The organism is Cognatundibacterium squillarum (genome assembly GCF_014652435.1).
GTDB lineage: Bacteria > Pseudomonadota > Gammaproteobacteria > Burkholderiales > Burkholderiaceae_D > Undibacterium > Undibacterium squillarum.
The window spans coordinates 1-230,686 of sequence record NZ_BMYU01000001.1; the positions used below are offsets into that span (position 1 = coordinate 1).

At 52.0% G+C, this 230,686-nt stretch carries 200 protein-coding genes, 1 tRNA gene and 1 pseudogene (1 of these 202 cut by a window edge); 133 read left to right on the top strand and 69 right to left on the bottom strand.

The genetic code is table 11. The annotated features are described in order from the left end of the window. Positions 1 to 45 precede the first annotated feature (45 nt). Entirely contained in the window at positions 46 to 267 is a 222-nt protein-coding gene (locus IE092_RS00005) for an acyloxyacyl hydrolase (protein WP_189354975.1), read from the bottom strand. Positions 268 to 429: 162 nt separating this feature from the next. Between IE092_RS00005 and IE092_RS00010 the strand changes: the two genes are divergently transcribed. Then, positions 430 to 861, top strand: coding sequence for a DUF7684 family protein (locus IE092_RS00010; RefSeq protein ID WP_189354976.1), 432 nt, complete (start codon positions 430 to 432; stop codon positions 859 to 861). 160 nt (positions 862 to 1,021) lie between these two features. Here the strand turns inward: IE092_RS00010 and upp are convergent, their stop codons facing one another. After that, positions 1,022 to 1,657 (bottom strand): uracil phosphoribosyltransferase, encoded by a 636-nt coding sequence (upp, locus tag IE092_RS00015; RefSeq protein ID WP_189354977.1) that lies wholly within the window; start codon positions 1,655 to 1,657, stop codon positions 1,022 to 1,024. 212 nt (positions 1,658 to 1,869) lie between these two features. On the opposite strand from upp, the gene IE092_RS00020 reads away from it, so the two are divergent. Next, a complete protein-coding gene (locus IE092_RS00020; RefSeq protein ID WP_189354978.1) occupies positions 1,870 to 6,843 on the top strand; it encodes a coiled-coil domain-containing protein in 4,974 nt (1,657 codons plus the stop codon). Between the two features lie 383 nt (positions 6,844 to 7,226). Here the strand turns inward: IE092_RS00020 and IE092_RS00025 are convergent, their stop codons facing one another. The 3 genes from IE092_RS00025 to smpB form a co-directional block, all read right to left on the bottom strand. Continuing rightward, positions 7,227 to 8,594, bottom strand: coding sequence for an ATP-binding protein (locus tag IE092_RS00025; RefSeq protein WP_308427087.1), 1,368 nt, complete (start codon positions 8,592 to 8,594; stop codon positions 7,227 to 7,229). A 14-nt stretch (positions 8,595 to 8,608) separates the two neighbouring features. Further along, positions 8,609 to 9,376 (bottom strand): osmolarity response regulator transcription factor OmpR, encoded by a 768-nt coding sequence (ompR, locus tag IE092_RS00030; RefSeq protein WP_189354979.1) that lies wholly within the window; start codon positions 9,374 to 9,376, stop codon positions 8,609 to 8,611. Positions 9,377 to 9,661: 285 nt separating this feature from the next. After that, on the bottom strand, positions 9,662 to 10,132 hold the full coding sequence (gene smpB / locus IE092_RS00035) for an SsrA-binding protein SmpB (protein WP_268249263.1): 471 nt from the start codon (positions 10,130 to 10,132) through the stop codon (positions 9,662 to 9,664). 89 nt (positions 10,133 to 10,221) lie between these two features. Here smpB and IE092_RS00040 point away from each other — a divergent pair, with 89 nt between their 5' ends. Together IE092_RS00040 and IE092_RS00045 are read left to right on the top strand one after the other, a co-directional pair. Continuing rightward, positions 10,222 to 10,653, top strand: coding sequence for a type II toxin-antitoxin system RatA family toxin (locus IE092_RS00040; protein WP_189354981.1), 432 nt, complete (start codon positions 10,222 to 10,224; stop codon positions 10,651 to 10,653). Beyond that, positions 10,646 to 10,948 (top strand): RnfH family protein, encoded by a 303-nt coding sequence (locus IE092_RS00045; protein WP_189354982.1) that lies wholly within the window; start codon positions 10,646 to 10,648, stop codon positions 10,946 to 10,948. Before IE092_RS00040 ends, IE092_RS00045 begins: the two co-directional genes overlap by 8 nt. Before the next feature lie 112 nt (positions 10,949 to 11,060). Here IE092_RS00045 and IE092_RS00050 read toward each other — a convergent pair whose 3' ends face one another. Then, on the bottom strand, positions 11,061 to 11,546 hold the full coding sequence (locus tag IE092_RS00050) for a DUF4124 domain-containing protein (RefSeq protein ID WP_229792948.1): 486 nt from the start codon (positions 11,544 to 11,546) through the stop codon (positions 11,061 to 11,063). A gap of 106 nt (positions 11,547 to 11,652) precedes the next feature. On the opposite strand from IE092_RS00050, the gene guaB reads away from it, so the two are divergent. From guaB to IE092_RS00100, 10 genes are all read left to right on the top strand, one after another. Next, the gene (gene guaB / locus IE092_RS00055) at positions 11,653 to 13,113 is read left to right on the top strand and encodes an IMP dehydrogenase (RefSeq protein ID WP_189354984.1); all 1,461 of its coding nucleotides are present in this window, start codon (positions 11,653 to 11,655) and stop codon (positions 13,111 to 13,113) included. 29 nt (positions 13,114 to 13,142) lie between these two features. Next, complete coding sequence (locus tag IE092_RS00060) at positions 13,143 to 14,183, top strand: GGDEF domain-containing protein (protein ID WP_189354985.1); 1,041 nt, start codon at positions 13,143 to 13,145, stop codon at positions 14,181 to 14,183. A gap of 11 nt (positions 14,184 to 14,194) precedes the next feature. Further along, positions 14,195 to 15,787 (top strand): glutamine-hydrolyzing GMP synthase, encoded by a 1,593-nt coding sequence (guaA, locus tag IE092_RS00065; RefSeq protein WP_189354986.1) that lies wholly within the window; start codon positions 14,195 to 14,197, stop codon positions 15,785 to 15,787. A gap of 536 nt (positions 15,788 to 16,323) precedes the next feature. Continuing rightward, a complete protein-coding gene (locus tag IE092_RS00070) occupies positions 16,324 to 16,893 on the top strand; it encodes a DarT ssDNA thymidine ADP-ribosyltransferase family protein (protein WP_189354987.1) in 570 nt (189 codons plus the stop codon). Then, positions 16,893 to 17,537: a type II toxin-antitoxin system toxin DNA ADP-ribosyl transferase DarT gene (darT, locus tag IE092_RS00075; protein ID WP_189354988.1), complete on the top strand. Its 645-nt coding sequence runs from the start codon at positions 16,893 to 16,895 to the stop codon at positions 17,535 to 17,537. The genes IE092_RS00070 and darT overlap by 1 nt, the downstream gene beginning before the upstream one ends. Beyond that, positions 17,537 to 18,613, top strand: coding sequence for a type II toxin-antitoxin system antitoxin DNA ADP-ribosyl glycohydrolase DarG (gene darG, locus IE092_RS00080; protein ID WP_189354989.1), 1,077 nt, complete (start codon positions 17,537 to 17,539; stop codon positions 18,611 to 18,613). Before darT ends, darG begins: the two co-directional genes overlap by 1 nt. Before the next feature lie 364 nt (positions 18,614 to 18,977). Beyond that, positions 18,978 to 19,613: a 7-carboxy-7-deazaguanine synthase gene (gene queE / locus IE092_RS00085; protein WP_189354990.1), complete on the top strand. Its 636-nt coding sequence runs from the start codon at positions 18,978 to 18,980 to the stop codon at positions 19,611 to 19,613. 18 nt (positions 19,614 to 19,631) lie between these two features. Next, a complete protein-coding gene (gene queD / locus IE092_RS00090; protein ID WP_189354991.1) occupies positions 19,632 to 20,075 on the top strand; it encodes a 6-carboxytetrahydropterin synthase QueD in 444 nt (147 codons plus the stop codon). Beyond that, entirely contained in the window at positions 20,075 to 20,629 is a 555-nt protein-coding gene (gene tadA / locus IE092_RS00095; protein WP_189354992.1) for a tRNA adenosine(34) deaminase TadA, read from the top strand. Before queD ends, tadA begins: the two co-directional genes overlap by 1 nt. Positions 20,630 to 20,666: 37 nt before the next feature. Then, positions 20,667 to 21,617, top strand: a complete 951-nt coding sequence (locus IE092_RS00100; protein WP_189354993.1) for an LD-carboxypeptidase — start codon at positions 20,667 to 20,669, stop codon at positions 21,615 to 21,617. Positions 21,618 to 21,960: 343 nt separating this feature from the next. On the opposite strand, the gene IE092_RS00105 is transcribed toward IE092_RS00100, so the two are convergent. After that, positions 21,961 to 23,640: an MFS transporter gene (locus tag IE092_RS00105; RefSeq protein ID WP_189354994.1), complete on the bottom strand. Its 1,680-nt coding sequence runs from the start codon at positions 23,638 to 23,640 to the stop codon at positions 21,961 to 21,963. Positions 23,641 to 23,970: 330 nt separating this feature from the next. Here IE092_RS00105 and IE092_RS00110 point away from each other — a divergent pair, with 330 nt between their 5' ends. The 8 genes from IE092_RS00110 (at position 23,971) to IE092_RS00145 (ending at position 32,681) form a co-directional block, all read left to right on the top strand. Continuing rightward, on the top strand, positions 23,971 to 25,788 hold the full coding sequence (locus IE092_RS00110) for an acyl-CoA dehydrogenase (protein WP_189354995.1): 1,818 nt from the start codon (positions 23,971 to 23,973) through the stop codon (positions 25,786 to 25,788). Between the two features lie 74 nt (positions 25,789 to 25,862). Beyond that, positions 25,863 to 26,339 carry a PaaI family thioesterase gene (locus IE092_RS00115; protein WP_229792949.1) on the top strand — a complete coding sequence of 159 codons (477 nt, stop codon included), beginning with the start codon at positions 25,863 to 25,865 and terminating at the stop codon, positions 26,337 to 26,339. Positions 26,340 to 26,368: 29 nt separating this feature from the next. Further along, positions 26,369 to 27,361, top strand: coding sequence for an NADP-dependent oxidoreductase (locus IE092_RS00120; RefSeq protein WP_189354996.1), 993 nt, complete (start codon positions 26,369 to 26,371; stop codon positions 27,359 to 27,361). An 11-nt stretch (positions 27,362 to 27,372) separates the two neighbouring features. Next, complete coding sequence (locus tag IE092_RS00125; RefSeq protein ID WP_189354997.1) at positions 27,373 to 27,807, top strand: GNAT family N-acetyltransferase; 435 nt, start codon at positions 27,373 to 27,375, stop codon at positions 27,805 to 27,807. A gap of 386 nt (positions 27,808 to 28,193) precedes the next feature. Further along, on the top strand, positions 28,194 to 29,876 hold the full coding sequence (locus IE092_RS18980; protein WP_308427088.1) for a methyl-accepting chemotaxis protein: 1,683 nt from the start codon (positions 28,194 to 28,196) through the stop codon (positions 29,874 to 29,876). Positions 29,877 to 29,904: 28 nt separating this feature from the next. Further along, positions 29,905 to 30,618 (top strand): adenylyl-sulfate kinase, encoded by a 714-nt coding sequence (gene cysC, locus IE092_RS00135; RefSeq protein ID WP_308427089.1) that lies wholly within the window; start codon positions 29,905 to 29,907, stop codon positions 30,616 to 30,618. After that, on the top strand, positions 30,618 to 31,595 hold the full coding sequence (locus tag IE092_RS00140) for an acetyltransferase (protein WP_189354998.1): 978 nt from the start codon (positions 30,618 to 30,620) through the stop codon (positions 31,593 to 31,595). Before cysC ends, IE092_RS00140 begins: the two co-directional genes overlap by 1 nt. Before the next feature lie 51 nt (positions 31,596 to 31,646). Beyond that, on the top strand, positions 31,647 to 32,681 hold the full coding sequence (locus IE092_RS00145) for a sulfotransferase family protein (protein WP_189354999.1): 1,035 nt from the start codon (positions 31,647 to 31,649) through the stop codon (positions 32,679 to 32,681). Between the two features lie 73 nt (positions 32,682 to 32,754). Here IE092_RS00145 and IE092_RS00150 read toward each other — a convergent pair whose 3' ends face one another. After that, positions 32,755 to 33,372 (bottom strand): LysE family translocator, encoded by a 618-nt coding sequence (locus IE092_RS00150; protein ID WP_189355000.1) that lies wholly within the window; start codon positions 33,370 to 33,372, stop codon positions 32,755 to 32,757. Continuing rightward, positions 33,369 to 34,181: an alpha/beta fold hydrolase gene (locus IE092_RS00155; protein ID WP_189355001.1), complete on the bottom strand. Its 813-nt coding sequence runs from the start codon at positions 34,179 to 34,181 to the stop codon at positions 33,369 to 33,371. The genes IE092_RS00150 and IE092_RS00155 overlap by 4 nt, the downstream gene beginning before the upstream one ends. 300 nt (positions 34,182 to 34,481) lie before the next feature. Between IE092_RS00155 and IE092_RS00160 the strand changes: the two genes are divergently transcribed. Beyond that, a complete protein-coding gene (locus IE092_RS00160; protein WP_189355002.1) occupies positions 34,482 to 34,934 on the top strand; it encodes a CBS domain-containing protein in 453 nt (150 codons plus the stop codon). Positions 34,935 to 35,003: 69 nt separating this feature from the next. Next, positions 35,004 to 36,002 carry an NAD(P)/FAD-dependent oxidoreductase gene (locus IE092_RS00165; RefSeq protein ID WP_189355003.1) on the top strand — a complete coding sequence of 333 codons (999 nt, stop codon included), beginning with the start codon at positions 35,004 to 35,006 and terminating at the stop codon, positions 36,000 to 36,002. Between the two features lie 85 nt (positions 36,003 to 36,087). Here IE092_RS00165 and IE092_RS00170 read toward each other — a convergent pair whose 3' ends face one another. From IE092_RS00170 to IE092_RS00200, 7 genes are all read right to left on the bottom strand, one after another. Beyond that, a complete protein-coding gene (locus IE092_RS00170) occupies positions 36,088 to 36,552 on the bottom strand; it encodes a cupin domain-containing protein (protein WP_189355004.1) in 465 nt (154 codons plus the stop codon). 23 nt (positions 36,553 to 36,575) lie between these two features. Continuing rightward, positions 36,576 to 38,366 carry an ABC transporter ATP-binding protein gene (locus IE092_RS00175; RefSeq protein WP_229792950.1) on the bottom strand — a complete coding sequence of 597 codons (1,791 nt, stop codon included), beginning with the start codon at positions 38,364 to 38,366 and terminating at the stop codon, positions 36,576 to 36,578. A 94-nt stretch (positions 38,367 to 38,460) separates the two neighbouring features. Further along, positions 38,461 to 39,999, bottom strand: coding sequence for a lysine--tRNA ligase (lysS, locus tag IE092_RS00180; protein WP_189355005.1), 1,539 nt, complete (start codon positions 39,997 to 39,999; stop codon positions 38,461 to 38,463). A 100-nt stretch (positions 40,000 to 40,099) separates the two neighbouring features. Continuing rightward, positions 40,100 to 41,204 (bottom strand): peptide chain release factor 2 gene (gene prfB / locus IE092_RS00185; protein ID WP_189355006.1). Its coding sequence is split into 2 segments (ribosomal slippage): positions 40,100 to 41,122 and positions 41,124 to 41,204, totalling 1,104 coding nucleotides; the frame shifts between segments, so codons are not numbered across the junction. A gap of 93 nt (positions 41,205 to 41,297) precedes the next feature. Then, positions 41,298 to 41,588 (bottom strand): hypothetical protein, encoded by a 291-nt coding sequence (locus IE092_RS00190; RefSeq protein WP_189355007.1) that lies wholly within the window; start codon positions 41,586 to 41,588, stop codon positions 41,298 to 41,300. A 129-nt stretch (positions 41,589 to 41,717) separates the two neighbouring features. Beyond that, positions 41,718 to 43,955 carry a YgiQ family radical SAM protein gene (locus IE092_RS00195; protein WP_229793018.1) on the bottom strand — a complete coding sequence of 746 codons (2,238 nt, stop codon included), beginning with the start codon at positions 43,953 to 43,955 and terminating at the stop codon, positions 41,718 to 41,720. Between the two features lie 196 nt (positions 43,956 to 44,151). After that, positions 44,152 to 44,574 (bottom strand): ribonuclease HI family protein, encoded by a 423-nt coding sequence (locus IE092_RS00200; protein ID WP_189355008.1) that lies wholly within the window; start codon positions 44,572 to 44,574, stop codon positions 44,152 to 44,154. A gap of 90 nt (positions 44,575 to 44,664) precedes the next feature. On the opposite strand from IE092_RS00200, the gene IE092_RS00205 reads away from it, so the two are divergent. The 5 genes from IE092_RS00205 to IE092_RS00225 all read left to right on the top strand — a co-directional run bounded on the left by IE092_RS00205 (position 44,665) and on the right by IE092_RS00225 (position 50,343). Then, positions 44,665 to 45,609 (top strand): 2-hydroxyacid dehydrogenase, encoded by a 945-nt coding sequence (locus tag IE092_RS00205; RefSeq protein WP_189355009.1) that lies wholly within the window; start codon positions 44,665 to 44,667, stop codon positions 45,607 to 45,609. A 148-nt stretch (positions 45,610 to 45,757) separates the two neighbouring features. Then, positions 45,758 to 47,149, top strand: coding sequence for an MBOAT family O-acyltransferase (locus tag IE092_RS00210; protein WP_189355010.1), 1,392 nt, complete (start codon positions 45,758 to 45,760; stop codon positions 47,147 to 47,149). Positions 47,150 to 47,182: 33 nt separating this feature from the next. Beyond that, a complete protein-coding gene (locus tag IE092_RS00215; RefSeq protein WP_189355011.1) occupies positions 47,183 to 48,418 on the top strand; it encodes an SGNH/GDSL hydrolase family protein in 1,236 nt (411 codons plus the stop codon). A 10-nt stretch (positions 48,419 to 48,428) separates the two neighbouring features. Next, positions 48,429 to 49,634 (top strand): SGNH/GDSL hydrolase family protein, encoded by a 1,206-nt coding sequence (locus IE092_RS00220; protein WP_189355012.1) that lies wholly within the window; start codon positions 48,429 to 48,431, stop codon positions 49,632 to 49,634. 100 nt (positions 49,635 to 49,734) lie between these two features. Then, positions 49,735 to 50,343 (top strand): hypothetical protein, encoded by a 609-nt coding sequence (locus IE092_RS00225; protein WP_189355013.1) that lies wholly within the window; start codon positions 49,735 to 49,737, stop codon positions 50,341 to 50,343. A 264-nt stretch (positions 50,344 to 50,607) separates the two neighbouring features. On the opposite strand, the gene IE092_RS00230 is transcribed toward IE092_RS00225, so the two are convergent. Beyond that, on the bottom strand, positions 50,608 to 51,420 hold the full coding sequence (locus tag IE092_RS00230) for a DUF817 domain-containing protein (RefSeq protein ID WP_373295310.1): 813 nt from the start codon (positions 51,418 to 51,420) through the stop codon (positions 50,608 to 50,610). 534 nt (positions 51,421 to 51,954) lie between these two features. On the opposite strand from IE092_RS00230, the gene rdrA reads away from it, so the two are divergent. After that, positions 51,955 to 54,477 carry an antiviral RADAR system adenosine triphosphatase RdrA gene (gene rdrA / locus IE092_RS00235; RefSeq protein WP_189355015.1) on the top strand — a complete coding sequence of 841 codons (2,523 nt, stop codon included), beginning with the start codon at positions 51,955 to 51,957 and terminating at the stop codon, positions 54,475 to 54,477. Between the two features lie 62 nt (positions 54,478 to 54,539). Then, positions 54,540 to 57,242, top strand: a complete 2,703-nt coding sequence (gene rdrB / locus IE092_RS00240; protein ID WP_229792951.1) for an antiviral RADAR system adenosine deaminase RdrB — start codon at positions 54,540 to 54,542, stop codon at positions 57,240 to 57,242. Positions 57,243 to 57,538: 296 nt separating this feature from the next. Here rdrB and IE092_RS00245 read toward each other — a convergent pair whose 3' ends face one another. The 4 genes from IE092_RS00245 to IE092_RS00260 all read right to left on the bottom strand — a co-directional run bounded on the left by IE092_RS00245 (position 57,539) and on the right by IE092_RS00260 (position 62,286). Beyond that, positions 57,539 to 60,217 (bottom strand): bifunctional acetate--CoA ligase family protein/GNAT family N-acetyltransferase, encoded by a 2,679-nt coding sequence (locus IE092_RS00245; RefSeq protein ID WP_189355017.1) that lies wholly within the window; start codon positions 60,215 to 60,217, stop codon positions 57,539 to 57,541. A gap of 64 nt (positions 60,218 to 60,281) precedes the next feature. Further along, entirely contained in the window at positions 60,282 to 61,217 is a 936-nt protein-coding gene (locus tag IE092_RS00250; RefSeq protein WP_189355018.1) for a histone deacetylase family protein, read from the bottom strand. A gap of 207 nt (positions 61,218 to 61,424) precedes the next feature. Further along, positions 61,425 to 61,952, bottom strand: coding sequence for a hypothetical protein (locus tag IE092_RS00255; RefSeq protein ID WP_189355019.1), 528 nt, complete (start codon positions 61,950 to 61,952; stop codon positions 61,425 to 61,427). Positions 61,953 to 62,209: 257 nt separating this feature from the next. Further along, positions 62,210 to 62,286: transfer RNA gene (locus tag IE092_RS00260), tRNA-Pro, on the bottom strand. Positions 62,287 to 62,510: 224 nt separating this feature from the next. Here IE092_RS00260 and IE092_RS00265 point away from each other — a divergent pair. The 3 genes from IE092_RS00265 (at position 62,511) to IE092_RS00275 (ending at position 65,675) form a co-directional block, all read left to right on the top strand. Further along, positions 62,511 to 63,641 carry a M14 family metallopeptidase gene (locus IE092_RS00265; protein ID WP_189355020.1) on the top strand — a complete coding sequence of 377 codons (1,131 nt, stop codon included), beginning with the start codon at positions 62,511 to 62,513 and terminating at the stop codon, positions 63,639 to 63,641. Positions 63,642 to 63,706: 65 nt separating this feature from the next. Further along, on the top strand, positions 63,707 to 64,171 hold the full coding sequence (locus tag IE092_RS00270) for a CYTH domain-containing protein (protein WP_189355021.1): 465 nt from the start codon (positions 63,707 to 63,709) through the stop codon (positions 64,169 to 64,171). 340 nt (positions 64,172 to 64,511) lie between these two features. Beyond that, positions 64,512 to 65,675, top strand: coding sequence for a rhodanese-like domain-containing protein (locus IE092_RS00275; RefSeq protein ID WP_189355022.1), 1,164 nt, complete (start codon positions 64,512 to 64,514; stop codon positions 65,673 to 65,675). Positions 65,676 to 65,814: 139 nt separating this feature from the next. On the opposite strand, the gene IE092_RS00280 is transcribed toward IE092_RS00275, so the two are convergent. Continuing rightward, positions 65,815 to 66,117: a hypothetical protein gene (locus tag IE092_RS00280; RefSeq protein WP_189355023.1), complete on the bottom strand. Its 303-nt coding sequence runs from the start codon at positions 66,115 to 66,117 to the stop codon at positions 65,815 to 65,817. A gap of 190 nt (positions 66,118 to 66,307) precedes the next feature. Here IE092_RS00280 and IE092_RS00285 point away from each other — a divergent pair, with 190 nt between their 5' ends. Then, a complete protein-coding gene (locus IE092_RS00285) occupies positions 66,308 to 67,144 on the top strand; it encodes a hypothetical protein (RefSeq protein WP_189355024.1) in 837 nt (278 codons plus the stop codon). A 127-nt stretch (positions 67,145 to 67,271) separates the two neighbouring features. On the opposite strand, the gene sorU is transcribed toward IE092_RS00285, so the two are convergent. Genes sorU through IE092_RS00305 form a run of 4 tightly spaced genes read right to left on the bottom strand, consistent with a single transcriptional unit; the run spans position 67,272 to position 70,934 of the window. After that, complete coding sequence (gene sorU, locus IE092_RS00290; RefSeq protein ID WP_189355729.1) at positions 67,272 to 67,643, bottom strand: SorU family sulfite dehydrogenase c-type cytochrome subunit; 372 nt, start codon at positions 67,641 to 67,643, stop codon at positions 67,272 to 67,274. Then, on the bottom strand, positions 67,643 to 68,881 hold the full coding sequence (gene sorT / locus IE092_RS00295; RefSeq protein WP_189355025.1) for a SorT family sulfite dehydrogenase catalytic subunit: 1,239 nt from the start codon (positions 68,879 to 68,881) through the stop codon (positions 67,643 to 67,645). Before sorT ends, sorU begins: the two co-directional genes overlap by 1 nt. Positions 68,882 to 68,940: 59 nt before the next feature. After that, a complete protein-coding gene (locus IE092_RS00300) occupies positions 68,941 to 70,176 on the bottom strand; it encodes a DUF2863 family protein (protein ID WP_189355026.1) in 1,236 nt (411 codons plus the stop codon). A gap of 59 nt (positions 70,177 to 70,235) precedes the next feature. Continuing rightward, positions 70,236 to 70,934: a glutathione S-transferase family protein gene (locus IE092_RS00305; RefSeq protein ID WP_189355027.1), complete on the bottom strand. Its 699-nt coding sequence runs from the start codon at positions 70,932 to 70,934 to the stop codon at positions 70,236 to 70,238. Between the two features lie 194 nt (positions 70,935 to 71,128). On the opposite strand from IE092_RS00305, the gene IE092_RS00310 reads away from it, so the two are divergent. Both IE092_RS00310 and IE092_RS00315 read left to right on the top strand, forming a co-directional pair. After that, entirely contained in the window at positions 71,129 to 71,929 is an 801-nt protein-coding gene (locus IE092_RS00310) for a nucleotidyltransferase domain-containing protein (RefSeq protein WP_189355028.1), read from the top strand. 35 nt (positions 71,930 to 71,964) lie between these two features. Next, positions 71,965 to 72,510, top strand: coding sequence for an RNA 2'-phosphotransferase (locus IE092_RS00315; RefSeq protein WP_189355029.1), 546 nt, complete (start codon positions 71,965 to 71,967; stop codon positions 72,508 to 72,510). 153 nt (positions 72,511 to 72,663) lie between these two features. Here the strand turns inward: IE092_RS00315 and IE092_RS00320 are convergent, their stop codons facing one another. Next, positions 72,664 to 73,101, bottom strand: a complete 438-nt coding sequence (locus IE092_RS00320; RefSeq protein WP_189355030.1) for a hypothetical protein — start codon at positions 73,099 to 73,101, stop codon at positions 72,664 to 72,666. 81 nt (positions 73,102 to 73,182) lie between these two features. Here IE092_RS00320 and IE092_RS00325 point away from each other — a divergent pair, with 81 nt between their 5' ends. Continuing rightward, positions 73,183 to 73,536 carry a MerR family transcriptional regulator gene (locus tag IE092_RS00325; protein ID WP_189355031.1) on the top strand — a complete coding sequence of 118 codons (354 nt, stop codon included), beginning with the start codon at positions 73,183 to 73,185 and terminating at the stop codon, positions 73,534 to 73,536. A 374-nt stretch (positions 73,537 to 73,910) separates the two neighbouring features. Here IE092_RS00325 and serB read toward each other — a convergent pair whose 3' ends face one another. Beyond that, positions 73,911 to 74,774, bottom strand: coding sequence for a phosphoserine phosphatase SerB (gene serB, locus IE092_RS00330; RefSeq protein WP_189355032.1), 864 nt, complete (start codon positions 74,772 to 74,774; stop codon positions 73,911 to 73,913). A 1-nt stretch (position 74,775) separates the two neighbouring features. Beyond that, the gene (mfd, locus tag IE092_RS00335) at positions 74,776 to 78,210 is read right to left on the bottom strand and encodes a transcription-repair coupling factor (RefSeq protein ID WP_189355033.1); all 3,435 of its coding nucleotides are present in this window, start codon (positions 78,208 to 78,210) and stop codon (positions 74,776 to 74,778) included. Positions 78,211 to 78,393: 183 nt separating this feature from the next. Between mfd and ispD the strand changes: the two genes are divergently transcribed. From ispD to aceA, 4 genes are all read left to right on the top strand, one after another. Then, positions 78,394 to 79,119, top strand: a complete 726-nt coding sequence (gene ispD, locus IE092_RS00340; protein WP_268249254.1) for a 2-C-methyl-D-erythritol 4-phosphate cytidylyltransferase — start codon at positions 78,394 to 78,396, stop codon at positions 79,117 to 79,119. Continuing rightward, positions 79,112 to 79,606 carry a 2-C-methyl-D-erythritol 2,4-cyclodiphosphate synthase gene (gene ispF, locus IE092_RS00345; RefSeq protein WP_189355034.1) on the top strand — a complete coding sequence of 165 codons (495 nt, stop codon included), beginning with the start codon at positions 79,112 to 79,114 and terminating at the stop codon, positions 79,604 to 79,606. Before ispD ends, ispF begins: the two co-directional genes overlap by 8 nt. Positions 79,607 to 79,672: 66 nt before the next feature. After that, a complete protein-coding gene (locus tag IE092_RS00350; RefSeq protein WP_189355035.1) occupies positions 79,673 to 79,945 on the top strand; it encodes a DUF4404 family protein in 273 nt (90 codons plus the stop codon). An 850-nt stretch (positions 79,946 to 80,795) separates the two neighbouring features. Further along, positions 80,796 to 82,094: an isocitrate lyase gene (gene aceA, locus IE092_RS00355; RefSeq protein WP_189355731.1), complete on the top strand. Its 1,299-nt coding sequence runs from the start codon at positions 80,796 to 80,798 to the stop codon at positions 82,092 to 82,094. Positions 82,095 to 82,267: 173 nt separating this feature from the next. Here the strand turns inward: aceA and IE092_RS00360 are convergent, their stop codons facing one another. Beyond that, a complete protein-coding gene (locus tag IE092_RS00360; RefSeq protein ID WP_189355036.1) occupies positions 82,268 to 83,068 on the bottom strand; it encodes a WecB/TagA/CpsF family glycosyltransferase in 801 nt (266 codons plus the stop codon). Between the two features lie 140 nt (positions 83,069 to 83,208). Here IE092_RS00360 and IE092_RS00365 point away from each other — a divergent pair, with 140 nt between their 5' ends. From IE092_RS00365 to bamC, 16 genes are all read left to right on the top strand, one after another. Beyond that, positions 83,209 to 83,877 (top strand): phosphoribosylanthranilate isomerase, encoded by a 669-nt coding sequence (locus IE092_RS00365; RefSeq protein ID WP_189355037.1) that lies wholly within the window; start codon positions 83,209 to 83,211, stop codon positions 83,875 to 83,877. A 41-nt stretch (positions 83,878 to 83,918) separates the two neighbouring features. Further along, positions 83,919 to 85,190, top strand: a complete 1,272-nt coding sequence (gene trpB, locus IE092_RS00370) for a tryptophan synthase subunit beta (RefSeq protein WP_189355038.1) — start codon at positions 83,919 to 83,921, stop codon at positions 85,188 to 85,190. Between the two features lie 66 nt (positions 85,191 to 85,256). Further along, positions 85,257 to 86,054, top strand: coding sequence for a tryptophan synthase subunit alpha (gene trpA, locus IE092_RS00375; protein WP_189355039.1), 798 nt, complete (start codon positions 85,257 to 85,259; stop codon positions 86,052 to 86,054). 47 nt (positions 86,055 to 86,101) lie between these two features. Continuing rightward, entirely contained in the window at positions 86,102 to 86,974 is an 873-nt protein-coding gene (accD, locus tag IE092_RS00380; protein WP_189355040.1) for an acetyl-CoA carboxylase, carboxyltransferase subunit beta, read from the top strand. Positions 86,975 to 87,046: 72 nt separating this feature from the next. Then, positions 87,047 to 88,321, top strand: a complete 1,275-nt coding sequence (gene folC / locus IE092_RS00385) for a bifunctional tetrahydrofolate synthase/dihydrofolate synthase (protein WP_189355041.1) — start codon at positions 87,047 to 87,049, stop codon at positions 88,319 to 88,321. Positions 88,322 to 88,383: 62 nt separating this feature from the next. After that, entirely contained in the window at positions 88,384 to 89,433 is a 1,050-nt protein-coding gene (locus IE092_RS00390) for an SPOR domain-containing protein (RefSeq protein WP_189355042.1), read from the top strand. A 13-nt stretch (positions 89,434 to 89,446) separates the two neighbouring features. Then, positions 89,447 to 89,935: a CvpA family protein gene (locus IE092_RS00395; RefSeq protein WP_189355043.1), complete on the top strand. Its 489-nt coding sequence runs from the start codon at positions 89,447 to 89,449 to the stop codon at positions 89,933 to 89,935. Between the two features lie 25 nt (positions 89,936 to 89,960). Next, entirely contained in the window at positions 89,961 to 91,478 is a 1,518-nt protein-coding gene (purF, locus tag IE092_RS00400) for an amidophosphoribosyltransferase (protein ID WP_189355044.1), read from the top strand. A gap of 475 nt (positions 91,479 to 91,953) precedes the next feature. Next, positions 91,954 to 92,445: a DUF7000 family protein gene (locus tag IE092_RS00405; RefSeq protein WP_189355045.1), complete on the top strand. Its 492-nt coding sequence runs from the start codon at positions 91,954 to 91,956 to the stop codon at positions 92,443 to 92,445. Positions 92,446 to 92,859: 414 nt separating this feature from the next. Further along, positions 92,860 to 95,160 (top strand): TonB-dependent receptor plug domain-containing protein, encoded by a 2,301-nt coding sequence (locus tag IE092_RS00410; RefSeq protein ID WP_229792952.1) that lies wholly within the window; start codon positions 92,860 to 92,862, stop codon positions 95,158 to 95,160. Positions 95,161 to 95,250: 90 nt separating this feature from the next. Then, complete coding sequence (locus IE092_RS00415) at positions 95,251 to 96,105, top strand: 3',5'-nucleoside bisphosphate phosphatase (protein WP_189355046.1); 855 nt, start codon at positions 95,251 to 95,253, stop codon at positions 96,103 to 96,105. A 105-nt stretch (positions 96,106 to 96,210) separates the two neighbouring features. Then, positions 96,211 to 96,846, top strand: a complete 636-nt coding sequence (locus tag IE092_RS00420) for an L-threonylcarbamoyladenylate synthase (RefSeq protein ID WP_189355047.1) — start codon at positions 96,211 to 96,213, stop codon at positions 96,844 to 96,846. A gap of 50 nt (positions 96,847 to 96,896) precedes the next feature. Then, positions 96,897 to 97,556, top strand: a complete 660-nt coding sequence (locus IE092_RS00425; protein ID WP_189355048.1) for a site-2 protease family protein — start codon at positions 96,897 to 96,899, stop codon at positions 97,554 to 97,556. A gap of 7 nt (positions 97,557 to 97,563) precedes the next feature. Continuing rightward, entirely contained in the window at positions 97,564 to 98,136 is a 573-nt protein-coding gene (locus IE092_RS00430; RefSeq protein WP_189355049.1) for a class I SAM-dependent methyltransferase, read from the top strand. Between the two features lie 72 nt (positions 98,137 to 98,208). Continuing rightward, on the top strand, positions 98,209 to 99,093 hold the full coding sequence (dapA, locus tag IE092_RS00435) for a 4-hydroxy-tetrahydrodipicolinate synthase (RefSeq protein WP_189355050.1): 885 nt from the start codon (positions 98,209 to 98,211) through the stop codon (positions 99,091 to 99,093). 72 nt (positions 99,094 to 99,165) lie between these two features. Further along, positions 99,166 to 100,326 (top strand): outer membrane protein assembly factor BamC, encoded by a 1,161-nt coding sequence (gene bamC / locus IE092_RS00440; protein ID WP_189355051.1) that lies wholly within the window; start codon positions 99,166 to 99,168, stop codon positions 100,324 to 100,326. A gap of 263 nt (positions 100,327 to 100,589) precedes the next feature. Here the strand turns inward: bamC and IE092_RS18655 are convergent, their stop codons facing one another. Further along, entirely contained in the window at positions 100,590 to 100,820 is a 231-nt protein-coding gene (locus IE092_RS18655; protein ID WP_229793019.1) for a hypothetical protein, read from the bottom strand. Positions 100,821 to 101,098: 278 nt separating this feature from the next. After that, entirely contained in the window at positions 101,099 to 102,235 is a 1,137-nt protein-coding gene (locus IE092_RS00450; protein ID WP_189355053.1) for a cupin domain-containing protein, read from the bottom strand. An 81-nt stretch (positions 102,236 to 102,316) separates the two neighbouring features. Here IE092_RS00450 and IE092_RS00455 point away from each other — a divergent pair, with 81 nt between their 5' ends. Both IE092_RS00455 and IE092_RS00460 read left to right on the top strand, forming a co-directional pair. Continuing rightward, positions 102,317 to 102,853, top strand: coding sequence for an FKBP-type peptidyl-prolyl cis-trans isomerase (locus tag IE092_RS00455; RefSeq protein WP_189355054.1), 537 nt, complete (start codon positions 102,317 to 102,319; stop codon positions 102,851 to 102,853). Positions 102,854 to 102,901: 48 nt separating this feature from the next. After that, positions 102,902 to 103,120, top strand: a complete 219-nt coding sequence (locus tag IE092_RS00460; RefSeq protein ID WP_189355055.1) for a hypothetical protein — start codon at positions 102,902 to 102,904, stop codon at positions 103,118 to 103,120. Positions 103,121 to 103,418: 298 nt separating this feature from the next. On the opposite strand, the gene IE092_RS00465 is transcribed toward IE092_RS00460, so the two are convergent. Next, the gene (locus IE092_RS00465; RefSeq protein ID WP_189355056.1) at positions 103,419 to 103,733 is read right to left on the bottom strand and encodes an H-NS histone family protein; all 315 of its coding nucleotides are present in this window, start codon (positions 103,731 to 103,733) and stop codon (positions 103,419 to 103,421) included. 785 nt (positions 103,734 to 104,518) lie between these two features. On the opposite strand from IE092_RS00465, the gene IE092_RS00470 reads away from it, so the two are divergent. The 6 genes from IE092_RS00470 (at position 104,519) to IE092_RS00490 (ending at position 110,953) form a co-directional block, all read left to right on the top strand. Beyond that, the gene (locus IE092_RS00470) at positions 104,519 to 106,714 is read left to right on the top strand and encodes an OsmC domain/YcaO domain-containing protein (protein WP_189355057.1); all 2,196 of its coding nucleotides are present in this window, start codon (positions 104,519 to 104,521) and stop codon (positions 106,712 to 106,714) included. Positions 106,715 to 107,299: 585 nt separating this feature from the next. Next, positions 107,300 to 108,007: an energy transducer TonB gene (locus tag IE092_RS00475; RefSeq protein ID WP_189355058.1), complete on the top strand. Its 708-nt coding sequence runs from the start codon at positions 107,300 to 107,302 to the stop codon at positions 108,005 to 108,007. A gap of 279 nt (positions 108,008 to 108,286) precedes the next feature. Continuing rightward, positions 108,287 to 108,571, top strand: coding sequence for a hypothetical protein (locus IE092_RS18660; RefSeq protein ID WP_229792953.1), 285 nt, complete (start codon positions 108,287 to 108,289; stop codon positions 108,569 to 108,571). Positions 108,572 to 108,772: 201 nt separating this feature from the next. Beyond that, a complete protein-coding gene (locus IE092_RS00480; protein WP_189355059.1) occupies positions 108,773 to 109,117 on the top strand; it encodes a hypothetical protein in 345 nt (114 codons plus the stop codon). A gap of 1 nt (position 109,118) precedes the next feature. Then, positions 109,119 to 109,787, top strand: coding sequence for a hypothetical protein (locus tag IE092_RS00485; RefSeq protein WP_189355060.1), 669 nt, complete (start codon positions 109,119 to 109,121; stop codon positions 109,785 to 109,787). 581 nt (positions 109,788 to 110,368) lie between these two features. After that, positions 110,369 to 110,953, top strand: a complete 585-nt coding sequence (locus IE092_RS00490) for a T6SS immunity protein Tdi1 domain-containing protein (RefSeq protein WP_189355061.1) — start codon at positions 110,369 to 110,371, stop codon at positions 110,951 to 110,953. A 344-nt stretch (positions 110,954 to 111,297) separates the two neighbouring features. On the opposite strand, the gene mutS is transcribed toward IE092_RS00490, so the two are convergent. Together mutS and IE092_RS00500 are read right to left on the bottom strand one after the other, a co-directional pair. Then, complete coding sequence (gene mutS / locus IE092_RS00495; RefSeq protein ID WP_229792954.1) at positions 111,298 to 113,937, bottom strand: DNA mismatch repair protein MutS; 2,640 nt, start codon at positions 113,935 to 113,937, stop codon at positions 111,298 to 111,300. Between the two features lie 120 nt (positions 113,938 to 114,057). Further along, on the bottom strand, positions 114,058 to 114,858 hold the full coding sequence (locus IE092_RS00500; protein ID WP_189355734.1) for an inositol monophosphatase family protein: 801 nt from the start codon (positions 114,856 to 114,858) through the stop codon (positions 114,058 to 114,060). Between the two features lie 119 nt (positions 114,859 to 114,977). Here IE092_RS00500 and IE092_RS00505 point away from each other — a divergent pair, with 119 nt between their 5' ends. Together IE092_RS00505 and IE092_RS00510 are read left to right on the top strand one after the other, a co-directional pair. Continuing rightward, positions 114,978 to 115,742, top strand: coding sequence for an RNA methyltransferase (locus IE092_RS00505; protein ID WP_189355062.1), 765 nt, complete (start codon positions 114,978 to 114,980; stop codon positions 115,740 to 115,742). A 228-nt stretch (positions 115,743 to 115,970) separates the two neighbouring features. Continuing rightward, entirely contained in the window at positions 115,971 to 117,833 is a 1,863-nt protein-coding gene (locus IE092_RS00510; protein WP_189355063.1) for a type IV pilus assembly protein FimV, read from the top strand. A 197-nt stretch (positions 117,834 to 118,030) separates the two neighbouring features. Here IE092_RS00510 and IE092_RS00515 read toward each other — a convergent pair whose 3' ends face one another. Beyond that, positions 118,031 to 118,831, bottom strand: a complete 801-nt coding sequence (locus IE092_RS00515; protein WP_189355064.1) for a PP2C family protein-serine/threonine phosphatase — start codon at positions 118,829 to 118,831, stop codon at positions 118,031 to 118,033. Positions 118,832 to 118,913: 82 nt separating this feature from the next. On the opposite strand from IE092_RS00515, the gene IE092_RS00520 reads away from it, so the two are divergent. The 4 genes from IE092_RS00520 (at position 118,914) to IE092_RS00535 (ending at position 122,768) form a co-directional block, all read left to right on the top strand. Further along, a complete protein-coding gene (locus IE092_RS00520) occupies positions 118,914 to 119,114 on the top strand; it encodes a YdcH family protein (protein ID WP_189355065.1) in 201 nt (66 codons plus the stop codon). A gap of 42 nt (positions 119,115 to 119,156) precedes the next feature. Next, positions 119,157 to 121,238 carry an ATP-dependent DNA helicase gene (locus IE092_RS00525; RefSeq protein WP_229792955.1) on the top strand — a complete coding sequence of 694 codons (2,082 nt, stop codon included), beginning with the start codon at positions 119,157 to 119,159 and terminating at the stop codon, positions 121,236 to 121,238. Continuing rightward, positions 121,235 to 121,882: a hypothetical protein gene (locus IE092_RS00530; RefSeq protein WP_189355066.1), complete on the top strand. Its 648-nt coding sequence runs from the start codon at positions 121,235 to 121,237 to the stop codon at positions 121,880 to 121,882. Before IE092_RS00525 ends, IE092_RS00530 begins: the two co-directional genes overlap by 4 nt. Positions 121,883 to 121,946: 64 nt before the next feature. Next, the gene (locus tag IE092_RS00535) at positions 121,947 to 122,768 is read left to right on the top strand and encodes a M90 family metallopeptidase (RefSeq protein ID WP_189355067.1); all 822 of its coding nucleotides are present in this window, start codon (positions 121,947 to 121,949) and stop codon (positions 122,766 to 122,768) included. 406 nt (positions 122,769 to 123,174) lie between these two features. On the opposite strand, the gene IE092_RS00540 is transcribed toward IE092_RS00535, so the two are convergent. Beyond that, the gene (locus IE092_RS00540; protein WP_189355068.1) at positions 123,175 to 123,315 is read right to left on the bottom strand and encodes a hypothetical protein; all 141 of its coding nucleotides are present in this window, start codon (positions 123,313 to 123,315) and stop codon (positions 123,175 to 123,177) included. Between the two features lie 88 nt (positions 123,316 to 123,403). Between IE092_RS00540 and IE092_RS00545 the strand changes: the two genes are divergently transcribed. After that, positions 123,404 to 123,796 carry a VOC family protein gene (locus IE092_RS00545; RefSeq protein ID WP_189355069.1) on the top strand — a complete coding sequence of 131 codons (393 nt, stop codon included), beginning with the start codon at positions 123,404 to 123,406 and terminating at the stop codon, positions 123,794 to 123,796. Positions 123,797 to 123,877: 81 nt separating this feature from the next. On the opposite strand, the gene IE092_RS00550 is transcribed toward IE092_RS00545, so the two are convergent. Beyond that, entirely contained in the window at positions 123,878 to 125,845 is a 1,968-nt protein-coding gene (locus IE092_RS00550) for an AAA family ATPase (RefSeq protein ID WP_189355070.1), read from the bottom strand. 280 nt (positions 125,846 to 126,125) lie between these two features. On the opposite strand from IE092_RS00550, the gene IE092_RS00555 reads away from it, so the two are divergent. Further along, on the top strand, positions 126,126 to 126,572 hold the full coding sequence (locus tag IE092_RS00555) for a PACE efflux transporter (RefSeq protein WP_189355071.1): 447 nt from the start codon (positions 126,126 to 126,128) through the stop codon (positions 126,570 to 126,572). Positions 126,573 to 126,968: 396 nt separating this feature from the next. Here IE092_RS00555 and IE092_RS00560 read toward each other — a convergent pair whose 3' ends face one another. From IE092_RS00560 to dapC, 7 genes are all read right to left on the bottom strand, one after another. After that, complete coding sequence (locus IE092_RS00560; RefSeq protein ID WP_189355072.1) at positions 126,969 to 128,924, bottom strand: ATP-binding cassette domain-containing protein; 1,956 nt, start codon at positions 128,922 to 128,924, stop codon at positions 126,969 to 126,971. A gap of 117 nt (positions 128,925 to 129,041) precedes the next feature. Beyond that, complete coding sequence (gene prmB, locus IE092_RS00565; protein ID WP_189355073.1) at positions 129,042 to 129,944, bottom strand: 50S ribosomal protein L3 N(5)-glutamine methyltransferase; 903 nt, start codon at positions 129,942 to 129,944, stop codon at positions 129,042 to 129,044. 20 nt (positions 129,945 to 129,964) lie between these two features. Next, positions 129,965 to 131,092, bottom strand: coding sequence for a succinyl-diaminopimelate desuccinylase (dapE, locus tag IE092_RS00570; protein ID WP_189355074.1), 1,128 nt, complete (start codon positions 131,090 to 131,092; stop codon positions 129,965 to 129,967). Further along, complete coding sequence (locus IE092_RS00575) at positions 131,089 to 131,466, bottom strand: arsenate reductase (RefSeq protein WP_189355075.1); 378 nt, start codon at positions 131,464 to 131,466, stop codon at positions 131,089 to 131,091. The genes dapE and IE092_RS00575 overlap by 4 nt, the downstream gene beginning before the upstream one ends. 10 nt (positions 131,467 to 131,476) lie before the next feature. Next, positions 131,477 to 132,592 carry a PilT/PilU family type 4a pilus ATPase gene (locus IE092_RS00580; RefSeq protein ID WP_229792956.1) on the bottom strand — a complete coding sequence of 372 codons (1,116 nt, stop codon included), beginning with the start codon at positions 132,590 to 132,592 and terminating at the stop codon, positions 131,477 to 131,479. A gap of 66 nt (positions 132,593 to 132,658) precedes the next feature. Then, positions 132,659 to 133,486: a 2,3,4,5-tetrahydropyridine-2,6-dicarboxylate N-succinyltransferase gene (gene dapD, locus IE092_RS00585; protein WP_189355076.1), complete on the bottom strand. Its 828-nt coding sequence runs from the start codon at positions 133,484 to 133,486 to the stop codon at positions 132,659 to 132,661. A gap of 42 nt (positions 133,487 to 133,528) precedes the next feature. Then, positions 133,529 to 134,749, bottom strand: coding sequence for a succinyldiaminopimelate transaminase (gene dapC, locus IE092_RS00590; protein ID WP_189355077.1), 1,221 nt, complete (start codon positions 134,747 to 134,749; stop codon positions 133,529 to 133,531). 332 nt (positions 134,750 to 135,081) lie between these two features. Here dapC and smc point away from each other — a divergent pair, with 332 nt between their 5' ends. The 10 genes from smc (at position 135,082) to IE092_RS00640 (ending at position 147,446) form a co-directional block, all read left to right on the top strand. Then, a complete protein-coding gene (gene smc / locus IE092_RS00595; RefSeq protein ID WP_189355078.1) occupies positions 135,082 to 138,606 on the top strand; it encodes a chromosome segregation protein SMC in 3,525 nt (1,174 codons plus the stop codon). Further along, a complete protein-coding gene (locus IE092_RS00600) occupies positions 138,603 to 139,742 on the top strand; it encodes a cell division protein ZipA C-terminal FtsZ-binding domain-containing protein (RefSeq protein ID WP_189355079.1) in 1,140 nt (379 codons plus the stop codon). The genes smc and IE092_RS00600 overlap by 4 nt, the downstream gene beginning before the upstream one ends. Before the next feature lie 6 nt (positions 139,743 to 139,748). After that, on the top strand, positions 139,749 to 141,800 hold the full coding sequence (gene ligA / locus IE092_RS00605) for an NAD-dependent DNA ligase LigA (protein ID WP_189355080.1): 2,052 nt from the start codon (positions 139,749 to 139,751) through the stop codon (positions 141,798 to 141,800). Position 141,801: 1 nt separating this feature from the next. Continuing rightward, the gene (gene galU / locus IE092_RS00610) at positions 141,802 to 142,680 is read left to right on the top strand and encodes a UTP--glucose-1-phosphate uridylyltransferase GalU (RefSeq protein WP_189355081.1); all 879 of its coding nucleotides are present in this window, start codon (positions 141,802 to 141,804) and stop codon (positions 142,678 to 142,680) included. 204 nt (positions 142,681 to 142,884) lie between these two features. Then, entirely contained in the window at positions 142,885 to 143,841 is a 957-nt protein-coding gene (locus IE092_RS18665; RefSeq protein WP_229792957.1) for an RHS repeat domain-containing protein, read from the top strand. Positions 143,842 to 144,018: 177 nt separating this feature from the next. Then, positions 144,019 to 144,297, top strand: coding sequence for a hypothetical protein (locus tag IE092_RS00620; protein WP_189355082.1), 279 nt, complete (start codon positions 144,019 to 144,021; stop codon positions 144,295 to 144,297). A 525-nt stretch (positions 144,298 to 144,822) separates the two neighbouring features. Continuing rightward, on the top strand, positions 144,823 to 144,960 hold the full coding sequence (locus IE092_RS00625) for a hypothetical protein (RefSeq protein ID WP_189355083.1): 138 nt from the start codon (positions 144,823 to 144,825) through the stop codon (positions 144,958 to 144,960). A 213-nt stretch (positions 144,961 to 145,173) separates the two neighbouring features. Next, positions 145,174 to 145,821 carry an SEL1-like repeat protein gene (locus IE092_RS00630; RefSeq protein ID WP_189355084.1) on the top strand — a complete coding sequence of 216 codons (648 nt, stop codon included), beginning with the start codon at positions 145,174 to 145,176 and terminating at the stop codon, positions 145,819 to 145,821. A gap of 626 nt (positions 145,822 to 146,447) precedes the next feature. Then, positions 146,448 to 146,849 carry a hypothetical protein gene (locus IE092_RS00635; protein WP_189355085.1) on the top strand — a complete coding sequence of 134 codons (402 nt, stop codon included), beginning with the start codon at positions 146,448 to 146,450 and terminating at the stop codon, positions 146,847 to 146,849. A gap of 183 nt (positions 146,850 to 147,032) precedes the next feature. After that, entirely contained in the window at positions 147,033 to 147,446 is a 414-nt protein-coding gene (locus IE092_RS00640; RefSeq protein ID WP_189355086.1) for a hypothetical protein, read from the top strand. A gap of 55 nt (positions 147,447 to 147,501) precedes the next feature. Here the strand turns inward: IE092_RS00640 and IE092_RS00645 are convergent, their stop codons facing one another. The 3 genes from IE092_RS00645 to map are packed head-to-tail and all read right to left on the bottom strand — an operon-like array spanning position 147,502 to position 151,635. Next, positions 147,502 to 148,248 (bottom strand): pseudouridine synthase, encoded by a 747-nt coding sequence (locus IE092_RS00645; protein WP_189355087.1) that lies wholly within the window; start codon positions 148,246 to 148,248, stop codon positions 147,502 to 147,504. Positions 148,249 to 148,254: 6 nt separating this feature from the next. Beyond that, on the bottom strand, positions 148,255 to 150,810 hold the full coding sequence (locus tag IE092_RS00650; RefSeq protein ID WP_189355088.1) for a [protein-PII] uridylyltransferase: 2,556 nt from the start codon (positions 150,808 to 150,810) through the stop codon (positions 148,255 to 148,257). Positions 150,811 to 150,825: 15 nt separating this feature from the next. Further along, positions 150,826 to 151,635, bottom strand: coding sequence for a type I methionyl aminopeptidase (gene map, locus IE092_RS00655; RefSeq protein ID WP_189355737.1), 810 nt, complete (start codon positions 151,633 to 151,635; stop codon positions 150,826 to 150,828). 258 nt (positions 151,636 to 151,893) lie between these two features. On the opposite strand from map, the gene rpsB reads away from it, so the two are divergent. From rpsB to IE092_RS00755, 20 genes are all read left to right on the top strand, one after another. Further along, entirely contained in the window at positions 151,894 to 152,640 is a 747-nt protein-coding gene (gene rpsB, locus IE092_RS00660) for a 30S ribosomal protein S2 (protein ID WP_189355089.1), read from the top strand. Positions 152,641 to 152,759: 119 nt separating this feature from the next. After that, positions 152,760 to 153,644, top strand: coding sequence for a translation elongation factor Ts (gene tsf / locus IE092_RS00665; RefSeq protein WP_189355090.1), 885 nt, complete (start codon positions 152,760 to 152,762; stop codon positions 153,642 to 153,644). 137 nt (positions 153,645 to 153,781) lie between these two features. After that, complete coding sequence (gene pyrH / locus IE092_RS00670) at positions 153,782 to 154,498, top strand: UMP kinase (RefSeq protein WP_189355091.1); 717 nt, start codon at positions 153,782 to 153,784, stop codon at positions 154,496 to 154,498. Positions 154,499 to 154,565: 67 nt separating this feature from the next. Further along, entirely contained in the window at positions 154,566 to 155,126 is a 561-nt protein-coding gene (frr, locus tag IE092_RS00675; RefSeq protein WP_189355092.1) for a ribosome recycling factor, read from the top strand. 9 nt (positions 155,127 to 155,135) lie between these two features. Beyond that, entirely contained in the window at positions 155,136 to 156,065 is a 930-nt protein-coding gene (locus IE092_RS00680; RefSeq protein ID WP_308427091.1) for a phosphatidate cytidylyltransferase, read from the top strand. 11 nt (positions 156,066 to 156,076) lie between these two features. Further along, entirely contained in the window at positions 156,077 to 157,249 is a 1,173-nt protein-coding gene (ispC, locus tag IE092_RS00685; RefSeq protein WP_189355739.1) for a 1-deoxy-D-xylulose-5-phosphate reductoisomerase, read from the top strand. 1 nt (position 157,250) lies between these two features. After that, complete coding sequence (rseP, locus tag IE092_RS00690; protein ID WP_189355093.1) at positions 157,251 to 158,612, top strand: RIP metalloprotease RseP; 1,362 nt, start codon at positions 157,251 to 157,253, stop codon at positions 158,610 to 158,612. A gap of 50 nt (positions 158,613 to 158,662) precedes the next feature. After that, positions 158,663 to 161,014, top strand: a complete 2,352-nt coding sequence (gene bamA, locus IE092_RS00695) for an outer membrane protein assembly factor BamA (RefSeq protein WP_189355094.1) — start codon at positions 158,663 to 158,665, stop codon at positions 161,012 to 161,014. A 50-nt stretch (positions 161,015 to 161,064) separates the two neighbouring features. Next, positions 161,065 to 161,571 (top strand): OmpH/Skp family outer membrane protein, encoded by a 507-nt coding sequence (locus tag IE092_RS00700; protein WP_189355095.1) that lies wholly within the window; start codon positions 161,065 to 161,067, stop codon positions 161,569 to 161,571. Positions 161,572 to 161,574: 3 nt separating this feature from the next. Beyond that, entirely contained in the window at positions 161,575 to 162,624 is a 1,050-nt protein-coding gene (lpxD, locus tag IE092_RS00705; protein WP_189355096.1) for a UDP-3-O-(3-hydroxymyristoyl)glucosamine N-acyltransferase, read from the top strand. A gap of 6 nt (positions 162,625 to 162,630) precedes the next feature. Then, entirely contained in the window at positions 162,631 to 163,098 is a 468-nt protein-coding gene (gene fabZ, locus IE092_RS00710; protein WP_189355097.1) for a 3-hydroxyacyl-ACP dehydratase FabZ, read from the top strand. Beyond that, the gene (gene lpxA / locus IE092_RS00715) at positions 163,095 to 163,886 is read left to right on the top strand and encodes an acyl-ACP--UDP-N-acetylglucosamine O-acyltransferase (protein ID WP_189355740.1); all 792 of its coding nucleotides are present in this window, start codon (positions 163,095 to 163,097) and stop codon (positions 163,884 to 163,886) included. Before fabZ ends, lpxA begins: the two co-directional genes overlap by 4 nt. 1 nt (position 163,887) lies before the next feature. Next, positions 163,888 to 165,051 carry a lipid-A-disaccharide synthase gene (gene lpxB, locus IE092_RS00720; protein ID WP_189355098.1) on the top strand — a complete coding sequence of 388 codons (1,164 nt, stop codon included), beginning with the start codon at positions 163,888 to 163,890 and terminating at the stop codon, positions 165,049 to 165,051. 101 nt (positions 165,052 to 165,152) lie between these two features. Next, a complete protein-coding gene (locus IE092_RS00725; RefSeq protein WP_189355741.1) occupies positions 165,153 to 165,932 on the top strand; it encodes a TatD family hydrolase in 780 nt (259 codons plus the stop codon). A gap of 3 nt (positions 165,933 to 165,935) precedes the next feature. Next, positions 165,936 to 166,580 carry an ankyrin repeat domain-containing protein gene (locus IE092_RS00730; RefSeq protein WP_189355099.1) on the top strand — a complete coding sequence of 215 codons (645 nt, stop codon included), beginning with the start codon at positions 165,936 to 165,938 and terminating at the stop codon, positions 166,578 to 166,580. A 234-nt stretch (positions 166,581 to 166,814) separates the two neighbouring features. Beyond that, complete coding sequence (locus IE092_RS00735; RefSeq protein WP_189355100.1) at positions 166,815 to 167,168, top strand: hypothetical protein; 354 nt, start codon at positions 166,815 to 166,817, stop codon at positions 167,166 to 167,168. 38 nt (positions 167,169 to 167,206) lie between these two features. Further along, entirely contained in the window at positions 167,207 to 168,940 is a 1,734-nt protein-coding gene (locus IE092_RS00740; protein ID WP_373295312.1) for an ABC transporter permease, read from the top strand. A 139-nt stretch (positions 168,941 to 169,079) separates the two neighbouring features. Beyond that, positions 169,080 to 170,369 carry an ABC transporter ATP-binding protein gene (locus IE092_RS00745; protein ID WP_189355101.1) on the top strand — a complete coding sequence of 430 codons (1,290 nt, stop codon included), beginning with the start codon at positions 169,080 to 169,082 and terminating at the stop codon, positions 170,367 to 170,369. Between the two features lie 159 nt (positions 170,370 to 170,528). Next, positions 170,529 to 171,209: a thiol:disulfide interchange protein DsbA/DsbL gene (locus IE092_RS00750; RefSeq protein WP_189355102.1), complete on the top strand. Its 681-nt coding sequence runs from the start codon at positions 170,529 to 170,531 to the stop codon at positions 171,207 to 171,209. A gap of 11 nt (positions 171,210 to 171,220) precedes the next feature. After that, the gene (locus IE092_RS00755) at positions 171,221 to 172,168 is read left to right on the top strand and encodes an L-lactate dehydrogenase (protein WP_189355103.1); all 948 of its coding nucleotides are present in this window, start codon (positions 171,221 to 171,223) and stop codon (positions 172,166 to 172,168) included. Positions 172,169 to 172,252: 84 nt separating this feature from the next. On the opposite strand, the gene IE092_RS00760 is transcribed toward IE092_RS00755, so the two are convergent. Then, entirely contained in the window at positions 172,253 to 172,456 is a 204-nt protein-coding gene (locus IE092_RS00760) for a hypothetical protein (RefSeq protein ID WP_189355104.1), read from the bottom strand. 318 nt (positions 172,457 to 172,774) lie between these two features. Next, a complete protein-coding gene (locus tag IE092_RS00765; RefSeq protein ID WP_189355105.1) occupies positions 172,775 to 174,427 on the bottom strand; it encodes an SH3 domain-containing protein in 1,653 nt (550 codons plus the stop codon). Between the two features lie 631 nt (positions 174,428 to 175,058). Between IE092_RS00765 and IE092_RS00770 the strand changes: the two genes are divergently transcribed. The 5 genes from IE092_RS00770 (at position 175,059) to IE092_RS00790 (ending at position 178,048) form a co-directional block, all read left to right on the top strand. Continuing rightward, complete coding sequence (locus IE092_RS00770) at positions 175,059 to 175,601, top strand: hypothetical protein (protein ID WP_189355106.1); 543 nt, start codon at positions 175,059 to 175,061, stop codon at positions 175,599 to 175,601. 8 nt (positions 175,602 to 175,609) lie between these two features. Further along, positions 175,610 to 176,170 (top strand): hypothetical protein, encoded by a 561-nt coding sequence (locus tag IE092_RS00775; protein ID WP_189355107.1) that lies wholly within the window; start codon positions 175,610 to 175,612, stop codon positions 176,168 to 176,170. Positions 176,171 to 176,332: 162 nt separating this feature from the next. Beyond that, positions 176,333 to 176,890, top strand: a complete 558-nt coding sequence (locus IE092_RS00780; protein ID WP_189355108.1) for a hypothetical protein — start codon at positions 176,333 to 176,335, stop codon at positions 176,888 to 176,890. Positions 176,891 to 176,901: 11 nt separating this feature from the next. Beyond that, positions 176,902 to 177,471: a hypothetical protein gene (locus IE092_RS00785; RefSeq protein ID WP_189355109.1), complete on the top strand. Its 570-nt coding sequence runs from the start codon at positions 176,902 to 176,904 to the stop codon at positions 177,469 to 177,471. Positions 177,472 to 177,586: 115 nt separating this feature from the next. After that, a complete protein-coding gene (locus tag IE092_RS00790; protein WP_189355110.1) occupies positions 177,587 to 178,048 on the top strand; it encodes a hypothetical protein in 462 nt (153 codons plus the stop codon). Between the two features lie 125 nt (positions 178,049 to 178,173). On the opposite strand, the gene IE092_RS00795 is transcribed toward IE092_RS00790, so the two are convergent. Genes IE092_RS00795 through imuA form a run of 3 tightly spaced genes read right to left on the bottom strand, consistent with a single transcriptional unit; the run spans position 178,174 to position 183,702 of the window. Further along, the gene (locus IE092_RS00795) at positions 178,174 to 181,410 is read right to left on the bottom strand and encodes an error-prone DNA polymerase (protein ID WP_189355111.1); all 3,237 of its coding nucleotides are present in this window, start codon (positions 181,408 to 181,410) and stop codon (positions 178,174 to 178,176) included. After that, positions 181,407 to 183,008, bottom strand: a complete 1,602-nt coding sequence (locus IE092_RS00800; RefSeq protein ID WP_189355112.1) for a Y-family DNA polymerase — start codon at positions 183,006 to 183,008, stop codon at positions 181,407 to 181,409. The genes IE092_RS00795 and IE092_RS00800 overlap by 4 nt, the downstream gene beginning before the upstream one ends. Before the next feature lie 7 nt (positions 183,009 to 183,015). Further along, positions 183,016 to 183,702 (bottom strand): translesion DNA synthesis-associated protein ImuA, encoded by a 687-nt coding sequence (imuA, locus tag IE092_RS00805; RefSeq protein WP_189355113.1) that lies wholly within the window; start codon positions 183,700 to 183,702, stop codon positions 183,016 to 183,018. A gap of 279 nt (positions 183,703 to 183,981) precedes the next feature. Between imuA and IE092_RS00810 the strand changes: the two genes are divergently transcribed. Together IE092_RS00810 and IE092_RS00815 are read left to right on the top strand one after the other, a co-directional pair. Beyond that, complete coding sequence (locus tag IE092_RS00810) at positions 183,982 to 184,209, top strand: hypothetical protein (protein ID WP_189355114.1); 228 nt, start codon at positions 183,982 to 183,984, stop codon at positions 184,207 to 184,209. A gap of 104 nt (positions 184,210 to 184,313) precedes the next feature. After that, the gene (locus tag IE092_RS00815) at positions 184,314 to 184,748 is read left to right on the top strand and encodes a hypothetical protein (protein ID WP_189355115.1); all 435 of its coding nucleotides are present in this window, start codon (positions 184,314 to 184,316) and stop codon (positions 184,746 to 184,748) included. Between the two features lie 385 nt (positions 184,749 to 185,133). Here IE092_RS00815 and IE092_RS00820 read toward each other — a convergent pair whose 3' ends face one another. After that, positions 185,134 to 189,153, bottom strand: coding sequence for a Pls/PosA family non-ribosomal peptide synthetase (locus IE092_RS00820; RefSeq protein WP_189355116.1), 4,020 nt, complete (start codon positions 189,151 to 189,153; stop codon positions 185,134 to 185,136). A 452-nt stretch (positions 189,154 to 189,605) separates the two neighbouring features. Then, complete coding sequence (locus IE092_RS00825; RefSeq protein WP_229792959.1) at positions 189,606 to 190,715, bottom strand: DUF5694 domain-containing protein; 1,110 nt, start codon at positions 190,713 to 190,715, stop codon at positions 189,606 to 189,608. A gap of 322 nt (positions 190,716 to 191,037) precedes the next feature. Between IE092_RS00825 and IE092_RS00830 the strand changes: the two genes are divergently transcribed. Together IE092_RS00830 and IE092_RS00835 are read left to right on the top strand one after the other, a co-directional pair. Then, positions 191,038 to 191,832 carry a hypothetical protein gene (locus IE092_RS00830; protein WP_189355117.1) on the top strand — a complete coding sequence of 265 codons (795 nt, stop codon included), beginning with the start codon at positions 191,038 to 191,040 and terminating at the stop codon, positions 191,830 to 191,832. Positions 191,833 to 192,881: 1,049 nt separating this feature from the next. Next, a complete protein-coding gene (locus IE092_RS00835) occupies positions 192,882 to 193,406 on the top strand; it encodes an arsinothricin resistance N-acetyltransferase ArsN1 family B (RefSeq protein ID WP_189355118.1) in 525 nt (174 codons plus the stop codon). 225 nt (positions 193,407 to 193,631) lie between these two features. On the opposite strand, the gene IE092_RS00840 is transcribed toward IE092_RS00835, so the two are convergent. From IE092_RS00840 to mltG, 6 genes are all read right to left on the bottom strand, one after another. Further along, entirely contained in the window at positions 193,632 to 194,561 is a 930-nt protein-coding gene (locus IE092_RS00840) for a 23S rRNA (adenine(2030)-N(6))-methyltransferase RlmJ (protein WP_189355119.1), read from the bottom strand. 79 nt (positions 194,562 to 194,640) lie between these two features. Then, entirely contained in the window at positions 194,641 to 195,144 is a 504-nt protein-coding gene (locus tag IE092_RS00845) for a GNAT family N-acetyltransferase (protein ID WP_189355120.1), read from the bottom strand. Between the two features lie 11 nt (positions 195,145 to 195,155). Further along, the gene (locus IE092_RS00850) at positions 195,156 to 195,533 is read right to left on the bottom strand and encodes a PilZ domain-containing protein (protein WP_189355121.1); all 378 of its coding nucleotides are present in this window, start codon (positions 195,531 to 195,533) and stop codon (positions 195,156 to 195,158) included. A gap of 11 nt (positions 195,534 to 195,544) precedes the next feature. Continuing rightward, on the bottom strand, positions 195,545 to 196,582 hold the full coding sequence (gene holB / locus IE092_RS00855; protein ID WP_189355122.1) for a DNA polymerase III subunit delta': 1,038 nt from the start codon (positions 196,580 to 196,582) through the stop codon (positions 195,545 to 195,547). After that, positions 196,579 to 197,214 (bottom strand): dTMP kinase, encoded by a 636-nt coding sequence (gene tmk / locus IE092_RS00860; RefSeq protein WP_189355123.1) that lies wholly within the window; start codon positions 197,212 to 197,214, stop codon positions 196,579 to 196,581. Before tmk ends, holB begins: the two co-directional genes overlap by 4 nt. 6 nt (positions 197,215 to 197,220) lie before the next feature. Then, the gene (mltG, locus tag IE092_RS00865; RefSeq protein WP_189355124.1) at positions 197,221 to 198,207 is read right to left on the bottom strand and encodes an endolytic transglycosylase MltG; all 987 of its coding nucleotides are present in this window, start codon (positions 198,205 to 198,207) and stop codon (positions 197,221 to 197,223) included. Between the two features lie 180 nt (positions 198,208 to 198,387). On the opposite strand from mltG, the gene ygfZ reads away from it, so the two are divergent. From ygfZ to IE092_RS00895, 6 genes are all read left to right on the top strand, one after another. Then, complete coding sequence (gene ygfZ, locus IE092_RS00870) at positions 198,388 to 199,437, top strand: CAF17-like 4Fe-4S cluster assembly/insertion protein YgfZ (RefSeq protein ID WP_189355125.1); 1,050 nt, start codon at positions 198,388 to 198,390, stop codon at positions 199,435 to 199,437. Beyond that, positions 199,434 to 199,748 carry a DUF4936 family protein gene (locus IE092_RS00875; RefSeq protein ID WP_229792960.1) on the top strand — a complete coding sequence of 105 codons (315 nt, stop codon included), beginning with the start codon at positions 199,434 to 199,436 and terminating at the stop codon, positions 199,746 to 199,748. The genes ygfZ and IE092_RS00875 overlap by 4 nt, the downstream gene beginning before the upstream one ends. A gap of 1 nt (position 199,749) precedes the next feature. Beyond that, a complete protein-coding gene (locus tag IE092_RS00880; RefSeq protein WP_189355126.1) occupies positions 199,750 to 200,496 on the top strand; it encodes an NRDE family protein in 747 nt (248 codons plus the stop codon). A gap of 478 nt (positions 200,497 to 200,974) precedes the next feature. After that, entirely contained in the window at positions 200,975 to 201,433 is a 459-nt protein-coding gene (locus IE092_RS00885) for a hypothetical protein (protein ID WP_189355127.1), read from the top strand. Between the two features lie 118 nt (positions 201,434 to 201,551). Further along, complete coding sequence (locus IE092_RS00890; RefSeq protein WP_189355128.1) at positions 201,552 to 202,142, top strand: GNAT family N-acetyltransferase; 591 nt, start codon at positions 201,552 to 201,554, stop codon at positions 202,140 to 202,142. A 257-nt stretch (positions 202,143 to 202,399) separates the two neighbouring features. Then, positions 202,400 to 202,684: a hypothetical protein gene (locus tag IE092_RS00895; RefSeq protein ID WP_189355129.1), complete on the top strand. Its 285-nt coding sequence runs from the start codon at positions 202,400 to 202,402 to the stop codon at positions 202,682 to 202,684. Positions 202,685 to 203,034: 350 nt separating this feature from the next. On the opposite strand, the gene IE092_RS00900 is transcribed toward IE092_RS00895, so the two are convergent. The 4 genes from IE092_RS00900 to IE092_RS00915 form a co-directional block, all read right to left on the bottom strand. Beyond that, positions 203,035 to 203,400, bottom strand: coding sequence for a hypothetical protein (locus tag IE092_RS00900; protein WP_229792961.1), 366 nt, complete (start codon positions 203,398 to 203,400; stop codon positions 203,035 to 203,037). A gap of 481 nt (positions 203,401 to 203,881) precedes the next feature. Then, a complete protein-coding gene (locus tag IE092_RS00905) occupies positions 203,882 to 205,114 on the bottom strand; it encodes an MFS transporter (RefSeq protein WP_189355131.1) in 1,233 nt (410 codons plus the stop codon). A gap of 106 nt (positions 205,115 to 205,220) precedes the next feature. Beyond that, positions 205,221 to 206,531 (bottom strand): homoserine dehydrogenase, encoded by a 1,311-nt coding sequence (locus IE092_RS00910; RefSeq protein WP_189355132.1) that lies wholly within the window; start codon positions 206,529 to 206,531, stop codon positions 205,221 to 205,223. A gap of 22 nt (positions 206,532 to 206,553) precedes the next feature. Continuing rightward, a complete protein-coding gene (locus tag IE092_RS00915; RefSeq protein WP_189355133.1) occupies positions 206,554 to 207,783 on the bottom strand; it encodes a pyridoxal phosphate-dependent aminotransferase in 1,230 nt (409 codons plus the stop codon). Between the two features lie 384 nt (positions 207,784 to 208,167). Between IE092_RS00915 and IE092_RS00920 the strand changes: the two genes are divergently transcribed. The 10 genes and pseudogenes from IE092_RS00920 (at position 208,168) to IE092_RS00965 (ending at position 218,160) form a co-directional block, all read left to right on the top strand. Beyond that, on the top strand, positions 208,168 to 208,545 hold the full coding sequence (locus tag IE092_RS00920) for an Mth938-like domain-containing protein (protein WP_189355134.1): 378 nt from the start codon (positions 208,168 to 208,170) through the stop codon (positions 208,543 to 208,545). After that, on the top strand, positions 208,542 to 210,212 hold the full coding sequence (locus IE092_RS00925) for a glycosyltransferase family 39 protein (RefSeq protein ID WP_308427092.1): 1,671 nt from the start codon (positions 208,542 to 208,544) through the stop codon (positions 210,210 to 210,212). The genes IE092_RS00920 and IE092_RS00925 overlap by 4 nt, the downstream gene beginning before the upstream one ends. 37 nt (positions 210,213 to 210,249) lie before the next feature. Continuing rightward, positions 210,250 to 210,624, top strand: a pseudogene (locus IE092_RS00930) (EamA family transporter); the annotation flags it as partial. Positions 210,625 to 210,725: 101 nt separating this feature from the next. Then, the gene (locus IE092_RS00935; protein ID WP_189355136.1) at positions 210,726 to 211,853 is read left to right on the top strand and encodes a DegT/DnrJ/EryC1/StrS family aminotransferase; all 1,128 of its coding nucleotides are present in this window, start codon (positions 210,726 to 210,728) and stop codon (positions 211,851 to 211,853) included. Between the two features lie 18 nt (positions 211,854 to 211,871). Continuing rightward, positions 211,872 to 212,837: a glycosyltransferase gene (locus IE092_RS00940; RefSeq protein WP_189355137.1), complete on the top strand. Its 966-nt coding sequence runs from the start codon at positions 211,872 to 211,874 to the stop codon at positions 212,835 to 212,837. Continuing rightward, positions 212,837 to 213,739 carry a formyltransferase gene (locus tag IE092_RS00945; protein WP_189355138.1) on the top strand — a complete coding sequence of 301 codons (903 nt, stop codon included), beginning with the start codon at positions 212,837 to 212,839 and terminating at the stop codon, positions 213,737 to 213,739. The genes IE092_RS00940 and IE092_RS00945 overlap by 1 nt, the downstream gene beginning before the upstream one ends. 51 nt (positions 213,740 to 213,790) lie before the next feature. Then, the gene (locus IE092_RS00950) at positions 213,791 to 214,831 is read left to right on the top strand and encodes a bifunctional UDP-4-keto-pentose/UDP-xylose synthase (RefSeq protein ID WP_189355139.1); all 1,041 of its coding nucleotides are present in this window, start codon (positions 213,791 to 213,793) and stop codon (positions 214,829 to 214,831) included. 7 nt (positions 214,832 to 214,838) lie between these two features. After that, the gene (locus IE092_RS00955) at positions 214,839 to 215,774 is read left to right on the top strand and encodes a polysaccharide deacetylase family protein (RefSeq protein WP_189355140.1); all 936 of its coding nucleotides are present in this window, start codon (positions 214,839 to 214,841) and stop codon (positions 215,772 to 215,774) included. 58 nt (positions 215,775 to 215,832) lie between these two features. Then, positions 215,833 to 216,315, top strand: a complete 483-nt coding sequence (locus tag IE092_RS00960) for a peroxiredoxin (RefSeq protein ID WP_268249255.1) — start codon at positions 215,833 to 215,835, stop codon at positions 216,313 to 216,315. Between the two features lie 108 nt (positions 216,316 to 216,423). Further along, on the top strand, positions 216,424 to 218,160 hold the full coding sequence (locus tag IE092_RS00965; RefSeq protein WP_189355141.1) for a PhoH family protein: 1,737 nt from the start codon (positions 216,424 to 216,426) through the stop codon (positions 218,158 to 218,160). A 415-nt stretch (positions 218,161 to 218,575) separates the two neighbouring features. On the opposite strand, the gene IE092_RS00970 is transcribed toward IE092_RS00965, so the two are convergent. Together IE092_RS00970 and IE092_RS00975 are read right to left on the bottom strand one after the other, a co-directional pair. Further along, positions 218,576 to 218,872: a hypothetical protein gene (locus IE092_RS00970; protein ID WP_189355142.1), complete on the bottom strand. Its 297-nt coding sequence runs from the start codon at positions 218,870 to 218,872 to the stop codon at positions 218,576 to 218,578. A gap of 1 nt (position 218,873) precedes the next feature. Beyond that, the gene (locus IE092_RS00975; RefSeq protein ID WP_189355143.1) at positions 218,874 to 219,128 is read right to left on the bottom strand and encodes a hypothetical protein; all 255 of its coding nucleotides are present in this window, start codon (positions 219,126 to 219,128) and stop codon (positions 218,874 to 218,876) included. 869 nt (positions 219,129 to 219,997) lie between these two features. Between IE092_RS00975 and IE092_RS00980 the strand changes: the two genes are divergently transcribed. From IE092_RS00980 to IE092_RS00995, 4 genes are read left to right on the top strand one after another with little or no spacing between them, the layout of a single operon-like run. Continuing rightward, positions 219,998 to 220,507, top strand: coding sequence for a MarR family winged helix-turn-helix transcriptional regulator (locus IE092_RS00980; protein WP_189355144.1), 510 nt, complete (start codon positions 219,998 to 220,000; stop codon positions 220,505 to 220,507). A gap of 7 nt (positions 220,508 to 220,514) precedes the next feature. Beyond that, positions 220,515 to 221,939 (top strand): efflux transporter outer membrane subunit, encoded by a 1,425-nt coding sequence (locus IE092_RS00985; protein ID WP_189355145.1) that lies wholly within the window; start codon positions 220,515 to 220,517, stop codon positions 221,937 to 221,939. Between the two features lie 50 nt (positions 221,940 to 221,989). Then, a complete protein-coding gene (locus tag IE092_RS00990; protein ID WP_189355146.1) occupies positions 221,990 to 223,168 on the top strand; it encodes an HlyD family secretion protein in 1,179 nt (392 codons plus the stop codon). Further along, a complete protein-coding gene (locus tag IE092_RS00995) occupies positions 223,165 to 224,718 on the top strand; it encodes a DHA2 family efflux MFS transporter permease subunit (RefSeq protein WP_189355147.1) in 1,554 nt (517 codons plus the stop codon). Before IE092_RS00990 ends, IE092_RS00995 begins: the two co-directional genes overlap by 4 nt. A gap of 238 nt (positions 224,719 to 224,956) precedes the next feature. On the opposite strand, the gene pbpC is transcribed toward IE092_RS00995, so the two are convergent. Beyond that, complete coding sequence (pbpC, locus tag IE092_RS01000; protein ID WP_189355148.1) at positions 224,957 to 227,167, bottom strand: penicillin-binding protein 1C; 2,211 nt, start codon at positions 227,165 to 227,167, stop codon at positions 224,957 to 224,959. Then, a protein-coding gene (locus IE092_RS01005) for an alpha-2-macroglobulin family protein (RefSeq protein ID WP_189355149.1) crosses the window boundary here: on the bottom strand, positions 227,167 to 230,686 show its 3' portion. It continues 2,201 nt past the right edge of the window; 3,520 of the gene's 5,721 nt are visible here — the last part of the coding sequence; the start codon falls outside the window, past its right edge — the gene reads right to left on this strand; it ends in the stop codon at positions 227,167 to 227,169. Before IE092_RS01005 ends, pbpC begins: the two co-directional genes overlap by 1 nt.

Genomic DNA, 230,686 nt, shown 5'->3' on the forward strand with positions numbered 1-230,686 from the left:
ATGCATCAATGCGGATCACTGCACAGACAGTGCCCCGCCAATACCTCAGAACGGGTACGCCACCCGCAGAACTGCGACATTCGCACCCGGATTCGGACGCTTGATCGCGCCATTGGAAAAATGCTGCACCTTCAGACCAACGTCCAGCCCGTTGTTGAACACATAGCCGACGCCGAGGTGATCACCAAACTGGAAGGCTGTTGAGAATCGACGGCCGTTGTTGTTATAAACGTGGTATGAATATATGCCCGCTAACCCGACAGTCATCAGATACTCCGAAAACACACTTTGCAGTTATATTGTTGAATGGCGCTACGCACTTGCACTGAGACAAATTAATTATGCAGTGCAAATATAGTCAAGATTTCCAGTTTTTTAGATATCCTGTGTTGCACAGTTTTTCACGACAATATGAAGTAAAGGAAACAGATGAAGACAACATATCTTCATATGCATCCCGGATCGTTGACCGACCGGATGTTTATGATTCAGAACAGTTATACCCATGTTTTGGTGATTGCGCTGACGTCTGTATCAGACCACTCAAGGTATGAATTTTGTCGAAAGTTGATCAGCGATCATTTGCGCTATCTGATGTGCTGGGGGGCATTTGCGAAAGCATGGGAGGATTCTGCAAATGATGTGATTTGCGATAGTCCTGAGTCAGGATCAACTAGCGTAGTGACGACCTGTCCTCCTGACGAGATGCTTGAGGAGGTATGTTGGTTTGCAAAGTACGCTGCATTAACGGCCAGCGATGAGCCTCGCAGTTTGTTAATACTGGAGATCTCTGAGGTGTCTGAGTATGCTGGTGTCGCTGAGATCGTCAGTGCTGATCGCAGTACAGTATTTGATGCGTGATTTCCGGATGCGGCATCGAAAGGTTAGAGGGTAGCATCCGGTATCCGTATTGCTGAATTATGCAGTAAAACAAAACCCCGCAGCGTTTCCGGCAGCGGGGTTTAATGTTTCTGAGGGCAGTGTTTAAGCACTGCTTATCAGTTTAGTCAGGGTAGCTGGCTTATTTTGTGCCGAAAATACGGTCGCCTGCGTCACCAAGACCTGGAACGATGTAGCCGTGTTCATTCAGACGCTGATCGATCGAGGCGGTAATGATCGGTACATCAGGATGCGCTTTGCGCATGACTTCGATTCCTTCCGGTGCGGCCAGCAGACAAACGAATTTAATCGTTTTCGCGCCGCCGCGTTTCAGGCGTTCGATCGCGGCTGCAGCGGAGTTGCCGGTTGCCAGCATCGGGTCAACAACGATGACCAGACGCTCAGAGATATCTTCCGGCACTTTGTAGTAATACTCTACCGGCTCCAGTGTTTCCGGATCACGATACAAGCCGATGTGGCCAACGCGGGCATTCGGCAGCAGATCCAGCATGCCGTCGAGAATGCCGTTGCCGGCGCGCAGGACGGAGATCACGCACAGTTTTTTACCGCTGATGACCGGTGCATCGATTTCCTGAATCGGTGTTTCGATACGGGTGAATTCGATCGGCAGGTCGCGGGTGACTTCATACGCGAACATCTGGCTGATTTCGCGCAACAGGCGGCGGAAATTGTCGGTTGGCGTATCTTTGCTGCGCATCAGCGTCAGCTTGTGTTGCACCAGCGGGTGCTTAATTTCAGTCACTAAATCGTTCAACATATTCTCCAGCTAAATTTTTTGCAGGCGCTATTGTACGCCCCTATGCCGTTTTACGGTGTAGTCAAACTAAAAACAAACACTCAGCACGGAAAAAGAGGGGAAATCCTGCCTGTATTCTGGTCTTTGAAACAGTTGCAAATCGGGATAATGACAGCATACGAAAGAAGTTTTTCTTCTGTTGCACGATATTGGCACTCAAAACGGGGTTGAGTATGGACAAGGATCAGACACTTTTACATCGCATGACACGCGGTTCCTTTGATGAGGAATTCGATGACAGCAGTGTATTTATGCATTCTTCCGGCTTGCTGGAATCGAATTCTCGGATTGATGTGAAGGGAATCCGTGAGGCAATTGCCCGTGTCGAGGCACGGGCTGCACAAGCTGTTGCGGATCAGAAAGCTGCATCTCAACCGGCAGCGATAACGCCAGCCATGTCGGAGGTCACCCCGGACCCGGCAATGCTGGCGGCTGCGGAAACGAAGCGTCAGCAATTGAAGCAGCAACAGGAAGACGCACTGCGTCAGAAGCTCAGCCTTGAAGCCCGTGAGCGCGCCGATAAACAATGGCAACACGCTGCACCACTGCCTCCGGTTACCCCGATGCCGGCACCGGTAGTGCAATTGTCGTTGCCTGAAGAAGAGCATGCATCTGTTGCTGCGAACGCTGCGTTATCCCGTTTTACGCTGCAAGCGCAAGCACAGACAGCGCAGTCCCAGCCGGAAGACAGTCCGCTGACGGAAGAGCGACGCAAGATGGTGCAGATTCTGGAGCAGGAACATCTCGCTATTTCTCAGGCGCGCAGCGAATCTGAGCAGCGCGCACTGGAAGCCATCCAGATGCGCGTTCAGGCAGAGCTGGAACTGAAAGATGCCGCAGAAAAACGTGCTCAGGCGGAAGCGCAAGCGGCTGAAGCTGCGCGTGCACGCCGTGATGCCGAAGAGAAAATCCGTCTGATGACGGAAGAGCGCATCCGCACCGAAAAAGCATTGCAGGAAGCGGCAATGCAACAGATTGAATCTGCTGCCATGGCAGATCATCAGATCAAAGCACGCTTGCAGGCAGAACAGCAAGCGCTGGCGGAAGCCGAGGCCCGTCGTCTGGCGGAAGCGGCAGCAACGGCAAATGCGGCTGCGCGTATGGAAGAAGAACAGCGTGCTGCGCGTATCGCACAGGAACGTGCGCAGGTTGAACAATCTGCACTGGAAATCGCTTGTGAGCAAGCCAATGCAGAACAGGAAGCTTTACAAGTCGCGGTACTGACAGCGCAACTGACAGGTCAGGCAAAACAGGCAGCGGAAGACAAACTGCAAATTGCGAAAGAACTGGCGGCGGCAGAAGAGCGCCGTTTGCGTGCGGAGCAAAATGCGGCTGCAGCACTGGCAGAGAAACTGGCGGCAGAACAACGTATTGCGACAGAGCTGGAATGCAAAGCGCAATCAGAGCGTGAACAGGCTGCAATGCTGGCGGAAAAAGAGGCAGCAGAACACGCAGCACGTATCGCGCAGGAAGCAGCGCTGGCGACAGCAAAACGTGAAGCAGAGCAGGCACAGCAACTGGCTGCTGTCAGTCAGCAGCGCGCAGCACTGGCGGCAGAACAGCAGCAAACCCGCGAAGCTTTGCTGGCGGCAGAATTGCAGACTGCACGTGAAGAACAGCAGGCGCTGGATTTACTGCAGGAAGCCGTCGAGACTGAAAAACTGAAGGCTGAAGCAGCACAGGATACCGTGCTGGCAGCACGCGAAAAAGCAGAAGCAATCGCGGCAGCGACCGAGGCACAGATTGCTGCGCGTAATACCGAACTGCAGGCCTTAGAGCAGGCGCGTGCACAGCAGGAGGCCGCAGAGCAAGCCCGTCTGGCTGCGGAACTCGAAGCTGCTGCACGTGAAGATGCTTTGCTGCATCAGGCGCAGCAAAAACAACTGGCAGAACAGGCTGCGGCGCTGGCTGCATTGCAGGCTGTGCAATCGGAGCAGGCAAATCAGGCCGAGCAATCGCGTTTGCAGGCAGAGGCACTCGCTGCACAGGCAATGCAGGAAAAGTTGGAACATGAGCAGGCACTGGCCGCAGTTTTGCTGGAAAAAGCAGAGCAGGAAAAAACACAGGCGGCATTGCTGGCACGCCGTCAGCATATTCAGGAAGAAGCGCGTATCGCACGCCGCGCACTGATCGATGCAGAGCAGGCAAGGGTTAGCAAGCTCGAAGAGCATGCCCGTCTGCAGCAAGACTATCTGCAACTGGCGCAGGCCCGTGCACAGGAAACGGAAGCGCTGAATCAGGTGCTGGCGCAAAAAGCAGATACAGAAGCCCGTACCCTGATCACAACGCAGGAAAATCTGCAGACTGAACAGGCATTGCAGGCCGAACTGAATGCCCGCCTCGCGCTGGAACAAGCCAGTCTGGAAGCACGTCAGGCATCACTGGCGGCAGAACAACAGGCGCGTGAATTACTGGATCTGCGTGTGCAGGAAGAACAGTGTCTGCGTGCTGAGCAGGAGCTGATTCAGCAAGCGGAACTGGAGGCACTGGCTTTGTTGCAGCGTCGCAAAGAAGCTGCGCAACAACTGGCTGTGCTGGAGCGTGAAGCACTGCGCACTCAGCAGGAAAATGAACAGCAGTTGCAGGCACAACTGGCGGCGCAACAACAGCGTCTGCAGGCAGAGCTTGAAGAGCGCGAGGCACAGCGTTTGCGCGCGGAAGCAGAGCAGATCGCCAGCGCGGCAGCGGCTGCCCGAGCAGAACGTGAGGCAGAGCTGGCGGCAATGGCGCAGGAACGTGCGCAGGCTGAACAACTGGCAGCGCAACTGGCTGACAGCAAGCTGGCTTCTGAGCAACGTCTGCGTGAACAGGCACGTGTGTTTGTCGCGACGCAGAAAAAAGCACTGGAACTGGTAGAAGAAAAACTGGCGAAAGTCTCGTTGCTGGCAGACACCGAAGCAGAAAAAGTACGTGCTGAAACCGAGGCGCTGGCACACACTGCCCGCGAACAGGCGATGGTGCAACAGGCCTTAGTAGCAGCCGACGCTGCGCGTGCAGAGGCTGCACAGGCTGCCGCGTTTGCCGCCGCCAACGCACACACGGCAGAGCAGATCCGACTGGCAGAGGCAGCGCGCGCAGAAGCTGAGTGCAGCCTGCATCAGGAACTGGCTGCAATTGCAGATCAGGAAGCTTTACTGGTTCGCGTGACAAACGAAAAACTGGCGCTGGCAGAACAATTGCACATCGCAACCGAGCAGCGTATTGCATCGGAAGAAGCCTTAGCAAAGGCTACTTCTGAACGCATGGCGGCCGAACAGGCGGCAAAAGCGGAAACGGATCGTCGCATAGAGGCAGCTTACCGTCAGGCAGCACTGGCACGTCAGAAAGCCAGTGCAGAGCAGGCTCGTCGTCTCGCGCTGGAGCAAGCCAATGCGGCTGCCGATGCAGCAATTCTTGCTGAACAGGCTGAAGCAGAAGCGCAGCAGCAACGTGCGGATGCGACACAGCAAAAGATTCGTTTGCTGCAGGAAAACACCGCGCTGGAACAAGCACGCGCCATAACGGAGCAAGAACTGGCAAAAGAGCTGAGTGCACGTCAGCACAGCGACCAGCAGGCGCTGCAGGCAATGCAGGCATGTGTTGCGCAAGAGGCTGCACTGGCAGCTGCCCAGGCGGAACGTGCCGCTGCAGAACAGCATGCACTGGAAATGACGCAAGCCAAACTGGCCGCAGAAAATGCAATGCTGGAACAGGCAAAACAGCATGCGGAAATGCAGACGGCAGCCCAGCAGGCCGCATTGGAGAATCAGGAAAAAACAGCAGCATTGCTGCAGCTGGAACAGGCGCGCTTGCAGGCAGAACAGGCTGCGGCACAACATCTGGCAGAACGCATTCAGGCAGAACAGCAAGCGGCGTCTGCCGCTGCACAGGCGCAGATCGCTGAACAGCGACTGGCTAAAGCTGCAAGCGAAGCGGCAGCAGCTGCAGAGTTACAGCAACGTGCAGCACAGGAAAAAGCATCTGCACAGGAAGAAGCTGCCCGTTTATTGCAAATGGCAGCCGCGCAGGAACTGGAAGCCGCACAAATGGCGGAAGCCGCAGCACAGGAAGCCAGCCGCGTACTCGCGCTGCAGGCAGACAATGCAGAGCAGGCACGCCGCGCACTGGCACTGGCAACGCAGCAACGTGAAACCGAACAGGAAATTCAGCGTCAACATGCAATGACGGTTGCCGCCGCAGAAGCCCGTCTGGCAGCAGAACATGCCTTGCTGGACAGCACTGAAATGCGCTTGCAGCACGAACAGAATCTGGCCCGTGAAAGTGAGGCGCGTCTGCAGGCAGAAGCACAGGCGAAACTGGCAGAAGACAGTCTGGCGCAGCAGGAACAGGCACTGGCAGCCGCCGCCAAAGCACGTGCAGAAGCCGCTGCCGCAGCAGAAGCACTCATTGCACAACGTATTGCGGAAGAGCAGCGCCTGATGGCGGAAAGTCTGGCGGTCGTTGCGAAGGAACAGGAAAAACTCGCAGCGTTGAAACAGGATCAGGCTGCGATTGCCGAAACAGCAGCCCGTACTGCGGCAATGGATGAAGAACATGCGGCGCTGGCGGATCTGATTCTGCAACGCCGTGAGGAACAGCAAGCTGCAACAGCCGCATTGCAGGCAGCACATCAGCATGTGGCGGAACTGAATCAGGCGGAAGTGGCAATGCAGGAATGGCTGCAGACGCAGGCAGAAAGCATGACCCTGCGTGCAATGCAGTTACAGGCGATGGCAGAGCAGGCCGGTATCGAAGCGGACAGTCTGATTGCAGCACAGGCAATTCAGCGTGCAACACTGGAAAAAACACGCCGTGTTGCTGAACAGCAGGCGGAGGCAATGACCCGCGATGTACTGCGCAAGCTGCAGTACGAAGGTAACCGCGTGAACGGCTGGTCTGATCAGGTTCAGGCATTGCTGCAACAGGCCCCGGTGCAGTTTGACATGCCGGCGATGGCAGCGAACGATGCAAAGCGCAGCTGGCGTCCGGCGCTGGTGGCGGGTGCAGTGCTGACTGCGGGCGTGCTGGGTGTCGGTTTGCTGCATGTTGCCGGTCCGGCACAGGCAGTGGCAGCACCGGCTGTGGCCAAAGTGCAGGTCGTCAATGCACCTGCACAATCCTTGCCTTCACTGAAAATGTCTCTGACACTGAGCGCACCGGCACGCTGAGTTTGTAAAGTTTCACTGAGTCAGAGCGGCGTAAGCCGCTCTTTTTTATATCCGGTCATTGAATGAGGTTGTACTGATGTATGGCGCAGAGTTTTGCCCGACTTCGTGCCGGTTGCTCATCAGGCTGCCAATCGCCGGAAGACCGAAGTCCGGCGTGTGCGGCCGCTGAACTGCACGCTGAGTATGCAAGAATCGTCATTCGTGATTTACGGAGCCCCGGACTTTCTGCCGACGACCGCCGGATCGCTGTGCCAGACTCCGCATTTGAGGCATTTTTGCCCCGAATTTGGCTTGCTGACGGATTTGCTGACGCTGACAGGCCGGAAACCTGTCAGTGAGTATGGATTGCAGATGGAACGGGCGTCAGAGAACTGCTGAATATCTCAGCGCGAACGGTGCTCAGGGATAATCATCACGGCCACAAAGCCACGATGTTCATGATTGTAAATACGTAAGCGACCGCGATGACGTTTGATGATACGGTCCACAATTGCCAGTCCGAGGCCGGAGCCATTGGCCTGACTGCGGGAAGCATCGGCGCGGGTGAAAGGTCGCAGCAAGCGGTTGATGTCATCGTCCGGTGCGCCATCACCATAGTCACGGAAACTGATCAGTACGCCTTGCTTCTTGCCATTTTTTTTCAGGCTGCACTGCACTTCCATCAGCACGGTCTGGCGATCCGGATTTTTGCCGTAACGGCAGGCATTCTCAATCAGGTTAGAAAACAAACGATGCAATTCCGTTTCATTGCCATTGATGATCAGGCCGGGCGTGATATCCGTACGAATCTGCAGGTTAGAAATGCGCGATGCGTAATCCTTGATGACTTGCAATAACAGTTCACTGATTTCTACCGGCTCGAAATCATGGTTATCCAGCGGTTTTGCGTAATCGAGGAACTGATTAATGATCGCATCCATCTGCACCAGATCGGATTGCATACCGGCGCGCGCCTGCGGATCGAGATCCGCCATTTCCACTTCCAGCTGCATACGCGCCAGCGGCGTGCGCAAATCATGCGAAATACCGGCCAGAATGATGGTGCGGTCTGTTTCAATCCGCGCCAGATCTTCCACCATCGAATTAAAACTGGTGTTGGTTTCGCGGATTTCTTTCGGGCCGCGTTCCGGCAAAGGCTGAGGGCGCTTACCTTGTGCGATCTGATATGCCGCCTGACTCAGCTGCGCCAGAGGGTCATTGATCAGTTTGGAAATAATGACCGCGCCGAGTAAGGTCAGCAGCAATGTTGCAGCAGCCCAGCTGATCACCGGGATGGTAATCGGCGGCTCAATACGTTCGGTATCCAGACGCAGCCAGTAAGGCTGATCATTGATGCGGAAGCTGATCCAGAAACCGGTTTCGCCATTCACCTGACGCGCAAAGCGGGTATCGGCACCAAGCGTTTGCGTCAGGGAAGCGCCGAGTTCGGTGTTAAAGGCGTTCTTCTCCAGCGGCGCAGTCACATCTTCACGGTGCAAAGTTGTGATGCGTACCCCTTCGTTACGCGCCATTGTCGTCAGAAAGGCCACGCTGTTTTCCGGCGGAGAGTGTGCAAGTGCAGCGCGACTGACCGTGACAATCGACACGATCTGCGAGCTCAGTTGCTGCGCCCGTGGTGTGCGTTCAAGACTGCGAAAACTGGCGAACCAAAGCAACATGCTTGCCATCACAAGGGCGGCAAGCATGAAGAAGGTGCGCCAGAATAATCCGCTTTTCAGCCATTCCATACTGTTGAGGTAGGAGGCAATCAAAGGTTTACCGGTATTCAGTTTTTCTGTCCGTCAGGAATAAACACATAGCCCAGTCCCCAGACTGTCTGGATGTACAGCGGGTTGGACGGGTCCGGCTCGATCAGTTTGCGCAGGCGGGAAATCTGTACGTCCAGACTGCGGTCAAACACTTCGTATTCGCGGCCGCGTGCCAGTTCCATCAGTTTTTCACGCGACATCGGCTGACGTGCATGACGCGCAAACACTTTCAGTACCGAAAATTCGCCGGTGGTCAGCGAAATGGTCTGTGTACCTTTACGCAATGTGCGGGTACCCAGATCCAGTGTGAAGTCGCCAAAACTGAAGGTTTGCGGACCATCGGATGGTGCGCCCGGCAATTCATCAGGTGCTTTACGGCGTAAGACGGCGTTGATACGTGCCACAAGTTCACGCGGGTTAAATGGCTTCGGCAGATAATCGTCCGCACCCATTTCCAGGCCGATAATACGGTCGACTTCTTCGCCTTTGGCGGTCAGCATAATAATCGGGGTCTGATCGCCACCACCGCGCAGGCGTCGGCAAATGGCCAGCCCGTCTTCACCCGGCAACATCAGATCCAGTACCAGCATGTCGTAACGTTCACGCATCCACAGCTTGTTCATGACCTGTGCGTTCTCTGCGCCGACGACATAAAAGCCTTGCTCTGTCAGATAGCGGCGCAGCAGTTCGCGCAGCCGTAAATCATCATCAACAACCAGGATTTTCGCTTTTGGCGGAGTGCCCGGTTGGCCAGCACTTTGTTCAATCGTGTTTACAGTATTCATAGGCCGTAATGGTACTGAGAACGTTTCATATTGGAAACCGTTTAGGACGGGGGCTTACAAAGAGTTACATACTTTACTGTGATCAAAATCGCCGCGTTTGTCGCGGAATTTCGTCGAATCCGATGCTTTTTTGCACACAGTTGCAAAAAACAGCAACGATGCCGGCTGATTCTCTCACGTATTTCGGGTGGCTGACAGAGCCAGATCAGAGGTCATGCCGAAAGCGCGCTGTTTGCGGCAGAAAGGGGAGCAGGGCGCGGCAGAAAAGCCGCGCCGGAAGGAAAATCAGCGGCGGTGCTGCTTCATGATTTTTTGCTGTTCGCGCTGCCAGTCGCGTTCACGCTCGGTATCACGCTTATCGTGCTGCTTTTTACCTTTCGCAAGGCCAATCTGGCATTTGATGCGGCCTTTGCTGTAGTGCAGATTGATCGGTACCATGGTGTAACCTGCGCGTTCCACTTTACCGATCAGTTTGGAAATTTCCTCAGCGCGTAACAGCAGCTTACGGGTACGGACCGAATCCGGACGGATATGGGTGGATGCGGTTGGTAATGCGCCAATGTGCGCGCCGAACAGGAAAATTTCTCCCGCTTTCACGATCACATAAGCTTCTTTTAATTGCACTTTGCCAGCGCGGATAGCTTTTACTTCCCAGCCTTCCAGCACCATGCCGGCTTCAAACTGTTCTTCAACAAAGTAATCGTGGAAGGCCTTTTTATTGTCTGCGATAGTCATGCGTGTTTTTTCTCTGCTAATGCGTCACGGTCTTTATGCTGACGAGATGTCGTCAATCCGGCGACTCGGGTAAAATGCGAACCTGACATTTTACCAAATGGTTTTATTCAATGGCGGTAGTACATAAGACAGTTTTTGTTGCTTACAGCGCCGAGCAAATGTTTGCTCTGGTGGATAAGGTGGAAGCGTACCCTGAATTCCTGCCCTGGTGTGGCGGTGTTTCCGTTCAGGAGCGCACAAATGCGGCATTGGTCGCAACTTTATCGATTAATTATCACGGTATTCGTCAGAGCTTTACGACGCGAAATCAGAACCAGCCACCACATGCAATGCAAATGCAACTGGTGGAAGGACCATTCCGCCATTTAACCGGTAGCTGGAAGTTTACTCCGCTGCGAGCTGATGCATGCAAGATCGAGTTTGATTTGCATTACGAATTTTCCAGCAAGTTGCTGGAGCATATTATCGGACCGGTATTCAGCAAAATTACGAACAGTTTCGTTGACAGTTTTTGCCAGCGCGCGGAGAAGGTCTATGGCTGAATTGATTCAGGTCGAAGTTTGTTATGCATTGCCGGAACAAGTGTTCCGTATTCCGCTGACGATCGCTTCCGGTGCCGACATCGCCGCAGCAATTCAACAAAGCGGGATTGCAGAAAAAGCCGGTATTCGCGACATCAGTGCCATGCCGGTTGGTGTTTTCGGTAAAAAGAAAACGCCGGATAGTGTGCTGAAAGATGGAGACCGCATCGAAATTTACCGTCCGCTGACCGCCGATCCTATGGAAGCGCGCCGGCGCAGAGCGGCGAAACAAAATCGCAAGCGCGGAACGATGTAAGCCGGTACGCAAATCAGCTCCGGCAATTTCTGCGGTAATAGAGAGAGAAAGAATAAAAAATAAAACGGGCTATCAGAGCCCGTTTTATTTTTGCCGATACCGGAAATAAAAATTACTGACAATTCGCCAGCGCTTTTTTCACCTGATCGATTTCTTTCGATCGCTGAGTATCATCGAGGAAGTAGCGTTCACCTTTGCTGTCTACGTTGGCTACGCGTTCACCGGATTCCAGACTGCGCTGGTAACTGCGAGCGCGTTCGCAATCTGCTTTTTTATCCTGACTGGCTTGCTGCTCTGCCGCGTTTTTTTGCGCAGCTTCAGCCTGCTCAGTACGGCGTTTGTTGTAATCCTCGTTTTTACTCGCTGTGGTCTGTGGTTTGGCCGGTGCCGATGGCGTGGTGGCGGCAGGGGCAGGGGCAGATGTGGTGCCTGCTGCTGCGCCCGGTGCTTTAATAATGCGGCTCTTCGGCACAGAAGCCGGCGGCGCGGTGTCGGAGTATTGTTTGTTTCCTTTTTCGTCAACCCAGATATACTGGGCCATAGCGAGTCCCTGAACACAAATCAGAGACAGTAATGCGATCAGCGTGCGGCTTTTCATAGTTTGATGTGTGAAAGTGTCATAATCAATAACGAGAGTTTTACACGGTACGCGACGCGCTCGCAAGTTTTCTGTATAATTCGCTTTTGCGCCTATAGGAAAGACTATGCGTTTACTTCAAAAAGCACTCACGTTCGATGACGTGCTACTCGTACCAGCCTATTCGAACATCCTCCCGAAAGACACCTCCCTTGCGACCAAACTGTCGCGCAATATCAGTCTGAATATCCCGCTTGTGTCCGCTGCAATGGATACAGTCACGGAAGCGCGACTGGCAATTGCGATGGCTCAGGAAGGTGGTATCGGTATCGTCCACAAAAATCTGACTGCAGCTGAGCAAGCCCGCGAAGTTTCCAAAGTGAAACGTTTTGAATCCGGCGTGTTACGTGATCCGATCACTGTACCGCCGGATATGCGTATCAGGGACGTACTTTCTCTGTCGCATCAGCATGGCATCAGCGGTTTTCCGGTGGTGGAAGGCAAGTACGTGGTTGGTATTATCACCAATCGTGACCTGCGTTTCGAAGAAGATCTGGAAGCGGAAGTACGCGCGAAAATGACACCGCGTGACAAACTGGTGTTCGTCAAAGAAGGTGCTGATCTGGCGGAAGCCAAGCGCCTGATGAACAAACACCGCCTCGAACGCGTACTGGTGATCAACGACGACTTCGAACTGCGTGGTCTGATCACAGTGAAAGATATTCAGAAATCGACAGAGCATCCGTTTGCATCCAAAGATGCACGTGGTCAGCTGCGCGTTGGTGCAGCGGTCGGTGTTGGTCCTGACAATGAAGCCCGTATCGATTTGCTGGTGAAAGCCGGTGTGGACGTGATCGTTGTGGATACTGCACACGGTCACTCGAAAGGTGTTCTGGATCGCGTACGCTGGGTAAAAGATAACTACCCGCACATCGACGTCATCGGCGGCAATATTGCTACTGCTGCTGCAGCGCTGGCGCTGGTTGAGCACGGCGCGGATGCGGTGAAAGTCGGTATCGGGCCTGGTTCTATCTGTACTACACGTATTGTTGCCGGTGTCGGTGTGCCGCAAATCTCTGCAATCGCTAACGTTGCAACCGCGCTGAAAGGTACCGGCGTTCCGTGTATCGCTGACGGTGGTGTGCGTTTCTCCGGCGACGTGGCAAAAGCACTGGCCGCTGGCGCATCGACTGTCATGATGGGCAGTATGTTTGCAGGTACCGAAGAAGCGCCGGGCGAAGTGATTCTGTATCAGGGTCGCAGCTACAAATCGTATCGCGGCATGGGCAGTCTGGGTGCGATGTCTGCAGGTTCTGCTGACCGCTACTTCCAGGAATCCGGCAACAACCAGGACAAACTGGTGCCGGAAGGCATTGAAGGTCGCGTACCTTACAAAGGCAGTGTGCTGGCAATTCTGTATCAACTGGTCGGCGGCGTTCGTTCTTCCATGGGTTACTGTGGTTGCGGATCGATCGACGACATGCACAATAAAGCAGAATTCGTCGAGATCACATCTGCAGGCATGCGCGAATCGCATGTTCACGATGTGCAGATCACCAAAGAAGCACCAAACTACCGGGCTGAATAAAGCTGGCTGACACGAAAACGGGGGCGTGCATGTCATCAGGCGTTAGCAGTTTTCAGCTGACTTCCGGAGCGCCGGCGAATACCGCAATTGAGCGGCTTTCTGCCGAAAAACCGGAAGCCAGAATTGCGCGCTTTGAACGACTGGGCTTGCAACTGTTTTCGGTCGCAAACTGCTTCATCACATTTGGCCGGCTTGCCGGACGCAGTAACAGTAACGGACATCCGATTTCCGAAATGGAAGCGGTGTTCAGCGATTATTTTCCGCTGACGGAAGATGTCGTGCTGATCGACGATCTGACACAGGATGCCGAACTGGCGCAACTGCCTTACGTGGCAGGTGCGCCGTTTATCCGCTTCTATGCTTCCTATCCTGTCCACGATATGCATGGTCAACTGGTGGCATGTATCCGCCTGATTGACTATCAACCGCGAAAACTCGATTCCACCGCACACTTGCTGCTGGCCGACATGGCCGTGCTGATTCAGCATGAACTGGCACTGACTTCTGTCTGCCAGCAACAGCATGAGTTACTCAAACAAAACCGTTATCTGAAACGCGAAGCCATGATTGACCCTTTGCTGGGTACATGGAATAAAGGTGCCATCATCCGTTCACTCGGACTGGAGCTGGAGCGTTGCCGTAAAGCGGAAAAACCGCTGTCACTCATGTTTGTGTTTCCGGATCAGATTGAATTGCTGCGGCGTGATCATGGTGTGTCCGGTGCAGACCAGATACTCATCCGTATGGTCAGCCGCATCCGGTCATGCATACGTCCGTTTGATGCGCTGGGTCGTTTCGGCGAAGATCAGTTTCTGATTGTCTTGCCCGGCGCTTCGCATCTGGTGTCATTTGCTGTTGCCGAACGTATCCGCCTTGCTGTGATGATGCATCCAGAACCAGTAAATCAGGTTCCCACAAAATTAACTGTCTGTACCGGCACTGTTTCGACAGATGCATTTCCGGATGCAGACCCGGAGGCGCTGGTCGGCCTCGCTGAAAGAGCGCTGCTGTCTGCAAAGAGAGCAGGTAATAACAGTGTTGTTCAGGCCGAGCCAGGGCAACCGACATAAATATCTGAATTATGCATTCAAAAATCCTCATTCTTGATTTCGGATCACAGGTCACTCAGCTGATCGCCCGCCGTGTACGCGATGCAGGCGTATTTTCTGAAGTACATCCTTATGACGTTAGCGACGAATTTATTCGTACCTACGGCGCATCCGGCATTATCTTGTCCGGCGGCCCTAGCAGTGTGACAGAAGGCGATACACCGCGTGCACCGATGGCAGTGTTCGATGCTGGTGTTCCGGTGCTGGGCATTTGCTACGGTATGCAAACCATGGCAGCACAGCTGGGTGGCGTTGTGGAAAACGGTCTGGTACGTGAATTCGGTTACGCCGAAGTACGCGCACATGGCCATACCGCGCTGCTGAACGGTATCAATGACTTCGTCACCGACGAAGGCCACGGCATGCTGAAAGTCTGGATGAGCCACGGCGACAAAGTGAACCAAATGCCAGAAGGCTTCAAGTTGATGGCATCCACGCCAAACTGCCCGATCGCCGGCATGGCCGACGAATCCCGCCGTTTCTACGCAGTACAGTTCCACCCTGAAGTAACGCACACCCTGCAGGGCGAAGCAATGCTGAGCCGTTTCGTACATGAAATCTGCGGCTGCAAATCCGACTGGAATATGCCTGACTACATCGAAGAAGCGGTTGCCGCCATTCGTGCGCAAGTCGGCTCCGATGAAGTGATTCTGGGCTTGTCCGGTGGTGTGGACAGTAGCGTTGCTGCTGCGCTGATCCACCGCGCTATTGGCGATCAGCTGACCTGCGTATTCGTTGATCACGGCCTGCTGCGCCTGAACGAAGGCAAAATGGTCATGGACATGTTCGCCAAAAATCTGGGCGTTAAAGTCATCCATGTTGATGCAACTGCACAGTTCATGGGCCATCTGGCAGGCGTGACGGATCCGGAAGCAAAACGCAAAATCATCGGTCGCGAATTTGTTGAAGTATTCCAGGTAGAAGCTGGCAAACTGAGCAACGCAAAATGGCTGGCGCAGGGCACGATTTACCCTGACGTGATTGAAAGTGCGGGCAAAGGCAAAAAAGGCGCGCACACTATCAAGAGCCACCACAATGTCGGCGGTCTGCCGGAAACACTGAACCTGAAACTGCTGGAACCACTGCGCGAACTGTTCAAAGATGAAGTGCGCAAACTGGGCGTGGCACTCGGCCTGCCACACAGCATGGTTTACCGTCATCCTTTCCCGGGTCCGGGTCTGGGCGTGCGTATTCTGGGCGAAGTCAAACACGAATACGCAGAACTGCTGCGCCGCGCAGACGCGATTTTCATCGAAGAACTGCGCAACACTGTAGTAGATCCGCAGGCAGAAAAACAAATCACCTGGTACGACGCCACCAGTCAGGCATTTGCTGTATTCCTGCCAGTGAAATCCGTTGGTGTGATGGGTGACGGCCGTACTTACGACTACGTTGTTGCACTGCGCGCAGTACAGACACAAGACTTCATGACTGCACACTGGGCGCACCTGCCGTACGACCTGCTGGGCCGTGTTTCCAACCGCATCATCAATGAAGTACGCGGCATCAACCGAGTTGTGTACGACATCTCCGGCAAACCACCGGCAACGATTGAGTGGGAATAATTAGCTTGCACTGACATTTAGTCCGAGCCATCAAAAAAAGCCCGCAACGAAGCGGGCTTTTTTGAGGGAGATACAAAATAGAATTGCAAAAGCATTTGCAGTATTTTTATCATTTAAGTTCGTCGTGACCATGGAAAGTGGTTGTGCTTACGACTGATCGAGAATTAATTTCTCAGTGAGTTGTAAATACATTAATTTTTTATTTATATTTGGTGGCGGCAGTAATTCCTATGTCTTGGAGGCTGTTGCTGGTGGGGTATTGTGCCGATCTGGTAAGATTATCTGGCTATAAAGGAGGGTATGGTCAAAATTTGCTCAGATACAATGAACAGCAATTAGTAACGCAAAGTGCTCTCACCTTTTGGCTTGAGACATGGATTAATCCGATGAGCGTTCTTTCGATTGAAATTTTACTCTGCTGTGACTGAATTCCTGAAAGTGTTTGATTGAATCACGAAGGTAACACGGATGCCCTGAGGATTGGGGGGGGGGCTTGAAGTAGTGAGTATGGCCGAGGTGCTTAACGGAGGTTTTATATGTCAGATATTAAAAAGCAGAAGCTTATCTATCACCTGACTAGCCTTGAAAATATGTCTGGAATTCTCGAGCACGGATTATTACCTCGTGCACACCTACAAGACTTTGCAGATGTCGCCGATCAGGAAATCATTGAGGGCAGAAGTGATTATGGCCTCGAAAACTATGTTCCTTTTCATTGGTTTGCTCGTAACCCGTTTGACGGTCGAGTACAGATTGATCGGCCAGATGAAGACTTTGCTATTATCGCTGTCCGGCGAAGTGTGGCACAACGCGAAAATTGGAAAGTAATTCCTCGCCATCCATTGGCTAATGTTGAACCGGAATTGTTGGACTTTCAGCGTGGGTTTGATGTGATAAATTGGGAGACGATGAATACTCGGAACTATCACGATCCTGAGTGCAAGAGTATTTGTATGGCAGAGTGCCTCTCCTTTGGCCCGGTTCCAGTAAGTAAATTTTTCAAAATTTATGCGCCAAATGACGAAGTAGCTGAAGCAATCGGAGAAATGATTGATAACATGGATCTGGAGTTAGAAGTGGATGTAAATCCTGGGATGTTTCTGTAATGCTTTATAACAATCTCAATCCGGAAAAAGCGTTGATCTGGCGGATTGTCCATCGCGACAACCTTCCGTGGATTCTGGATAATGGCCTGTACTGTGGTAATAGTGAGGTGAGGTCTCCAGCTTGGGTGAATATCGGCAATCCGGAGCTTATTGACAAGCGAGCTCGTCATGCTGTGCCGTTGCATCCCAAAGGCTTCCTGAATGATTATGTGCCGTTCTATTTCACACCTTTTTCGCCAATGTTGCGCAACATTCACACGGGATGGGGCGGCATCAAAAAGTGGCCGAACGAAGAAATTGTAATTTTGGTTTCCAGTCTTCGCCACGTTGCCGAGATCGGATTGCCTTTTCTGTTCACGGACAGTCATGCCTATTATCAGTGGGCAGATTACTATTCGGACTTGGCAGACCTCGATAAAATCGACTGGCCTTTGCTGCAGAGAAGGGATTTCAAACGGGACCCGGAAGACCCTGCTAAGTTTGAACGATATCAGGCCGAGGCGCTAATTTACCAGCACGTGCCGGTAGCTGGGCTTCTTGGCATCGTGTGCTATACAGAATCTTTGAAACAATGCATCAAACAGGAAATTCAGGTTCGTCATTTGAATCTTCCAGTTTATGTACGGACAGGGTGGTACTTTTAATGATTACATTTACTCAGGGCAATTTATTGGAGGCTCGTGCTGAGGCGCTGGTCAACACCGTCAACACCGTCGGAGTGATGGGGAAAGGCATCGCGCTGATGTTCAAAGAACGGTTTGATGAGAATTTCCATCGCTACGCTGCCGCCTGTAAAGCCAAGGAAGTGCAGACCGGAAAAATGTTTGTAACGTCGGTACACGAATTGGATGGGCCACGCTGGATCGTCAACTTTCCTACCAAGCAGCACTGGAGGGCGCCATCACGCATGGAGTGGGTAGTGGAGGGCTTGCAAGACCTTCGGCGCTTTTTGGTTGAACAGAAGGTTCAATCCATCGCGATTCCACCGCTGGGAGCTGGAAATGGCGGGCTAGAATGGATGGATGTGCGTAAACAAATTGAGTTGGCACTAGGTGATCTGGATATAGATATCTTGGTGTTTGAGCCGACTAAACAATACCAAAATGTTGCTAAGCGGACTGGCGTAGAAAAGTTGACGCCAGCGCGTGCATTGATCGCCGAACTTGTGCGCCGGTACTGGGTGTTGGGTATGGAATGCAGCCTGTTGGAGATTCAGAAGCTTGCATGGTTTGTGGAGCGCGCTATCGAGCGCTATAACCCTGGCGACAACCCACTGAATTTGCAGTTCACTGCGCATAAATATGGTCCATATGCCAACCGACTTGATCACTTGTTGAATAACTTAGATGGAAGCTATCTGCACTCCGAAAAGCGGATTAGCGATGCTAATCCACTAGACGTGATTTGGTTCGATGATGAACAAAAGGAGTTTGTTCAAGCATATCTCAACAGTGAAGCTCGAGCTTACATTCGAGCCTTGGAATCGGCGACTGCATTGATTGATGGTTTTGAGTCACCCTTCGGAATGGAGTTGTTAGCGACTGTGGATTGGTTGCTTGCTCGCGAAGGTGTGGAGCCGAATATATCTGCTTTACGAGAAGGACTTCGTAATTGGCGAGGAGGAAAGGATGCAGCCATGCGTAAGGTCCGACTCTTCGATGATCGTGCGCTGCGCATTGCACTGGAACGTCTGACACAATCTAAGGTAGCAACGGCTTGAAAGGGTGATTTGAGCTGCAACGTTATATTTTTCCCAGAAATAAGAATTTGTCATTATATTTAGAGCATTGACTCTCCGTTGGTCAAACAAGAGGACCGCAATCAAGCGGGCTTCTTGTTTTGAATGTGAAGGCATCCGGCTACGTCAGCATGTGAAAATTACCCTGAAATCCCGCCAGAGTTGAATTCTTCCAGTCCGTGAATTAGCCTGAGTACTTGCCTGTGGTATCATATGCGGTTACGCCGATTTGTATGTCGGCGTTGTCGTTTTGAATCGAATCAATATCGTGGCATTTCAGGCAACGGTGCGCCGGTTGGTGTGCGTGCTTTGAAAGCGGCCATAGTCCATAGAGTGGGAATCAGGCGTGACTTACAGCGTCAAAGAAATGTTTTATACGCTGCAGGGCGAGGGCAATCATGCCGGACGTCCGGCGGTGTTTTGCCGGTTTTCCGGCTGTAATTTGTGGACCGGGCGCGAGCAGGACAGGGCGACGGCGATTTGTCGTTTCTGCGATACCGATTTTGTCGGTACCAACGGCGAAGGCGGCGGTAAATTTGCGACGGCAGAGCAACTGGCTGAGCGGATTAACAGCCTGTGGCCAGCGTCGTATCCGCAAAGCAAATATGTGGTATTCACCGGTGGTGAGCCGCTGTTGCAGCTGGATACGGTGCTGATTGACGCGATGCATCAGCAGGGCTTTGAGATTGCGATTGAAACCAATGGTACGCTGCCGGTACCCGAGGGGGTGGACTGGGTTTGTGTCAGTCCGAAAATGGGTTCCGAGCTGGTGGTGCGACGCGGTAACGAGATCAAGGTGGTCATACCGCAGGATGGTCAGGATATGGCTTTATATGCCAGCCTTGATTTTGAACATTATTTTGTACAGGCAATGGACGGGCCGGATCAGAAGGATAATATCCGGTTGGCGATTGAGTTTTGTAAGCAGCATCCGCAATGGAAACTCAGTCTGCAAACGCATAAGCTGTTACAAATCCCTTAAAAGAATATCTGAAGTTTCATGTTAACCATTACCCGTAAACTGGAATTCGATGCGGGTCATCGTATTCCTGACCATAGCAGCCAGTGCAGAAACCTGCACGGGCACCGTTACACGCTGCAAATCACGCTGACCGGCGAGGTGGTGGAGCATGACGGTGAATCTGATAACGGCATGATTATGGATTTCGGCGATATCAAATCGCTGGCAAATCAGCATCTGGTGAATCTGTGGGACCATGCATTTATCGTGTATGAAAAAGATTTTCTGGTGCGTAATTTCCTGGAGAAATTGCCGGGCCATAAAACAGTGATTATTGACCGTGTGCCAACCGTGGAAAATCTGGCCAAGATTGCGTTTGATATCCTGAAAGAGGTGTATCACAACCGCTTTGGCCGCGTGCTGGAACTGAAAAAAGTGACGCTGTACGAAACCCCGAACTGCTGGGCTGAGATCGACGGCTGATGGAAGCCGTGCCGTATTTACGTGATGTGCCAGCCCAGCCGCAGGATGCGGAGTGGATGCAGCTGGCCATTGCGGAAGCCAGAAAAGCCGAAGCAATCGGCGAAGTGCCTGTGGGGGCGGTGCTGGTTCACGATGGCAAGCTGATTGCCACCGGCTACAACCAGCCCATTGGCCTGCACGACCCGTCTGCCCATGCCGAAATGATGGCATTGCGCGCCGCCGGGCAAGCGCTGCAAAATTACCGCTTACCGGATTGCGATTTGTATGTGACGCTGGAGCCTTGCGCGATGTGCGCAGGTGCGATCATGCATGCGCGGATTCGTCGTGTGATTTTCGGGGCCAGCGATCATAAAACCGGCGTAGCGGGTTCGGTGACGAACTTATTCGAGCAGGACAAGCTGAATCACCATACGCAGGTAACCCGCGATGTGATGGCGGAAGAGTGCGTGGGTTTGCTGCGCAGTTTTTTCGCGGAACGACGTCGTCTGAATAAACAAAAAAGGGCAGAAGCTGCTGCTTCCTGTACCTGTCATTGCGGCAACGGGGCGCTCTGAGTTAAGCTCCTGCACTGGTCTTTTTACCGGTGCTGCCATGTCTGATTTACCCCGTTTGTCTTCGCCGCAAACTCTTGCGGTGGTTATTCCCAGTAGTGCGCCATTGGCGCGTCAGAACCCTGAGCGGGGCTTAGCCAGCCTGCGTGAGATGGGTTTTGCCGTGCGTTCGTTTTACGATGCCGATGCAAAATTTCAGCGCTTCGCCGGTTCCGATGCGGCGCGCGCTGTATCCATGATGCAAGCTGCGCAGGATGCGGATACTGGTATTTTGCTGGCCTTACGTGGCGGTTACGGTTTATCGCGACTCATGCCTTTGATTGACTGGGATGCGTTTGCGACTGCCGGTAAAACCTGTGTTGGTTACAGCGATTTCACCTTATGTCATCAGCAATTGCTGCGCCGTGGCGTGCCTTCGCTGGCAGGGCCGATGTTGTGTGATGACGCTTTGCGTGATCCTTTGCATCACTGGACCTTGCAGCAGTTTGTGGATGTGCTGGAGCATGACACGCATCGCCTGCAATTCCGTCAGACCGAAGCAATTGACGCCGGAATGCAGGTGGCAGAAGAAGGCCGTTTGTGGGGTGGGAATCTGGCGATGCTGGTGCATACGCTGGGCACGCCTTACTGGCATGAAGAGCAGAACGGGATTCTGTTCCTCGAAGATATCGGTGAGCATCCTTACCGTGTGGAACGCATGCTGCTGCAACTGCATTACGCGGGCGTACTGAACCGTCAGAAGGCGATTGTGCTCGGGGATTTCTCGGGCTACAAGCTGGCGGAACACGATCAGGGCTATGACTTTGCGGCGATGCTGGCATACATCCGTTCACTGGTGACAGTGCCGATCGTGACCGGTTTGCCGTTCGGGCATATTCCCGACCGTGCGACGCTGGTGGTGGGCAGTCAGGCGCAATTGCTGGCGCAGGGCGCAGAAGTCAGCCTGACCATGCATTACCGTTTGCCGCATCTGGCAAGCGCTCCGCGCTGATCCTGTGCGCGTGGATTGTGCAGGTATCCGCATCCGGCATTTCCGGAGAGCCGGACTTTCTGCCGACGACCGCCGGATCGCTGTGCAGAACACCGCATTTGAGCCTGTTTTGGTCAGTTTCGGGCTATTCCGGGCGATCCGGGGCTTAGTCTCAGCTGCTGACTCTGTCTGGCAGCATTAGCGCGTCAGATAGTTTTTCTGGCAAAGTTGTGATGAATGTCGCGATTTGCGCAAACCTGCAAACAGGTCAGTCGTTAAAAACAAAAAGCCCCGCACATTCGGCGGGGTTTTTTGTTGTCTGACTGCCGGGGATCTTGAAAAAGTACCGGCAGGTCAGCAGGGCTTAGTCTTGCGAGTAGATGTCGTTGTCTTTGGTTTCGCGGACAAACAGCACACCAATCACGAAGGTTGCCAGAGCGATGATGATCGGATACCACAGACCGTAGTAGATATCACCTTTGAAGGCCACCAGCGCGAAGGCTGTAGTTGGCAGCAAGCCACCGAACCAGCCGTTACCAATGTGGTAAGGCAGAGACATCGATGTGTAGCGGATACGGGTTGGGAACATTTCTACCAGCATCGCTGCAATCGGGCCGTACACCATGGTGACGTACAGAACCAGAATTACCAGCAGAACCAGAACCATCGGTTTGTTGATTTGTGCAGGATCGGCTTTGGCAGGATAGCCCGCAGCTTTAATCGCAGCAGCAATGGTTTTCTTGAATTCCGCTTCTTTGGCTTTACTGTCAGCATCGAAGTTGCGGCCGTCAGGTGTCAGTTTTGCATCAAACGAGGTGTAAGTTTCGTTACCGATTTTGATGGTAGCCACAGAACCTGCAGGTGCTTCAACGTTAGAGTAGTTCACGGAAGAGGAAGTCAGCACGCCTTTTGCAATATCGCAGGAGGAAGTGAACTTCTTGGTACCGGTCGGGTTGAACTGGAACTGGCAGTTTGCCGGATCAGCTGTTACCACAACAGGAGAGTTTTTCAGTGCGTTTTCCAGTGCAGGGTTTGCATAGTGTGTCAGCGCATTGAAGATCGGGAAGTAAGTCACTGCAGCGATCAGGCAGCCTGCCATGATGATAGGCTTACGGCCGATTTTGTCAGACAGCGAACCGAATACGATGAAGAACGGTGTACCGATCACCAGCGAAGCAGCGATCAGCATATTTGCCGTTGCACCATCGACTTTCAGTGTTTGCTGCAGGAAGAACAGCGCGTAGAACTGACCGGTGTACCAGACTACAGCCTGACCAGCAGTCAGACCAACCAGTGCCAGAATCACGATTTTCAGGTTTTTCCACTGACCGAAGGATTCTGTCAGTGGTGCTTTGGAAGTTTTGCCTTCTGCTTTCATTTTGGCGAAAGCAGGGGATTCATTCATGGACAAACGAATCCAGACAGAAATTGCCAGCAGGAAAATCGACACCAGGAAAGGAATACGCCAGCCCCATGCTGCAAACTCTTCTTCACCGACTGCAGTACGGGTACCCAGAATCACCATCAGGGACAGGAACAGGCCGATCGTTGCCGTGGTCTGAATCCAGGCAGTGTAAGCACCGCGTTTGCCGTTTGGTGCATGTTCAGCCACATAAGTCGCTGCACCGCCGTATTCACCACCCAGTGCCAGACCTTGCAGAACACGCAGCGTGACCAGAATGATCGGTGCTGCGATGCCCCAGGTCGTGAAGTTCGGCAGCAAGCCGACGCCAAAGGTGGCGCCACCCATGATCAGAATCGTGACCAGGAAGGTGTATTTACGACCGATCATGTCACCGAGGCGACCAAACACCAGCGCGCCGAACGGACGAACGATGAAGCCTGCTGCAAACGCCAGCAGCGCAAAAATGAAGCCGGTATTCGGATCGGTACCGGCAAAGAATTGTTTCGCGATAATCGCGGCGAGCGAACCGTACAGATAAAAGTCATACCACTCAAACACTGTACCGAGAGAGGATGCAAAGATCACTTTGCGCTCTTCCGCTGTCATGCCGCTTGACGCTGCTTTTTGTGCTGTCGCCATGCTTGTCTCCTGTTGTGTAATTAAATGTATAGGGCCGCCGCGTCAGGCAAACTGCAACACCTGACTCAGATGCTTACTTTCAGTGTGGGAGACAAACCTTACTAGAGTCTTGCTTGAAACTTACAGAAACTTACACGCAGGCAATTCACCGGCAAAACAGGATTTTTTTCAGGGAAATCCGCTGCCCAAACGCGCATACCCCGAGAGCGTGACAGCAATCTTTGATCTGCTTACTGGCAGGCTTGTTGGAAAAGCACTACATTGAAGTCAATTGCAGCAGCATTGCACCGGAATTTTCAGGGAAGTTTCACTGTTCAGCGGGGAAATGACATGCCTACATCGCTTATTCACCGGCAAACGCTGGAGTTTCTGCTATTTGACTGGCTGAAAGCGGATCAGTATCTGCATCACGGCGCTAAACAAATGCACAATCGTGCCAGTCTCAGTGCGTTGTTGGATCGGGCGGCGAATCTGGCCGGTGACAAACTGGCATCGTGTTACCGGCAGGCTGATGAACACGAACCTGTGCTAGAAAACGGCACAGTCCGCATGACACCGGAAATCAGAAATGCCTTACATGCGATGCGTGATCAGGGATTTTTCGGGCTGACCCAGCCATTTGAAGAGGGCGGGCTGGGATTGCCGGTACTGATCGAGCGGGCCTGTTTTGCACTGTTTGCTGCGGCGAATCCGGCGGTTGCTGCCTATCCGCAAATTTCACTGGCGTGCGCCCGTACTATCCAGAGCTGGGGTACGCCGGCACAGATAACGCAGTACGCCGCCCCGGTTTTCACAGGGAAAATGTTCGGCACAATGTGTCTGGCGGAACAGCAGGCGGGTTCCAGTCTCGGTGATATCGAAACCCGCGCCATTCCTGATGGTCCTGCTGCGTACCGCCTGTTCGGACATAAAATGTGGGTGGCGGGTGGTGCGCACACGATGGCGGACAACATCGTGCATCTGGTGCTGGCAAGAGTACCGGACAACCACGGGAACCTGATTCCGGGTGTCCGCGGATTGTCGCTGTTTCTGGTACCCGCACTGATCCGTCAGGCGAACGGTGAGGCAATTGCGCAGAATGATATTTCAGTGACAGGTATAAACCGCACCATGGGCTATCGCGGTCTGATCAATTGCAGCCTGAGTTTCGGGGAGGGAACACATCGTCCCGGCGGTAAAGCCGGTGCGATCGGGTGGTTAATCGGCCCTTTGCACAGGGGGCTGGCACCATTACTGCAGTTGATGAACGAGGCGCGGGCAGGAACCGGTCTGTTTGCAGCAGCGATTGCAAGCGCAGGGTATCAGTTATCTTTGCGATATGCGCGGGAACGGCGTCAGGGAAGAGCATGGACAGAAAAGTCAGCAGAGGCGCCACAGATCCCGATCATCCGGCACGACGACGTGCGCCGCATGCTGTTGCGCCAGAAGTGTTACAGCGAAGGCGCGCTGGCGCTGAGTCTGTATTGCGCAAGACTCAGTGATGAAGAATCCACCGCACCGGATGCAGATTTACGGCGTCATGCGACCTTGCTGCGCGAATTGCTGACACCGGTAGCGAAGTGCTGGTCTGCACAGTGGGGATTGCAGGCAAACCATCTCGCGATTCAGGTTTTTGGCGGTGTCGGATACACAAAGCAGTGCGCAGCAGAGCAATTATTCCGGGACAATCGCCTGAATGCGATTCAGCAAGGCACCCACGGTGTGCAGGCGCTGGAGTTACTCGGTAAAAAATTGCGCCTTGAGGATGGAACCGCGCTGGAATTGCTGGGCGAAACCATGCACAAAACCTTGCTTAAAGCGGGGCAACACACGGTGCTGGCTGCGCACGGAAAGCATCTTGCGAGAGCAATGCACTTGCTGGCGCGGGTGACCCGGCAGTTGCTGACCGATACGCAGCAGGAACGGGCAATGGCGCAGGCATCGCCGTATCTGGAAGCATTTGGCCATGTGGTTGTTGCATGGATCTGGCTGGATGTGGTTTTGTGCTGTGAGCATGTCGGCGGCAATACAGAACCCCACTTTTTTGCAGGTAAGATGGCGGCACTCGACTACTTCTATTTGTGGGAATTGCCCTCAGCAGAACTGATGCTGAACCAGCTGGCGCAGGCCGGGAAAAACACCATGCATTTCCCCGATCAGTCATTTTGAACTTTCGGGAAATTCAGTTGTGGCCGCTGCTTCGGGTATGATGCGCGTTTTGCTTTATCTATCCGGAGTTCCGCTTGATTACCCCAGATGCAGACCACGCGCATCCTCTTTCAGATTGCGTATTCACACCCGTACAGGCTGATACCCATCCCTATTTACATGCGCTTGGCGTGATGTTTGGCAATTGTTCCGCCGGACAGGGGCGGACTTTACTGCCGCTGACGGACTCACATATGAATAGCTGGGGAATTACCCACGGCGGAGTCCTGATGACTTTGCTTGATGTCACAATGGCGAATGCCGCCCGCAGTCTGGTCAGCGATGAGCGGGGTGTGGTGACTGTGGAAATGAAGACAACTTTTCTGCAACCCGGCGGCGTTGCGGGGATAAAGATTGAGGCGTCCGCCAGCGTGGTATTTCAATCGACGACGATGTGTTTTTGCGAAGCCGAAATCTGCGACGGAGAACGATTAATTGCAAAAGCCAGCGGTACGTTTAAATATTTGAAAATCGCCAATTCTGCGGCGCAGCTGCGCAGAATGTGCAGGTAAATACAGGTTGGGTTATTTTTTACGGAAGAATGATGAATACTTATCGCCGAATTGTGCTGGCGGAGCGGCCGCGCGGGGAGATTACCAGCCAGTGCTTCAGACTGGAGACCGTACCTGTTCCTGATCTGAAACCAGGGCAGATTCTGGTTAAGAATCATTTTCTGTCACTGGACCCCTATATGCGCGGGCGCATGAGTGAGCGTAAAAGCTATGCGAATCCGCAGGCACTGAATGAAACGATGATCGGTGGCACTGTAGGTGAAGTGATTGCCAGCGAAAATCCGCAATGGCAGATTGGCGATCGAGTCGCCGGAATGTTTGGCTGGAGCGAACTGGGAGTCAGTGATGGTCAGGGCTTGCGTCGTATCAGCAAGGATATCCCGATGTCTGCCTATCTTGGCGTTCTCGGGATGCCGGGGATGACGGCATGGTATGGCGTACATCAGATTCTGAAACCGGTCGCCGGAAAGACGGTGGTCATTTCGTCAGCCAGCGGTGCCGTTGGCGGAACAGCGGGGCAACTGGCCAGAAAGCTTGGTCGCCGTGTGGTTGGTATTGCAGGCGGGCCGGAGAAATGTGCTTATGTTGAACAAACTCTTGGGTTTGATGTTTGTATCGATTACAAGCAGATGGACTGGAAAAATGCGCTGGCTAATGCAACGCCGGATGGTATCGATGCTGTGTTTGAAAACGTGGGCGGAGAAATATTTGATGCCAGTCTTGCCCGCATGAATCCGTTTGGACGGATAGCCTTGTGCGGAATGATTTCCGGCTATAACGGTGAGGATATCCCTATCCGAAATTCACGCGCATTGCTGACGATGCGCTTAATGGTGCAGGGTTTCATTGTGACGGAACATCCGGAATGCTGGCCGCAGGGGTTGTCTGAACTGGAAGTGCTGGTCAGAAATCAGGAACTGGCATTCCGTGAATCGGTCTCAGAGGGGCTGGAAAGTGCGCCAGATGCGTTAATCGGGCTGCTGAAAGGCCGTAATTTTGGTAAACAATTGGTTCGTTTTTGACAGGGCAGAGTATGGTAGCGAGTGAATTTATAGTCAGGCTGGGGGACTGGGGAAGCCTGCAGCAAGATGCACAGTTTGTACGCAAGGCAGTGTTCGTCGAGGAACAGGGTATTCCGGCAGAGCTGGAATGGGATGCGAACGATGTAAATTGTCTGCATGCGGTTGCTTACAGTGCCGCTGGTGAACCAGTAGGAACGGGTCGTCTTTTGCCGGATGGACATGTCGGGCGCATGGCTGTACTGTCTTCTGTGCGAGGCCAGGGCGTAGGTGCTGAAATTTTACGCAATCTGATGGCGCAGGCGAAAAGTCGGGGCGATGGCATCGTCATGCTGAATGCACAGCAATCTGCTGAACCTTTTTACCGGAAAGAGGGCTTTGTCCGTGTCGGAGAGATTTTTGAAGAGGCGGGCATACCGCATGTAGCGATGCAAAAAAGTCTGACCTGACCCACATTTTTGCATTTACATGTCAATGTAAAATTTGACATGATTTCTAAGGAAAATTTAAAGTATGTTGAGAAAAAGCCGCTTATAGCGGCTTTTTTTATGCTCAAAAACATATGTTGTCAGTCAGATTAAGACAAATTCGGGATATTGCTGGATTTTACAAAATTTCACACTATGTTGAGTTCTGGGCACGAATATTTTTTACCACAGCCCGGGTGCTAATCGTGCGAGGTTGCCATCTGCAAAATGCATTGAAATGACATTGGCACAAAAAATGATTTTAAAGTCAATTAATGCATATTGGTCCTGTAATGCATCGGTGTGCTAATTAGAATCATTGTAATCAGTGAATATTTAAATATGACGGTGAACTTCCGGAGGCGACTGTGAAAATTGAGAATACAAAGGTTTCGACCCGTCTGGTTGCCGGCTTTGGGATGGTTCTGGTCTTTCTGATGCTGATACTGGGGCTTGGTATCCTCAATATGCAGAAAATTCATGACCGCGCAGAACACATCGTTAAGTTTAATGATGAAGAAATTCGGCTTGCACAAACGATGTATCTGACAGTGACTGAGCGTGCACTGGCTTTGCGTAATCTGATTCTTCTTGAGGAAGAAAAAGAGATCCAGATTGAAGTCGAGCGGATTGCAGCGCAAAACAAAAAATATTTCCAGGCACAGGAGAAGCTTGAAGCACTGGTCAAGAAAGATCCGGAATCCACTGATGCCGAACTGATAATGCTGAAAGCCATCAGCGAACAGGCAAAGCTGAGTGAACCTTTTATTGCAAGAGGGCTGGAACTCGCGATGCAAAAGAAAAAAGAGGAAGCCTATAAGCATCTTCGCTACGACTATCGTCCGGCTCAGAAAAAATGGTGGGAATTAATTTCGCAATTTATTCAGGCGGAGGAAAAGCAGAATCTGCTGGCTGTGGAAGCTGCGGAACAAGGATATCAGACAGCGAAATCTTTGTTGCTGACGCTCGGTGGATTGGCATGGCTGGCAGGTGTTGCCGCATCCTGGCTGATTGTGAAGAGTCTGCTGAATCAGCTTGGTGGTGAACCAAGCTATGCCGTAAAAATTGCGGAGCGTATTGCTGGTGGTGATCTGAGCATGGAAATTCGTGTAGATGAAAAGCATCCGCACAGCCTGATGCACGCAATGCGGGACATGCGAAACGGCCTCGGAGATATCGTTGGCAGAGTCCGTACAGGAACAGAAACAATCGCTTCTGCTTCACGCCAGATTGCATCCGGAAATATGGATTTGTCTGAGCGCTCGGAACAGCAGGCGGGAGCACTGGAAGAAACAGCCTCTTCAATGGAACAGCTGACTTCCACGGTTCAACAGAATGCGGAAAATGCCCGTCAGGCGAATCAACTGGCGCAGTCGGCGGCAGATGTTGCGACTCGTGGCGGAACTGTGGTGGATGAAGTCGTTCATACCATGGGAGCAATTAACGATTCTTCGCGCAAAATTGTTGAAATTATCAGTGTGATTGACGGAATTGCATTTCAGACCAATATTCTGGCACTGAATGCAGCGGTTGAAGCAGCAAGGGCGGGTGAGCAGGGGCGCGGCTTTGCAGTGGTTGCCAGCGAAGTTCGTAATCTTGCGCAACGCTCTGCTGAAGCGGCCCGCGAAATCAAAAAACTGATCGAAGATTCTGTGAGCAAAGTTGTCGCAGGTACCGAACTCGCAGATCAGGCTGGTAATACAATGGCGGAAATCGTAAGTAGTATTCAGAAAGTGACCGGCATTATGGGGGAAATTATGACGGCCACTCAGGAGCAGCGATCGGGTATCGAACAAATTAATGAAGCAATCGTGCAGTTGGATGATACCACCCAGCAGAATGCCGCTTTGGTGGAAGAGGCTGCCGCAGCGGCAAAGTCATTGCAGGATCAGGCAGATTTACTGAACGATGTTGTCTCAGCATTTGTTATTCAGGGTCAAAAGCCGATAACCGCTGAAGTAACACATGCGGAAGTGCTGACACTGCCGAAACGTGCTGTATCGCAACACATTCCAAAGCGTATGAATGCGTTGAGACAAATACGGCGTTAATTGTCGATACTGAAATGCGGAGGTTGATATGAATTCCCTTGCACCCGCCACGGCGATGAGAAATTTACTGAATGAAATCGCCGATCGCCAGGAAAGCTTCGGACGTTTTTTGCAACGACCGGCACCCGCTCAACGGCAGGTAGTCTGGCATCCTACGAATGTTGTAGAAGGGGAGCGGAATGCACTTTTTCAACAACAACCTGTATGTCTCTGGATGACTGGACTCAGTGCAGCAGGTAAATCGACAATTTCGTATGCGTTGGAGAAAAAACTGCTGCAGGCGGGGCATGCTTGTGTGGTGCTCGACGGCGACAACCTCCGCCATCATTTGTGTAGTGATCTTGGTTTCAGTGAGCAAGACCGTCGTGAAAATTTACGTCGTGCAGCTGAGGTAGCGCATTTGTTCAATGAGGCCGGAATGATTGTGATTACCGCGTTTATCTCTCCGTCTGCCAGCGATCGGGCGATGGCAAGAGCAATTATTGGAGATACACGATTTGTTGAGATATACGTTGATGCAGCTTGTTCCGTTTGTGAAGAACGTGACCCGAAAGGCTTATACCAAAGGGCACGAAATGGTGAAATTCCTCACTTTACCGGCATAAGCGCACCTTACGAAATACCGCTGCATCCGGACATTGTCTTGAAAAGTGACAGGCAGACAGTGGGTGGATCGGTACAGGTATTGTTCGACTACTTATCGGAACACAGTTTTATTGTTCAGCAATCAAAGGACGAATAATGTCACTCAGTGCAAACGGCAGAGATATTGACGTCTTCAACGGTGATGCTGATGGAATTTGTGCTGTTCATCAGTGGCGTTTGGCCTATCCGGCAGACACTGAGCTCGTAACAGGTGCAAAACGTGACATCAGTCTGTTGCAGAACTTAAGTGCTTCATACGGTGACAGCGTAAACGTATTCGACATTAGTTTTGATCAAAACATTCACTCGATCCGTCAGTTATTGGATTCAGGCGTGAAGATGACCTATTTTGACCATCACAGTGCCAATACCCGTTTTGAGCATCCCGGACTAACGATGTACTGGGATGACGACCCAAAGGTTTGCAGCAGTGTTCTTGTGAACAATGCGCTAGGCCGGCAGTATTCTGAATGGGCGATCGTCGGCGCGTTCGGAGATAACCTCAGTAACACGGCCCGAAAACTCGCCACATCATTGGGGTTGTCTGAGTATCAAGTCGGGCAACTTTGCGAGCTGGGAAAACTGTTGAACTATAACGCTTACGGTGAATCGCTGGCAGATCTGCATTTTCATCCGGCTTTATTGTATGCAGAAATGAGCCAGTATAAAGACCCGTTTCAGATGATTACTGAGGCAAGTGCTTTCAGAACGTTGCAAAGAGGGTATCACAGTGACCAGCTGTATTTAAATTCGCTGAATCCGACTGAAACGGGCAAAGATGCAATACTGTATGTTTTGCCGGATCAGTCTTGGGCACGACGAATTTCAGGAGAATTCGCAAACCAGCTCGCAACTGATAATCCATCCAAATCATGTGCGGTTATCGTGCCAAAAACAAATTCAGCATTCGTTGTTAGCATCCGGTCTGCAATGCCGGATCTTCATCCGGCAAATACCTTTTGCGGACGTTTTTTGACTGGTGGAGGCCGGCGCAGCGCTGGAGGAGTCAATATTTTGCCAGCATCTGAACTTGACCATTTTGTAAGGTTGTTTTTTCAGTATTTTTCCGAATGACGATTTCGTCTTGCCGATTCGTGTGCGCAGAGATCAAAAAAGGAGTGTGCCATGGCTACACATGAAAAAAATGCTTCGCGTCCAAAGCCAGTATTGATGATCCCGTTGCGTCGCTGTGGTAGTCATGCTCTGCGATTACGCCTGAATAACAGTCCGGAATTCTATTCGCCATATCCATTGCATATTATCGATTTCATGCCGCTGCTCCCGCAGTATGGTGATTTGCAAAACGACGAAAACTATTTTCGTCTGCTGGTCGATGTGATTGGGTTGCAGTCAGTCAGTATGGTGAAGTGGAAAGATATTGTGTTTGAACCCGCAGAGTTATTTGAAGCCTTGAAGAATGAGCCGCGCTCAGTTCACCGAATTTTGTGGGAATTACTGTTGCGCGCGGGTGAGCAGCATGAGGCCAGGGTGGTGATGGATAAATCGCTGGACAGCGTGCGTTATGCTGATGAGCTGATGACCTTATTCCCCGATATGCTGTTTTTAAATGTTGTACGTGATCCAAGAGCACAGGTCGCTTCGATGAACAGAGCGATTATTCATGATTACGATTCGCGTCTGAATGCACTGACCTGGTGTGAGGCACATCAGCTTGCAAAAAATGTTGTGGAGAAATGGCCGGACCGCGTTTTAACAATACGGTATGAAGATTTTCTGTCAGATCAGGAAACCGTTCTGCGCAGAATTTGTGCGTTTTTCGGGATCGCATTTCTGCCACAAATGCTGGACGTTTCCCATTCAGTCGAGGCGCAACAGATTTCCCGTATGTCAGCGCTGTGGGAGAGCAATTGTTTTGCTCCGATTATGGCAAATAAAGATAAGTTTTTAAGTCAGCTCAGGCTGGATGAAGTTGATGCAATTGAGTCAATTTGTGGTGATTGGATGGACTTATACGGTTATGAGCGGATGACGAAGGCTGTTACGCATCTGAGTCCATCCATGCTGGAAGAAGCAAAGGCGACATCTGCAACGAAGCGTTCTGAGGCATGGATCAGACTGAAAGAGAATAATTTTAAAGACTTCATTCTCAGACGATTTCGTGCGGACTATCTGAACAGTCTGGCTACCCGATTGATATGAACAGATTCTGGGCAGGCATCAGCGAATACGAATCCTACGGTCGGTGAGCTGGCGCCTGCCCATTTCGTGATGATCAGTTGATTACTACCATCAAAGCTGCAAACAAGACCAAAATTCCGGCAATTCGCTCAGTGGCGACAGCATATTTTTCTTTTGTAATCAGGTGTCTTGCGCGACTTGCTGCGATTCCGTAGCCAAGCAGGATGAACCATTCAGGGACCATCGAACAAACTGCAAGAAGAAAGATCTGTAAAGACACTGGCTGAGATGTATCGACAAACTGTGGAAGTATGGCGATAAACATTAATAAGGTTTTCGGATTGGTTAACTGCAGCATTAAGGCTTGCAGATAAACAGTAAGCGGAGGTGGCGACGTATCTTGCAGTTGACTGATCGTTAGTGGAGACGGGCGACCAGTCAGGGCGGATATACCAAGATAAGTCAGATACAGTGCGCCAAGATACTTGATCGTGACGAATAACCCGGGCGCTTGCAAAATCAAGCCGCTGATACCGCTGGCTGATAGCACGAAATAAATTGCATTTCCGCTCAGAATTCCCAACGTTGCATAAACAGATCGGCGCCATCCGCTTGTCAGGGCACAAGTAATGACCATCATCACCGCCGGGCCGGGGGATAGTGAAAGCGCTGCTTCGGTAAGCGTAAATAATGCGAGACTCTGATAATTCATATCCCGCCATTCAGAATTGCAGACAATAACTGCACAGTTTCCTCGCCGGATTCAGTCATCAGTGAGTGCCCTGCATTGGGGATGACATGCAAATGACTATTCTTGAAGTATCCGCTTGCCTTTTTGGCAGCGCTGAGCGGCGTCATTTTGTCGGCTTCGCCAGCGATAATATGTACAGGTACAGAGATTTGTTTCAGAGACTCAAAGTCAGGTTGATAAGCATCGCAGGCGTTCATGTCAGAAAAAAGCGTAAGCGCAGAGTTTTCGTGATGGATACGCTCCATCAGTTGCAGGCTGGCTGCGGTAATTTCACTTGAAGTCGCTATGCCTGAAGGTGTTTTTGCCGGATTGTGTGACCACTTGCAGATCAGTCGTATCGCTTCAAGAGGATTGTCTTTTGTCATTGCCAGTAATTGCGATGAAACAGGCATCGGTAGTGCCGTGCCCAGTAAGATCAGTTTCTGGCAATTGAGCTGATGTTTCATCGCCAATTCAATCGCGATCAGCGATCCCATGCTATGACCAGCAATGACGGGATTGCGTACACCAAAATCGGTGATGAGCATTGCTATCCAGTTCGCCATTTCAGGCACCGACGCCAAAGGCTCACCACCTGATTGTCCATGGCAGGGGAGATCGGGTGAAATGACATTCCATCCCGAGTCCGAAAGGCAGTTTACTTGCTTATCCCATACAGTGTGATCATTCTGTGCTCCATGCAGTAAAACGATCCAGGGCTGCCCTGGCTTCCATGTGTCGCATGTATTTCCTTTGAAAATCGTAACGTCCTGACTAGCCTGTTTTTTCATGTTGTATAACGTCAATGATAAAAAGTTGGATTCAGTGCCCGTGTGTATGGTTTGCAGATTTACACCGGAAAAACTGTGCCGAAGTGATCCCTGAGTGAAATTATGCCTGCTTATGTATGCGCTGAATATTGTGCAGAGTGAAACTGTTGTTTGATGTAGGCCACCTGTGTTTGACTGCGCATCATTTAGTCCATACGGTAATGGTTATGATTTGTATCCAACACGTTCAGGCTGGATTTTTTGCGGCGCATAAGATACATTGATATGCAGTTTATAAAACAAATTCGCGTGGAGGAAAAAATGAAAGTATCTGAAATTCTGCAGGTGAAAGGTAATATCCTCTACACAGTGACGCCTGATACACCGATTATGGATGCTGTCAGTGTCATGGAAGAAAAAGATATTGGTTCTCTGGTGGTGATGGAATACGGCGAGCTGGCGGGGATACTGACTTTTCGCGAAGTGATTCGTGGTATTCACGGCAATAAAGGTACGCTTGCGGAGGCTGGGACCGTGCGTAAATTTATGGATGACCATCCGCTGACGGTTACGCCGGAAACTGAAGTGAATGAAGTGCGCCGGATGATGCTCGAAAAGCATTCCCGCTACTTACCAGTGATGGATGCCAGAACTTTGCTTGGTGTAATTTCGTTTTATGACGTGGCAAAAGCGGTTTTGGAAGCGCAGAGTTTCGAAAATAAAATGCTGAAAGCGTATATTCGTGACTGGCCAGCGCAGGAAGGTGAAGAATAAAGTTGTATGAATGGAAGATTGCCCGCTCTATATAGCGGGCTTTTTTATTGGTAAGAGACAGGAGTATACATGCTGAATATTGCTGTGATCGGAAGCGGTTTGGCCGGGTTGACGGCGGCACGTCAATTGCAACATGCGGGACATCATGTCACAGTCTATGAAAAAGCAATGGGTGTCAGCGGCAGGATGAGCACCCGCCAGACTGAAATCGGTGGTTTTGACCATGGAGCGCAGTACTTTACCGCAAGTACAGCCCGATTCAGAAAAGAGGTTTCAGACTGGATAAAGCAAGGCTGGGTTGCAGAATGGGATGGCCGTATCGTTGCACTGGAACACGGGAAAGTGACGACTGAGAAAAAGCGGACTGTGCGTTATGTTGCTGTACCAGGGATGAATGCCTTGGGGAAACAGTTGCAGCATGGGCTGGATGTGCGAACTGAGCATACGATTACTGCATGTGAACGCTGGAATTCGCAATGGCTGCTACGCTTCCGTAGCCCTGCCACCGCAATTGAGGCGACTGCGGGTCCGTTTGACCGCATCATAATGGCAGTTCCGGCTGAACAGGCTGCGCCTTTGCTGTCTGTTGTGCCTGAACTTGCTGCAGAAGCATCGGCAGTACATATGTCTCCATGCTGGACGATGATGCTGGGTTTTCCGTTTGAACTGAATTTACCGTTTGACGGTGCGTTTGTGCAAAGCCACCGCTTAAACTGGATTGCACGTGACAATGCGAAACCCGGGCGCCGTGCCGGTGAGCGCTGGATTGCACAAGCTGGTCCGGCCTGGAGTGAAGAGCATTTGCGCGATGAGCCTGAACGGGTGCTGGAAAAAATGCTGAAGGCTTTTCATGAAGAAACAGGAAGTCAGATTCAGCCCATGCATGCCGTTGTACACCGCTGGGCATATGCGCAGGCTGAAAAGCCGGTGGCAGCGGACTTTTTATATTCGGAAGAATTTGGCATCGGCGCTTGCGGAGACTGGTTCAGTGCCGGACTGGAGGGCGGAGGGAAAATTGAACATGCTTTCCTGAGCGCTTTGAATCTGAGTAAGAAAATCAGTAACTAATCGTGGTTTGCCGTAAAAAAGGCTGAACCTCTGGCTCTGCCTTTTTTGTTTTGAAGCAGGGGAAATTCATAGTCTGATGTCAAGTTCAGACAGGTGCGAATTTGCGCTCCAGTCTGCCAGCGTCATACAGGGTCCATGTTTTCCGGATATGTTGCGGCACTTTCCAGCGTGCAACTGTGCCTGCACGGAAGAAAGCGCTGTCACCGGCTTTCAGTGAGAATTTTTTACCCAGATACTCCAGTTCAACACCGCCTTCCAGAATATAGATTGCCTCATCGTGCGAGTAATGCCATTCGAAGGTACTCGCATCGCACTCAAAGATGCCTGAGGTGGTTTTACCGTCACTGGATTTGAAAAATTCACTTGCCCGAAAATTCGGTTTACCTTCAATTACCCACGAAGAATTGACTTCCAGTGGTTTTAACTGCGGATGCGCCGCAGAATCACTCGGCGCTGAAACATTATTCCGGTGCTGTGCAATGCTATACAGATGCACGCCTGACAGGGCGATTGCTGCGCCGGCGATACAGTTAAAAAGAATGCGCTTCATGAAAATCTGGCCTTTCAATATTCTCAGAATGTACGTTCGCCTGTTTGCAGCTTCCAAAGTGCAGCATAGATGCCCTGGTCTTGCAGCAAGGTCTGATGAGTACCTGTTTCTGTCATTTTACCGTTTTCCAGTACGCAGATAAGATCTGCATTGCGAATGGTGGATAAACGATGTGCAATGATAATGGTGGTTCTGTTTTTGCTGATCACATCAAGACTGCGCTGAATCGAGGCTTCAGTTTCGTTATCAACAGCGCTGGTTGCTTCATCAAGAATCAGAATGGGCGGGTCCTTGAGAATCGCACGCGCAAGTGCAAGGCGTTGACGCTGTCCGCCTGACAGTTTTTGTCCGCGTTCACCAACTTTGGTGGCGAATCCCAGTGGCAATTTCTCAATAAATTCCAGCGCTTCTGCAGCACGTGCAGCTTCATACACTGCTTCATCGCTGGCATTGTTGATACCGTATGCAATATTTTCCGCGATCGTACCATCAGTCAGAAAGCTATCCTGTGCGACGTACCCAATTACCCGGCGTAAATCCTGTAGATTGATCTGGTCGCTTGCCTGTCCATCCAGCAAAATCTGACCGGATTGCGGACTGTAGAAGCGTAGCAGCAGTTTAACCAGCGTCGACTTACCCGAGCCAGTAGAGCCAACAAATGCCACGGTTTTCCCTGAGGAAATCGTCAGATTAATGTTTTGCAAAGTTGGATGATCAGCGTAGCTGAAGCTGACATTCTCAAAACGGATTTCGCCTTTTACTTCACTTGTAGTAAGTTTTTTGCCGTCGTAGCTGATCTGGATTTTCGTGTCGATCAGATTCATTGCGCGCTCAATGGCAGACATCGATCGCTGGTACATATCTGCGACTTCGGCCAGACCCGTCATCGGCCACAGAAGGCGTTGAGTCAGATAAACAAGTACGGAATATGCACCAACTGCCAGCTCATTATGTAAGGTCAGCCACCCGCCATATACCAGGGTGGCCGTAAACCCGGCCAGAATTGCCATGCGGATGACCGGTGTGATTGCAGAGCTGACAGCAATGGCAGCAGCATTCGCATCTTTGTAGGCCGCACTGGCTTGTGCAATGTGTTGCTTCTCAAATTCTTCGGTCGCAAAAGCCTTAATTGTGGCAAGGCCGAGTAAATTATTATTCAGTCGTGCACTGACATCACCCGCTGCCTCCCGTACCTTTGCGTAGCGTGGGGCGAGTTTTTTCTGAAACCAGAATGCCCCGAACAGAATTGCCGGAACCGGCAGCAGGGCGATGACGGCCAGTTTGGGTTGCAATACAAAGAACACCGTGCTGACCATGATGGATGAGCAAATCACCTGAATGATCTGATTCGCACCACCATTCAGAAAACGCTCCATCTGATTAATATCTTCATTCATGACGGACATCAGATTGCCGGTGCGCTGGTTTTCAAAATACGCCATATCCAGTTTCTGAACATGATCATAGGCATCCAGTCGAAGATCATGCTGCAGGTTTTGTGCGAGCTTACGCCAGCGCAGGCAAAGTAAGTATTCGAACCAGGATTCGCCCATCCATATAACTGCATTCAGTGCACCGAGTAAAATCAGCTGGTGCCATGTCTGGGTGATGCCGAACTGGCCAAGTATTTCTCTTGCGAGAAAACTCTTTTCACCATTGACGACGATATCAACGGCAACGCCGATCAGTACTTCGGGAAGAACATCAAAAAATTTATTGAGAACGGAATAGAGCGTCGCCAGCTGAAAATCGCGTCGGTAATTATTGGCGTAGCGCAACAACCGCTTTAATGGATGCAGTGGGGCGGCAGACATAAATTCATGCAAAAAAGAAAAGGGACTGCAATCATACAGTCCCTCAGTCTTTCCTGCATAAATTCAGGCGGGGTAAATCGCCCGAATGTGTTTTTTAGTCTTCACGACGCAAATGCGGGAACAGAATCACGTCACGAATGTTCGGAGAATCTGTGATCAGCATCATCAGACGGTCAATACCGATACCGCAACCACCGGTTGGCGGCAGACCATATTCGAGTGCACGGATATAGTCAGCATCGTAGTACATCGCTTCATCGTCGCCAGCTTCTTTCGCAGCAACCTGCGCCATAAACCGGGCAGCCTGATCTTCAGAGTCATTCAACTCAGAGAAGCCGTTCGCAATTTCGCGACCCGTCATGAACAGTTCAAAACGTTCAGTGATGCCTGCGACAGTATCGGAAGCACGTGCCAGCGGAGAAACTTCCACCGGATAATCGATGATGTAAGTCGGGTTCCACAGTTGGGATTCAGCTGTTTCTTCAAACAGTGCAAGTTGCAGCGCGCCAAGACCAGCGGTTGCCAGTGGTTTAACGCCGAATTTCGCCAGTTCAGCCTTGAGGAAATCTACATCGTGCAGTTGTTCGTTCGTGTAACCCGGCGCGTACTTATTGATTGCGCCAACGATGGTCAGGCGTTCAAAAGGCTTGCTCAGATCCAGCTCTTTACCCTGATATGTCAGAACTGCTGTGCCGTGTGCATCTTCTGCTGCTTTGCGAATCACTTGCTCAGTGAAATCCATCAGCCATTTGTAATCAACGTAGGCAGCGTAGAATTCCATCATCGTGAATTCCGGATTGTGGCGTGGAGAAACACCTTCGTTACGGAAGTTACGGTTAACTTCAAATACACGCTCAAAGCCACCAACAACCAGACGTTTCAGATACAGTTCCGGTGCGATACGCAGGAACATTTCCATGTCCAGCGCATTGTGGTGAGTAATGAACGGTTTGGCAGCTGCACCGCCAGGGATTGCGTGCAGCATTGGTGTTTCAACTTCCATGAAGTCATGGCTGGCCATGAAGTTGCGGATAGAAGTCATCGCCGCAGTACGTGCTTTGAATGTACGGCGTGTTTCTTCACTGGTGATCAGGTCAACATAACGCTGACGGTATTTCATTTCCTGATTTGACAGGCCATGGAATTTGTCCGGCAGAGGGCGCAGCGATTTGGTCAGCAGACGCAGTTCGGTTACTTTGATGGTCAGTTCGTCGGTCTTGGTTTTGAACAGTACACCACGGATACCCAGGATATCGCCCAGGTCATAGTGACGGAATGCTTCCATTGCTTCGTCACCGGTTTTGTCCTGTGTGACGTAAATCTGAATGCGGCCATCCGCTTTGATACCGGAAGCATCCTGCAGGGTTGCGAATGCTGCTTTTTTACCTGCTTCACGCTTGAGCATCATGCGGCCCGCAACAACCACTTCCACATTCAGGCTTTCCAGTTCTTCGCGGTTTTGTTCCGCGTATTTTGCCTGCAGGTCAGAAGCCTTGTGCTGAGGACGGAAATCATTTGGAAACGCGATGCCCTTCTTGCGGATCGCGTCCAGCTTGGCACGGCGTTCTGCAATAATGGCATTGTCGTCGGCATGCACTTCGCTGCTGACAGTTGCTTGGTTGATTTCTGACATAAGTTTCTCTCAGTAAGACCGGGCCTTCTGGCCCTTGCTGTTGAATTTCTGACGCAGACACACGCCTGCGTCAGGATCGCATGATGTATGCAGGTGGGGATCAGACACCTTGTTTCAGCGATGCTGCGATGAAATCATCGATTTCGCCATCGAGCACTGCTTTGGTATTGCCGGTTTCATGGCCGGTACGCAAGTCTTTAATACGGGACTGATCCAGTACATAAGAACGAATCTGATGACCCCAGCCCACGTCGGTTTTGGAATCTTCCAGATTTTGTTTTTCCGCCATCCGTTTGCGTAATTCCAGCTCAAACAGTTTCGCTTTCAGCATTTCCCACGCTTCGGCACGGTTACGGTGCTGACTGCGGTCGTTCTGACATTGCACAACGATACCGGTTGGTGCGTGGGTTAAACGTACAGCAGAGTCTGTTTTATTGATGTGCTGACCACCGGCACCGGATGCGCGGTAAGTGTCGGTACGAACATCCGCCGGATTGATTTCAATCTCAAACGATTCGTCGACTTCAGGGTAGACAAACAAGCTGGAGAAGGAAGTGTGGCGGCCGTTATTTGAATCAAACGGTGATTTACGTACCAGACGGTGTACACCGGTTTCTGTACGCAGGAAACCGTAAGCGTATTCGCCTTCTACTTTCAGAGTCGCCGTTTTGATACCTGCAACATCGCCGTCCGATTGTTCCAGAATGTCGACCTTGAAGCCTTTGCGTTCGCAATAGCGCAGATACTGACGCAGCAGCATCGATGCCCAGTCTTGTGCCTCGGTACCACCGGCACCAGCCTGAATATCGATAAAGCAATTGTTCGGGTCCATCGGGTTGTTAAACATCCGGCGGAATTCCATGCCTTCGATCAGGCCGCGGATACGCTCTACGTCGGACTCGATGGATGCCAGCGTGTCTTCGTCATTTTCTTCTTTCGCCATTTCAAACAGATCTGAAGCATCGGTCAGACCGTTGTTGGCTTCGATCAGTGTATTGACGATCGCTTCCAGCGATTTTTTTTCTTTACCGAGGTCCTGCGCCCGTTTCGGGTCGTTCCAGACATTCGGATCTTCTAATTCTGCGTTAACTTGTTCGAGTTTCTCTGACTTGATATCGAAGTCAAAGATACCTCCGTAAATCAGCCTCGCGCGCGGTCAGGTCGGCGAGCAGGTTGGACAGACTATTCAGACGTTCGGCTTCCATAATCCTGTATTTTCCAATGCAATTAAAACCTTGCATTATAACCTGAGCTCGCCCGGGATTTCCCGCACAATGCGGTGCGTAATGGAAAAAACCTTACCAGACAGAGGTGGTTTCGGTAGCTTTGCTGCCGCGATGCGATTCAAACCAGCGACTGAGATGATTTTTGAAGCAATCAGGACAGATGTGATACTGCACCAGTCTGGAGCTGCCCCCGCTTGGCATGGACTCTTCTTCTTCCATCGCAATCGTGGTGATGACTTTCTCGTGTTCTTTTTCACTCCAGTTTTCGTCCCAGCGCGATTCTGCACCACAAACGTCGCAGGTCAGTTTATCGAACACTTCCTCAGTATGCTCGAGGATCAGAACGGTTTTCATGTGCTTCATGCTTCCTCCTTCTGTGGGTGATGCAGTTGGACAAGCTCTATCTCCGATTCATTGTATATGCTGGCAGAAAGCGGGGCAGGGTGATGGCGAAAAAAAAGCTGCATTCCGTAGAGGAGTGCAGCTTTTTAATCAGCGTCCTTTGCGAGGCGCGGCAGATTTAAATCCACCCGGTCCGGACCGGCTGGCACCAACTGGCTTCGTTCCGGTGCGTACCGTCGTTGCTGGTTTTGTAATGCCTGTTTTACGCGCAACCGCATTTACCGAATTTTTTCCGAAGGTATTCAGCTTCGGCGCGGCAACCCGGCGGCCATTTTCCTTGCCGATTTCCTGAATCGCGACGCGAACTGCTGGCGGGCGTGGCGGAATCAGATGGTTCGGGCCAGTGCCGATCAGATCGCGACGTCCCATATAGACCAGACCGTCACGTACAATTTCCCAGTTCTCCGGTGCATGGTAACGCAGCAGGGCTTTATGGAATTTACGGGTTTTGCCAGCGCGTGCAGTTTCCACGACTTCAGAGTCTTGCGTGACTTTTTTCAGCGGATTTTTACGCGTGTGGTACATCGTGCTTGCCAGTGCCATCGGCGTTGGCATAAAGGTTTGCACCTGATCCAGCTTGAAGTTATTTTTCTTCAGCCACAAAGCCAGATTCACCATGTCTTCATCTGTGCAACCCGGATGGGCTGCGATGAAGTAAGGAATCAGATACTGTTCTTTACCGGCTTCACGCGAATACTTCTCAAACATGGCCTTGAACTTATCGTAGCTGCCGATGCCCGGTTTCATCATTTTGGACAGCGTGTTTTGCTCGGTATGTTCCGGTGCAATTTTCAGTAATCCGCCGACGTGATGCGTCACCAGTTCCTTCACGTATTCCGGCGATTCCACTGCCAGATCGTAACGCAGCCCTGATGACACCAGAATTTTCTTGATGCCGGGAATCGCACGCGCTTTGCGGTAAATCTGGATCAGTTTGCTGTGATCCGTATTCAGGTTTGAGCAGATGCCCGGATACACGCAAGACAGCTTACGGCAGGACTCTTCGATTTTCTTGTCTTTACATGCGATGCGGTACATGTTGGCGGTCGGGCCGCCGAGGTCGGAAATAATGCCGGTAAAGCCTTTGACTTTATCGCGGATTTCTTCGATTTCACGCAGGATGGAGCGTTCGGAACGGCTTTGAATAATGCGGCCTTCGTGCTCCGTAATCGAGCAGAAAGTACAGCCCCCGAAACAACCGCGCATAATATTGATCGAGAAACGGATCATTTCCCATGCCGGAATGCGGGCATCGCCATAGCTAGGATGCGGCGCACGGGCGTAGGTGCGGTCGTACACGCCATCCATTTCATCCATGCCCAGCGGCAGTGGTGGCGGATTCAGCCATACGTCACGGTTGCCGTGATTTTGTACCAGTGCTTTCGCATTGCCCGGATTCGCTTCCAGATGGAAAACACGTGAAGCATGGGCGTACATCACAGGATCCGCCGAGACTTCATCAAACGATGGCATGCGAATCACGGTTTTGTGCAAACGGTTTTTAATCATTTGCTGGCGTTCTTCGCGGCTCATGATACGCATCGCCTGCGCCTGTACGACATCAGGCTTGGTTTCTGCTGCAGCGGTTTCGCTGCTCGCACCATCTTTGCCTGTGCTGCACTTTGCATCATTTTCCGGCACCATCGCATACGGATTGGTTGGCGGATCAATACGGCCCGGTTTGTCGATGCGAACGGAGTCGATTTCTGTCCATTCTTCATCCGGCAGCCAGCCTTTTGGCACCATAAACGCCGTACCGCGAATGTCGCGGATGGATTTGATAGACTCGCCGGCAGCGATACGGTGCGTCATTTCAATCAGCGCTCGTTCTGCATTGCCGAACAGTAAAATGTCGGCTTTAGAATCCTGTAATACCGAGCGGCGAACTTTGTCAGACCAGTAATCGTAATGCGCAATACGGCGCAGACTGGCTTCAATGCTGCCGACCACAATATTGGTATCGGGAAAGGCTTCACGCGCACGCTGTGCATACACGGTGACAGCGCGATCCGGACGTTTGCCGCGTTCGCCGTTTGGCGTGTAGGCATCTTCAGAACGGATTTTGCGGTCAGCAGTGTATTTGTTGACCATGGAATCCATATTGCCGGCGGTAATGCCGAAATACAGATTCGGTTTGCCAAGCGCACGGAATGCATCCGCATTCTGCCAGTCCGGCTGGCTGATAATGCCGACGCGGAAGCCGTGGTGCTCCAGCAGGCGGCCAATCAGGGCCATGCCGAAACTAGGATGATCGATATACGCGTCACCGGTAATCAGGATGACGTCACAGCTATCCCAGCCAAGCGCATCCATTTCTGCACGTGACATTGGCAGAAACGGGGCGGCATAGTCACCGCCGACTTCGTAGCGGTGCTTAGGATAAGAAAAGAGATTTTTTGGTTGAGCATTCATAGGCGCGATTGTACCGGAAAGTACAAAAGCTTGCGTTTGCTCAATGTGAAATTTTGCTGAAGAATCAAAAACTTGCGTGCATCTGAAGAACTTGCTTAAGCATTAAGCAAATTCAGGCTGGCTGGCGCAGTAACTGATCGGCTTCCTGATTGCGGTGACGGGGTACCCAGTGCAGATGCCAGTCAGGAAATCGTGCCAGTATTGCCTGTGCCTCGGCGCGGTAATGGCTCAGTACCGCAGCCGGACGCGGTGCGGTGCCCAGCACATCCTGAATCACGACCTGACTGTCGCCCTGAATGCGTGCGCTTTGTCCCGGCTGGCAATGCAGGGCCAGCGTTTGCAGTAAGGCGATCAGCGCCTGATACTCCGCATCGCTGCTGTCGCCTTCACCGGCATGCCGTGCCCACTCCACGGTTTTACCACTGGCAGCATGCCGCAAAATGCCCGCGATACGGCATTTGCCCGGATTCGGTGAGCATGAACCGTCAAAAGCAGCATGCCAGTCGGCGGGTGGTTGAACGCGGGATTTTTTCATGCGGAGTCAGTGTATGGCAGGGGCGGGATGCGGGGCGCTATGCTATCCTGTTGCGCGTTTTTTTGCCATCCACGCCGGAGAATTTTCAGTATGCAACCTGTCATTCCTTTTATTGCTGCGCCCGGATATCGCTTTACTACGCAATGGGTCGATGTTCTGCAGCAGGCATTACCGGAATGCACCGTCGTGCCGGTGGAATTTCTGAGCTCCGATCAGCGGACGCAAGTGGAAGTGGCGGTGGTGGCAAATCCGGATCCGCAAACCCTGCGTTTATTGCCGAATCTGAAATGGGTGCACAGCGTCTGGGCCGGTGTGGAACGCTTGCTCAGTGATTTGCAGGACTGGCAATTACCAGTGGTGCGGCTGAAAGACCCGGAACTTGCGCGAACCATGGCGGAAGCGGTACTCGCTTGGACTATGTATCTGCATCGCGATATGCCGGCATACCGTCAGTTGCAAGCGGAACGGCGCTGGCAACCACTGGAATATACGCCGGCGCGGGCGCGCAGAGTCAGTGTGCTGGGTACCGGTGAGTTGGGTGGTACAGCCTTGAAATTACTGCAGCAGACCGGTTTTCAGGTATCTGGCTGGAGTCGGCGTGGTAATGGCCCTGAAGGAGTGCGCTGCTTCTCCGGTGAGCAGGGTTTGCAGGCAATGCTGGCGGAGACAGACATTCTCGTCTTGCTGCTGCCTCTAACACCGCAGACACGCGGACTGGTGAATGCAGCATTGCTGAAAAAATTACCTGCCGGTGCGGCACTGATCAATTTTGCGCGCGGTGATATTGTGGATGATGCAGATTTGCGCACCGCGCTGGATACAAAACACCTGCGTCACGCTGTTCTGGATGTGTTTTCCCAGGAACCATTACCCGCGCAAAGCTGGCACTGGTCTCATCCCTCCGTCACGGTGCTACCGCATATCTCTGCGCCAACCACCCGCGACACCGCCGCGCAGATCGTCGCGCAAAACCTGCGGCGCTGGCTGGCTTCCGGTGAGATCCCGGAATCCGTGGATCTGCAACAGGGCTACTGAATTTGCCTGAAAAACATTGCAATAAACTGTGTAATTCATGTAAATTCGCAAACTTTACTGCGTATTCGCTGTGGAAACTTGCAGCGGCAGTGCACTGTATTTTGTTGCTGCAGTTTTCTTCAGCGCCATCCTCGTTCCGATTTGAAGTATGAGTTATTTGTCCCCTGAGTTTGCGCTGGTATTTCTGGGTTTTCTGATCCTTTACTGGGGGCTGGTACGATGGCCCCGCGCACAAAAGCTGAGTCTGCTGACAGCCAGCTACGCCATTTACGCGTCCATCGACTGGCGCTTCGCCGCAATTCTGGCGGTTTTTTCGACGATACTGACTGGCCTGATGGCCCTGAGCGCGCAGCGGACCGCATGGCGCCGCGGCATTTGCGGCACTGGCGTGGTGCTTGCGGTGGCGAATCTGGCAGTCTTTAAATACTACGACTTTTTCCGCGAAGGGATTCAGCAACTGGCGGCCGGAGCAGGGCTGCACTGGGCTTTCCCTGCGCTGGATATTCTGCTGCCGGTAGGGATTTCGTTTTATACCTTTCAGGCGATTGCCTATCTGGTATCGGTTGCGAAAGGGCAGTGCGAACCGGCACGGGCAGAAGAAAGTGCTTTATATCTGGCATTCTTTCCAACCTTATTCGCCGGGCCGATTTGCCGTGCCGATAATTTGCTGACCCAGATTCGCGATACCGCGCAGAAAACCATCCTCGCGCCGGACCTTGCTGTGTATTTGCTGTTATCGGCGCTGGTGAAAAAAGTCTGGATTGCCACCTGGGTGGCAGAAAACTGGGTCAATCCTTTATTCGCTAATCCGGACAGCTATCAGGGAATCGAATTAATCGTCGGCATGTATGCATTTGCAATTCAGATTTTTCTGGATTTCAGCGGTTATTCCGATCTGGTGATTGCGCTGGCGCTGTTGCTCGGCTACCAGTTGCCGCAAAACTTTGATCAGCCGTATCTGGCGCGTAATCTGCGTGATTTCTGGCGCCGCTGGCATATTTCTCTGTCCAGCTGGATCCGTGATTTTGTTTACATTCCGCTCGGCGGCAACCGCCACGGCTGGCTGCGTTCGCAGGTCAATATCTTTACTGCGATGCTGATCAGTGGTTTGTGGCACGGTGCTAGCCTGAAATACCTGATCTGGGGCGGCATGCATGGCCTCGGAATGGTGGCACAAAATACGCTGGAAAAAGTTACCCGCCGTACGCCGTCCGGCTGGATCAGCGCCGTGCTGAGTTTTCATGCCGTATGTTTTGCGTGGGTGTATTTCCGCGCTGACAGTTTTCAGGATGCGAACCACTTTATTGCCGGCATGCTGCGTACGGATGGTCCGGTGACGCTGAACGTGCTGGCTGCGCTGGTGGCGCTGGGCATGTTTTTTGTGATTTCTGTGTATGCACGCCGTATGCAGGAATTGCTGGTGCGCGGGCTGGCGGCAACGCCATTACTGATCAAGCCGCTTTTGCTGGCGGCTGTGGTACTGGTGCTGCACTTGCTCGGACCTTCCGGCGTACCGGCATTTTTGTATTACTCTTACTGATTTTTTGCGCTGAACTTAACAACAAGATTGTCTGTGCTGGTGAACAACATGTATCTTGGCGAACGCTCTGAAGAAGAAACAAGCTATAACGGATTACCCGGTACGCTGGCTGTGCTGGCGGCAACGGTCGGGCTGGTGTTCTGGTGTCGTGCCGATGCATTTCATGAATACTGGCAGCAAACCCGCCATCAGGATTCCGGCCTCGGTGCGCTGAATGCGCAAAGCTGGTGGGCCAGCGGTGCAAAGCTCAGCCACACGCTGGAAGGCATGCTGACCGTACCTGCCGAATGGCAGAGTGAAACCCGCGACCGCATGATTACGGCGGTCAACGTCCTGATGCTGGGCAAAGATGAAGCGCTGGCCGGTGAAAAATCCCAGCCGGAACCGGTGGCAATGGCAACGGCAGCGCAACTCAAGCTGCATTCTGATGCGATCCATGCGCCGAAATCTGCGCGCAGCAGTAAAGTTGCTGCTTCCGGCGAAACCGCGAAAAAGCTCAGCGCACCGGAAGTCATCGCTGCATCCGGTGTCGCCAGCACGCCTGCAACAGAAACCAGCGCCAGCCAGCCGGCGGTGACGGAAAGCAATGAAGTCCGTCACTTTGTGAAACTGGGCTCGGACGGACGACTGGTGCTGAATGAAAACGACCGCGTATTGCTGGTCGGCGATTCTATGATGCAGGGCGTTGCACCGCATCTGGCCAAAGCCTTGCAGAAAGCCCACGTCAAAGCGATTGACGCCAGCAAGCAGAGTACCGGCTTAACCTATCCGACTTACTTTGACTGGCCGGAAAAAATCCGCGAACTGATTCCGAAAGAAAAAATCAGTGTGCTGGTGGTGATGATGGGTGCAAACGATACCTGGGATATGGTGCTGGCTGGTAAATACGAACGCTTCGGTTCCGAGCGCTGGCGCAGCATTTATGCGCAGCGCGTGGCCAGTATTCTGCAGTTTGCGCATTCGCAGCACGTGCGTGTGATCTGGCTGGGTGCGCCGAACATGGGCAAAGAAAAAGTGAATAACGGCGTCCGGTTGCTGAATCAGTTATATGCATCAGCCATGACGGACGGCATTTCCCGCTTTGTATCCACCCGCGAAGCATTGAGTGATAATGCCGATGTTTACCAGCGGTATATCACCAAAGAAGATGGCACCAGTGTGGTGGTGCGCAGTGAAGACGGTATCCATTTCACCCGCGACGGTCACAAAATCCTGACTCAATTAGTGCTGAAGCAGCTGGTGTTGCCGACGCCGCAACCCCAGTCCTGATATGCGTAGTATGTTGAAACAAACCCTGCCGCTGCTGTTATGCGGCAGTGTGCTCGCTGCCAGCCCCGCGCAGGCAGCGAATGTCGTCGATTACGGCGATCCGAATGCGCCGCGTTTATGGCGGCAACTGGCGGCGCTGGAACGGCACGAGAGCAGGGAAGTGGTACGCATTCTGCAGCTTGGCGATTCGCATACGGCCGGTGATTATTTCACTCAGGCTTACCGCAGCCGTCTGCAACAACGCTTCGGCAACAGCGGCCCGGGCTGGATTACTCCCGGTTACGTCAAAAATCAGCGCTCCGCCCAGTTTCTGATGAAAATGAGCGGCGACTGGAATATGCGCATCAGTCGCGGCAATCCTGAGAACCTGCCCGTCGGCGGCATCGGAAACTTACCGGCACCCGGCGCACAGGCAGAACTGGTGCCGAAATTCCCGCTGAATGGCATGTATAAAATCTCGGTCTGGTCACGTAAAGTGAATGATCAACCGGTATCGCCGTGGAAACTGACACTGCCGAACGGGGACGTACGCGAACTCTCGCCGCCGATCAGCGCAGACTGGCAAATGTCCTATGTGATCGGCAACGGCAATGATCTGAACAGCTTTTATCTGAAAGCGCAGGACAACCCCGCAGAACTGGGTGGCATTGCGATTGATGCGCTGAACCCCGGTGTCACGGTCGATGCGCTCGGCATCGTCGGCGCGATGCAGCGCGTGACACTGCGCTGGCAGCAGGAAGCCGTCAGCGATCAGTTACGCTGGCGTCAGCCGGATTTAATTGTGCTGGCTTACGGCACCAATGAAGCCTTCGATCCGAAGCCGGACTGGGATGCCTATTATCAGGATCTCAAAAACTCGATCCGCCTGCTGCGCCAGAAAGCGCCATCCGCCGCGATTCTGATGATCGGTGCACCGGACTCCGCACGCCGCAACGGCCCCGGTGATTACGTTGGCTGCCGCTTCCGTCAGCCCAGCGGCCTGAACCATGTCAAAACAATACAGCGGCAAGTGGCGATCGAAGAAAAAATCCTGTTCTGGGACTGGATGGCAGCCATGGGCGGCACTTGCGCGATTCAGCGCTATGCCAGCGCCACGCCACCGCTGGCAGGGCAAGACCTGATCCATTTCACGCAGGATGGCTATGAAATGAATGGTGAAGCGTTTTACGAAGCGCTGATTCAGGCCTATCAGCGCGGACGGCAGGGCAAGGGATAAATTTTCCGGGTAACCCTGTGTTGCCGCCGGAATTTGCCGTAAATGCCAGTATCAGTCCCTGTTTGCAGCATGGCAGGCGGGGCGCAGACAAGGAGCAGATATGGCAATTTCCGGAGTGGGCAGCGATTCCCTGAGTTCCTTACTCGGCAACCTCGCTCCCGTCGTCAAATCCACGCAAACCAGCGGCACCGCCAGCACGGTAAATTCTTCAGCATCTTCTGCCAGCACACCGGCCAGTAACACCGGCACGCTGCAGGACAAATCCGTGATGGCGGCGGCGCTGATGCAATCCCTGCAGCAATTCAGCGCGGGCAGCAGTATCAGCAGCCTGTTCTCTGATACCGAAGACAGCCAGAGCAGCGGCAATCAGTTCTTAAGCCAGTTATACGCCGCAATGCCCGAAGTCGAAGGTATGCCATCCGGCAAAACCGGCGGCGCAAACGTCTATGCCAAGCCCGCCCAACTGAATACCAGCAGCCCTACCTATCCGCTGCAGCAAGGCATACAAAAACTGATTTCGCAGTTAGAGCAGGGCAGCGGCGATCAGGCCAACTCCTTGCTGAGCAACCTGCAATCCTCGTTTAACACCCTGATCAAAGCCAGCGGCGGCAACCCGCAGCAAGGTGATTTGCAATCCTTCCTGAAACTGGTCGCCACACAAGTGCAGGGCAGCTTATCCGTCGGCAGCCTGTTCTCCGCCAGCGCCTGAGTTTCACCTAAGCATTTCTGAACGCTGAATCCCGTCAAAACCAAGCCGGTGCCGTAAAAACGCACCGGCTTGGTTTTTTTAAGGGTAGGGACGAGGCCTCTGGTAAGCATCTGCCACAGTTCACAAAGCCGTTGAAACGCCATTTTGAAGACCAAATGCGGACTTCAGCACAGCAATCCGGCGGTCGTCGGCAGAAAGTCTGGCTGTCCGGAAATGCCAGATGCGGAGTTCTGCATAACAGCAGTGCCGGACGACTGAGCGGGCTTACTCCGCCACATGCACATGCTGCTTGATGTGTTTCAGATTCGCGATCAGCGTAAAACTCATGATCACCAGCAGCGACCATGAACTCCATTTGCCCAGATGCACGGTAGACCACGCGCCGATCTGATTCGGATAGCGCCAGATGCCGAACAGCGTGCCGATGTTTTCCGCCAGCCAGATAAAAAAGCCGATCAGAATGAAACTCAGCAGCAAAGGCATGCGCCGGTCAGTATCCAGCGGACGGAAAATGACGGTTGAACGGGCATACAGACCCAGTGCACAGGCCGCCAGATACCAGCGATAGTCACCCAGAAAATGGTGCGTGAAAAAATTCAGATACATCAGCACCGCAATCAGTCCGGCCATCCAGTACGGTGGATGATGGCGTATGCGCAAATCAAACAAACGCCATGCCTGAATAATGTAACTGCCCACCGCAGCGTACATAAAGCCGCTGAACAGTGGAACACCCCAGAGTTTTGTCAGCCCCGGCTCAGGATACGCCCACGACTGAATCTTACCCGACACCTTAAACACTTCCAGTGCAAATCCCAGAACGTGAAACAGGCTGATCGCCTTCAGCTCATCCAGCGTTTCCAGCTTGCTCCACACCATCCCCGCCTGAATCGCCAGCGCCAGTATCAGCAACACATCGTAACGCGCCACACCCAGCACACCGGCGCGCGGCACCAGCAATACCGAGGCGAAAAACAAACCCACAAACAAACAGGAGCGTGCTTCTTTCAAACCAAAAAACCAGAACTCCCGCCAAAACCGCTGCCAGCCTGCCAGTTGACGGGGACGGGAATTCATCAGAAACGCATCAATACGGGCCAGTGACATGCAAAAGACTTTCACAAAACGATGATAGGAAATGCAATCGTTAAATCGCAAGCAAGCGATTCTACGCAGACCATCACCGCAACAGCAATTTAGCGGCACTGGACGGCAGAGGTCGCAGCGGAGCGCAGCCAGCCCGTCAGCAGGCATTTTCAGCCCCAAATGCGGTGTTCAGCACAGCCATCCGGCTGTCGTCGGCAAAAAGTCTGGGGCTTTGGAAATGGCAGATGCTGAGTTCTGCACAATAGGTGTGATTGTTGGCTGGCATGAAAATAGCCTGCTAAAGAGGCGTGGTGCCTCATGAACCATTGAGCATTTTCTTTAGTTTGGAACGAAGCAGGGCACCAGTGGAAAGCTCGTTTGTCGAGAAGAAAAGCAACATAACCGGAAATGTTCTATGCATTTCTTAAGGTGTCAAATGGTATAAAAATGCCATGCACATATGCCATGATATGATTATTGCCATTTCCATTAATAAACTTTCTGACCATTCGTCAAGCGCCGATCATGACCCAGAACAAGCGATACATTCCCATTGATGCTGTTGAAAGTGCTGTATTACCCGATGCCAATACGCTACTGCCAATCAAAGTATATGAGCAGCTGGCACAAAGGATCGGTGAAGCCGTGAAAAAAGCGGAAGCAGCGAAAGGTAAATCGCTGAACCAGTTGCGCGAACACAATGCCATTTCCATTGACGGTGCGCGTGGTACTGGTAAGACGGCGGTACTGGTCAATCTGAAGAGTTATCTGAATACGGATAAGCACAAGGATATTCTGAGCAAAGTCCATATTTTTGATCCGGTAGATCCTACTTTGTTAGAAAACGGCGAATCCTTATTTCTGCATATCATTGTTGCTGCTGTGCTGCATGACAATGAAGTGAAAGAAGCGCAAAGAAAAGACCCCAACAAAGCCCGTCACCTGAACCAGACTCTGGAAAAGCTCGTCCATTCTCTGGAATCGGTCGAGACTCAGCATGAGCGTCACGGCATGGACAAGGTACGTGCCATGTACAGCAATAAGCAACTGGCGGACTGCGTGCAGGATTTTTTCCGCGAAGTGCTGGGATTGTTGGGCAAACAATTGCTGATTCTGCCAATTGACGATGTTGATACCTCGTTAAACCGCGCCTTTGAAAACCTCGAAATCGTACGCCGTTATCTGGCCACGCCTTATGTTTTACCTATCGTTTGCGGTGACCGTTCACTATACGACGAAATTACCTGGCGCGATTTTCATGGGCGACTGACGAAAGATTCCAGTCATAAGTCAGATAATGCTTACGATCGCGCTGTCGAGTTGGCAGAAGAATATCAGCGAAAAATTCTGCCGTTTCCTCGTCGCTTAACCATGCCGGAAGTAAATAGCTATTGGCAACAAAGCGATATTTTTTTACGCGATGGGCAACAAGCGGAATTAATGCCGCTGCGGAATTTCATAGCCTGGCTCGAAATTTTTCTGGTCGGGCCGGTGAATGGGTTGGAAGGAAGTCGTTTGCCACTGCCGATTCCGTCTATTCGCGCTTTAACCCAGCTCTTGCAGCATTGCCGGGAATTCATTCCTCAATTACCAGACACAATCCGTTCTGCGAAAAGCGAACTGGAGGTTCGCAAGCACTGGCCGTGTTTGCTTTCTGATGGTGAAGCTTCGGGCAAAAATGCTACTGCGGAGCAGTTGGCAAAATATTTTTGTTTTGAGCCTAAGGCCGGCGCAGCTTATCTGATACTACTTGCCAAACAGCACTGGCAGGACTGGTCGGATCGGTCTTTGCTGCGGCCTAGTATTCTGGACACACCTTTGTTCGATCCATTTGCACATGCTGAGGCGAGATTTGAGTTATTCGATAGGGAAGATGACCTTTCAGCTTGGCCGATTTTATTAAATGGACGCTTGCCGGAAGAATGGCTGTTTGGTATCCGATCACAAGTAACCATGTTGCCGTATCCGGTGGCGGAAATTGGCGTCAATACAAGCAAGGGTTGGAAGTACACCGATGAAATTCATCGTCTTTCGATTCAAGATCTGACGGAAGATCGTAAAAATAAGGCGAGATTTTTGATTGCGCTGCTGACACAACGCAACTTTTACACCAACGCGAAACAAACCATGCTGCTGAATATTGGTCGCATTTTCGAATTGCTGATGGCCAGTATTGTCGGTCGGATAAGTGAGGATGATATTTATGCGATCATGGGACGTGCACCATTCTTTTCTGCTGCGGCACTGGCGCCGACCAAAACCATCACGATTGATGATAGGGATAAAACTACTAACGCTGCAGATGAAGACTTAGAGCAAAAGTATGAAGCTATTCCGGACTCAGTTATACCTGAAATAGTCCAGACACTGTGTCGTGATATTAATAAGTGGTACGACAGTCATCATGTTAGCGAATTGGAGTTGTCTCCTTGGTTGGTTTACAAGGTATTCAATAAAGTATTTAGCCAGGTAGCAAGTAATAAAATAGACCCGAACGGTATGAAGGATATTGGAACGGCATTGAATACTGCTGCGTATGCGTTCTATTCAACCTGGTTTGCCTTTGGTAGTTTTGAAAAGGGGGAATTGTTTGGCTTAGAAAATGTGGTAGCTACAACCAACATCCATCCTGAAAATCTTAAAAATTATACAGGTAATGACCAGTTTAATATCAATGTCAAACCAATATTGGATGCATTTAATAGAAATAGTTCACTTAGGGCAGTGAGTATCGTGCTGGCAGAGCACCCGCTGAAGAAGTGGATTGATGAAGTAATTAAGTTAAATTGGCCAAAGAAAGATTCTCTTCCAAATAATAAGATTTTAAATAAACCAATCAAAGATACTTCAAAAGTTTGGTTGTGCAAGACATTAAATATTAGCCCGGTTCCAGCAAGATTGTCACAAACACGAATTGAAAAAGCTTTAGAGCATAAAAATTTGGATGAATGCCGCGAATTACTGCATTCAGGAATAAAGATTTATACTGATGGCGATGATGTGATTATTACTCTTAGACATGCAATTCAAAATCACTTGGCTAGGTGATCTGAATGCTTCATCGGACTTTGACTGAACATGCCGCCGAGTGCTTCTTCGGCGATGAAAAGTTGGCAGTATGGCTTTGGAACGAATTGCTAAAGCCAGTTGATGCGCTGGAGTCAGATCGCTGGCATCAGCTGCAAGAGAATTTCTACCATTTGCTGGTGGAAGGCATCGAAGCGCGTTATCCGCGTGAACACCGGCTGACGGATGTTCGGCAATTGATGGGGCGCATGCTTGATGGGGATCTGCTGCTGACACCGGCACTGCCGTGGCTGGACGAGCTGCAGCAACGGCTCATGCAACGCAATGGTGATTTGCTGTGCTACCGCGAAGGGGAAGTACGGGCATATGTGCGCCTGGCGGCGGGGATGGATCCGACGCTACTGGCGGGATGGCATTTCGCAAGCTGGTTAGCGGAAATTTCACACCCTAAAGTCAATGACATTCGTCGCATTGTGTCGGCGCAAACGGCTTTCTTCGCGCCGCCGGGCAACCCGTCATTTCCATTTGCCGAGGGGCATGTGCATTTCTGGGGTGTTACTGCGGATAGTGCGATTCTTGATGAGTTTCTTCTGTCCGATGGCGCCTTGTCTCTTAAAGAAAAGGCGGGTTTGTGGCAGCGCGAACAACATGATGGTCTGCAGATTTTATTGCAACGTGCGCGGCAATTGCTGGTGCTGCTGTTAGAGCCTCGAGAGCAGCACTGTATCTCACATGGTACGCAAAGTGTCTGGCCGTCGCATTCGGCGAGTTGGCCGCAGCATCTTGCGCGTCTTACGCTTGCCACACATGACCCCTGTCGTCACCCAGAGTGGGATTTGCTGGCCAGCCGCCTGTCTGCCGCGAACACTGGCAGCGCTGATTGGCTGCTTGGCGAGTTTGCTCAGGCGATGAGTCGTGGTGACGCCAATCGCTGGCTGTGGCTGTATATCTATCTGTGTGCGTGCTACAGCGATGCAGAGACACATCCGTTGCAACGTGCGGCGATTTTGTGCTTTTGGCAGACAGTCAATCAGCTGCGTCGCAGCCTGATCATGGATGGGCAAGGTCTTACACGCTTTGCGGAGCGGTATTTCGGCTCGGCAATGCATCGTAAGTCAAAACGGCATGATAATTTTCGGCGTCTCTGGTCTTCCAACGCTGATGTAGCAGAAATTAAGTCTGGGCCAGATGCATTTTCCGGAGAATTTACGCGCTCATTTACCAGGGGAATGACAAAAACAGCGGAATTGAGCCAACCAAAACCACCGTACGTTTTTGGCGAGCATGAAATTAAGCTCGACAGTAAAGCGTTGAGCTACTTACAGAATCTGGAGCGATGGCAGTTCTGTGGCCATTTCTCCCGTTCACAACCTCATAAGCAAAACCAACGTCCCAAGGCTGAAAGCAATCAGCTGTGGAAAGATGCTGAAAAACTGATGTGTAACCTGCAAAGTCGGTCTGGCTGGAACACATCAGAATTTCTGGGCGGTAAACTGAACCCGAATTTTCATTTTCAGCCTGCCAGATGGTTTCGCGGGCTGGATGTGGCGGGCGATGAAAATGCACTGAAAATCGAATGGTTTGCGCCGGTACTGCGCTGGTTGCGCTGTGGCTTTAAGTCACGGCCGGATGGTGAGCGCGCCAGTACGGGTTTTCATCTGAGCATTCATGCCGGTGAGGACTACGCGCATCCTGCATCGGGTATGCGCCATATTGACGAGACCGTACGTTTTTGCGAAATGCGCGAAGGTGACCGGCTGGGCCATGCACTGGCGCTGGGTATTGAGCCGAAACAATGGGCAGCAAGGCAGGGGGAGATGGTGCTGCCGCTGGATGAGCATCTGGATAATCTGGTGTGGTTGTGGCATCACGCAGGCGTATTGAGTGGTGTTTTGCCGCTGGCGCAGCAGGTTTTGCCCTTGTTAGAGCGCCGCATTGTGCGCTTCTGGCGGTTGTCACAATGGTGGCAACCAAGCGATTTGATGGCGGGCGTTGCTGCAAATCCGCAGCCAGATTCCAATTTGTCTGAGGGGTTCGAGACTTCGCCCTTGTGCCACGCAAGGCCGGACGATTTGTATCAGGCATGGTGGCTGCGGCGTAATTGTTACTATCGACTGAATCAAGTTCAAGATAGCTGGCAAATCACTGCGCAAGAACAGTGCGCCTTACCTGATCATCAAGAATTAAGCGAGCGCCGTACGCTGGCAAGTAAGCTGTATCAGGCACGTCATACTTGGCTTGCGGCGCTGAAGGAGGCGCCGATGGTTATTGTGCGAATGGGCGATGAAGCAGCAGCGCATGGTGGATTCCATTCAAAGGCTGGCGCCAGAGCAGGCCTCGGAAGTCGCAAAGACATACTGGAAGATGTTGATACACCGGCCGAGCTGGATTTCATGTATGCACTGCAAGACTGGTTACTTACCGAGTACGATAAGCTGGGTCTGATCATTGAGGCGAATCCGACATCCAATGTGTATATTGCCCGACTGAAATCACACGCAGAGCATCCGATTTTTCGCTGGCATCCACCGGATGAATCAATACTCGACACCGGCGCTGCCGCCAATCTTTACGGGCTGCGCCGAGGGCCGGTTCGTGTATTGGTAAATACTGACGATCCCGGAATTATGCCGACCACACTGCTTACGGAGTTCTTGCTGCTACGCGAAGCTGCGCTGGAGCAGAAGGTCGGTCGCACCGTTGCAGAACGCTGGCTGGAGACTTTGCGTCAGTACGGAATCGAGCAGTTTCATCGCAATCATTTGCCGGTGTTTGAACCGGTTTGAGGTGGGAATTCGCTGGGGCTGAATAGGCGGTGTTTTGGAGGCTGTTAATTTGCCTCGCAACGTGCTTTTTTTACCCCAAATGCGCTGTTCAGCATAGCCATCCTGTGGTCGTCGGCAGAAAGTCTGGTTCTCTGGAAATGGCGGATGCGGAGTTCTGCATAACAAGCGTGGATAATAGTGAATGTGGAGCGGTCATAAAAAAGCGCGTCACCTGTGATCAGGGTGACGCGCTTTTTTGTTGATGCCAGCAATGGCGGAAGGCGGGTGTAACTGCGCTCCGTGAACAGAGCGCAGGGTTACAGGGGTTTCACGCAGAGTTTGAAGTCTTCGTCTTCTTCGTATTTCATCACCTGAAATTCGAGGCTGCGCATCAGTTTCAGCATGCTGCTGTTTTTGGTCAGCACCAGTCCTTCGATTTTTTGCAGGCCGCGCTGGCTGGCGACGTCGATGATGGATCGCATCATGCGGGAGCCAAGGCCTTGTCCGCTGAATTCGTCGGCGATCAGCAGAGAAAATTCGCAGGTGGTTTTGTCGGGGTTGGTCACGTAGCGCGAGACGCCGATGATTTTTTCGGTTTCGGTGAAGCCGCCTTCCTGATCCGGTTTGCGTTCGCGGTAGACCGCCACCAGCGCCATTTCGCGGTCGTAGTCGATCAGCGTGAATTTGGCCAGCATGCGGTCAGACAATTCTTTAATCGACGATACAAAGCGGAAATAGCGGCTTTCTTCCGACAGGCCGCGTACCAGCGCCTGCAGCATGTCTGCATCATGCGGATGCAAGGGACGCACCAGATAGTGCGAACCGTCGCGCAGCGGGTATTCCATTTCGCTGCCGGCGGGGTAGGGCGAAATCGCCAGATGTTCGTAATTGCCGGGTTTCAGGGTGACGTTTTCCACCACAATGCGTGCATCCACCACAATCGCGCCTGCGGAATCGACGATGACCGGATTGATATCCATTTCTTTCAGTTGCGGCAGCGCGCACACCATTTCCGACACGCGCAGCAGAATTTGTTCGATGGATTCGCGGTGTACCGGCGCATAACCGCGCCACGCATCGAGTATGTGCGAAGAGCGCACGCGCTGGATCAGACGGTGGGCTAAGAACTGGTTCAGCGGGGGCAGTTCCAGACTGCGGTCCGCGATCAGCTCAATCATGATGCCGCCGATACCGAAGGAAATCACGGGGCCGAATAATTCATCACTAGTGACGCCGATAAACAGTTCGCGGCCTTCGGTTTTGCCGGCCATGTTTTGTATCGTGACGCCATTGATACGCGCATCCGGACGCAGTTTGCTGACACGCGCCATCATGGTTTGCCAGGTTTCGCGCACCGCTGCCGCATTGGCGACATTCAGTGCCACGCCTTGTACATCGGATTTATGGCTGATCTCTGCGGAGTCAATTTTTAACGCGACCGGATAACCAAGCTGATTAGCAACCAGCATTGCTTCATTGTTGCTGCGCGCGAGGATGGTTTTGGTCACCGGAATATGGAAGGCCGACAGCAGTGCTTTGGACTCCATTTCGGTCAGCACTTTGCGGCGTTCAGCCAGCACGCTTTCTATCAGTATCCTTGCGCCTTCAATATCCGGTTCTGCCAGTTGCGATAAGGAAGAGGGCACTTGCCGCAGCAATTGCTGGTTCTGATGGAACAGGGAAATGTGGTGGAAGGCATCGACAGCGGCTTCCGGTGTGCGGAAGCTCGGTACATTGGCTTTGTACAGAATGCGGCGCGCTTCAATCACGCGGTCGTCACCCATCCAGCAACTGATGATGGTTTTGCCGGCCAGCGCCTGTTCTTCTGCCAGTGCCTGCGCCACGGCAGAACTGTCTGCGCCCGGCGTGGGTGCGAGCATGACCAGTATGCCGTCGATCTCGCTGCATTGCGCGCAGGCTTTGATCGCGGCGCGGTAATGTTCTGCATTCGCATCCAGACCCAGATCGAGGATGGAATCAATCTTTGCAAGCGGCGACAATTGCGGTTTTAAGGTCCCAGCAGAGGCCGCTGGCAGACTTGCCAGCGATAAGCGCAATTCATTGACCGCATCTGCCGCCAGCACTGCAGGCCCGCCACCATTGGAAATAATCGCCAGACGACGACCCATCGGCAAATACGGCGAGGACAGACACTTAATCGCCGCAAACATTTGCACCATCGAACCCACACGTACCGCACCGGCACGCTGCAAGGCGGCATCAAAAATCGCATCGCTGCCCGCAATATTGCCGGAATGGGTGAGGGCGGCGCGGGAGCCGTCTTCTTCACGGCCGGATTTCAGTACGATCACCGGCTTCGCATTTGCCGCTGCGCGCAGAGAACTCATAAAGCGCCGCGCATGGCGTATGCTTTCCAGATACACGACAATGCTGCGCGTATCGCGGTCTTCCGCCAGAAAATCCAGCACCTGTGCGATATCGACCGCAGTATTGCTGCCCAGTGTAATCAGTGAAGAAAAACCGATGCCGCTTTTTTCTGCCCAGTCCAGCACGGAACTGGCGAGTGCACCGGATTGCGACACCACGGCGATATGGCCGGGGCGCGCCAGTTTGCCCATCACGCTGGCATTCAGTAAGGCTTTCGGACGCTGGAAACCCATGCTGTCCGGTCCCAGTAAATGAATCTGATGCTGTGCGGCAATCGCATACAAACACGCTGCCAGCGCTGCATCCACACCTTGCGATAACACGACTGCCGCCTTGCACTGTATGCGTCCGGCCACTTCAAGCGCATTCGCAATTTCATCATTCGGCAAGGCAATCAGCGCCAGATCGGCTTTCGATGCCGCCAGATCGCCCAGCGTGCCGGTCATGCTGCTGTCTAAAAAGCTGACCGGCCCCTGAAAGCCACCGCTTTCCAGATCTTTCAGTAACTGAGCCGCCAGATCATTCAGACTGTCCGGCTGCGCAGGATTGCCTGCAAAAACCACCAGCGAACGCGGTGAAAACAGATTAGAAAGATAGTGTTTGTCCATGATGTTCAGTGTTCTCAGTGAAGACTTCAGCAATGTCAGTGTGTTGCAGGCTTCAGGCAGGCAATCAGTCCGCGCCGATCAGCACTTTCACGTGCGCAGCGGCGCTGCGGCCCAGCGGCGATAATTCATAACCGCCTTCCAGACAGGAAACAATCCGGCCTTTTGCATGGCGGTTCGCCACGCCGACCAGTTCCCGCGTTACCCATTCAAAATCAGCTTCGGTTAAACCCAGATTGCCCATGTCATCTTCGCGATGACCGTCGAATCCGGCAGAAATAAACAGCAATTGCGGGCGGAATGCGTCCAGCGCCGGAATCCAGTGCTGGCTGACCGCTTCGCGGAAAGCTTTGCCGCCGGAACGCGAAGGCAGGCCGGTGTTCACCATATTCGCTGCCTTAGGCACGTCGCCGCAAAACGGATAGATGCCGCTTTCAAAACTGGAACACATTAACACGCGGGTATCACCGGCCAGAATATCCTCACTGCCGTTGCCGTGATGTACATCAAAGTCCACCAGCGCCACGCGCTCCAGCCCGTAAGTGTCCAGCGCATGCAGTATCGCCACTGCCACATTATTGAAGAAGCAGAAACCGCCAGCCGCAGCCCGTTCTGCATGGTGGCCGGGCGGTCGGATATTACAGAACGCCACCGGCGCCTTGCCGGTCGCCACCAGATCCGCTGCCATCACCGCCGCACCGGCAGCACGCAGGGCAGCGCGATAAGAATAGGCGTTGATGCGGGTATCAGGATCAATCTGCACATAGCCGTCTTCCGGCACATTCGCACCGGTCTCGGCAAACTGCTGCAGATAGTCTGCACTGTGCGCCCGTGCCAGCTGATCCTGCGTCGCCAGCGGCGGATCAAACGCATGCATATAGTCGAGCAAACCACGCATCAGCAACTGATCACTGACCGCACCCAGCCGCTCAGGACTCTCAGGATGCTGCGCCCCCATCTCATGCTTCAGACAATCCGCATGACTCAGATAAGCAGGTAACATAATTTTTATCAGATATTGGTCTCCGCTGATGATTATAGGGAGACAGGCTTATGGTTTGCTTACAAATTCAGCAAGCGTGACGTGGTGGTTTGCGGTGTGTCAGGGTTTTGTGCGGAACTTTGCCAGCTGCGGTGAGTGCCATGTATCAACCTGAATATTCACCGCAACGGAAGATACTGAGAGCGTTGGAATAAAGGAAACAGATTGTTAATTCGATATTTTTTGCTTCCTATTAATCAACATAATTAATTGGCCAAGACCAAGTAAAAAAAGTGACTGTGGTACAGCTGATAGTGAGAAGTATAACCAGCAGGCAAATCCCTCTCCCATTCGGTTGCCGCACAATTTTAATAGTGTCTCAAGACTTTGCGAGAGCAAAAGCTGAAAACTATCTGGCAAGAATGCGGTCAGAAAAAGAGTGGGCATCAAGACAGGTAAATAGGTCACAAACAAAACAACATCCGCACCGTGTGTCTCAGTCCAGTGCTCAAAGCCCATAGAAGAGGAAAGGAAAAGCAATAAAACAGCGATGTCAATTACGCCCCAAAGTATTAACAGATGAACGAGATTTCGCTGTCGCCGAATGAAAACTGCGCAACAGACCCATAATGCCCATAAAAAAGGCAAATAGAGAAAAAGCCAGGCAAATGTTCCCGGATGCGCTCCCAGATCCAAAATGCTCATCAGCGATAACAGCACGCCTAACAAGCTGAGTGCAAAAGTGGCGCGATACATTTTTGAAATCATTGGCGTCTTTTTAGTTGATTATGCGAATTATTTCGCAAGCAATTTTATTGTTATTCTTGCATAAATTATTGTCTGATAATAATTTATTAAGGCGGCAGTGCAAAATGAAGGGTTTTGAATCATTGCTGAGAACCTGCCAGCAGGGCGCTGATTTTGTATCAGATGCTTCAGGAGTATTTTGAAATTTAGCTGAACGCAGAAATAAAAAAAGACCAACAGCAAACTGTTGGTCTTTTTTTATTTGATGGTCGGGGCGAGAAGATTCGAACTTCCGACCCCCTGCACCCCATGCAGGTACGCTACCAGGCTGCGCTACGCCCCGACTCGAACCTCTGATTATAGACGAAAGGATACTGAATTTCTACTTGCCGCCGGCGGGTGCACCGGGAAATGACAAAAACTGCAGTGCACCATCAAAAAAGTGGAAAAAAATTTCCACACTTCTCTGAAAAGTTCATCAATTGTGCGCAAAAAACTGCAACAATACGCGCCACTATGCGGCGGACGCGGTGTCCTGCCGGGGAATACAGAGAGTGAGACAACATCATGACAATCAAAATCAGTCAGAATTTTGATGCGGGTGCCATCGAGGTGGTAAAAGCAGAGCAGGCGGGTGATATTCAGCTGAATCTGCGCAAGGATTCGAACGCGGATTTCTGCCAGTGGTTCCATTTCCGTCTGCAGGGTGCGCGTGATCAGGAAGTGGTGATGCAATTCCTGAATGCAGGTGAATCGACTTACGCTAAAGGCTGGGAAGATTACCGTGCGGTGGCCAGTTATGACCGCGAAACCTGGTTCCGTGTGGATACGGAGTTTGACGGCAAAGTGATGACTGTGCGCCATACGCCGGAACGCGACAGTGTTTATTACGCTTACTTTGAGCCATACAGCTGGGAGCGTCATCTGTCTTTGCTGGGCGGGGCAGAGCACTCGCCGCTGGCACGTGTGGAAGATCTGGGTAACACCGTGGATGGCCGCGATCTGAATATGGTAGTGGTGGGTGATCCTGAAGCGCCGAAAAAAATCTGGATCATTGCGCGTCAGCATCCGGGTGAAAGCATGGCGGAGTGGCTGGTAGAAGGTACACTGAATGCCTTGCTGGACCCTGCAAATCCGTTTGCGCGTGAAATTCTGCAGCGTGCAGTCGTTTATGTGGTGCCGAACATGAATCCGGATGGTTCTGTGCGCGGCAATCTGCGTACCAATGCAGCCGGTGCGAATCTGAACCGTGAATGGATGACGCCATCGCTGGAAACATCGCCGGAAGTGTATTACGTGAAAAACAAAATTCACGAAACCGGTTGCGATATGTTCCTGGATATTCACGGCGATGAAGCGTTGCCTTACATTTTCGTGGCAGGCAGTGAAATGATCGAAGGTTTCACTGAGAAACAAGCGCGTGAGCAACAGATTTTTGTGGATGCGTTCTGCGCAGCCAGCCCGGACTTCCAGACCAAGTACGGTTACGAAGCGTCTAAGTACAATGCAGATATGCTGAAACTGGCATCCAAATACATCGGCCATACGTTCAAATGCGTATCGCTGACACTGGAATTGCCGTTCAAGGATAATGCGAATCTGCCGGACGAATTCGTCGGCTGGGATGGTGCACGCAGCGCCAAACTGGGCGAAGCGATGTTGCAGCCGATTCTGGCTTCGCTGAAAGCGGCTGAATAAGCGCTTTCCGGTCACGGAATCTGATAAGCGTCTGCTGCGGCAGGCGCTTTTTTTATGAGGAAAATATGGGAAAAGAAATCGAGCGTAAGTTTCTGGTGACGTCGGATGCCTGGCGCAGTGAAGGGCACTCTTCCTTGCTGAGACAAGGCTATATCAGCGCCGAACCGGGCCGTATCGTGCGTGTGCGTATCGACGGCGACCGTGGCTGCATCACGATTAAAGGCATGGCAACGGGTGCAAGCTGCGGCGAATGGGAATATCCGGTGCCTTTGCAGGACGCAGCGGAATTGCTGGATCAGGTATGCGAAAAGCCGCTGATCGAAAAATACCGCCACCGTATCGCGCGCGATGGTGTGCTGTGGGAAGTGGATGAGTTCCTCGGCGATAACGCCGGATTAGTGGTGGCGGAAATCGAGCTGGAATCGGAAGAGCAGCGTTTTGTTCGTCCTGACTGGTTGGGAGAGGAAGTGACGGAAGACCGCCGTTATGCAAATGCGAATCTGATTCGCAAACCGTTCAGCCAGTGGTAGGCGGAGTGCGATATTGTGGTAAATATGCGATTTCGATAAAATTTTGCTATTAATTTAAAAAACTTTATTGAAAATCATAAAATATATGGCGGTGCAGCATTTGTGCCGGACAAGATTTGACGGGCATCGTTTGCAAGCCGGATAATCTGCTGTCTGACCGCCTGTCGGTCGAATGCTGTATGCTGCATTCTTTGTTCCTATGATGGTTTCAGGCTGAATCCGGCCCGGAAATCGTCGCCCGGATGTTTGTCTTCTTATTGTGTTCTCATCCAGAATGATGAGTTTGTTGCTAGAAATAGTGACAAATATCGCTCTCGAGGTTTGTATAAAAGGTCACAAAATGAACAAGAATGAATTAATCCGGGGTGTCGTTCTGAGCAGCGTACTGTTTTCAGCGCTGGCGCAGGCAGATTACAAAGTATTAATCGGTGTTGATCCGGCCGATGTGCAGAGTAAGAATCTTGCGACACTGACTTCGCCTACACCGGCACTGAGCGCAGCACTCAATAGTCAGATCTCTTTACGGCAGACAAATGATCTGACGGATGCAATGCGCGCCACCCGTACGCAGGAAAACGATATTGTGGTTGGCCCGTCTCATGTGGCAGCTTCTGCGATCAGCCATCATTATCAGTTGCTCGCTCGTCAGAAACAAAACGCGGAATACGTGCTGATCGCACGTACGGAAATCAGCAATCCGCAGCAAATGAGCGGATCCCGTTTATATCTGACACAGCAGGATTCAGTGCGTACCTATCTGGCAAAGGCAATGGTGGAAGAGTCCGGCCTTACACTGAAGTCTTTCAAAAACGTGACCTATGGCAAAACCAGCGGCGCGGGTTTGCTGGCGCTGAGCTCGAATATGGCCGATGTTACGGTCGCCAGCAAAGAAGAGGCGGAAGCCTGGATCAAAGCCAATCCTAAGCAGGGAAAAATCATTAAGATCACCAAGCCGGTACCGTCAGGACTGGCTGTGCTGGTCAAAAAGAGTCTCAGCGATGCAGAAAAGAAGAAAGTGTCGCGCTGGATTACTTCTGCGGATGCAGAGTCGGCCGGACTGGGTAAAATGCAGCCAGCTTCGCTGGCGGACGAAAGCCTTTACCGTTACATCGCCAGCCTCGGTATTCTGACGCCGCCAACGATACCGGGTGTGACAACAGTGGATACGCCGATGGTGCAAAGACTGATTGCTGCCGGTATTACAGCGGTCGATACCCGTTCGCAGAAAGAGTTTGAACAGGAGCGTATTCGTGGTGCAATCCACGCGCCCTATATTGAAAAAAGCCTGAAAGACCGCGATTTTGATGCGCGTCTGGACGACTATTCTGCAATCAGCCGTTTACCAAAAGATAAGCCGGTGATTTTCTATTGCAACGGACCTGAATGCTGGAAATCCTATAAGGCGGTAATTGTTGGCAAACAGGCGGGAATTCAGAAAATTTACTGGTACCGCGAAGGCATGCCGGACTGGCGCGAAAACAAAATGCCGGTCGAAGCAAAATAAACCTTCGGCAACGATGTGATGGATCGAATGAAAGATTAAATTCATCGCAGGATGTTCCGGCGCTGCAATGTGCCGGAAACAAAAAACCGTTCAGTTTGCGCTGAACGGTTTTTTTATTGCAGATTCTTAACGCTGATATTCAGAGGTTTCCCGCAAAGTGTTTGCTTCCTGAGGCAATCCAGACCACCAGCGCCAGCACACTGACCGGAAATGAAAATAACAGCGGAACAGCCAATGCCGGATAGCTGTAGCTGATCAGGCTACTCATTGCCGCAATGGCTGCTGGTATCAGCATTAGTTTGCTGACATAGCGGTTAAATGCAGCAGGGTCTTTCAGTGCAGCGTAATCGACCACATTCAGCAAAGGTTTTGTGCCTGCAAAGTAAAATGCGACTGCGCACAGCAACGTGATCAACGCCAGAATTAATTGAATACCGGACATGATTTTCCTTTCACAGAAATTTCGGCTGTGCAGCAATCATAATGTAATTTTGACAAATTTTCACAGTAAACATATTATTGCCATCTTTTTATTAATTTGCGATAAAAACGGATATTCACGACGGTGAGGGAATATTGCTTTTTCCGTTTATTTCCCGAAGCTACCAGCAACCTGAAATCAATAGTCATACATGAAAATTCTGAAGAAAATCGCTGGCCTTTCTGTGCTGGCAGCAAGTCTTTGCTTAACTGTGACAGCACGGGCGGACGAACCGACATTCAGCTTGAGCAGGGAAGGACAAACAATCGTTTTTAAAGGTGGAATTGACAAAGCTTCTTCTGAAGCCCTGATTTCTGCCATTAATGAAGGTGCCAACCGTATCGTCATCACTTCGCAAGGGGGCAGCATGGAACATGCGCTGGATATTGCCGAAGTGATGCATAAGCATAAAATCGTTCTGGAAGTAAAAGATTATTGTGGCTCAGCCTGTGCGAATTTTTTGTTTATCGCAGCTTCAGAGAAAAAATTATTACCGGATGCTATGTTGGGTTTTCATGGTGGTTCAATGAGTTCAAGTGCTAAAAAGGACACTATCCGAAAAGCAAAGGCCAGCAAAAATGAAACCGTGCGGCAGGTGGCGCAAATGCTTGAAAGAACCTGGACTTTTTATGAGTCTGTTGGATTCGATGATGAACTCATCGTTATTTCAGGAAAACTGACACGGAATGTGCCGACGATATATCGTGTTGAGCTTAAAGATAGCAGCGAACAAAAAGTCTTTACAGAAGAAAAGCGTTTTCAAGCTTTTATGAAAGCGCATATAAAGGAAATAAAAAGCTTCTCTTTCGATCCGGATTCTCCGCTGATCTATTTCCCGAATCTGCACATGCTGAAGAAGTACGGTGTCACCGGCATTACAGACTATCCGTATCCGGCAGACCAGCAAGCGATGGATGCGCTGACAAAACGCCTGATTGATCAGGATGATTTAGATATCAAACTGATTGGTGACTATGTACGTCAGTAACGTTCTGCCGGTTTCATTCCGAAATAGCAGAGCCGGATAGCACGCTCTTTGAAGCGTCAGCCGGAAAATAAAAAGCGATACCGTTTTCAGCGGCATCGCTTTTTGTTTTTGGACTTGGAATAAAAAACTATTTCCCTGCGACCGCAGACACGTATTTCGCCACCGTCCGGATTTCATCTTCGCTGAGCAAGCCTTTAAACGCAGGCATTACGCCGATCCCGCCGCGTACGGCTTTTTCGACGCGTGCCGCATCTGGTTTTAACTCATCCAGTACCGGGCCGATATCGCCGCTGCTGTCCGCATCTTTCAGGGTGTGGCACAACGCGCAGGCGGGTGCTGCTTTGGTGGTGAAGATTTTTTTGCCTGCGGCCAGTTCTGCTGCGGTTGGCGGGGTAGCATTTGCGGCTGCAGGTGTGGCTGTCTGGGCGAATGCAGAGCTGCCACTCAGTACCAGCAAGACTGCAAATGCAGCGGACGCTTTGATCGTTGTGTGTAGCATCATGCTGCCACCGTCACGCTGACGGCATGGTCTGCCCAGCTGTTATTGTTGTAGCCATGCGCGTTTTCCAGACGCTGTTCAGGCTGCACATTGCCAGCGGTATCGGTAGCGCGGCTGACCAGTTTGTGTGCACCTGCGGATAAGGGCAGGGTGACGCTGAACTGACGCCATGCGTATTTGCCCATATCCGGACCAAAGAAACGGGCTTTATGCCAGCTTTTGCCGCCATCGGCAGAAACTTCCACCAGCCTTACCGCGTGCACGCCGCCGAATGCCACGCCCTGAATCACGGTTTGACCTGCACTCAGTTCGCCGTTGTCTGCCAGCGGTGCGGTAATCCAGGATTTCACCGGCATTTCCCAGACGGATGGATCATTCGGGCTGCTTTCCTGACCGGCAGCGGTAATGCGGTAGCCATGCTTCTGGATTTTGGCTTCGGTCTGCGTCTGGGTAAATGCCAGACGCTTGATGTATTTGATGTTATTGACGCCGGTGTAACCCGGTACGATCAGGCGCAGCGGGCCGCCGTGCGCCAGCGGCAGCGGAGAGCCGTTCAGTTCCCACGCCAGAATCGCATCTTCAAAGGCTTTCAGCGGCATTGAACGTTCAACGATTAAGGATTTCGGATCCACGCCTTCCGGCAGTTTTTCGCCACCGGTACCGGTCATAAATGCCATGCCATCGGCGACACCGCCGCAGGCTTCGATCAGGGCTTTGACCGGAACGCCGCTCCAGACCACGCAACCGGCAGCGCCGACCTGCCACGGTGTGCCGCTGGGTTTGCTCGGGAAAAATCCGCGTCCGTTGCCGGAACATTGCAGCACCGTAGTCACAGATTCCACACCCATCGCACGCAATTGTTTGAGGCTGAAGCTGGCTGGCTTTTTGACGCCTTCCACCTGCAAAACCCATGCATCACGGTCCGCAACGATGGCGGCATCCGGTGTTGGCAGATTGTTGCGGATGAACAGTTTTTCAGACGGTGTAATCACGCTGCTGCCGAAGGCACTGCGTTTCAGTTCGATGGTGCTGGAAGAATGCACGATCATCGCGTCTGCTGTTTTCCAGCTGGCAAATGGCGGCAGCGGTTTTGGCGCTGCGGCAGTTGCGGCTGCCTGTGCCATTGCAGTTTTGGAAAATCCGCTTAAACCGGCGGCAGACAAAGCCAGACCGGTGCCGGCCAGCCAGTGGCGGCGTGTCAGACTTTGTGGCTGTTTTTCAGAGGAATGTGATGACATGCAAGTCTCCTTATGTGATCGGTGCGGCTATGCTGCCGCTGCAAATCAGAAAAATTTCTTCAGTGAAAATGGGCTGTTCCGGGAGCCGGTGTGTCGTCCGGCGCTTCCGGATGCACCAGTTCGCCGTCTGCATCGGCAAACATCGGCGTACCGCAGTCGTCGCAGAATTCTGCGTCGTAAATTTCGTTCTGCCAGATGATGTCGACAATACCGCATTCACGCAGCAAATCAGAAATCTCACCGCCTAAACGGCCAGCTTCATCGAACTGCACAGCAGTGTTTTTGTCGTCTGGCTGATACAAAGGCCAGACCACGCCGTACAGAATTTCCGGTTTGTCGGCAGCGGCGAAACCGATCCGGTATTCATCCACTTCATCACCGGTTTCCGGTGTGTCCGGATGCCGGAAACCCGCAATTACCGCGCGGATCGAATCCGGATGCAGTTCAAAGGTTTCGCCAAGGTAGTACACCGCTGATTGCAGCGATACCGGACGAATACGCAGATCCGCTTCGCGGCAGGCGCTGAAATAAGATTCCGGCAGCAAAGGCTCGGTATTGCAGCCGGGAATCAGCCGGTGCAACAAGTTCTCAGTTTGTTCGGTCCATTCTTTCAGAACAGCGTCCTTGGCTTTTTCTGTATCGAATGGTGCTGCGCTTAACTGCCAGCGGAACAAAGGGGCACCTTCCGGCACAGCCACCACTGCCATCAGAAAGCGTACGTCTGCCAGAAACGGCACGGTGGGCGGATTTTCCGGTGTTGACTGGCTGGTTTTGCCTTGCATCAGCACGGCGGTTTGTTGTTCCAGCAAAGCAAAGGTTTCGCAGTGCTGGCGCGGTAACTGTTCAATCGAAAATAAATGCGGCAGTAAGCGTAAGCGCGCATCCGGCGCCAGCAGAACATTGCTGAAGCAATGTGCAAACTGCTGTTGCATATCGGCGCTGAGCGGGCCGGAAGCAATTTCAAAACGGGTCCAGGCCAGCACCGGCGCAGCGATCAGTAAGCTGCGCCACGGTTTGCCTTCATGTTCAAACTGCAGCGAGGTGCTGACCGTTTCCATGGTTTCGGCCAGCACTTCATAACCATTCGGAGATTTTTGCAGCAAGTGCTCGGTGGCACCATCCAGAATATCCTGATGGTGCAGATGCAGGCTGCGGATTACTTGTTCGTCCAGCTGCTGTTGCCAGCACTGATCTTCATAACGGCTGGAAGATTGCGCAACAGCCACGGCCAGGTTGACGAGGCGCTGACTTTCAGCGGCCAGTTTTTGTCTGGAATGTTTGATTGGGCGGCGCATAGTCATCTCTTTTCTTGTGTGCGGAAACCTTGCTGCGCCGGAGTCAGCGCAGCGCAGGATTACGCCGTTTTGCGCTGATACTGGCTATTGCCGAACAGCGCATCACGCGCGGTATCCGATGTTAAGGGTTTGCGGTAGTCGGCCAGCACCTGCACAGCACGTTGTACGGCAGGGCGGGCGGCGATTTCATCAAACCAGCGTTTGGCATGGGGGAATTCTTCCCAGTTGATGCCCTGATTCGCGGCAGAGCGTGCCCACGGGAACACGGCAATGTCTGCAATCGTGTATTGCTCACCAGCCAGATACGGTGTGCGCGACAACTGGGTATCGATCACACCGTATAAGCGGCGTGCTTCATTGGTGTAGCGGTCATAGGCGTAGTCGATTTTTTCCGGCGCATAAATGCGGAAATGGTGCGCTTGTCCGAGCATCGGGCCAAAGCCGCCCATCTGGAACATCAGCCATTGCAGCGTCTGATATTTTTCGCGGTCGGTATCACCGAGAAACTGGCCGCTTTTACCGGCCAGATAGACCAGAATCGCACCGGATTCAAACAGAGAAATCGGTTTATTGTCCGGCCCGTCAGAATCCACAATCGCCGGAATTTTATTGTTCGGAGAAATCGCCAGAAATTCTGGTTTGAACTGATCGCCGGCACCGATATCCACCGGAAACACCCGGTAAGGCAGGCCGCATTCTTCCAGCATGATATGCACTTTGTGGCCGTTTGGTGTGGGCCAGGAATAAACATCAATCATGGTTTTCCTTCCGCGTTCAGAGGGTAATGATAACAATGTCAGGGAATGCAGCATGCAAAGCAAACGCTGCATGACGAACAGATTATGAACCTGCGCCGGAATTTTTGCAGACGTTTCCAACTGTGCAAGGTATGCTGTCACGATATGGCAGAAATTTCAATGATTCCTGTCCGGGTTTTATCAAGGAGAAGTACATGCAGGACATCATCAGCCAGCACGCCAGAGAAGAAATCACGCGTCGCTTGCGTGCCGCAGAGCAGGAACACGACGTCAGGATTTTGCTGGCAGTGGAATCCGGCAGCCGCGCCTGGGGCTTTGCATCGCCTGACAGCGATTACGATGCACGTTTTATTTACGTGCATCGTCCGGAATGGTATTTGTCGGTCGGTCTGGAAGAAAAACGCGACGTGATTGAATATCCGATTGTCGATGAGATGGATATCAATGGCTGGGATATTCGCAAAGCGCTGCGTTTGTTCTGGAAATCCAATCCGGCTTTTGTGGAATGGATGCTGTCACCGGTGCAGTACGAGAAAAGCGGATGTTTTCATCAGGAAGCCCTGAATTTAATGCCAACCGTGTATTCGGTTGAAAACGGTATGTATCACTACCGCAGTTCGGCGAAAACCAATTTCCGTACTGAGCTGCAATCAGAACTGGTGCGTTACAAAAAATACTTCTACGTATTGCGCCCGTTGCTGGCGACACGCTGGCTGGAACGCTATCAAACCCCCGCGCCAATTGAATTCGATAAGCTGATGACGCTGATCAGCGATCAGCCGGAGCTGACGTCTGCCATTGCGGATTTGCTGGAAAAGAAAAAACGCGCCAATGAGAGCGAACTTGGTCCGCAAGTGCCGGTAATCCATCAGTTTATTGCGGAAGAACTGGCACGCTTAGATGCTATCGTGCCGCCACGCTTCACCCGCACACCGGTTGAACCCCAGTTATCTGCATTGTTCCGCAAGGTATTGCAGCAGACATGGGGAGAATGATATATAAATAATTAAATTAATAAAATTAACGAAGAATGAGAAAAGATTTAGTCAGAAGCAGTAAGTTTTTAAGTCTGGTATTACGTCATAAGCCGGAAGCCGCCGGCATACAGCTGGATGCGCAGGGCTGGTGCGACATTGACGACTTGCTGCAAGGCGTGGCGCAACACCGCGCACCGCTGAGCAAAGAAACCCTGATGGAAATCGTTGCGACCAATGAGAAAAAGCGTTTTGCCATCAGTGATTGCGGTCAGCGCATCCGCGCCAGCCAGGGGCACAGCATTGAAGTTTCGCTTGACCTGCAAGCAGTCACGCCGCCAGCGACGCTGTATCATGGCACCGCCAGCCGTTTTCTGGACAGCATTCTGCAAAACGGCTTGCAAAAGCAAAGCCGCCAGCACGTGCATTTATCAGCCAGCCTCGATACCGCGATTTCTGTTGGCAGCCGTCACGGAAAACCGGTGGTGCTGATGATTAACTGCCAGGCGATGCTGGCAGCTGGGCATTTGTTTTATTGCAGCGAAAACGGCGTCTGGCTGACAGATTCCGTCCCCGCTGCTTACCTGACGCTGATGGAGTAAGCGCGTCGCATTGTGCAGTAAACCGCATTTGAGTCAGAAACCACCACCCCGGACGCCCACTGTTTTCGCGGGCATCCGGGATTTTGGCTGTTTTTTCTGTGCAGAACACCGCATTTGGGCAATTTTCGGCGGTTTCAAAGGATTCTGCAGATCTTATGCATGCACACTGCGCAGACCAGCTTCGCGCTGTGAGGCTTCCCGCCGTACCGGCAAGCTCTGGGCGATGCCAAAACTCAGTTCAAAGAAAGTGAAAAACAGAATCAGCGTTGAGAAGCCGTGCTGCCACGCGTAGATTTGCCACAGGCAGAATACGTAGCGGGCAACGGCATCTAGCCGACCCGGTAAAACGCCGGGCTGCAGGATACGCAGTAGTGACCAGACCAGCACTACCGCGCCAAGCAGGTTCGCGAACAGATAATGCGCCGCATTCAGGCTGTGCAGTTCGCCGGAAAATTGCCAGTAGTCATGCTGATGTTTCAGGATGCTGTACAAAATATCCAGCGTCCACGGCGTGGTGAACGGCAATATCACCAGCAAGTCATACCACGCACTGATTTTCACGATGTTTTTGTAACGGTTTTCGCTGAGCATGTTTCATCCTCCTGTTGTGGGTAAAATGTCAGCGTAAACCCTGAAGTGCACTTCAGGGTCAAGCCCTGTCCGGAGTGAAATATGCGAATTGGTGAATTAGCACAACAAACCGGTGTCAGTCGCGACACCCTGCGTTTTTACGAGCGCCTGGGTCTGATCCAGGCGCGGCGCAGCAGTAATAGTTATCGCGATTACGACAGCGCCGTGGTGTTACTGGTGAACTTTATCCGCCGTGCGCAGGCACTGGGTTTCAGCCTGCAGGAAATCGGCCAGCGGCTGCCGGAAGTCTGGGAAAGCCCGCATCCGGAAAGCAAAATGCGCGAAATCCTTCAGCAAAAACTCAGTGAAATCGACGTCAGAATTCTCCAGCTGGCGGAATTAAAACAGCAATTGAGTGCGCAACTGATGCAGGAGTGCCCACTCCGAAATTGCTGATGTATGCGCGGAGCAGAAGCGTACTGATTGCTGAGCAATCGGCGGCTTCCTGACCAGCCAGTCCATACAAGCATCGCAAGCACAGCAACTGCTTTGTGCAGACATCGTCATTTGATCCTTTTGACACCACCCCGGAGCGCCACTGTTTTCGCCGACAACCGCAAAAACATGCGATTTTTCTGTGCTGAAAACCGCATTTCGGGTGTTTTGGAGTAATTTTCCTGCTTCGGGTCGCTTGCAGAATGTTCAGGGCAAGCAAGGCAAGCGGCGCAATCTGAAACGGCGGTGGAACTGCTCAGTGATAAAAAAAAGCGGCCAGTCGGCCGCTTTTTTGTCTGGTGTGAAAATTGCGTGAAAGCGCCTGCAATCAGCGCTCAGCTTTGCAGCACATTCAGCACGCCGTCCAGACCGCAGACATTCAGGGCAATGCTGGCTTGCTGGCGTACTACCGGTTTGGCGCGGAAAGCGACGGAGAGGCCGGCGATGCCCATCATTTTGAGGTCGTTGGCACCGTCGCCCATCACGATGGCGGCGCTGGTCGGGATGTTCAGTTGCTGGCAGACGGATTCGACGGTACGGCGTTTTTCTTCCGCATCTACAATCACGCCGGTAACGCGGCCGGTCAGCTTGCCATCTTCAATTTCCAGCACGTTTGAATGATGGAAACTCAGGTTTAGGCGGTCTTTAACGCGCTCGGTGAAGAAAGTGAACCCGCCGGACACCAGCAGCGTGCGCAGACCGGCGGCTTGCGCGGCGGCGATCAGGCGTTCCGCGCCGGGCGAGAGTTGCAGGCGTTCTTCATACACGCGTTGCAGGGCGCTGGCATCTAAGCCTTTCAGTAAGGCGACACGGCGTTTCAGGCTTTCCTGAAAATCCAGTTCACCGCGCATTGCGGCTTCGGTGATTTCCGACACTTGCGGTTTTAAGCCCTGCATGTCGGCGATTTCGTCAATGCACTCAATCGTGATCAGCGTGGAATCCATATCCATCGCCAGCAGGCCGAAATCCTGCAGGCTGCGTTGTTCCGGCAGCGCGGCGAAGTCCAGTTGCTGCGCTTCGGCCATCGCGCGCCATGCAGCAATCTGTTCGTCACTGGCGCTGGTGTGCAGACGTACGGCGGCATCATGCAGGGTGTGCAGGCTGGCACCGGCCTGCGTCGCAATTGCGTTCGCGCAGGCCAGTTGCGCTGCAGTCAGGGCTTGCGGGCTGTGCAGGGTCAGGAACTGAGGGGAATTCATATCAGTGCAATGCTTTCATCGTTTGTTTGATTTGATTCACGCGGCTGGCGAGGTCGGGCATGGTGGCGGTGATGCGCAGTTTGTCCTGACCATTCAGACGGATATGCTTGTTCTTTTGGACCAGCTCGATAATCCGCATTGCATCGACCGGTGGATTCGGCTCGAACTGCAGGGTGATGGCTTCAGCGTGTGCGTCGATTTTCATAATGCCCAGCGGTTTGGCGGCAACCCGCAGGCGGTGGGTTTCTAACAGGGATTTCACCGGCTCCGGCAGCAGGCCGAAGCGGTCGATCAATTCTTCCTGCAAATCATCCAGCTGCCCCGGCTTGCTGCAATTTGCCAGACGTTTGTAGATGGACAGACGTTCATGTACGTCGCCGCAATAGTCATTCGGCAGCAGAGCAGGGATGTGCAGATTGATTTCTGTGGTAGTGGCCAGCGGCGCTGCCAGATCCGGTTCTTTACCGTTTTTCAGGGCGCGCACGGCTTCGTTCAGCATGTCGGAATACATCTGGAAGCCGATTTCATGCATTTCGCCGGACTGGTTATCGCCAAGCACTTCACCGGCACCGCGAATTTCCAGATCGTGCATCGCCAGATAAAAGCCGCTGCCCAGTTCTTCCATTTGCTGAATCGCTTCCAGACGGCGTTCTGCCTGCTTGGTTAAGCCCTGTACATCGTGCACCAGCAGATATGCATAGGCCTGATGGTGAGAACGGCCAACGCGGCCACGCAACTGATGCAGCTGCGCCAGACCGAATTTGTCGGCGCGGTGCATGATGATGGTGTTGGCGGTCGGTACGTCGATACCGGTTTCGATAATTGTGGTACACAGCAGAATGTTGTAGCGCTGACTGACGAAGTCACGCATGACTTTTTCCAGATCGCGCTCATGCATCTGACCATGCGCAATCACGACACGCGCTTCCGGCAGCAGCGCTTCCAGCATCGCCTTGCGGTTGGCAATGGTTTCAACTTCATTGTGCAGGAAATAAACCTGACCGCCGCGCTTCAGTTCGCGCAGACAGGCTTCGCGGATCACGGAATCGTTTTCACCACGGACAAAGGTTTTAATCGCCAGACGTTTTTGCGGCGCAGTCGCAATAATCGAGAAATCGCGCAAGCCTTCCAGCGCCATGCCCAGCGTACGCGGAATCGGCGTTGCGGTCAGCGTCAGCACATCGACTTCAGCGCGCAGATTTTTGAGAGCTTCTTTCTGACGCACGCCGAAACGGTGTTCTTCGTCGATGATGACTAAACCGAGGCGGGTGAATTTCACATCTTCGGATAACAGCTTGTGTGTACCAATCACAATGTCGATGGTGCCATCAGCCAGACCTTTAATCGCTTGCGTGACTTCTTTGCCGGTGCGGAAGCGCGAGAGTTCGGCGATACGCACCGGCCAGTCTGCAAAGCGATCCGCAAACGTCTGTGCATGCTGTTCTGCCAGCAGCGTGGTCGGCGCGAGAATGGCAACCTGTTTACCGCCCATGACAGCAACGAATGCAGCACGCAGCGCAACTTCGGTTTTACCAAAGCCGACATCGCCGCAAATCAGCCTGTCCATCGGGCGGCCGGAGGTCATATCCTGAATCACTGCCTGAATCGCTGCGGCCTGATCCGGTGTTTCTTCAAAACCGAAACTGTCGGCGAAGGCTTCGTAATCACGCGCAGAATATTCAAATGCATGACCTTGCCGCGCGGCACGGCGTGCATACAGATTCAGCAATTCGGCGGCGGTATCGCGGATTTGCTGCGCCGCTTTGCGCTTGGCTTTTTCCCACTGACCGGAACCCAGGCTGTGCAGCGGCGCATCATCCGGCGCAGCACCGGAATAGCGGGAAATCACATGCAGATGCGCAACCGGCACATACAGCTTGGTTTCTTTGGCATATTCCAGATGCAGAAATTCGGTATCGCCTTCGCCCAGATCCATGCTGATCAGACCCATGTAGCGGCCGATGCCGTGCTGGCTGTGCACCACAGGATCGCCGATTTTGAGTTCTGACAGGTCGCGCACCATGTGGTCGACCTGTGTGGTGGCTTCCTGCTTTTTGCGTCCGGCGCGGCGTGGTGTGCCCGCGTACAGTTCCGCTTCGGTGATCAGCGTAATGCCTTGCTGCAGATTGGTATAACCGCGATGCAGCGGCATCACGGTCAGTTGCAATGCTTCGCTGTTGGTCAGGAAATCCTGAAAATTCTCTGCGCCGACTGGCTGAATCTGAAATTCATTGAAATACTGCATCAGCGTTTCGCGGCGACCGGCACTGTCTGCGCAAATCAGTACGCGCTGACCTTTTTTCAGCAGGAAGCTGCGCAGATTCACCAGCGGATCATCGGCACGACGATTCACGCCGACATCCGGCACCGGCGCACTAACATCATTCGCTGGCGTTGCTGCATCTGCGGCCGGTAACACCCAGCGTGCAAACGGTTTCAGCAGCGTATAGAAATCCTCATCACGCAGAAAAACCTGTTCCGGTGCGAGCACTGGCCGTTCGCGGTCGCTCTTTAAAAACTGATAGCGGGAACGGGTATCCGACCAGAAGCGCTGCATGGCTTCATCCACGCCGCCGGATAATGCGAAGTAAGTGTGCTCAGGCACATAATCAAACAGCGTCGCGGTTTCTTCAAAAAACAATGGCAGATAATATTCAATACCGGCGGCAGCGATGCCATTGCCCATGTCTTTGTAAATCGCGCTGCGCGAAGGATCGCCTTCAAAACATTCGCGCCAGCGGCTGCGGAAATAGGCGCGCGCATTGTCATCCATCGGGAATTCACGTCCCGGCAGCAAGCGGATTTCCGGCACCGGAAACAGTGAACGCTGCGTATCGGCATCAAAGGTTTTGATGCTTTCTATGCTGTCATCGAACAAATCCAGACGGTAAGGCAGCGCCGAACCCATAGGGAATAAATCAATCAGCCCGCCGCGTATCGAATATTCGCCCGGCGACATCACTTGCCCGACATGGCTGTAACCGGCCAGCGTTAATTGTGAGCGCAGTTTGGCTTCATCCAGCCGGTCGCCTTTTTTGAAGAAAAACGTGTAGGCCGCTAAAAAGCCGGGCGGCGCCATGCGTACCAGTGCGGTGGTTACCGGTGCGAGCAATACATCGCATTGTCCGCTGCGGATTTCGTGCAGCGTCGCCAGACGTTCAGACACCAGATCCTGATGCGGAGAAAACGCATCGTAGGGCAGGGTTTCCCAGTCCGGCAGCAAATGGCAGCGCAGTTCCGGCGCAAAACACGGGATTTCTTCGAGCAAACGCTGCGCGTCGCCGGGATTGGCTACCAGCACGGTCAGCATGCGCTTGTCAGCTTTTAACTGCGTGGCGCAGTCCGCCAGCACTTGTGCATCAGCAGAACCGTGCAAAGCAGGCAGGGCAAAACGGTGACCGGGTTTGGCGAACGGGAAAAATGGAGAAGATGACATCGCGGCAGAAATTCTGTTTGGGTTCTTACATGCAGGCGGACACAGGCAGGTTCGGGCAGTTTGCTGCGCGGGGTATGCCGGTTTGCTGTCCGCGGTTACAATGTGGCAAGAGAGTTGGCTATTATAGTTCAAGGGCGGCAGCATGGCTTCCGCCCGTTTTTATGTGTTGGTAAGGTGAGTCTTTTGTCTTTCACAAATTCTGAAAATGTGGCAAACCGGTCCGCGCCCGGACCGCGCTATATCGCGCTGATTCCGGCGGCTGGCGTTGGTGCGCGTATGCAGTCGGCTTGCCCGAAACAATATCTGCAACTCGGTCAGCAAAGCATACTGGCGTGGACAGTGCAGGCATTTTTGCAGCATCCGGCCATTGCGCAGGTTGTGGTGGTGGTCAGTGCAGCCGATGCGTATGTGGATGAAGCCCTGAAACCGGATGCGCGTTTGCAGGTATTACGCTGCGGCGGCGAAACCCGTGCCGATTCGGTGCGTAACGGCCTGGAAGCGATCCGTGCGCAGGTGCGCCGTGATGACTGGGTGCTGGTGCATGATGCAGCCCGTCCCGGATTGAATCAGGCGCTGATTGATGAATTGATCGCCGTACTGAAAGACCATGCGGTCGGCGGTTTGCTGGCGCTGCCGGTGGTGGATACGGTCAAGCGTGTGGAAGGCGGTCAGGTTGAAACCATTCCGCGCGATGGTTTGTGGCTGGCGCAAACGCCGCAAATGTTCCGATATGAATTACTGTGTCATGCGCTGGATGCCTGTCCGGACGTGACCGATGAATCCAGCGCAGTAGAAGCGCTGGGGCTGGCACCGTTGTGTGTGCCCGGCCATCCCTGCAATCTGAAAGTGACGCGGCCCGGAGATCTGGCGCTGGCGGCCTTGTATTTAGGAGTTTCTGCTGATGAATAAACCGGTTTTACCTTTCCGCATTGGTCAGGGTTATGACTGTCACGCACTGGTCGCGGAGCGCGATCTGATTATCGGCGGCGTTAAGATCCCGCACCATCTGGGTTTGCTGGGCCACTCCGATGCAGACGTATTGCTGCATGCAATCACCGATGCGTTGTTCGGCGCCGCAGCACTCGGGGATATCGGCCGGCATTTTCCGGATACCGATCCGCAATTCAAAGGCGCAGATTCGCGCGTGTTGCTGCGTGAAGCGGTGCGCCGTTTGCATGCTGCCGGTTACCGCGTCGGCAATCTGGATGCGACTGTCATCGCGCAAAAACCCAAGCTGGCACCGCATATTCCGGGTATGGTGGAAAATATTGCAGCCGACTTGCAGGTTGATCTGAGTCAGGTCAATATCAAAGCCAAGACCAATGAGAAACTCGGTTATCTGGGACGCGAAGAAGGCATTGCTGCTGAAGCCGTAGTTCTGATTCTGGCGAATTGATATTGGCATATTCAACCCGATATACAGTCCGGCCTGTTGTGCTTATTAAGAATGAAGGAGATCGCTATGCCACGTGAACAATTAAAACAATTACTCGGTCAGTTGCAAAACGAACTCGACCAGACCCGTTTCCTCGACGATGAAGCCCGCGCCATGCTGGAAGAGTTGCATGAAGATATCGAGGATGTACTGGATGCGGAAAAACAGCAGGATGATCCGGTCTACGCGACCCTGCGTGAACGTCTGGTGGCGGCATCCGCCCGTTTCTCGGCACAACATCCGACCCTGGATGCGGCGCTGCGTGAAATCGGTACGATGCTGGGCAAAATCGGTATTTAAATACGGCAGGCAACACCCGCAGCCAGTATTTGGTAAGCCGCGAAGTATACAAACCACCGTCAGTGAAAACTGCCGGTGGTTTTTTATTGGCTGCGCTGGGGCGGGTATTAAGGGTATCCGGGGTATCGAGGGTACTGTCGCGATGGCATCACTGTATGCAGGAGCAATTGCAGGCAATATCGGGCGGATTGCTTGCTTCAGTAAGGGGGTGATTATGCAAATATCGTCATTTGTGATTTCCGGAGCGCCAGACTTTCTGCCGACGACCGCCGTATTGCCATGCTGAAATCCGCATTTGAGGCATTTTCGGGCAGATTTCAGGCAAATTCACGCTGTTCGAGCCACTGCCGGCAAGACAGCTCAATACATACTGATCAGAACGAACACGCAAACTGTCCGCTTTCTGCTGCAACTATCCGCTGCCAGCAGGTTTGTTGCAGCTTTGCGACAGCAACTTTGTGATTACCTGTCTTTTGGCAATTTTCTGTGCATTTGGCAGGGTATTTTTCCGGAAAAACTGCCTGTCAACATAGGGATGTCATCTTCATCGGCTAAAAACATCTGATCATCACCCCGTTTTTTGCGGCAAATGTTGCGATGTGAAAAGCTGGTTTCATATCGTGAAATCTTGCGGTGCCGCGCACAAGAAAAATATCTCACAGACAGAAAGGTGATTTCGTATCACGGAATGGAGTGTTTAAGTAATTGATTTTAAACGAATAAAAAAATTAAAGATGTCTTATATAAGACCTTGTTGCTGCGCAAAAATTCTCCTATGATGGTTTCAACGGGTTAGCAAATTTTTCGAATTTCTTCTCACACATTTCATCACTTACCTCAGGAGAACATGATGACGACACGCGAACAACAAGTTGCTGAATTGCAAAAAGACTGGGATACCAATCCACGCTGGAAAGGTGTAAAGCGCAACTACACAGCGGAAGACGTGATCCGTCTGCGTGGCTCTGTTCAGGTTGAGCACACACTGGCGAAAAATGGCGCTCTGAAACTGTGGGATCTGGTCAATAACGAGCCATTCATCAATGCACTGGGCGCGCTGACCGGTAATCAGGCAATGCAGCAGGTTAAAGCTGGTCTGAAAGCGATTTACCTGTCCGGCTGGCAGGTTGCGGGTGACGCCAATCTGGCCGGTGAAATGTATCCTGATCAGTCTCTGTATCCGGCAAACTCGGTACCGCAAGTTGTTAAACGTATCAACAACACACTGACCCGCGCTGACCAGATCCAATGGTCTGAAGGCAAAGACGATATCGACTTCTTCGCGCCTATCGTTGCAGACGCTGAAGCAGGTTTCGGTGGCGTACTGAATGCGTTTGAACTGATGAAAGCCATGATCGAAGCAGGCGCTTCCGGCGTTCACTTTGAAGATCAGCTGGCATCCGTCAAAAAATGCGGCCATATGGGCGGTAAAGTACTGGTTCCTACCCGTGAAGCAGTGGAAAAACTGAATGCAGCACGTCTGGCAGCCGATATCATGGGCGTACCAACCGTGATTCTGGCACGTACCGACGCAGAAGCCGCTGATTTGCTGACTTCCGATGTTGATGAAAACGACCGTCCTTTCTGCACTGGCGAACGTACATTCGAAGGTTTCTACCGTACCAAACCAGGTCTGGAACAGGCGATCTCCCGTGGTCTGGCTTACGCAGAATACGCAGACATGATCTGGTGCGAAACCGGCAAACCGGATCTGGAATTTGCACGTAAATTTGCAGAAGCAATCCATGCGAAATTCCCGGGCAAACTGCTGGCATACAACTGCTCGCCATCGTTTAACTGGAAGAAAAATCTGGACGACGCAACGATTGCAAAATTCCAGAAAGAACTCGGTGCAATGGGCTACAAATTCCAGTTCATCACACTGGCTGGTTTCCACTCCCTGAACTACTCGATGTTCAATCTGGCACACGGTTATGCACGCCGTCAGATGTCTGCCTTCGTTGAGCTGCAGGAAAACGAATTCGCAGCAGCAGAAAAAGGCTTCACCGCGGTTAAACATCAGCGTGAAGTTGGTACAGGCTACTTCGATGCAGTAACACAGACAATTCAGCAAGGTCAGTCTTCCACGACTGCGCTGCACGGTTCTACCGAAGATGAACAATTCTTCGATAGCAAGAAAGTCGCTTAATCTCTCCCTCTGAGCGACAGTGAAAAAGAAAAAACGGTGCTGCGGCACCGTTTTTTTGTTGCTGATAATCAGCGGCAGGTAAGTCTGTCGGTAAATTTACCGGTGGATATTTTTATCAATAAACATATTGAAAAAGCGAAAAACTTACTATTGCGTTTGAGTTTTGATGGAACTTATTGCTGACGCAAAGCCTGCTGGCGCTTACGTTCACGCAATAAAATACCGCCATATTTGCTGCCTTGTACCGTGTAGCGCTGCCACAGGCGGCGTGGTTCCGACAATAAGCGCCACAACCATTCAAAGCCGGTTTTCTGCATCCACAGCGGAGCGCGTTTTTTCTTATTCAATGCAAATTCCATCGCTGCGCCGACGCACATCACGACCGGCGCGTGTACGCCTTCGGGCAATTCTTTGCGTAAGCGAAATGCGAAATGCTCTTGCTTTGGCATACCAAGGCAGATAAAAACGATATGCGGTTGCAATGCGATGATTTGCCGGATTGTTTCGTTGGCTTCATCACCATTCGTACTGAATTGCATGGAGGGGCAGAGCAGCGTGATTTGCAGGCCAGGGTAAAAACGCGCGAAATCCTGCTTTAATTCATTTTCATGGCCAGGCATGCCGCCCAGAATGAAAACGCGCAGTTTTTCTGCGGCAGCGCTCTCGCACAGGCTGACAAATAAATCCGCGCCGGTGACGCGTTCCGGCAAACGTGCACTGCTCATGCGGCTGGCCCAGACCACCGGCATACCATCGGCGTAAATGTAATCTGCAGTTTTGTACAGTTGCTTAAATTCTGCCTGCGCATCCAGCCGCACAATATGATCAACGTTCGGCGTTACCACCACTTTCGGCCGTCCGCTGCCTTGTTTTGCGGCATCAAGCAAACTGTGGTGCGCTTGCGCAAAATTCTCGGTACGGATGGATAATTCGAATAAATCGATCGTCTGTGACGTTGCGGCGGACTGATTCATAATCGGTAGCGTATATAGTTTCTGTGATTATCTCAGAACTGCGTGCTTTTCTGCGCTGAATCAGCGGAGAACAGACTATTTTTCGTGCAGAACAATGGCATTATGCCGTGCTGACGGCTTTAGGATTAAAAGGAATTCATGTGAAACGCACACGTATCAAAATTTGCGGGCTGACCGAAAGAACCAATCTGGATATGGTGATCGCTGCAGGTGCTGACGCCATCGGACTGGTGTTTTATCCACCTAGCCCGCGCTTTGTCAGTGCGACGCAGGCGGCAGAACTGATTGCCCATTTACCGCCGTTTGTCACCGTCACCGGTTTATTCGTCAATCCGACAGAGCAGGAATTGATGGAAGTCGTGCGTCAGGTACAGCTGCAGTTATTGCAGTTTCACGGTGATGAAACACCGGCGCAGTGTGCTGCGCTGGCAGCTGCGGCCGGTTTGCCGTTTGTGAAAGCATTTCGCGTCAGGCCTGACACAAGCCCTGAGGATTTGCTACAATCAGATTCGGCTTTTCACTCGGAAAGCCGTTTATGTCATGGTCTGTTGCTGGATACCCATGTAGAAGGGTACGGTGGCAGTGGAAAGGTATTCGATTGGTCTCTCGTTCCAAAAGAGCTCGCGCCTCGGGTCGTTTTGAGTGGTGGCTTGAGCGTTCAAAATGTCGCTGGTGCTGTTGAGCAACTGCGTCCGTTTGCGGTCGACATCAGCAGTGGTGTTGAGCGCAGCAAAGGAATGAAAGACGAAGAGAAAGTCCGCGCCTTTATCGAACAGGTGCGGATTGCCGATCAGACTGCGACTGCATGAGGCAGATGCCTCGGTCAGCGCATACGACAGACAGGACTATCATGAAAGAACTTTCCCCAGAAGGTGCAGCATCTGCTGCATTCAGTACCGCCGCACCGGCAGCCATGTTTCAGGCTGCAACTTACCAGTTTCCCGATTCACGCGGCCATTTCGGCCCTTACGGCGGCACCTTTGTATCTGAAACCTTATCGCACGCGATATCGGAGCTGAAAGAAGCTTACGCAAAGTATCAGCATGATCCGGAATTTCTGGAAGAATTCCGTCGCGAACTGAAATACTTCGTCGGTCGCCCGTCGCCGGTGTATCACGCACAGCGCTGGTCTGAAATCGCGGGCGGTGCGCAGATTTTCCTGAAGCGTGAAGATCTGAATCATACCGGCGCACACAAAATCAATAATGTGATCGGTCAGGCCTTGCTGGCAAAACGCATGGGCAAGCCGCGTGTGATTGCGGAAACCGGTGCAGGTCAGCATGGCGTGGCAACTGCGACTATCTGCGCGCGTTTTGGTCTGGAATGCGTGGTTTACATGGGTTCGGAAGACGTAAAACGTCAGGCGCAGAACGTGTACCGCATGAAATTGCTCGGTGCGACCGTGGTGCCGGTGGAATCCGGTTCCAAAACTCTGAAAGATGCACTGAACGAAGCGATGCGCGACTGGGTTACCAATGTTGAAAATACTTTCTACATTATCGGAACAGTCGCTGGACCGCATCCTTACCCGATGATGGTGCGCGATTTCCAAAGCGTGATCGGTGAGGAATGCCTGTGGCAAATGCCTGAGCTGACCGGACGTCAGCCGGATGCGGTGGTTGCCTGTGTCGGCGGCGGCTCCAATGCGATGGGGATTTTTTATCCGTATATCGATGAAAAACAAACCCGCTTAATCGGCGTGGAAGCCGGTGGCGACGGCGTTGACACCGGTCGCCATTCCGCTTCGCTGACGCTGGGTTCGCCGGGCGTGCTGCACGGTAACCGTACTTATCTGTTGCAGGATGAAAACGGGCAAGTCATTGAAACCCATTCGGTATCTGCCGGTCTGGATTATCCTGGCGTCGGGCCTGAGCATGCTTGGTTAAAAGATACTGGTCGCGCAGAGTATGTGACGATCACCGATGAAGAAGCGCTGAAAGCTTTCCATGATTGCTGCCGTATTGAAGGCATTATTCCGGCGCTGGAATCCAGTCATGCACTGGCTTATGGTGTGAAACTCGCCGCAACCCTGCCGAAAGATAAAATTATCCTGATTAATTTGTCCGGGCGCGGCGATAAGGATATGCATACCGTAGCGGAACGCGCAGGTCTGCGCTTCTGATGCCGTCAGCCGCCCGAACCTCGTGAAGGTGAGGGCGGTTGTTCATGACTCTTTCCGGAAAATATCATGTCAAGAATTCAAAAAACCTTATCCGATTTGCAAGCGCAGGGTAAAAAAGCCCTGATCCCGTTTATTACTGCCGGTGACCCGTCGCCACAACTGACCGTTCCTTTAATGCATACGCTGGTGGAAAGCGGTGCCGATATTATCGAGCTTGGCGTTCCTTTCTCTGATCCTATGGCAGACGGTCCGGTGATCCAGCGTGCATCAGAGCGTGCGTTGAAATTTGGAGTTGGGCTGCGGGATGTATTACAATGCGTCCGCGAATTTAGAGTAAACAATCGAAACACTCCTGTGGTACTGATGGGCTACGCCAATCCGGTAGAACGCATGGGTGTGGAAACGTTTATCTCTGCTGCTTCGGAAGCGGGTGTGGACGGCGTACTGATCGTCGATTATCCGCCGGAAGAAAGCAGCGAATTTGCTGCTGCCCTGCGTGCAGCTGAGATGGATGCGATTTTCCTGCTGGCACCGACTTCCACTGCGGAAAGAATTGCGCAAGTAGGACAACTTGCATCCGGTTACGTCTATTATGTCTCTCTGAAAGGCGTTACCGGCTCGGGTCATCTGGATCTGAGTGCGGTGGCAGACATGATGCCGCGTATCCGTGAGCATGTCAGTGTGCCGGTCGGTGTCGGCTTTGGTATCCGCGATGCGGAAACAGCCAAAGCCATTGCTTCTGTGTCAGATGGTGTGGTGATCGGTTCCCGTATCATCCAGCTGATGGAAGAAGCAGGTCCCGAAGGCGCGGCAGCTGCGGTAAAATCATTTGTTTCGGGGATACGGCAGGCACTCGACGCCTGACCACTGCGAAACACCCCGGCAGCGCTATGCTGCATAAAGGAGAAAACATGAGCTGGTTAGAAAAACTGTTACCACCACGCATTCAGCGTTCTGAATCCGGTGCGCGTAAATCGATTCCTGAAGGCCTGTGGGTGAAATGCCCGTCTTGCGAATCCGTACTGTACCGTTCGGATCTGGAAGCGAATATTCATGTTTGCCCGAAATGCAGCCACCACATGCGTATCCGTGCGCGTGAACGTATGGATGCTCTGCTGGATGCGGGCGGTCGTTACGAAATCGGCCAGGAAGTGCTGCCGGTCGATTCCCTGAAATTCAAAGACAGCAAAAAATATCCGGATCGTCTGAAAGACGCACTGGAAACCACCGGTGAAACCGATGCGCTGATCGTCATGGGCGGTTCGATTATGTCGGTGCCTGTCGTCGTAGCCTGCTTCGAATTTGAATTCATGGGCGGTTCCATGGGTTCCGTTGTTGGCGAACGTTTTGTACGCGGTGCGCAAACCGCGCTGGAACAAAAAGTGCCGTTTATCTGCTTCACCGCAACCGGTGGTGCGCGGATGCAGGAAGGTTTGTTGTCGCTGATGCAAATGGCGAAAACCACTTCCATGCTGACCAAACTGGCGGAACAAAAACTGCCATTTATCTCTGTGTTGACAGACCCGACCATGGGTGGCGTTTCTGCGTCCTTCGCTTTCATGGGCGATGTGGTGATCGGTGAGCCGAAAGCGCTGATCGGTTTTGCCGGTCCGCGCGTGATTGAAAACACTGTTCGTGAAAAATTGCCTGAAGGCTTCCAGCGTTCAGAATTCCTGTTGCAAAAAGGAGCGATCGATATGATTGTTGACCGTCGCAAAATGCGTGAAGAGCTGGCACGTCTGCTGGCGCTGCTGCAAAATCAGCCTGCCGAAGCGGTTGCCTGATTTTTTAGCGTATCATTCCGAAAGCCCGTGCAGTTTCTGCATGGGCTTTTTTCGTATCCGTAAGTAAAGATTATGTCGCGTACACTACAAGAATGGCTGTCCCTGCTGGAACAGCGTCATCCGAAAGAAATTGATATGGGTCTCGCGCGCGTCAGCGCAGTGCGTGACCGTATGGGTTTGAAATACGATTGCCCTGTCATCCTGGTTGGTGGTACCAATGGCAAAGGCTCGACCTGCGCCATGCTGGAATCGATTTTGTTGCAGGCCGGTTACCGTGTCGGCTTGTACAGTAAGCCGCATTTCCTCGATTTCAACGAGCGTGCCCGTATCAATGGTGAAAATTGCAGCGACGCGCAGCTGGTGGATGCTTTTGAAAAAGTCGAAGCCGCGCGTGGTGAAACCTCACTGACCTATTTTGAATTTACAACGCTGGCGATTTGCCGCCTGCTCGCAGATGCGCAGCTGGATGTTGCGATTCTTGAGGTTGGTCTCGGCGGACGTCTGGATGCCGTGAATGTAGTGGACGCAGATGTGTCGATTGTGACCAGCATCGATATTGATCACGTGGACTATCTGGGTGATACCCGCGAACTGATCGGCTTTGAAAAGGCCGGTATTTTCCGTCCGGGTAAAGTCGCGATCTGCAGCGATCCGTCGCCACCGCAATCGCTGATTGATCATGCAGAAAAAACTGGTGCAGATTTGTGGCTGTTCGGACGTGACTTTAACTACGGTGGTGATAAGCAGCAATGGAATTACGGTGGCCGCAGCCAGCGTCGTAATTCGCTGGGTTACCCTAGCCTGCGCGGTGCGAATCAGTTGCTGAACGCGAGTGCAGCACTGGCCGCGCTGGAATCGCTGAAAGACCGCTTGCCAGTGGGGGCGCAGGAAGTGCGTTCCGGTCTGGTGATGGTGGAGTTGCCTGGTCGTTTTCAGGTATTGCCGGGTCGTCCGTCGGTGATTCTGGATGTTGCGCACAATCCGCATGCAGCAGCAGCGCTGGCGCAAAATCTGGATAACATGGGCTTCCATCCATACACCTATGCAGTGTTTGGTTCCATGCTGGATAAAGATATTGAAGGTGTGCTGGCACACATGGGCGGCAAAGTGGATCACTGGATGGTGACCGATCTGCCATTGCCACGTGCTGCCACCGCGCAACAGCTAGAAGAAAAACTGCGTGCCAGCGGTGCACTGAATGAAGCGGAAAAAACCGTGTCCTGCTTCGCTTCGCCTGAAGAAGCTTACCGTGCGGCGGTGAGTAAAGCGGGTGAAAATGATAGAATAGTGGTCTTTGGCTCATTCCTGACCGTTGCCGGTGCGATGCGTGCGCGTCGCGCACGTTAAGCGTCTGCAGGGTATTCGGCCAACCGGCTTTGTTCGCAGTTTTTATTCGGATAATTCAGCAAATGGGTTTGTTCTCGCGATTCAAAAATAAAGATAATGCGTCTGAACGATCAGATGGCGGCGAATTCCGCTCGCGTGCAGAACTCGACAGTATCGATACCCGTCAGCGCGGGAAGAAAGACCGTGAACAGCCCGCGCGGCGCAGCAGCAGAACGCAGGACGATCCGCTGCTGCCGGAAAAAAAACGTGCGCGCCGTCGCCTGATCGGTGCTGCTGCACTGGCGCTGGCGGCCGCAGTTGTTTTGCCGATGGTGCTGGATACAGAGCCAAAGCCGGTTGCAGATGATGTGCAGATACGCATTCCATCCAAAGACAAAGCCCCCGAACTGGTTGCGGAACCGGTAACACCGTCAAAAGCGCGTCCTTTGCCGGAAACCGATGAGCCGGAAGAAATTATCGAACCCGCACCGCCGCTGAAGTCGGCGGAGAAAAAAACGACAGCACCGCTGGCTGACAATAAACCGGCAACCAGTACGCTGGTTGCACAAAATGATGTGAAGCCGGTAATTGCCGACAAGCCAAAATCTGCGGAACCCGCGACCAGGGCTGAGCCCAAACCTGAGCGTAAGCCAGAGACCAGGCAGGAAACCCGCACAGAACCCAAGCCCGAGCGTAAGCCAGAGCCGAAACCGGAACCGAAGCCGGAAGTAAAGCAGGAAGCAAAAGCCGTGAAAGCGGATCCGGCAAAAGCCGAACGCAAGCCGGATAATCATCCGGAAAAAAAGGATGAAACAAAAGCTGCGCAAAAGCGCGTGAGTGATGATGAAACAGCACGCGCGATGGCAATTCTGGAAGGTAAATCTGCGCCAGCCAAACCGGCCGCCAGTAAAGTAACGATGCAGGTTGCGGCACTCGCCAGTCAGGAAAAAGTCGATGAATTGCAGGCAAAACTGCGCAGTGCCGGCGTTGCATCGTATACGCAGAAAGTGTCGACCAGTCAGGGCGACAAAATCCGTGTGAGGGTAGGACCATTTTCCTCGCAGGAAGAAGCAGACAGGGTGAAGGCAAAATTGTCCGGCCTGGGTCTGAATGCCACTGTGATACCTAACTGACGCGGGGATTGCTGTGACACTCTTTGATTACATCGTTCTGCTGATTATGGTGTGTTCCGTCATCATCAGTTTAATGCGTGGATTGGTCAAAGAAATCCTTTCTCTCACCAGCTGGGTAATCGCCTTTGTCGTCGCGAATGCCTACAGCGATGCGCTGGCCCAGCTGCTTCCTTCGGTCGTTCCCGGACAAATCGTCCGCCTCATTGTTGCTTTCGTCGCCTTATTCATTGCCGTGCGCCTGTTAATGGCGCTGGTGTCTCTTGCCGTCGATGCGGTCATCAAAGCCAGTGGTTTATCGCTGGCAGATCGCGGTCTGGGCGGCTTATTCGGATTTGCCCGTGGTTGTTTATTTGTGATTGCCGCCGTCATGGTGTGCGGCATGACGTCGCTTCCGCAGCAAGCGTTCTGGAAAAACGCGATGTTCAGTCCCTTAGCTGAAGCCGCAGCACAGACGGTCATGCCGTGGCTGCCGCCATCGATTTCCAGCCATGTACAGTTTTGATTTGTTTCTTTTTTAGGAGTCCACCATGTGTGGCATCGTAGGTGTAGTTTCCAATAATCCGGTTAATCAATTGATCTATGACGCGCTGCTGTTGCTGCAGCACCGCGGTCAGGATGCCGCTGGTATCGCGACCAGCTATGGCAATAAGTTTGCTATGTACAAAGCAAATGGTCTGGTCAGAGACGTATTCCGTACCCGCAATATGCGCTCGCTGCCGGGCAATATGGGTATTGGTCAGGTGCGTTATCCGACTGCTGGCAGCTTCAGTGAAGAAGAAGCGCAGCCGTTTTACGTGAATGCGCCTTTCGGTATCGTGCTGGCGCATAACGGTAATCTGACCAATGCACCGGAACTGAAATCCGAACTGTTCAAACGCGACCGCCGCCACCTGAACACAGATTCCGATTCTGAAGTGCTGCTGAACGTACTGGCGCATCAGATTCAGCAGGAAACCTCCGGCTACTCGCTGGATCCGGAAGCATTGTTCCGTGCCGTTGCTGTCGTGCATCAGCGTGTACGCGGTTCCTATGCCGTGGTAGCGCAGATCGCCGGTTACGGTTTGCTGGCATTCCGCGATCCGTTCGGTATTCGTCCGCTGTGTATCGGTTACAACGACAATGAAAAAGGCCGCGAATACATTCTGGCCAGTGAATCTGTTGCGCTCGAAGGTCTGGGCTTCCGATTCATGCGCGACGTTCAGCCGGGCGAAGCGATTTTCATTGATATCGACGGCAACCTGACTGCAAAACAATGCGCAGTGAATCCGGTACTGAATCCTTGCGCGTTTGAATACGTGTATCTGGCGCGTCCGGATTCCGTGATAGATGGTGTATCCGTGTATTTGTCCCGTCTGAAAATGGGCGAATATCTGGCAGAAAAAATGAAATCGCAATTCGGCGCAGGCGACATCGACGTCGTCATGCCGATTCCGGATTCTTCCCGTCCTGCGGCGATGGAACTGGCGATGAATCTGAATCTGGATTACCGCGAAGGCTTCATTAAAAACCGTTACATCGGTCGTACCTTCATCATGCCTGGTCAGGCCTCCCGTAAAAAGTCGGTGCGTCAGAAACTGAATGCGATCGGCTCCGAGTTCAAAGGCAAGAGCGTCTTGCTGGTCGATGATTCCATCGTGCGCGGTACCACCAGCCGCGAAATCGTACAGATGGCACGTGAATCCGGCGCGAAGCGCGTGATTTTCGCGTCCGCAGCGCCACCGGTGAAGTTCCCTAACGTCTACGGTATCGACATGCCAACCCGTGGCGAACTGATCGCTTACGGCCGTACTGAAGAAGAAGTCTGCCGCGAAATCACTGCTGACGCGCTGGTGTATCAGGATGTGGATGCGATGCGCAAATCGATTTTCGATCTGAACCCATCCCTGAAAGGCGTGGAAGCTTCCTGCTTCGACGGCTACTACATCACTGGCGATGTCACCGAAGGTTATCTGGACAAACTGGAAGCCTCCCGCAAAGCACCGCGCGCTGATACAGAAGACACCATCCGTTCGCCACTGAACCTGAACCGCGCGAATCTGGACTGAACCTGAACGCCGGCATGCTCCGGCAATCAGCACAAACAAATGCCGCTCAGCCTGAACACTGAGCGGCATTTTGTTTTGCTGCGCAGACTAAGATCGATGTCGCGCAAAACATCCGTGCGGCGACCAGTCGGCACAATCAAACCTGCCCACAGGAAAATATAGTCCGCAAAGCCTTCCCAACCCTCAAAAACACCCCAAATGCGGATTCCGGCACACCAATCTGCCGGTCGTCGGCGGAAACTGCGGATGTCCGTAATGGCTGAATGCGGATTTCCGCATAGCCTGCGCATGTTGAACGCACAATTTGCCTAACTTTCCGGTGCGGGTTATGGCAAAAAACAGGTAATGCACAAAATGCAATACCCATATTGCTTTTACAATCGCCAATTACAGCTTTCGGGTTACTCTTTGCCATCGCCGTATGAAAGAACCCGGCATCGTTTTGTTGCTGACCTCATTTTTAAAGGACTTCAGAATGCCAAACCAAAGCCTGAACGCCCGCATACCCGCATACAAAAACGCATTTGCCAGCGGCGAACTTCAGCAGACATATCAAGCCCTGGTGGGCATTGTGCAGAATCTCAGAACGGAATTTTCAAAGAAGTACGAAGGTGAATTTGCAGTTGCGAATATTCTGCATGGCTATATCGATTTCACTTATTTTTATCTGCAGAACGATTTTCTGAAAAACAAAAAGCTCAAGCTGGCACTGGTGCTGAATCATCAAAACGCTAACTTTGAGCTGTGGCTACTCGGGCAAACGAAGGATATTCAACGCCTGTACTGGAAAAAACTCAGAGGAACGAAGTGGGTGAATACCGAAGTCATGCCAGCCTATTCAGTTTTTGAAGTTGTACTGCTTGCTGTACCGGACTTTGACGATGCGGCGGCGCTGTCAGCCTCGGTTGATCGTGAGTTCCGGATACTGTGGCGGGAAATTGCAGAAGCGCTGGCATCGTGTGAGTGACGCTGTACCACCATATAGGTTGCGATGGCTGGAGAGAGCTTTTCTAAGCTGACAGCGTGATGCGACACGGCATAACCCGAAGCAGCTAAAACCGCCCCCAAATCCCTCCAAAACACCCAAAATGCGGATTCTGGCACAGCAATCCGGCGGTCGTCGGCAGAAAGTCCGGCTGTCCGGAAATGTGAAATGACGAACATTGCACAGTACACAGATTCGCAGACGGCTCAAAAACGGCAGATAAGTAGCAGCTGAAGCATTTTTTGTTTCATTTCTATACAAAACTCCGGGGCACAAAAGGCGGATGCGGCGGTCAGATTCCCTACAATACGGGCAGCCAGCATCCTTGATGCGTCGCCAGTCTTGCTCTGTTTGCTACACCATCCGGTAGCCACTGTTTATTTTTGAGCCAATCCCATGTTGAATCCACCATTAAACCAGCGCATGTTGCCGCTGATGATTGCAATTTCCGCTGCTTACGGCGCGCTTCCGGCCACGGTGCTGGCGCAGGAAGTGCAGCAAACTGAAAAAACGTCTGAGAAAACACAGGAAAAAACTGCTGAAAAACCGCCAGCGCGTACGCCGGATAAAGCCCGTGCGTTGAGGAAAAATAGTCAGCCTGCTGACGGCGTGCAGAAAGTGACGATTTCCGGCGGCCGTACCGATGTGGAAGAGCGGCGTCAGTCGACTGCCGCAAAAATGATTTTCGGACGAGAAGAGCTGGATCGCAATGGCGACAGCACGATTGGCGAAGTGCTGAAACGCTTGCCGGGTGTAACCACCGGTGGCCGCGCAGGGCGGGGCGGCGATATCCGTATGCGTGGCATGGGCAATGGTTACACCCAGATTCTGATTAACGGCGAACGCGCACCGCGCGGTTTTTCGATGGATTCGCTGTCGCCGGATCAGGTCGAGCGCATCGAAATCGTGCGTGGCGCGGTGGCGGAGTTCAGCACACAGGCCATCGCCGGTACGATCAATATCGTTTTGCGTGAAGAATACAAGCAGAAAAACACGGAAATCAAAGCGGCGCTGGCCAGCGAGCAGGGCAGGCTGGCGCCGAATGTATCGGTCAGTGTGCCGGGTGAAATCGGGAATCTCAGCTATGCGCTGAATATCACGGTATCGCGCAATAAACAGCATGATGAAGTGCAGACCGATTCGGACGAAAAAAATACGGCCGGTGTCGATACGCTGGTGCAGCGCCAGCGCGATGTAACGCATCGTGAAACGAAAAGCATCAATATGAGTCCGCGCTTTAACTATCGTTTCGATAATGGCGACACGCTGATGTTTCAACCGTTTCTGATGATGAGCCGCAGCGAATCCGGCGTGGATTCGGTGGTAGATCAGATTTACCGTGCGCCGGATTATTTCGGTCCAGCCGGATTTGCCACTGCCACCTCCAGCGTCAGCGCTGAGAACCGGTTTATTCGCGGTTTTGGTAACTGGCAGCACCGTTTTGCGGATGGCGCAAAGCTGACGGTGCGCTTCGGAGGTGGTCTGGCGCGTATGGATAGCAACAGTCAGCGTTTTCAGTTTGACCGCGCCGGGAATTTGCTGGATCTGATCACGGATGTTAACAACACCCGTGATAAAAGCCTTAACAACAGCGGTAAATGGCTGCAGCCTTTCGGTGAATCGCACACCATTGCCGCTGGCTGGGAACTGGAAGGCAGTCAGCGTTCTCAGGTCAGAACGTCGCTGGATAACGGCAAACCGCAATACGCGGATTCCGGTGACAACCTGGATGCAGGCACGCGCCGTCTGGCCTTGTATGTGCAGGATGAATTCGATATCACGCCGCAGTTGGGCGCTTACGCCGGTTTGCGCTGGGAAGGCATTAAAACCCACAGCACCAGCAGTGGCCGCGTGGTGGATAACACCAGCAAGGTGTGGAGTCCGGTGCTGCACGGCGTCTGGCGCATTCCTGAGACCAAAGATCAGGTACGTCTGAGTTTTGCTTCGACCTACCGTGCACCTGCGCTGAATGATCTGATTGCGATTCCGAGCATTTCGAATCAGAACAGCGCAACCCGTCCTGACCGCACCGGCAATCCGGCGCTGAAACCGGAATTGTCACGCGGTGTGGATCTGGCGTATGAGCATTATCTGAGCCGCGCGGGTGTGATGAGCGTGAACGTCTTTATCCGCAGCATTGATGATCTGATACGCCGCCGTACTGTGCTGACGGATACAGCCACTGGCCCGCGCTGGGTCTCGTCGCCGGTGAATATCGGTCATGCAGTCACCAAAGGCATCGAAGCGGATGCGAAATTCCCGCTGCAGGAATATTTCCCCGATGGTCCGGCAATTGATGTGCGTGCCAATTACAGTCGCTACTGGTCTTCGGTGGATGACATTCAGGGGCCGAATAACCGTCTGGATTCGCAGCCATCACAAACAGCAAACTTCGGGCTGGACTACCGCGTCAGTGGCATTCCGCTGACACTGGGCGGCAATTTCAACTGGACACCCGCGTATTACACCCAGAGCAGCAATACGCAACTGCTGTATTCCGGTGTGAAGCGTCAGTTGGATGTGTTTGCCTTGTGGAAGTTTTCACCGACGATGCAGCTGCGTTTATCCGCGAATAACCTGAGCCCGCGTGATGCGATCAGCAGTAATACGGTCACAACCGGTGGCATTTACCGCGAAGATGACACCGTGGCACGCACCTTTACCACCTTCAGTCTGCGCTTTGAAATGAAGATTTAAATGAAGATTTAAGTGCAGCAGAGCAGCAGCGGCGCAAGTATCCGTGCAGGAGTACAATAGCCGCTGTTGTTTCTTTTTCTGACTGGCATCATGTTGTCTTCCCTGAACGCAGATTTGCACAGCCATTCGACCCGCTCGGATGGTGTTTTAACTCCCTCCGCGCTGGCAGAACGCGCCAAACGTAATGGTGTCGAATTATGGGCGCTGACCGATCATGATGAAGTCAGCGGCATCGCGGAGGCGCGCGCTGCTGCCGCAGATCTGAAAATGCCATTTATTGCCGGTGTCGAAATTTCGGTGACCTGGGCCGGTAAAACCGTGCATATCGTTGGCCTTGGTATTGATGAAAACAATGCTGATTTGAAGGAAGGTCTGCGCCAGACCCGTTCAGGCCGTGAGCGCCGTGCGCACGATATCGCCGCTGAACTTGAAAAAGCCGCCGGCATTCGCGGCGCATATGAAGGCGCAATGCAGTATGTCGGCAATCCTGATCTGATTTCACGCTCGCATTTCGCCCGTTTTCTGGTGGAAAAAGGCGTGTGTAAATCGGTTTCAGACGTGTTTCAGCATTATCTGGCAGATGGTAAACCGGGATTTGTCGCGCATCGCTGGGCGAAGCTCAGTGATGCACTGGGCTGGATTCAGCAGGCGGGCGGCGTTGCCGTGATTGCGCATCCGGGCCGCTATGATTTGAGCGATGTTGCGTTAACCGCACTGATGGAAGAGTTCAAGCAGCTCGGCGGCGTCGCAATTGAAACCGTTACCGGCAGCCATACGCCGGATCAGTATGCCGAGTTTCACAATATCGCGCGCCGCATGCAATTCGACAGTTCGCGTGGTTCCGATTTTCATTCGCCCGATGATTGCGAAGTCGACATCGGCTTTCTGCCTGCGCTGAAGCCATCCGCCACGCCGGTCTGGCATCGCTGGCAGCAATTGCTGTAAGCGGCTGCGCAGATTTGTGGCGCAGACTGCTTGCTTTTTCCCTTTACGTACCGATATCTGAAATAATGGCGCCTTTCTGACGGTGCCTCTTAGTCGCGAACCAGCATGAGCCAATTTTTTCAAATTCATCCGGAAAACCCGCAACCCAGACTGATCAAGCAAGCTGCCCAGATTATTCATCAGGGTGGTATCGTCGCTTTACCGACCGATTCTTGCTATGCGCTGGTCTGCCATCTGGATGATAAAGATGCGGTTACCCGCCTGCGCCGCATTCGCGGCGTGGATGAAAAGCATCATCTCACTTTGTTGTGCCGCGATTTATCCGAAATCGCCAATTACGCCAAAGTCGATAATCGCCAGTACCGCGTGCTGAAGGCGGCGACGCCGGGGCCGTTTACCGTGATTCTGGAAGCGACCAAAGAAGTGCCGCGCCGCCTCAGTCATCCCTCGCGCAAAACCATCGGTTTGCGTGTGCCGGAACATAAAATCGCGAATGCCTTACTGGAAGAACTGGGACAGGCTTTACTTGGCACGACGCTGATTCTGCCGGATCACGATGACCCGCTGAATGATGCTGAGGCCATCCGCGACGCCCTTGAAAAGCAAATTGAACTGGTTATCGACGGTGAAGCCTGTACGATGACGCCAACCACTGTGATCGATATGACCTCCGACACGCCTGTACTGGTCCGGCGCGGACGCGGCGATCCGCGTGTATTCGGGATTGATGATCAGGACTGAGTTAGTCCTTTGTTATTTCCTGCCTTGAAATCTGAATTCAGAAAGCATGTATGAATGAGCTTTTTCAGACCGTACTGGTCTACGCACTGCCTGTTATTTTTGCGATTACCGTGCATGAAGGTGCACGTGCTTATGTGGCACGTTATTTCGGTGACACCACACCGGAAGCAGCAGGGCGCTTAACGCTGAACCCGATCAACCATATCGATCCGCTCGGTACAATTATCTTCCCGGCGGTGTTGTATCTGGCTACCGGTGGCGCATTTTTGTTCGGCTATGCGAAACGCTTGCCGCTGAATCCGGGGCAAATGCGTGACCCGAAAAAAAATCTGAAATGGCTTGCTTTGTCCGGCCCGGCAGCGAACTTTTCGATGGCAGTGCTGTGGGCGCTGTTCGGTATTGTCCTGAGTGCGACGCACGTGAATGAGAGCTTTTTCGTCCAGATGGCATCCGCCGGTGTGATGACGAATATTGCGATGTGTGCATTCCATCTGATCCCGATTCTGCCAATGGCGGGTGGTCAGGTGATTTTCAGTCTGCTGCCCTCCCGGCAGGCATATCAGTTCGCCAAAGTGGAGCCGTATGGTTTTCTGATTGTGCTGGGACTGGCAATCCTGCATTTACTGCAATACTGGATGGTTCCGGTCATGGTGATGCAAAGCGTGGTGCTGAATCTGTTGTTGTCGCCTTTGCGTGCGATTTTAGGTTAAGCCTCCTGTGGTAGCGCAAATCAGTACCTGGGTTGAAAGATTTGCCAGTCAGATTCCGCATGGTAAGGTGCTGGATCTGGCGTGTGGGCAGGGACGGCACACTCGTTTTCTGGCAGCATCCGGCAGGCAGGTGGTCGCACTGGATAAAGATATCAGCGCAGTGCGGGCGATTGGTTGTGAACAGTTTCAGGCCGTTCAGTTTGATCTGGAACCGTCGGAAGATCAGGCGGCATGGTGTTTTCCGGAAGCAGAATTTGCCGGTATTGTGGTTTGCAACTATCTGCACCGGCCTTTGTTTCCTTATCTGCTGAATTCGCTGGCGCCGGGTGGTGTATTGATTTATGAAACGTTTGCAGCGGGCAATGCCCGCTTCGGACGTCCTTCCAGCCCGAGGTTTTTGCTGAATGACGGTGAATTACTGTCAGTTTGCACTGCCGAAAACGGCATGGAAGTTGTGGCGTACGAGTGCGGTGAAGTGAAGTTGCCCGCACCCGCTATGATTCAGCGTATTGTGGCGCGCCGCGTCAGCGGTTTATCACAAAATGCGCGGGATCAGAAAGTCTTGCTGTCTGGAGACTAAATTCGAGGGAAGTGTTACCAGAGCACAGGCGCTTCCGTTACAATCAGTGTTTTATTTTCTTATTGCACGAACATGACAAATATTCAGGGTAGCCTGGTTGCAATTGTGACCCCGATGCACGCAGATGGCAGTCTGGATCTGCCTGGATTGCGCAAGCTGATCGACTGGCATATTGAACAAGGTACAGACGGTATCGTGATCGTCGGTACTACCGGTGAGTCTCCGACGGTTTCCGTTGAAGAGCATTGCGAACTGATTCGCGTTGCGGTTGAGCACGTTAATAAACGTGTGCCTGTGATTGCCGGTTCCGGTGGTAATTCCACTGCGGAAGCAATTGCACTGACCCGTTTTGCGCGTGAAGCTGGAGCAGACGCTTCCCTGCAAGTTGTGCCTTATTACAACCGTCCTACTCAGGAAGGTATGTATCAGCATTTCAAAGCCATCGCTGAAGCGGTGGATATTCCTGTCATTCTGTACAACGTGCCGGGTCGTAGTGTTGCTGATCTGTCGAACGATACGATTGTTCGTTTGGCAAAAGTACCAGGCATCGTTGGTATTAAGGATGCAACCGGCAATATTGCCCGTGGTATCGATCTGATTCGTCGAGTACCTGAAGGTTTTGCAGTGTACTCCGGTGACGACGCAACAGCCATGGCGCTGATGTTGGTTGGCGGCAAAGGTAACATTTCTGTTACCGCGAACGTTGCACCGAAAGCGATGCATGAATTATGTGTTGCATCGATGAAAGGTGATATCGCAACAGCACGTGCGATTAACGATAAAGTCTTTAATCTGCACACCAATCTGTTCATTGAACCAAATCCGGTTCCTGTGAAATGGGCGCTGGCTGAAATGGGAATGATCTCTCACAGCCTGCGTCTGCCACTGGTCAATCTGTCTGCGCAATATCATGATGTGGTGAAATCTGCATTGCGTGAAGCAGGTGTATTACAATAACGACCATTTTTCAGGGCCTTTGCCGGCCCTGACTGAAAAAATCTGATTCATCATCATCGTAGGGACTTTCTCATGGCAAAAAGCATTGTTGCGAAACACAGTGTGATTGGCGCGGCAGCGTTGATTGGTCTGACCGGATGCAGTTCGATTAGTAACCTGGTTGAACCAAATAAAATTGATTATAAAAGCGCCAGTAAGGCAACAACAGTGTCCCTGGAAGTTCCTCCTGATCTGACACAAATCCGTCGTGACAGCCGCTTTGCGGTTCCGGATGCCAACAAGAGCACGGCAACGGCATCGGGTTACAACCTTGAAAAATCCGGTCAGAAGGCATCGTCCGGCAACGTCGCGGTTGCGCCATTGCAGCTGAAAGACATGCGTATCATGAAAGATGGCACGCAGCGCTGGCTGGTGGTGAAGCAAAGCCCTGAAGCATTGTGGCCGCAACTGAAGGATTTCTGGCAGGAACTGGGTTTTCTGGTGAATGTTGAAAATCCTGAAGCCGGTGTGATGGAAACGGACTGGGCGGAAAACCGCGCCAAAATCCCGCAAGACATTATCCGTAACACGCTGGGTAAAGTGATTGATTCTCTGTATTCGACCGGTGAACGCGACAAGTTCCGTACCCGTATTGAACGCGGACAAAATGGCGAAGTCGAAATTTACATCAGCCACCGTGGTGCACAGGAAGTGGTCACCGGCGCAAATCGTGATGGCACGGTCTGGCAGGCACGTGCAAATGATGCCAGTCTGGAAGCAGAATTCCTGTCCCGTCTGATGGCGCGTCTGGGTGCTGATCCTGAAACTGCGAAGTCCTCGGTAACTGCGGCAGCGGAAGTGAAAGCCCGTTCGAAAGTGCTGAAAAAAGGCGACATGACTTATGTTGAAGTCGACGAAGCTTTCGACCGTTCATGGCGTCGTGTTGGTCTGGCGCTGGACCGTGGTGGTTTCACCGTGGAAGACCGTGATCGTTCGCAAGGCGTGTACTTCGTGCGTTATGTTGATCAGGATGTTGACGCCAAAACCAAAGGTGCGTCCGAAGGTTTCTTCTCCCGCCTGTTCTCGTTTGGCTCTAAAGACGATGCAAAAACACCGCGCTTCCGTATTCTGGTGAAAAATGCGGGTGACAATGGTGAAGCCAGTCACGTTTCCGTGCATAACGACGACGGAAAGGTTGAAACTTCTCCGGTTGCAACCAAGATCCTGACACTGTTGAATGAGCAGTTGAAGTAATCTCAGGCTCTGACTTGGTGATACAAAAAACGCAGCTTCTGGCTGCGTTTTTTTATGCCTGCGCATTTACTTACCGGCATCCTGATTTCAATCTCCGGTATTGTTCGGGTGAAATACGCGGAAAACCAGTGATAAGATCGGCTGAGTCCGGTAAGGGCGGGAGGGATTCCGGATGGTTAGGCCCCGGATTTGCTGCATCGCCGAAAACAGGTAATAAAAAAGCCGGCTTACGCCGGCTTTTTAGCAAATCAAATAATCAGAGATTATTTGGATGCTGGAGTTGCAGTTGCGGAAGCTGCTGGAGCTGCGCCGGAAGCTGCTGCTGCGTCAGATGCTGCTGCTGGTGCTGGAGCTGCTGCTGGAGCTTCTGCTGGTGCAGATGCTGGAGCTGGAGCTACTGCGGAAGCTGCTGGAGCAGATGCTGCTTCTTCTTTTTTGCCGCAAGCAGCCAGTGCGATTGCCAACATGGAAACGAGCAAGAGAGATTTTTTCATGTTTGTACTTTCTGAAAATATATCAAAAAAACAGATCAAAATTATGCGATGAATAATTACCGGTAATTATCGCTCTGTAGGCTGACCACTCTGTCAGTGCGCAGTAAACTGCGCAGCAACAGAAAAAGTTTCCTAGCCCACGATTATAATGATTTTTCCGGCAATGGAATAGGTATTCGCCGCAAATTAAGGTCAAAAAGAGAAATATTTACACCGAGAAAAGCATCTAATGGTGCTTTGCACAAAAATATGCAGCTTTCGGCATATCAAAATAGCACTTATTTATTCAAAACCAGCCATCCGTCTTCATACCAGATACATAGCGCGTCCAGCACGTCCGGTGTGGCTTTGCAGACTTCTGCACCAGTCAGGGCGCGCTGATCGGCCAGTTTTGCCAGCAGCGTTTTATCTTTCGCCGTCACATTGAAAGCTTCGCCGTTGATAAACACATGCTTGCCCTGATACAGCATGATGGATTTCAGCGCCAACTTCACGCCGTTGTTTTTTGCCAGCTCGGCAAATTTCTTCTGGCTGTGCGGGCGGCGTGGCGGATCAAAAAACACGCTTGGTTTCGGTTCAGTCAGATATTCGCCGAGGAACAGTGTCATATCTTCGCGGGAGAAGCGAATTTTTTCGATTTCTGCCAGTACTTTGTCAATCATGGCATCCTGTAATTCCGCCGGATGCGTGACCGGTTCGAGTTCAGGATCAGCATAACGACCGGGTAATTCCACAGTTTCCGATTTGAAATTCAGAAAGCTTTCAGCCAGTTCCTGATAATGCGGAGTACGGAAACCGATCGAATACGTCATGCATTCGCCTTCGGCAATGCCGTCATGCGCATAGTGTGGCGGCAGATACAGCATATCGCCCGGTTCCAGCACATATTCGACTTCCGGTTTGAAGTTGCGCAGAATTTTCAGCGGCATACCGTCGATCAGGCTCAGGTCTTTCTGTGCGCCGATGCGCCAGCGGCGCTGACCGTGGGCTTGCAGCAGAAATACGTCATATGAATCAAAATGCGGGCCAACGCCGCCACCATCGGCTGCGTAACTGATCATCAGATCATCCAGCCGGGCAGACGGGACGAAATTGAACTGGCGCAGCAGCGCATCAGCTTTTTCATTGTGCAGATTCACGCCCTGAATCAGCACGGTCCATTCTTTCGGCTCTTCAACCGGCAAACGGTCGAACGGGCCTTTCGATAATTCCCAGTGATTGCCAAACGATGAAATCAGGCGCGATTCCACATCATCGCGGCCCGCCAGCGTAAATAAATCTTTTTTGCTTAACAGTGGCTTAAAGCCCGGGATTGCTTGCCGGATCAGTAAAGGTTTTTTGTGCCAGTACTCGCTGAAAAATTGTTCAACGGTCAGACCGCCGAGGAGGGTAAGTGGCAGGGATTTTTTTTTCATAACTTCTGATCAGGAAAAGTCGGCAGACAGGGCTGAAGGTTATAATCCGGCCTGTCCGCATATTCATTTAAAGGAAACGCTATGAAGATTGTCAAAAACTCGGTTGTTACAGTCCGCTACACATTAACGGACGCAGAAGACAATCTGATTGAGGAAGGTCAAGAGCCTATGGTTTATCTTCACGGGGGATACGATAACATTTTCCCTAAAATTGAAGAAGCCCTGGATGGCAAAGAAGCCGGCTTTGAAACCCGCGTACAGCTGGAACCGGAAGATGCGTTCGGCGACTACGATGCCCAGTTGCTGAAAATCGAAGCGCGTGACCGTTTCCCTGAAGGTCTGGAAGTCGGTATGCAGTTTGAAGGCACACCGGAAGATGAAGCAGAAGGCGAAGCGCATATTTTCACCGTAACAGATATCGAAGAAGGTAAAGTCGTGCTGGATGGCAATCATCCGCTGGCCGGTATGGCACTGCGCTTTGCGCTGAAAGTGGAAGCGGTGCGAGCAGCGTCTGACGAAGAAATCGCGCACGGCCACGTGCATGGTGAGCATGGTCACGATCACGGTGATGAAGATCCGGATGGTGACGACCAGTACCGCACCGTGCATCTGCACTGATGCTCTTGCCTGCGGCCTGACACAGGTCGTCAGGACTGGCAGAGCGGGATGATTTCTCCGCATGCCCACAAAAAGCACCGCAAACTTAATGCGGTGCTTTTTGTTTTTCAGCGTGCCGAAACGACTTTTTATGCTGAGATCGTCATCGTTGATTTCCGGAAGCCCGGACTTTCTGCCGACGAGCGCCACACGCCTGTGCTAAACACCGCATTTAGGGATTTTCAGCGAAAAAATCTGCTCTTCAGGCAGGTGAGTTGTAAAAAATAAGGAATTGCATCGTTTGGCCCATGCAGGGCGGGCGCGATGTTTTGTAGTTGGGATTGCAGTGCCTGCCTTGCTGCTCAAGACAGTATCAGCATTCCGGAAGCCGGCATTCAGACGAATTGCAAGTGAATATTTTCGGACTCTGCCTGTAAATGCAAGCGCAAGTGGAAATACATTAATGCTGCGTAAAAACAAAATCAGGTGAATATCCTTGAATGATATTCACCTGATCGAAATTAAATTAATGAGCAGCGCTCAGTAATTTACATTTCAATGATTCCGGATTCAGCAGCCTGAAGGCTTATTTTTGAATCAGCAAATCTTCCAGCGTGCCGCCGGCTGCGATATGGTCCTGAATAAAACGTGGTGTTCTGCCACGGCCGGACCAGGTGTCATCGCCTTTTTGGTATTTAGGAGCAACTTCGCCTTTTACGCTGCCGCGTTTTTTACCGGCTGGTGCCGCAACGTCCAGACCCAGATCTTTTGCAGTGATACCGTAAGATGCGATTTTCTGTTTGATGTCGGCAACAACAGAGTCAAATTCCGCTTTTCTGATTTCTTCCGCCTGAATTTGCAGTGCGGCGATTTGCGCTTGAATATCAGCAAGAGTAGACATGGGTTTTCTTTCGTAAAAAAATAAATCTGAAGTCGCTATTGTTGCACAGTATTTATTTAATTCGCTATCCCTTTATTTGCAAAAAATTGTTGAACATCGATGGAATTGCTCAGAATTTCATCATTATTTCCGTGGCGATCAGTATTAGCGGGATTGAATCGATGAAATATATTGTATTTTCCGATTTACAGATTCTGATCTGAATTAATCGAGGAAAGAGATTGATTTAATCGTTTTTTCACTGCTGAGTCAGGCGTAAGCCGTTGATTTGTAAAGAATCCGATTTCCGAAAGGCGAATAAATCAGCAGTTCCCTGAGGCATTGCAAAGAAATCCGGCAATCTCACCGTATTTTGCAAAAAAAGACCTGCATTTCTGCCGGTTTTTCAGCCAGCGCGGGTCTTTAATGGGATAATCCGCGCTCGGATTTTTTACCGGCAGAAAATTGCTGCATTTGATTTGACCACCGCGCTCCCTTGGCAGCCTGCGATAGCCCCTTTGCTGAATCGTTCAGCCTTAGTTTGTCGGTGCAGCGCTCTGCTCAACACTTTGAAGCTGCTATGCTGTAAGCCGGATGCGGGCATCGTTCATCGTGATGATGACTGCATATGGACTAAAGACTACGCAGTCCGGCATCGCAGCGCAAACGGATTTTGTTTTTACCTGAAGAGTGCCGCAGCACCGGAGTTTTATCTTTTTGTAATTTAAAAAAGATAATTAATTCTGACTAGTATTAAAGCATTCTGCGAGCACTTCTTTTAACGACCAGTTTTTGGAATTATTTTTATGGAAATTAAAGTCAACTTTCTCGATAAGCTTCGCCTCGAAGCCAAATTCGATGATTTCACGGTGATCGCGGATCAGCCTATCCGGTATAAAGGCGATGGTTCCGCGCCGGGGCCGTTTGACTATTTTCTGGCGTCGTCTGCTTTATGTGCGGCTTATTTTGTGAAGTTGTATTGCAATACTCGCAATATCCCAACAGAAAATATCCGTTTATCGCAAAATAATATTGTTGATCCGGAAAACCGTTATCAGCAAATATTTAAAATTCAGGTCGAATTACCACCGGATATTTCAGAAAAAGACCGCGAAGGCATTCTGCGTTCGATTGACCGCTGCACGGTTAAAAAAGTCGTGCAAACCGGCCCGGAATTTGTCATTGAAGAAGTCGCGAATCTGGATGCTGACGCACAAGCCTTGCTGACACTGAATCCGGAAGCCGGCGCCACGACCTATATCCCGGGTAAAGATTTGCCGCTGGAGCAAACCATCGCGAATATGTCTTCCGTGCTGGCGAATCTGGGCATCAAAATTGAAATCGCTTCGTGGCGCAATATCGTACCGAATGTCTGGTCTTTGCATATTCGTGATGCGCATTCACCGATGTGCTTTACGAACGGCAAAGGTGCAACCAAAGAAAGCGCGCTGGCTTCAGCGCTGGGCGAATACATCGAACGGATCAGCAATAACCATTTCTACGCCGGTGCTTTCTGGGGCGAAGAAATCGCCAATGCGGCGTTTGTGCATTATCCGAATGAGCAATGGTTCAAGCCGGGCCGCAAAGATGCGCTGCCGAAAGAAATTCTCGATGATTACACACGCGGCATTTATGATCCGGACGGCGAACTGCGCGGTTCCCATCTGATCGATACCAATTCCGGCAACACGGAACGCGGCATTTGCTCGCTGCCGTTTGTACGTGAATCTGATGGCAAGACCGTGTATTTCCCGTCCAACCTGATTGAAAACCTGTACGCCAGTAACGGTATGAGCGCCGGTAACACGCTGGCGGAAGCGCAGGTGCAGTGCTTGTCTGAAATTTTTGAACGCGCCGTCAAGCGTGAAATTCTGGAGGGCGAAATCGCCTTGCCAGACGTGCCGCAGGACGTGCTGGCGAAATATCCGGGCATCGTGGAAGGCATCAAAGGGCTGGAAGAGCAGGGCTTTCCGGTGCTGGTCAAAGATGCGTCGCTCGGTGGCCAGTATCCGGTGATGTGTGTAACGCTGATGAACCCGCGTACCGGCGGCGTGTTTGCCTCTTTCGGCGCGCACCCTAGTCTGGAAGTCGCGCTGGAACGCAGTCTGACTGAACTGATGCAGGGCCGTAGCTTTGAAGGCCTGAACGATTTACCGCGCCCGACTTTCGCCAGCGAAGCCGTGACCGAGCCGTATAACTTCGTTGAACACTTCATCGATTCCAGCGGCGTGGTGTCATGGCGCTTCTTCAGTGCCAAAGCCGATTATGAATTCGTGGAATGGGATTTCTCCGGTCACGGTGAAAACTCGAATGCCGACGAAGCCGCAACGCTGCTCGGCATCCTCAAAGACATGGGCAAGGAAGTGTACACCGCCGTCTACGACCAGCTCGGCGCAACCGCCTGCCGTATTCTGGTGCCGGGCTATTCGGAAGTCTATCCGGTGGAAGATCTGATCTGGGATAACACCAACAAATCCCTGCTGTTCCGCGAAGATGTGCTGAATATCCATCGCCTTGACGACGAACAGCTGGAAGCACTGCTGGATCGTCTGGAAAACAATGAGCTGGATGATTACGGCGATGTTGCATCCCTGATCGGTATCGAGTTCGATGAAAACACCGTCTGGGGCCAACTGACCGTGCTGGAACTGCGCCTGCTGATCAATCTTGCCCTGCAAGACTTTGAAGAAGCGCAGGAACTGGTAAGCGCCTTCCTGCAATACAACGACAACACCGTCGACCGTGGTCTGTTCTATCAGGCAATGAGCGCCGTGCTGGAAATCATCCTCAGTGACGACATGGAGCTGGATGATTACGTCAACAACTTCCGCCGCATGTTCGGTGATGCCCGCATGGACGCCGTCCTTGGATCGGTAGATGGCAGCGTCCGTTTCTACGGCCTGACGCCAACCAGCATGAAGCTGGAAGGCCTGGACCGCCACCAGCGCCTGCTCGACAGCTACAAAAAACTCCACGCCGCCCGCGCCAAAGCCGCGCAGTAATCCGGCAATCCACACATCAGGCAGACCAGCAGACACGGTCTGCCTGATGTTTTTCGTCCTCACACCTTCCCGAAGCACCTGCTTTTTCACGCGCTTCATTCGCTTCATTCCCCGTTTTGCAGGCAAGGCCCGCATTTGTCTTCCGCAACCACAACACAAGCCGACCCGTTTCCTGTGTTCGTACTTTGCAGGAATCGTCATCTGGCATTCCCGCAAGCCCGGACTTTCTGCCGATGACAGCCGAAGTGCTATGCTGAACACCGCATTTGCGGGATAAAAAGGTTAAATACTGGGTTTCAGGGTATTGATGACGCTGAGTGAGGCATTGGTGGTAAGTGAGAGTCGGGTAGGGAGGTAAACACCTGCTCGCGTAAGCGTTACCGCGCGTAGTAACTGAGGATCTGGCTACAGCGTGTCTAATACGCAGGCATGTTAAATTTTTTATTGATTAATTGATGGAATAAACCGGAGCCGCAGGGGATATTCGGGTTAATTGCGACCATATACTCGAAATTTAACATCGGTATCGCTAACACTAATGTGTATTGTTATTAAAATTTAAGAGTGTAAATTCTGTTGAGTGGCATGCGTGAAGTGATTATATTTGCATATTTCAATATAAATCATTTAAGCACTCCGAAAGAAATGCGCATGTCTAAGTACCTTATTCTGCTGGCTGCACTCATAGCGCCTGTCATTGCATGGTCTCAAGAGCAAACCGCTTCAGTACCAACCGAACCTCGCCCAGCTCGGGCAAGGGAAATAGTGGTGTACCCGGACGATCAGGAATATCCGGCGGAGCTGGTCAAAACAGGCGTCCAGGGCACTGCATTTGTTCTGGTTGCCTTTAACCCTGACGGAACTCCGGTAAGCACGGCTGTCCGAACGACATCTCGCTCTGATCAGCTTGATGAGATCGCGCTCTCCATCGTCAGGAAGCTTTCCCTTCAGCAAACTACGGACTCCGGCACGCCGCGCTACTCGTCAGTCCTTGTGCCGGTCAAGTTCAGCAAGGACGTCGTGACAGATCTTGGCAAAAAGTCGTGTGAAGACTTAAACGTGGACCTTGCCTATTTCAGGTCCGTTTTTCCCGAGAAGAAGTCCGAAGATCTTGAACTGTTTAGCATTGCGACGGGCGCGTTGTTTCTCATCGTCAAAAACGAAAAACGCATGCCTATTGTCGCGGGCAGGAAGACGGTAATTTCCAAAACCATTGCGACATGCGCAGCAGAGCCTGAACGCAAGTTCTTTGAAGTGATGTTGCGAGCCGCTGATGAAGTTTCTGTAAAGTAGTTCTCCGTATTAACCCAACCTGATGGATTTTTCCCGAAGGGTAAGAAATTATCCTTAGTTGTCACACGACACGGTGCATATCGAAAGTTGGATCACATGAACCTCGCATAAGAACTTCAGCAGTTGCAAGTGGCGTCTGATGCATTCTCGCTCGAGCTGAGGTCCGGCTCTTGGTTCGAGTTGATGCACTGGCATCCGGACATTCACGGCATAGGTAATACGAATGCGAATGCGCGTTCCGTGTGCCTCTCGGTTTCCCGGCAATACTTCTAAAAGGTGTTGGCAGAACTATCGGCTTGGGGGCAGCCCAGTCAGTGCTGGTTCATTGCCGATGAAAATGACTCAGGGGAGGATGCGATTTATGTCCACACACCGAATCCAAATCGGGAAAATTTTCCGTATCGGTTCGATGAAATCACCTGGAAAGTTATCCCGCCATCATGGCTGGCATTACACTTTCCTGAACCTCTTTTTGTTCACGGGCTGAGTCAGTTCGATGGTGGTGTACTGCATTGGGTAGTTCCGGGCAATTCACCGGCTACAATCAATGCAGGCCTGTTCTGAGTCTCGCAATGGACTGGTACAGCCGCGTTAGACACAGGTCTGCCATTCAATCGCCTCCCGTCGAATCGTGTAGCACGGGCGGGCTTTTCTGATTTCATTCACCCGTAATCAGAGTTGTGGTGGGTTACAATCTGTCGATTCGCCAACAGGATATCTATGTCAAAACAAGCTCCACCGGTCTGGTCAGCAGCCATTTTTTCCGTGGCCGTGTTATACGGTTTTTGGGCAGCCAGTGCGCAGTATCTGCGTGACCCCGGTTTGCATCAGGGGGCAGGTATCTTAATCAGCCTGGTGTATCTTCCCTTGATCTTTTTGATTGGCATGCTGGTGGCGGGCGGCGTGTTAGGAGTGGTTTTCAAAATGTTCACGGAAACCACGGCGCGCGCCGGCTTGTTACTTGCTGCGCTGCTTGTTTATGTCATTGGTTCGGGAAAACCCTCGCTGACCGGGCTGATTCTGGCCTTACTGGCGTTTCCCTTCGGATATTTCTTCAGTCAGAAAGCAAGCAAAGACCAACAGGATTTAGATAAATTCATGGAGAAGTAAGATGGCTGAACATGTCGAACCTTCCATGAAATATCTGCAAAAATTTACTTCGCCCTTGTGGGATTTGATTGATCTGGAAAATTACAAGCCGGTGTCGATTATTGAAGCGCAAAGAGCCGGTTTTGATGTCGTGATCATCGATATGCAGCACCGCGCTTACGGTTTGATGGCTGATAACGGCCAGACTGCCAATACCACCTTCTTTGTATTGCGCCATCAGTCTGCATTCCGGCAGCCGCAAATTGCCGATATCGGGCGGGTCAGACAATATGACGCACGGTTACAGGTTTCAGTTGATTCCGAAGCTATTTATATGGCTGTCCCGGCTAAACAAATCAGGCCGGGCGAGTGGGAAGCGATATTGCAAATCATGGCAACGCTTGCCGCTGAGCTGAAGGAAACACCCGCGACGGGGCAGCAGCATGTGAAAGGCCGCGTCAGTTATCGTCCGGTCGGTGCTGGCTATGCCGTATATCTGTTCTGGACGATCGTCAGCCTGATCGTCGCTGTGACGATGCTGGGCTTCGGTCTGGGTGGCTTATTCGGACTAACGAAACTGGCTGAAACCTGGCGCGAATCGAACAAACTCAGCGGAGAAATGCTGCTGGCTTCCGTATTTTTCTTTTTCGGCGCGCTTCACTCTTATACAAAGGCGAAAAAAAGACGCTGAACCGTATTTTGATCATCCCGCCTGACAAGTATTTTGTGCAGAAATCATCATCCATGCTTCCCGTAAGCCCGGACTTTCTGCCGACGACAGCGGAGTTGCTATGCTGAACACCGCATTTTGATGTTAAAACGGTAAAATCATCGGGTTCGGCGTGTTACTGGTACGTAAGCGCTCTGTTGTTTGTAATACGATCTTTGCTTATGACGGGTGGCTGAACTTATGTCACAAACACTGCAGAGGTTGACCTCGCTCTTAAATACAAACCGGGTTGGACCGAAGCGCAACGGGCTGAAGCTGCTGCAAAAGCCCAAATCCTGAATGATGCACCAACAGTTGTAACTAATTCGGATCGAGTGGGGACTGATGCAGCAATGAATCGGTATCGTTGAGCCGAGCAAGTTCCATCGGGACGCGACATAGATCATATGGTCGACTTGCAATTAGGTGGCAGGAAAACAGCTGATAATTTGTGGTCGCTTGATTCCAGTGTTAACCGTAGCCTTGGCGCTCAGGTACAACAGCAAATTAAAAATCTACCTCCGGGTACGCGAATCAATCGGGTTACGATTGGAGATTAACAAATGTTTGATATTTTCAAGACCGTATTTTTTCCCGATGCAGGAATTTCCCAAACTGCAGCGGAACCAACTAAGGTTTCGCTTGGAGATAATCAAGTCAGTGAATTATTGATTTGTTATGGGGGCAAATCCTTTAATAAAGGGATTTACCGCATCATTCCTCTGAATAATGTCGCTTATTGGAATGACTTGGTTCTGGATGCTTTCCCTAGCTTCTCGGGTCGCATAACGTGTTTCGCTGTGGATTGGTTAGGGCGTGTTTTTGCTGTTGATTCTGCAAGGCTCGAAGATGGTCATCCAGGAGTTTTAATGCTTGAGCCGGGGACCGCCGAGGCGCTGGAGATTCCCTGTAACATCGAAACTTTCCATGAGAATGAATTGATTCAGTATCGAGAGGAAGCACTGGCGGCGAGTTTTTACCAACAATGGTTGGAATGTGGAGGTCTGCCGCCTGCAGTCAATCAATGTATCGGTTACAAGAAGCCGTTATTTCTTGGTGGCACTGATACCGTAGACAACTTGGAAGTATCGGATTTGGACGTTTACTGGACGATTGCTGGGCAGTTGATTCAACGCGGTAAGGTGTAATGGGTAGGGCGCATTGCAATGCGCCGATTGGGAGTGATACTGAGTTGCGGCTAAAAAAACGTATAACGGCGGTTGGTTCTGACTTATATGCAAATATCGTCATTTCAATTTCCCGCAAGGCCAGACTTTCTGCCGACGACAGCCAGATTGCTGTGCTGAACACCGCATTTGAGGCATTTTTGAGGGTGCTGAGAGTGCCTCGCTGGATATAAGAATATTTATTGGCGCTGATAACAAAAAGCCCCGCATTTCTATGAGAGAAGCGGGGCTTTTTCTTCGTGGTCAGCGATCACGTCAAAGCTGTGCTGACCGACAGAGGACAGCGGAGAAACAGGAAAGACGTTTTACAGGTCTTTTTTCAGTTGATACAGCAAGTCCAGTGCCTGACGCGGTGTGAGGCTGTCGGGGTCGCTGTTTTTCAGTAAGTCCAGTGCCTGTAATTCTTCATCGCTGAGTTGCGGGGCGCTGGTTTGCTCGTCGGGTTCGTCAGCATCGGCTACGGCGGCAGCGGCGAACAGGTCGAACTGGTTGTTGCTGTGGACGGCGTGCGCTTCCAGTTCTGCCAGATGTTTGCGCGCGTTTTTGATCACGCTTTGCGGAATACCGGCAAGCTGGGCGACTTGCAAGCCGTAACTTTGCGATGCGGGGCCGGGTTGCACCGCGTGCAGGAACACGATGCTTTCTTTGTGTTCTACCGCAGCCAGATGCACATTGCTGGCGCTACTGTGGGTGTCCGGCAATTGCGTCAGTTCAAAATAATGCGTCGCAAACAGGGTGAAGCTGCGGGTGTGCTGGATCAGGTGGCGGCTGATTGCCCATGCCAGCGCCAGACCATCAAACGTGGATGTACCACGGCCGACTTCATCCATCAGCACCAGCGAGTGTTCGGTCGCGCCGTTCAGAATCGCGGCGGATTCGGTCATTTCCACCATGAAAGTAGAGCGGCCGCCTGCCAGATCGTCAGCTGCGCCGATACGGGTGTAGATGCGGTCGATCGGGCCGATGGTGGCGCTGTCGGCTGGCACATAGCTGCCGATGTAGGCGAGCAGGGTGATCAGCGCAACCTGACGCATAAAGGTGGATTTACCGCCCATGTTCGGGCCGGTAATCAGCAGGAAGCGTTTTTCCGGGCTGAGTAAGCAATCGTTGGCGATGAAGCGCTCGATCTGTTGTTCCACCACAGGATGACGGCCCTGATGAATTTGCAGCGAAGGCTGCGCCACCAGATGCGGGCGGCTCCACTGATGGCGGGCGGCATGGCTGGCCAGTGCAACCAGTACATCGGTACTGGCGACCGCGCGGGCGATTTCCTGCAGCTGACGGATATGCGGCATCAGTTCCTGCAGCAATTGTTCATACAGGAACTTCTCGCGTGACAGGGCGCGTTCCTGCGCGGACAGCGCTTTGTCTTCAAAGGCTTTCAGTTCCGGCGTGATATAGCGTTCGGCGTTTTTCAGGGTCTGGCGACGGCGGTAGTTTTCCGGGACTTTGTCGGCCTGACCGTTGGTAACTTCGATATAAAAACCATGCACGCGGTTGTATTCCACGCGCAGATTGGCGATACCTGTGCGTTCGCGTTCGCTGGCTTCCAGTTCGGTCAGGAACTGGCCGGCGTTTTCAGACAGGGCGCGTAATTCGTCCAGCTCGCTGTCGTAGCCATTTGCGATCACGCCGCCGTCGCGCACCATTGTTGCCGGTGTTTCCAGTAACGCGCGCTGCAACAGGGTATCGCAGGCTTCCGGCGAGGATAATTCTTTGCTCAGGGCGTCCAGCATCGCAGCGGCAGCAACGGAAGTGCTGATCTGCAGTGCTTCTTTCAACGCCGGTAAATGGCGTAAGCCGTCACGCAGTGCGGATAAATCACGCGGACGGGCAGATTGCAGGGCGATGCGTGTCGTGATGCGTTCCACGTCCGGAATCAGGTTCAGCGCATTGCGGATGGCATCTGCCTGATCGGATTGCATCAGCGATGCAATGGCTTGCTGGCGTTCAGCGGCAATCGCCTGATTACGTAAAGGATGGTGCAGCCAGTGGCGCAGCAGGCGCGAACCCATCGCTGTTTTGCAGTGATCGAGCAGCGAGAATAACGTTGGCGATTCCTGTCCGCGCAGGGTTTCGGTGATTTCCAGATTGCGGCGGGTGGCGCTGTCGATGCCGATGTAGGCATCTTCGGTTTCCACCTGCACCTGATTCACATGGCGCAAGCCTTTGCCCTGGGTGTTTTCTGCGTAACGCAGAATAGCACCGCTCGCGCCCAGCGCTGCCTGCAGGTTTTCAATACCGAAACCGGTCAGGCTGGTGGTGCCGAGCTGGGTTTTTAAGGCGGCCTCGCCTTGCTTGATATCGAAATGCCAGTCCGGTACGTCCGTCAGCTTGCCGGATAACTGCGCATGAAATTCATCGGTGAACAGGGTGCCGGCGGAAACCAGAATTTCTGCCGGAGAAATGCGTTCTAATTCCTGCAGTAACAACTTCTGAATATTTTTTTCATCAGAAGAAATTTCCATCAGGCGCAGATTGCCGCTGGCCAGCGATAACCATGCCAGACCCGCTTGCACGGTTTTGCGGCTTTGCTGCAGACAAATTGCCAGCAGCGGGCGTTCGGATTTTTCCGGTAACAGATCGGAATCGGTCAGCGTGCCGGGTGTCACGATACGCATGACTTTGCGCTCAACCGGGCCTTTGGAAGTGGCCGGATCACCGATCTGTTCGCAAATCGCAGCAGATTCACCAAGTTTGACCAGCTTTGCCAGATAGCCATCCAGCGAATGAAACGGGACACCTGCCATTTTGATCGGCTCGCCACCGGAACTGCCGCGCTGCGTCAGCGTAATGCCAAGCAGGCGTGAGACTTTTTCAGCGTCTTCAAAAAACAGTTCGTAAAAATCTCCCATACGGTAAAACACGAGGGTATGCGGATGGTCGTCTTTGATGCGTAAATACTGCTGCATCATCGGCGTGTGTTTGCTGGTGTCTTTTGTCATCTTCTACAGCGAAAATTGGATTGCGGACTGTGGTGGCAGGGTAATGCGGCTTGCCGGAACTAAAACGCCGGATCAGCGAGGCTAATCCGGCGTTGTGGTGTGCTGAAAACCGGTAGGGAATCAGGCAGATTTGGCGCTGGCGGCAAACGGGCTCAGCAAGTGAACCATCTGGCCGAATACTTTCGGTGTGCCAGCCAGTACATCGCCTTTGTGCAGGTAGTCGGCTTCGCCGGAGAAGTTACCTACGATACCACCGGCTTCCGTGACCAGCAGGGAGCCTGCAGCGATATCCCACGGTGCCAGACCTTTTTCAAAGAAACCGTCGAAACGGCCAACAGCAACGTAGGCCAGATCCAGTGCAGCAGAACCTGCACGGCGCAGACCCTGGCATTTTGGTGTCATGACTTTGAACATGTCCATGTACTGTTCCAGACCGGACAGATCACGGGAAGGGAAGCCGGTACCGATCAGTGCAGCAGAGATTTTGTCGCAACGGGTAACGCGTACGCGTTTTTCGTTCAGGAACGCGCCTGCGCCTTTGCTGGCGGTGAACATTTCATTGCGGGTTGGGTCGTACACCACGGCCTGAGTGATGACGCCTTTGTGTTGCAGGGCGATGGATACGCAGTATTGCGGGAAGCCGTGGATAAAGTTGGTCGTGCCGTCCAGCGGATCGATGATCCAGACGTACTCGTTTTCATCATGCAGATTAGCGGATGCACCCGACTCTTCAGCCAGAATTGCGTGGTCTGGGTAAGCGGTTTTGAGAACTTCGATAATGGCTGCTTCAGCAGATTTATCAACGTCGGTGACGAAGTCGTTGAAGTATTTTTCAGTAACGCCGATGCGATCGAGGTCGAAAGTAGCGCGATTAATGACGGCGGCGCCGCGGCGAGCGGCTTTAATAGCCGTATTGAGCATTGGGTGCATAAATATTCCGATAAAATGACAACACACTGATCCGGTAGTAATCCGGTCAGTATGTGATGATATACAGTGAAAAAGAACATGCGCGCAGGCGCGATTACCCGCTATTTTAAATGAAGTCCGAACAAACTGATACCAGCCCGTACGCAAAAGTCCGATTTATTCTGGTGGAAACCAGTCAGCCCGGCAATGTCGGCGCTGCCGCGCGTGCCATAAAGACTATGGGTTTTCATCAACTGATCATTGTCAATCCGCGTTTTCCCGATGTACTGACGCATCCGGAAGCGATTGCGTTTGCCAGCGGCGCGACCGATGTACTGTCGTCGGCGCGTATTGTCGGTGATATTGCAGAAGCACTGGAGGGGGTGGTGCACATGGCGGCTGTCAGTGCCCGTTTGCGTGAATATTCGCCGCCGGTGGTGACACCGCGCGCATTTGCTGCACATGCTGCTGCATTGAGCGGAGACGTCGCTGTGGTGTTCGGGAATGAACGTTACGGTCTGCCGAATGAGATTGTGATCAACAGTCAGCAACTGATTAATATTCCGGCGAACCCCGATTATTCTTCACTGAATCTCGCGCAGGCCATTCAGGTTGTTGCGTACGAGTTACGTCAGGCGATTTGCGATGATTCCGCGACAAATGTAAAACCTGCTGGTGAGCTTTTGAATTTACCGGCAACCGCGGAGCAGATTGATGGCATGTATGCACATTTACAGCAGGCACTTGTTGCAATCGGCTTTCTGGATCCTGAGAATCCGAAAAAACTGATGCCGAGAATTAAACGTATGTTTGCGCGCAGCGGACTGGAGGCAGAGGAAGTTAATATTGTTCGAGGAATATCAAAAAAAATACTCGATAAATTCAATCGGAATTAGGTATTCTTAGTCGTACTGCATAAGTTGCAAACAAATGATAAATAATGTTGCAACAATGGAAAACATTGCTCGTCTGACATTTTCATGGACGTTGCAACTTTGATATAAATACGGAGTTTTGTAGCGGTAATTTTCCGGCAGGCCGGATGTTTTATAGTAAAGGACCTCATCATTATTCCGTTTCGCAAATCAACGCTGACCTTGCTGTTGTCCGGAATTATCGGGCTGATGGCAGCTGAAGAGGCCGGAGCCGTTGCGCTCAGCGGCTTGCGGACGCAGTCTTATCTCGGCCAGCCGTTCAAAGGCCAGCTGGAAATGACCGGGCCGGATGCCCTGATGCTGGACAGTTCCTGTTTGCAGGCGCAGGTCGAAACGCCGGACGGGATTTTTATTTCTCCGGTCAACATTGCGCTCACGCAACGCACAAATGCAGTCAGTGTTTCTTTTCAAAGCCGCAAGCCTATCCATGAACCAGCGATCAAGCTGGTAATGAAAGTGGCATGTGAAGTCCAGCTCAGCCGTGAATATTTGTTATTGCTGGATCCGGGTGGAAATGCTGTAGAAACTGCAGCGATTGCATCCGCCTCGCCAAATGCCCGTACCCAGGTAGCCGCTGAACGTGCTGCGCCTAAAGTGAAAACACCGGCATCAGAAGGTGGTGCAGCCACAGCATCGGAAATTGTCAGTCAGCGGCATCAGCCCAAAACATCTGAGTCGAAAAAAAGCCGGGCAGAACGTGCGCCAAAACCCGCCGCGGCGCAGGATACGCTGAAGCTGTCGGATCAGGTGGAAATGATTGCGCAAGGGATGAAAATGTCGCAGTCCCTGACACTGGGTGCCGCGAACAACAAGTCCGGAGCGCAGGATGTTGAGGAGCTGCGTCAGGCGCAGGCGCATTTTTCAGCAATGCTGCGTGGCGAAGCCGTTGCGCCTGCAGAAGTGCAAACAGCATCCAAAGCAGACCAAAGCCGTGCTGATACGCTGCAAAAGGAAGCCGGGCAATTGAAAAAACAATTGCAGCTGGAAAAAGCGCAGCTTGAAGAATTGCGTGAAAACTCCGTGTCTGAAAGCTGGATGTGGGCTTTGAGCGGATTGCTGGCGGCAGCGCTGGCGTCGTCGGGGTTGTTGTATGCCTATGTACGTCGATTGCACCGAACGCATCCCGGTAGCTGGTGGGAGCAGACGCCTGCAAAAGTTGAACCGGAACCGCGTAAAAATATTGAAGAACTGGTTAACAGCGTGCAGGCTACGTATGCGACAGAACCGCATTTAAGTGCTGTCGCAGAGTTGCCGGAAATGCCGTCACAAGTCATCACTGCAAAAACTGATTCGCGTTTGCGTACCGTTTCGCAGACCAAAGAGCGGGATCTTGGTAATCTGGAGACGCACTCGGTTTTCGGTCGCACCTACTCACCAAGCCTTGAAGATACCAACAGCAGTACCTTTAACTTCTTCGCGACCCCCAAAGGGAATACGATGAAGGTCGAGGAAATTTCTGATGTGACGCAGGAAGCAGAGTTCTGGATGTCTGTGAATGATCCGGAGCGGGCAATTGAAATTCTTGAGCCGCAACTGGACGTGGACCATCCGGATTCTCCGGTACCCTGGCTGTATCTGCTGGATCTGTACCGGATGGTCGGAAAGAAAGCCGAATATGACGAATTGCGTGATCGTTTCGTAGTCTTCTTTAATGCAAATATTCCGGAGTTTGAAACTGATCCTGGAACGTTGAATCCTCGTCAACTGGATGACTTTGAGCATCTGGTAAAACGGATCTGCGCAATCTGGGATACCAATGAAGCGATTCCTTTCCTCGAAAGTTTGCTTGTTGACGATCGTGATGGTAAGCGCATGGGTTTCGAATTGCCGGTGTACCGCGATATTTTGTTGTTAATTTCAATTGCGCATGAGCTTGAAAAGTCCCGTGCGCATGGTGGTTTGCCTTCCCTGCATGCATCGACATTGCCACCAAGGCAATTGCCCAAAGATCCGATGGCGACGCAAGCTGCCCAGCCGGAACCTGAACCTGAAAACGGCAATCTGATTGATTTTGAGGTTTATGATTTCCGCAAACCGGATGAGCAAAAATAATCAGTAAGGTATTAAAAATAAAAAAAGGAAGCACGGGCTTCCTTTTTTTATGCCTGACTATCGTCAATAAGATTAGATAGAAACAGGCCTGAATCTGGTTTGTTCTGAGTTCGTTCGCTTGTCGTAGACAGAGTGTGCATGATTACTGCAGTGGTCGTTTGCTAGCTGCAGCAATAATCTCATTACAAACAGTTTCCTTAAACAGCGCGCCGGATTTTTTCGACTTTATAGTTTTTGACTTCCGGCGGTGGTTCAATCAGCTTCACAATCGCAAAAGTACAGTTGTCTCCTCTGGGAGCACCACGATCCCTGGCTTTGCGAATCAGGAATTCTGATGCCTGACGCGGTGTGTTTGCTGCCACGGCTGCAGACAATTCGGCATCTTCAAAGTAATGCCATAAACCATCTGAGCACAACAGAAAATAATCACCGGCTTCAAGATTGCTGCGCTCGCCAATGGTGACAAATGGTGGGGTAGTGTGAGAACCGAGAACGTTGGTCAGAATGTTGGATAAGCGATGATGTTTGGCTTCTTCAGGGCGGATTTTGCCTTCGTCCACCAGTCTTTCAACGTAAGAGTGGTCACGGGTTTTTTCGGCGAAATTCGGGCCGCTGAAACGGTACAGACGTGAATCACCTGCATGCGCCCAGACAGCTTCTTTCTGCGGCGTGATGACCAGCGCGACAAAGGTACTGTGCGGTTCTTTTTCTGACGACACGGCGGTCAGCTGGATGACGGTGTGGGCTTCCTGTACGATGTTTTCAAGCAACTGGCGGACATTGCCACCCGGATAGAAGTCATCAAACAAATGTTTTGCGGTACGTACCACCTGTTCGGCAGCGAGAGCGCCACCGCTTTTACCACCCATGCCATCGGCCACCACAGCCATCATGTAGCCGGGCGCGCGCGGAGCCGCGAACAGCGCGACACGGTCTTGCTGTTCCTGGCGGTCACCGATATGTTGCCCGGTGCCTGCTTCGATCTTATATTGGCTCATACGTCTTGGTAGATTAAACTAACGGAAAGTCTGTATTGTGGCTTTCCCAGAATTTACATTATTTTACTTTAAGCTGAAGGCTATGAGCCACCCTGAACAAGTACGCCAGCGCATCATCGAACTGGAAGTGGAGCACCGGGACCTGGATCAGGTGATTGCGACCCTGATTCTGGAATCCGGCTACGACGAATTACAGCTCAGGCGTTTAAAAAAGCGCAAATTGCAGCTGAAAGATCACATAACTCTGTTAAAAATGCAACTCACTCCGGACGTTCCGGCTTGATGGCTGTTGTATCACGAAACGTACCGGGAAGGTTGTAACATTTTGAGTGATCAGGACTCAGTATTTATTAAAGACCGCTATGCCGGTGAAGTGGAACATCTGTTCGGCACGGAAGGTCCGCTGGCGCAGGCTTTGGGTGGTTATAAACCGCGTCGTTCCCAGATTGAAATGGCGAAAGCGGTGGCCGATGCGATTGCCGGACAAACCACGTTGCTGGCAGAGGCCGGTACCGGCACCGGCAAAACCTATGCATATCTGATTCCGGCGCTGCTGTGGGGCGGCAAAGTGATCGTTTCCACCGGAACCAAGAACTTACAGGATCAGCTGTTTCTGCGCGATATTCCAACGATTAAGCGCACCCTCAGAGCCCCGGTATCGGTGGCATTGCTGAAGGGGCGCGCCAATTACGTCTGTCATTACCATCTGGAACGCACGCTGCAAAACGGACGTTTAACCAGCCGTGATGACGTGGTGTACCTGCGCGATATTTCCCGCTTCATCAAAACCACCAACAGCGGTGACAAAGCTGAACTTGCACGTGTGCCGGAAACTGCCGGTATCTGGAATCTGGTGACATCGACCAAAGATAACTGTCTCGGTTCGGATTGCCAGTATCATCAGGACTGCTTTGTGATGAAAGCGCGCAAGGAAGCGCAGCAAGCGGACGTGGTCGTCGTCAACCATCACTTATTTTTTGCAGACGTGGCGCTGAAAGATACCGGTATTGCTGAATTGTTGCCTTCAGCCAACACTGTGATCTTTGACGAGGCGCATCAGTTGCCGGAAACCGCCAGTTTGTTCTTCGGTGATACGGTTTCGACTTCTCAGGTACTGGAGCTGTGCCGCGATGTGCTGGCAGAAGGCTTATCGTTTGCGCGTGATGGTGCAGACTGGGCCAAGCTGGTAGCGCCTGTGGAACGTGCAGCGCGTGATATGCGACTGGCGTTTCCGCAGGATATGGTGCGTCTGGGCGTTGAACAAATTGATGCGGACGGCCCTTTCTTTGAAGCGCTGGATGCACTGATTGCCGCATTCAACGACATGATCGCGGTACTGGAAAAGCAAGCCGTGCGTGCTGAAACGCTGGAGCAATGCCGCGCCCGCGCGATTTTGCTGCAAGAACAGTATGAAAACTGGCTGGAGCCGCCCAAAGACGAGAAAGAGGGCGACTACGTGCTGTGGGTGGAAGCCTTTTCGGTTTCTCTGCAATTGCACCGTACGCCTTTATCGATTGCACCGATTTTCAATAAGCAGCGCGAAGGTACGCCGCGGGCATGGATTTTCACCTCCGCCACGATGGCAGTGAAAAACGATTTCACGCATTACGTCGCGCAAATGGGCTTGTGGAATGAACCGGCGCATACCTGGCCGAGTCCGTTCAATTATCAGGAGCAAGGCTATCTGTACGTGCCTTCCGGTATGCCAGACCCGAATTCCCGCGATTACACCGATGCGGTACTGGAAAAAGCCTTACCGGTGATTGGCGCGGCGGGTGGCAAGACCTTCTTCCTGTGCACGACCTTGCGTGCTGTGAAGCATGTTGCAGAGCGGCTGCGTACAGAATTTGAAGACCGTGGCTGGCCGTTTCCTTTGTTTGTGCAAGGTGAAGCCGGACGTACCGAATTGCTGGACAGATTCCGCGCTGCCGGTAATGGTGTGCTGATCGGCAGTCAGAGTTTCTGGGAAGGCGTGGACGTGCGCGGCGACGCGTTATCGCTGGTGATTATCGACAAACTGCCATTCTCGCCGCCGGATGATCCGGTGCTCGCAGCCCGTATCGCGGCAATGGAAAAGAAAGGTATGAATGGCTTTGTCCATCATCAGCTGCCATCCGCCATCATTAACCTGAAGCAGGGGGCAGGGCGTCTGATTCGTGATGAAAACGATCGCGGTGTGCTGATGATTTGTGACCCGCGTCTGATTGATAAACCTTACGGTCGCCGTATCTGGCAAAGTCTGCCCGGATTTGCGCGTACCCGTCTGGAGCCGGATGTGCTGCGCTTTTTCAAGCAGTTACAGGCAGAGCGAAAAGCTGCAGCGGCGACAGCTTCTGCACCTGCATCCGCACCGGTGAGCAATACAGCTTCCCCGTCCGCTGATACCGCAGACACTGCCGAAGAATGACCGATTTGCAGTGTCATTTCAGCGATGGTGCAGACCGCGCCGTCTGGCAGCCTTGCTGGCTGGCATGGGAAAACCTGCAGCAAGCTATTCTGCAAGCGCAGGGTGAACCAGCCTATTTGCAAGCCAAAACCGGCAATCTGAGCTTGCTGGCGCAGGCAGTGGCGATTGCCGGTGGCTGTGCCGTGCAGGATTTTCAGACGCTGAATTCGTCTGTACGCGGTAAAAGTGCCGATGGCTGGCAGGGCAGGCTGGACCTGTGGTTGTCCGTGGGCAGACAGATCCACGCCGTGCAAGCCAGTCAGCAATGGCTGGACTGGCGGCGGCAGGATAAGCAGCACATCATCCGCCACGAGTTACAAAATCTGCAGCAGACTTTGCAAAAGATGTCGTTGCCGCCGCGCTGGCAACCTGCCGGATTACTGATCATTCCATGGTTCAGCCGCCGTAAAGAAGGCGATGCCGCGCTGACAGATGAACAATGCCGGCAATTGCACGAAGAACTCTGTCAAGTGGCGGCGGTCAGCGTCGTCAGCTATTTTCCGGCAGCAACGCGCAGGCTTAGCAGTTCCGAAGGCGAACGCTGGCTGCCCGGCTGCAGCCTGATCTGGCAGAACCTGCCGCCGGCACCACAACCCTTGAGTTAGTCTGATTCAGCCCCACGTTCTGCCAATCCCACCCGTGCATGCGGTGGATTGAACAGGAGAAACCATGCTGGCGCAGTTTGCAGTGTTACTGGGTATCGCAGGATTACTGATCGTTGGCATGTTTGTTTATCCGCGCTGGCGGGTGCGGCGTGCGGTGCATAAAGCCTTTCCGCTCGCTTATTCCGCCATTTTGCGGCGCGATCTGCCGCAATACCGGCACTTAGCACCGGATCTGCAATGGCAGCTCAAAAAGCGCATTCAGCAATTTCTGTTTGAAAAAACCTTTGTCGGCTGCGCAGGGCTGGAAGTGACCGACCAGATGCGGGTACTGATCGCCGCCCGCGCTTGTATGTTATTGCTGAACCGCGAAACCGAAGTCTATCCCGGCCTCAGCCACATCCTGATTTATCCCAGTGTATTCGTGGTGCCACGGGAATTCCGCACCGAAGATGGTTTGACGGTGGAATCGCGTCAGGTGCTCAGCGGTGAATCCTGGAGCGATGGCAGGGTGCTGTTGGCGTGGGATCAGGTCATGCCACCGGAAGGGCAGATACCCGGGCATGATGTCGTGATGCACGAATTTGCGCACCAGTTAGACGGCGAAGACGGTGTAGTGGATGGCGCGCCGGATCTCGGTTCGCAGCAGCGCTATCAGGTGTGGTCGCGCGTCATGCGTGACTGCTACCGCCGTCATGCGCAGATGCTGGCACACGGCGAACACAGCACCATTGATGCATACGGACAAACCAATGCCGCTGAATTTTTTGCCGTCAGCACCGAAACCTTCTTCACCAACCCGCATGGTCTGAGCATGGAATTTCCCGATTTATTCCGGTTACTGCGCCAGTTTTACCATGTCGATCCCCGCGAATGGGCGGGGTCTTAAGGCTGTTTTACCGGCAGTATCGTCGCCCGAAATCCATAATTTTTCATCCGCCACGCCGCAGAATATGTACCGGAATACACCTGATTGCATGCATAAATTAAACTAACGGACGTTTTTGTATTTAACAGCTGGTTACAATTTTCCGGCATTTTCACTAGATTCAGCACAACTGAGCAAGCCGTCAGAGTAGAAGAGGGTAGCCGCGTAACTGCAGGCAAGTACCCAATCGAAAATCCCGAAAACGCAACTGCCAGACAAGCTGCGCCAGATGCCGGAGCCGTCAGCGACAGAAAAGACACGCATCACTATCCGATTCCCAACCGCATTACATCCAGCCAAACCCGCCGTGTGCAACCTGAAAGGATCGCACAAAAATCCGGAGAATTATGCAGAAAGCCGCATTTGATCAAAAAACAGGCAGTCCGCTCGCCCAGTGTTTCTGCCGACAAGCGCCAAAATCGCTCAAAAATTTGTGCTGAACACCGCATTTTGGTGTTTTAATGGCAATTTGGCGGCGCTGGCCTTGCAAACCAGCAATAACAGACATTATTCGCCATCATCACCAGCCACGCATCCGGAAATCAATACATCAGCGCAAACGCTGACGAACACTCAAACGCCAGAACAGGAAAAACATGAAATTCGGCTACACCATCATTTACGTCGCAGACGTTGCCGCATCACTGACATTCTTTGAAACCGCATTCGGCCTGCAGCGCCGCTTTCTGCATGAATCCGGCGAATACGGCGAACTGGAAACCGGCGCAACCACGCTGGCGTTTGCCTCGCTGAATCTGGGGAAAATGCATTTCGCAGACGGCGTACTCGCCGCCGCCGACAGCCCGCGCCCGCTGGGCATGGAAATCGCACTGGTCACACCGGAAGTCGAAGCCGCCCACGCCAAAGCCATTGCCGCCGGTGCAACGTCCCTCAGCGCCCCCGCCGCCAAACCCTGGGGCCAGACCGTATCCTATGTGCGCTGCCCGGATGGCACACTGGTGGAATTGTGTACGCCGATGGGGGAGTGAGGCGTGTTTTCCCTAAATCGTTTATCAAACTCGGGTCAGCTACCAACCAGAGTTTGATGCGAATATTCTATTGTTGATCCACTAGTGAGTGCAGATCATTGCAAGAACAGAGAATAGCTTACTGAAGGCAATTAGGTCATCCTCATTAGGTTTGATTTTTTGAGTTGAAATGAGTTCTGCAAATGCTGCTTTCGAAAGAGCAACAGGCTTTCCGGTTTCATCAATTATTTTCTCGACCGGTTGATCAAATACTTTCTTTCCAAACTCTTCAGCCTCGTCATACAAATTGCATGTTGTTGTTCGATAAACTTTTTTACCTGTTCCCGGGCTCATTACTATTTCAATCTCATTTGAGAACCATAGCCGCCGACTTGTGTCTGGATCAGGTGATCGAAGAGTAGCATCTGAAAAGTACAGTTCTATACTTAGATTTCTATATTTTTCTCGATGGTTTGGTATTGGCAAACATAAAGAGTATACATTATTTCCATGATTTTTAAATTCTGAAGGTCCTCCTGACATTGATTTTATGATTATTGGATTGTCTCGATCAAAGATAAATATCATTTTTCTTTTTTGAGGTATTGCTGAAAAATGCTCGCACATTTGACTCAGTTTGATATCTCCCATTTCTAGCTCGTTTCCATATTCATGAAATGAGAGGTTGAGATCTAAAAAAAGGCCTTGATTTTTGGCTGTGTCGAGCATGGATTTAATATATTTCCAATCAGTTTTTCCCTCGGTGATTATTAATGGATTTTCGTTTCTTTGGGATTCATTTTTAATAGCATCAAGTTCAACGCGAAATCTCTCGTTTCTTTCCATGAAAATATCATAGGTTGATTTAAACTCTATGAATTCTTCGGGGATTATTTTGTTTCCAAGTGGTAAGTTGTATATATCAATATCTCCACTCTCTGTCATTCCAAGTAAAAAGAATGGTGAATGAGTGGTAAATATGAACTGAACTTTTGGAAATTTTCTAAGTATCTTGGGAAGTACTGTCTTTTGAAAGTTGATGTGTAAATGAAGGTCGATTTCATCTATTAAAACTATGCCATTAACTTCTTCAAGTGTTTTTGGTGGATAGCCTTTGACTAATTCATACGTGCGAATTATTTCAGTGGCTAGACCAAGTGTCATTAATTCACCTGATGACAATTGGGAAATTTCTGGAGCAACTATTTCCTCTATGCCATCGTTGTTAGTGGAGAAAATAGCAATTTCTCTATTTGCTTTGGGACTTATTCCTACGCGCGCTGAGACGATATTTGGATTCTTAGCCATCAGCATGGTAGATATAATCTCATTAACAAGATTAAATAGCAAAGTATTGGGGCCTTCGTAGCCAAGAAATGTTTTATGACCTCCTATAAAAACTGGCTCCCCAAGCTTGAGTTCGTATATTTCCCTATCTAATAAAACATTTAAAATCCATCTTTTTGTTTCTTCGATAATGTTTGTTCTGATGGGGTTAAATTTTGATTGCCCAAAATAATGCTTTTCATTGGCGAAGTTCACATTCGCTTTTTCATTCATCCAATATGCTGTTTCATATCTGAAGTATGGAAAATATAAGAAAAGAGAATTTTTAATTAATTCCTTCTGGTCTTCATTGATTGTTATGTTCTTGTAAAACCCTGAGTTTTTGAAATCACTTTGAATTAGCTCGTTTTGGAGATTTGGGGCTAAATTTCTTGACATGAATTCGGCGCCATTTAATTTTGTGACTAATTCATTGAATTCAATGTTACCACTTGGTGTTTTTAATTTTATATTCAAATAACTATAGTCTTCAGGGTTTTTTATGTATTTTCTTGTTGATAATTTAATGTATTGATTTCCTGGTACTTCTTGAAGCTCTGAGAATGACTGTCGTCTTGCTTCTGTCACAGCATCAAGAATTGAAGATAGTGTTAACGACTTTCCAGCACCATTTTGCCCAACGATTGCGATGGGGATTTGATGCTCATTTTCTAACGTTCGCGGTGTAATTTCGACTTCTGAAATTGGTCCAAAATTTTTAACTTTGATTTTTTCAATTCTCATAATTTTTAAAAAATTCGTTGACTTTGGCTTTCAGGGTTAATTAGTTTTTGTAATTTTATCATGAGTATTTATTTTGTGTATGTTGTAATTAGAGTTATGATTAGGTCAGTGTGATGCTAATGGGTTATGATGAATTTCAGGGTAATTAAATCGGGTTTTGCTTGAATTGATCGAGTTTTGGTTAATTCAATAGACTCAGCATTCGTATATCATCTTAGTTGTACTTTTCCTCAATTGCTTGCCTCAAATATAATTATTTGCAGCGTTGGCCTGTCTTGTCATGTCTTCATCTTCTTCCAAACTCCGTTCCGTACCTGACCGGATTCGTCAGGTCGCCATGTTTGAAACCGGCGGTTTATTGCTGATTACGCCGCCGTTTATCTGGCTCAGCGGGGTGGCGGTGGTGGATTCGTTTGTGTTGCTGGCGATGGTGGCGCTGATCGCGGCAGTCTGGAATGCGGCGTACAACACCGGATTTGACTGGCTGGAGCACCGATTGACCGGACGGGCGGCGGATCAGCGGCCGCTGAAGTTACGGATTCTGCACGCTACCGGCTTTGAAACTGGCTTGCTGCTGGTCAGCCTGCCGATTATCGCGGTGTGGACTGGCATGGGCTGGTGGGAAGTGCTGATCGCAGATATCGGGCTGGCGGTGGCGTACACGATCTACGCATTCTTCTTCAATATCGCTTACGACAAGTGGTTTCCGATTACGACGCAATCGTGAGGCGCTGGGACGTCCGGTGCGTTCAGCGCGCGTCTGTCGGTTCTCAGCGGCCTGATCCACGCGTTCTGCCAGCATCAGGGATTGTCAGTCTGCTTTTCACCGTATTGTGCAAATATCGTCATTTGTGATTTCCGGAGAGCCGGACTTTCTGCCGACGACCGCCGGATCGCTGTGCAGGAGTCCGCATTTGAGGTGTTTTCGGGCGGTTTTGAGCAGTTTCCGGCAGTCAGGGATGGTTCTCAGAGCTTTCGTCGTTTGCCCGTCTGAAAACGGTGTTGCTGTCTTGCCGTGTTTGGCTCGATTAGGGCACTCTGTCGCGGTCGCCAAGACATCAGAAAAAGAAAACGGCCCGCAGTGCAGGCCGTTTGTTCAGGTGACGCGGTCTGACAAAGATGCTCAGATAATTGCTTCCAGCGCTTCCTGTTGTTCCAGCCAGTCGCCTTCCAGTTGTTCCAGTTCTTTTGTCAGCTTTGCCTGATCCAGCAGCAGGGCTTTCAGTTTTTCTTTGTTGGCATCGCTGTAAATGTCGCTGTCTTCCAGCTGGCGGTCGATGTCGGCTTTCAGTTTGCCGGCTTTGTCCATCTGGTCTTCCAGTTTGCGGATACGGTTTTCTATCGGTTTGCGCAGGCCGGACAGGCGCTGGCGTTCTTCCGCATCTTTACGGCGCTGTTCTTTCTGATCGACTTTAGAGACAAACGCGACGCCATTGTCGGCATTTGCTGCAGCAGATGCTGAAGGGGCGGCAGCAGCGGCGGCTTTGGTTTCCAGCAGCCATTGTTTGTAATCATCCAGATCGCCGTCAAACGGGCGCAACTGGCCGTGGCTGACGATCAGGAACTGGTCGGTGGTGGCGCGCAGCAGGTGGCGGTCATGCGATACCACCAGCAGCGTGCCTTCAAACTGCGCCAGCGCTTCGGTCAGTGCCTCGCGGGTTTCCAGATCCAGATGGTTGGTCGGTTCATCGAGCAGCAGCAGGTTAGGGCGTTGCCAGACGATCATCGCCAGCGCCAGACGGGCTTTTTCACCGCCGGAGAACGGGCCGACCGGTGATGTGACCATGGTGCCAGGGAAGTTGAAGCTACCGAGGAAGTTGCGCAAATCCTGTTCACGCACATCCGGTGCGATACGGCTTAAATGCCACAGCGGCGATTCTTCGTGGCGCAGCATTTCGATCTGATGCTGAGCGAAGTAACCGATGCTCAGGCCTTTACCGCTGAGAATTTTGCCGTTCAGCGGCGCCAGATCGCCCACCAGCGTTTTGATCAGGGTGGATTTACCCGCACCGTTTTCACCGAGCAGGCCGATACGCTGGCCGATCTGCAGCGAAAAATCGATGCCGCCGACAATGCGTTTCGGCAAGCCATCTTCCACCGGATAGCCGCAGTCCACGCTGTCCAGCACCAGCATGGGATTCGGTGCGCTGGCCGGTTCGCGGAATTCAAAACTGAACTCAGCGGCAGCGCGCAATGGTGCGATTTCTTCCATACGCGCCAGTGCTTTCATCCGGCTTTGTGCCTGACGGGCTTTGGTGGCTTTGGCTTTAAAGCGGTCGATGAAGGATTGCAAATGCGCGCGCTGGCGGGCTTGCTTCTCGATCATGGCTTGTGCCAGCACGATCTGCGCGGCGCGCTGACGTTCAAAGCCGGAATAGTTGCCGCTGTAACGGCGCAGCTTTTTATCGTCGATATGTACGATTACATTGACGATGCCATCCAGAAAATCGCGGTCATGCGAAATGATGATCAGCGTGCCCGGATAGCGGCGCAGCCAGTCTTCCAGCCAGATAATCGCGTCCAGATCCAGATGGTTGGTCGGTTCATCGAGCAGCAGTAAATCAGAGCGGCACATCAGCGCCTGCGCCAGATTCAGACGCATACGCCAGCCACCGGAAAAACTGGCCACCGGCAGCATGAATTGTTCAGGACGGAAACCCAGACCGGTCAGTAATTGTTCGGCGCGGGAGCGGGCAGTGTAAGCATCAGCATCCGCCAGTGCAGCATGTACTTCTGCCATTGCCAGACCGGTTTGCTCATCGTGCTCGTGGTTTTCCAGCTCTGCCAGACGCGCTTCCAGACCACGCAGACGGGTGTCGCCATCCAGCGCGTAATCAATGGCAGGGCGGTCGAGCGCCGGGGTTTCCTGCGCGACCGACGCCATTTGCCAGCTGGCCGGAATGTCGATATTGCCCTGATCCGGATGCAGCTCTTGCCGCAGCATTGCAAACAGGGTGGATTTGCCGGTGCCGTTGGAGCCGATCAGACCGATGCGTTCACCGGGATTTAAGGTGACATCGGCCTGTTCAAACAAGCTCTTGTTGCCGCGTAACAGCGAAATTTGCTGCAAACGAATCATAAAACTTCCGTATTCTTTATCAGACTCACTGCGGGACACTTGCTGACAGGCAGCGCTGTCCCGGAAAAAACAAAAAGCCCGTCAAGCACAGGCTGACGGGCTGGCAGGGCGTGCAGCTTAGTTCAGCCAGTCACGCAGATCTTGCGCCTGCACCAGGAAAACCATGTCGTCACCGGCGCTGGTTGATACCCAGGTCATTGGCAAGCCGTCAAATGCCACTTCAGCAAAGGCACGTTCATTACCGATTTCCACCATCAGAATACCGTCTTCGGTCAGGCGGTCTGCAGCTTCACGCACGATAGTGCGAACCAGATCCATGCCATCATCACCACCGGCCAGCGCAATTTGCGGCTCGTGCAGATATTCTTTTGGCAAAGTCGCCATTGAACCAGAGTTCACATACGGCGGGTTGGTGATGATCAGATCATACTGACCAGCCGGTACGTTCTGGTACAGATCAGACTGAATCAGATTCACGCGGTCCTGCAATTCGTAAGTGGCAACATTACGTGCAGCCACAGCCAGTGCATCCGCAGAAATATCCACGGCATCCACCTGCGCATTCTCAAACGCATCGGCCATCATGATCGCGAGGCAGCCGGAACCGGTGCACAGTTCAAGAATACGGGTGACGGAATCCGCATCGCCAACCCACGGCGAGAAGCGTTCCGGAATCAGTTCTGCGATGAAAGAACGCGGCACGATGACGCGCTCATCCACATAGAAATTGTAGGTGCCCAGCCATGCTTCATTGGTCAGATACGATGCCGGTACGCGGTCGGTCACACGGCGTTCAATCATCGCCAGCACGGCTTCGATTTCTTCCGGCAGCAGACGTGCATCCAGAAACGGATCGATTTTATCCAGTGGCAGATGCAGCGTGTGCAGAATCAGGTAGGCTGCTTCGTCCAGCGCATTGGCGCTGCCGTGGCCGAAGAAAACTTTCTCGCGCTGGAAGCGGGAAACCGCATAACGCAGCAGGTCGCGGAAAGTCTGAAAAGTGCTTGCAGGTGTACTCATGGTCTTGGTTGCCGTCCGGATCACAGTAAAAGGTTTTCCAGGGCGCGGCGATAGATGTTTTTGAGAGGCTCGATGTCATCCAGAGCAATATGCTCGTCGATCTTATGGATGCTCGCGTTCGGAGGGCCGAACTCTACCACCTGCGGGCAGATTCTGGCAATAAAACGGCCATCGGAAGTGCCACCCGTGGTCGATAATTCCGTCGTCACACCGGTTTCATCCTGAATGGCTTTTGCCAGCGCATCGCTGAGCGTGCCTTTCGGTGTCAGGAACGGATGGCCGCCGACGGTCCATTTCAGGTCGTAATTCAGGCCGTGTTTATCCAGAATCGCGTGTACGCGCTGCTGTAAACCTTCGGCGGTGCTTGCGGTAGAGAAACGGAAATTGAAATCCACCACGCATTCACCCGGAATCACATTCGATGCACCGGTGCCGGCGTGGATGTTCGATACCTGCCATGAGGTCGGCAGATAGTATTCATTGCCTTCATCCCAGACTTCCTGTGTCAGTTCACTCAGCGCCGGTGCCAGCACATGTACAGGATTCAGCGCCAGATGCGGATAGGCGATATGGCCCTGAACACCTTTGACGGTCAGACGGCCGGACATCGTGCCGCGACGACCGTTTTTGATGGTGTCGCCGAGTTTTGCGGTGGAAGTCGGTTCGCCGACGATGCAGTAATCCAGTTGTTCGCCGCGTTCTTTGAGGCGGTTGCAAACGATCACAGTACCATCGGTGGCAGGGCCTTCTTCATCGCTGGTGATCAGAAAGCCGATCGAGCCTTTGTGGTCAGGGTTGGCTGCGACGAATTCTTCAGTGGCAACGACAAACGCGGCAATCGAGGTTTTCATATCTGCAGCGCCACGGCCATACAGCTTGCCGTCACGGTGCGTTGGCGCAAACGGCGCGGACTGCCATTGGGCAACCGGGCCGGTTGGCACCACATCGGTGTGCCCTGCAAAGACCAGCAGCGGTTGTTCGGTGCCGCGACGTGCCCACAAATTGGTGACGTCGCCGGAAGGCATGCTTTCGCAGCGGAAACCGAGCGGTTCCAGCAAAGAAATCAGGGTTTGCTGGCAGCCTTTGTCTTCAGGCGTGACGGAATCGAGCGCAATCAGCTGCTCGGTCAGGGCAAGGGTTTTACTCATGGTGTGTCGGAGAAAATGCCCGCGTACAAATCCGGCTGAAAACCGGTTTGCAGGCGTGTGATGTGGTTGTCTTGTTGGATTTGCAAAACCGGACGCTTGATCAGCGACGGGTTTTGCACCATCAGCGCAATCGCCTCCGACACATTTTCTGCAGACTGTTTTTGTGCATCGCTGAGTGCGCGCCAGGTTGTACCTTTGCGGTTAATCAGCGTGGCCAGATCGGTGTGTTCCAGCCACAGTGCGATTTGCTCTGCTGTCAGTCCTTGTTTTTTGAAATCGTGAAAATCAAAGCTGATTTGCTGATCCGCCAGCCATGTACGGGCTTTTTTGACGGTGTCGCAGTTAGGGATACCAAAAACAGTGATGTGTGTCATGAGGTGTTGCTTATAAATTCAGGGTAAATTCCGTGAAGGACGCTTCTTCACGTTTTTCTTCCGGTTCGGGTTCCGGCGCAGGTGCAGCAGCAGGGCTGATTTCATTATTCAGCAGCCACAGCAGGTTATTTGCCGAGTCAGCATTTGCCAGACCTTCTTCTTTAGAAATCAGGCCTTCGGTAATCAGATGGAAAAGTGCTTTTTCGAAAGTCTGCGAGCCGGGCGACAGCGATTTTTCAATTGCCTCGCGAATTGCAAAAATGTCGCCTTTTTCAATCAGTTCAGACACATAGCGGGTATTCAGCATGACTTCCACCGCCGGGCAACGGCCACCGTTGACGGCTTTAATCAGACGCTGCGAAATGACGGCGCGAATCGATGAAGCCAGATCCAGCAGCAATGCTGTACGGTTTTCCATCGGGAAGAAGCTGATAATCCGGTTCAGCGCCTGATAACTGTTATTCGCGTGCAGGGTTGCCAGCACCAGATGGCCGGACTGTGCATAGGCGATTGCAGCCATCATGGTTTCCAGATCGCGGATTTCGCCGATCAGAATGCAGTCAGGAGCCTGACGCAGCGAATTTTTCAGAGCGGTTTTCAGGCTTTCAGAATCAGTACCGATCTCACGCTGGTTCACGATAGAACGCTTACTGCGGAACAGAAATTCTATCGGGTCTTCCAGTGTCAGGATATGACCGGTTTTAGTTTCGTTACGGTGATCCAGCATGGAAGCGATGGTGGTGGATTTACCGGAACCGGTAGAACCCACGACCAGAATCAGGCCACGCTTTTCCATAATCAGCTCACTGAGCACCGGTGGCAGGTTCAGTGTGTTGATATTCGGAATATCGCCCGGCACATAGCGGAATACCGCTGAGATTGTGCCGCGCTGTCGGAAAGCAGATAAACGGAAGCGGCCCAGCCCGGGTACGCCAATACCGATGTTCAGTTCATTCTCACGCTCCAGACGCTCAAGATCTTCCTGCTCGACGACTTCTGCCAGCATTGCCATGATGTTTGCATGGTCCATGCGTTGCTGATTCACAGGAATCAGATTGCCATTGATCTTGATGTGTACCGGAGAGTTAATTGCAAAGAACATGTCTGACGCATGTTTGTCTTTCATGAGCTGAAACAGCCGCTCCATTGCTCCCATATGGATTCCCTTTAAAAACGATCGTTATACGCAGATTCAGGCGCCGCGCAGCAGTTCGTTAATGCTTGTTTTTGAACGTGTCTGCGCGTCTACACGCTTCACGATAACAGCACAGTACAGGCTGTGGGAACCATCAGCAGACGGGAGGCTGCCGGAAACAACAACAGAACCCGCCGGAACGCGACCGTAGCTGACTTCGCCGGTAGCGCGATCGTAGATTTTTGTCGACTGACCGATGTAGACGCCCATCGAAATCACGGAGTTTTCTTCCACGATTACGCCTTCAACGATTTCAGAACGTGCACCGATGAAGCAGTTGTCTTCAATGATGGTCGGGTTCGCTTGCATAGGCTCCAGAACACCACCGATACCAACGCCGCCGGATAAATGAACATTTTTACCGATCTGCGCGCAGGAGCCGACGGTTGCCCATGTGTCAACCATCGCGCCTTCGTCCACATAGGCACCGATATTCACATAAGAAGGCATCAGCACCACATTCTTGCCAATGAAGCTGCCGCGACGTGCAACGGCAGGTGGTACAACGCGGAAACCACCACGTGCGAAATCTTCCGCAGTGTAGTTTGCGAATTTGGTCGGCACTTTGTCAAAGAATTGCATGTGCTCGCCGGATGGCATAGTGATGTTGTCTTCCAGACGGAAAGACAGCAACACAGCTTTCTTTACCCACTGGTTAACATGCCAGCTGCCATCGATTTTTTGTGCAACACGCAGGGTGCCTGCATCCAGTTCTGCCAGCACATGGCTGACAGCATCGCGGAGTTCTGCAGGAGCCGATTTCGGAGAAAACTCGGTACGTTTTTCCCACGCCTGATCAATGATTTGTTGCAGTTGCTGAGTCATGATTGTTCACTTAATCAAATTAACAAAAAGGCATTCCTGTCTTCAGGATTGCAGTTCTTTACAGAATGCGACGATGCGTTGTGCCGCTTCGAGACATTCCTCCACTTCGGCCACCAGTGCCATCCGGATACGGTTGGCGCCCGGGTTAATGCCGTGGGCATCGCGGGCAAGATAGCTGCCCGGCAAAACAGTGACGTGATAGCGTTCGTATAGGGCACGTGCAAATTCTGTGTCAGAAATGCCGCCCAGATGATTGACTTTCGCCCATAAATAAAATGCAGCATCCGGTAGCTGAACATCCAGCACTTCGGCCAGCAGTGGCGTGATTTTTTCGAATTTACTGCGATACTGCGCGCGGTTTTCCAGTACGTGCTGTTCGTCCTGCCAGGCCACAACAGAAGCGGCCTGCACCATAGGATTCATCGCGCTGCCGTGGTATGTACGATACAACAGGAACTGGCGAATAATCTCTGCATCACCGGCAACAAAACCCGAACGTAATCCGGGAACATTGGAGCGTTTGGACAGGCTGGACAGCATAATCAGCCGGCTGTAATCGCGGCCCAGCAAGCGTGCTGCCTGCAAGCCACCTAGCGGCGCTTCGTCTTTAAAGTAAATTTCGGAATAGCATTCGTCTGATGCAATCACAAAGCCGTAGCGATCAGACAGTGCAAATAATTCTTCCCAGTCTTTCAGTGTCAGTACTGCACCGGTCGGATTGCCGGGAGAGCAAACAAACAGCAATTGCACGCGCTGCCAGACGGATTCCGGAACCTGACTGTAATCCGGCGCATAGTTGCGGGCCGGATCAGCATTCACAAAGTACGGCTCCGCACCGGATAAATACGCTGCACCTTCGTAAATCTGGTAAAACGGGTTCGGACACATCACCAGTGGTGGACCGTTTTCAGCAACTTGCGGATTGATAATTGTCTGCGCCAGCGAAAACAGTGCTTCGCGTGAGCCGTTGACCGGCAGGATTTCTGTCGCGAAATCAGGTGCAGGTATGCTGTAGCGGTTTGCCATCCAGCCGGCGATACTTTTGCGCAACGCTTCCGATCCTGCTGTCAGAGGATAGGCGGATAAGGTCTGCAGGCTGTTGCACAGCGCATCTTTAATCAGTTGCGGAGCAGGGTGACGCGGCTCACCAATGCCCAGGCTGATCGGGGTATATGCAGGATTCGGCGTGACACCGGCAAACAATCGTTTCAGTTTTTCAAACGGATAGGGCTGTAATTTGGACAGATATGGGTGAAAAGTCATATGGGCATGCGCGTTCAAAGGCGCTGTAACATTGAAGCCGTATAGTTTCCGCCGGTCGGAGCAATGTGTCCGAAAGACAGGTTTTACTCAGGAGCGGACATATTATATCCTTTGCCTCATTCTGCGTAGACTGGGGTTGTCGCGTAATTCGGAGAATAAATGCGTGAAAAACCGGCAAAAATCCTGAATGTTGGTGAAATTCTAAGCGTTCCGGATCAACAAGCTGCGTTCTGAATGGTATGATGCGACCCTGACCGGTGACTGTCAGCAACATTGCCGGAGATGGCGTCAATCAGCGCTGGATGTAACCTCTAACGATAATAAAGTACTAAGTGCGATTAACCTCAATTAAATTGTCGGGATTTAAATCGTTTGTCGATCCCACACATTTTCAAGTTCCCGGACAGCTGGTGGGGGTGGTCGGGCCGAACGGCTGCGGCAAATCCAATATCATCGATGCTGTTCGCTGGGTGCTGGGTGAGTCAAAAGCTTCCGAACTGCGTGGTGAATCCATGCAGGACGTTATTTTTAACGGATCCACGCACCGCAAACCTGCCGGTCGCGCGTCCGTCGAACTGGTATTTGATAACAGCCTCGGTAAGGCTGCCGGGCAATGGGGCCAGTACGCAGAGATTGCCGTGAAACGTACGCTGACACGTGACGGCACTTCGAGTTACTTTATTAACGGTCAGGCAGTTCGCCGCCGCGATATTCAGGATATTTTCCTTGGTACAGGTCTTGGTCCGCGTGCTTACGCGATTATTGGTCAGGGCATGATTTCGCGCATTATTGAAGCACGTCCGGAAGAGTTACGTATTTTCCTGGAAGAAGCTGCCGGCGTGTCACGCTATAAAGAACGTCGCCGTGAAACTGAAAACCGTATTCATGACACCACAGAAAATCTGGTGCGTGTCGAAGATATTCTGCGTGAACTGAACAATAATCTTGAGAAGCTGGAAGCGCAGGCTGTGGTCGCTACCAAGTACCACGAGCTGATGGCAGATCAGGAAGAAAAACAAAAATTATTGTGGCTGCTGCGCCGTAATGAGGCTGCAGCTGAACAGAAAAAACATTTCGCTGAAATCGAGAAAACCCAGCTGGAACTGGAGGCGCAAACTGCACAGCTGCGCCACATCGAGCTGGAACTGGAGCAAATGCGCCAGACCCATTATGCGGTCGGCGATCGTATGCATCAGGCCCAAGGACATTTGTATCAGACCAATGCGGAAATCGGTAGTCTTGAGGCACAGATCCGGTTTGTGATCGAATCCCGTACCCGTTTGCAAAATCAGATTCAGACCTTAAAAGCGCAGCGTGAACAATGGCTGAGCCAGCAACGTGATTTGCAGGATGCACTGCGTGATGCAGAAGCTGAAGTGGAAGAGCTGGCAATGCGGACCGAACAGGCCGCAGAAATGACGCAGCAACATCAGGATGAAATCCCGGACCTTGAAAAAGCCTGGCGTGATGCGCAGTCACAATCGACAGAGTCACGCGCGCGGATTATGCAATTGCAACAGCAGATTGAGCTGGAATCCGCTCAGCAACGCAATGCGAATCAGATTCTGAACAGCCTTGCTGCGCGTAAAGAGCGCTTGCAACAGGAAAAACACGGACTGAGTAAGCCGGATTCGGCACATCTGGATAACCTGAATTTTCAGCTGGAAGAGAAAAAGCAAATTCTTGAAGAGCTGCAATTTCAGTCTGAAGACGCTGCAGCAAAACTGCCGGAGATGGAAGTGCAGCGCCGTCAGGCACAAGAGCAAGTCAGTAAAGATACCGCGGAGCTTGCACAGCTGGAAGCGCGTTTGCAGACGCTGAAGCAACTGCAGGAAAAGGTCGCGTCTCAGGGTAAGGTGCAGCCCTGGTTGGCAAAACACGAGTTATCCGGTTTGCCTAAGCTCTGGCAGAAAATTCAGATTGAATCTGGTTGGGAATCTGCGCTGGAATCCGTGCTGCGTGAACGTACATCCGCACTGGAAATGTCCAATCTGGACTGGGCAAAAGCATTTTTTCAGGATGCTCCGCCAGCAAAGCTGGCCATTTACAGCCCGCAGATCTTCTCCGAACAAACACAGTCAGTTGGGGGATTTAAACCGTTTTTATCTTTGCTGCAAGTCAATGAAGCAGGTGTCCGCAGCTTGTTGCAGGACTGGCTGCACAATGTCTTTATTGCGGAAGATTTACATACGGCATTTGTTGACCGTACACAGTTACCACCGGGGGCGATGCTGATTACCCGGCAGGGTCATATGATCACCCGTTCCGGCGTGCGCTTTTATGCAGCGGATTCCGAGCAGGAAGGAATGCTGGGGCGTCAGCAGGAAATCGACAATCTGGGTAAGCAGCTGCGTGCAAAGCAAATGCTGGCTGAGGAAACGCGTGCAGCAGCGGTACGGCTGGATGCTGCATGTACGCAACTGAATCAGCAACTGCAGGAGTTAAGGCAAAAAACATCTTCGCTGACGCAGGCTTGTCATCAGTTGCAAATTGAAACGATGAAGCTGGCAGAGGTGCAGGAACGCTATAACCAGCGCAGTCAGCAAATCGGAACAGATCTCAGCGAGATTGCAGCGCAGGAAGCAGAGCAGCAACAGGCGCTGGCTGAATCGGAACAGCGCTTTGAAATGCTTGATATCGAACTGGCTGAATTGCAGGAAGCGCACGAAGCAGGGCAGACGACGTATCTGGAGCGCGAGGCACGTTTGAATCAGGCGAGACAGCAATTGCGTGAGCTGGAATTGTCTGCGCAGGAAGCGGCGTTTGCGGAAAAATCGCACCGCGCACGGATGGAAGAAATCCGTCGTAATATTCAGACAGCGGAAGAGCAGGCAGAGCAATTGTTCCACAGTGTTGAACAAGGACAGCTGGAACTGGAAACCATGACGGACGAAACGGCGCAGGATGGATTGCAGGATTTGCTCGATCGCCGTACCGAACAGGAAAAAGCGCTGGCCAATGCACGTCACGAACTCGATCAGATTTCGCTTTCTTTGCGCCATTGTGAAGATTCAAAAAATCAGATTGAGCGTAACCTGCAGCCTCAGCGTGACCGGATTATGGAATTGCAGCTGAAAGAGCAGGCAGCGCGTCTCTCGCAGGAACAATATGACGAGCAGCTGCGTAATTTCCAGGTGGATGAGTCGCAACTCGTTGAAAAACTGCATGCTGATCTGAAACCTTCTTACCTGCAAGGCGAAGTGACTCGTCTGGGCAATGCGATTGCAGCACTTGGCGCAGTCAATCTGGCCGCGCTGGATGAACTGGCACAGGCAAAAGAACGTAAGACTTTCCTCGATGCGCAGCATGCGGATCTGACTGCGGCGATTACGACGCTACAGGATGCGATTCAGAAAATTGATATGGAAACGCGCGAATTGTTGCAGGCGACCTTTGATAAAGTGAACCAGCAATTCGGCGAATTGTTCCCGACTTTATTTGGTGGTGGTCAGGCAAAACTGACCATGACCGGTGATGAAATTCTGGATGCCGGTGTGCAAGTGATGGCACAGCCTCCGGGTAAGAAAAATGCAACGATTCATTTGTTGTCAGGTGGTGAAAAAGCGCTGACAGCAACCGCACTGGTATTTGCGATGTTCCAGCTGAATCCCGCACCTTTCTGCTTGCTGGATGAGGTGGATGCACCGTTGGATGATGCAAACACGGAGCGCTTCTGCCGTATGGTGCAGCGCATGTCGTCAAATACTCAGTTTTTATTTATCTCCCACAATAAGATTGCAATGGAAATGGCGCAGCAACTGATCGGCGTGACCATGCAAGAGCAGGGGGTTTCCCGTATTGTGGCGGTGGACATGGAAGCCGCCGCGAATTTTGCGACAGAGGTTCAAGCAGCATGACTGACTTACAGTTAAGTTTATTTGGTATCGGTGGCACACTGGTTGTAGGTTTGTTCGCCTATAACCGCTGGCAGGAATATAAAGCCAGAAAGACTGTTGATACAGCATTTGGTGATGGCGATGATGATGTTTTGCTCAAGTCAGATCAGACAGAGGTAAGGCAGGAGCCGTCTTTGGATGAACCCGCGGATCAGCAACCGACCCGGCAAAAAAAGGCAGAAGCTGTATCTGCCTCGGAAGTGAGTGCGCCAGTAGCTACAGACGGCGATTCAGACATCCCAGAAGACGGTAATGGTGATGCGGAGGAAATTGCCGCTCCCGCCGTTCAGCCCGCAGTGAAGAAGGATTTGCCGGTTGATGAATTAATCGACTGTGTTGTGCCGCTGGAATTCGATCATCCCGTTAAAGGTGAAAAAATTCTGCAGGAATTGCATGATTTACGTTACGTTGGCAAAAAGCCGGTTCACTTTATCGGTATTACGGCTGACGGTGATAAAGATCTGATTTCTGTTGCGCATGCTTACACCACCGTACTGGCAGGTATTCGTACGGTCAGCCGCAGCGGCCCGTTGAATGAACTGGAATATTCAGAGTTCGTGATGAAGCTGCGTGCAGCAGCTGACAATCTTGGCGCACATCCTGATGTGCCGGATATGAGTCGCGTGATTAACAACGCCAGAGAGTTGCAACAGTTTGTGGCCGAACACGATGCGCAGCTCAGCGTGAATGTGATCACAACTGGCGCGCCATGGGCATTGCATACCTTACTTGCAGCGCTGGAAAAAATGGGTTTCGACCAGCGTCCTGATGGTCGACTGATGATGCCTGACGGCGATGGTGGCTCTTTGTTTACCTTGTCGCTGAATACTGAGGTCAGTGATACACAGACTGTGAAACTGACGCTGTTGCTGGATGTGCCGTGCGTTACACCGGCACGCGATGCATTCGGTGCAATGACGGCATGCGCAAAATCGCTGGCTGCCCGCCTGAACGGCGTGGTGGTTGATGATGGTCATCACCGCATTCCTGACACATCACTGGAAGAAATCGCACAGCAGGTGCAGGAATTTTACGCAGCGATGGAAGAAGCGCAGATTCCAGCCGGTTCGCCGCGTGCCTTGCGTCTGTTCAGCTGATTTTTTATGCAAGAAGATTTGTTTAGTAATGCAGCAGTGCAGGAAGATGCTGTAAAAGTCCGCGCAGAAGAATTGCGCGGCTTATTGCATCGTTACGGGCATGCCTATTATGTGCTGGACGCACCTTTGGTGCCGGATAGTGAATACGACCGGTTGTTCCGTGAGTTGCAGGACATTGAACAGCAGTTTCCGGATCTGAAAACAGCCGATTCGCCGACGCATCGTGTTGGTGGTGCGCCTTTGCCGGAATTCTCTCAGGTAGAGCACGGTATTCCGATGTTGTCGCTGAATAATGCGTTTGAGGCTGAAGAAGTTCAGGCATTTGATCAGCGGATTCGCGAAGGTCTGGAGCTAAGCCACGATGTACAGTATTCCGTTGATCTGAAGTTCGACGGTCTTGCGATGAATCTTCGTTATATCAACGGAGTCCTGACGCAGGCTGCGACGCGCGGTGATGGTTATACCGGTGAAGATGTCACGGAAAATATCCGGACGATACGCTGTATTCCGTTGCGTTTGCGTACGAACACGCCGCCTGCAGTGCTGGATGTACGTGGCGAAGTCCTGATGTATAAAGCGGATTTTCAGAAGCTGAACCAGCGCCAGCGTGATCTTGGTGCGAAAGAATTTGCCAATCCGCGCAATGCTGCTGCAGGCAGCTTACGTCAGCTGGATCCTAAAATTGCTGCTCAGCGAAATTTACGTTTTTTTGCGTATGGTCTGGGCGTGCTGGAAGGTGCAGAAAAACCGGAAGGGCATCAGGCCCTGATGTCCTGGTTTAAATCACTTGGTTTGCCTGTTTGCGATGAAGGGGCACTGGTCTCCGGTGCTGAAGGCTTGCTGGCCCGCTATGAGTCCGTTGCAGCGAAACGCGATGCATTGCCTTATGAAATTGACGGCATCGTTTATAAAGTTGATCGCTTCGCATTTCAGGATCAGCTGGGTTTTGTTTCGCGTGCGCCGCGCTTTGCGATTGCACACAAATTTCCGGCACAGGAAGCCTTAACCAAAGTTCTTGCAATTGACGTACAGGTCGGCCGGACCGGCGCGATAACGCCGGTTGCCCGACTGGAGCCTGTATTTGTCGGCGGTGTCACCGTGACCAATGCAACGCTGCACAATGAAGAAGAAGTGCAACGCAAAGATGTCCGGATCGGTGATACGGTGATTGTGCGCCGCGCCGGTGATGTGATTCCCGAAGTGGTCGGCAGCGTCGCAGAGCGCAGACCGGCAGATGCGCAGGTATTCGTGATGCCGCAATCCTGTCCCGTTTGCGGTTCTGCGATTTCGAAGCCTGAGGGTGAAGCGGTGGCGCGTTGTAGCGGTGGTGCGATCAAATGTAAGGCGCAACGCAAAGGTGCGCTGAACCATTTCGTGTCCCGCAAAGCAATGAATGTTGAGGGACTGGGCGAACAACTGATCGAACAGCTGGTTGAAAAACAAATCATTACCACGCCGGCAGATTTGTACAAGCTGGGTCTGAGTTCTCTGGTAGCGCTGGATCGTATGGCAGAAAAGTCGGCTGGCAATATCCTGACGGCGCTGGAGCAATCAAAGCAAACGACATTCGCACGTTTCATTTACTCGCTTGGTATCCGTCACGTTGGTGAATCCACCGCAAAAGATCTTGCGCAATCATTTGGCAATATTGATTCCCTGATGGCTGCCACTGAAGAAGCGTTGCTGCAGGTGAATGATGTCGGTCCGGTCGTTGCAAAATCCGTTCGCGAATATTTTGCGGATACGCTGAACTGTGAAATGGTCAGCCAATTGATTGCGGCAGGGATACAGTTGCCGGCACAGGCTGAACGCAGCGCGGCAGATTTGCCGCTGGCAGGGCTGACTTTTGTGCTGACTGGAACCCTGCCGACGATGGGGCGCGATCAGGCGAAAGAACTGATTGAGTCAAAAGGTGGAAAAGTTTCGGGATCTGTATCAAAGAAGACGCATTACCTGGTTGCAGGTGAGGATGCGGGTAGTAAATTAACGAAGGCGAAAGAATTAGCTGTCAATATTTTGGATGAAGTTGGATTGTTGAATTTATGCTCAAGGAATTGAAATGAGAAAAATTAGAAAAGCTGTATTTCCTGTTGCTGGCTTAGGCAGCCGCTTTTTACCGGCGACCAAAGCGCAACCGAAGGAAATGTTACCTATCGTTGATAAGCCATTGATTCAGTATGCCGTAGAAGAAGCGGTAGAAGCTGGTATCACGGAAATGGTATTCATTACCGGGCGCAATAAACGTGCGATTGAAGATCACTTCGATAAAGCTTATGAGTTAGAAAGCGAACTTGAAGCGGCAGGCAAAGAAGCACTGCTGGACATGGTCAGGAACGTGATTCCTAAAAATGTTAACTGTATTTATATTCGTCAGCCAGCGGCGCTGGGTCTGGGGCATGCGGTGCTGTGCGCCCGTCCGGTGATTGGTGATGATCCGTTTGCAGTATTGTTGGCGGATGATCTGATGGATGCAGACACTGGCTATAAATCGGTGATTGCGCAAATGGCAGATGTCTACGAACGTGAAGGCGGCAGCATCGTAGCGGTGCAGGATGTCCCGCGTGAATTCACCAAGCAGTACGGTATTGTCAGCGGTGCACCATATCAGGATCGACTGGAAAAAGTGCGCGGCATTATTGAGAAACCGAAACCGGAAGATGCGCCATCTACGCTGGCAGTTGTCGGACGTTACATTCTGTCAGGTCGTATTTTCTCCTATCTGGAAAATCTCGGTAAAGGTTCCGGTGGCGAAATTCAGCTGACTGACGGAATTGCCGCAATGCTGCAGGATTTCCCGGTCTACGCCTACCGTGCAGCGGCAACGCGTTACGATTGCGGTTCCAAGCTGGGCTACCTGAAAGCCAGTGTGGCACTGGGTCTGAAGCATAAAGAAACCAGCGAAGAGTTCGCTGAGTACTTGCGCTCTGTGAAGCTGTAATCTGGCTTGCCCCTGATGTAGCCTGGCTGATCGCCGGGCCGGTTTAATTCTGAAATGCGCTGTTTTCCATTATGGAAACAGCGCATTTTTTATGCGTGCGAAACGGCGTAGTAAGGTTCGCAGACCAGTACCTGTCAGAACCGCTCGGATGGCAAAACGATTTGCGATGCCAACGGACAGTAAGTCGAAGTTCAGGGCAATAACGTGACGGTCAAAACTTACTGGCCAGCGAATCTGGGGGTAGAAATTGATCGTGTGGCAGGCGGAACAGAACTGAACTGGACACACACAGACCGGCTGGACAGCGTTATTGGGATCACGGACAGCTGGGGCAAGCGACGTACGCTGAATGGTGCGCCGGTGAACGGTACGCCGACGCCGGACAATCTGGACGGCGTGACGGATAACAAAGGCTTCACGGGTCATGAGATGCTGGATCAGCTGGATCTGGTGCATATGAACGGAAGGATATACGATCCGCTGGTAGCGAGGATGATGAGTGCAGACCCATACATACAGGATCCGCTGAGCAGTAAGAGTTACAACCGTTACACGTATGTGTGGAACAATCCGACTAATCTCACGGATCCTACCGGCTGCTCGGCGATGGCGGCTTCGACTTCACAGTATGCTGACAAGGACGGCAATTGTGATAAGCGCTGTCAACAACTGGAAGATGATCTCGAACGTGAGAGTCTTAGAATAAATCCATTTGGGAAAGGAGTGCAGTCGAATAGTCGTAGTGCAGACAACACAGGTGGAGCAGGTGCGGCAAACAGTGTAGGTGGAAAAGTAGTAAGAAGTCCGGACTATCTTCGTGCGCTCGTTCCTGGTGAAATTCAATGGGATGATGCTCGTACTGATTTTGTAAATGGTCATTATGGCGGAGCGGCTCTGCATACAGGCTTGATGGTTGGTGAGCAGGTATTAACCGTCCTGACGTTTGGCAAATATCAAGGAGCAAGGGCGGCTGCACAAACTACGACCGTCTTTGCGGAAAATGTTTTAGCACAAGGGGCGAAAAAACTACCGGCTTTAAGGCGAGCCTATGTGAATGAAGTACGGGCGCTTGAAGACGTCGCATTTGAATGCAAGAGCAGCGGGCGCTACTCCAGAATCTGTTGCTCGGATGGTTCATCAACTGCGTCGGGAATTGGGTGAACGATACAAAAATTTAACGCCAGCGGATAAACTGAAGGGAATCTACACAAGAAATCTTGAAAGATATGGCGATAAACTCGGACCATCTGTTGATTGGTTGCGAGCTCGTGGTAAAAGTTGGGAACAGATTATTGAGTCTGCTTCTCGCCCTGGTGGCAAAGATTTAGGGTTCTAAAAATGAGTAAAGAACAGAAGACGATTAACCTTGGTGACGAGTTTGATGATGCTCTTAGAGAAATGCTTCGGATAGTTCTTCTAAAGAATCAGGCTGTCGGTGTTGATAAATTATGGGGAGTTGGTGGTTCTCAGGAAATCGAAGTGCTACAGGTTAGATTGGGAGATGAGTTGGTTACGATAGAATCGGAAACATATATTGGACTCACCATCTCCGGAGAAAAATCTCTTGTGGAGAAAATAGCGAAAGAGGTAAATATAGAACGAGGCTCTTCTCACTAACGCCGTATGGAATGGTTCAGAAGCGGTAAAACCCAATCACCGCCAAGACCATCAAACCGCATGTCACACGCCTTGCGATCCGTGCAGAATAATTGACCAGGCGCACGGGGCAAGACGTGCGCCAAGCTAGCGCTAATCGTTCTCGATGCTCGCGGCTTCGATGAGCAACACGACCTAAATGGAGAGAACGAAAGCGCGCTCATTCTTCGCTTGCACCCGCACGGTGTCGGCAGTCAGAAAAGAGCAACGAAAGAGCACAGCCCTTACGGGATAAATCTCGGTGGAACTGCGCTACGCCGTTAGTCAGATGGTACGCAAGAGCAGCAACACCACGATAAAAAGCCATCGTCGCCATGCTCAAAACCCTGCGTTCGCATTCTGCCAGCGCAAAACAAAAACAAACAAGAGCAGAAGTTGATTACGGCGCGTGCTCCTTTGTCGCATGCCGCTGCGCTTCGCCAGTAGTCAAGCGCAGTAAGGCGTATCCCCGGCCTCGTAAGGCGCATTGCAATACGCCGAATGGGAATGACCGAGTTGCTGCAAAAAAAACGTAAAACGGCGGTTGGTTCTGACATATGTGCAAATATCGTCATTTCCATTTTCCGCGAACCGAGACTTTCCGCCGACGACAGCGGGGTTGCTGTGCTGAACACTGCATTTTGATATTAAAATAATAAAATACCAAGGTTCGGCGTATTGCAATACGCCTTACGGGCTTGTTCTTGCTGGTGGGCTACTACAGCCAGCTCAGGCCGTATCACCATAACGGTGGTTTGGCACGGCAATACCCAACATCTTCACTCAGATGCCATGGCGAACGTTTGGATCGGATGGCGCTGTCGTTGCACAAACACCAACCCCACCAGGTAGATAATCATGCTAAAGAAAACGATCGTCTTATCATTGCTGCTTTTGATCGTAGCTGTCCTCGCCGGGTACTATTTTGGGACAGAAAGATGTCAAGATCAATCGGAGTACGATTACAGTCCTTACTGCGTCAAATGTTATAAGCAAAGCGCTGAAAATGGCGACGCAGGTTCAGCGTACAACTTAGCTCTGTATTTTGAAGGGCGCGACGCAGCAACGTCTAATAACTGGGTACGCATCGCGGCTGAACGTGGCGAGATGAGGGCCGTATCGCGAGTATTGGCAGAATGCGGTGACGGAAAGCAGTTTTCATCTCAATACGCAGAAAAAATTCAATCCAATGCAGTCAATAAAGACTCGCGTGCCAACGCACTTGATGCGATGTATTTTTATCTTGGCGGCTCTTGTGGTCCTGTGAATATAGAGCAAGCAAGAAGCTTCTATATTGAGAATGCTGATGACGATTTGAAATTATGTCCTGTAGCGTTGAAATATGGGGAAGTTGTTCAATTGGAAAAAACAAAAGATGCTGATAAAAAAAATGCGTTAGAACTACTACAGAAATGCTTGCATAAGGCAGATCCCGATAGCGTTACATTTCAGGAGGCATCGAAACTCTTGAGTTCTATACGTACGACGACATCTTCAAATAAATGACGTAGTTGCGGCAAACAGTGGAACCACTGGCGCAGCAAACGGTAATGGAGGGCAAAAGGCTGAAGCGGGTGGATGCAATCCTGGAATTCAGTGCGTTACGATAACCGGGTCTCTTCCTCCTGCTTCAGACCCGACGCAGGTGTTTCTTGTCTATACACCGACCGCTGGAGGGAGTACAACCTTTGGCTACCATATGTTCGTTAAGGTAGTTGGAGCAGATAGGGCTCCCTTTTTAATTCGCGCTGGACCATCGCCAAGGCGCCATGATGAGCCGTCAATGAGTAGAGTTAGCGGCGATGCAACTGGAACTGTTGATAGAACTAAGCAAGCTGGCTACGGAAATATTAGGGTCGACTTCGGAGAAACTGCTCGGCGATCAGACGCAAGTGATCGGCTCTTTCAGCAATACGTGGGCAATGTAGATATGACAGTTAGTCAAGCTGCAGCTGCTTTGACTAGCTTTGGAACCGCAGTTAATAATGCGTAGATTCCGTATATTCCAACAAGCCAAAAAGCAATGCGTTTGCTACTCAATCCGTGCAATCGCTGGGCTTGCCCCGTCCCATTCCGGCGGAAACGGCCGTTGGACACGATACGGTTTTGCCAGTTCCTAGACAGCACAAAAAATGAAAATTAAATATATTTTAATTGCAGGCTTGATCGTTACCTTCCTATTTCTTGGGGTGGTTTTTATGGGAAAGTCCGACTCGCAAAAAGGTGAAGTTACACAGTGTAGTCCCCAAGCGATCGGGGTGATGAACCTCATCGATCTTGGGGCGGACTACCACTTTGTTCTGGCTCGCCTAAATGAACTGCGCCTTACTTATTCTGTTTGGAAGGACGGACTTGAAGTGTTCCCATTGCCAAATTCCCAAGCTCCAGCTGGGCCGCTTGAAATCCTCATCACCATGGACGATAAGAAGACCTTCGGTTTTTTTGTTGGAAAGCGAAACCATATTGTTCTTGATGTAGATGTATCGAAAAAGGTTATTGGACGACGTTGCAATATCGTTCTCACCGGGCCGTGAATTTCGGCATGCGGAGGGGATTTCGGTACGACGTCATAGGCAACAGACGCGGCAAATACTGCAGGAGCATCGAAGGACGAACAAACGGGGCAGACCGGCGCTTGAAACACCAGCACGATGCATAGGCTCCCGATCTTGAAAAAGAGAAAGCCGCTAGGGCGGTAATCATCCCCTTCTTAATGGATGGCAGAAGTAGAAGACAGGGTTTTTAAAATGCAGGCCTGTTTCGCATGGAAACAGTCATCAATAATTACAATTCGCTTGCTTGGCTACGCAACAGAAGGCAGCAGTGAGAAGCCGGAATCAAAGTCGGCTTATGATGTCGTCGCAATTGTTGCCTTCACCAGATGTTTAAACGGGTTTGCGGGACGGGGGTGCTTCTACAGATCCGTAACTGGTGCTATTTCAGGCAGAAAAGCCCGTAAATGCGGATTTTTGCATAGCAGTTCGCTTGTCGTCGGCAGAAAGTCCGGGCCTTGGAAAGTGCATGATGACGATCTTTGCACAATGCTTGCGCTGGTCAAAATAAAAAGCACTGCTTTCCGACCGGAAAAACAGTGCTTTTGTAAATTGCCTTGTACGGGACGATTGCTGTGACTGACTCCCTAATCCGTTCAGGCAGCATTAATGTGCATTTGCAAGAATGAGAGCGTCAGAATTGCTCATCATCGCGCAGATAGCGCCATTGACCTTCGGGTAAATTGCCCAGGCGGACATTGCCGATTCTGACCCGTTTCAGGCCAGTGACTTTCAAACCGACCATGTCGCACATGCGGCGAATCTGGCGCTTTCTGCCTTCTTTCAGAATGAAGCGGAGCTGATCATCGTTTTGCCACGTTACTTTTGCTGGCAACAGTTTTTTGCCGTCCATCATCAGACCGTGATTTAAGCGTTGCAGATCTGCGTCCGGCAGTTTGCCCGCTTTGGTGTAGCGGACGCGAACCAGATATTCTTTCTCGATTTCCGTTGTTTCACCGATCAGTTTTTTGGCGACACGGCCATCCTGTGTCAGCACCAGCAGTCCCACGGAATCAATATCCAGGCGTCCGGCCGGTACCAGGCTTTTTAACTGATCACGATGAAATTTCATCGGTGATTTGTCTTCTTCCCAGCGGTTTTCCGGCTTGATCAGTACGACTGCAGGCTGGTAGCCATCTTCAGCCTGTCCGCTGACGTAACCGACCGGTTTGTTAATCAGAATCGTGGCTTTGCGCGATTGTTCTGCCGAGGCTTGTTTTTCAATCGTGATTTTCTGGCTGGGCAATACTTTGCTGCCAAGTTCGGAAACGACCTTGCCATCTACTTTTACCCAGCCTTTGGCGATCCACTCATCGGCTTCTCTGCGTGAGCTTAAACCCAGTTCAGACATGCGTTTTGAGAGTCGGACTAATTCATTCATATTTGTTTAATTAATTTTAAGTGCTTCAAGTAATTCAGTTTCAAACTGGATTTGTGTCTTTGGTGCCTGCAATGCTGCGCCATCAATAATAAATACGTCCTCAACACGCTCGCCCAGTGTCATCACTTTTGCGGTGTGCAGGTTGATTTTGTATTTCGCCAGCAGATTGGCGACCGCATACAGTAAGCCGTTTCTGTCATTTGCAGTAATCGATAACAGGAAATAGCGACCACGCTCATCGGGGCGCAGATCCACACTCGGGGTAACCGGGAAGTGACGCGATAAACGCGAGAGCCTGCCGGGGTTCGGTGCTGACAGGGGAGCCTGACGAATCAGTGCATCGGTTAATTCATGCTCAATCAAGGTGATGATGTCGCGGTATTGCTGAGCAAAATTCGGCTCGATAATCAGGAAAGAGTCCAGCGCGTAGCCGTTTTTGCAGGTGTGAATTTTGGCGTCAAGAATGCTGAAATTTTTTCCGTCAAAATAATTGCAGATACGTGCAAACAAATCCGGCTGATCTTTCAGGTATGCAGTCACCTGCAAGCCTTCGCCGATCGGTGCCAGACGACATTTAACGACCGGTGTTTCAGACCGTGTTTTATCGTGCAGCACACGGGTTTGCCACGCGATGTCGTTTGCATCGTGGCGCAGGAAGTAAGCGACATCGAGCTGCTTCCAGAATTCCTGATGGGCATCGTGCGGCAATCCGGCCAGACGCAGTGCTTTCAGGGCATCTTCCTGACGGTTACGCAGTTCGCGGTCTTTGGTCGGCATTTCTCCGCCCAGTGCGCGCAGCGTCATCTTGTATAAGTCTTCGAGCAGTTTGCCTTTCCATGCATTCCAGACCTTCGGGCTGGTGCCACGAATATCGCAGACTGTCAGTAAATACAATGCTGTCAGATGGCGTTCGTCTTTGACCCGTTCCGCAAATGCCTGAATCACATCAGGATCAGATAAATCCTGTTTCTGGGCAACTTGCGACATGGTCAGATGATTTTGCACCAGGAAAATCACCAGTTCAGTATTTTTGCGGTTCAGCCCGTGGTCGTAACAGAATTTACGTGCATCGGCCATACCGAGCTCTGAGTGGTCGCCGCCGCGACCTTTGGCGATATCGTGAAACAGTGCTGCGACATATAAAACCCATGGCTCATCAAAATCTGCCATCAGCTGGCTGCAGAACGGATATTCATGCGCATGTTCTGCCAGCGTAAAGCGGCGCAAATTCCGCACGACCATCAGGATATGCTGATCGACCGTATAAGCATGAAACAGATCGTGCTGCATTTGTCCGACAATCCGGCGGAAATTAGGCAGGTAGCGTCCCAGAATGCTCATCTGATTCATGCGTCGCAACGCATGTGTGATGCCACGCGGCGACTGAATCAGTTTTAAGAATAAAGCACGGTGAAAAATATTATGGCGGTACTCTGCATCAATTTTTACGCGGGCATGCCAGAGTGCACGCAGGGTGCGCGCTGTCATGCCTTTTAATTCGCTGTGCTGCGCCATCACCAGAAAGACTTCGAGCAGCGTTTCGGGATGCTGTTCAAACGTATCATCTTCCACGATGTCGATTAAGCCGTTCACTTCATTGAAATGCGGATGAATCGAACGGGGCGTGGTATCGCGCGGGAACAGTACCGCCTCGATATTTTGCAAGAGAATCTGATTCAGCTGCGTAACGGATTTTGCAGCCCAGTAATAGCGCTGCATCAGATATTCACTGGCGCGACGCGACTCTGTTGTATGAAAACCGAGTGACTCTGCAATGGGTGTCTGGACATCAAATACCAGACGGTCTTCGCGCCGTTTTGTGTGCGTATGCAGACGGATACGGATATCTTTAAAGGCACGTTCGTTGCGCTTCAACTGGCGGGCTTCGGTATCGGTGATCAGGCCACGAACTGCCAGTTCATGCCATGAATTACCAAGGTTGGCGGCTTTTGCTACCCATAAAATGACTTGCAAATCCCGCAGTCCGCCCGGGCTTTCTTTGCAGTTCGGTTCCAGACTGTAAGGTGTGTCCTCATATTTAACATGCCGCTGCTGCATTTCCAGAAGCTTTTCCTCGAAAAACTTTTGCGGATTCATGGCGTCGGCGTAGCGCTGTTGCAGATCACGGAACAGTTTGCGGCTGCCGCAGATATAGCGCGCTTCCAGCATGCTGGTCTGAATCGTGATATCCGTCGCTGCTTCGCTCAGGCATTCTTCGATTGTCCGTACACTGTGTCCGATGTCGAGCCCGATATCCCACAGTGACTGGATCAGATTTTCCAGTTTGCCGGCAGTGGTTTTGTCCGGACTGGCTGGCAGTAAAATCAGAACGTCAACGTCTGAATGCGGAAACAGCTCACCACGGCCATAACCGCCGACGGCGATCAGAGCGATATCCGAGGGGAATTCGCTCTGTTTCCAGATTTGCTGCAAAGTTTGATCAACATTTTTGCAGAGCTTTTCCAGTAGTGCATCCGGACGCGACCGCAGCGTATATCCGCTAATGGCTTCCTGTTGCGCGCGCCGGAGATTATCTCTGAGCAAAATAATATTGTTGACCATGGTAGCTTTCGTAACTTATTTCAGTGTGATGAAATCCGGCAGAGCAGGGTAGCCATCTGACATCGTCAGTACTTCGAAACCATCTTCTGTGACGACGATGGTATGTTCCCATTGTGCCGACAGGCTGCGGTCTTTGGTTTTTACTGTCCAGCCATCCGGCATGGTTTTGATGTCGCGCTTACCGGCATTGATCATCGGTTCAATGGTGAAGATCATGCCAGCTTCCAGTTTTTCCATGGTGCCGGGTTTGCCGTAATGCATCACTTGCGGCGCCTCGTGGAAAATCTTGCCGATGCCATGACCGCAGAATTCACGCACAACGCTGTATCCGGCTTTTTCAGCGTGTTGCTGAATGGCGAAGCCGATATCACCAAGATGTACGCCGGGCTTCACTTTGGCGATCCCGATCCACAGACATTCATAAGTAATTTGAGAAAGCCGTTTCGCCAGAATGGATGTATTGCCAACATGGAACATGCGGCTGGTATCGCCGTGATAACCGTCTTTGATGACAGTGACGTCAATATTGACGACGTCGCCGTCTTTCAGTGCTTTGTCATTCGGAATGCCATGGCAAATGACATCATTCACCGAAGTGCAGACGGATTTCGGATACGGCGTATAGCCCGGCGGACAGTAATTTAACGGTGCAGGTACCGTACCCTGAACATTCACCATGTAGTCATGGCACAGTTTGTCGAGTTCGGCTGTTGTGATGCCGGGTTTGACGAAAGGGGTGATGTAATCGAGAACTTCTGAGGCGAGACGACCGGCGACGCGCATGCCTGCGATGTCTTCGGCGGTTTTAATGGTGATTGATTCCATGCTGATAACAATTGATCCGACCACGCTGGTACGGGTTTTTAAAAGTATCATTATAGACGAGCCGGTGCCAACCACCTATGCGAAGCGATTACAATGCTTGAGTATTACTCTGTTTTCGTAGTAGAATCGATGGTTAGCTTGAATTGTGATTGTCATTCTCGCGAAACAAATTTTCTGTTTAATCATCGAATCTGGTCAAAAAGGGTGTCCGTCAGCGGATAACTGACCGGGTTCAAGACCTAACCCTGGAGATATTAAATGTCCGTAACAATGCGTGAAATGCTGGAAGCAGGCGTCCACTTTGGTCACCAAACCCGTTTCTGGAACCCGAAAATGGCACCGTTCATTTTTGGTCACCGCAACAAGATTCACATCATCAACCTGGAAAAAACTCTGGGTATGTATCAGGAAGCGATGAAGTTCATTCGTCAGCTCTCCGCTAACCGTGGCACAGTTCTGCTGGTTGGTACTAAGCGTCAATCCCGTGACATCATCTCCGGTGAAGCTCAGCGTGCAGGCATGCCTTTCGTTGATCAGCGCTGGTTGGGTGGTATGCTGACTAACTTCAAAACTGTGAAATCTTCTATCAAACGCCTGAAAGATATGGAAGTGGCGATGGAAGACGGTACAGTTGAAAAAATGTCCAAAAAAGAAGCGCTGATGTTCCAGCGTGAAATGGAAAAACTGCAAAAATCCATCGGCGGTATCAAGGATATGGGCGGTATTCCTGACGCAATTTTCGTTGTTGACGTTGGCTACCACAAAGGTGCTGTTACTGAAGCAGCGAAACTGGGCATCCCTGTGATTGGTGTTGTTGATACCAACCACTCTCCTGAAGGTGTTGCATACGTTATCCCTGGTAACGATGACTCTTCTAAAGCAATCGCTCTGTACGCACGTGGTGTTGCTGATGCGATTCTGGAAGGCCGTGCTAATGCAGTTAACGAAGTTCTGGAAGCTGTAAAACCAGACGCAGAAGAATTCGTTGAAGTAGAACAGGCTTAATTGTTTTTGTAATCCGTCCGGCGTCAGCCGGATAAAAATCGGGGCTACTTAAGGTCGCCCCTTTTTTTAACCAAAATTTGATTCTGGCACGGTTTGTGTCACTAGATTAGGAGAAAAACATGGCAGCAATTACAGCAGCGATGGTAGCGGAACTGCGCGCAAAAACTGATGCGCCGATGATGGAATGTAAAAAAGCGCTGACAGAAGCTGAAGGCAACATGGATCGTGCAGAAGAAATTCTGCGTGTAAAGCTGGGTAGCAAAGCTTCTAAAGCAGCTTCCCGTATTACTGCAGAAGGCGTTGTTGCAGCTTATGTCTCCGGCAACGTAGGCGCGCTGATCGAAGTTAACTGCGAAACCGACTTCGTTACTAAAAATGACGACTTCATCGCTCTGGCTAACACTTGCGCGAAACTGGTTGCAGAACACAATCCTGCAGACGTAGCAGCGCTGAACGCACTGCCACTGGATGGCAAAACTGTTGACGAAGTACGTGCAGCACTGGTTGGTAAAATCGGTGAAAACATGTCCATCCGTCGTTTCAAACGTTTTGAAACAACTGCTAAACTGGCTTCTTACCTGCACGGTTCCCGTATCGGTGTAATGGTTGAATTTGATGGTGCTGATGATCAGGTTGGTAAAGATCTGGCAATGCACATCGCTGCGATGAAACCAGTTGCTGTTTCCGGCGCAGACGTTCCTGCAGATCTGATCGAGAAAGAGCGCTCTGTTGCAGAACAGAAAGCGGCTGAATCCGGCAAGCCAGCAGATATCGTTGCAAAAATGGTTGAAGGTTCTGTTCAGAAATTCCTGAAAGAAGTTTCTCTGCTGAACCAGTCTTTCGTTAAAAACGATAAGCAAACTGTTGAGCAAATGCTGAAAGCTGCTGATTCCAGCGTGAAGTCTTTCGTAATGTTTGTAGTTGGTGAAGGCATCGAGAAGAAAGTTGATGACTTCGCAGCTGAAGTTGCAGCGCAGGTTGCTGCAGCAAAACAAGCGAACTAAGGCGAATAAAAAAACGGGCCCCAAAGGCCCGTTTTTTTAAGGGTAAGCCTGCGTTGCAGGATGATTCGGATTGCAGTTTGTCTGGCAGTCAGCATTCCAAATCATTTCAATCAACTAATTTCCAGAAGGAGTCTGTGATGACGAAACCAGCTTATAAGCGTGTACTCTTAAAACTTTCTGGTGAAGCGCTGATGGGCGATGACCCTTTTGGCATCAATCGCGCTACTATCGAACGTATGGTTGCTGACGTGGCAGAAGTATCCCGCATGGGCGTGGAACTGGCTATCGTTATCGGCGGCGGTAATATTTTCCGTGGCGTAGCACCTGGTGCTCAGGGCATGGATCGTGCAACGGCAGACTATATGGGTATGCTGGCAACTGTCATGAATTCTCTGGCGCTTGCCGATGCAATGCGTCAGGTAGGCATTACAGCCCGCGTGATGTCAGCGATCGCAATTGATCAGGTCGTTGAGCCTTACGTTCGCCCTAAAGCATTGCAGTATCTTGAAGAAGGTAAAGTTGTGGTGTTCGCAGCAGGTACAGGCAATCCATTCTTTACGACAGACACCGCTGCAGCTTTGCGCGGTTCTGAAATTGGTGCGGAAATTGTTCTGAAAGCGATGAAAGTGGATGGTGTTTATACTGCGGATCCTAAAAAAGATCCGACAGCAACACGCTTTTCTACAATTTCATTTGACGAAGCTATTTCCCGTCACTTGCAAGTCATGGATGCGACTGCATTTGCATTGTGCCGCGACCAGAAGCTGCCAATCAAAGTTTTCTCCATTGTGAAGCCGGGTGCGTTGAAAAACCTGATTCTGGGTGAAGACGAAGGCACACTTGTGCACGTATAATTGCATGTTTGTTAGTTCATAGTAATGAATGCCACTGCGGTGCGGTGGCAGATGTATGGAGGGCGGTATGACCGTTGCAGATATTAAGAAAAGCAGTGAACAGAAGATGCAGAAGTCGATTGAGACCCTGAAGGCGGACCTCGCAAAAGTGCGTACTGGTCGTGCCCATACAGGTATTCTCGATCACGTGATGGTAGATTACTACGGCAGCCCGACCGCAATCGGTCAGGTGGCTAATCTGACCCTGATCGACGCACGTACGATCGGTGTTCAGCCTTGGGAAAAGAAGATGCTGTCCGCAATCGAAAAAGCGATTCGTGATTCAGATCTGGGTCTGAACCCGTCTTCTCAGGGTGATATGATTCGTGTTCCTACGCCGGCTCTGACCGAAGAGCGTCGTAAAGAGCTGGTGAAGCTGGTTAAGTCTGAGGGCGAAGGCGCGAAAATTGCGGTCCGCAATATTCGTCGTGATGCAAACGAAGGCTTGAAAAAACTGCTGAAAGACAAAGCCTGTTCCGAAGATGATGAGCGTCGTGCACAGGATGACGTACAAAAGCTGACGGACAAATTTGTCGCTGAAATCGACAAGATTCTTGCCGAAAAAGAAAAAGACGTGATGACAGTCTGATCGCGGCTGTTGTTTGAACCATTAACGAGCTCGAAGCAATTCCTGACGAAGCGGAACTGTTTTGCAGCTCGTTTTTATTTTGTACTTTTCAGCTTATCCATGCTCATACCTCGTGTAATCACAGCACTCGCATTGCTTGCTTTGCTACTGCCGACTTTGTTTCTGGGAAACCAGATCCTCTTTACCGTTGTTATTTCTGTCTTTTTTGGCGCAGCCATTTGGGAGACTCAGCGGCTTTTTAAGAAGCGATTCGCCCTTCCGGTGGGTATTAGCTGGGGATTGTTAATGGCATATTTAGCCTGGCATTTTCAGGCGTTTATGGGTGACACAGCGAATAAAGTCCCGCAGGTACTGTTTGCAATGAGTGCTGCTTTCTGGGTTGTGCGTATCCTTCCTTTGCTGAAAAAAGGCATGCCGGAGCAGGGTAGTTATGCATACAGCGCGATTTCTACTATGTACACACTGACAGTGTTTACATGCTTTATGGCTATCGCAATGTTTTATTTTAAGCATTCTGCTGTATACCTGTTATCTGTTATGGCACTGGTCTGGATTGCTGATATCGGCGCCTATTTCTCGGGAAAAGCTTTCGGGAAACGCAAACTCGCACCGACAATTTCTCCGGGTAAATCCTGGGAGGGCGCAATCGGTGGCGGGATTGCAGTGCTGTTGATCGCCGCTGCATCGGTGCATGTTCCTGTGCTTGCGGATAGTTTCACAGTCCATTTGGTAGCGCGGTTTGGTTGGTGGGCGACTGTTGCTTTACTGATTTTGCTGGTTGCGACTAGCATCACTGGCGATTTGTTTGAGTCCATGCTGAAGCGTCGTGCCGGAATGAAGGATAGTAGTCAGCTGTTACCGGGACATGGCGGTGTGCTTGATCGTGTAGATGCATTAGTACCTGTTCTCCCGTTAGCAATGTTAATAGATTTGTTGTGAAGAATTCTGAAATGCAGAACGTAACGATACTAGGCTCTACCGGTTCAATAGGTGTTTCTACGCTGGATGTGATCGGGCGTCACACTGAAAAATATGCTGTTTTTGCGCTGACTGCCCATCAGCAAGTGGAAAAGCTGTTCGAACAATGCGTGCAATTTAAGCCGAAGTTCGCTGTGCTGGGTAAAGCTGAAGCCGCGAATCAACTGAAACAGAAACTGGATGCCGCTGGTGTCAGCGGTACCGCAGTGTTGTACGGTGAGCTTGCACTGTCCGAGGTGGCGTCCGATCCGGAATGCCATATCGTGATGGCTGCGATTGTTGGCGCTGCCGGATTGAAGCCAACACTGGCGGCTGCGCGGGCTGGCAAAAAGGTGCTGCTCGCCAATAAAGAAGCACTGGTCATGTCAGGGCAGATTTTTATGGATGCAATTGCTGCCAGTGGTGCAGCTTTGTTGCCGATTGACAGTGAGCATAATGCCGTGTTTCAGTGCCTTCCTGCAGAAAAGCGTGCTTATGATACAAATCTTGGCGTGACTAAAGTACTGCTGACCGCTTCCGGTGGGCCTTTCCTGAAACGGGATGTGTCAACCTTAGATGCGGTTACGCCTGAAGAGGCAGTTGCACATCCGAACTGGGTTATGGGGAGAAAGATCTCGGTGGACTCTGCAACGATGATGAATAAGGGGCTGGAAGTCATCGAGGCTCACTGGCTGTTTGGTGCACCTGCAGATCAGATCGAAGTTGTGATTCATCCGCAGAGCGTAATCCATTCTATGGTTTCTTATTCAGACGGCTCGGTGCTGGCGCAATTAGGTAATCCTGATATGCGCACACCAATTGCCTACGGTCTTGCTTACCCTGAACGAATCGCTTCCGGTGTTGCACCTTTAGATTTGGTGAAAGTCGGGCAGTTGCAATTTTATGACGCGGATTTCGTCCGCTTCCCGTGCCTTGATCTCGCATATACGGCACTGAGAACCGGTGGCACCGCGCCAGCGATTCTGAATGCGGCGAATGAAGTTGCGGTAGAAGCGTTTTTGCAGCGGAAAATCGGTTTCCGCGATATTGATAAGCTGATCGCACATGCTTTGGATAGTGTTGAATCCGGGGCTGCAGATACACTGGATGGTATTCTGGATGCGGATCGTCGTGCGCGTGAATTTACTGTGAGCCGGATCAGCTGATATGTTTTTGTACAGTGTTTTTCACTTTCTGATCGCGATCAGTATTCTGGTGTCTATCCACGAGCTGGGACATTATCTTGCAGCTCGCTGGTGCGGTGTGAAGGTGATCCGTTTCTCGCTTGGAATGGGTAAAGTGCTCTGGTCCAGGAAATTCGGTAAAGACCAGACAGAGTGGGCGATTTCAATGCTGCCGATCGGCGGCTATGTATCCATGCTGGACGGCCGCTCGATGAGCGACGAAGAGCTTGCCGGTCATGATTTAAATCGTGAATTCACCAGACAATCTGTGTGGAAGCGGATGCTGATTGTTGCTGCCGGTCCTGTCGCTAATTTTTTGCTTGCAATCCTGTTATTTGCCGGACTGTTTTTTACAGGCACCACCGAGCCGCTACCAAGAATTGCACTGACTTCTGAGGCGGGTGTTGCAGCAAGAGCAGGGTTTAAGACGGGCGATATCATCCGCAGTGTCGATGGCACTGAATTGCATGGCTGGTCTCAGCTGGCGGATGCAATTGTAGGTGCCGCACTGGAACATCGTGCTATTCGCTTCGAGGTAGAGCGCGACACACAGGCACGTTCCAGTGTGTTTATTCCCGAGGGAGCGTTCAGACTGGAAGATCTCGAAAAAGATTTTGCTCAGGCAACCGGTATGACGCTGGCTAAACCTGCGGCTGTTATTCATGAAGTGATGCCGGATGGGCCTGCTGCGAAGAGCGGATTTCAGACAGGTGACCGTGTTCAGTTGATTGATGGTAAGGCAGTGCCGGATGTGACTGTATTTGTCGATATTATCGGACGCTCTGCGGGGCAGAAACTGGAATTCGGTATTGTGCGCAATGGTCAGTCCATAACTCTTTTTGCTACACCTGCCGAAGAAGAGCGAAACGGCAAGCTGGTTGGCAAGCTGCATGTTGCGCTAGAACCGCCGGAAACGACAGTCGTGCGTTTTGGTGCACTGGATTCCATCACGCGCGGTATCAGCAAGACCTGGGATGGCAGCGTTTTAAACCTGAAGTTACTCTGGAAAATCGTAACGGGCGAAGCATCGATCAAGAATGTGACGGGGCCTGTAACGATTGCCGAATATGCCGGCAAAGCTGCAAAAGTCGGCATCGAAAGTTTCATTTCGCTGCTCGCCGCAATCAGTATTGGCCTCGGTGTTATGAATTTACTGCCTGTGCCGGTTTTGGACGGGGGGTATTTGTTGTATTATTCGCTGGAAATTTTGCGCGGAAAGGCATTATCCGATCTGACAACACAACGTTTACAACAGGTTGGAATCGCACTTCTGGTGATGTTGATGGCATTAGCATTTTTTAATGACATTGTGCGTCAATATGTCAAAATAACAGGCTTGATATAAAAATCTGTTCCAGATCGCAAAATAAGCTCAATTAAAGATCCATACACCCAATGAAATTATCTATCGAGCACTTCTCTTTGCCACAATTTCGCCGTCATGCTTTTTCACTTGCTGCGATGGCATTATGTTCCGGCAGTGCCTGGGCAATTCAGCCATTCACCGTCAAAGATATTCGTGTAGAAGGATTGCAGCGTACCGAAGCGGGTACAGTCTTCAGTTATCTGCCTGTGAAAGTCGGCGAGGTCTTTGATGATGCAAAAAGTACTGCAGCGATCAAATCCTTGTACGGAACAGGGTTTTTCAAAGATATTCAAATTGAAGAGCAGGATGGCGTACTGGTTGTCATTCTGGAAGAGCGCCCGACAATCGCAGGCGTCGAATTTACCGGAACCAAAGAATTCGAAAAAGATGCGCTGGTAAAAGCGCTCAAAGACATTGGTATCGGTGAATCCCGCATTCTGGACAAAGCGACGGTAGACCGCGCTGAGCAGGAGCTGAAGCGTCAGTACCTCTCCAAGGGTTTGTATGGGATGCAAATCACCACCACCATTACGCCGCTTGAGCGTAACCGGGTACGCGTCACATTTGCTGTGGAAGAGGGAGAAATTGCCCGTATTGCTGAGATTAAAATTACCGGCAATAAAGCATTTTCCGATGGAGAGCTGCGTGACCTGATGGCACTGAATACCTCGACATGGTTTTCGTGGTACACGAAAGCAGATCAGTATTCCAAGCAAAAATTATCCGGCGATCTCGAGTCCGTACGTTCTTTTTATCAGAACCGCGGTTATCTGACGATGCAAATTTTGTCATCGCAGATTTCGATCAGTCCGGATAAGAAAAATATCTATATCGCCATCAATATTTCCGAAGGCGAAAAATACAAAATCGGCGACATTAAACTGGATGGCGATTTGTTCGGTCGTGATGCTGAACTTGCTTCTCTGATGTTGCTGAAAAAAGGTGATACTTACAATGCTGCCCGCCTGACAGAAAGTACAAAACGTATTTCTGAGCGTATGGGTAACTTTGGTTATGCGTTTGCCAACGTGAACGCTGTTCCGCAGATTAATGAAGAAACCCGCGAAGCATCGTTTACGATTCAGGTCGATGCCGGTAAGCGTGTGTATGTGCGCCGTATCAATCTCGCCGGAAACACCCGTTCCCGTGATGAAGTGATTCGCCGTGAGTTCCGCCAGTTTGAAAGTTCCTGGTACGACGGTGAGAAAATTAAAGCATCGAAGGACCGTGTAGAACGTCTTGGATTCTTTGAAGACGTTAAACTCGAAACGCCGGAAGTCGCCACCAGCGCTGATCAGGTCGATATCAATCTGTCTGTGAAAGAAAAACCAACCGGTAGTCTGATGTTCGGTGCCGGTTACTCCAGTGCAGAGCGCCTGACATTGTCCGGTGCGATCTCGCAGGCGAATGCATTCGGTAGTGGTGATACGATGGCACTGGAGCTGAATACCAGCCGCCAGAACCGAACAATCGTACTTGCACACACTGATCCTTATTTCACAGATGAGGGTGTGAGCCGCAGTATCGATGGATTCCTCCGTACACAGCGACCATTTGCCGGCTTTACTCAGGACTATAAAGTACAGTCTATGGGGGGCAACCTGCGTTTCGGCATCCCTTTCTCTGAGGTCGATACAGTGTTCTTTGGTATGGGGGTAGAGCGTACACATGTATTTACGAAGGAGCTCAGCCCTCGTGCATATCTGAACTTTGTAGCAACCAACGGAAGCGGTGTTGAAAAAGATCCGACTTCGCCAAACTATGGTCTCGGTGAGGCAACAACCAATTCCTTCCCGCTGACAGTTGCGTGGCAGCGTGACAGCCGTGACAGTGTGATGACGCCGACAATTGGCCGCTATCAGCGTGCCAACCTGGAAGTGGCAGCTGCCGGTAACTCCCGCTATTACCGTGCGATTTACCAGGCGCAGTTATATCAGCCGATTTACCGTTCCGTCGTTTTGGCGCTGAATGGCGAGTTTGACTATGGTCACGGGCTGTCTGGTCAGAAATATCCGGTGTTTAAAAACTTCTATGCGGGTGGTATCGGATCTGTTCGTGGTTACGAGCCGGGTTCTCTCGGTACCAAAGATGCGTTCGGCGAGTCGCAAGGGGGTGCTAAACGGATTATCGGTAATGTAGAATTACAGATCCCGTTCCCGGGTGCAGATAAATCGCTGCGCTGGTTTGCCTTCCTGGATGGCGGTCAGGTTTTTGATGAAGGTCAGAAGATGCGTCCGAAGGACTTCCGTTTTGGTGCCGGTATCGGTATCAGTTGGATTTCTCCTGTCGGCCCGCTGAAACTGAGCTTTGGTAAAGCGCTGAATGCGAAGCCGGAAGACAAGAAGCAAGGCTTCCAGTTCCAGATGGGTACCGGTTTCTGATCCGGTGGGCGGTGAAGATGTATTTGACTGTATTTTGATTGAGTCAGGCTATGAACGTATCCAGATTTCTCCGTAATGTCGTATTTTGCGTAGGCGGTTTATCCAGCGCTGGTTTTGCAAGCGCTCAGGATATTCGTGTTGCTTTCTTTAACTCTGACCGTGTGATGAAAGAGTCCGGGGCACTGAAAGTAGCGGAAGCGAAGATCGATAATGAGTTCGCGAAGCAAAAAAAGGAATTGCAGGACATCTCGGTGAAAATCAAGACGCTGGCGGATAAGCTGGATCGCGAATCTGCCTCTCTGTCGGACGCAGAACGTCTGCGTCGTCAGCGTGAACTGACGGATCTTGATCAGGACTTCAAACGTAAGCAGCGTATTTACAATGAAGACTTCAACCTGCGTCGCAATGAAGAGGTTGATGCTTTTATTGAAAAAGCCAGAAAAACGATTCGTCAGATTGCTGAGCAGGAAAAATACGACATCGTGGTGCAGGATGCGGTGTACTACAACGCCCGCGTTGACATCACTGACAAAGTTCTCAAAGCACTCACAAAATAATTTATGACCACGACGAGTATTCGTCTGGGTGAGCTGGCAGATCGCCTGGGAGGGCGGCTGACCGGCTCGCCGGACATTGCAGTCTCTGGTATTGCACCGGTCAGCGAAGCTGGCTCCGGTCATATTACCTTTCTTTCTAATTCCAAACTCCGCCATGTTGCTGCTGCCTCTCAGGCTGCAGCGCTGATGCTGACCGAAGCAGATTACGAACAAATCGGCACTGACTTTCAGGGCGTTTGTCTGATTGTCCCGAATCCGTACGTCTGTTTTGCGCGTGTCGCGCAATGGTTTGTTGCGCTGAATACACCTGCGCCGGCAGCTGGCGTGCATCCGAATGCCTCGGTGGCCGCGACTGCCGTGATTGCGGCGACTGCGACGATCGGTGCGAATGCCGTCATTGGTGAAGAAGTGGTCATTGGCGAACATACGGTGATTGAGCCCGGTGTGGTGCTGGCGCGCGGCGTCAGTATTGGTGCGGACAGCCGTATTTATCCCAACGTATCCGTATATGAAGACTGTGTCATCGGTGACCGCTGCATTATCCATTCCGGTGCTGTGATTGGAGCGGATGGCTTTGGCTTTGCGAACGATAAAGGCGCATGGATCAAGATACCGCAGACGGGCCGCGTTGTGATCGGCAACGATGTGGAAATCGGGGCAAATACCAGTATCGATCGCGGGGCGCTGGCTGATACAGTTATTGAAGATGGTGTCAAACTTGATAATCAGATTCAGATAGGTCACAACTGCCATATAGGAGCGCATACAGCGATGGCAGGCTGTGTAGGTGTTGCCGGTAGTGCAAAGATCGGCAAGCACTGTACATTCGGCGGGGCTGCGATGATCCTCGGACATCTGACCATCGCCGACAATGTACATATTTCATCCGGTAGTCTGGTGTCGAGATCCATCTCTGAACCCGGGCAGTACACAGGATTTTATCCGCTGGCAAAAAATGCAGATTGGGAAAAGACCGCCGCCATCGTGCGCAATCTCGGAACCATGCGTGAAAAACTGCGCCAGCTGGAAAAAATAACGAAAAACAAGGAATAGCAATTTATGACGACGAAGTCCCTCGACATTACCCAGATTAAAGAATATCTGCCGCACCGTTACCCGTTTTTGCTGGTCGACCGTGTGCTCGACTGGGAAAGCGGTAAGCGTATTACTGCCATCAAAAATGTGACTGTTAACGAAGAATTCTTTAACGGCCATTTCCCGAACAAACCAGTCATGCCAGGTGTGATGATGATTGAAGCGCTGGCACAAACTGCCGCGATTCTGTCCTTCCTGACCATGGATGTGAAACCGGATGAAAAAACTGTCGTGTTTTTCCTCGGCATTGACGGCGCACGTTTCAAGCGTCCGGTAGGTCCCGGCGATCAACTGAAAATGGATGTGGAAATCATCAAAGTTGCACGCGGCATCTGGAAATATGCGGCAAAAGGTACCGTAGACGGCCAGCTGGTTGTTGAAGGTGAACTGATGTGTACGATGCGTACTACTGACGAATTAGCGGAGAAATAATGCTGATCCACTCCACCGCCATCATTGATCCTAAGGCACAACTGGATTCGACTGTCGAAGTCGGGCCGTATGCGATTATCGGCCCTGATGTCAGCATCGGCGCCGGTACCAAAGTAGGTCCGCATGTTGTGATCAGCGGGCACACTACCATCGGAAAAGAGAACCATTTTCATGCATTCTCGTCGATCGGTGGTCCGCCACAGGATAAAAAATACGGCGGTGAAGTGACGTATCTGGAAATCGGCGACCGCAATCTGGTGCGCGAATTCTGTACCTTTAACTGCGGCACAACGCAGGACAAGGGCATTACCCGTATCGGCAGCGATAACTGGTTTCTGGCCTATGTGCATATCGCGCATGATTGCGTGGTGGGCAGCCATACCGTTTTTTCGAATAATGCTGCACTGGCGGGCCATGTGCACGTTGGTGACTGGGTGATTATGAGCGGCTTTTCCGCCGTCCATCAGTTCTGCCACATTGGCGAACATGCGTTTGTCGGCATGAACACCAGTCTCACGCAGGACGTGCCGCCGTATGTGCTGGTGTCCGGCAATCCTGCCGAAGCACACGGTGCAAATCTCGAAGGTTTGAAACGCCGTGGCTTCAGCCGCGATCAGATTCATGCAATTCGCCATGCGTACAAAGCCTTGTACAAATCCGGCCTGACTTTGGAAGAGGCAAAAGCCGCGCTGGAACAGCAAATTGCGGAATTGCCAGCGGACGCAGCAGACTCCGTGCAGCGCATGCGCAGTTTCCTCGATGTGTCGCAACGCGGTATCGTTCGCTGAGATGAGCACAAATCGTCAGCATCCGGTCATCAGCATGGTGGCCGGCGAAACTTCCGGCGACATGCTTGCCGCCCGTTTATTGTCCGGCCTGCGCCCGCGCTTGCCGGAATCCCTGATGCACGGCATCGGCGGTCCGCGTATGGCCGAATACGGCTTCGTGAACGACTGGCCGATGGAAAAACTGTCTGTACGCGGCCTGTTCGAAGTACTGGCGCATTACCGCGAAATCAGCGGTATCCGCAATCAGTTACGTGAACGCTTGCTGGCAGAGCGTCCGGATGTGTTTATCGGTGTCGATGCGCCGGATTTCAATCTGGGGCTGGAAACCGATCTGCGCGAAGCCGGTATTCCGACCATGCATTACATCAGCCCGTCGATCTGGGCCTGGCGTGGCGGACGCATCAAAAAGATTAAAAAAGCCGTATCTCATATGCTGGTGGTGTTTCCTTTTGAGGAAGCGATTTACCAGCAAGCCGGTATTCCGGCGACCTATGTCGGTCATCCTCTGGCGCAGGTGATTCCTGAACAAGTCGATGTGCAGGCGGCTCGTCAGGAGCTCGGGCTGGATACCCGTTTCCCGGTAATTGCGATGCTGCCCGGCAGTCGCATGTCGGAAATCAAATACAACACCGCCGCGTTTATCGGCGCAGCCCGTTTGCTGATGCAGCGCGAACCGAATCTGCAGATTCTGGTACCGATGGCAGGGCAAAAACAGCGCGAATACTTTATCCGTCTGCTGGTTGAAAACAAACTCGACGACGTGCCGCTGATCGTGACCGATGGCAAATCGCACAGCTGCATTGCCGCCGCAGACGCGGTGCTGGTGGCGTCCGGTACGGCCACGCTGGAAGTGGCGCTGTACAAAAAGCCAATGGTGATTGCCTATAAGATGATGGAAGCCTCATGGCAGATTCTGCGTCATATGGGCTACCAGTCGTGGGTAGGTTTGCCGAATATTCTGGAACAGCGTTTTATCGTGCCGGAATTACTGCAATCCGCCGCGACACCGCAGGCGCTGGCGGATGCGCTGTGGAAGCAATTGACGGATGATGCAAACCGCGCGCATCTGACAGAACGTTTCAGCGCAATGCATGCCAGCCTGCTGCGTGACAGCGCCAATGTCACCGCAGAAGCCGTGATGAAGGTGATTGCGCAGTCACGCTGATCGTCGCAGATTGCTGCCGGTTTTTCAGCGTTTTTCGCCCGTTCCGTATTTCAAGTATGATTCCGGTCTTCGTACCGGAATTTCTTTTTTTGTCGTCTGTCATGTATATCGATTCCCATTGCCATATTAATTTCCCTGAACTGGCGGCACGCCTTCCTGAAATGCTGGAAAAAATGCGGCAAAATCAGGTCAGTCATGCACTCTGCGTGTCGGTGAATCTGCCGGATTTCCCGCAGGTGCTGGCACTGGCAGAAGCGCATGACAATATCTACGCCTCGGTTGGTGTGCATCCGGATTACGAAGATACGCCGGAACCCAGCGCAGAAATGCTGGCTGAGACTGCAAAGCATCCGAAAATCGTCGCGATCGGCGAAACCGGCCTCGATTATTTCCGTTTAACCGGCGATCTGGAATGGCAGCGCGAACGCTTTCGTCAGCATATCCGCGCTTCCCGCCTGAGCCGCAAACCACTGATTATCCATACCCGCTCTGCATCCGAAGATACGCTGCGGATTCTGAAAGAAGAGGGCGCAGCAGTGCAGGATGGCGGCGTGGCCGGTGTGATGCACTGCTTTACCGAATCGATGGAAGTGGCGCTGGCAGCAATGGAAATGGGCTTTTATATTTCCTTCTCCGGCATCGTCACCTTCAAAAGCGCCAAAGATTTGCAGGAAGTCGCGCGCGCCGTGCCGCTGGACCGTATGCTGATCGAAACCGATTCGCCGTATCTGGCACCGGTACCTTTCCGTGGCAAAACCAATGAACCTGCGTTCGTCAAACACGTTGGCGATTTCATCGCTGACCTGAAAGGCGTGCCCAGCACCGAAGTACAACGCGCCACCACCGAAAACTTCTTCCGTCTGTTCCAGATTCCGGGATAAACCATGCTGACCCTGCGCCGTCTGTTGCTGAGTTTTGTACTCTCGCTGTTTGCCGTTGCTGCCATGGCGCAGGAGACCGTCGATGATTTACTGTTCGCGGTGCGCTTCAATGATCCGGGAACGATAGAAACCATGCTGAAAGCGGGTTTTGATGTGAATACCCGCGAGAAAGCACGTGGCGAAACCCTGCTGATGATCGCTGCCCGCGAAAAATCCCTGAAAGCACTCAGCTATCTGGCCAAATTTCCGAAAACCGATAAAGAAGCCCGCGCCAATAATGGCGATACTGCGCTGATGCTGGCCGCGTTCGGCGGCTCTTTGCCAGCGGTAACGATACTGGTGGAAGCAGAAGCCGAAGTGAATCAGCCGGGCTGGACAGCGCTGCATTATGGCGCTGCCAGCGGCAGTACCGAAGTGGTTGCCTATCTGCTGGAAAATCACGCCTATATTGACGCCGAAGCGCCAAACGGCCTGACACCGTTGATGATGGCTGTGGTGTTCGGTAAAAAAGCGGTTGTGCAATTATTGCTGGAGCAGGGCGCAGACGCCGCGCTGCGTAACCAGAAAGGCCAGACCGCGATGGATCTGGCAAAACAAAATGCCCGCGAAGACTTAATCGAAGTATTAAGCACCGCCGTCAAACGCTGACCACCGCTTACCTTACCAGCCCGTCTGGTACACACAAGACACCGGCCTCTGAACACAGACGCCGGTGTTTTTATTTCGGTTCGCAGTCGTCCAAAGCCGGTAAAAAGAGCCTGAGATTGCCTGAAAATGCCCCAAATGCGGATTCCGGCATAGCAACCCCGCTGTCGTCGGCAGAAAGTCCGGGCTTGCGGATTTGGCGGATGACGATAGTTGCACAAGTCAACGGGTCATGTGATGCGTTTGAATGCATGCCGGAGCAGGGCGGAACGGTTAGCGGCAGCGCCGATGTTTTGCGCAGAAACAGACGTTTTCGCAGTGCAATATGCAGGGTTTGATGCCGTAAGCGATGATGCTGATACAAAACGAATTAAATTTTTGCGGCGCAACATCTTGGCTGTGATGCAGCTTGCATGTTACAGTTTTGGTCTCGATTCATTAAGGATATTTCCATGGACAGTCACAGTTGCCCCCGACCGTATCGTCAATAAAGGCAAGCTGTCAGCACTGTCGCTGCTTCTTGCTGTAAGCAAGAGCAGTTTCCGTTTTCTTCTGCTCACAAATCACGTTTTTCCTGTGTTCCTCCGCTGAGAGGTGATTCCGTCCGTGCGTGGCGGTAAGGAGTGTTTGTGTTTTCTGTTTTTCAAAATCCGTCGTCCGCGACATCCGTATCCGCGAAACCGAACTGCTGGGACTGGGCTTTGTTGCCGGTGGTGCTGGCGGTGCTCAGTCTGTTTGCGTATGCGGCGATGCAAATGAGCCGGCCGTTTGCGGTGGGCGAAACGCTGGCGGTGTCGCTGGACCCTGCGGTGCTGCCGTATTACCTGCTGCGCACGATATTGCGCATGTTCACCGCGCTGTTTTTGTCGCTGGTGTTCAGTCTGGTGTTTGCCGCAATTGCCGCGCGTTTCCGGCTGGCGGAACGCATCATGATTCCTTTGCTGGATATTCTGCAATCGGTGCCGATTCTCGGTTTTCAGGCGATTGCGATTGCGCCGTTTATTGCCTTATTCCCCGGCAATCTGCTGGGTGTGGAATGTGCCGCCGTGTTTGCGATTTTTACCTCGCAAGCCTGGAATATGGCGTTCTCTGTGTATCAGTCGATACGCACTGTGCCATCGGAATTGCAGGAAGCGGCGCGCGTATTTCGCCTATCGGCGTGGCAGCGCTTCTGGCGGCTGGAATTGCCGTTTGCGATGCCCGGTTTGCTGTGGAATATGATGATGTCGATGTCCGGCGGCTGGTTCTTTCTGGTGGCGGCCGAAGCGATTGCTGTGGCGGGGCAGGACATCAAGCTGCCCGGCATCGGTTCGTATATTGCGGTGGCGATTGAACAGCGCCAGATCGCCGCAATTCTGTGGGCGATCTTTGCGATGCTGAGCGGCATTCTGCTGTACGACCAGCTGTTCTTCCGGCCTTTGCTGGCATGGGCCGATAAATTCCGTTTTGAAGAAACCCAGAGCGAAACCGCGCAGAAATCGTGGTTACTGGACTGGATGCGCAACAGCCACTGGTTCCGCCGCGCGGGCAGCCGTTTCTGGCGCTGGCTGGGGCGCAGCCTGAGCTGGTTTGCTTTGCCGCTGGAAAACCAGCGCAGTACCAAGCCTGCGTTCTGGGCGCGCTGGCAAATTTCCGGCTTCTGGATTGAGTTGCTGATCGGGCTGATGATGCTGGCGGGGCTGGTTCGCTTAACCATCTTCATTCACAGCGAAGTCGGCTGGGCAGAAGTCGGGCATGTGGCGGTGCTGGGCAGTATTACGCTGGTGCGGGTGATGGTGCTGATTGCGATTGCTTCGCTGGTGTGGGTGCCGGTGGCGGTGTGGATTGGTTTGCGGCCTGCGTATTCGCAAAAAGTGCAGGCGGTGGCGCAGTTTCTGGCCGCGTTTCCGGTCAATTTTTTATTTCCGGGCGTGGTGCTGGTGATGGTCACGCTGGATTTGTCGCCGAATATCTGGCTCAGCCCGCTGATGGTGTTCGGTACGCAGTGGTACATCCTGTTTAACGTGGTGGCCGGTGCGGCAACCATTCCGAATGAATTGCGGCTGGCGGCAGACAATCTGGGACTGAAGGGTTGGCTGAAATGGAAGCGCGTGTATCTTCCGGCGATTTTTCCGAGCTACATTACCGGCGCAATTACCGCCAGCGGCGGTTCGTGGAATGCCAGCATCGTTGCGGAATATGTGACCTGGGGCAAAACCACGCTGGTGGCAGATGGCCTCGGCAGCTATATCAAACAAATGACCGAAGCCGGTGATTTTCAGCGCATCGCACTGGGCATCGGCATGATGTGTATTTTTGTGATGCTGCTGAACCGCTTTTTCTGGCGTCGCTTATACGATCTGGCGGAGCGCCATCTGCGCTGATGAGTGAAATTTTTTATCACATCAGACAAACACCATTTGCAGACCGGCTGCACAGCGAACAATCACAGGCTGCGCCGGTCTGCCACCGAAACATGCGATTGACCGCATCTGCGCCGCACAGCGGCAATACGGAGGACTTATGACCCGTCAGGCATTACTAGCATTAACACAGGTAGCAAAATCATTTAAAGCGGCAGACGGCCAGTCCCGTCTGATTCTGGATAAGGTGGATTTCAGTCTGCAGGATGGCGAAATCGTCGCTTTGCTCGGCAAATCCGGTTCCGGCAAATCCACGCTGTTGCGTGTGATGGCGGGCTTGATCAGCGCGGATAAAGGCAGTGCGGTGTATCGCGGTCAGGAAATCCGTGGCCCTGTGCCCGGCATTGCGATGGTGTTTCAGTCATTTGCTTTATTCCCGTGGCTGACCGTACAGCAAAACGTGGAACTGGGGCTGGAAGCGCAGGGCGTGGGTGCGGCAGAGCGTGCGCAGCGTGCCGATGCGGTGCTGGAACTGATCGGCCTTGCCGGTTTCGGAGGTGCGTTGCCGCGTGAATTGTCCGGCGGGATGAAACAGCGTGTCGGTATTGCGCGGGCGCTGGTGATGAATCCCGATATTCTGCTGATGGATGAAGCATTTTCCGCGCTGGATGTGCTGACCGGCGAAACCCTGCGCGACGATATGCTGGAACTCTGGCAGGAGCGCCGCATTTCCACTAAGGGCATTCTGGTGGTGTCGCACAATATCGAAGAAGCGGTGATGATGGCAGACCGCATCATTCTGTTATCCAGCGATCCCGGTCGTGTGCGTTGCGAAATTCCGGTGAACCTGCCGCGTCCGCGTGATCCGGATTCTGCTGAAGTCCGTGCGCTGATTGATGAAGTGTATGGTCTGATGACGATGCGTTCTTCCGGTGATCTGCATTCGGAAACCGGATCAGTACGCCATATCGGCTACCGCTTGCCGGATACCGATGTCACGCGCATTGAAGGCGTGCTGGAAATGCTGATGGATGCGCCATTCGAAGGCCGTGCCGACTTGCCGCAACTGACAGAAGAAGCGGAATTGCCGGACGAAGAATTGTTCCCTGTCTATGAAGCGATGAGCCTGCTCGGTCTGGCGATACTGGAAAAAGGCGACATTCTGCTGACCGCGTTGGGCAAGGAATACGCGGTCGCAGATCAGGCGCGCAAACAGGAATTGTTTGGTCAGCAATTACTGATGCATGTGCCGCTGGCGGCGCATATCCGTCGGGTGCTGGAGGCCGAAACCAGCGGCAGTATTTCAGAACAGCCGCTGCTGGAAATGCTGGAGGATTTCCTGAAGCCGGAAGAAGCGCAACGGGTGCTGGCGGTGGCGATTGAATGGGGACGCTATGGCGAAGTATACGAATACGATTACCATACCGGCCGCCTGACCTTGCCAGCTTAAAAGTCGTCATACAAAGCGGACGCACCAATGCGCCGCTGATCTGACTAACTGTGGCATTTATCCGCCTGCATGATGCGCAGGCTTGTGACATCATCATGCTTTCAGGCAAACTGGCAGTTTTTGCAGTTTGTGTCTTCGTTTTTTGGGGAAGGTCAATTTATGCAGTTGAAACGCCGTTCTGTACTGGGTCTGGCTGCCGGCATGCTGGCAGCGCCGTGGTCTGTTGCATCGCCCGCCAAACCGCTGGCAGGTGTGGAATATATCCAGTTACCGGCACCGATGCCGGTGCGCGCTGCCGCTGGCAAAATCGAAGTGATCGAATTTTTTATGTATCACTGCCCGGCCTGTAATGCACTGGAAGCAGAGCTGATGGCGTGGGTCAAAAAAATGGGCGACAAAATCGAATTCCGTCGCTTCCATCTGCCGTATCACGGTGTGAATGATCCGGAAGCGCATTTGTTCGTCACGCTGGAAGCCATGGGGCTGGACAGAAAACTGCATCAGAAAATTCTGGATGCGTGGCATGTCGAACGCAAACGCCTGCGTACCGATGACGATAATGTCGCGTTTGTTGTCGCAAACGGTATCGACCGCCAGAAATTCCTCGATGTGTACAACAGCTTCTCGGTACAGGCTACCATGCGCCGCCTGCCGCGCACGCTGGATCAGTACGCAGTGCAATACACACCAAGTTTTGTGATTGATGGCCGTTTCCTGACATCGCCAAGCATGATTGCGCAGGCGAATCTGAATCTGGCAAAAGACGATGTGCATCCTGCGTCGTTCACTGCGATGGAAGCGCTGATTGATCTGGCGATCCGCAGCAAAAAAGCCGGCTGAAAGGAAATCTCATGAAAATCGGCGTTGTCGGAACCGGATTTGTCGGCAGTACCGCGGCTTACACGCTGGCGATGCAGGCCGTGGGCAGCGAACTGGTGCTGGTCGATCATCAGCCCGCACTGGCGCAGGCGCACGGCATGGATATTCTGCATGCCGTCCCGTTTTCGCATCCGGTGCAAATCCGCTCCGGTGACATCGCCGATTTACACGGCGCGCAGTTAGTCGTGGTGGCGGCCGGCGTCAATCAGCAACCGGGCGAAACCCGTCTGGCACTGCTGCAACGGAACGCTGCGATTTTCAGTGCGCTGATTCCGCAAATCGTGCAAGCCGCGCCGGATGCCGTGCTGATCATCGCCACCAATCCGCTCGACATCATGACCCACATTGCCACCCGTATTGCGGTGGCAGCCGGTTTGCCTGCCAGCCGTGTGATTGGCACCGGCACCATGCTGGATACCGCACGCTTCCGCGCCTTGCTCGGAGAAAAACTCGGCATTGCATCAGAATCGGTACACGCTTATGTGCTCGGTGAACACGGTGATTCCGAAGTGCTGGTCTGGTCCAGCGTGCATATCGGCGGTATTCCACTGGCGGATTTTGCCGCTGCACGCGGCATTGCGCTGGATGACACACTGCGCGCCGCAGTCGATCATGGTGTGCGTCGTGCGGCGTATCAGATCATTCAGGGCAAAGGTGCAACGTACTTTGGTATTGCTTCCGCCATCACCGCCTTAAGCCGCGCCGTACTGTTTGATGAACGCTGCGTGTACACTGTCAGCGCCATGCACAGCGAAGTGGAAGGCATACCGTCGGTTTCGCTGTCCTTGCCCGGTATCATCGGTCGCAACGGGCTGACCGGCACGCTCAAACCAGTACTGAACGCCGCCGAACACGCCGCCCTGCAAACCAGCGCCAGCGTTATTCTGCAACACATACAGGCAATGGATGCCGCTGCCTGAGTGCTGCTGGTCTGCTTCAGAAACAAAAACGCCTGCAATTGTATGCAGGCGTTTTTGCTTTCAACGTAAAGCGCGGAATACGGTTTAATCACTCAGCGCAATATTCGCAGCTTCTTCAGGCGTCAAACCGTCATAAAACTGGTCGGTCAGATTTTCGATATCTTCTTCGATAAACTCTTGCGCCTGTGCCTGCGTGGCACCGCCCTTGACCAGAAAACCCTCAACCTCGATGCACCAGTGGATCAGCGCCAGCGTCTCTTCGTCCAGTTCTTCTTTTTTCTTTGCCATGATATTTCCTTGATTGAATCGCAATGTTGTGACGTAAGACCAGCCAGTCAGCGTGGCAGACGCGGTGTTACTTCGTAAGAGCGCCTATTATCCTATGTTTTCAGCGCCGGCTTATGTCCCGTCTTGAACAGAGCGTCACACAATGCTTTCCGAACCCGCCGGAGAACGCCGGAAGGCGTGCCCAAAAGTGCGCTGAAAACGCTTAAATGCGGTGTTCAGCACAGCAATCCGGCGGTCGTCGGCAGAAAGTCCGGCTCTGCAAAACGGGCAGATGACGATAGCTGCACAGAGCAGGGGGGGCTGAACGTCCGGATACACTCAGCAACCGCAACCGTAGCCAAACTGATCCGCATCCAGAATTTTCCATTGGCCGTTGATATTTGCCAGCATCAGGCGGTACCAGCGATCATCGTTCGGGCTGGCAAAACCCAGATGGCCGGGGCCTTTGCCTGTGCCTTCCCATACCGCAATATCCGGAATGCCATCGCCGTTCAGGTCGTAGTACAAATGGGTACCTCGGACGAAGCCGGTTTTTTTCCTGTCCATCGCCACTTTGCTTTCGCTGACACTGGCTTTTTGTGCAGGCAGCGCAGCCGTTGTGTAGAACAGATACAGCGCTCCTGCTTCTATGCTTTGCCGGCTTTCTTTCTGCATTTTCTTCGCTTCGCCACTGCCTTCTGCCGTACCGTAGTCAAAATAACGCCAGATGCCGTCATCCGCATCGCCAAACGTGAAGCCCGGTGTCCAGCCGCTGCACATCGGTTCATCGAACTCACGCCACAGCTCTTCCTCGACTTTCAAATACGTGCTCTGGGTTTTCAGGCGGCCATCGCGGAATAAACGATATTCCTGCACCGGTTTTGCCAGTATCGCAATGCGCGATTTCATATCGTACAAACCCGGGCCGTAAGGATCGTCCGGATTGGCCGGTTTGCGCGGGCGCGGCGTAGTCAGCTGGCGATAGACAATCCCGAAACGGCCGCTGGCATTCACAATGCCGGCCCCACCGGGGCCGATATCCGCTTCGCTTAAAAACAGAGAAGGCTGCACGGTTTGAAACTCCAGCGCCTGTATCAGTTGCCTTACGCGTCCGGCACCACCGCGATCCTGACTGGAAATTACTTCGTGCAGATCGCCCCAGATGCGGATTTTATTGCGTATCTCCTCCATATCATCATCACGGGCTTTTGCGGCTTTTTGCTTCAGTGCAGCCCAGTCTGTCAGCGCCGGTGGTTTCGGTGCCTGCAAACCCAGCGCCAGATGCGCCTTCATTTTTTCCAGCGCGGCATCTTTGGGCCAGGGGCCACCGGCAGGTAAATCCGGATGCTTTTCTTTCAGATAGCCAACGTACTGCTCCAGCGCCACCCAGTCCGGATTCAGCCAGAATACTTTTTCCGGATTGTAATCCGCAGTCACCGGCTGACCCGCCTGCCGGTCGCCGCGTATATGCGCCAGCACCACCTGTTTGTTGCTCAGATACTGGCAGGCGGTATAGCCTTTTATGCCTTCGGCGGTACTCACCTCGCAGTAACCGTTATCGGCCTGCTCGTTACTGACTTTGACCACACGGTTCAGACTCAGACGCGCCAGCACCTCGGCCTCGCGGTTCGGCGCGGCACGCAACACGACGCCATTCCCATTCACCCAGCGCTGCGCCGCATCCACACCATCCACCCCCGCCGCCGGACGCAGAATTTTCTGCTCACTCAGAAAGCGGCAAGCCACATAACCGTAATAACCTTCGCCCTCAATCAGGCAAAAATCACCATAAGGCGGCGCTTTCAGAATCAGCTCAGTTCCGCGCGACATCCGGCCAATCACGTCCTTATCCGCCGACGGCCCGCTGCGCACCCGCACATCATCCGCATTCACCCAGCGCGGCGGCTGCTTCGGCACCTCCGCCTTCGCCAGCAAAGGCAAGACCATCAACACAGTGCTGATCAGCACAGAACAGGATTTACGCATCGTCATCTACCAGTCAGGATGAAAAGAAGCAGGGCAAGCACAGCGCCGCCCCCGCAGACAAACTCCGAAAATCATAACAAAACCAGCCTGAAAATTAGCATGCCGCGCCGCAGAGCACAGCAATACTGCGCTTGGCGGTGGGTTTTGCGGTTATTGGGGAGCATCGCAGGAATGCGGTATTTGTTTGCTTGAAATGGCAAGCTTGTCTTGTTGCAATCAATGCTTACTGTGTAAAAACTTAAAGTGTTTTCTCTAAATTTAATTAAACGTATAAAAAACAAAGAATTAGCAGCATTTTTTCATGTGAATTATATTTTTCGATGGAAATGCTTGTGTTGGTCTATATGCAATTTAGCTATTGATGAGTAAGATACGCGCCAATTGTTAAAAAATGTAAAGTCTGATGTCTATCTGTTTTTCTTGTGATGTTTCTGAAGCTGTTCTGCAGATGCAAGTAGTGAAGTTGTTTGCCTTGACGTCCTCAAACCCTTCTGTACGGTTTTTCTAAACGCTTTTCTCTCCCATTGATCCCGTTACCGCGCCGCTGATCCCCCTTGCGGAAACGGGATTTCTTTTCTGTTTCGCGTTTTATTTCAGACTGCGCTTAAACGTATTCGCGCAATTTCCATTGTTAACTATGCAAAAGACTGAGATTTCTTCTTCCTCACGAATTCCGTTTCTGTATTCGTTCGACTGGCCAAACCGTTTGGCTGAAATGACTGGCAAGTGGGTATTTTTTACTGTCTTCCGTTTTTACTGGCTATTGCTGTGGTTTGCATTTGCGCCAGCAATCGCCGGTTATGCCTTGCCGCTGGAGTTTGATACTGACTGGACGGACTGGGCTTTCTACGCCTACTTGCTGCCATATCCGGTGATCGAAGCTGTGATCGTGCTCGTATCTGCACGTGTTGCCAGCAGACTTCCGGTAAGACAAGGGCTTCAGCACGCGCTGACCGGAGTGCTGTTGGGGAGTGCTTATGTTTATTACTTTGGTGAATTGACCGCACTGATCGAAGTGCCGTTCATGGTATTACTCGCAACGATTGTAAGCAGGGAAAAGCAGAACATGTCCGCATTGCGCGATGTTCTGGTGATTTTATGGCTGACCCGTGCAATTCAGTTACTGGCGCTGCTAGCGATGTACAGAATGCTTTACCTTCCTGATGCTACTTTTTCCTGAAAATATTTATGAATGTCGCTTTACCGGTCTTTGTGCCTGCCTTTTTAAAGGCATTTCATCGTATTTTTATCTTTTGCTTCTTGACTCCCGGGAAAACCTGGCAGCAGGAATTCGTAATTAAATATTGTGCTTTTTTTGTCGCGCGGGGAGTCTTGTATTGTATTTCCGTGTTTAGTGGTGTGGCTGGCTATATTTGGTATTCTTCCTCTGAAGAAAAAAATGTAATTTTTTTTGTTAGTGAGTTTGTAAATCCTTTTGTATTTGGTGCTTTTTCCGAAAATGTGCTGTTGATGTTGATATGTCGTATTGCTGTTCGATTTCATATTTCAGACTTCTGGACGGTATTTTTTTTGGGGTTGCTGTTCGGTGGGCTTCACATTTTTGTTAATGATGACATTTCTTATGTCAATGCAATTTTTTATTTTTGGATAATGACGGGAATGTATCTTAATTGGCATCGATCAAAAAATGCTTTTTTAATTATTCTTTTATTCCATGGGTTGTGGAATTTTAATGCGACTATATTATTTTTAATTTTTGGAAAATTTTTTGAATATTGGCTTGGTTAGTGAGTGCGTGAATTTTAAAGGAATCCGTGCCAATTTCCGTATTTTGCGATGTTCTGGTGATTTTATGGCTGACCCGTGCAATTCAGTTACTGACACTGCTAGCGATGTACAGAATACTGTACGGTCCGGATATCGTCTGATTTTTATTTTCTGAATGCATTTATGAATATAAGTTTGCCGGTTTTTGTGTTCGATTTTTTTAAAAAATTTCAGCATATTTTTATTTTTTGTTTTTTAACGCCGGGGAAAAGCTGGCAGCAGGAATTCATTCTTAAGTTCTGCGTGCTTGGTGTAATTGAGGGAATTTTTCAATTCTTTTTTATTTTGGGAGATGTTCCGAATAGTCTGGGAAATTTGGCATTCAAAGTGATGGACATTTATTTCTTCTTTAAAAAATTCGTTAATCCTTTTGTTTTTGGTGCCTTGTTGGAAAATGTGTTACTGATGTGGATATGTCGCCTTGCTATAAAATTCCATGTTCCGGATTTCTGGACTGTTTTTATTTGGGGTTTGTTCTTTGGTGGATTGCATGTTTTGGTTAAAGATGTCGATTCTATTAATGCCATTCCATTTTTTTGGGTAATTACAGGGATGTATCTTAGCTGGTACCGTTCAAAAAATTCTTTTTTAATTATTCTTTTATTTCACGGGTTATGGAATTTTAATGCATCTATCTTTCTTATGTTGTTCGGACGTTTTTTTGAGTATTGGTTTAGTTAGTCGGGGGATTTGTGGATATTGCTCTTCCGGGTTTTTTGTTCGATTTTTTAAAAAAATTTTATCGTGTTTTTATTTTTTGCCTTTTAACTCCAGGTCAGCGTTGGTACACAGAATTAATCATTAAATTCAGCATTTTGTTTGTTCTTACTTATGGCATTGGTTTTTCATTTTTTATACTTGGTGATTTTTCTGATCCAAATATTTTAAGTGATACCAATGAAGCCGGAGGAGAAACCAGAAGCACAAATTTGCTCGGTTTTGTAATGCTTGTAGTGATTTCGCCGCTGATTGAAAATGCTTTGATGGTGCTGTATTGTCGGTTATGTAAATTTTTTCGACTACATGAGTTATTGATTTGCCTTAGTTTCGGTTTTTTGTTTGGCGGACTCCATATTCTGTTATTTGGATGGTTGGGAGTGCATGCAATTTTTTCTTTTGCTCTTCAGGCGGGAATTTATCTGAACTGGTATCAGTCAGTAAACGCCTATCTCCGGACAGTTTGTTTTCATGCTCTTTGGAATGGCACAATTTTTTTGATTGCGATTTGCATAGAGCGAATGCCTAAAGGAATCTTGATTTGAGGTTTTTGTTTTGATGAAGTATTTCAGCGGTATATCAGTTTTTTTAGCTTTTCTGATACGAAAATTTCGTATTATTTTTCCATCGCTAAACTGGCCCAATCCGACTTTGGAGGTAATGGCGAAGTGGGCTGTTTTTACATATGTGCGGCTTATATGGTTTGTTCTTTGTGTATTAATTAATCCTGAGGAGTCCATCACTTCACTTGAAAAAGTGCCAGCTGTTGTGATGAACAAATATTTCTCGTTGCTGCCAGATTGGAGTGAAAATTTATTTTTATATGCATTTCCTTTGTTTGAGTTTTTCGTCGTATTTGCGATGCTGAAATTTTTTACGCGTTCCAGATTACCGGCATTTTTACAGTGCTTACTGATTGGTATTGCGGGGTCTTCTGCTTATTTTTTCTGTTATGGACATTGGAATGCTTTGATAGAACTGCCATTCTTCTTTGTTTTGGCCAGTCTGGTGCTCAAGCATCAACTCACTACGAGAGGGTTTTGTTACGGGCTACTGTTTGATTTTCTGAACCGGAGTGTTCTTTTGTTGATGTTGTCGCTGATGTCAGTTGTACCTGAGTAATAGTAAAAAATGCAATTTGTTATGCCAATCTCCGCATCACACATTTTCTGAGGCCCGGACTTTCTGCCGACGACCGCCGGGTTGCTGTGCTGGAATCCGCATTTGGGGGTGTTTTGGCGGGGTTTTCAGCAGAAATCGCGGCTGTGGGTGGTCAGGGATTGCAGCCAGTGGCTGAGGTCTTCGAGGCGGCCGGCGATCAGGTGGCGGACGCCGTTCTGGTATTGCCATACGCCGTGCACGGCGAGCAGGCTGGCGTGCAGGGCTTCGCGGCGCTGGCGTTCAAATACGGCGGGCCAGACGATGATGTTGACGGTACCGCTTTCATCTTCCAGTGTCATAAACAATACGCCTTTTGCCGTGCCGGGGCGCTGGCGCACGGTGACCAGTCCGCAGGCTTTGGCGACTTGTCCGTGGCGGTAATCCTGTAATACGGCGGCAGCCTGAAAACCCTGTTCGCGCAGGGCTTTGCGCAGCAGCGCCAGCGGGTGGCTGCGCAGGCTGAAACCTTGTGTGGCGTAGTCTTGCCGGATTTGCTCTGCCAGTCCGGGGGCGCGCAGTTGCAGTGCGGTTTCGGGGACGGGGCTTTGTTGCAGCAAATCTTTGCTGGCGACGGCGGCGCTGGCTTGCCACAGTGCCTGCCGCCGGTGTCCGGACAGACTGTGCAGCGCATCGGCATGGGCCAGACATTGCAGTTCGTGGCGGTTTAAGCGGGCGCGCTGCGCCAGATCCGCGACATCGGCAAACGGGGCTTGTGCGCGTGCCTGGCTGATGCGGCGGGCGCAATCGGCAGACAGGCCGCTGATCAGCGATAAGCCCAGCCGCACAGAGGGTTGCGAGGGATTGTCAGGGTGCGGTGTGCGCAGGCTGCTGTCCCATTCGCTGTCGCTGACATCGGCGGGTAGCACGTGTACGCGGTGGCGGCGCGCATCCTGCACCAGTTGCGATGGGCTGTAAAAACCCATGGGTTGCGAGTTCAGCAGCGCGCATAAAAAAATTGCCGGTTCATGGCATTTAATCCAGCTGCTTAAATACGCCAGAATCGCAAAGCTGGCGGCGTGGCTTTCGGGAAAGCCGTAATCGCCGAAGCCTTTCATTTGTTCAAAAATGCGTTCGGCAAAGGCGGCGTCATAGCCGTTGTGCACCATGCGGCTGACGATGCGGTCATGAAATCCTTCCAGTCCGCCTTTGCGTTTCCATGCTGCCATGGCGCGGCGCAGCTGATCGGCTTCGCCGGGCGTGAAGTCGGCGGCGGCCATGGCAATCTGCATGACTTGTTCCTGAAAAATCGGTACGCCCAGTGTTCGTTCCAGCGCAGCCTGCATGCCGGGATTGGGGTAATGTTCGATTTCTTCCAGCCCCTGACGGCGGCGCAGGTAAGGATGCACCATGCCCCCCTGTATCGGGCCGGGGCGCACAATCGCCACCTGCACCACCAGATCGTAAAACGTTTGCGGTTGCAGGCGCGGCAGCATACTCATCTGGGCGCGGGATTCGATCTGGAACACGCCGATGGTGTCGGCGCGGCAAATCATGGCGTAAGTGGCGGGATCTTCGCGCGGAATGTCCTGTAGTCTGGCGGGTTTGCCGGGGAAACAGGCCATCATATCGAGGGCGCGGCGGATCATGCTGAGCATGCCCAGCGCCAGCACATCGACCTTGAGCAAACCCAGCGCTTCCAGATCATCTTTGTCCCACTGAATAACGGAGCGTTCCGGCATGGCGGCGTTTTCTACCGGCACCAGCCGCGATAAGCGATCGCGCGCAATCACAAAGCCGCCGGTGTGTTGCGATAAATGGCGCGGAAAGCCCATCAGTTGCCAGGTCAGTGCAATCCAGCGTTGCGCCACCGGGCTGTTGGCCTGTAAGCCGCATTCCGCCAGCCGCAGCGCGAAGTCGTCACGGCTGTCAAACCAGCGCTGGGAACGGGCGACCTGATCGATCAGATCGGGATCAATCCCCAGCGCCTTGCCGGTTTCACGCAGCGCACCACGCGCGCGGAAGGTGTGTACCGCAGCGGCCAGCGCGGCACGGCGGCGGCCGTATTTGCGGTAAATATACTGAATCACTTCTTCGCGCCGCTGGTGTTCAAAATCCACGTCAATATCGGGCGGTTCGCCGCGTTCGCGCGAGATAAAGCGTTCAAACAGCAGGGTATTCACTTCAGGGTTCACTTCGGTCACATGCAGGCAGTAGCACACAACCGAGTTCGCTGCCGAACCGCGTCCCTGACACAAAATGCCTTGCTCCCGCGCAAAACGCACGATGTCGTACACCGTCAGAAAATACGCTTCATACGAGAGTTCGTGAATCAGCGCCAGTTCGTATTCGATACGGTGAATCAGATGCGCACTGATTCCTTGCGGGTAACGCTGATGCGCACCGGCATACACTTCGCTGCGCAGATAGGTTTCGGGTGTGAATCCGGCTGGTACCAGTTCATCCGGATATTCATAGCGCAGACTATCCAGACTGAAATGGCAGCTTTCTGCAAGATCGACGGTAGCAGCCAGCGCATCGGCGCTGTAGATACGGCTCAGACGAAAACGTGAGCGCAGATGCTGTTCAGCATTCGGTTGCAGCAAGTGGCCGCATTCCTGCAATGGCAGGTTGTGGCGGATAGCGCTTAAGGTGTCCTGCAGGGGTTTGCGTGAGCGCACATGCATCAGCACATGGCCAACCGCCACCACGCGCAAGCCGTTTTCCTGCGCGATATGCTGTACATGCTGCTGCTGGTAATCGTCCGCCTGTTGCAGCGGCAAATGCAGGCCCATCCAGCCGCGATTGCCGAAAAGGTTTTTCAGCCAGACTGCTTGCTGTGCCAGTTGCGCGGGTTCTGCCGGATAGGCGGGAATCAGAATTACATGGCAGCCCGGCAGGGCGCGTAAATGGCTGAGATCTTCCGGCGGCGCAGAAAAATCGCTGCTGTGCAGGCGGTAACTGCCCTTGCTGCAGCGGCTGCGGCCCAGCGTAATTAGTTCGCACAAATGGCCGTAAGCGATGCGGTCTTGCGCAATCACCACCAGCGTCATACCGGACAGCGCGGGGTTGTCATCCTCCAGCCGGAAATAACTGCCGATCAGCAATTGCGGCGGCGGAAAAGCGGCGTCCGGCGTGCCGTCTTCGCTGCGGCTTTGCGGATTCAGCAAACCACGGTGATATTGCTGGCTGTAACTGCGCAAAGCATCATGCGCCCGCACCACACCGGCCACCGAGCATTCATCGGTGATGGCCAGTGCGCGATAGCCGAGTTCGGCGGCGCGCTGCACCAGTTCGGATGCATGCGATGCGCCTTCCAGAAAACTGAAATTGCTGAGGCAGAACAGTTCTGCGTAATCCGGCAATAGCGGGCGTTCGCGGTTCATCCGAATACTCCGTGTAAATACCAGCGGCTGACATCACCGGCATGCAAAGGCCGCTCCCGGAAAATCCAGTACTGCACATGGTTGCTGCCAACGGCGATGAAGTAGTCGCGCAGACCGGCGTGTTCGCTCCACCAGCCGGTTTCCACCCGTTCTGCGGCAGAGATAATCTGCAAAGGCCCGTGCCACCAGGGTTTTTCATCGCGCAGGCTTAAGGCTTGCGGTTGTGCCAGCAGCCATGCGGGGCGGTACAGTGCGCTGGTGTGGTCGCTGATCTGGCGGCGCTGACGGGCAGACACCGGCTGCATCACGGAAACCCACTGATTCGCCCGTTCCGGCAAGTGTTCATCGGAATGTGCCGGACGGCATACCTGATCCGCACCGAGGCGCGTGGCCAGCAAGGCTAATAAGCGTTGATGATCCGCCGTCTGCATACCGGCATCCGGAAATAAATCGCCGTTGCCTGCTGGCAGCGCCTGCGTTTGCGGCACTTGCAGATGCAGAGCAATCACGGGATGGCTGAGACTGAGCAGCGCGAGTTTTTCTTTGAGCAGCGGCCAGAAATCCGCCATTTGCCAGCCAGCGGAAGTCAGTTCCAGTGTCAGCACTGCCGGCGCTATCGCCTGACGACCACGTTCATACGGCAAACGAATCGTCAGCGCAGCGGTGGCAAGCTGGCGGCGCTGCAGCCAGCTGCATAAACGGGTCAGCAAGCGTTGCAGATAAGGCTGTAACTGATCGCTGCGTTCCATACGGTCGGGCAATTCCTGTGTGAATTCGCAGTGTTCGGCTTCCACATGCCAGACCAGCGGCGCTGGCCGTTCGCCGTATAACTGATCGGTTTCCTGCAGCAACGCCGCGCTGGTACGGCGCTGCAAACCGGCGCGCGGCAAGCGGCGTAAGTCACCGAGTTTGTGACAGGCGATGCCTTCCAGCAGCGATAAATACGGCGCGGCCTGCAATAAAAAATGCACCGGTATGCGGTTCAACCGCGCTGCCAGCCTTGGCATTGGCAAGCACAACGCATAGGTTTTGCCAATGGCAGCGGCATGACGCGCCAGCAAAGCGGCAGCCATGGCAACCGGTGCAACGGCGGTACAGGCGCTGACATCCAGCGCAGCCAGCACATGCCGTATGCGCTTACGTAACAGGCGTATACCGCCGAACAAGCGCAGGCTGGCGGTCACATCCATCAGCACGGTGGCTGGTGCCAGCATGCACACCGAAGGCGTGAACTGCAGCAACACTTCCGCGCATTGCTGCAGCAGGGCTTGCTCGCGCTGCGTATCGCGTTGCTGAAAACGGGCATCGTGACATAAGAGTTCTATACCCGCGCGGCGCATACCGCTGCGTACACCGGCCTGAACTGCCGCCGGATTCATCAGCCAGCTGCGCTGTTGTTCCATGATCACGATGGCTTGTGAGCCGGATTGCCACTGGCTGCGCGGGAAAAAAGCTTCCATGCCCAGCTGAGGTAAAACCACGGCAATCCAGACCGGTGGCCGGATGATCACAGCCGCAGCACCAGCTGCTGCACCGGCATCAGCGCCTTTGCCGCTGGCGGTGCTGTCTTGCTGCGTGGCGTGTGTAATGGCAGACATCGCGCGCTTACTGCAGCAAACGGGAAACACGCTGCGCTGGCTGCGCCACGGCAGGCTGACGATCGTGCTGCAAATCCGACAGATACGGATGCGCAGGCAGATACAGCGGCAAATGCTGATCCATGGCCTGACCACGTCGCTTCAGAATGCGTACCTGCATGCCGTATGAAGCGGGCAGGGCGGCAATACGTAAAGCGGCTGGCGAAGGTGTTTGCGCCACGCTCATCGGGCGGATTAAACACAGCAGGCTTTCGGTTTGCTGCGCCAGCAAATGCAGGCGGCGTAACTGATCATTACGTAACTGATCTGCCCACAATAAAACGGCTGCACTGCTGCGGTGGCGCAATATCTGTTCCGTGGCCCACAAACGGTCTTTCAGCAATGCCGGATTAACCCAGACCAGCCGCTGGCGGAAGCTGTCGTCATGGCTGAAACCATGAATTTGCGGCACATACGGCGGCGCCACCAGCATCAGCGCACCCTGCGTTAACTGACGTAAAGCGGGAAGCAACAGACGGCATTCCAGCGTACCCGGTTCATCAATCAGTAATTCCATCAACTGCCCCAGCGGCCAGCCCTGACCGGGCAATTCGCGGTTCAGCATACGAAAACCGGAATCCAGCGTTCGCCCGTGGGCATGACCCAGTTGCGAGGCGCGCCAGAGGGCGGGGTGAATCTGTTCAGGGGAATTCATGATATGCTCGGCATAAATACTGTATGTATGTACAGTATAAAATCAGTTGCCGGTATTTTCAAATGCAGTGATTTTTCAGGGGCGGGCAGGTGGTTTTCCCTCTGAGGTGCTGTCAGCGGACGTCAGAAATATGCGACACTGATAAAAATACTGATTGGATATACAGTAGTTTGTGCTAAAGTACTGTTCATGGACGAACAACACCGGTCACGCAGCAAACGATCTTTTCAAAGGCATGTTCATCCCTGATCTCAATGCATCCTTACTGGAGTTTGAAAAATGGCATACCTCGAACAATCTCTGAATACCCGCTTCAGCCTGCAACTGTCTCCTAACGCATTTGTGATGCGTCTGGGCCGCCGCGAATTATTTGTCTGCCGCGATTTCCGTCAGCGTCCGTATGCGGTGAATCCGCTGGTGGATTGCAGCACAGGCGTGCAGCCCGGCCATCTGGAAATTCTGCTGGCGCGCAAATGGCTGGTGATTTTGTCCTGCGCGAAATGGTGATTTGCCGCCAGACGGCATGAGGCTGGCTTCAGTGCCGGTCTCACAGAACCCTTCATTTGTTTGTATCTGCTCGGCAAAGGGACGCGCTAATACGCTGAGTTGCATTGAAAAATGCACTCGGAACAGCATCCGGAAACGCATCCGGCAAGGACACAGAGCGTAGCAAAAAGGAAGCGGACAGGAGTCTGACAGGGACTGAACAGAAGCTGTGCAAGGGCCGAAAAATCTTGAAGCACATCGCAGCGTTCTGTTTTTTCTTCGAAAACGATTTTGTCCTGCATTCCGCAGGCCAGCCAGTGCCCGCGTACATGACGTGGACAAGCTTTGTAACGGGGGGAAGCAGCGTGTTGCTTAACCCTTCACTGAAAAAGAGTAGCGTACTTCAGGATGGTCGCTTTTTCTGCGACCGCCGCTGTGTCTGCGGCCCTGCGCTTTTCTTGTGTTCAGTAAAATCGATACCTGTTGCATGCGACGATCCTGCTGTCTGCGATCCGCGATGCGCGAGCGGCGGTCTGTTTCCGGCCAGCCTGCATCTGTGATCGCAGCAGCCTCGGATTTATCTGCGGAAACGTGTTTAACAGCCGTCGCTGCCTGATTGTCATAACCCTGAAAGAGTTTTAAAACTTTGATGGGAAACATGATGCGGTTTGCAAAATCGGTCTTTCCTGAGACAACGACAAACAGCACGCAGACTTTAAGCAAAAGCGTGCAGCAAAGCCGTGGAACCGGCACAAAAACGCAAAATTTTGTGACATTCATGCTGTGCAGAAATGTTCATTTCCGTGTGGCATCCAAACTGTGTCAGATTCTTCCGCAACCGGCGTAAAGCTCATCATGGCGCATGTCACGCCGGAAATAAAAAACAGCACGCAAAGGTGCTGTTTTTTATGGAAGTGGCAAAACCGCTAATGTGTCGGTCTTGCTTTATTGCACCTCGGCGGGACAACCATGCCAGCGGGTTTGCGCCGGAATGAATTCGCCTTTCATGACCAGCGTCAGCGGCCCCAGTGTGACATTTTCACCGACCTGTGCGCTGTACAGCACGCAACTGCGCGGCCCCATATACACACCGGAACCGATTTCCACCTGATCAATTTTCATGATGCGGTCTTCAAACAAATGCGTTTGCGGGCAGCATAAAGCATTGATTTCGCTGTGGTCACCGATGTGTACGCAGTCAAACTCGGTAATGTCGGTGGTATCCATATACACGCCTTTACCGATCCGCGCACCAAGCAGATTAAATGCCATTGGCAGCCACGGTGTACCGCGCAGATAACGCATGAAGTTCGGAACGGCAATGCCTTCATACAGATTGGTAATCGCTTCGGACAGCCAGACAAACGGCGTCCACATCGGTACGGCAGACTGACGATAACGACCGATCAGCAACCATTTGAGCACCAGTACAAACACAAAGCAACCGAAGCCATAGGCCAGACCGGCCAGCACCAGATACACAATCACTTCCGTCCAGCGTTCATCACCCGCCATCGGCATCAGATCCAGCACCACCGTGTAACCCACTGCGGTGACCAAAGCATGCGGAGAGATAATCCGGAAGGCTTCTACCAGACCACGCCCGATACGGCGGAAAACGGAAGGCGCAAACGTCAGCGATTCCGGGAAACCTTTGACTTCTTCACGTGCCGGCAAATGCATGGCAGGAGAACCCAGCCAGGTATCGCCGGGACGCATTTTGTCGTTATCCGGCGCTGCAGTATGGACACCGATCAGCACTTCTTCCGGCAGAATCGTGCCATCCGGAATGTAAGCACCGTTACCGACAAAGCTACGGCGCGATACGACCGTTGGTTTTACTTCCATCCAGCCGCAATCGATTTGTTCATCACCCAGCAACACTGCGTCGGCGATAAAAGTATCTTCGCCCAGCGTCAGCATGTCCGGCACTACGCCCAGCGCCGTGGAAATTTCCGCACCTTTACCGACTTTGGCACCGAGCAGGCGATACCAGAACGGGGCATACACCGTCGCATAAACACCGTGCAGCACATGCAGGCTGGATTCCTGAATCTGATTCACCAGCCATTTTGCGCAATACGTCACACTGTGAACCGGATATAAACCACTGCGCAGACGCGGTAAAAATGCCCAGCGGATAAAGGCAGACAACAAGGCTGTGCCGATAATCAGGACGCCGGTGGCAGGGAAGGCCAGCAGGAAATATTTCAGCAATTGCAGTAACACTACATTGCCATTCAGCGGGGTCAGAATGTCCAGACTGTCGAACCAGTCGATCATCACAAACACCGGAAACACCGGCATAAAGAACAAAGCCGCGACCAGCAGCGCACCCGCTGCAAAATACAGCGCTTCCAGCGTATGACGCAGATTGCTGACCGGTGGACGTGGCGGATACACGCTGCGATCAAACACACCTGCATCGCGTGCCGGTGAACCTTTCCAGACTCTGCCGGCAGGCACGGTTTGCCCGTCTGCCAGCGCAGATTGTCCATCCAGGTGTGCCGCTGTCTCCAGACGGGTGTTTCCCTCTAAAACAGAATACGAACCGACGTAAGCGTCATCCGCCAGAACGATTTCGCCCAGTACCAGTTCACCGTTTTCGACACGCGCATTTTCAAAGTTACAGGCATTACCAACCGAAGCGCCATCGCCGATACGCAGTAAGCCGGGAGCACGGATCGTCATCGAACCGATGATCACATCACGACCGATTTTCGCGCCCAGCGCACGCAGCCACCAGCGGTACAGCGATGAACCGGAAAGCATGTATGCCGGTGCAGCTTCGACCAGACGGTCCGCCAGCCACCAGCGGAAATACGTCAGTCCCCATAAAGGATAACGACCCGGACGCAGATTACCGGCAATCAGCCATTTACCGATGATGGCGACAAAAAACTCCGCCACCGTCAGCCCCAGAAATACCAGAACCGATAAGGCCATAGCCCGCGCAATTGAATCCCCCGGATCGCCGGTGAAATAGTGGTACGCAAAAAACGGTGCCAGCCACTGAATCATACGAATCGCCACCAGCACCGGCGTTGCCATCGCTTGCGCAGCACCACAGGCCAACCGTTGCCAGACCGGTGCGATACGGCGCGGCTTTACGCTCGCATTCACAATGGAACGCTGTTGTGCTGCCAGCGCAGCAGCAATCGCGCCTACCTGACGGTGCTGATAAATATCCGCGATTTTTAAACCGGCAAAACGCACATCCTGACGGACTGCCGACACCAGTTTCGCCGCCAGCAAAGAATGTCCGCCCAGATCACGGAAAAAATCCGCGCTGCGCACTATGGGTTGCCCCGGAAACAGTGTCGCCAGCGCAGGGAATAACACGCTTTCCGCATCATTTTCTGCGATATCCGATTCGCCTGAAGCCGCCTGTGCGGCCAGCGGTAAGGCTTTCAGGGTATTACGGTCAATTTTGCCGGACGTTAAGCGCGGAACTTCTTCCATCCACTCAAACCGAGACGGCACCATGTAAGGCGGCAAACGCTGCGCCAGATGCTGACGCAGTTGCGCAGCCAGTTCCGCATTATTCAGTAGCAGGACGGAGGCATCTGCGTTGATATCCCGCGCTAAAAACGCCACGATCTGATCGATGCCGCCATCTTTGCGCAACACCACCGCCACAGTACCGACACCGACTTCGGCAGCGAGTAAGCTTTCGATTTCACCGAGTTCTACGCGGAAACCACGGATTTTGACCTGATCATCAGCGCGGCCCAGACACTGCACAGAGCCATCTTCCTGAATCACCGCCAGATCACCGGTACGGTATAAACGCGCTTCCTGTGCAGAACGCGCCCACGGATTCGGCAGGAATTTCTGTTCCGTCAGATCCGGACGACCGAGATAACCCACCGCCACACCGGGGCCGGAAATACATAATTCACCGGTTTCACCCGGTTTCAGTAAACGCAGTTCCCCTTCGGTGGCGACCACCATCAGCACATAATTCGGCAAAGCCGAACCAATGGTGACCGGCTTACCGGCTTCCAGCGCCGCCAGACTGGCGGAAACACTGGCTTCGGTCGGGCCATAGGTGTTGAACATCTGGCGGCCAGCGCAAGACCAGCGGCTGACCAGACTTTCGGGACACATTTCACCGCCCAGATTAATCAGCCGCAGCCCCGGAATATCGCGGGTGAACAACGCCAGCAGGGTAGGCACTGCGTGTAAAACCGTGATGTTTTCTGCATCCAGCGCAGCGGGCAGGGCGTCCGGATCGGCGGTAATCTCGCGCGGTGCAATCCATAACGTGGCGCCGACCAGATACGAAATCCAGATTTCCTCAAACGACATATCAAAGGCCACAGAAAAGCCCTGATACACCTTGTCATCACTGTGTATGCCCAGCACCGCATTTTCACTGCGCAGGAAATGGCAAATTGAGGCCTGACTGACCAGAATGCCTTTCGGCTTACCGGTAGAGCCTGAGGTATAAATCACATAGGCCGGATCGCTGCCTTGTACGGCGGGGCGGGTGCGTAATTCGGTGGTCTGTGCCAGCGCTTCCACCGTCCAGACCGTTTGCTGTATCGGCGCGGTCTGCGCTGAAAACGTTGCAGAACTCAGTAAGCCGCAGGCATTTGCATCATCCAGACACACCTGTACCCGTTCTGCCGGCACGTCCGCATCCATCGGCAGCCATGCCGCACCGGTTTTGGCGATAGCCGCTTGCGCCACCAGCAAATCGATTCCGCGTGGCATCCATAAACCGACAATCTTGCCGGGGCCTGCACCTGCCGCCAGCAAACCGGCAGCAATCACACCGGTTTTTTCATTCAGCTGCGCATAGGTCAGCGAACGTGCGCCATCGATCAGCGCGGTTTTATCCGGACTACGGGCGGCGGTAGCTTCAAGTAAATCAGCGAGACATTCCTGCTGTAAGAAATCCGGACGATCCGGTCCGTACAAAATAGCGTGTTCAGAGGGCGATAAACTGCGCAGAGACATAAAAAATTTTTTGCCTGGATTGGAATTATTATAAAAACATCAGCAAAAGATCCGGTGCACAGCACCGAGACAAACATTTCGCCACAACGGGCTGAGTTTATCATTGTCAAACAGCAAAAATAGCAACAGCTTGTACGGGAATGTAAAAAAAGCGGCTTCAATCCCGATTGCAACAAAACCTGATTTGCAGGGTTGATATAAAACCTTCTGATGTCAGTTCGTAATGTGGCGATTTGCTGAAATTTTCAGCAAACAATATCCGGCCACATTCAATGAGATCCAATCACATTGGTCTGGGCTGCATTACTTCGCAAGTCGTTTGCGTCACAAAACAAAACCGGCTGCGACATGGCATCTGACCATGTGGCAGCCGGTGACTCTTTACCCGTAATTTGCCGCGATCGTACTCAGCTTCGCGACTGACAGCAGAATGCTGATAAAACGCCGGTAACTTACTTTGCCTTCAGCACCGCATTCCCGAAATGCACTTTCACATCATGCATCATGTGCAGATACGCTTCGTAATACGGCTTGTGCGATGCGCCGACAATGGCCAGCGTGCGCTTGCCCGGCGCGATACCCATCACATCGCGGATGTTCGATACCATGCGCAGATTGCGGGTTTCCCAGTAGCCCAGATACATGCGGCCATAATGCTTTGCGGATGGCTCATTCATATTCGCACCGAAATCGCCTTTAAAAATCAGCTCTGCTGCAGACGGCTCGTTATACGCCAGATACATATCCAGCACACCTTCGCTGCTATCCAGCTTCGCATACAAGGCTTTATCCTGCTCTTTACGTGCGGCGCTGGCCGGATTATTCCACGCACCCTGAATTGCTTCACCGGCTGATTTTTCTTCTGCCGCATCAAACGCCAGATCAGCTGTGTGATCATCCACCGCATACACACGCTGCAAACCCATTTTTACGGCCAGTGGTACAGCAATCTGAAAGCTTTCATCCCGGCGCTGGGTAATCCGGTTCAGCATATCCACCAGTTTCTGATTCAGAATTCCGTCTTCTTTTCGTTCTGCTTCCGGCAGATGCAGCCACTGCACCAGCGCTGAAGCCGGCTCACCGGCGGCTAACATCATGGCAGCCAGTTGCCGGCGTTGTGTTGCAGACGGCTGCGCAGGCAATGCAGCCAGCAGACTTTCCATTTCTGCCGTTGCTGCAGGCACATCGCGGCCGGTAGCGGCTTTGGCAGTTTCAGTCGAAGGGCAAAAGCTTTTCACGGTATCCGCATAACGGGCAGGGTAGTGCCGCATGTAATCACACTGCGCACCGGACAAAGCTTCAATCGCAATCACCTGCGGCTTCCACGCCGCCAGTTTATCCAGCACCAGATTCAGAGACTTGTTCTGAAATGTCGCAGGCAGACCGGACAAATGCGCCGTTCCCAGCACAAACACTTCATTCGCCGGACCTTGCGCAGGTCCTTTCAAACCACTGGGATCAAACTGACCCGCCGGAAAATTCCCCGCAGCCATTGCCAGCGCACTGCAAGACAAACCACCCGCAACCACCAGACCCGCAACCGCCATCACACTTTTTTTCATCGCATCCCCGCTGTGTTTTATTGAATTGATTTTTTCAGACCGCAGCGAACAAAACCCGCCCGCCGCCAACAGCTGCGCAGTCTACGCAGATGAAAAACAGCAAGAAAGACGAACAGTGATGAACAGCAGATTTGCGGGATTAAACGGGCGAGGGCGGGGATGAGTGGATTCAGAAAATACGTTATTCTTTGAAATTTAATAATGAGCTTCCCTCGGTATTAAGTTCACCATCAGGTGAATGTTATGCAGCGAGATTCTCTTGATTTTGTCCCTTCATCCATTCTTCCAGATATATTGGAATACTGCCATTTAGGAAGGTATCGTGGAAAATAAAATTGATCTTGAATTGCGAGCGTGGCCGCGCGCTAGAGCAGGATTTGAGGCAGATCCGCTATTTCATCGTGATCTGTCTGCTCAAAAAAGCATAGACATGTCTAATGCCTTGCATGCAGTAGCAAACCGGATTCAACAGGAATATTCTTACGCCTTGCGTATGTATTGTGCAGGCCAATCCGATTACGCAAAAGGATATTTGGTGAGGGCCGAATATGTCTATCAGGTTTACGGTACAGAAGAGAATTACAATCGAGTGCCAGCACATTCACCCGAGGCTGCAATTTACAATCGAGGAACAGCGAAAACGTATTATGCTGCAGTGCAATTGGCTTTGTATGGGCATTGGGATCTGCACATACTCAAGGATGGATTACAGGATTTGCACGAATATTTGCTGGTGCAAACGTATGATTCGACTAGTGCCTATTCGCATGAAGATGAAGACCGGTTGCTAACGGTGCTATGTCAAATGGCGATTGGGGAATTTGATACCGCAATTGCCTGGTTCGATGCTTATATCAAATATCGAAAGATTAAGAAGTTTAAAGAAAATTTCCCCGAATTACTTGCAGGAATACAGGCACAGCTCAAGCAAGGTAAGAATGAGGTTGCGGCACCGCTTAAAGCTTACTTTGACCAAAATCGACTTGGCAATTATCAGTTTCGGGAACCACAATCGTTTTGGTTATGCGTGCCGATAGCAATAATCGCGGAACGTATCGCCAGTGATTGGCGTGGCACACCTGCCTGGGATCAAGTGCTGGAGCAGTTGCTGTATTAAAAAAATCATTGGATAGCCATCCCAAAAAGCAATAAATAAGGGGGTGCTGATTAGTTTTATTTTCGATCAGGCCTACATGTATTTGATTTTAATGAAACGGTCTAATCCATGAGCTACATTCCGCATAATTTATGTTATGTAAAATAAAGAATAGATTCAGTAATCCCCGCACCATTCTTTCACTTTCTCCAAACTTCCCGAAAATTGCCTGCATTTGACATAAAACAGGTTAAATAACCCTAAAATAACGATTGTGAGCAATAAAACTTACTTTATGTCAAATAAAATGGGTGTTTTTTGCGTATTTCTGGTCGTTTTTAGTCAATTGTTGCGCTGAATTTCAGGTCTGAGCACGCTTGCTGCTGGATTGCGGATGATTTTGCTGCGTTCGCTGCAAAGCTTTCGGGTTTTGGATTTTTTGAGTTTCTGAGCTTATGAGCCTTCCGGCTGCCACCAGCTTCAGTGCTTTTCAGAATCTTCCTGTCATCAGGCACAAACATTTGCCAAATGCATTTGCTGTTTGCTTTCGGATGTTGTGTCGCCGGCGGTATTTCCTGTTGTTCCGGCGCTTAATTTGTGCAGCTATCCGCATAGCCGTTTTCCGGAAGCCCGGACTTTCTGCCGACGACCGCCGGATCGCTGTGCTGTAGTCCGCATTCAGGCTGTTTTTGGGCTGTTATTGGGCTTTATTCCGGATTTGCGGAAAATTTTCCGGCGTTCTGAAAAATCCAATCGGAAAAATCTGACTTTGCTGACTTGCCGGTGTTGGCGTACTCGCAGTCTGTATCGCTGGCTGGCTTGTTGCTGCGGTCATGGGTTTGGTCAAATTCGGCAGGAATCTTGCTTACAGGAACCATTGCTGCCGCAGCCTGTCCGAATACGGGTGCGTCGTTCGTTCAAATGAAGGATGGCGCATCGGTTTAAACGAAGGCCTGTACCTGCTGATACGTCGGCATGGTCTTGAGTCAGCGGCAACGACAGTAATAGCAATTTAAAAATACAACAATCATCAACGCTTCCGGAAAATACAAGGAACACCAGGGAAATCTATGGAAACACACGCTTTTGCATTGCAGATTCGCGCTGCCAGCACCGCTGATGCCGCCGCCATTGTCGCGATTTACAACCATTATGTACTGAATACCACCATCAGTTTTGAAGAGCAGCCGGTGACGGAATCACAAATGGCGGGCCGTATCAGTGCCTGTCTGGAAGCGGGTTTTCCGTGGCTGGTGGCGGAGGCGGAAGACGGGATAGCCGGCTATGCCTATGCCACAAAATGGCGTGAGCGCCCTGCTTACCGGCATTCGGTGGAAACGTCGGTGTATCTGGATCCGGCCAAAACCGGTCGCGGTGCAGGCCGTCAGTTGTACACCGCCCTGCTCCGTCAGTTACGCGACAGCGGCCGCCGCACTGTGATTGCCGGTATCGCCCAGCCGAATCCCGCCAGCGTCGGTTTGCACGAAGCACTGGGTTTTGTGCCTGCTGCGATGTTTAAGGAAGTCGGTTTCAAGCAGAATCAGTGGCTGGATGTCGGTTACTGGCAATTGCCGCTGCACGCTTTTCAGGCATGAATCTGCACTGAGATTGTGCAGATATCCGCATTCATCATTTGCGGACAGCCAGACTTTCTGCCGACGACCGCCAGGTTGCTGTGCTGAACACCGCATTTGAGGCAAAAAAACGGTATTTCTGGCGATTTTCAGACCATTTTCAGGTCATTTTCAGGCAATAAAAAAGGACAGTCTCCGTGCGGAGCTGTCCATTTTTTCCGGCGTCTGGCGTGCGCCGGACTGCAATCAGCGGCGGGAACCGGCTGGTGCGGCAGGTTTTGGCGGCGTGCCGGAACCGCTTTCCAGCGTGAAGCGCGCACCGCCGTCCTGATCGAGCGCGGCGGTCAGGTAAGGCATGACGTCGCGCAGGGTGTTTTCCAGTGTCCACGGCGGGTTCAGGATGAACATGCCGCTGCTGTGGAAGCCGCCAACGCCATCCGGTGTCGGGGTTTTGACGGTCAGCGTCACATGCAGCCAGTCTTTGCAGGCGATGCGTTTCAGTTTGTCCGGGAACTGACGCGATTCCAGACGTTGCAGCACCGGATACCAGACCGCATACACGCCGCCCGGGAAGCGTTTGATCGCTTCATCCAGTGTGACTTTGACTTTGCGGTAATCATCTTTGACTTCATACGGCGGATCGATCAGCACGAAGGCGCGGCGTGACGGTGGCGGCAGCAGCGATTTCAGGCTGTCAAAACCGTCGGTATCGCCGATGATCACACGCTTACCGCGTACACCGCGACGCAAACCGGCAGCGCGGTTTTGCTCTTCCAGCGCGCCGCAGTTCTGCACCAGCACTTTGACTTCGTTCGGGTGCATTTCAAACAAACGCAGACGGTCTTCATCACGCGAGAGTTTTTCTGCGCAGAATGGCGAACCCGGATAATGCTGCAGTTTGCCTTCGGGATTGAAGCTGCGGATCATGTCCACATAGTCCGCCAGCGGCGCTGGCAGATCATCTTTATTCCACAGTTTCGCGATACCGGTTTCGTATTCCGCAGTTTTAGCGGCATAACCGGTATTGAGCTGGTACACGCCGGCGCCGGCATGGGTGTCTACGTAGGTGTATGGCGTTTCTTTCTGATTCAGATACGCCATGATCTGCGCCATCACAAAATGCTTGAGCACATCGGCATGATTGCCAGCATGAAAACCGTGACGATAACTGAACATAACAAAACTCCTTAAAAACAAAAGGCAACCTGCAATGCAGATTGCCGTCAACATCAGCCGCTGCTGAGTCGCTGAAAAATCAGTCGCTCAGACGTTTACCCAGAATCAGCAGATCGCGCTCAACGCCATCCAGATTCGCCACCCGTGGCATGTTTGCCCAGGTATCAAAACCAAAACGACGGAACAGCGCCAGACTCGGGGCATTGTGGCCGAAAATAAATCCCAGCAAAGTATGCACGCCGACTTTGGGTGCATGGGCAATCGCCAGCTCCAGAAACTGCCGGCCCAGACCGTGGCCGCGTGCATTTTCGTGGATGTAAATCGACAATTCTGCGGTACCGGAATACGCCGGACGGCCGTAAAAGTCAGAAAACGACAACCAACCCGTGATTGTATCATCGTCTGCAAGGCTCACCCACAACGGACGTTTTTCCGGTGTGTGATCGGCAAACCATTTTTCGCGGGAAGCGACGCTGACCGGTTCGGTATCCGCAGTCACCATGCGCGAAGCAATGGTGGAGTTGTAGATGGCGACAATCGCCGGTAAATCGTCAGCAGTTGCCAGACGGGTACGCAATGTCATGGCAGCAGCCCTTAAATCGTGTGGGTTGCGCGGCTGGAGCGAATCGCCGCGCCCAGTGCTTCTTCAATGCGGATGCGAACACGCTTGCCGGTTTCATCGCCGGGAAAATGCACGCCGATTCCCTGCGTTTTGTTGTTGCCAGCACCCTGCGGCGTAATCCAGACTACTTTACCTGCTACCGGATATTTCTGCGGATCGTCCAGCAAGGTCAGAATCAGATAAATCTCTTCGCCTAAGCGATAGGTTTTGTTGGTTGGCACAAAGATGCCGCCGTTTTCCAGAAACGGCATGTACGCTGCAAACAGTGCAGCTTTTTCACGAATACCCAGTGACAGCACCGAAGGACGGTGCTGCGAACCGGAACCACTGTCATTGCTGATATCAGACATACGTCAATTTCTCAGGATGAAAATGCAGAGGCGTATTCCAGGAATACATCCTCCAGAAAAAGTTTGGGCGATAAAGGGTGGCTGGCGATGGCCTGACGCTCACCCAGTGATTTGGATAAACGCATCAGATCATGCAGGTTACAGCGGCTTGCCAGCGAACGGATTTCTTTATCGTAACGCGGATAATACCGGATTATGCCCGTTTGTTTCACGGAAAACACGTCGTACACCCAGCGTTGCAGCCACGATACGACAAGCGGTAAATCAGTTTTCTGTAATTTGTCCGCGAGCTTTAAGCTCAGATCTGCCGAGGGTTGCGCCAGCATGCCCAGCATAGTTTCCAGTTCCGCTTTTTGTTCGGAAGCCGCAATCTCCATCGCCGCCAGCGGCGCCCCGCCCTGCAATGCCAGCCAGTTTGCTGCATCTGCCACGCCCTGTTGCTGCAGCCACGCCAGCGCTGCGTCACGGGTTGGCATGCCGAGCGCTAACTGATGACAGCGCGATACGATGGTCGGCAGCAGTTTATCCAGACTGTCTGATACCAGAATAAACACCGTGTTCGGATGCGGTTCTTCCAGCGATTTCAGCAAGGCATTTGCTGCCGGAATATTCATCGCTTCCGCCGGATACAGCACGATCACGCGCTTACCGTTACGGTGCGTGGAAATATTCATCATTTCGGCCAGCGCACGAATCTGATGAATCACGATTTCTTTTGATGGCGCTTTGCTGCGGCTGGATTTTGCGGTGGAGGCTTCTGCTTCCGCATCCCCACTGCCCTCGTCTTCATCCAGCACTTCGGGGCGAATCCGGCGGTAATCCGGATGGCTGTATTGTTCAAACCAGCCACAGGAACCGCAATGCCCGCAAGCCTGCCCTTCCGCATCCGGCGTTTCGCACAGCAAGGCTTTTGCCATGCGTTCTGCAAAATGTCGCTTACCGGTGCCTGCCGGTCCGTGCAGCAAAAACGCATGCGGCAAGCGGCTTTGCAGGCCGGTGAAATAGCGCCATGCATCCTGCTGCCACTGATAAACCTGCAATGTGCTCATAGGCCGCTTTGCGTAAAGAGCGTTGTCAGAATCTGATCAATTTGCGCCTGAATGGCGGCAATGCTTTGCGATGAATCAATAATGCGGAAACGTTGTGGAAATTCCGCCGCGCGGCGCAGATATTCCTTGCGTGTGTCTGCAAAAAAGTCTGCTTTTTCCTGCTCGAATTTATCCAGTTCGCGGGTAGCATCCAGACGCGCACGCGCCACTTCCAGTGGCACGTCAAACAGCAGCGTCAGATCCGGTTGCAAATGCGGATGCACCCATTGTTCCAGCGCATTCAGTTTATCCAGCGATAAATGACGACCACCGCCCTGATACGCAAAACTGGCATCAGAAAAACGATCAGAAATCACCCAGTCGCCGCGTGCCAGTGCCGGTTCTATCACTTGCACCAGATGTTCTTTACGCACTGCAAACATCAGCAAGGCTTCGGTTTCCAGATGCATTTTCTGGTTCAGCAGAATCTCGCGCAATTGCTCGCCCAGCGGCGTGCCGCCCGGTTCACGCGATACCACCACTTCGCGTCCGCTGGCCGCGAGGCGCTCTGCCACTTTCGCTTTGACATACGCGAGATGGGTTGATTTACCGGCACCATCGATGCCTTCAAAAGTAATGAATTTTCCTGTCATGGCTTCTCAGCGCTGGTATTTGTTCACAGCGCGGTTGTGATCGGTAAGATTAGTTGAAAACTGACTGCTGCCGTCGCCGCGTGCCACAAAATACAGCACATCGCTGCTGGCCGGATGCAGGGCTGCAGTCAGCGATTCCAGTCCCGGCAAAGCAATCGGCCCCGGTGGCAAGCCGCCACGGGTATAAGTGTTATATGGTGTATCGGTCAGCAAATCTTTTTTATAAATTTTGCCGTTGTATTTGTCACCCAGACCGTAAATCACGGTCGGATCGGTTTGCAGCAGCATACCGGAGCGCAGACGGTTCACAAACACGGCGGCAATCAGCGGACGTTCGGAGCGTTTGCCGGTTTCTTTTTCAATGATCGACGCCATGATCAGCGCTTCATAGGCATTTTTATACGGCAGATTCGCGGAGCGGCTCTCCCACGCATCATTCAGTTTTTTCAGCAGCGCCTGATGTGCCTGTTTGTAAATATCGAGATCGCTGCTGCCACGGGCAAAGCGATAAGTGTCCGGGTAAAACAAACCTTCGCCACGGTTGTAATCTGCGCTGATTTCTTTCATCAGCTTGTCTTCGTTCCAGTCTGCAGTGTCGTGTTTAATGTAAGGATGCGCGTTGACCGCTTTACGCATTTGCGCAAATGTCCAGCCTTCAATCACCGGCAGGCTGACATAGGCAAAATCACCGTCCACCAGCTTCGCCATCAGTTGCAGCGGCGTTTTGCCAGCTTCCAGTTCATATGCACCGGCTTTCAGACGTGCACCGGTGCCGCTGATTCTGACCAGCATTTCAAACCACAGCGCCGGAACCGGCACACCGGCTTGCTCGATCTGACGCGACACGGCGCGTACTGAGCTGCCTGCTTTCACTTCAAACGGTAACGGTTTGCCTTCGGTGAATACCGGCTGTTGCGACCAGTGCCAGCCGTAGCCCAGCGCGCCGCCAGCGGCAATCAGCGTTACCAGAATCAGAAATTTCAAAAGTTTCATGCTGCGTTATCAGGTCTGCAAACAACAAGGCGCGTAGTGTAGCAGACCGCATGGGGGTTCAGAACGGGATGCCTGTCTGTGCAACAAGATTTTGCGCCGGGCTTGAATTCCGCCGCCCTGAGCAAAAGATAAGGGTTTCAGGTATAGTGAATTGGTTTAGTTGATTTCGCAGGAAGACGCATGAACTGGCAGGATATCTCCGCAATAACAGAATTTGATTTCACCTCAGGCCGGATTACCCATCTGGCACCGCAATCGGATAACGCAGACTGGGCGCAAGGCTTTTACACCGTGCTCGGCGATATGGCGGTGTTCAGCGCAAGCGGCGAGGATGCTGCAAGCTTTTTACACGGACAACTGAGTAACGACGTTGAACGCCTGCCGCAAGGCCCTGTGCGCCGCGCCGCTTACTGCACGGCAAAAGGCCGCATGATTACCAGTTTCAGTTACTGGAAAAACAGCGACACCATTTATCTGCAATGCGATGCAAACCAGCAGCCAGCAGTACAAAAACGTTTGCAAATGTTTGTGCTGCGCTCAAAAGTCAAACTGGCATCGTTGGCAGAAAGTCTGATTCCGCTGGGTCTTGGTGGCGCAAAAGCTGAAGCTTTGCTGACCACTTATTTTGCGGCGTTGCCAGCCATCGGTGAGCATGTCCATGATGCTGCTAACGGCATGTTGCTGCGTCATGAAGATGCCGGCGCAGTGGCGCGTTATCAGTGGCTGGTACCGGCGGAACAGTTCGCCGCAGTCTGGCAGGCGCTGAAAAATACACTGGTGCTGAGCAATTCTTCTGACTGGTATCTGGGCGATATTCTGTCCGGTGTATCGCGCGTGGTGGCAGCAACGCAGGAAGTGTTTGTGCCGCAAATGATTAACTTTGAGCTGACCGGTGGCGTAAATTTCCGCAAGGGTTGCTATCCGGGTCAGGAAATCGTTGCGCGCAGCCAGTATCTGGGCAAACTCAAACGCCGCAGCTTCCTCGCCAGCGTTGCAGAGACCGGCCTGAATGCCGGTCAGGAATTATTCAATCCGGCCAGTCCGGAACAGCCTTGCGGTCACATCGTTAACGTTGAATTGCTGAATGCTGGTGAAAGTCTGTTACTGGCAGAAATGACCATGGCCGATGCAGAACAGGGCGATATCCGTGTGGGAGCCGCCGACGGCCCTGCCCTGCAATTCCGCGAATTGCCGTATGTGATTCACGACATCACCCGCACACCAGAATGACATCCGGTCAGCATCAGCCGGTCTCGCCGGACAGCATGGATTGCTACGTTTATTTCAAAACGCCGCAAGCGCAGTCCGCGCAGGTTTTGCAGGAACAAGCGCTGTGGCAGCAGGCAATCGCGGCGCAACTCGGCTGTCGGGGCAAGCTGCAACGCCGTCCGGAAATCCGCGACGGTTTGCAGACATGGATGGAAGTCTACCGCGATGTCCCGCCGGACTTCCCTGCCCGTCTGAGCGCCCTGCTCGCCAGCCAGTCTTTGCCTTTACTGAACAGCGTTCCTCGTCATCAGGAACTTTTTGTGGATTGCTGATATGTGTCTGATTGTTCTGGCCTGGCGCCTGGTTCCGGGCATGCCATTACTGGTGGCAGCAAACCGCGACGAGTTCTACGAGCGCCCTGCGCAGGCAGCACACTGGTGGCCGGACGCGCCGCAGATTCTGGCAGGACGCGACTTACGTTCCGGCGGCACATGGATGGGCTTGCAGGCGGATCCGCAGCAGAATACCCCCGCCCGGAAATTTGCCGCTGTCACCAATGTACGCGCACCGTCCGAGTTCCGCGCCGATGCACACAGCCGTGGTGATCTGGTCAGCGAATTTTTGCGTAACGATATGTCGGCCGAAGTCTATCTGCAAAGCCTGAAAAGCAAAGGCGACTTGTACAATGGTTTTAATCTGCTGCTGTACGACGGACAGGATCTGATCTGGCATTCCAACCGCTATCAGGATGATGCGCGTAACGGCAAGCCATTAGCGCCGGGCATTTACGGCGTTTCCAATGCTGCGCTGGATTCCTGCTGGCATAAAGTGGTGCGCACCAAAGCAGAATTTTGCAGCCTGCTGTGCCAGCTGGCGCCGGAAGATGCGTTTTTTGAGATGCTGGGCAATACCAACCCCGCGCCGGATTGCCGTTTGCCGGATACCGGCATTCCTTTTGACCGCGAACGCTTGTTATCTTCGCCCTGCATCGTTTCAGAAGATTACGGCACTCGGGTTTCCTCACTGGTGCGTATTTTCGACGACCGTGCGCCGCAACTGATTGAAAAAGTGTTGCGCTGAGCGTTTTCGGGCGCAAGCCGCACTGTATTTCAGTCATCCTCAAAAAGGACAGTTCCCGTAAAGGCGACTGTCCTTTTTGTTTGTCTTAGCTGTTAATATGATGAAGCTGAAGACATTATTTTAGAAATTAATCGCGCCTTAATGAGAGCCTCGGGCACATGGGATAAGATGGTTAAACGCTTTCCGCCCAAAGAAAGCGATTAATAAGTGATGTGGATTTATTTCGTAAGCGAATAGCGCGTCCTGCAATACATCCAACAAGCGTATTTGATTTATCTGTTATTTTTTATTGGAAATAAAAAAGTCCCGCCAACCCCATTTGCAGCCTAAAAACTGCCCGAAACACCGGTTTTTGCCGCAAATGGATATAAGGCATAAACCTTACTCCGCAGGGCGCATTGCAAATCAAGGTCTTGATAGTTTCCGAACCGTGTGCTCAATTTTCAAAAATATGCGGAATGTGATTGAATGAATGAACATGAAATACCTTTTCTATTCTGAAGAACTTGGGTGGGACTATCGAGCGTACGAAAAATACCTCGATATAGCCCGTAATCAGATGCCTGATGATCTTGTTGATTTGCTTTCTGATACCCGACTTGGCTTTGGCGAGGGATCGTTACATGACAGCTATATACATCGCTGCGCTGTTTGCTTTAGTCCTCTGACCAGATCCTGCACTGAGTCCTTACGTGAAATGAATATTGAGTTGGACTTGATAGGCCGATTTGACGATAGGCTTTTTCAGCTCCAATATTTAGATGTAACTTTTGTTTCCTGTGAACGTCCATGGACTGAGCTCCACAATCTGGACGTTCATGAGTTGACCCTTATGGACGATGGCACTTATCGCCATGTAATGGCGTATCGGAATAGCACGTTTACCATTGTCAGCAGGCAGGTGCATTTTGTTGAGCGTCTTTTAATATCATCTTAACGTGGCATCTATGGACTGAGTTTCCCTCGATATTTAGCCCACTGGGCGCATTGCAATGCGCCCTACATATGATTGCGCCTTACGGCCTTGACCACGAACCCTTGCTTCAAGACAGCCTATGAATCGAATCGAACTTCCCCTTGTAGCCCAGCGCTTGCAACTGCGCGATTTCAAACTGTCCGATTTGGAGGCCGTGCATGCGTATGCATCCAGTCCCTACGTCGTGGAGCATCAAGCATGGGGGCCAAACACACTGGAGCAGACCCGCGAATTTGTCGAGCAATGTGTGGCGGAGACAGCCCATCCACAGCGCCGCTCCTTCAACCTTGCCGTTGTGCTGAACAATGGGCGCCTCGCTGGCGGTTGCATGGCTGCCTTATCCGCAGATGGCCACGAGGCGGAAATTGGCTATTCCTTCGAGCCCTCTTACTGGGGGAAAGGCTATGCCACAGAGGCGGTGACCATCCTGGTGACGGAGTTGTTTGCACGAACCAGTATTCAGCGCATTTTCGCCACCTGTGGTCCATTGAATGCCGCTTCAATCCGGTTGCTGAGGCGTACTGGCTTTGTGTTGGAGGGGTGCTTGCGGGCGCACAAAGTGGTACGAGGCCAGGTGCGGGATTCGCTGATCTGGAGCCGTTTGCGGGATGACGCTTCCATGGCGCCCGGACTGCATGCGCTGGCTGGTGCGCTGGAGCAAAAGCCGTAAGGCGTATCCCTTACCCCGTAGGGAGCATTGTAATGCGCCGGTTGGGAATGACCGAGTTGTGGCAAAAAACGTAAAACGGGATGAATGCTTGCCAGAGAGTGATCTGTCAGCTTATGGCTAGGTATCCCTCGGAACACGATTAACGGGAATTCAACTATCTCTCACACTATTAACCCATCCATGCGGCGCATTACATTGCGCCCTACAATGATTACACCTTACGGCCTTATAGACCGTAATCTGAGCGGGAGAGCAGAATGAAAGAAAAGCTTAACAAGGACCAATTGCTTTTGCTTTTGGATAGGATTATGCAACCGAAAGCCCATGGGCTAACGGAGAAGGAGGGGGACGACACACTTCTCGCCTTTTGTGCTGGATGTCCTGATCCTGTGAAGGCTAGATGGTTGGTTGTTGAATGCCTTGATCCAATGACTGATGTCGAGCTTGTGGAGCGCGCATTGGCTATGCCACTGCGCAAGATGACCGACATTCCGACATCTGAACTTCCGCAGGGTCATCCTTTGAGAACAATGGCTGCCTGAAACAGATTGACGCGACAACTACGTTGACAAATGCCGCGGTTGGGAATGACCGAGTTGCGGCAAGAAACGTAAAACGGGATGAATGCTTGCCAGAGAATGATCTATGGGCTTATGGCTAGGTGTCCCTCGGAACACGATTAACGGGAATTCAACTATCTCTCATACGACCAAGCCATCCATGCGGCGCATTACAATGCGCCCTACATATGATTGCGTCTTACGGCCTTAAGGGGCTTGGGTGAGGTTTTTTGTTTTGTAAAAACAGAAGAAATGCTGGAATGTTAGAACAGACCCCGTACTCTGTTAAAAAAGAAGAAAGTCAACGTGAATTGTATTCCCTCTTTGCAAGTTTATACATCCAGTTCAATAAAAAATTCCTCCTCACTGACCGCCTCGTTCTCAAGAAATGCTACCCACTTTTTAAGCACTTCGATAAACGTTGTCAACGGCAGCGAGAACTCACCGCACGCTTCGATCACGTGATCCAGGATCACCGTATCCTTGTCAAAGCATACGCCCACCGAGTCATAAAACCCCCAGTCTTCTACGCGAGGAGATTGGGAAATATCTGTGGCAAGACTAAGTAATTCGTGGACATCGGAAGCAAGGTAAACATTCCCCCACAACAGTTGGCCCAATAAATGCTCTCCTTTTGCATTCACTCTCACCATCAAACTACGTGCCTTATCTCGGCTCATGTAGATACTAGTGTTCATTTTTTACTTACCTCCAAAAATTGGATAAACAGTATCAATTTTCCCGTTATGGAAGTGTCCCGTTATTTCAACTCCAGCATTACTCATCCCTTTCCATGATCGAGGCATGCCAGGCACTGTAGGATCAACCCATGTTTTATTCTCAAACGCCGAATTCACTTCAGCGTTAAGTCTTTCAAGGCCGTAAGACGTATCCCTTGCCCCTTAGGGCGCATTGTAATGCGCCGATTGGGAATGATACCGAGCCGCTACGCCGTTTTCCGGCTGCAAAATGCCTGTTTTAGCCCCAAATGCGGACTTCAGCACAGCGATCCGGCGGTCGTCGGCAGAAAGTCCGGGCCTTCAGAAATCATCCATGCGGAATTCTGCATAAACGCGTGTTCGTACAGCGTTAATTAACAGCTGTTTTCAGAGGCTGGGTAGGCTTTGGCTTCGCTTACCTGTTTGTCTGGAGAATGGTGTTTTTCGGGAAATTGCTACCTTACACCGTTGTCAGTGAAGACCGGTATAAGCGCAGCCACGCCAGCAGTTTTAAGGCGCAAGGCAGCACGGCGTACGCCAGTATCAGCGCGCTGACGGCCTGTGCATCCTGCCTGCCCGGCGCGTAACCAGCCAGACTCAGCAATGGCATGGCCAAACCCGCTGCCAGCGCCAGATTCATTTTGCTGAGCCAGTTCCATAAACCGAAATACCAGCCCTCCTGCCCGCTGTCCTGCTGTTGCCGAATCACGCCCGCCAGTAAGGCGGATGGCAAGGCCAGATCCGCGCCCAGAGCAAAGCCGGAACCGGCGCACACCAGTGCGAACAACAGCAAGTCGCCAGCACCGAGAATACACACCGTGCTGAACGATGCGATGGCCAGCCACATACCGGCCTGCCATGCCCTCGCCTCATGCCAGCGGCGTCCTAGCCAGTTCCATACCGGAACAGACAGCGCAGCGCAGACAAAATACAGCAGCAACAATAAGCCAGCCTGATCGGGACGCTGCAGTACGTCGGCGGCGTAAAACAAAAACAGCGTGGCGGGAATGGCGGATGCGATGCCGTTCAGGGCGAAGCTTTGATACAAATGGCGCGTGGTATCTGCCTGAAAAATCGCGAGCGAGCGCGGCGGACTGGCGGTCTGGCTGCTTGCGTGATACGTTTCTGCCGGATGTGATCTGTACAAACGCCAGATTGCGAAAACAGATAACACGCACGAAATAATCAGAACCTGAAACACCGCCGCTGCGGAAAACCAGTATGTCCACAACGAGGCGATAATCACGCCGCACAAACCTGCAAATTCGCGTGCAGATGTCAGTTGCAAGCGGGTTTGTGGCGAATTGCCCAGAATCGCGCCCCAGCTTTGCAGTGCAATCGTTGCGCTGCTGAATCCCAGATACACCAGCAGTAAGCCAGCGCACAGGCTGATTGCCGGAACGTTCTGTAAAGGGTGAAACAGCAGCCAGAAACCAAGATTGACCGGCAGCGTCGCCAGCGCGAACGTGAGCGCAAAGCGCGCCGGATGCTGCTGTTTATCCAGCCATGCGCCAAACCAGGGGTCAAAAAAAGCATCAGCTACACGCGATGCCAGCAAAATCAGGCCGATTGCTGTCAGCGACCAGCCGTAACTGGCGGTGTACAGTTGTGGCACATAGACATACACCGGCAAGGACAGCAAAGCCAGCGGAAATCCGGGTAATCCGTACTGCAGCAGGTATTTGAGCGGCATAGTGGCGTCTGAATATAAAAACGCCCTCATTATTTCATGAGGGCGTTTTTTATGCCGGAACCGGCGCTTCACTGCTGCCGTGCAGTTTTGAGAGGCTCAGATCAGCTTAGTTCAGCTCTTCAAGGCGCAGCTTGGTGACTTTGCCGCTGACGGTTGCCAGCTGTTCGATTTTTTCAATCGCGGCGATGATGTGCTTTTCTTTGGTCTGATGGGTCAGAATGATGATGTCGGTGCGGGTTGCGCCATCGCCCGGTTCTTTTTGCAGCATTGCATCAATCGAAATCGTCAGGTCCGCCAGAATACGTGTGACATCGGCCAGTACGCCCGGACGGTCTTCCACATGCATACGCAGATAGTAGCTGGTGGTGACTTCTTCAATCGGCAGAATCGGCAGATTGCTGATCGCATCCGGCTGGAATGCCAGATGCGGAACACGGTGTTCAGGATCTGCCGTTGCCAGACGGGTTACGTCGACCAGATCTGCAATCACAGAAGATGCTGTTGGTTCTGAACCCGCGCCTTTGCCGTAATACAGCGTGGTACCAACCGCATCCGATTGCACCAGCACCGCATTCATCGCACCTTCCACATTGGCAATCAGGCGTTTGGCCGGTACCAGTGTCGGATGTACACGCAATTCCACGCCTTCAGCAACGCGCTTGGCGATGCCGAGCAGCTTGATGCGGTAACCAAGCTCTTCTGCAAACTGAATATCAATGGCTTCCAGTTGCGTAATGCCTTCAACATAGGCCTTATCGAACTGCATAGGAATGCCGTAAGCAATCGACGCCATGATGGTGGCTTTATGGGCCGCATCCACACCTTCGATATCGAAAGTCGGGTCCGCTTCTGCATAGCCGAGTTCCTGCGCCTGCTTCAGTACCTCCTGAAAACTCAGGCCTTTGTCACGCATTTCAGACAAAATGAAGTTGGTGGTGCCGTTGATGATGCCGGCGATCCATTCGATACGGTTCGCTGTCAAACCTTCACGCAGGGCTTTGATAATCGGGATGCCGCCGGCTACTGCGGCCTCAAACGCGACCATCACGCCTTTTTCTTGTGCGGCTTTGAAAATTTCATTGCCGTGAATCGCCAGCAAGGCTTTGTTGGCGGTGACTACATGCTTGCCGTTCGCTATGGCCTGAAGCACCAGCTCACGTGCGGTTTCGTAGCCGCCGATCAGTTCAACAACGATATCAATTTCAGGATTGTTGACGACGTCGGATGCCTGCGCGACCACCTGAATCGTATCGCCGCAAATCTTACGAGCCCGTTCCGTATTCCGTGCGGCAATCATGGTAATTTCAATTCCACGGCCTGCGCGACGCATAATTTCCTGCTGATTGCGCTGTAATACGTGAAATACTCCGGAACCGACAGTTCCTATACCTAACAGACCGACTTTGATGGGTTTCATAAGATTTTCGACAATATAAAAGTTAATTAGTACCGTGACGCTTTCGGTAAGCTTCGAGGAAATGCGAAATACGACCGAAAGCTTCCGTTAAATCATCCGTATTAGGCAGGAACACCACACGGAAATGGTCAGGCTTGATCCAGTTAAAGCCTGTTCCCTGCACTAACAATACGCGCTGCTCGATCAACAGTTCGCGTATGAATTCCTGATCATCGGCAATCGGGTAGATTTCCGGATCCAGTTTCGGAAACATATACAGAGCCGCTTTGGGTTTAACGCAGCTGACTCCGGGAATTTCTGTTAACAACTTATGCGCAAGATCGCGCTGCTTCAGCAGGCGGCCGCCGGGGCCAACCAGATCCTGAATACTCTGATAACCGCCCAGCGCAGTCTGAATCGCAAACTGCCCCGGCGCATTGGCGCACAGGCGCATGGACGCGAGCATGTTCAGACCTTCAATGTAATCTTTTGCGTGGCGCTTTTCGCCGGAAACAATCATCCAGCCGGCGCGATAGCCGCAGGAACGGTAATTTTTAGAGAGACCATTCAAGGTCACAAACAATACATCATCTGCCAGCGAGGCGATAGAAATATGCTGTTCGCCGTCATACAAGGTTTTGTCGTAGATTTCATCGGCAAACACCACCAGCTGATGCTGACGCGCAATTTCCACCAACTGCTCCAGCACTTCACGCGGATACAGTGCGCCGGTAGGATTATTCGGATTGATGATGACAATGGCTTTGGTATTCGGCGTGATCTTGGCGCGGATATCATCCATATCCGGCATCCAGCCTGCACTTTCATCGCAGACATAGTGCACCGGTTTGCCGCCGGAAAGGCTGACCGCCGCAGTCCATAATGGATAATCCGGTGCAGGCACCAGCACTTCATCGCCACTGTTCAGTAAGGCATTCATGCCCATGACGATCAGTTCAGATGCACCGTTGCCGATATAAATATCTTCAATCGTCACACCGTGGATATGTTTTTCCTGGCTGTAATGCATGATGGCTTTACGCGGTGCAAACATGCCTTTGGAATCGGTATAGCCCGCAGCGCCCTGCATATTGCGTATCATGTCCTGCACGATTTCATCCGGCGGATCGAAGTTAAAGACTGCCAGATTGCCGATATTCAGCTTAATGATTTTGTGGCCTTCGTCTTCCATCTGCTTGGCCTTTTCCAGCACCGGACCACGGATGTCGTAACACACATCGGCTAACTTCTGAGATTTCTGAATCGGGCGCACGCGAAAATTCCTTTTTAATCAAGATACTGGGCAGGACGAATGAAGGCCTGTGCTGCAGAATGCTGCACTGCCGTACAAGCCATTTTGCACAAGGAATGCATCGAAAGCAATCACAGCGTTGCCCTTGTTTCCTTAAATTTCCGGAAAGTCCTCAAGTTTCGCCGAAAACCCGCGATCCGCCCATAGCTGAGATGCTGCAACTCCATATTCTGTTGCAATATGCTTATGCGGATTTCGCATATATTGTGCTTGCAAACGGTTTTGCCGCATTTTTAAGCAGCTGCCGGACGGCAATCGCTCGCAAGCTTCAAACCAGACAGCAAAAACAGGAAAAACAGTTACAATGCCGCACGTTTTTTCTGTTCGTCTTACCGGGATTCACGCATGAAACTGCACTCTACTCAAACTCAGCAATATCAGACTATTACCGCCTATGAAAAAGATGCGGTGGAGATCAATGCCATCTGGTACCGGCACAGTCTGATCGTTTTGCCGGAAGTGAAACCGGTGGTATGGGAGCCAGTCAGTTTTGAGCAATTGAGTAATGCCCATTTTGAACAGATCGAAGCATTCAAGCCTGATGTCGTGATTCTCGGTACAGGCCAGAAACAGCGCTTCGCACATCCGCGCCTGATGCAATCACTGATGCAGCGTCATATCGGTGTTGAATGCATGGACAACCACTCTGCATGCCGCACCTACAACATTCTGATGGCCGAGGGACGCAAAGTTGCACTGGCGCTGATCGTGGAGCCTGCATGATGCGTTCGCCATTTGATTCCAAACTGATTATCCGCAGCCTGACAGCGGGATTTCTGCTGTTCTGGTTTTACATGCTGGGCGCGCGCGTGCTTGTACCTACGGACGAAGGCCGTTACGCGGAAATGGCGCGTGAAATGCTGGCGACCGGTGACTGGATTACCTTGCGCTTAAACGGCATTAAATATTTTGAAAAGCCACCGCTGCAAAACTGGATGAATGCGCTGACCTTCGCCGTGTTCGGTCTGGGTGAATGGCAGGCGCGTTTCTGGACTGGCCTGACTGCCTTGCTGGGAATTGTTTCTGTTGGCTTTACCGCAGCGAAATTATATGACCGCCGTACCGGCTGGATTGCAGCACTGATGCTGGCAACTGGGTTTTACTGGGCTGGTATGGGCCACGTTAACAGCCTGGATATGGGAATTTCCGGCTTTTTTGCAGTGTCACTGTGTGCCCTGATACTTGGTCAGCGTGATGGCGTGTCAGCCAGTGAGCAAAGAAATTATATGTTGTTGTGCTGGGCAGCAATGGCACTGGCAACGCTGTCAAAAGGTCTGATCGGCATTGTTTTACCCGGCGCAGTGCTGACCTTATATACGATCATTACCCGCGACTGGCGCATGTGGCTGAGGCTGCATCTGGGCAAAGGTATCCTGCTGTTTTTAGCGATTACCGCACCGTGGTTTATCCAGATCGCACTGCGTAATCCGGAACATCCTCACTTCTTTTTCATTCACGAACATTTCGACCGCTTTACCAGTGGTGTGCACAAACGCGGCGGCCCGTGGTATTACTTTATTCCGCTGATGGTGCTGGGTATTTTGCCGTGGCTGGGATATTTATTCAGCAGTGTTGCAGCTGGCTGGAAAAAAGAAACCAGTCGCTTTCAGCCTCTGCTGATGGCGTGGATCTGGGCGATCTTTTTCTTTGTGTTTTTCAGTGTTTCCGGCTCTAAACTGCCGGGCTACATTGTTCCGATTTTCCCTGCACTGGCCTTGATTGGTGCGCGTCAGGCGGCGCAAGGCGGCGAAATCTGGCAGAAATTGTCGCTGGCAACAGCAGGCCTGCTGGGTGTTGCACTGATCGCCGGCGTGCAATGGAAGCTGCCATCGCTGATCGCAGGCAAACCGGATTATGAAGTGCCACTGTATCAGGGCTATGCGGTATGGTTGCAGTCTGCCGGTGTGCTCTTTCTGGCAGGCGCCATTGGTGGCTGGATTTTACTGAAGCAACAGCAAAAAGACTGGAGCTTGCTGGCACTGGGTCTGAGCGGCTTTATCGCAGGTCAGGTCGCCTTCCTCGGACATAATGATTTCGGTAAATACATCGCCGGAACCGCACATCTGCCGGCAATGCGCGAAGTTTTAAAAACTCCCGGATCCCATTTCTACGGTGTCGGACGCTATGAACAAGCCATGCCGTTCTATCTGGAACGCACAATGACACTGGTGGAATTTCCCGACGAAATGCAGTTTGGCCTGAGTATTGAACCGCAATTGTGGATACCGGAACTTGAAGAATTTGTACGTCGCTGGCAAGCCCACGTACATAACAAAGAAGCTGCGGTTGCTGTTGTGCGTCGTGATATTTACGATGAATTTCAGAAACGCGGCTTGCCGATGCGCGTCATTGGTGACGACCCGAAACGCATTATCATCAGCGCGCAATAATCTTTTTTAGACAGAACACAGACAAAAAGAATACGGATCAATGAATATTTCCACTTTTGGCTTTATTATCAGCGGCATTTTACTGAATGCGCTGGCGCAGCTTTTACTGAAAAAAGGAACCAATGCCATCGGCGCAATCCATCTGACTGCAGATAACTGGTTTGCAACCGGCCTTCAGGTCGCAACGCAGCTGCCGATTATCGGTGGTCTGAGCTGCTATGTGATTTCGGTAGTTGTCTGGATTATCGGGCTGTCGCGGGTGGATGTTTCGATTGCCTATCCTATGCTGTCGATCGGCTATATTGTGAATGCGATCGGTGCATGGTACTTCCTCGGCGAGGTCATGTCGGTACAGCGTTTGCTTGCGATCGGCGTGATTATTATTGGTGTCGCCTTGCTCGTCAAAAGCTGACAGGCATCAATTTGCCGCTTTTTTCCGTTTTTCAGGTGTGCAGACCCGCTTAATCTGACACCTTCTATGATGAATACCGGTTTTCCGGATGGGATATTTCCATGACTACAGAACTGAATTTTTTGCCTTTTACCAAGCCAACCATCGATGAGGACATGATTGCCGCTGTCGCGGATGTGATGCGTTCCGGTTGGCTGACCAGCGGTCCGAAAGTACAGGAATTTGAGGCAAAACTTTCCGAGTTTTTCGGCGGTCGTCCGGTGCGTACATTTAATTCCGGTACCTGCACCATGGAAATCGCGCTGCGTATCGCTGGCATAGGTCCGGGCGACGAAGTGATTACAACACCGAATTCCTGGGTTGCTACGGCAAACGTCATTATTGAAACCGGCGCAACACCGGTATTTGCCGACATTGATCCGCAAACCCACAACATTGATCTCGATAAAGTGGAAGCCGTTATCACGCCACGTACCAAAGCCATTATTCCGGTACACATGTGCGGCCTGCCATGTGATATGGATAAGTTGTACGCAATTGCAGAAAAATACAAACTGCGCGTGATCGAAGATGCCGCACAGGCAATTGGCTCGACCTGGAAAGGCAAGCGTATCGGCGCGTTCGGTGACTTTGTGTCTTTCAGTTTTCAGGTGAATAAAAACATCATGACCGGTGAAGGTGGTTGCCTGGTACTGAATACGCCGGAAGAAGCGAAACTGGCTGAGCGCTACCGCCTGCAAGGCGTCAGCCGCAGTGGTCTGGATGGTATCGATGTGGATGTGCTTGGTGGCAAATACAATATGACCGATATGGCCGCAGCGATTGGTCTGGGACAGTTACGCCGCCTTGAAGAATTTAACGCAAAGCGTAAAGCCCTGGCTGCAAAATATTTTGAATTATTTGGTGCGGACTTCACGACACAAACTGGTGCGGAATTGCCGGTCGCGGATTTTGAAAATTCCAACTGGCATATGTTCCATATTGTATTGCCTGAGCGCATTAACCGTGCTGAATTCATGCAGAAAATGCTGGATGTAAAAATCGGCCTCGGCTATCACTATCGCCCGATTCATTTGTTCACCTTGTACCGTCAGCGTGGCTTCACTGATGGCATGTTCCCGGTGGCGGAACGCGTTGGTAAGCAGATTGTGACACTGCCGTTATTCCCGGCAATGACAGATGCTGATGCAGAACGCGTGGTGTCTGCTGTAAAATCCTGCCTCTTTTAATATCCGGTACGCATCAGAATGAAACCAGAATTATCCGTCGTTATCCCTGTTTACAATGAAGAAGCAGGTTTGGCCAAGTTATTCGCCCGTCTCTACCCTGCTCTGGATAAACTTGCTGAGCGCGGTGTCAGCTATGAAGTCGTCTTTGTGAATGACGGCAGCCGTGACAACACACCGTTGATTCTGGCGGATCAGTTCCGCGCGCGTCCGGACGTGACGCGTGTTGTGCTGTTCAACGGTAATTACGGTCAGCATATGGCGATCCTCGCCGGTTTCAAGGCAACACGTGGTGATATCGTTGTCACACTGGATGCGGATTTGCAAAATCCTCCGGAAGAAATCGGCGCGCTGGTCGATAAAATGCGTGAAGGTTATGACTACGTCGGTTCGATTCGTCGCAAACGTCAGGATTCTGCATGGCGTACCTATGCGTCAAAGGCGATGAACCAGTTCCGCGAAAAGATTACCCGCATCAAAATTACGGATCAGGGCAATATGCTGCGCGCTTATGGCCGCAACGTGATTGATCTGATCAACCAGTGCAGCGAAGTAAATACCTTTGTACCAGCGCTGGCTTATACGTTCTCACGTAAACCGACGGAAATTACCGTTGAGCACGAAGAGCGTGCTGCCGGCGAATCCAAATACTCGCTGTACAGTCTGATTCGTCTGAATTTTGATCTGATGACTGGCTTTTCCATCATGCCTTTGCAATGGTTCTCCATGCTGGGCATGGTGCTGTCACTGTTATCGGGCGGACTGGTTGCCTTGCTGCTGATCCGGCGCTTTGCATTCGGCGCAGAAGCGGAAGGTTTGTTCACCCTGTTCGCAATTGCTTTCTTCCTGATGGGCGTGATTCTGTTCGGTATCGGCTTGCTCGGTGAGTATGTCGGACGTATTTACCAGCAGGTACGTGGTCGTCCGCGTTTTGTCGTGCAAACAATACTTGAGAGCGATGAACTGACTGAAAAGGAAGGCGTGTAATGACCAAGCCTGTTGCGGTTGTATTTGCTTATCACAATGTTGGTGTGCGCGGCCTGCGCACCTTGCTGGCGCGCGGCATCGATGTCGCTCTGGTCGTCAGTCATCAGGATAATCCTTCTGAGAATATCTGGTTTGAGTCCGTTGCAGCGCTGTGCGCAGAAAAAGGGATTCGCTGCATTACGCCGGACGATCCGGCAACGGATGATTTATATCAGACGGTCGCTGCATGCAATCCAGAGTTTATTTTCAGTTTTTACTATCGCCATATGCTGCCGGTCAGGTTGCTGGCACTTGCAAAGCGTGGCGCCTACAACCTTCACGGGTCCTTATTGCCAAAATACCGTGGACGCGTCCCTGTGAACTGGGCGGTTTTGCACGGCGAAACAGAAACCGGCGCAACCCTGCATGAAATGGCGGAGAAGCCTGACGCGGGCGCAATTATTGCGCAAACTGCGGTACCGATTTTACCGGACGACACAGCGTTTGAAGTATTCGGAAAACTCACCGTTGCTGCTGAGCAAACTCTGTGGAATGCGTTGCCCGGTCTGATTGCCGGAACTACAACCCGTTTGCCGAATAATCTGGCAGAAGGCAGCTATTTCGGTGGTCGTAAACCAGAAGATGGACGTGTGGACTGGTCTCAGTCTGCGCAGAACGTCTACAATTTACACCGTGCAGTCGCGCCGCCGTATCCGGGCGCGTTCTTTGATCAGAACGGTCAGCGCTTTGTTATTGGTAAGGCAAGAATAACTGACCGGGAAGTTAGAAATTTGCCGATTGGCTTGCAAGTGATAGATAATACGGTATTCGGTGTGTGCGGCGATGGTCGTGCAATCTGTATTTCCGAATTACTGCTGGATGGGAAGCCGGTTTCTGCGGATCAGCTCACAAAGCTGCTCTGAACCGTGTTTTACCCAAATCCCTGAGTAATCATTTTTTAAGAAGAACATACTATGAAAAAAGTCCTCATCCTCGGCGTGAACGGTTTTATCGGTCACCACCTGTCCAAACGCATTCTCGAAACAACCGACTGGGAAGTGTATGGCATGGACATGCAAACCGAGCGTCTGGGCGACCTGATTAATCACCCGCGCATGCACTTCTTTGAAGGTGACATCACCATCAATAAAGAATGGGTTGAATATCATGTCAAAAAATGTGATGTGATTCTGCCGCTGGTCGCGATCGCAACACCGTCTACTTACGTAAAACAGCCACTGCGCGTGTTTGAACTGGATTTTGAAGCGAATCTGCCTATCGTCCGTTCCGCTGCAAAATATGGCAAACATCTGGTATTCCCGTCCACTTCCGAAGTGTACGGTATGTGCCACGATGAAGAGTTTGACCCGGACCAGTCTGAACTGATCTGCGGCCCGATCAACAAACCACGCTGGATTTACTCCTGCGCGAAACAGCTGATGGATCGCGTGATCTGGGGTTACGGCATGGAAGGTCTGAACTTCACACTGTTCCGTCCGTTTAACTGGATCGGCGCAGGTCTGGACAGCATTCACACACCAAAAGAAGGCAGCTCCCGTGTTGTGACGCAGTTCTTCGGTCACATCGTTCGCGGTGAGAATATTTCTCTGGTTGACGGTGGTGCGCAGAAACGTGCTTTCACTTACATCGACGACGGTATCGATGCGCTGATGCGTATTATCGACAATAAAAACGGCGTTGCTTCCGGCAAAATCTACAACATCGGTAATCCGACCAATAACTACTCTATCCGTGAACTGGCACACATGATGCTGGATCTGGCTGCTGAGTATCCTGAATACGCAGAAAACGCGAAAAAAGTTCAGCTGATTGAAACGACTTCCGACGCCTACTACGGTAACGGTTATCAGGACGTGAAAAACCGCGTTCCGAAAATCACCAATACCTGCGAAGAACTGGGCTGGAATCCTAGCACCACGATGAAAGACACCATGCGCAATATTTTCGACGCTTACCGTTCTCAGGTAGCCGAAGCACGCGCACTGATGGATTAATCCACTGATGCCGGTTATTGCATTAAAAATTGATGTTGATACCTATCGCGGAACCAGAGAAGGCGTGCCGAATCTGGTCCGGATACTGAAAAAACATCAGGCCGGAGCAACATTCCTGTTCTCGCTGGGAAAAGACCACACCGGATGGGCGCTGAAACGCGCCTTCCGGCCGGGTTTTTTTCAAAAAGTTTCCCGTACCTCTGTCGTTGAACATTATGGTCTCAAAACCCTGATGTACGGCGTGTTTCTGCCCGGGCCGGATATTGGTCAGTGCCGCGAAGAAATGCATCTGGTACGCGATCAGGGATTTGAGTGCGGCATCCACACCTGGGATCACGTATTGTGGCAGGACGCAGTCCGCTACAAAGATGCAGCATGGACTCAGCGCCAGATGCAGCAGGCTGAGCGACGTTTCCGCGATATTTTCGGCTATGCCGCACCGACACACGGTGCTGCGGGCTGGCAAATGAACGGTGATGCATTCCGCCAACTGGACAGTGCTGAAATGCAGTATGCATCCGATGGCCGCGCGCTTTTGAATGACGATGGCTCACTGCGAAACCCCGCAACAGGTCCTTATCGCCTGAGCGTGGATGGCAAGACTATGCAATGTCTGCAAATGCCGACCACACTGCCGACGCTGGATGAGTTACTCGGTCGCGATATCGGTGACAAACAAATCACGACCGCCAATATCGCCGCGCACATTCTGAGCCTGACGGCAACGCCGCGTGACCACGTATTTACTTTGCATGCGGAACTTGAAGGTCAGAAACTTGCCCCCATCTTCGAGCAGCTTTTGTCAGGATGGAAAGCGCAGGGCTATGACTGCGTTTCGATGGAGCACTACTTTAAACAAATTGCAGATCAGGATTTTCCAACCAAACCGCTACTGTGGGACAGTGTGCCCGGGCGTTCAGGTGAACTGATTGCAGTGAACTGATTGGCGGGAAGTTTGTCAGCAATACACTTCCCCCCTCAGTTTCAACAAGGAGAAAACAGTGGCTGACAATACAATCGCGGTGAATTGCCCGATTCCCTCTTTTTCCGCACAAATGACCAGTGAAAAAGAATTTCATTTGTCTGAATTTGCCGGAAAAAATCTGGTGTTGTATTTTTACCCAAAAGATAATACCCCCGGCTGCACAACGGAAAGCATTGCTTTCCGCGATGCGCAAGCTCAGTTTGATGCGTATAACACCGTCATCGTCGGCATCAGCCGTGACAGTCTTCGCTCCCATGAAGGCTTTAAGAAAAAACTCGATTTACCGTTTGAGCTGATCAGTGATCCGGATGAAGCTTTATGCCAGACCTTTCAGGTGATAAAACTGAAAAATATGTATGGCAAGCAAGTTCGTGGCATTGAACGCAGCACTTTTGTCATTGACGCAAAAGGCGTGTTGGTGAAAGAATGGAGAGGCGTGAAGGTTGCAAATCACGTCGAAGAAGTTCTGCAATTCGTTAGCACACTGCCAACAGCTTGATTACAGACAATATCTTACTGCCGCCGCACTATCACAGCCAGCCGGAAACTCCGGCGCTGTCAGTGCGGTTTTTTATTTTCTGTCTCCTCACATTTTTCCGAGGTCCGTATGCCATTACCCAAGATGCCAACAAAACCGGCAGCCCTGCTGGCGCAAAAAGATTACAACGTGCCAGAGGCATCTGACACGAAGCCGGCCAAGGTGAAAGCGAAAGATACGCCGGAAAGCGCGCCCGCTAAATCCAGCGCTAAAAAAGCAGTCACACCGAAAGCAACACCGGAAGTGGTGGCTGCTCCGGTTGCAACACCGAATGCGGCGCAGGCCGTGGCGAAGAAAGCCAAGAAAACTATTGCTGAGCGCCCTGCCCCAGCTGCACCGGCGAAAGCAGAATCCGGTAACAAACCGAAATCGCAAATCAGCCGCGCGGCGGATAAATCCGGTCAGGCAAAAATGTTTGTACTGGATACAAATGTGCTGATGCACGATCCGACTTCTCTGTTCCGCTTTGAGGAGCATGATGTTTATTTGCCGATGATCACACTCGAAGAACTGGATGATCATAAAAAAGGCATGTCGGAAGTCGCGCGGAATGCGCGTCAGGTGTCCCGTTCGCTGGATGCGCTGGTTGCGGATATCGATCACCAGTCCATCGAAAAAGGGATTCCGCTGTCCAAACTGGGCAACCGCGATGCCGGCGGCAAACTGTATTTCCAGACCAAGTTATCTGAAATCACGCAGCCGGCAGGCTTACCGAAAGGCAAAGCCGACAACCAGATTCTGGGCGTGGTGCAGGCGCTGGAAGCGGAATATCCGGGTCGTCCTATCGTGCTGGTTTCCAAAGACATCAACATGCGTATCAAAGCGCGTGCGCTGGGTCTGGCTGCAGAAGATTACTTCAATGACCATGTGCTGGAAGACTCAGATTTGCTGTATTCCGGCGTTGTGCAGTTACCGGACGATTTCTGGAATAAGCATGGCAAAGGCATCGAAACCTGGCAGGAAAACAAAAACGGTATCAGTACCACCTTCTACCGCATTACCGGCCCTGTGATTCCCAGCCTGCTGGTGAACCAGTTTGTGTATCTGGAACCGAAAAACGGCGAAGCCGCGTTTTATGGTCAGGTGCGTCAGATCAATGGCAAAACTGCCGTTCTGCAAACCCTGCGCGATTACAGCCACGTCAAGCATAGCATCTGGGGCATTTCCGCCCGTAACCGCGAACAGAATTTCGCACTGAATCTGCTAATGGATCCGGAATGCGATTTCGTGACCCTGCTTGGTCAGGCTGGTACCGGTAAAACCCTGCTGGCACTGGCTTCCGGTCTGGCGCAGGTACTCGAAAGCAAAACCTATAACGAGATTATCGTTACCCGTGTGACCGTACCGGTCGGCGAAGACATTGGCTTCCTGCCGGGTACTGAGGAAGAAAAAATGTCGCCCTGGATGGGCGCGTTTGACGACAATCTGGAAGTGCTGAACAAATCCGACAACGATGCCGGTGACTGGGGACGTGCAGCGACACAGGATCTGATCCGTTCCAAGATCAAGATCAAATCGCTGAACTTTATGCGCGGACGTACCTTCGTGAATAAATTCCTGATTATCGACGAAGCGCAGAACTTGACGCCGAAGCAAATGAAAACGCTGGTCACCCGTGCAGGTCCGGGCACCAAAATCGTTTGTCTGGGTAACATCGCGCAGATCGATACGCCATATCTGACCGAAGGCTCCAGCGGCCTGACCTATGTGGTGGATCGCTTCAAAGGTTGGGCACACAGCGGTCATGTCACTCTGGCACGCGGCGAACGTTCACGTCTGGCAGATCACGCCAGCGAGATTCTGTAAGCTTTTTGTTTCCCGCTTAAAAACGCTGCTGCGGCAGCGTTTTTTTTCGTCCGTCAGTTTGCAAAGTACCGGCCGTGACCGCGAAAACGTCAGCGTCTAAACATCCGACCTTCCCTCCTCTTCGTAACGAATGCCGGAGCAGATCGTCTGTTACTTCCAGCCGGCAGCAAATTCAGATTTTTGAGCCAGAAAATGCCTTAAATGCGGACTTTGGCACAGCACCCCGGCTGTCGTCGGCAGAAAGTCTCGGTTTGCGGAAAATAGAGGTGACGATATTTGCATATATGTCAGAACTAACCGCCGATTTACGTTTTTTTTGCAGCAACTCGGTCATTCCCCTTTTGGCGTATTGCAATGCGCCCTGAAAGTCAACTGATGAGTCTCGCGGACACTGTGAACGGATAACAGAGCACTTTCACTCGTCCCGTCTAACTATTCCAGCTTCATGTTTGATTGATAAAAATTCAATTTTCCCAAAGTTCCGAAAAGAATCAATGTTTCTAAGCAATCCAAAATTTTTACTTTCAACTGTACTGCCATCTGCAATCGGAGTTAGCATTAAATAATCACTTTCAAATTTTAGCTTCACACCAAATGGTTTCTCATTTGAAGTGCCAATAAATTCAATATCTAAAATATTATGGTCAACAATCTCACGAAATGTTTTGCTTTTTGTGAAATCATAATATTCGTTATCAATTACTTCTTCCAACTCACAATTCCTCCATTTTACCCAGACGTACATGAAATTCCAAATGTGAGTATGGAAATTTAGGTTCTTCTTCAATTGTTACTTTAGGACTCCAATTATCTGCTTTATCCGTTGAAATAACATACATTTCCAATCTGCCATAAAAGCAAATGCCGATAGCTATACTCGTAGCAGCGTCATGATCTTCACCAAAGGGTGGCCACATAATCAAAAATAAATTTCGAATTCTCTCATTCAATAGCGCATTAAATTTCATATAAATTACCTAATTAAGTTCGGAGCCTTTTCATACCACCTATTTGATGTCTTTCCAATAACTGTAATAAACGTTCCATTAGCTTCGGTAACCACCGTTTTTCCGTTACTCACATACATCAACACGTTCTCATGTTGATGCCATTGCCTGTTGAAGCTCGGGCACCATTTTCTGCAACTGTTGAGCAGAATGTTCGCCAAAGCCTAAAACATCAGCGTGTTTAATTAAATGTCCTTTAGCATTTTTTCCAAATAACAAATCACAATTTGAATTATGCACCCAAGCCCCACCCAATCCAGCAAAGTAAGTATGGAACCCCTCTACCTCAAAGTTAAAGGTATGCTGCTAGGCAGGTCTGTGTCCAGCCCGTAGGGCGCGCTGCAATACGTCTAATCCCCCGTTATTTTGCTGTTTTAACATCAAAATGCGGTGTTCAGCGCAGCAACCCGGTGGTCGTCGGCAGAAAGTCCGGGCTTCCGAAAATACGTGATGACGATAATTGCACAATCGTGACTTCAGGAAGGCCGCTTTCTGACATGGGAGCGCAAGAATGTCATTCGTATTCGTCTCCAGAGTTTTCCTGAGAGGCCAACACCACAGGCCGGTAGCGCGCGAATTTGAAGTGCTTTTCTAAAGATGGCTGGGGCAGCGGCTGATAACTGCCGGCTCCTGTTCTGCTCCGCAAGTCAGCAAATCCGAGAAATAAACGAAATAAGTAAAAGATAGGCGTAATTAATCGAAAAAGCAGTGCATTTCAGGTCGGCGCTCGCGCATGTATGCAGAAATTACTGAAAAATCGCCGCTCTCTGCACAAAAAATAAAACTGATGTAGACTATTGCCTAGTCAATGAATTTCCGGAGGGAATGATATGCAGCAAGCACCCAAGCCGCTGGAGTTTGATGTCACACAGGTGGAAAACAGTGTCGGTTATCTGCTGGCACGCTCGCGCACCATGCTGTCGCGTTCTGTGGATCAGGCACTCAGTCGCGCAGGTATTACCCATGCGCAGGGCAGCATCATGATTTCGCTGTCGATGAATACCAATGTCACGGCGGCCACGATGGCGCGTGAACTGTTTATCGATCCTGCAGCGCTGAAGCGCTCGCTCGATAAGCTGGAAGAAAAAGGTCTGGTACGCCGTGTGGCAGATCCTGCTGACCGCCGCACGCTGAAGCTGGAACTCACGGAAACAGGCCATGAAGTGGCGGTCAGCCTGCCGCCTTTGTACCGCGAAGTACTGGATGTGGCGCTGGATGGCTTTACACAGGAGGAACTGGGTTTCCTGAAATGCCTGTTACGTAAGCTGCTGGCAAACCGTCCGTTACTGGATGCCAGAGATTTTAGTTGTCAAGGCAACGAAAAACCAAGCAATGAATGAGTGATTTATGAATCCGAACAAACCAGTCAAATTGAAACCCGCACTCAGCGTTCTGGCCGTGGCCAGCGTCTTGCTGCTGAACGGTTGCGCAAACTTTCAGGGAATTTCCCCGCAAGCGAAGCTGATGCAGGTTCCTGAAACCACTGCGCAGAACGATGCTGCATGGGATGCAGTGCAATGGCCGCAGCGCATCGGCGGTGAGTCTCTCGCGCAACTGATTGCAACCGGCCTGAAAGACAACCCGGGCATCGATATGGCACGCACCCGTATCAGCGCCGCTGCAACTTCAGAAGCGCTGGCACGCGCCAGCACCCTGCCTTCCGCAGGTTTGCAGGCAGAAAGCACTTATCAGCGCTTTACGGAAACCGGCATGATCCCGCCGCCGCTGGGTGGCACCTGGGATACCAATAATCAGGTAACGGTTGGCGTCAAATACGATCTGGATTTCTGGGGCAAGCATCAGGCTGCGTTGAAATCGGCCGTCAGCCAGAAAGCCGCCACCGAAGCAGAATTAGCCGCTGCCCGTATGAGTCTGGCGGCAGCGATTGCATCGCAATGGGTGCAACTGAATCACCATGCGCAGGCACTGGAACTGACAACGACACAGCTAAAACTGCGTCAGCGTATCAGTGAATTATCGAAAGCACGCGCCAAAGCCGGTCTGGAAAACCAGACGGAAATCCGCCAGAACGAACTGAGCGAATCTGCGCTGCTGCAAGAAATTCAGCAATGGAAAGACGGTATCGACAGCGCAAAGCTGCAACTGGCTTTATTGCTGGGTAAAACACCGGATTACGCCGCCAGCATTGCGGTACCGGCTGCATCGGTACAGGGTCTGACGCTGCCACCGGAAAATCTGCCGCTGCATCTGATTGCCCGCAAACCGGAAATCGTTGCTGCGCGCTGGCGCGTTGAGGCGGCAGATGCCGGTATCGCGCAGGCAAAAGCGAATTTTTATCCGGATATCAATATCAGTGCATTTGCCGGTCTGAGCAGTCTGGGACTGGATCATTTGCTGAAATCCGGTAGTGCGATTGCCGGTGCTGGTCCGGTGCTGTCTTTGCCAATTTTTGATGGTGGTCGTCTGCGTGCCAGCCTGAGCCGTAACGTGGCCGAGTATGACACGGCGGTCTACAGCTATAACCAGTCCTTGCAAAGCGCCTTCAAAGATGCTGCAGAGCAAGTCCAAAGCCTGCAAAAACTGAATGAGCAGCGCAAGATCGCAGAATCTGCGCGGCAATCCGCAAATCAGCTGCAGCAACTGGCAACGCTGCGTCAGCGCGCCGGTACCGGCACTGCCCTGCCCGTCCTGCAAGCGGAAATCAATGAAGTCGGCCAAAAGAAAAACCTGAACGACATCCAAAGCAAGATGACGCTTTCTCAGATCGCCCTGATCCGCGCTATTGGCGGTGATGTACCGGCCGCAAACTGAGCCAGCAGCAAGAACACTGATATCAATTAAGAAAAAATACGGGAATACAGATGAATACCATGCAAGAAAACGAACAGCCAGTTCCATCCAACGGTCGCAAAACCCGCCTGCTCTTCGTGACTGCCGTTCTGGCGGTTGCCGGTATCGGTTACGGCGCTTACTGGAAAACCGTGCTCAGCAAATATGAGCAAACCGAAGATGCGTATGCGGCAGGCAATGTGGTGCAAGTCACACCGCAAATCGCCGGTACTGTACTGGCGGTCAATGGCGACGATACCGAATACATCGAAGCAGGCAAACCGCTGATCGCGCTGGACAAGACCGACAGTAAAGTCGCGATTGAACAAGCCGAAGCGCAACTGGCACAGGCGGTGCGCGAAGTGCGCGTGCTGTTTGCCAATAACGCCGGTTTGCAGGCGATGGCAGATGCCCGCGCGGTGGATGTTGAACGTGCCAAAGCAGATTTGTCGCGCCGTCAAGGTCTGGCGAATACCGGCGCGATCTCTGCGGAAGAAATCGAACATGCAAAAACCAGTCTGAAAGCAGCGGAAGCGGCACTGACTGCGGCGAAAGATCAGCTCGCTTCCAATAAAGTAATGACCGACAACACCAGCGTGGCTCAGCATCCGAATGTATTGCGTGCTGCAGCGCGTCTGCGCGAACTGCTGGTGCAGGAAAGCCGCACGGTGATTCCGGCACCGGTTTCCGGTTACATCGCTAAACGCGCGGTACAGGTTGGCCAGCGCGTGGCACCGGGTACGCCGTTGCTGTCTGTCGTTCCGCTGAATTCGCTTTGGGTGGATGCAAACTTTAAAGAAGGTCAGATCACCAAAATGCGTATCGGTCAGCCAGTCACGCTGCATGCAGATCTGTACGGCGACGACATTACTTACCACGGCAAAATTGCCGGTATGTCGGCCGGTACCGGTTCTGCGTTTTCTCTGTTGCCAGCGCAAAACGCCACTGGTAACTGGATTAAAGTCGTGCAGCGTATTCCGGTGCGTATCGCTTTAGATCCGAAAGAACTGGAGAAAAACCCGCTGCGCGTTGGCTTGTCCATGCACGTACAGGTTGATATTTCTGACCAGTCTGGCAAACCAGTTGCGGTGACTGCTGCGGATAACAAAACAACGGTGTATCAGACTGCCGTGTTTGATCACGCAGTGGCCGATGCTGACAGCCGTATTCAGAAAATCATTCGCGAACATTCCGGCGCAGGTAAATCATGAGCCAGCAAGCACACATCCATCACCCGCCCCTGAAAGGGGGCGAGCTGGCGATGGGAACGCTGGCCTTGTCGCTGGCGGTCTTTATGAACGTGCTGGATTCGTCGATTGCCAACGTATCGATTCCGGCCATCTCCGGTAATCTGGGTGTGTCGCCGCAGCAGGGAACCTGGGTGATTACCTCGTTCGCGGTGGCGAATGCGATTTCGGTGCCGCTGACCGGCTGGCTGACCATGCAGTTTGGTCAGGTGCGTTTATTCATGACTTCGGTATTGCTGTTCGTCTTGTCTTCATGGCTGTGCGGTATGGCACCGAATATCGAAACCCTGATCGTGGCGCGGATTATTCAGGGCGCCGTGGCTGGCCCGATGATTCCCTTGTCGCAATCCCTGTTGCTGGCCAGTTATCCGCCCGCGAAAAGTTCGATGGCACTTGCATTATGGGGGATGACCACGCTGGTCGCGCCGATTGTCGGGCCTTTGCTCGGCGGCTGGATTTCTGACAATTACAGCTGGCCGTGGATTTTCTATATCAACGTGCCGGTGGGCTTATTCACTGCATGGGCAACCTGGTCGATTTATCACAAACGGGAATCGGCGGTGCGTAAAATTCCGGTCGATAAAATCGGACTGGCGCTGCTGGTCATCTGGGTCGGTGCATTGCAGCTGATGCTGGATAAAGGCAAAGAACTGGACTGGTTCAATTCCGGTGAAATCGTGTTGCTGACCGTGATTGCGGTAGTTGGTTTGGTGTACTTCATCATCTGGGAAAACGGCCAGGACCATCCTGTTGTGGATCTGAGTCTGTTCAAAGGACGCAATTTTGCCTCCGGCGTGCTGGCGATTTCCGTCGCCTACGGCTTGTTCTTCGGTAGTCTGGTGATTATGCCGCTGTGGTTGCAAACCCAGCTCGGTTACACCGCCACCGAAGCCGGTAAAGTGATGGCGCCGGTCGGGATTTTTGCGATTCTGCTGTCACCGGTCATTGGTAAATTGCTGCCGAAACTGGATGCGCGCTGGGTTGCGACCACCGCCTTCCTCGGTTTCGCACTGGTGTTTTTCCTGCGGGCCCGCTTCAATACCGAAGTGGATACCTATAACCTAATGGTGCCGACGCTGATTCAGGGCGCGGCGATGTCGATGTTCTTTATCCCGCTGACCTCGATTATTTTGTCCGGCCAGCGTCCGGAAAAAATTCCGGCGGCCTCGGGTTTATCGAACTTCGTCCGGATTATGTGCGGCGGTATGGGTGCATCGATCATGACCACGCTGTGGGATAACCGCTCTACCCTGCACCACGCAAGGCTGACCGAATCCACCGGCTATGCGTCCAGCCAGTTTGTACTGCAGGCAGACAACCTGCACCGCGCCGGTATCGGTGAGCAAGCGGCCTACGGCATGATAGACCGCACAGTGTCGGTACAAGCCAGCACAATGGCTGCCACCGATATCTTCTGGATGGCGGCGTGGATGTTCCTCGGTCTGATCTTCTTCGTCTGGATGACCAAACCTAAGCGCAGTGGTGCTCCGGTGGATGCAGGCGGCGCTCACTGATAGTCTGTTACCGCAAACGAAAAAGCCAGCAAGCCTGAATACGGTTTGCTGGCTTTTTTATGACCAATGCAGCTTGGCGCCTCGCGATATGTAAGCCGTTGGTGACGGCAAAAATTGGCCAAAAATAGCGCAAATGCGGTGTTCAGCACAGCGATCCGGCGGTCGTCGGCAGAAAGTCCGGGCCTTCGGAAAAGTAAAATGACGAAGTTTGCACAATGCAGCGTACTCTCCGCTGGCCTTACTTCACAGCTTGCGGGCGTTGCGCCCCTTTCTTTGGTGTCAGTACCGCGCCGCGCACTTCAAATGCTACCTGATCTAACAATTCGCCTTTTTCATTCAGTAAAGACAGTTTGTGTTTGCCCGGTGCAGGAAACCACAAGGCGCTCTGTTCCGCTTCGGATTTACCTTTGGTTTTAACAGGGGTGCTGATGATCTCGCCATCCATGACCAGAAAGCCGGTGTCGACAGAAGCCCGCAATTTCACGCGCTGATTCGCAGGCGGAATATCAGGGTCCAGCGCCATGACTTCACCGGCAAACGGATACAGAATTTTTGGTGCGCCCCAAGCATGATTGCCGACGGCGATACGGGTTTGCGTCGTGCCGGTCATAAACCATTCTTTACGGGCGGCTTCCCGCTGATTGCTGTAGCTGATCTGAGCCTGTTCGACACCCGCAGGTGCCGCTGGCCGGTAGCGTTTTTGTGCCGGCGTGTCGTTGCGATGCAGATAGCGGACGATGTCTTGCCAGACCGGCGCGGCACCGGTTACGCCCGACACATCCCACATCGGGGCACCGGACGCATTACCGACCCATACGCCAACCGTATAGCGGCTGGTGTAACCGATACACCAGTTATCACGCATGTCCTTTGAGGTACCGGTTTTCACCGCTGCCCAGACCTTGGCTGCCAGCGCATTTTCCATACCAAAAGTGACGGCACGCGCCTGCCGGTCGCTCAGCATATCGCCGACAATGAACGCTGCCGGCGGCTGTAATACTTTGCTGACCGGTGACGGTGGTTTATCCAGCCGGGTACGTACACCGCTGTAGCTTCCGAGATTCGCCAGCGTACGGTATGCGTTGGTAAGGTTGAGCAGACTGACATCCGCACCACCCAGCGCAAGACTGTATCCGTAAAATCCGCCGGTTTCCTTCAGGCCCAGCCCCAGTGCCTGCAAACGCTGAAAAAACGGTTCCGGCTGCACATCGACCAGCAATTTCACTGCAGGTATGTTCAGCGATGACGCCAGTGCAGTACGTGCACTGACAACACCTTTAAAGTGTTTGTCGTAATTCTGCGGGATATATAAACCGTAACCGGTATTGATACTGAGCGGACTATCGTCGATCAGCGATGCGGCGGTGATCAGTTTTTTTTCTAAGGCCAGCTCATACAAAAATGGTTTCAGGGTGGAACCGGCCTGACGCAAAGCAGTAACGCCATCCACTTCACGCGCATCGGATAACGCTCCGCTGGAACCAATCCACGCCAGCACATCACCGCTGGCGTTATCCAGCACCACCACCGCACCATCTTCGACATTGCGGTCTTTTAACGCTGCCAGCTGGTGCACCAGCGTATCGCGCGCATACCTTTGCAGCGCCGCCGATAAGGTGCTGCGAACACTGCGTTCCTTTTCCGATAGTAACTGCCGCGCAAGATGCAGCGCCGCGCCGGGCTGGCGGTCTGAGCGGGATAAACCGGATTGGTAAGACGCGCTGTTGCGCGAAAACGCGATGCGGATCTGCCCTTCCAGATTCAGGCAGTATTGCGGTAATTTCTGTTCCTGCAGCAAACGGCATGCACGTTCCGCAACAACGGCTGGCGCGGCATTCGGGGCGCGGATCAGCGAAACGGCGATTGCTGCTTCGACCTGATCGAGTCCGCTGGGATGTTTTTCAAACAGGGTGCGCGACATCGCGTGAATGCCGCTGAGTTCGCCGCGAAACGGCACCATGTTCAGATAAGCTTCGAGAATCTGGTCTTTGCGCCATTCCCGCTCCAGCGCCTGCGCAATCACGGTCTGATTCAGCTTTTGCCACAGATTACGGCGTGCGCCGTCGCGCTTCAGGTCGGCTTCCAGCAATCCCGCCAGTTGCATGGTTAAGGTGGATGCGCCACGGGTTTTGGTATTCCACAAGTTAGCCCACGCAGCAGCCGCAACTGCACTCCAGTCCACGCCGCTGTGTTCGTAAAAGCGTTTATCCTCGGTCAGAATCAGCGCCGTTTGCATGGCGGGGGAAATGTCAGCAAGTCTGACCCACTCGCCTTTACGCTCTTTGAAATCGACACGCAGGGTTTGCAGTAAAACGCCCTGACGGTCCAGTAACTGCGCATCCGAAGAGATATACCGGTTTTTAACTTGCTGAAAATTTTCCATTGCACTGCTGCTGACCGGCATTGCAGCCAGCAGCAGGCAACTCAGCACGACATGAGATCGCTGCATTACTTCACTATCATGCTGGCATTCGGCAATTCCGCAAAAATCTCCGGCGAATACATCACTTCGGCACGCGTAGACGGCAAGCGGAAGTCACCCGGCTGATTCAGACGAATCACATAACTGGCCGTGATTTTTCCTTTCGGCAGCCACTGATAATACGCACGATAGGCATCAAAACTGCGCTCTTCATACACTGGCGCATCTTTGTTATCCGCTACCTGATCTGCAGCGATCGCAGAATCCCGCCCAAGGCCGGAACCCATGATGCTGGCACCCGCAGGCACAGGATCATTCAGTACCACCCATACCAGCTCTGCATTGGTTTCGATCTGAACATCAATGCGCAGCACATCGCCTTTACTGTACTGCCCCGGCGTTTTCTGTTCTACCGGGATGATTTTACGGGTCAGACGCAGACCGCTGAAGTTAGGATTTTTCAGCGGGATCGCAGCCAGACTCTGCAGCGTCACCCACGGTTTTCCTTTTCCTTCATGGTTCAGTTGCAACACCTGCTCACCGGCGCGTAACTGTGCGGCCGGCAGCAGGACTTTGCCATCATTCGCCGTCCAGCTGAATGCCAGTGGTTTGTCCATTGCAGCCAATGCCGCCGTAGTTACGCCGCTGACTTTTTCGGTTTCAAATGTGCGGGCAAATTTTTCCAGAGCCAGCGTTCCCCAGGCATTGGCTGTCGTCGTGCCCCAGTGACCGGAATTCTGACGTTGCAGCGCCCCGTTCAGCAAGCGCGGCATATCTTCTTTCCATTCCGGTTTATCCGCCATCGTCAGCAACAAGCGCACAGCATTGCTGTTGCTGTTACTCATCAGCCACCACAGATTATCGTTTTGCTCGGTATTGAAGATCATTTTTGTGCCCTGATAACTGAGACGGGCACGCAATATCTGGTCAGCTTCTTTGAGCAACTGATCCCGTTTCGGAATGGCAGCGCTGCGGCTCAGAATCGCGTACCAGTCCAGTACAGCACTGGTTGGCCACAGATTCGGCGTGACAGAGATCGATCCCAGCATACGCGGTTGCACTGCCTGATAACGGGACAATGCTTCCAGCGCAGCCAGCTTACGGAAATCCAGATCAGCCGATGGCGACCAGTACTTACGGGTGATTTTACCTTCCACAAAATCACTCAGGCCTTGCAGCATTTTTTTGCGGAACTCGTCAGGAATCGGATAGCCACCCTCCTGGGTGATTGCCAGCAGATAGGCTGTCAGCGCATCGCTGCCCTGCTGAGCGCCGCTTTGCAGCGGGAAATAAAACGCCAGCCCGTTTTCATCCAGATAGGAAGGCAGATCATTCACCACTTTTTGCCACATCTGTTTATCACGCAGACCGATCGCTTTGGATGTGCGCTGTTCCAGACAGCTGTAAGGATAGCGTTCAAAGTAGCGACGCAATCCTTCTGTACCATTCAGCAGGCTGGCACTGTAATTCAGTGCAATACCACCGCGATCTGGCAGTGCATCCTGTGGACGGATCAGATTCATACTGAGTGTTTTATCAATCTGCACCAGTGTTGCCTGTTGCACGGTGACAGGCACTGCGGTCACACGTTTTTGTGAGAATTTCAGGCTGTCAGATGCATGGCTGGCTGAACCGGTTTCCTTTGCAGCAAATTCCCATTGCAGCATATCGGATTCCGCATTGCCTTTGATCGCCGGAACCGTAAGCTGCCAGCTGACTTCTGCTGCTGCACCTGCGGCCACTTTCACACGCTGTTCAGGCAGATTTTCCTGATCATTTTTTGCAGTCACACTCAGCTGCATATCGCGCGCCGTGGTGTTGCGCAGTGTCAGTTGCGCTGTGTAGGTATCCCCTTCACGCACCATCGGCGGCAGGCCGGTGATGATCTGCAAATCCTGTTTGACGATAAAAGAAGTCGAACCGGTTCCGAATACATTGCTGCCGTGAGTACCGATAGCGACAACTCGGAAACTGGTCAGCGCATCGTTAATCGGCACTTCAATTTCCGCGTGACCATTTGCATCCAGCACCACATCCGGCTTCCACAACAACAAAGTATCGATCAGTTCCCGCGTTGGTGATTTACCACCGCCACCACCGGCCGCAACCGCTTTGCGTCCGAAGTGACGCTTACCGATCACCTGCATTTGTGCCGTCGCGGTTTCCACGCCATAGCTGCGGCGCTGATACATCGCACTGAGCAATTTCCAGCTCTCGTTTGGCTGTAATTCCAGCAAAGCTTCGTCTACGACAGCAATTGCGAGTTCTGCGCCTGCTGCTGGTTTGCCATCCGCCAGTTTTGCATCGATTTTTACCCGGGCTTTACCGCGTACAGCGTAGGATGCCTGATCGGTTTGCACACCAATCTTCATTTCATTGCCCTGATGGCTGACGAAAATTTCTGCCACACCGTATTTAAACGCAGGTTTTGCCAGATCCACAGTTGCGGTTGGTGCCTGATATTCGCGGAATTCGTGCCACCAGTTAACCGGTTCTTTCCAGCCCCATGTGAAGAAGGAATACCACGGCACTTCACGCATACGTCCGCGCACCGCCAGTACAGACACATACACATTCGGCCCGTATTCCGCTTTGATCGGTACGGAAATACTCGGGTCTTTGCCAGAAATTTCGACGGTAAAAGTTTCGATAATACCTTCACGCTCGACTGCCACCAGTGCGGTCGCAGCGCGGAAAGGCATGCGTACCTGGAATTTTGCAGTTTCACCGGGCTGATAATGTTTACGTTCCGGCAGAATATCAATGCGGTCCTGATTCTCACCATCGAACCAGTTTTCCGCACCGGACACCCAGATGCTGGATTGTGTCAGAAATGCTTTGCCATCTTTATCCAGTGCCTGCGCTTCCAGGTTGATATTGCCGGATACTTTCAGATCAACTTCGCACAGGAAATAGCCGCGTTCGTCGGCTTTACCGCTGCACAGCTCGCCGAGATCTTTGGATTCATCCTGATTTTCATACGCATAAAAACCACCGACGATCTTCTTACGATGTGAAATCGTCAGTTCCTGACGGCCTTTGACACTGACTTTCGTTCCCGGCGCCGGTTTGCCATCCGGTGTCAGTGCAACCAGTCTGATTCTTGCTTTATCGCGCAGTGAAATCCAGCCTTCGGTTTTGATACCGAGCACAACAGCGGCGGGCCATACCGGAAACGTCTGACTGATTGTCTGAATTTCGCCGTTCGGATCGGTGTAATTCATTTCGGCTTGCAGCAGTTTCGGGCTGGTGATTTCAGGTACGGAATTGACCAGTGTCTTACCGGCACCTGCTTTGTCCAGACTGACAGCCTGTTTATTTGCGACGACCACACGGTCTTCACCGTCACTCCAGCGACCGAACTGAAAATCTTCAAACTGACGGTATTGCAGCGTGCGTCCCGACAATACCGCACTGACGTCAACTGAACGGCCTGCAGCAGCACCGCCGTTCAGATAATTCAATTGCAACTGTAAAGGAATCTGCTTAGGCTGAACCAGCAAACCCGCAGACTGGGTAATTTGCCCTGTCATCGTCGGCAGTACA

Coding starts and splice junctions, on each gene's coding strand:
- IE092_RS00255 (WP_189355019.1), bottom strand. CDS start 61,952: ATGTATCGCGCCACTTTTGCACTCAGCTTGTTAGGCGTGCTGTTATCG.
- IE092_RS00945 (WP_189355138.1), top strand. CDS start 212,837: ATGACCAAGCCTGTTGCGGTTGTATTTGCTTATCACAATGTTGGTGTG.
- IE092_RS00975 (WP_189355143.1), bottom strand. CDS start 219,128: ATGAAATTTAATGCGCTATTGAATGAGAGAATTCGAAATTTATTTTTG.
- dapA (WP_189355050.1), top strand. CDS start 98,209: ATGACAAATATTCAGGGTAGCCTGGTTGCAATTGTGACCCCGATGCAC.
- IE092_RS00990 (WP_189355146.1), top strand. CDS start 221,990: ATGAATACCATGCAAGAAAACGAACAGCCAGTTCCATCCAACGGTCGC.
- IE092_RS00170 (WP_189355004.1), bottom strand. CDS start 36,552: ATGAAGCGCATTCTTTTTAACTGTATCGCCGGCGCAGCAATCGCCCTG.
- IE092_RS00315 (WP_189355029.1), top strand. CDS start 71,965: ATGAGAAAAGATTTAGTCAGAAGCAGTAAGTTTTTAAGTCTGGTATTA.
- IE092_RS00650 (WP_189355088.1), bottom strand. CDS start 150,810: ATGGTCAACAATATTATTTTGCTCAGAGATAATCTCCGGCGCGCGCAA.
- IE092_RS00125 (WP_189354997.1), top strand. CDS start 27,373: ATGGTAGCGAGTGAATTTATAGTCAGGCTGGGGGACTGGGGAAGCCTG.
- IE092_RS00320 (WP_189355030.1), bottom strand. CDS start 73,101: ATGCTCAGCGAAAACCGTTACAAAAACATCGTGAAAATCAGTGCGTGG.
- IE092_RS00160 (WP_189355002.1), top strand. CDS start 34,482: ATGAAAGTATCTGAAATTCTGCAGGTGAAAGGTAATATCCTCTACACA.
- IE092_RS00045 (WP_189354982.1), top strand. CDS start 10,646: ATGGCTGAATTGATTCAGGTCGAAGTTTGTTATGCATTGCCGGAACAA.
- IE092_RS00120 (WP_189354996.1), top strand. CDS start 26,369: ATGATGAATACTTATCGCCGAATTGTGCTGGCGGAGCGGCCGCGCGGG.
- accD (WP_189355040.1), top strand. CDS start 86,102: ATGAGCTGGTTAGAAAAACTGTTACCACCACGCATTCAGCGTTCTGAA.
- IE092_RS00230 (WP_373295310.1), bottom strand. CDS start 51,420: ATGAATTCCCGTCCCCGTCAACTGGCAGGCTGGCAGCGGTTTTGGCGG.
- IE092_RS00475 (WP_189355058.1), top strand. CDS start 107,300: ATGCGTGAAGTGATTATATTTGCATATTTCAATATAAATCATTTAAGC.
- IE092_RS00250 (WP_189355018.1), bottom strand. CDS start 61,217: ATGTTACCTGCTTATCTGAGTCATGCGGATTGTCTGAAGCATGAGATG.
- IE092_RS00790 (WP_189355110.1), top strand. CDS start 177,587: ATGGCGAAGTGGGCTGTTTTTACATATGTGCGGCTTATATGGTTTGTT.
- IE092_RS00285 (WP_189355024.1), top strand. CDS start 66,308: ATGAAAATTCTGAAGAAAATCGCTGGCCTTTCTGTGCTGGCAGCAAGT.
- galU (WP_189355081.1), top strand. CDS start 141,802: ATGAGAAAAATTAGAAAAGCTGTATTTCCTGTTGCTGGCTTAGGCAGC.
- IE092_RS00165 (WP_189355003.1), top strand. CDS start 35,004: ATGCTGAATATTGCTGTGATCGGAAGCGGTTTGGCCGGGTTGACGGCG.
- IE092_RS00420 (WP_189355047.1), top strand. CDS start 96,211: ATGAGCCAATTTTTTCAAATTCATCCGGAAAACCCGCAACCCAGACTG.
- IE092_RS00210 (WP_189355010.1), top strand. CDS start 45,758: ATGAGTTATTTGTCCCCTGAGTTTGCGCTGGTATTTCTGGGTTTTCTG.
- IE092_RS00900 (WP_229792961.1), bottom strand. CDS start 203,400: ATGAACACTAGTATCTACATGAGCCGAGATAAGGCACGTAGTTTGATG.
- guaB (WP_189354984.1), top strand. CDS start 11,653: ATGCGTTTACTTCAAAAAGCACTCACGTTCGATGACGTGCTACTCGTA.
- IE092_RS00760 (WP_189355104.1), bottom strand. CDS start 172,456: ATGGCAAAGAAAAAAGAAGAACTGGACGAAGAGACGCTGGCGCTGATC.
- IE092_RS00465 (WP_189355056.1), bottom strand. CDS start 103,733: ATGTCTACTCTTGCTGATATTCAAGCGCAAATCGCCGCACTGCAAATT.
- IE092_RS00905 (WP_189355131.1), bottom strand. CDS start 205,114: ATGCCGCTCAAATACCTGCTGCAGTACGGATTACCCGGATTTCCGCTG.
- imuA (WP_189355113.1), bottom strand. CDS start 183,702: ATGAATTCCCCTGAACAGATTCACCCCGCCCTCTGGCGCGCCTCGCAA.
- IE092_RS00515 (WP_189355064.1), bottom strand. CDS start 118,831: ATGAGCCAATATAAGATCGAAGCAGGCACCGGGCAACATATCGGTGAC.
- holB (WP_189355122.1), bottom strand. CDS start 196,582: ATGAGCACATTGCAGGTTTATCAGTGGCAGCAGGATGCATGGCGCTAT.
- IE092_RS00560 (WP_189355072.1), bottom strand. CDS start 128,924: ATGATTCGTTTGCAGCAAATTTCGCTGTTACGCGGCAACAAGAGCTTG.
- darG (WP_189354989.1), top strand. CDS start 17,537: ATGATTACATTTACTCAGGGCAATTTATTGGAGGCTCGTGCTGAGGCG.
- IE092_RS00410 (WP_229792952.1), top strand. CDS start 92,860: ATGTTGAATCCACCATTAAACCAGCGCATGTTGCCGCTGATGATTGCA.
- IE092_RS00350 (WP_189355035.1), top strand. CDS start 79,673: ATGCCACGTGAACAATTAAAACAATTACTCGGTCAGTTGCAAAACGAA.
- IE092_RS00050 (WP_229792948.1), bottom strand. CDS start 11,546: ATGAAAAGCCGCACGCTGATCGCATTACTGTCTCTGATTTGTGTTCAG.
- IE092_RS00845 (WP_189355120.1), bottom strand. CDS start 195,144: ATGACATTGCGTACCCGTCTGGCAACTGCTGACGATTTACCGGCGATT.
- IE092_RS00955 (WP_189355140.1), top strand. CDS start 214,839: ATGCCGGTTATTGCATTAAAAATTGATGTTGATACCTATCGCGGAACC.
- IE092_RS00770 (WP_189355106.1), top strand. CDS start 175,059: ATGCAAAAGACTGAGATTTCTTCTTCCTCACGAATTCCGTTTCTGTAT.
- IE092_RS00850 (WP_189355121.1), bottom strand. CDS start 195,533: ATGTCTGATATCAGCAATGACAGTGGTTCCGGTTCGCAGCACCGTCCT.
- IE092_RS00540 (WP_189355068.1), bottom strand. CDS start 123,315: ATGTCTGTTATTGCTGGTTTGCAAGGCCAGCGCCGCCAAATTGCCATT.
- sorT (WP_189355025.1), bottom strand. CDS start 68,881: ATGTCATCACATTCCTCTGAAAAACAGCCACAAAGTCTGACACGCCGC.
- IE092_RS00880 (WP_189355126.1), top strand. CDS start 199,750: ATGTGTCTGATTGTTCTGGCCTGGCGCCTGGTTCCGGGCATGCCATTA.
- IE092_RS18655 (WP_229793019.1), bottom strand. CDS start 100,820: ATGAAAAAATCTCTCTTGCTCGTTTCCATGTTGGCAATCGCACTGGCT.
- IE092_RS00750 (WP_189355102.1), top strand. CDS start 170,529: ATGCAGTTGAAACGCCGTTCTGTACTGGGTCTGGCTGCCGGCATGCTG.
- IE092_RS00275 (WP_189355022.1), top strand. CDS start 64,512: ATGAACAAGAATGAATTAATCCGGGGTGTCGTTCTGAGCAGCGTACTG.
- purF (WP_189355044.1), top strand. CDS start 89,961: ATGTGTGGCATCGTAGGTGTAGTTTCCAATAATCCGGTTAATCAATTG.
- IE092_RS00485 (WP_189355060.1), top strand. CDS start 109,119: ATGGCTGAACATGTCGAACCTTCCATGAAATATCTGCAAAAATTTACT.
- fabZ (WP_189355097.1), top strand. CDS start 162,631: ATGACGACGAAGTCCCTCGACATTACCCAGATTAAAGAATATCTGCCG.
- IE092_RS00245 (WP_189355017.1), bottom strand. CDS start 60,217: ATGGACAAACACTATCTTTCTAATCTGTTTTCACCGCGTTCGCTGGTG.
- ygfZ (WP_189355125.1), top strand. CDS start 198,388: ATGAACTGGCAGGATATCTCCGCAATAACAGAATTTGATTTCACCTCA.
- IE092_RS00020 (WP_189354978.1), top strand. CDS start 1,870: ATGGACAAGGATCAGACACTTTTACATCGCATGACACGCGGTTCCTTT.
- IE092_RS00110 (WP_189354995.1), top strand. CDS start 23,971: ATGCCTACATCGCTTATTCACCGGCAAACGCTGGAGTTTCTGCTATTT.
- IE092_RS00415 (WP_189355046.1), top strand. CDS start 95,251: ATGTTGTCTTCCCTGAACGCAGATTTGCACAGCCATTCGACCCGCTCG.
- IE092_RS00700 (WP_189355095.1), top strand. CDS start 161,065: ATGAACGTATCCAGATTTCTCCGTAATGTCGTATTTTGCGTAGGCGGT.
- IE092_RS00800 (WP_189355112.1), bottom strand. CDS start 183,008: ATGTCTGCCATTACACACGCCACGCAGCAAGACAGCACCGCCAGCGGC.
- IE092_RS00040 (WP_189354981.1), top strand. CDS start 10,222: ATGGCGGTAGTACATAAGACAGTTTTTGTTGCTTACAGCGCCGAGCAA.
- IE092_RS00070 (WP_189354987.1), top strand. CDS start 16,324: ATGTCAGATATTAAAAAGCAGAAGCTTATCTATCACCTGACTAGCCTT.
- IE092_RS00145 (WP_189354999.1), top strand. CDS start 31,647: ATGGCTACACATGAAAAAAATGCTTCGCGTCCAAAGCCAGTATTGATG.
- IE092_RS00150 (WP_189355000.1), bottom strand. CDS start 33,372: ATGAATTATCAGAGTCTCGCATTATTTACGCTTACCGAAGCAGCGCTT.
- IE092_RS00490 (WP_189355061.1), top strand. CDS start 110,369: ATGTTTGATATTTTCAAGACCGTATTTTTTCCCGATGCAGGAATTTCC.
- cysC (WP_308427089.1), top strand. CDS start 29,905: ATGAATTCCCTTGCACCCGCCACGGCGATGAGAAATTTACTGAATGAA.
- IE092_RS00890 (WP_189355128.1), top strand. CDS start 201,552: ATGAATCGAATCGAACTTCCCCTTGTAGCCCAGCGCTTGCAACTGCGC.
- map (WP_189355737.1), bottom strand. CDS start 151,635: ATGGAATCAATCACCATTAAAACCGCCGAAGACATCGCAGGCATGCGC.
- IE092_RS00360 (WP_189355036.1), bottom strand. CDS start 83,068: ATGAATCAGTCCGCCGCAACGTCACAGACGATCGATTTATTCGAATTA.
- IE092_RS00520 (WP_189355065.1), top strand. CDS start 118,914: ATGAGCCACCCTGAACAAGTACGCCAGCGCATCATCGAACTGGAAGTG.
- mutS (WP_229792954.1), bottom strand. CDS start 113,937: ATGACAAAAGACACCAGCAAACACACGCCGATGATGCAGCAGTATTTA.
- IE092_RS00820 (WP_189355116.1), bottom strand. CDS start 189,153: ATGTCTCTGCGCAGTTTATCGCCCTCTGAACACGCTATTTTGTACGGA.
- bamC (WP_189355051.1), top strand. CDS start 99,166: ATGGCAAAAAGCATTGTTGCGAAACACAGTGTGATTGGCGCGGCAGCG.
- queD (WP_189354991.1), top strand. CDS start 19,632: ATGTTAACCATTACCCGTAAACTGGAATTCGATGCGGGTCATCGTATT.
- IE092_RS00875 (WP_229792960.1), top strand. CDS start 199,434: ATGACATCCGGTCAGCATCAGCCGGTCTCGCCGGACAGCATGGATTGC.
- IE092_RS00005 (WP_189354975.1), bottom strand. CDS start 267: ATGACTGTCGGGTTAGCGGGCATATATTCATACCACGTTTATAACAAC.
- IE092_RS00105 (WP_189354994.1), bottom strand. CDS start 23,640: ATGGCGACAGCACAAAAAGCAGCGTCAAGCGGCATGACAGCGGAAGAG.
- IE092_RS00310 (WP_189355028.1), top strand. CDS start 71,129: ATGCAGGACATCATCAGCCAGCACGCCAGAGAAGAAATCACGCGTCGC.
- tmk (WP_189355123.1), bottom strand. CDS start 197,214: ATGACAGGAAAATTCATTACTTTTGAAGGCATCGATGGTGCCGGTAAA.
- IE092_RS00300 (WP_189355026.1), bottom strand. CDS start 70,176: ATGCGCCGCCCAATCAAACATTCCAGACAAAAACTGGCCGCTGAAAGT.
- IE092_RS00825 (WP_229792959.1), bottom strand. CDS start 190,715: ATGAAAAAAAGTGTGATGGCGGTTGCGGGTCTGGTGGTTGCGGGTGGT.
- bamA (WP_189355094.1), top strand. CDS start 158,663: ATGAAATTATCTATCGAGCACTTCTCTTTGCCACAATTTCGCCGTCAT.
- IE092_RS00205 (WP_189355009.1), top strand. CDS start 44,665: ATGCAACCTGTCATTCCTTTTATTGCTGCGCCCGGATATCGCTTTACT.
- IE092_RS00200 (WP_189355008.1), bottom strand. CDS start 44,574: ATGAAAAAATCCCGCGTTCAACCACCCGCCGACTGGCATGCTGCTTTT.
- ispC (WP_189355739.1), top strand. CDS start 156,077: ATGCAGAACGTAACGATACTAGGCTCTACCGGTTCAATAGGTGTTTCT.
- mltG (WP_189355124.1), bottom strand. CDS start 198,207: ATGAAACTTTTGAAATTTCTGATTCTGGTAACGCTGATTGCCGCTGGC.
- IE092_RS00195 (WP_229793018.1), bottom strand. CDS start 43,955: ATGTCACGTGCAGAAATGGATGCGCTTGGCTGGGATAGCTGTGACGTC.
- ompR (WP_189354979.1), bottom strand. CDS start 9,376: ATGAATACTGTAAACACGATTGAACAAAGTGCTGGCCAACCGGGCACT.
- pyrH (WP_189355091.1), top strand. CDS start 153,782: ATGACGAAACCAGCTTATAAGCGTGTACTCTTAAAACTTTCTGGTGAA.
- IE092_RS00810 (WP_189355114.1), top strand. CDS start 183,982: ATGGCATACCTCGAACAATCTCTGAATACCCGCTTCAGCCTGCAACTG.
- IE092_RS00935 (WP_189355136.1), top strand. CDS start 210,726: ATGACTACAGAACTGAATTTTTTGCCTTTTACCAAGCCAACCATCGAT.
- ispF (WP_189355034.1), top strand. CDS start 79,112: ATGAATAAACCGGTTTTACCTTTCCGCATTGGTCAGGGTTATGACTGT.
- IE092_RS00985 (WP_189355145.1), top strand. CDS start 220,515: ATGAATCCGAACAAACCAGTCAAATTGAAACCCGCACTCAGCGTTCTG.
- rdrA (WP_189355015.1), top strand. CDS start 51,955: ATGACCCAGAACAAGCGATACATTCCCATTGATGCTGTTGAAAGTGCT.
- IE092_RS00920 (WP_189355134.1), top strand. CDS start 208,168: ATGAAACTGCACTCTACTCAAACTCAGCAATATCAGACTATTACCGCC.
- IE092_RS00545 (WP_189355069.1), top strand. CDS start 123,404: ATGAAATTCGGCTACACCATCATTTACGTCGCAGACGTTGCCGCATCA.
- darT (WP_189354988.1), top strand. CDS start 16,893: ATGCTTTATAACAATCTCAATCCGGAAAAAGCGTTGATCTGGCGGATT.
- IE092_RS00940 (WP_189355137.1), top strand. CDS start 211,872: ATGAAACCAGAATTATCCGTCGTTATCCCTGTTTACAATGAAGAAGCA.
- dapD (WP_189355076.1), bottom strand. CDS start 133,486: ATGACTCAGCAACTGCAACAAATCATTGATCAGGCGTGGGAAAAACGT.
- pbpC (WP_189355148.1), bottom strand. CDS start 227,167: ATGCAGCGATCTCATGTCGTGCTGAGTTGCCTGCTGCTGGCTGCAATG.
- IE092_RS00505 (WP_189355062.1), top strand. CDS start 114,978: ATGAAGTCCGAACAAACTGATACCAGCCCGTACGCAAAAGTCCGATTT.
- IE092_RS00775 (WP_189355107.1), top strand. CDS start 175,610: ATGAATGTCGCTTTACCGGTCTTTGTGCCTGCCTTTTTAAAGGCATTT.
- IE092_RS00635 (WP_189355085.1), top strand. CDS start 146,448: ATGAAAATTAAATATATTTTAATTGCAGGCTTGATCGTTACCTTCCTA.
- lpxB (WP_189355098.1), top strand. CDS start 163,888: ATGAGCACAAATCGTCAGCATCCGGTCATCAGCATGGTGGCCGGCGAA.
- IE092_RS00600 (WP_189355079.1), top strand. CDS start 138,603: ATGACTGACTTACAGTTAAGTTTATTTGGTATCGGTGGCACACTGGTT.
- folC (WP_189355041.1), top strand. CDS start 87,047: ATGTCGCGTACACTACAAGAATGGCTGTCCCTGCTGGAACAGCGTCAT.
- IE092_RS00950 (WP_189355139.1), top strand. CDS start 213,791: ATGAAAAAAGTCCTCATCCTCGGCGTGAACGGTTTTATCGGTCACCAC.
- IE092_RS00270 (WP_189355021.1), top strand. CDS start 63,707: ATGGGAAAAGAAATCGAGCGTAAGTTTCTGGTGACGTCGGATGCCTGG.
- IE092_RS00755 (WP_189355103.1), top strand. CDS start 171,221: ATGAAAATCGGCGTTGTCGGAACCGGATTTGTCGGCAGTACCGCGGCT.
- mfd (WP_189355033.1), bottom strand. CDS start 78,210: ATGTCATCTTCTCCATTTTTCCCGTTCGCCAAACCCGGTCACCGTTTT.
- trpA (WP_189355039.1), top strand. CDS start 85,257: ATGTCAAGAATTCAAAAAACCTTATCCGATTTGCAAGCGCAGGGTAAA.
- tadA (WP_189354992.1), top strand. CDS start 20,075: ATGGAAGCCGTGCCGTATTTACGTGATGTGCCAGCCCAGCCGCAGGAT.
- IE092_RS00980 (WP_189355144.1), top strand. CDS start 219,998: ATGCAGCAAGCACCCAAGCCGCTGGAGTTTGATGTCACACAGGTGGAA.
- rseP (WP_189355093.1), top strand. CDS start 157,251: ATGTTTTTGTACAGTGTTTTTCACTTTCTGATCGCGATCAGTATTCTG.
- IE092_RS00220 (WP_189355012.1), top strand. CDS start 48,429: ATGTTGAAACAAACCCTGCCGCTGCTGTTATGCGGCAGTGTGCTCGCT.
- IE092_RS00640 (WP_189355086.1), top strand. CDS start 147,033: ATGGCAGAAGTAGAAGACAGGGTTTTTAAAATGCAGGCCTGTTTCGCA.
- IE092_RS00190 (WP_189355007.1), bottom strand. CDS start 41,588: ATGAAGCACATGAAAACCGTTCTGATCCTCGAGCATACTGAGGAAGTG.
- tsf (WP_189355090.1), top strand. CDS start 152,760: ATGGCAGCAATTACAGCAGCGATGGTAGCGGAACTGCGCGCAAAAACT.
- IE092_RS00265 (WP_189355020.1), top strand. CDS start 62,511: ATGACAATCAAAATCAGTCAGAATTTTGATGCGGGTGCCATCGAGGTG.
- lpxD (WP_189355096.1), top strand. CDS start 161,575: ATGACCACGACGAGTATTCGTCTGGGTGAGCTGGCAGATCGCCTGGGA.
- IE092_RS00925 (WP_308427092.1), top strand. CDS start 208,542: ATGATGCGTTCGCCATTTGATTCCAAACTGATTATCCGCAGCCTGACA.
- dapC (WP_189355077.1), bottom strand. CDS start 134,749: ATGACTTTTCACCCATATCTGTCCAAATTACAGCCCTATCCGTTTGAA.
- IE092_RS00470 (WP_189355057.1), top strand. CDS start 104,519: ATGGAAATTAAAGTCAACTTTCTCGATAAGCTTCGCCTCGAAGCCAAA.
- upp (WP_189354977.1), bottom strand. CDS start 1,657: ATGTTGAACGATTTAGTGACTGAAATTAAGCACCCGCTGGTGCAACAC.
- IE092_RS00500 (WP_189355734.1), bottom strand. CDS start 114,858: ATGCTCAATACGGCTATTAAAGCCGCTCGCCGCGGCGCCGCCGTCATT.
- ligA (WP_189355080.1), top strand. CDS start 139,749: ATGCAAGAAGATTTGTTTAGTAATGCAGCAGTGCAGGAAGATGCTGTA.
- IE092_RS00535 (WP_189355067.1), top strand. CDS start 121,947: ATGCTGGCGCAGTTTGCAGTGTTACTGGGTATCGCAGGATTACTGATC.
- IE092_RS00100 (WP_189354993.1), top strand. CDS start 20,667: ATGTCTGATTTACCCCGTTTGTCTTCGCCGCAAACTCTTGCGGTGGTT.
- IE092_RS00725 (WP_189355741.1), top strand. CDS start 165,153: ATGTATATCGATTCCCATTGCCATATTAATTTCCCTGAACTGGCGGCA.
- IE092_RS00455 (WP_189355054.1), top strand. CDS start 102,317: ATGAAGATTGTCAAAAACTCGGTTGTTACAGTCCGCTACACATTAACG.
- IE092_RS00225 (WP_189355013.1), top strand. CDS start 49,735: ATGGCAATTTCCGGAGTGGGCAGCGATTCCCTGAGTTCCTTACTCGGC.
- IE092_RS00325 (WP_189355031.1), top strand. CDS start 73,183: ATGCGAATTGGTGAATTAGCACAACAAACCGGTGTCAGTCGCGACACC.
- IE092_RS00530 (WP_189355066.1), top strand. CDS start 121,235: ATGACCGATTTGCAGTGTCATTTCAGCGATGGTGCAGACCGCGCCGTC.
- lysS (WP_189355005.1), bottom strand. CDS start 39,999: ATGTCAGAAATCAACCAAGCAACTGTCAGCAGCGAAGTGCATGCCGAC.
- sorU (WP_189355729.1), bottom strand. CDS start 67,643: ATGCTACACACAACGATCAAAGCGTCCGCTGCATTTGCAGTCTTGCTG.
- IE092_RS00450 (WP_189355053.1), bottom strand. CDS start 102,235: ATGAAAAAAAAATCCCTGCCACTTACCCTCCTCGGCGGTCTGACCGTT.
- IE092_RS00010 (WP_189354976.1), top strand. CDS start 430: ATGAAGACAACATATCTTCATATGCATCCCGGATCGTTGACCGACCGG.
- serB (WP_189355032.1), bottom strand. CDS start 74,774: ATGAATTCCCCTCAGTTCCTGACCCTGCACAGCCCGCAAGCCCTGACT.
- IE092_RS00645 (WP_189355087.1), bottom strand. CDS start 148,248: ATGAATGAATTAGTCCGACTCTCAAAACGCATGTCTGAACTGGGTTTA.
- IE092_RS00840 (WP_189355119.1), bottom strand. CDS start 194,561: ATGTTCAGTTATCGTCACGGTTTTCATGCTGGCAATCATGCCGATGTG.
- IE092_RS00155 (WP_189355001.1), bottom strand. CDS start 34,181: ATGAAAAAACAGGCTAGTCAGGACGTTACGATTTTCAAAGGAAATACA.
- IE092_RS00910 (WP_189355132.1), bottom strand. CDS start 206,531: ATGAAACCCATCAAAGTCGGTCTGTTAGGTATAGGAACTGTCGGTTCC.
- IE092_RS00405 (WP_189355045.1), top strand. CDS start 91,954: ATGCCAAACCAAAGCCTGAACGCCCGCATACCCGCATACAAAAACGCA.
- IE092_RS00795 (WP_189355111.1), bottom strand. CDS start 181,410: ATGAACCGCGAACGCCCGCTATTGCCGGATTACGCAGAACTGTTCTGC.
- IE092_RS00885 (WP_189355127.1), top strand. CDS start 200,975: ATGAAATACCTTTTCTATTCTGAAGAACTTGGGTGGGACTATCGAGCG.
- trpB (WP_189355038.1), top strand. CDS start 83,919: ATGAAAGAACTTTCCCCAGAAGGTGCAGCATCTGCTGCATTCAGTACC.
- IE092_RS00620 (WP_189355082.1), top strand. CDS start 144,019: ATGAGTAAAGAACAGAAGACGATTAACCTTGGTGACGAGTTTGATGAT.
- IE092_RS00580 (WP_229792956.1), bottom strand. CDS start 132,592: ATGAAAGACAAACATGCGTCAGACATGTTCTTTGCAATTAACTCTCCG.
- IE092_RS00730 (WP_189355099.1), top strand. CDS start 165,936: ATGCTGACCCTGCGCCGTCTGTTGCTGAGTTTTGTACTCTCGCTGTTT.
- aceA (WP_189355731.1), top strand. CDS start 80,796: ATGACGACACGCGAACAACAAGTTGCTGAATTGCAAAAAGACTGGGAT.
- dapE (WP_189355074.1), bottom strand. CDS start 131,092: ATGAGTAAAACCCTTGCCCTGACCGAGCAGCTGATTGCGCTCGATTCC.
- IE092_RS00895 (WP_189355129.1), top strand. CDS start 202,400: ATGAAAGAAAAGCTTAACAAGGACCAATTGCTTTTGCTTTTGGATAGG.
- frr (WP_189355092.1), top strand. CDS start 154,566: ATGACCGTTGCAGATATTAAGAAAAGCAGTGAACAGAAGATGCAGAAG.
- IE092_RS00460 (WP_189355055.1), top strand. CDS start 102,902: ATGATTTCTCCGCATGCCCACAAAAAGCACCGCAAACTTAATGCGGTG.
- IE092_RS00175 (WP_229792950.1), bottom strand. CDS start 38,366: ATGTCTGCCGCCCCACTGCATCCATTAAAGCGGTTGTTGCGCTACGCC.
- IE092_RS00765 (WP_189355105.1), bottom strand. CDS start 174,427: ATGACGATGCGTAAATCCTGTTCTGTGCTGATCAGCACTGTGTTGATG.
- IE092_RS00425 (WP_189355048.1), top strand. CDS start 96,897: ATGAATGAGCTTTTTCAGACCGTACTGGTCTACGCACTGCCTGTTATT.
- rpsB (WP_189355089.1), top strand. CDS start 151,894: ATGTCCGTAACAATGCGTGAAATGCTGGAAGCAGGCGTCCACTTTGGT.
- IE092_RS00510 (WP_189355063.1), top strand. CDS start 115,971: ATGGCAGCTGAAGAGGCCGGAGCCGTTGCGCTCAGCGGCTTGCGGACG.
- IE092_RS00550 (WP_189355070.1), bottom strand. CDS start 125,845: ATGAGAATTGAAAAAATCAAAGTTAAAAATTTTGGACCAATTTCAGAA.
- IE092_RS00575 (WP_189355075.1), bottom strand. CDS start 131,466: ATGACACACATCACTGTTTTTGGTATCCCTAACTGCGACACCGTCAAA.
- IE092_RS00555 (WP_189355071.1), top strand. CDS start 126,126: ATGTCTTCATCTTCTTCCAAACTCCGTTCCGTACCTGACCGGATTCGT.
- prmB (WP_189355073.1), bottom strand. CDS start 129,944: ATGAGTACACCTGCAAGCACTTTTCAGACTTTCCGCGACCTGCTGCGT.
- IE092_RS00780 (WP_189355108.1), top strand. CDS start 176,333: ATGAATATAAGTTTGCCGGTTTTTGTGTTCGATTTTTTTAAAAAATTT.
- IE092_RS00630 (WP_189355084.1), top strand. CDS start 145,174: ATGCTAAAGAAAACGATCGTCTTATCATTGCTGCTTTTGATCGTAGCT.
- IE092_RS00305 (WP_189355027.1), bottom strand. CDS start 70,934: ATGATTGATGTTTATTCCTGGCCCACACCAAACGGCCACAAAGTGCAT.
- IE092_RS00625 (WP_189355083.1), top strand. CDS start 144,823: ATGACCGAGTTGCTGCAAAAAAAACGTAAAACGGCGGTTGGTTCTGAC.
- IE092_RS00140 (WP_189354998.1), top strand. CDS start 30,618: ATGTCACTCAGTGCAAACGGCAGAGATATTGACGTCTTCAACGGTGAT.
- IE092_RS00390 (WP_189355042.1), top strand. CDS start 88,384: ATGGGTTTGTTCTCGCGATTCAAAAATAAAGATAATGCGTCTGAACGA.
- IE092_RS00280 (WP_189355023.1), bottom strand. CDS start 66,117: ATGTCCGGTATTCAATTAATTCTGGCGTTGATCACGTTGCTGTGCGCA.
- IE092_RS00965 (WP_189355141.1), top strand. CDS start 216,424: ATGCCATTACCCAAGATGCCAACAAAACCGGCAGCCCTGCTGGCGCAA.
- guaA (WP_189354986.1), top strand. CDS start 14,195: ATGCATTCAAAAATCCTCATTCTTGATTTCGGATCACAGGTCACTCAG.
- IE092_RS00735 (WP_189355100.1), top strand. CDS start 166,815: ATGCGTTTGAATGCATGCCGGAGCAGGGCGGAACGGTTAGCGGCAGCG.
- IE092_RS00835 (WP_189355118.1), top strand. CDS start 192,882: ATGGAAACACACGCTTTTGCATTGCAGATTCGCGCTGCCAGCACCGCT.
- IE092_RS00745 (WP_189355101.1), top strand. CDS start 169,080: ATGACCCGTCAGGCATTACTAGCATTAACACAGGTAGCAAAATCATTT.
- IE092_RS00995 (WP_189355147.1), top strand. CDS start 223,165: ATGAGCCAGCAAGCACACATCCATCACCCGCCCCTGAAAGGGGGCGAG.
- IE092_RS00060 (WP_189354985.1), top strand. CDS start 13,143: ATGTCATCAGGCGTTAGCAGTTTTCAGCTGACTTCCGGAGCGCCGGCG.